Consider the following 199,256-nt stretch of genomic DNA (forward strand, 5'->3'; position numbering starts at 1 on the left):
AGTGGGACGCCGTGCTGGTGAACTCCACGAAGTGCAACGCGGTCTACCTCGCCGAGGGCCTCGGTCACGCGATGATCGCGCTGGAAGACGACACGACCATGAACTACCTCTGCTCCACCGCCTACAACCCGTCCGGCGAGCACGGCCTCACCCCGCTCGACCCGGCACTCGACCTCCCGTGGCCGCGCGAGCTCGAGTTCCTGTTGTCGGAGAAGGACACCGCCGCCCCGACCCTCGCCGAGGCGTACGAGGCCGGCGTCCTGCCTCGCTACGAGGACTGCCTCGCCCTGTACGCGTCCCTCAAAGCCTGAAAGCGGGCCTCGGCCATAGTCGAGCTTTGACGACTCCGAGCACCTCCGCAGGTCCGAGGTGTTCGGAGTCGGTGCTCGCGAACGGGTTGTCCCCCACGACGTGCCACCCGCCGTCCACTTGATGAGAGACACGTTTGACCGACAGCTGGTCCGGCCGACTGGCCCACCTGACCAGCACGACGTCCTTCGGCTTCGGCTCCGCACCCCACCTGACCAGCACGATGTCGTCGTTGCGCAGGGCAGGGACCATGGAGGGCCCCTTCACGAGCACGGTGGAGAGACGCGATCTCAACGATCACCCTTCGATCAGCCGGAGTAGGGTCCTACCTGTCGGAGCATCCACTGTTTTTTCATTCTGGGAGGAACGATGCGACTCGTGTCGCGCATTCTCCGCCCGCGCGTCGAAGCCACCGCGCACTGCGACCTGCCGTGCGGTGTCTACGACCCCGCGCAGGCCCGCATCGAGGCCGAGTCGGTCAAGGCGGTCCAGGAGAAGTACCAGGCCAACGAGGACCCGGAGTTCCGGGAGCGCGCCATCCTGATCAAGGAGCAGCGCAGCGAGCTCGTCAAGCACCACCTGTGGGTGCTGTGGACGGACTACTTCAAGCCGCCGCACTTCGAGAAGTACCCCGAGCTGCACGACCTGTTCAACCGCGCCACCAAGGCCGCGGGCGCGGGCGGCACGAAGGCGTCCATGGACCCGGCCTCGGGTCAGGCGCTTCTCGACCTGATCGCGCAGATCGACAAGATTTTCTGGGAGACCAAGCAGGGCTGAGCCCTTCCTGGCCTTCTAGTCGAACGGCGCCGCTCCCCTGGGCAGGGGGCGGCGCCGTTCGTCGTTGCCGAGGCGTTTCAGGCGGGCACGACGTCGGTCGACCGCGACAGCTCCTGCCACGTCTCCAGCTCCGCACCGACCGCGTCCAGCTTCGCCCGGATGTCCCCCAGCGTGGACGTGCCGAGCGGCAGCCGGGCCGGCATCTCCGCGAGGTCGACGAGGGTCAGCAACGCCTCCGCCGCCTTCACCGGGTCCCCCTCCTGCAGCCCGTGGTTCGCTCCGGCCCACTCCCGGGAGGCGCCACCGGTCGAGGCGTAGTCGGGGATCACCCGCTCCACCTGCCCCAGCGAGGACGAGGCGAGGAAGTCGGTCCGCAACGGCCCGGGCTGCACCGACGTGACCTGGATGCCCAGCGGGGCCAGCTCCAGGCGCAGCGACTCGGTCAGGCCCTCCAGAGCGAACTTCGTGGCGCTGTAGACACCCCACCCGGCCCAGGCGACCACCCCGCCGGTCGAGCTGATGTTGAAAATCCGGCCACTGCGCGCGGCACGCATCACGGGCACCACCGCGCGGATGACGGTCAGCAGGCCGAACACGTTGATGTCGAAGACCGCGCGGGCCTCGGCGTCGCTGGTCTCCTCGACGGCACCGACGAGGCCGCGGCCGGCGTTGTTCACCAGGACGTCGATGCCGCCGAACCGGGCGACGGCCGCCTCCACGGCCGCGTCGGCCTGGTCCTGCGCGGTGACGTCCAGTGGCAGGGCGAGCAGGTTGTCGGAGCGGCCCAGCGCCTCCTCGATCGTGCGCGGGTCGCGGGCGGTGGCGACCACCCTGTCGCCGCGGGTCAGTGCGGCCTTCACGATCTCCAGGCCCAGGCCGCGCGACGCTCCGGTGACGAACCAAACAGACACGGTGTTCTCCTTGCGGGGACGTTGTTGACGCTTTCCATTACGTCCCAGCGAACGAGCAATTCGAAGGGCGTAACTGGTACCCCTCGTAGTGGCTCTGGCAGTACCACCCACGCGCTGCCGACCCGAGAACGAGGCGGCCATACTCGGGAACATGACCAGCGAACTGCGCGACTTCCTCACCTCGCGCCGAGCCGCACTGGCGCCCGAGGACGTGGGGCTGCCCGCCGCCACGACACCGCGCAGGGTCAAAGGGCTGCGGCGGGCCGAGGTGGCGATCCTCGCCGGGGTCAGCGTCGACTACTACGTCAAGCTCGAGCAGGGTCGCGCGCGCAACGTCTCCGGGCAGGTCGTCGACGCCATCGCACGGGCGTTGCGGCTCGACGAGGTCGAGAGCCGCTACTTCGCCGAGCTGCTGCAGCCCGAGCCGTCGCGGCCGGTGACGACGAGGGCCCGGCCCGCGCTGCAGTCCATGATCCGGGCCATGGACGTGCCCGCCGTCATCCACGGGCCGTACCTGGAGATCCTGGGCATCAACCACGCCGGCAAGGCGTTGCTCGACGACTTCGAGGCCATGCCCGCGGAGGACCGCAACCTCGCCAAGTGGATGTTCCTGAACCCACGTGCGCGGGTCGTCTACCGCGACTGGGCCGCGGTCGCCGCCGACATCGTCGCCACGCTGCGCGCCTCCGTCATCCCCGGCCGCGACAACGACGCCCTGGCGCGGATCGTCGGGGACCTGAGCACGCGGTCGGAGGAGTTCGCGGCCATGTGGGCGGACTACCGGCTCTCCGAGCACCAGCACGGCGTCAAGCGGTTCTTCCACGAGGCCGTGGGCGACATGAAGCTCAACTGGCAGACGTTGCGCCTGCCGGACGGGCCGGGGCAGACCGTCGTCGTCTACAGCGCCGACACGGGCTCGCCGTCGGAGGAGAAGCTCCGGCTCCTGGGGAGCTGGGCAGCGGGTGGCCGCCGAAGCGACCACCCGCGCACGGTCACGCCGCCTCGGTGACCTCGCCCGTCACCTCGAACTCGGTGCCGGTGGGCGAGTTGCCCTCGAACTTCAGCCGGACCTGCTCCTCGCCCTCCGCCTCGGTGTCGGTCGCGGTCGGCACCTCGAACTCGGCCGAGGTCTGACCCGCCGGGACGAACACGAAGAACATCAGCTGCGTCGACGACAGCGGACGGGACGGCAGCGGCTCCTCACCGGAGTTCTGCCGGAGCCAGTCCGCGTCGACGTCCGTTGTGGACAGTTCGGTGCCGGAGGCGGGTGCCACCGGGGCGCCGAACACGGAGACGGCCGAGTCCGCGGTCTCCGACAGCGTCAGCTTCCACTTCAGGGTGCCGCCCTCGGTCACGCTGCCGGCGACGGGCGTCACCGTCAGCTTCGGCGCCGGGTCGTCGTCGCGCACGAGCAGGCCGCCCATCGCGGATCCGACGACGGCGTTGGAGATCGCCTGCACCGACACGGGATGCCGGACGTCGCCGCCCCACTTCGTGTTGCCGGTGAAGGTGACGGGCACCTCGGCGCGGCTCTCGCCCTGCTTCAGCGTCACGAGCTTGGTGGCGGACACGTTGCCCGGCTCGTTGTAGAAGAGCCGGATGACGCGGGTTCCGTTGCCGCCGGCGGTGACGACGATGGTGCGCGTCTGCGTGCCGGAGTCGCCCTCGTCGACGGTCGTGACGGTGGCGTCGACCCGAGCCAGGCGCGCGGGAAGCAGCGGCACGAGGCCCTTGTCCCAGCCGTACGCGTCGATCAGCCACGCCTCGCCGGACGCGGACTCGGGCACCAGCTCCAGCGACGCGACCCGGCCGATGCCGGAGGCCAGCGGCACGCGAACTTCCTGCGCCCACAACGAACTCGTCCGGTCGCTACCGGGAAGGCCGGCCACGGACACCGACCCGAGCACGTGCCTGAGTCCAGTGTGGTCGGTCACGGCGACACCGAACCTGGACGCCGGCGCGTTCGGCGGCACGGCCAGGCGCAGCGCCAGATCACGCGAGCCGTCCAACGACACCGGCGAGGAAGGCGTGACCGCACCGGCCTGGCCGGCGGCAGTCCACTTCAGCGCCACCGCGAGACGTTCGGGCTGGGACACGGCACCGCGGAAGCCGACGAAGTGCGGCGAACGCGCGGTGCTGCAAGCGACAGCGGCGTCCCGGGACGTCTGCTGGCAGACGCGCGCGCTTCCGGACACAGCGGTAGAACCGTCCGGCACGACGAACGACTTCCGGTCGCCACCGATGGCGTGCGAGAGCACACGAGCCGGGTCGGCGGACGGAGCGCGCACGCCCGAGCCGTCGAGCAACGGCAGCACGGACTCGTCACGGCCGAGGAACAGCCGCGCGGACGCCGCGAGGTAGGTGGCGCCCGCGGTCTGCTGCTGCTCGGCGGTCAGGCGGGTCGGAACACCCGGCGTGCACAACGGGTCCGGCTGCTGGCCCGGCCAGAAGTCGTCGGACGCCGGCGCCTCGGCCTGGCCGGGCGTCCACTCGCTGTTGAAGTAGTTGTGGTTCGCGCCGATCATGTACAGCGCGCTGTGCAGGGCCTCGCCACGGCTCAGGCCGCGGGTCTGGTCGACGAAGATCTGGCCCTGCAGGTCGGACACGTCCCCGTCGCAGCCGGGCAGGAACGTCACCGAGGGCACGTCCGGCGCCGGGTTGTGGCCGAAGATCGTGGGGCCGATCAGCACGTTCCCGCGGATGTTCCACCGCACCGGGCCGCTGAACCCGGTGTCGCCGGGCGGCGGGGTGAGGCTGTCGGTGGCGGCGCGGTTGACGCCCTCGCCACCGCGGGAATGGCCCATCAGCAACACCTTCGCCATGTCGGCGGGCGGCGCGGACTCCACCGCGGCGGGCGCGGACCCGCGGCCGGAGGCCCAGTCCGCCCACTTCGCCAGGTGGTGACGCACCAGCGACGACCGGCCCTGCGCGCCGGCGTCGGCGGTCAGCGCGTCCTGGGCGTTGATGCCGTTCGCGGAGATCGACACCGTCAGATACCCCTGCGACGCCAGCAACTGCTGCGCCTTCAGATAACCCTTGTGGCTCGGCACGGCGGTCAAGCCGCTGGGGCACGGCCAGCTCATCCTGATCTGGTTCGGATCGGACTTGCTGTAGCAGGTGAAGTGCCTGCCGTGCAGCAGGAGCACGAGCGGCCGCTTGCCGGGCGCCCCCTTCGGCGCGACGACCACGGCCTCCATCTCGATCGGCGCGGCGTACTCGGGAAGCTTCACCGGGTCGAGCGAGTACTCACCGGTGGTGGTGGCGTACGGCCCCGGCGTGCCCGGATCCACGTCCGCCTGCGGCTGCGGCGCCGGCAGCTCGGGCACGGACAGTCCCGCGGCCGGCGGTTCCGGCACGTCCAGGCGCCTGCCCGCGGACCGCACCTGGAGCGCGGCGGGGTCCTTCAGCGCGGCCTTCAGCGTGAAGGACCGCAGGTTCGCGGACTCCTGGGCGCGTCCGAGGAACCGGTCGCCCTCCCAGAACTCGACGCCCGCGTCGCGCAGCGGCACGGGCGTGGCGGTGGTCCATCTGACCAGGTCTCCGGAGACGGTCCAGCCCGGTGTGGAAGGTGGTTCCGGCGCGGCCGACGCGGGCAGCGCCGGTAGTGCCGCGGCCATCAGAACAGGCAGGAGAAGCGTGATCGAACGTCGCATGTGCGGGTCCCCCTCAGAAGGACGATCCACTCCGTTCTAGCGACGCAGCACTCCACGCGGCACGAATGAGGCCCGGAATCTGCCAATCGAAACGACAATCAGCCGTGAGTAGTACGCCGTTCAGCCCAAACGGCCGGAACGGCGCGGTTTTCACAACCCTCTGGCGTCCGTGTCGCGCTCGGTCTGGCTCAGCTTGTTCCACGTCGAGGTCAGCTCCGCCCGGATGCGTGCGACGCGAACCCCGAAGGCCTCGCGGATCTCCTGGGGGTCGACCTCGTCGGGTGCGCCGTGGTCGGGCTGCTCGGCGGTCATGGCGCGCCGGGTACCTCGCGGGAGGACTCCTCCAAACGTGCTCCCCGTCACTGCCTAGGATCGAACAGGTGAGCACCCACCTCTACCTGCTGCGGCACGGCCAGACCGAGTGGTCCGAGAGCGGCAGGCACACGGGACGCACTGACATCGAGCTGACGCCCGAGGGCGAGCAGCAGGCACGCCGCGCGGGCGCCGTGCTCGCCCGGCTGAGAGGCACGGACCAGGCTCCCGCACTCGTGCTGACCAGCCCGCGGCAGCGCGCCACCAGAACGGCCGCGCTGGCCGGGCTGGAGGTCGGCGCGACGACCGAGGACCTGGCCGAATGGGACTACGGCGACTACGAGGGCATCACCACGCCGCAGATCCGCGAGCGCGTGCCCGGCTGGACGGTGTGGACGCACCCGATGCCGAACGGCGAAACGCACGCGGAGGTGCAGGAACGGGCGCGCAAGGTGCTCGGCGAGGTGCGCAAGACCCTGCCCGGCGGTGACGTCGTGCTGGTCGGTCACGGGCACTTCAGCCGCGTGCTGATCGCGGCGTGGCTCGGTCTCGCGCCCGACCAGGGCGTCCACTTCGGACTGGACCCGGCCGGCATCTGCCAGCTGGGCGACGAGCGGGGCGACCCGCAGGTGCGCAGGCTCAACGTGCCTGCCTGGGAGGTGTGATGATCCGGCGGGTGGAACCGCGCGACGTCGACGCGGTCGTGGGGCTGGTGTACGAACTGGCGCTGTACGAGAAGGCGCCGGAACAGTGCCACCTCACATCGGAACAGTTGCACACCGCGCTGTTCGGCGAGAGTCCCGCACTCTTCGGTCACGTGGCCGAAGTGGACGGTCAGGTCGTCGGGATCGCGTTGTGGTTCCTGAACTTCTCGACGTGGGACGGGGTGCACGGCATCTACCTCGAGGACCTCTACGTCACGCCGGACCAGCGTGGCAAGGGCCTCGGGAAGCAGTTGCTGGAAGCGCTTGCCCAGGAGTGCGTCGCGAAGGGGTACAGCCGTCTGCAGTGGTGGGTGCTGAACTGGAACGAGCCCAGCATCGGGTTCTACAAGTCGTTGGGCGCCATACCGATGGACGAGTGGACGACCATGCGCGTCGCGGACGAAGCCCTGGCCAAGCTCGGCTCGTCACTCTGAAGGTTGACAGAAGGTCTCAAAAGGCTCACGAAACGGGAATTCCACTGAGGACGGGTGCACGGTGCTGGCAGCGTCCCCGCTCGCCGATCCCCCGGCACAAGTAAGCGTGGAAAGAAGGAACGACCGTGGGCACTGACCCGACCACCATCGACCCGAATGCCGCAGCCGCAGTCTCCGGCGTCTTCCTGGTGATCAGCCTCATCTTCGCGGTGATCGGCATCATCATCATGTGGAAGGTCAACACCAAGGCCGGGCAGCCGGGCTGGGCCGCGATCATCCCGATCTACAACATCTACGTGTGGCTCAAGATCGCCGGCCGTCCGGGCTGGTGGCTGATCCTGATGCTGATCCCGTTCGTGAACATCGTCATCTCGGTGATCGTGTCGATCGACATCGCGAAGTCGTTCGCGAAGGACACCGTGTTCGGCGTCGTGGGCCTGTGGCTGTTCAGCCTCATCGGCTACGCGATCCTCGCGTTCGGCAGCGCGCAGTACCGCGGCCCGGCGGCTCTCGCCGGTCAGCCGCAGGGCGCGTACCGGGGCTGACACAGCCCGAGCGACCGTCAAGGCCGGGTCCGCGAAGCCTCCCCTGTGCTTCGGGCCCGGCCTTTGCCGTTCCCGGCCTCAGATCATCCCGACGGCGCCGTACGTGGACGCGTCGGCAGCGGCGGACGTGCCGGGCAGCTCCCCGTCCGCCCTCCAGTGGGCGGCGAGCACGAGCCCCGGCTCCAGCAGCTTCAGGCCGCAGAGGAACTCCTCCACGTCCTGCTTGGAGCGCGGCACGAGCTTCAGGCCCATGTCGTCCCCGAGGTCGACGAGCTGGCCGACGAGCTCCGGCTCCACGTCCTTCGTGAGATGCGTCAACGCGAGAACGCTGCCCTCGGACAACGCGGCCCGATAGCGCGCGACGACGCCTGCGGGCTCGTCGGTGACGTACGGCAGCACGCCGACCATCAGCACGGCGGTCGGCTTGGTGAAGTCGATGAGACGGCGCGTCTCCGGGTGCCGCAGCACGGCGCCGACGTCGCAGACGTCGGACTGCACGATGGCGGCGTTGAGGTTGTCGCGCAGCATCGTGCGGGCGTGGGCCACGGTCACCGCGTCGTTGTCGACGTAGACGACGTTGCACGACGGGTCGAGCGACTGGGAGACCTCGTGGACGTTGCCGGCGGTCGGGATGCCGCTGCCCAGGTCGAGGAACTGGCGAATGCCGTACTCCTCGACGCACAGGCGCACCACGCGCCGCGAGAAGGACCTGATCGTGCGCGCCATCTCGGCGACGGGGAACTTCTGGATGATCTCCTCGGCCAACGCGCGGTCAACCGCGAAGTTGTGGGCTCCACCGAGGTAGTAGTCGAACAGCCGAGCCACGTTCGGGCGTTCGGAATCGCCTTGTGTCGTCACCCGCTGCGGGCCGTCCTGCACTGGGCCACCTCACCATGCTCCCGAGCGGCGCGAACGCTGGAGGCACGGTAACTGGCTACTCCGTTCGTGTCCATCCACCATTAGTGGTCACGTAGGGTGATGGCCCCCGGCCGGAGCCGAGGGCCATCGCAGGGTTACCGCTGGTCAAGCTGCGTGTCAGACGCCCGTGTACTGGGTGATCCAGCTGCGGTAGGGGCCGTGGTTGACGCTGGTGTAGTTGGAACGCGTCGAACGGTCCGACGTCGAGGCGACGCCGACCTGGCGGCCGTTGGCGAACATCGGGCCGCCGGAGTCACCGCCGGCCGCGATGCCGTCGACCCTGGTCACCGAGATGGCGACGCCACCGCGGTAGTCACGGCCGTTCGTGTTCGTGACGCGCGTGTTCGCGACCTTCAGGTAGCGCGACTGGCAGTTGATCTCCGGCTGGTTGGTGCACGTGGCACCCCAGCCGTAGAGCTGCACGGTCTGGTTGGTCGTGACATTCGCGACGAGCGGGGAGAACGGGCCGGACATCGCCGGTGAGACCCTGGCCAGCGCCAGGTCGGCCGACGGGTGCTTGATGATCTGGCTCGCGGTGACCATCTGGCCACCGGAGGTCTGGTCCAGGCTGCCCGCGCGGAACGTGTACGTGGCGCTGCTCGCCACGCAGTGCTCAGCCGTCAGGATCCAGTTGGGAGCGATCTTGGTGGCGGAGCAGTTCTCCCGTCCGTTGGCGAACAGGCGCGCCGCGTAGGGGAAGTTCTGGGCGTAGCTGCCGCCGATGATCATCGGCGACATGTCCGGGTTCTCCGGAGCGGCCGTGGCAGCAGGGGCGAGGGAGAGAGCCGCCAGGACGGCGCCCGCGATCGCAATGGTCAAACGCATGGTTGGTCACCTCGTGAGTGCAGGGAGTGGTTAAGCAACCACGCACAGCTTCACCCGGACGTGTGACCGTGACCACCCTCCTTTAGTCGGCTTTGTCGACTTCTGATTCGTCGATGTAGCCAATGGCCCACTTGCGGCCGTCGTTCGTGAACAGGAACACGAGCACGACGACGCAGTAGATGCCGCCCAACGAGCCGATCAGCGGCTGCTCCGACGGTCCGTACGCGTACCAGGCGCAGCCGAGCAGCAGCAGCTGCGTGACGATCACGGGCGTGCGGGCGCCGTGGTGGCCGCGGAACAACATGACCGTCGCGAAGAGCACGCCGCCGAACCAGAGCACGAGCACACCGGCCGCACCGAGGATCGGACCCGCGGGGGTCGAGCCCCCGATCACCCGGATGACGAGGGCGACGGCCAGCGCGATACCGCCCAGACCCTGCACGAAGGTCAGTGCCGAGGCGATGCGCACCGGGCGCGGCGGCGCCTGGGTCTGAGTGCTCACGGGAGACCTTTCCTCACGTTCTGTACTGGTCACGGATCGTATGCCACCCGGTTGGAGGGCTCTCCGAGCACGTCCGGCGCGGGAAGATCAAGGGGCCTTCAGCGAGCCGGCGGTCGTCCGGGGTGCACTCACTGCGAGGCGGACGCGGCAGGCTACTGAAGGGAGATTTGCGCCACTTTCGTGAGGCTGGAGCCACCCTGAGGGAGGACATGCGAGCCGCGGACGGTCACGCACTGTCTTACTCTCAAGTAGTGCGCGCTCTTCTCGTGGTGAACCCGCAGGCGACAACAACGACGCCCGCGGGCCGTGACGTGTTGGCCCACGCACTCGCCAGCGACGTGAAGCTGGAGGTCATCGAGACCTCCTACCGCGGCCATGCGGCGGACGCCGCCCACCAGGCGGCGGGAGACGGGTTCGACCTCGTCATCGCCCACGGCGGCGACGGCACGGTCAACGAGGTGGTCAACGGCATCCTGCGCGGCGGCCCCCGCCCCGAGAAGCCGATGCTGGGCGTCGTGCCCGGCGGTTCGGCCAACGTCTTCGCGGGCGCGCTCGGCATCCCGCGCGATCCCGTCGAGGCCACGCACGTCCTGCTGCAGGCCATCGAGCACGGCACCAAGCGCCGGATCGGGCTCGGGCAGGTCTTCGCGGACGTCATCGAGGACGGCCGCTGGTTCACCTTCAACGCGGGCATGGGCCTCGACGCCGATGTCGTCGCCGGCGTGGAACGCAAGCGCGCCAAGGGCCGCAACGCGAGTCCCGCCCTCTATCTGAGCGTCGCGCTCAAGGCCTACGCGCAACTCGTGCGCAAGCCGCAGCACTTCGTCGTCGAGGTGCCCGACGAGGCGCCGTTCGACGACGTCGGCATGGTGTTCGTGTCGAACACCGACCCGTGGACGTACTTCGGTGACAAGGCGATCCAGCTCAACCCCAGCACGTCGTTCGACGGCGGCCTCGGTCTGAGTGCGCTGAAGACGTTGCGGGTACCCACGGTCGGGCGCTACATCGCCCAGGTTCTCGCCACCGGGAATCCGAAGAGCGCGAAACTCGTTCGGCGTGACGACGTGGGTTATGTCAGAGTGAAGTGCGAGGAGCCCGCGAACCTCCAGGTCGACGGAGATTTCCTCGGAACGACCACCGCGGTGGAGTTCCAGGCGGTCCCGGATGCGTTGACTGTTGCTGTATAAGGAACTTGACAGTCCGTGATCGGTTCGTGACCGTCTCGGTACCCACCCGCGATGTACTGCAGTCGAGTGACAGCAGAGCGTGAAACCCCAGGTGAACGCTGTCGATCTTTTGGGTGAGTTCACTCACCGGGTCAGTGCTTACCCCTTGACATCTCTGCCGTTCGTGAAAGCATTCACAAGCACCCCAAAAACGACCGCTGACAACCGGCGTGCCCTTGTGCGCGCCTAGGCTGAGGAGTAGTTCCAATGGACTGGCGCCACCGCGCGATCTGCCGCGACGAGGACCCCGAGCTGTTCTTCCCCGTTGGGAACAGTGGTCCCGCGCTGCTTCAGATCGCCGAGGCGAAGACCGTCTGCCGCCGTTGCCCCGTCGTCTCGGACTGCCTCGCGTGGGCGCTCGAGAGCGGCCAGGACGCCGGCGTCTGGGGCGGGATGAGCGAAGACGAGCGCCGCGCCCTCAAGCGCCGCAACGCTCGCACGCGCGCCCGCAGCAACGCCTGAGCAGGCAGTTAGCCTCTTAAGACAGACAGAGAAGAAGCCCGACACCGTGCCAGGTGTCGGGCTTCTTCTTTTTGTTTGCACACCCTCCCGCATGACCACGTGAGACCGCTGAGGCTGATCGTCACGTGTGCACGGCGTTAGTTTAGCGCCGTGCTCTGAGCGGCACGCGCAGGACCGCCTCAGTACCGCCTCGGGGCCGTCGCCGCAAGCTCAGGGAGCCTCTCAATTCGGAATCGACGAGGGTCCGAACGATCTGCAGACCCAGCCGATCGGTGCGTTCCAGCGAGAAACCCTGCGGAAGACCCTTGCCGTCGTCGGTGATCGTCACGTCGAGCCATTTCGCGGACCGCTCGGAACGCACGACGACCTCCCCGCGCTGGCCAGGGGCGTACGCGTGCTCGAAGGCGTTCTGCACGAGCTCGGTCAGCACCATGACCAGCGGGGTGGCGATCTCGGCCGGCACGATGCCGAAACCGCCCTCGCGACGCACGCTCACCTGGGTCTCGGTGACGGCGACGTCGCTCATCATCGGGATAACCTTGTCGACCACGTCGTCGAGGTCGACCCGTTCGTCGACGCTCATCGACAGCGTCTCGTGAACCAGTGCGATGGAGGTCACACGGCGCACGGACTCGGCGAGCGCCTCCTTGGCCTCCGGGTTGTTCAACCTGCGGCTTTGCAGCCTCAGCAGGGCCGCGACGGTCTGCAGGTTGTTCTTCACCCGGTGGTGGATCTCGCGGATCGTGGCGTCCTTGGACATCAACGCACGGTCACGACGACGTACTTCGGTGACGTCGCGGCACAGCACGATGGCGCCCGCGGCCTGCCCGCGCGGCCGAAGGGGCAGAGAACGGAACAACACCGCGGCGCCCCGGCGCGACTCGGCCTCCATGCGCATCGACGGCTGCCCGTCGAGCGCCTGCCGGATGCGCTGCGCGACCTCGGTGGCGTCGAACGGGTCGCCGATCAGGCTGCGGGTCAACGGCGCCAGGTGCACGCCGACCAGGTCGGAGGCGTGCCCCATGCGGTGGTAGGCCGACAGCGCGTTCGGCGAGGCGAACACCACCGCGCCGGACGGGTCGAGCCTGATCAGGCCGTCGCCGACGCGCGGGCTGGTGTGCACGTCCGGCGAGGGCTCGGGCGCGGGGAACGTGCCGTCCGCGATCATCTGGCACAGGTCGGCGGCACTGCCGAGGTATGAGATCTCCAACGGCGACGGCACGCGCGGCACGGCCAGGTTGGTGCTGCGGCTCAGCACCGCGATGACCTGCGTGCCCAGCCGCACCGGGATGGTCTCTCGCCGCACCGGCACGCCCAGGTGCCAGCGCGGGTCCTCCTCGCGGCAGATCCGCGACTCGTCCATGGCCCGGCGCAGCTGCGGGTGCTCCTCGGTGTGCACCTCGCTGCCCACCACGTCCTCGGGGTGGGCCGTGGGCGCCGTCGTGGGACGGGCCTGGGCGACGCAGAGGAACGTGTCGTCCTCGAGCGGGACCCACATGACGAAGTCCGCGAACGACAGGTCGGAGAGGAGCTGCCACTCCGCGACGACCAGTTGGAGGTGGTCGACGGCAGCGCCGGAGAGCTTCGTGTGCTCGGCCAACAGGTCCGTGAGCGTGCTCAGAACTCCTCCATGAGAAACTACGGAAGCTGTGTTCGATTGGTCGGCTGGTCCGACCATCGCGAATTGGTAACCCAGCAGGTCGGCCCAGCCGACGCGGTGAAGCAGTTCTGATCCTAGGAGACACCCATGTCGAAGCGTGCTCGCAAGCGCCGCGACCGCAAAAAGGGCGGCGCCAACCGAGGCAAGCGCCCCAACGCCTGAGTGCTGCGAAAGGCCCTGGTCACCACCACGGTGACCAGGGCCTTTTGTCTTGCCGGGGTACTTCTCAGTCCTCGGTGCGAATCTCCACGATCGTCGCCCGGATGCGCGCCTTCAGATCAGCGGGTGCGTAGTCTCCGCCACACTTGCGGGCGAGCAGCGCCTTGAGGTGCTCCTCCAGCCCGAACTGCTCCAGGCACGGATGGCACTCGTCGAGGTGCGTCTGCAGTGCCGCGCGCCTGCCCTGGTCGCATTCCTGGTCCAGGAACAACCAGACCTCGGACAGCACCTCGGAGCAGTCGGTGTCGTGGGGTTCGCCGCAGTTCATGACGCGTCTCCGTTGCTACCTCGGAGGAAACCACGCTCGCGGGCGACGTCCGCCAGCATGTCGCGGAGCTGGCGACGGCCCCGGTGCAACCGGGACATCACCGTGCCGATCGGGGTGCCCATGATGTCTGCGATCTCCTTGTACGCGAAGCCTTCGACATCGGCGAGGTAGACCGCGATCCGGAACTCCTCCGGCAACCGCTGCAATGCTTCCTTGACGTCGCTGTCGGGCAGGTTGTCGAGTGCCTCGACCTCGGCGCTGCGCAGCCCGGACGAGGTGTGGCTCTCCGCCTGCGCCAGCTGCCAGTCCGTGATCTCGTCGGTCGGCTGCTGAATCGGCTGGCGCTGCTTCTTGCGGTAGCCGTTGATGTAGGTGTTCGTCAGGATCCGGTAGAGCCAGGCCTTCAGGTTCGTGCCCTCCGAGAAGGACGCGAACGCCGAGTAGGCCTTGAGGAACGTCTCCTGCACCAGGTCCTCGGCGTCCGCCGGGTTGCGCGTCATGCGCAGGGCAGCCGAGTACAGCTGGTCGAGCATGGGCATCGCGTCGCGCTCGAAACGTGCAGCGCGCTCCGCCGTCGTCTCTGTCGTGCCGGTGGCGGGCACCGCGCTCCCTTCCCACAGGTTCTGGGTCGGGACTGACTTTACGCGTGACCGCTCAAGCATGTTCGTTGCCACGTTCTGAGTAACAACAGCGGGGCTGGTAGTAATTCCGCATGGCCGGACGTGGGACCCCCGCCACAGCGCTGCTGGACAAGCAGCGGGTGGCGCACACCTTGCACTCGTACGAGCACGACCCCCGCCACGAGTCCTACGGGCTGGAGGCGGCCGAGGCGCTCGGGCTGGTGCCGGGCCGCGTGTTCAAGACGCTCGTGGCCGAGGTGGACGGCAAGCTCGCGGTCGGCGTCGTGCCGGTGACCGTCCAGCTGGACCTGAAGGGTCTCGCGGCGGCGCTGAAGGGCAAGAAGGCGAAGATGGCCGTCGTCGCCGACGCCGAGCGCGCCACCGGTTATGTCGCCGGAGGAATTTCGCCGCTCGGCCAGAAGAAACGCCTTCCGGTCGTGATCGACGAGTCGGCGTTGCAATTCGAGACGGTTTTCTGCAGCGCGGGCAGGCGTGGTCTCGAAGTCGAGATCACGCCTGCCGAACTGGTGCGACTCACCAATGCGGTGGTCGCCGGAATCAGTGCTTAACCGACCGGCGCCACGATGCCACCGCTGCGGACGTAGTCAGCACCGATACCGGACGCCGGCCACGCGACGGTGACCAGAGCGCCCAGCTGGCCCTGGCCGGGCAGGTTGAAGCGGACGAAGGCGGGGAACTGCTGGGGGCCCTCGCTGTTCGACGCCACGTACTTGGCGGCGTAGCTGTCCCCGCCGATCAGCGTCTCGCTGTACGGAGGCTGGCCTCCGTTCAGGGCGGCGTGGACGTCGTTGCCTTTCCAGTCGAGAAAGCGCAGGTTGCTCACGGTGCCACCGATCCTGCAGGAGACACCCTCCGCGGCGACGAACCGGATCACGTGCGCCTTGTCCTTGGCCGACGGAGAGCGCATGTCGTCGACGCGGATCGCCAGATCGTCGCCGGTGCACCACGGGGCCGCCGCCGGGTCGGAGGCCTGGGCGGCAGAGGACGCCACGACGCCCAATGTGGCGGTGCCGGCCAGTGCGGTCGCGGTCGCAATCGTGCGGAAACGGCTCACGTGTTCTCCCCGAATTCGTCTCGACAGGCGTTCGCCTTGCACACTGATCGACGACTCGGAGATACACCCGGTTGTCCCGAAGATAAGATTTCGTACTTTCGGCCGACCAATTCCGCCATTCGGAAGAGCTCGCCCTACTCGCCCGTCTGGCCGTCGATCGCCTCGCGAATGAGGTCGGCGTGGCCGTTGTGCCGGCTGTACTCCTCGACCATGTGCGTGAGGATCCAGCGCAGGCTCACCGTGCGGTCGTCGCCGCGCCACGGCTTGCGCTTGGCCGCCTGACCGAGGTCGCCGGTCTCCAGTGCCTCCTCGACGGCCTTGCGGGCGCGGTCGACCTCGTCCTGCCACAGCGCCAGGAGCTCTTCGGGGGTGTGGCTCGAGGCCGAGTGCCAGTCCCAGTCGTAGTCGGCGTTCCAGTCGACGCTCGCCCACGGCTCCAACGGCTTGCGGTCGTGCAGCACGACGTGGAACCACTGCTGCTCGACGTACGCGAGGTGCTTGACCAGGCCGCCGAGGGTCATCTCCGACTTCGCGGTGGTCTGGGCGAGCTGCTGCGAGGTGAGGCCCTTGGTCTTCCAGACCAGGGTCGCGCGCTGGAACTCCAGGAAGCCGTTCAGGGTGGCGAGCTCGTCGCCGTCCGTCGGAGGTTCGGGCCTGCCTTGGTCATCGAGAAGCGTCATGGGCCGGGACAGTAATGCCGCGCACTCCCGTGAGCAGGCTATTTAGTCGAGCGGCCGCAGCACTCGGTCGAGCCATTCGCCGACAGACCGGCCGACGTCGCCCACGGACGCCTTCAGCGAGTGGTCGCCCTTGAGCAGCACGACCTCGCGGTGAAGAGCACGGCCGGGCTGGCCGAACGGGTCGTTCTCGCCCTGCACGACCAGCGTGGCGACCTCGACGCCGTCGAGCTCGGCCATCCGCGACTTCTCCGGCTTGCCCGGCGGGTGCACCGGGAAGGCGAGGCACAGCACCGCCACGGCCTGGCCCTCGACCGACGTCCGGCAGGCCACCCGCGCGCCCGACGACCGGCCCCCGAACACCAGGGGCAGGCCGTCGAACCAGCGTTCGCCCAGGTCCTCGACCACCGCCATCCAGGCCGTGTCGAGCTGGTTCGCCGGTGCCGGGGCACGTCGGCCCGCGACGCGGTAGGGCTGTTCGATCAACGCCACGTGCACGCCGACCGAGTTGGCGGCGTGGCACGCGGCGACCAGGTCCGGGGCCTCGACGCCACCACCGGCGCCGTGGCCCAGGAGCAGCGCGGCGCGCGGTTCGTGGGCACAGTGCAGCGAGGCCCGCGCGGGACCGTGCGGCGTGTCCACCAACAGCGTGGTCACGACAGCTCGAGCTGGGTGGGTGCGGGCTCCTCGGCGAGCGAGACGCGGTCGACCAGGGACGGGTTGTTGTTCTTCACGCTGTTCACATCGGTCGAGACGGGCCGCAACTCCAGTGCCTCGACGATCGACGGGTCCGGGCTCAGCAGCTCGGACGGGTCGAGCGAGGCCGGGTCGAGCCACGCCGACCAGCGGTCCCGGGGCAGCAGCAACGGCATGCGGTTGTGCACCTCGGTCAACGCGCCGATCGAGTCGGTGGTGAGCACCGCACACGTGACGGTCGGAACGTCGTCCTTCCACCACACGGACCAGATGCCCGCCATCGCCAGGGACGTGTCGTCCCCGAGCGTCATGAAGTACGGCTGTTTGCGCCCCTCGGCCGGCTGCCACTCGTACCAGCCGGCGGCGGGGATGATGCAGCGCCGCTTGGTCACCGACTGCTTGTACGCGGGCTTGGTCAGCACGGTCTCGGCCCTGGCGTTGATCATCTTCGCCGCGCCGGAGAGGTCCTTCGCCCAGTGCGGGACGAGGCCCCAGCGCATGACGCGGACGACCCGCTCCAGCTCCTCGTCCTCGGGCTTGCGCTCGACCACGGCCATGACGTGCTTGGTGGGGGCGATGTTGTAGTCCGCTCCCGGTGCCTCGTCGCCGGTCCCGTCCACCGCGTCGAACTCGGCCGCCAGCAGCGCCGGGTCCTTGGTGGAGGCGTACCTACCGCACAAAACCGATCACCTCCGAAGTTGCGATAATCCCACGTCCCGCACACCAGTGCGAACTGTCCGGGGACTGATGCGGGATCATCTGTGCATGACTCAGCACTGGTCTGCCCCCAGCGCGTCCGGCCCAGTCCACTCGACGGTGCCGGTGCCCGGCTCGAAGTCGATCACGAACCGCGTTCTGGTGCTCGCGGCGCTGGCGGACGGGCCCTCGACGGTCCACGCCCCGCTGCGCAGCCGTGACACGGTGCTGATGACCGCCGCGCTGTCGTCGCTCGGCGTCGGCGTCACCGACCGCGAGGACGGCGGCTGGGACGTCCTGCCCGGTCTGCTGCGCGGTCCGGCCGACGTCGACTGCGGTCTCGCGGGCACGGTCATGCGCTTCCTGCCGCCCGCCGCCGCGCTGGCCGAGGGCGAGATCCGGTTCGACGGCGACCCGCACGCGCGGACGCGGCCGATGAGCACCGTGCTGGGTGCGCTGCGGTCGCTGGGCGTCGAGATCGACGGGGACTCGCTGCCGTTCGTCCTGCACGGCACGGGTTCGGTGCCCGGCGGCGAGGTGACGATCGACGCGTCGGGCTCGTCGCAGTTCGTGTCCGGACTGCTGCTGTCCGCCGCCCGGTTCGACAAGGGCGTCACGATCCGGCACGACGGCAAGCCCGTGCCCTCGTTGCCGCACATCGACATGACGGTCCAGACGCTGCGGTCCGTCGGCGTCGAGGTCGACACGAGCGTCCCGGACGTGTGGCGCGTCGAGCCCGGTGTGATCAAGGCCCGCACGTGGCACGTGGAGCCCGACCTGTCGAACGCGACGGTGTTCCTCGCGGCGGCCGCGGTGACCGGGGGCGAGGTGACGATCCCGCACTGGCCCGCGCGGACGACCCAGCCCGGTGACGCGGTGCGCGGCATCCTGGAGCGCATGGGTTGCGAGGTCGAGGTGTCGGAGCGCGGCCTGACCGTGCGCGGCCCGGCGAAGCTGTCCGGTGTGGACATCGACCTGCGCGACGAGAGCGAGCTCACGCCGACCGTCGCGGCTCTCGCGGCGCTGGCCGAGGGCCGCACGACCATCCGCGGCGTCGCGCACATCCGCGGCCACGAGACCGACCGGATCGCGGCCCTGGTCAACGAGATCAACGCGATCGGCGGCACCGCGACCGAGACCGAGGACGGCCTGGTCATCGACCCCGCTCCCCTGCGCGGCGGCGTGTGGAAGGCCTACGCCGACCACCGGATGGCCACGGCGGGCGCGATCATCGGGCTGGTGGTGCCGGGCATGTCCGTCGACGACATCGGCAGCACCACCAAGACCATCCCCGACTTCCCGGGCATGTGGAACACCATGCTCACCGGGGGCGCGTAGACAGTGGGCAAGCGGGACTGGCGCAAGCTCGACGAGTCCGACGTGCGCGTGCGCCCCGGCAAGGGGACGCGGCCGCGCAGCAAGATCCGGCCGGAACACGCCGACGCCGAGATCGCGATGGTGATCGGCGTCGACCGCGGCCGCTGGACGTGCGCGATGGTCGAGTCCGACGCCGTCGTGACGGCGATGCGTGCACGCGAACTGGGCCGCACGCCCGTGGTGGTCGGCGACCGGGTCGGGATCGTCGGTGACACGTCGGGCCAGCCGGACACGCTGGCCCGCATCGTGCGCGTGGAGGAACGCAGGTCGGTGCTGCGCCGGACCGCGGACGACACCGACCCGTTCGAACGCGTCGTCGTCGCGAACGCCTCCCAGCTCATCATGGTCGTCGCGCTGGCGGATCCCCCGCCGCGCACGGGTTTCATCGACCGGTGCCTGGTCGCCGCGTACGCCGGCGGCCTGGAACCGGTGCTGTGCCTGACGAAGTCGGACCTGGCCTCGGCGGACGCGTTGCTGGCGCTCTACACCGAGCTCGACGTGCCGGTGGTCGTGACGAGGTCGGACGAGGAGCCCGCCGAACTGCGCGCGCGGCTCGCGGACACGGTCTCGTGCCTGATCGGCCACTCCGGAGTCGGCAAGTCCACCCTGGTCAACAAGCTCGTGCCGGACGCGAACCGCGCGGTGGGCGTGGTGTCGGGCGTCGGCAAGGGCCGGCACACCTCCACGCAGGCCGTCGCGCTGCGGCTGCCCGAGGGCGGCTGGGTCGTGGACACGCCGGGCATCCGCTCGTTCGGCCTCGCGCACATCACGCCGGACGACATCGTGAAGGCCTTCCCGGACTTCGCCGAGGCCGCCGAGGAGTGCCCGCCCGGCTGCGGTCACCTGGGTTCACCCGAGGACCCCGGCTGCATGCTCGACGAGCTCGTGCCGGACGCACCGGGGCGGTTGACGTCGTTGCGGCGGTTGCTCGCGTCCCGGGCCGGGATGGACGATTACACGGATTGAGGTTGCGGCGGTCGTTCACACTGGCCCTCGTGAACAGACTTCTGGGGGTCGCCGTGTTGTGCGCCGCCCTCACCGCGTGCACCGCCGAGATCCCCGGACCACCGCCCAAGCCGGTGCCGACGACGTCGCCGCGCATCGACAAGCCGCGGAACCTGGTCGCGGTCGACCCGTGCAAGCTCGTTGTCGAGAACGACTACAAATCACGAGGCTTTGGCACGTTCGCCGTCACTCCCGCACCGTACGAGAAGATCCCTGGCAGCTGCGCGGCCGTGGTCGGCAGCGGGAAGCCGGACGACCTCGTCGTGGTGGTCGGAGTGGCGGAACGCTCGTACGACGAGGAGAAGGCGAACAACCCCAAGGGGCACCAAGGTCTGATCGACGGGCACCACGTCTGGTTCTCGTGCGGCGGACCTCCGCGGGAGATCACGTGCGCCGCGTGGGCCCCGGTCGCCTACAACCGCACGCTCTCCGTGGGGCTGGTGCAGGTCGGCGCGTCCGAGTCCCGGTTGTTGCTGACGGTCCAGGCCGTGATCACCGCGGTGCTCGAACGGCTGCCGGCGGCATCATGACCACACGTCCGCGCCGGCACGAGAACCAGCGAAAGAGGCGAACTCTCGCGAACAAGCCGGCAATGCGAAGGTTGTTCTCATGATGCGACTGCTTCCGGTCCTGCTCCTCGCTCTGGCCGCCTGCTCGGCCCCGCAGCAGCCGTCCACCCCGAAGTTCGAGGACACCGACCCCTGCTCGCTGCTGCAGTCCGGCGACGCGGGCTCGCTCAACGGCACCCCGAACAGGTCGGACAAGGCCTGCGACTACCCGTTCCAGTCGCTGACCGTCCGGCTCACGCTGCTGACCGCGAAGTACGCCGACGAGTCGCAGGAGCTGCTGGCCGACGGCGGCTACGGCGGCGTGGTCGGTGACCGTCCGCTGACGCGCAAGTGCGTCGACGTCTCGGGCGAGGTGACGTGCGACGCCGTCGTCGAGGCGAAGGACGGGCAGCTCGTCGGGTTGAAGGTCCTGCAGCGCAACCACGACCTCAACGTCGTCGGGCAGGTCACCCAGGGGCTGGCCGCGAAGGCCGTCGAAAGGCTGCCGAAGTGAGGCGCTGGCTGCCGTTGGTGCTCCTGGTCGCGGGCTGCGGTTCGGCCCCCGTGGCGGCACCACCGAGCACAACGACGACGACCACGACAGAGACGACGGTCACCACCACGTCGCCGCGCATGGACACACCTCGGAAGCTGCCGGCCGACCCCTGCACGCTGCTCGCGGCAGCCGACTTCAGCGCCCCGCTGGCCGGGCCGCCGGAGCCGTTCCCCGACCTGCCCCGGTCCTGCGCGTTCCGGGAGGGGACGGGCGCCGAGTCCGACCTGTTCGTCATCGTCCAGTTCGCGGGCGCCTACGCGGTGCCCGAGAACGGCACCGAGACCATCCTCAACAGCCACACGGCGGCGGTGTCGTTCGCCACCGGGCCCGGCATCATCGAGTGCACCTACCTGGTCGCGGTCAACGCGACCGAGTCGTACAGGGTCGTCGCGAGCCTGCGCAACGCCAACGACGCCCAGGTCTCCTCGATCGCGCTGGGCAAGGCGCAGCAGGCGTTCCAGCGGCTCGTCACAACCTGAGGCGCTGTCTCGTCCACCTGTCATGAAGGTATTCGTGATCGGTGCGACAGGTGTTCTCGGACGGGAAGCGGTGCCCCAGCTGCGGGCGGCGGGACACGAGGTCGGGGTGCTGGACCGGCACACGACCTCGATGTTCGACGTGGACCAGCTCACGGCCGCGTTCACGGGCTACGACGCCGTGCTGAACCTCGCCACCCGCATCCCGCTCAGCGCCAAGGCCGTCCTCGCCAGCGCGTGGGCCGAGAACAACCGCCTCCGCACCGAGGGCAGTGCCGCCGTGGCCGAGGCCGCGACCAGGGCCGAGGTCGGGCGGGTCGTGCAGGAGGGCATCTCGTTCGTCTACGCCGACGGCGGTGACCGGGAGCTCGACGAGAACGCGCCGATCAAGCCCGTCGGGCACATCGCGAGCTCGGTGACGGCGCAGCAGAACGTCCTGAAGCACCCCGGCGGCGTGTTCCTGCGCTTCGGGATGCTGATCGGCGGCGACGCCATGTCACCGCCGGTGCTCATCGGCGACGGCTGGATGTCGGTCGTGCACCCCGCCGACGCCGCGGCGGCCGCGATCGCCGCCCTCGACGCGCCTCCCGGGATCTACAACGTCGGCACGCCGGTGCTCAAGCGGGACCTGGGGATCACGCGCCTGCCGCGGTTCTTCGGCAAGGTCACGGCCGCGTTCGAGGTGTTCAGCCGTTCGCAGCGGGTGGTGAGCACGAAGCTCACCGAGGCCACGGGCTGGAAGCCTCGGCACTAACCCATGTGCGGGTACCGGTGACTCGTCGGAGGCACCAGCGTTTCCTTGACGACGCGCGGGCTCGTCCACCGCTGCAGGTTGTAGATCGAGCCCGCCTTGTCGTTGGTGCCGGACCCGCGCGACCCGCCGAACGGCTGCTGCCCGACGACGGCACCGGTCGGCTTGTCGTTGACGTAGAAGTTGCCCGCCGCGAACCGCAGGGCGCGATGTGCCTGCTCGACGGCTGCCCGGTCGCGCGCGAACACGGCGCCGGTCAGCGCGTACGGCGTGGAGGTGTCGATGGTCTCCATGATCTTCGGGTAGTCCGCGTCCTCGTAGACGTGCACGGCGAGGATCGGGCCGAAGTACTCGGTCGTGAAGATGTCGTGGCGCGGGTCGGTGCCGAGAAGCACCGTCGGCTCGACGAAGTAGCCCACCGAGTCGTCGCACGAGCCGCCGGCGAGCACCTCGACCGAAGTGGACGCGGACGCCATCAGCAGCGCCTCCTCGTGCTTGGCGAACGCGCGGTGGTCGATGACCGCGCCGCCGAACACCGACAGGTCCGTGACATCGCCGTAGGACAACGACTTCGTGACGTCGAGCAGCTGGTCGCGCACCCCGCCCTCCCACAACGACCGCGGGACGTACGACCGCGACGCCGCCGAGCACTTCTGGCCCTGGTACTCGAAAGCACCGCGGACGAGACCCGTGACGAGCGCGTTCGGGTCGGCGGAGGCGTGTGCCAGCACGAAGTCCTTGCCGCCGGTCTCGCCGACGACGCGCGGGTAGGCGCGGTAGTGGTCGAGGTTGGCCGCCATGGTCTGCCACAACGCCTTGAACGTGCGCGTGGAGCCGGTGAAGTGCAGGCCCGCGAAGAACCTGTCCCGCAACGCGACCTGGCTCAGCGCCTCGCCGTCCCCGGTCACGAGGTTGATCACACCCGGCGGCAGGCCCGCCTCCTCCAGCAGCCGCATGGTGAAGTGCGCGGCCAGCTGCTGCGACGGCGACGGCTTCCACAGCACCGTGTTGCCCATCAACGCGGGCGCCAGCGGCAGGTTGCCCGCGATGGCGGTGAAGTTGAACGGCGTGATCGCCACGACGAACCCGTCGAGCGGCCGGTGGTCCATCCGGTTCCACACACCCGGCGACGAGAGCGGCTGCTCCTCCAGGACGCGACGGCCGAAGTGGACGTTGAAGCGCAGGAAGTCGATCAGCTCGCACGCCGCGTCGATCTCGGCCTGCTGCACGGACTTCGACTGGCCGAGGATCGTGGCGGCGTTGAGGGTGTCGCGCCACGGCCCCGCGAGCAGGTCGGCGGCCCGCAGCAGCACGGCGGCGCGTTCGTCGAACGGCAGCTCCTGCCAGCCCGGTGCGGCGTGCTGGGCGGCGCGCATGGCTTCGGCGACGTCGGAGTTCGTGGCCTGCGCCGTCACGCCGAGAACATGCCTGTGGTCGTGGGGCTGGACGACGTCGATGCGGTCGCCGCCGCCCATGCGCTGCTGACCGCTGATGGTCATCGTCAGCTCGTGCGACGTGCCTTCGAGCTCGGCGATCCGTGCCTGCAGGCTGGCCCGTTCGGCGCTACCGGGTGCGTAGGTCCGCACAGGCTCGTTGACCGGTTCGGGTGCAGACGTGACTGCGTCCATTCCCCCATCGTGGCACGCGGTAGTAGGGTCCGTCGGGTGGCGCGGGTGACTGGCATCGGCGGGGTTTTCCTGCGTTCTAGGGATCCTGTGCGTTTGGCGGCCTGGTACCGCGACAACCTCGGCGTGCCGATGAGCGAGAAGGGCACCGTCACCTTCCACTGGCTCGACACGGCGACGAACGAGTACCCGGGCACGACGACGATGGCGTTGTTCGCGCAGGACACGGAGTACATCGGCGAACCCCACCAGCGCACCATGCTGAACCTGCGCGTGGACGACCTGGTGTCGTTGATGGCCAAGCTGAAGGCACGCGGTGTCGAGGTGCTGCCCGACACGGAGGACTCGGAGTTCGGCCTGTTCGGGTGGTGTGTCGACCCCGAGGGCAACCGGATCGAGCTGTGGGAGCCCGCGGAGGGAATGTGATGCTGGACGAGGCCGTGCGCGCGTTGCGCGACTGGCAGCACGACGATCAGCCGTTCCAGCTCCACCCCGGAGATCTGGGCTGGTACTGGCGTTTCGGGGCCGAGGCGACGGCCGCGGCGGTCCGGACGTGGCGGCAGGACGGGCGGACCGTCGCCGTGGGACTGCTCGACGGCGAGGACCTGCTGCGGTTCACGATCGCGCCGGATCTGCGCGCTGACGAGGAGCTCGCTGTCCGGCTGGCCGACGACATCTGCGCGCCGGAAAGCGGTGTCCTTCCCGCTGGGACCGTCTACGTGGAATCCCCTCGGGGCACGCGGTTCCAGGAGTTGATGTTCGAACGCGGCTGGCAGTCCGACGTGCCCTGGACGCCGTTGCGCCGTGATCTCGCCGCACCGGTGGAGGATCCGGGCGTGCGCGTCGAGGCGATCGGGGCTGATCAGGCCGATGTGTACGCCGGCGTGCTCAGGGCGGCGTTCGAGAAGTCGACGTTCACCGCGGAGCGCTGGCACGCGATGGCTTCCGGCTCACCGCACGCCGACTCCCGCTGCCTGGTCGCGTTCCACGACGGACAGGCCGCCGCGGCGATCACGGTGTGGTCGGCGGGCATCGGAAAGCCCGGGCTGATCGAACCGATGGGTGTGCACCACGACCACCGGGGCAAGGGTCTCGGCAAGGCGATCACCCTCGCCGCGGCGGCGGTGCTGCGCGAGCTCGGCTCGTCGAGCGCGCTCGTCTGCACGCCGAGCTCGAACGTCGGCGCGGTCGCCACCTACCGGGCAGCGGGGTTCATCGCGCTGCCCGAGGTGCACGACCAGCGCCGGGACTAGGCGCTGTCCTGCAAGTTCGTTCGGTGACAGGCGCGGGCGAGAGACCCGGAGGCGGTGCCGCCGCCACGCCCTCATACCGGGCGTATTCGGGCGTTGCGGCGGTGCCGCCTCCGGGTCCCTCGGCCGCCACTGTCGCCCAACGAGACTTGCAGGACAGCGCCTAGAGCAGCTCCAGCACGAACGGGAGCTCCTGCGCCGCATACCAGGCCAGTTCGTGGTCCTCGGCGCTGCCCAGCGCGAACTCCGCGTCCGGGTCGCCTAGGTCCGCCGCGTCGATGACGTCCGCGGCCGCGCGCACGTCCTGCTCGGCCTCGGCCGTGTCGAGGTGCACGGCGGCGACGTCCTTGATGCTGAACGAACCCCCGACCTTCACGACCGAGAAGTCGAGGTCCGGGCGCAACGTCACGTCGTCCATGTCGACCGCGAGCACCGCACGCCGCGGCTCCGCCTTCTCGTCGGCCGCCAGCAGCCGCAGGGAGGCGCGGGCCGCGTCGAGCATCGCCGCGTACTCCAGCTCCTCCGTGTCGCCCGCCGCGTAGGACTCGCGCAGCGCCGGCGTCAGCGCGAACGCCGTGCCGGTCACCGGGGCCAGTTCGCCGCTGTCGACGAACGTGCGCAGCATCGGCACCGTGGCCGGGATGTAGACCCTCATGCGCTCGCCGTCCCCATCAGTTCCTCCACCGACTCCTCGACCATGGTCGCGAGAACGTCCACATCGGACATGGCGTCGCGGTCGCCGTTCAAACCGAAGTACACACCACCGTCGTACGACGTCACCCCGATGGCCAGCGCCTGGTTCTTGGCGAGCGGCACGACCGGGAAGATCTCGGTCATTCTCGCGCCTGCCGCGTACAGCGGCACCTGCGGGCCGGGAACGTTGGTGACGATCACGTTGAACAACCGGCGGCTGAACGAGCTCGCGGCCCGCGCGCCGAGGGCGTGCAGCGTCGGCGGGGCGAAGCCGGAGACCTTCACCAGCGCGTCGGCGGCGACGGACTGGCCGGACTCCTGGTGCGCGCGCATCGCGTGGCTCACGTGGTGCAGGCGGACGACCGGGTTCGGCTCGCCGACCGGGAGGTCGACCAGGTAGGCGCTCACGTTGTTGCCCGAGTCGGGGTCGGCCTCTCGCACCGAGAGCGGGGCCATCGCGCGGATCGTGGTGCTGCCGGTGACGTTCTCGCCGCGGCTGAGCAGCCAGTTGCGCAGGGCTCCGCTCAGCGCCGCGAGCACCACGTCGTTGACCGTGCCGCCGTGCTGCTTGCGGATGGCGCGCAGGTCGTCGAGCTGGGCGCGCGCGACGGCGAACCGGCGCTGCGGCGAGGTGATGCGGACGTTCAGCGGCGTGCCGGGAGCGGGCGTCGCGGCGGTGCGGACGGCGCTCGCGAGCACGCCGAACGCGGTGAAGACCTTCTCGACCGTGTTGACGGTGTCGAGGGCGGCGCTGCGGACGTTCTCGACGAGCTCACCGGGGCTGTGCACGATGTCGGTGACCGCGTCGGCCACGAGCTGCAGCGGGCTGGGCTCGGGCTGCGGCATCCAGAGGTTCTCGACGTTGGTGCGCGGCGTCGGCGAGACGTCCAGCATGACCTGGCCGATCTCCAGCGCCGCGATGCCGTCGATCATGGCCTGGTGGGTCTTGGTGATGACCGCGGTCTGGTTCTTCTCGAGGCCCTCGACCAGGTAGATCTCCCACAGCGGGCGGGAGTGGTCGAGCGGGCGCGACATCAGGCGCGCGATGAGGTCGTGCAGCTGCGTCTCGTTGCCCGGCTTGGGCAGCGCCGACCTGCGCACGTGGTACGTGACGTCGAAATCGGGGTCGTCGACCCACACGGGCCGTGCGATGCGTCCGGGGACGTGCACGACCTTCTGCCGGTAGCGCGGCACGAGGCTGAGCCGTTGCTCGATGAGGTCGACGAGCTTGTCGTAGTCGAAACCGGCCTTGGGCCTCTTGAACACCGCGACGCCGCCGACGTGCATCGGCGTCGTGGAGCCCTCCAGGTACAGGAACGAGGCGTCCAGCGCTGACAGTCGGTCCGGCATGCACCCAGCCTAATGGGGTCCGCGGTCCATCAGCTTCTGAAGTGCGGCGCGTTCGCGCGGATCACGGTCGTGCCTCGCGAGCCTGATGCGCGCGGCCTCCGGGATCGCGTTCTTCGCCTCGGGGTCGACGTTGGCCATGAACGAGCGGAGGAACCGCCAGCGCGTGAGCTTCATGACCGGCGCGAGGTGGGCGACGGCGAGCGAGACCCAGCTGAGCGCGACGTCGAGCCTGCGGTCGCCCTTGCCGGCGCTCGCCCAGTCGAGGACCACGGGCCCTTCCGGGCCGAGCACGACGTTGCCGGGGTGCAGGTCGAGGTGCAGGAGGTTGCCCTCGCCGGACAGGAAGCCGGGCGCCGGGACGAGGTCGAGGCGGCGGTGCAGGTCCGCGAGCTCCTCACCGAGGCTGCCCGCGAGCCACGGCTTGCGGCCGATCTCCTCGGACATCCGCGGGCCGGGCACGTACTGCATGACGAGCTCGTCCTCGGTGGCCTCGTGCACCCGCGGGACGGGGATGCCGCAGCCGCTCAGGTACAACATCATCTCGGCCTCGCGCCGCAGGTCACGGCCGGTGCGCGTGCGTTTTACGAGCAGGCCGTCCGACCGGATGAACACATCCGAGTCCTGCCCGCTCGCGAGATGTTGACGTTGCGCGACGCTGCGCATACCTGACGTCATGTGACGATCATCATCGATATGATCCGAAACACAAGGGCCGAACGGCTCTAGTGCAGCTCTTCACCCGTTTGAGCCCCGCGTGCCTCCCTCTGGCACTCTCTTCCGGTGGAGATCTCGCCCAAGGACCGCTTCGTCACCGTCTACGGCCGCAAGCCAGTGCTGGAAGCACTGGACGACCCGGCGCTCACGGTGGACAAGGTGGTGCTCGCCGACACGGCCCGTGGCCCGGCCGCGCGTGAGATCCTCGACGCCGCCCGCGGCCGCGGCGTGGCCGTGCAGCGCGCCACCGCACAACGCGTGAAGGTGCTGGCCGGCAACGGAAAGCAGGACCAGGGCGTCCTCGCCGACGTGGTCGCGCCCCGCATGAAGCCCCTGGCGCTGGCCCTGGAGGAAGGCGGACTGCGGTCCGTCCTGGTGCTCGACGGCATCACGACTCCCGCGAACGTCGGCATGATCCTGCGCACCGCGACCGCCGCGGGCATCGACGGCATCGTCGTCCCCCGCCGAGGCGTCGCCTCGATCGACCCGCTCGTGGTCAAGGCCTCCGCCGGAGTGGCTTTCCGAGCGCCCGTTCTGCGCTGCGGCACCTCGGCGGAGGCCTCGGCTTTGTTGCGCGCGTCCGGCTATTCGCTGTTCGCGCTCGATTCCCATGCCACCGACACGATTTATTCCGCCACATTCCCCGAGCGCGTGGCATTCGTGCTCGGCAGCGAAACCTCCGGAATCACCGACGACGTGCGTCCTCACGTCACGTCGCGGTTGTCGATTCCGATGGCGGCAGGCGTGGAATCCCTGAACGTCGCCTCAGCGGCGGCCGTGCTCTGCTTCGAGCTGGTGCGCCGGGCTCAGTGATCGTCGGGCTCATGATCGCCGGACTCGGTGATCAGAGCCAGTCGACGTGGTACCCGTTCACCCGCGGGTACCCGAGCAGCGAGGTACACGCGGCCACCGACGGCTCGCCCCTGACCCGGCCGATCGTGCCGTAGGAGTCCCAGACCCCCAGCCCGTTGGTGCAGTGCGCGACGGCCCGGAACCGCCCTGGCCGGCCCTCGTCGCAGAAGACCTCGATGGTCCGCCCGTCCCGCAGGTAATCCTCGTAGCAACCGCGTTCCTGCGCCTGTGCGGGTGATGCAATTGCCGTGGCTGCAATGGCGACTGCAACACAAGCGACAATTCTTCGCATTTTCTCCCCTATGCAATCGGCGACTGACCAAAAAGACGCTAGTACGTGGCCGAATAAGGGGCAATGACGCTCCGGGGTGAACCCTCAATCGCGGAGCGCGATCGCTAGCAGGATCTCCAGCTCCTCGAGGGTGGACCGTGTCGACCGATGGTGGACACCGACCATGCCGGCCTCGGCCGCCCCTCTCACGTTGACCGCGAGGTCGTCGACGAAGACGCACTCCGCCGGTTCGAGGTCGAGCTTGGTGGCCGTGAGCAGGTAGATGTCGACGTCCGGCTTCGCGAGCCCGACCTCACCGGAGAGGATCGTGACGTCCAGCAGCGCGGCGAGGACGGCCGGCGGACTCCACCACCCGTCCGCATTGGACAGCAGCGCCGTCTTGAGGCCGTGCTGCCTGGCCTTGCGCAGCGCGGTGAGGAGCGGCGGCTCGGCGGGGTTGTCCTCGCCGGGATCGGTCAGCACGCCGCCGTAGTCGAGCACCAGGGCTTTCAGCATGGTTGGGACCGTAACCCCACTTTCGGGTGTTCGGCGTCCTGATCGGTCCGGTGGCGCGCCAGGTCTCGCATGCCCCCAGTTGTTCGACGCCTTCCCGCCTACGAGCCACCGGTCGGTTCCTCGGGCTTCGTCATTCCGCGGCCTCGGCCACGGCCGGCGTGGGTTCCGGTGCCGGAGCCGCCCTCGCCTGCTTTGGACGCCTGCCGGTTGGTCGGGGTGGTGTTGGAGGTCCTGGACGGGCGGCGGGCCGTTCGGTTGCTGCGGGAGGTTGCTGTGCCCGGGGTGGCTGCTCGGTTGGCCGGGATGGTTCGGGCCTCCAGTACCCGAATGGTTCGGGCGCCTCGGGTTTGTCATCCGGCTCGGTTCGTCGCGGAGATTTCGGTGACTGTTCGGCGGGGTGGGCGGGTTTTCGCTGTGGCCGCTCGGGCTGAGCATCGGGGTGGGAGGTGGTGGTTCACCTCGTTCACGGTTCTGCGGTGAGGGTTTGTGGCGGTTCCAGCGGAGGGGTCGGCCTGTGCGGTCGCGTCGCCTTGCGTGGCCGGTTGCGTGGGTCGTGACGTGGCGGTGCGGGGCATCGCCGCTTCGCGACGATCGCGATTGAGGCTTGACCTTGAGCCTCTAGCTGGATGCCATATCGGACCTTTACAAGCTGGGCATAACAACCCAGCCGATCCCTGCCACGGTCGCATCCAGCCCCTCAAGGTCAAGCCCCAATCGCGCGGTACCCACCCTTGTCGCCGGTTGCCAGTCAGGTCGAGGTAGGCACGCCTCGGCTTCGCCATTGCCGCTGGTGGCAGGGTGGCTCAGCCGCGCCGTGCCAGACCGCACCTGGCCTCACCACGACTAGCCCCTGCCTCGCGCCGCCTGGCCTGCGCACCTGCCCGCTTTGCCCGACCTTGCCCGCCCACCTGCGCTGCCCGTCTCGGAACTCTTCGCCTCGACATACCTGCCTGGACTGAAAACTCCTCAGACTCCACAAGGCCCCCCGAACGCCGCGTGGGCCGCGCTCCCGAAGGAACGCGGCCCACGCGGTGGTGGTGCGGTCGAAAGACCTAGCGGTTCTTGCGGTTGTTCTTGGCCGCCTGACGGGCCGCCTCGCGGCGCTCCTTGCGGGTGCCGCCGCCCTGCTGGCCGCCTGCGCCCTCCGGCTCGCCGTGCTCCTCGACGCCGCCGTCCTCGGCCGGGCCGCTGTAGCTCAGGTTCTGCTGGCCGGGGGCGCCGAGGCCCTTGCCGCGCAGGGCCGGCGGGATGGCGTTGCCGCTGGCCAGCTGTGCCATGGCCGGGCCCGCGGGGGCGTCGGGCTGGCGCTGGGCCTCGGCCTGGGCCGCTGCTGCTGCGCGGGCACGGGCCCGTGCGCCGCCGCCTCCGCCGTTGCCCGACACCTGCGGGAGTGCCTGCGGGGCCGCGCCCAGGGTCACCGGGACCTCGGGCTGGGCCGGCTCCGGCTCCGCTGCCTCTACCTGGAGGTTGAACAGGAAGCCGACGGTCTCCTCGCGCAACGCGTCGAGCATCGCGTTGAACATCTCGAAGCCCTCGCGCTGGTACTCGATGAGGGGGTCGCGCTGCGCCATCGCGCGCAGGCCGATGCCCTCCTTCAAGTAGTCCATCTCGTAGAGGTGCTCGCGCCACTTGCGGTCCAGGACGGACAGCAGGACGCGGCGCTCCAGTTCGCGGATGGCGCCTTCGCCGACCCGGCTGTCGATGTCCGCCTCGCGAGCGCGGTAGGCGTCCATCGCGTCCTTCACGAGGAGGTCGCGCAGGTACTCGCGCGTCACGTCCTCATCGGACTCGAGGATCTCCTTCGGGTCCAGCGAGACCGGGTAGAGGGTCTTGAGAGCGGTCCAGAGCTTCTCGAAGTCCCAGTCCTCGGCGTAGCCGTCGGCCGTGGCGCCGTTGACGTACTCCTCGACGACGCTCTCGATCATGTGCTCGACCTGGTCGCGCAGATCCTCGCCGGCGAGGACGCGGTGGCGCTCGGCGTAGATCACCGTGCGCTGGCGGTTCATGACCTCGTCGTACTTGAGGACGTTCTTGCGGATCTCGAAGTTCTGCTGCTCGACCTGCGTCTGCGCGCTGCGGATGGCGCGGGTGACCATCTTGTGCTCGATCGGCACGTCGTCCGGCACGTTCAGGCGCGTCATGACCATCTCGACCATGGACGCGTTGAAGCGGCGCATCAGTTCGTCCTGCAGGGACAGGTAGAAGCGCGACTCGCCCGGGTCGCCCTGACGGCCGGTGCGGCCGCGGAGCTGGTTGTCGATGCGGCGCGACTCGTGGCGCTCGGTGCCGAGCACGTAGAGACCGCCGGCCGCGCGGACCTCGTCGGCCTCGGCCTTGCCCAGCGTCGTCAGTTCCTCGACGACCTTGGCCCACTCGGCCTCGTACTCCTCCGGCGTCTCCACCGGGTCGAGGCCGCGGTCGCGCAGCTCGTGGTCCGCGATGATGTCCGGGTTGCCGCCCAGCACGATGTCGGTACCGCGGCCGGCCATGTTCGTCGCGACGGTGACGGCGCCCTTGCGGCCCGCCTTCGCGATGATCAGCGCCTCGCGGTCGTGGTGCTTCGCGTTCAGCACCTCGTGCGGGATTCCCCTGCGCACCAACAGCTTCGACAGGTACTCGGAGCGCTCGACGCTCGTCGTGCCGATCAGGACCGGCTGGCCGTTCTCGTGCTTCTCGGCGATGTCGTCCGCGACGGCGTCGAACTTCGCCTCCTCGCTCTTGTAGACGAGGTCGGGCTGGTCCTTGCGCTGCGGCGGGCGGTTCGTCGGGATCGGGACGACGCCCAGCTTGTAGGTCTGGTGGAACTCGGCCGCCTCGGTCTCGGCGGTACCGGTCATGCCGCCGAGCTTCTCGTACAGGCGGAAGTAGTTCTGCAGCGTGATCGTGGCGAGAGTCTGGTTCTCCGCCTTGATCTCGACGTTCTCCTTGGCCTCGATGGCCTGGTGCATGCCCTCGTTGTAACGGCGACCGGAGAGCACACGACCCGTGAACTCGTCGACGATCATGACTTCACCGTTGCGGAGGATGTAGTCCTTGTCGCGGTTGTAGAGCTCCTTCGCCTTGAGGGCGTTGTTCAGGTAGCCCACCAACGGCGTGTTGGCCGCCTCGTACAGGTTGTCGATGCCGAGCTGGTCCTCGATGAACTCCACACCGAGCTCGGTGACGGCGACCGTGCGCTTCTTCTCGTCGTACTGGTAGTGGAACGACTTCGACTTCTCCTCGATGACCTCGATGCGGTCCTTCTGGGAGAGCTGGGTGACGTCGATGCCGCGCATGCGCGGGGCGAGCCGCGCGAACTCGGTGTACCAGCGAGCGGACTGCTCGGCCGGGCCGGAGATGATCAGCGGCGTGCGGGCCTCGTCGATGAGGATCGAGTCGACCTCGTCGACGATCGCGAAGTAGTGGCCGCGCTGCACGCACTCGTCCAGGCTCCACGCCATGTTGTCGCGCAGGTAGTCGAAGCCGAACTCGTTGTTCGTGCCGTAGGTGACGTCCGAGTTGTACGCGACGCGACGCTGCTCCGGCGTCATCTCGGAGAGGATCGCGCCGACGGTGAGGCCGAGGAAGCGGTGGACGCGGCCCATCCAGTCCGCGTCGCGCTTGGCCAGGTAGTCGTTCGTGGTGATGACGTGGACGCCCTTGCCGGCGATCGCGTTGAGGTAGACGGGCATGACCGAGGTCAGCGTCTTGCCCTCACCGGTGCGCATCTCGGAGATCTGACCGAGGTGGAGTGCCGCTCCGCCCATGAGCTGAACGTCGTAGGGGCGCTGGCCGAGGGTGCGCTTCGCGGCCTCGCGGGCGACGGCGAACGCCTCCGGCAGCAGCTCGTCCAGCGACTCGCCCTCCGCGTGGCGTTTCTTGAACTCCTCGGTCTTGCCGCGCAGCTCGGCGTCGGAGAGGTCCACCACCTCGTCTTCCAGGTGGTTGATGTGCTGGGCGATGTTGCGGAGGCGCTTGAGCATCTTGCCCTCGCCGGAGCGGAGCAGTCGGGACAGCACCATCTGGATAGACCTCATCACCTGTATCGCGGCGCGCCCACGTCGGACGCCTTTCCCCTGCCCATCGTAGGCAAGTCGCCAAGATGTGTGCACGGACACAGGCGGATTGGGGCACCCGACCTGGTATGTGCAGGTCAGGTGCGGTTTCTGCGATCTTCCCAGACCACCTGTCGCCGTTGCCCCCACCTCGGCTACTGCTGTGGAGAACGCATGAGGGCCGCGTAAAGGTTCCTGGTCCGGCCGATTTCACCTTCACGGTGAACATCACGCCCTCAGATGGGGCCGACCGGGGGTAGACGCACGCCGCCGCCCCGCACGCGAGGGGTGCGGGGCGGCGGCGGTCGAAGGAACGAGGGTCGAGCGGGGTCAGGCCAGCCTGATCACGCCGTAGTCGAATCCCTTCCGGCGGTAGACGACACTCGGGCGTCCGCACTCGGTGTCGGCGAACAGGTAGAAGTCGTGTCCGACCAGTTCCATCTCGTAGAGGGCCTGGTCGACGGTCATCGGTTTGGCGGCGTGCTCCTTCTCGCGTACGACGCGTCCGGGCAACTTGTCTTCGAGGCCGTCGTCCCAACGCTGCGCGGGCACTTCCGCCATGCCCTCGTAGTCGGCCTCGGGTGCGTCGAGCACCGCGGTCTTGGCGCGGCGCGACGTCATGCTTTCGCCTGCGGACGGATCGACCAGTCCGCTTGTCGCTTCGGCCACCGAGATCGGGGCCCGCGCCCCGTGGTGGACGCGCCTGCGGTCGTGTGACCGACGCAGACGGTTCTCGAGCTTCGCGACCGCAGCATCCAGCGCGGCGTAGAAGTCACCCGCGCAGGCTTCGGAACGGACCACAGGTCCACGTCCCTTGCCGGTGATTTCGACCCGCTGGCAGTTCTTCGACTGTCGGCGGTTCGGCTCGTGGAAAAGCTCCACGTCGAAGCGGATGACCTTGCGGTCGTAGCGCTCAAGCCGGGCCAGCTTTTCGGCGACGTGAACCCTGTAGTGATCGGGCACCTCGACGTTGCGGCCCTTAACGACGATGTCCATACACGACCTCCCTCGCTTTGCTGCGAGCTATGGCTGGACTGCATTTAAAACGCCGTGGCGATCTTGGATCGCAGATGTGTCGCAGAGGGTCGTCTCCCTCAGCTCTCACGGCGCCAGGATCATGGGCTGTTCGCCTCCTCCCCGCGGGCCGGGAACGCTGATAGCGGTGCACGTTAGCTTGGGATTCACCGTCGCGTAAGCCCCCTTGACGGGGGAACGACGAGATTTTTTGGTGACTACGCAGCGCGACGACTCCGCGTTGCCAATCGCTTCCCGAGCGTGCGCCGAACCAAACACGGCAACGCTTCGCTCACCCGAACGGCGCACACCCGGACCGGCACTCGACGGCAGCGTCGCTGCGTCGAACGGGTCCAGTCGCGGCCTCATACCCAGCCAACGGGCGACCCGCGCGTCATGTTCCCGAAACCCGGAAGAGATCGATTCCGAACCACTCGGTGGACGCCTCGCGCACTTCTTCCCGCCGAAGTGAGCGGCCCGGATGCCCGATCACAGCCCTGTCACGCCCGCCTGAACGGCCGATTTAGCCCAATGGCGGACAAGGCAGTCGATCACCACCACAGTGGGACGTAGTGATTGTCCAATGAATAACCGCTGGTCAGCCCGATACGTGAATAGTCGTTAACTTCTCGGGGGTGTAGCGGGCCCGCAGACGGGCCGCTCGGAGAGGTGATCGTCCGACGCCCGAGCTCGTTGATCCACGGCCTCGCTTGCGGACGCCTCAGTTCTGAAACGTCGGCTCAACAGACGTTGGGACAAACGGGTCGAAACGAGTTACAGGATCTTGGGGCATCGTCACAGAACTCGTGCCGGACAGGGGATTTCCGCCGCGCGGACACGTCCCGGAGATCGACAACGACACCGGAACTTCACCCTTGTGGGCGGTGCCGAAAGACCCCGTCGGGCCCCTTCGCGGCATCCGGCCCGAATTTTCTGTCGGACCTCGCCGCCATCCTGATCCCATGACACCTTTCGACCTGCTCGTGCCCGTCGACCTGCTCGTGCCCGCCGTCTGCTCGGGCTGCGGCCGCTCCGGCACCGAGTGCTGCGCGCAGTGCCTCGGCGTGTTCGGCCCGCCTGCTCGCCTCCAGGTCCCCGGTGTGGGGCCGCCTGTGTGGACGCTGGCCGCCTATCACGGTGCGGCGAGGGAGTTGGTGCTCGGCTTCAAGGAACGGGGCGCACGGGCCCTTGCAGCCTGGTTCGGCGCGCTCGTCGCGGCGGCACTGGTGGCGGTCGGCCCTCCACCGTGGACGCTCATCCCCGCGCCGTCCCGCCGTCAGGCCGCGCGGGACCGGGGCGGGGACCACATGCTGCGGATCGCCCGGGAGACGGACGTCGCCGTTGTCGCGCCCGTGCTGGGACTCGCGCCCGGTGTGGCCGACTCGGTGGGGTTGAGGGCCGGGGCTCGCCGGCGGAACCTGGCTGGGCGGGTGTTGGTCCGGGGGCCTTCGCCGCCGGGTACCACGGTGCTGCTGGACGACGTGGTGACCACTGGGGCCACGGCCGCTGCTTGTGTGCGCGCTTTGCGGCAGGCGGGGGTGCGGACAAATGCGGTGCTGGTGCTCACCTCGGCTCGGCCGCATCGGCCTGGGGAGTGAGGGGTGAGGGCGGTGGCGCGGGGCCTGTGGCAGCGCGGCTTTGGGAGGCGGTGGCGGAACTGCGGCAGTGAGACTTCGGGAGGCGATGCGGGACTGTGACAGCGCGGCTTTGGGAGCTGGAGCTTGCGGTTTCGAGAGCGCGGCAGCGCGGCTTCGAGAGCGCGGGACCGCAGCACCGAGCGCGGCACGGAGAGCAGGAGCGTGCGGCTTCGGCAAGGCTCGGGCGCGCAGCTGCTGGGGCTGGGCTGCATCGCTTCAAGAGCGAGGCAGCGTGGTTGCGGGAGCTCGGCTTCGGCAGCGGAGAGCGTGCGGCGTCGGGAGGCGCGGGCATGTGGCTGCTGGGGCTGGGCGGCACCGCTTCAGGAGCGCGGGAGCCCGACTTCTAGCCCAGGAGGGCGGGAGCGCGGCTTCTGGCCTGGGAGCCCGGCATCGAGAGCGGAGAGCGTCGGCTTCGCGGCTGAGGCTCGCACCGATCTGCGAAGCAGGCGCGACTGGATCAGCCCCGCAGGAACCGTCCCGAGGTCGGCGAAGCCGCGCGATCTCCTGCTCGTGCTGACCTGACCGCGGCGCCTACCGCGTCTGGTCGACGGCACATGCGGACCGCGTCCGCCTGGCCAGACCGGACCGTCAGCCCGGGTAGAACACCAGCGCCCCGGCCGGCACCCGGATCCCGCTCGACCGCCACACGTCGGTGATGTCCGAAGCCGACCAGAGCCCGGAAGGATCGACCACCTGCACCTGGCGTGCCGCCGCGGCGGCCACCGACCCCACGGGCACGGTGAGGTTCGACTGGCTGTAGCGGTCCATCTTGTAGCCGTCCGTGTAGACCCTGGTGACCGGCCACGAAGGCAGTGAGGAGGAGACCACCAGCACGTCCTGCGAGAGCCAGTCGATGGACTGCACTGACGCGCCCAGGGTCGACGGTTGCAGCTGCCGCGGGGAGCGCAGGGACACGTCCTGGTTGTTGCGCACCACCGAGGCGATGTAGAGCTTGCCGGCGATCACCAGGGCGGCACGGGTGCCGTCGCGCGAGAGGCGCAGTTCGCTGATCGAGCCGAACGGCAGCAGGTCGGTGATGTTCACGCCCTTGGCGGTCCAGCTGCCGTTGTCGGACCGGGTCACTCGGGCCACCTGGGTGCCGTTGGCGGTCGTCCAGACCTCGGTGGCCGGTTCCTTCGGGCCGCTCGAGAGGAGCCAGGTCGGTCTGGTGAGCGTGGTGGCGTTCAGGTCCACTTCGGACAGGTCCGACTCCAGCTCGCCCACTCGCAGGCGCATCGCGCCGCCCGCGCGGGAGACCACGGCGAGTCGCGAGCCGTCCAGGGACTGGGCCGCCGAGACGGCGTTGTACGCGCCGTTGCCCGCGGGTCCCTTGATGGGGGCGCCGTCCGTCAGCGAGCGGACCGAACCGTCCGCCACGATCATGCCCTGGAGGTTCGCGTTCAGTGCCAGCAACGCGTCGCCCGCGGTCGCGGACACGTCGGACGGCCGGTAGTCGCGCTGGTCCGGCAGGATCTGCTGGCCGTCCACGAGCACCCGCAGGCGGGACGACGTGACGCCCGACAACGACTTCACGACCTGGGCGACGATCTGCTTGCGCTTCTCCGGGGTCAGGTCCTTGCCGACGTTGGTGAGGTTGACCTCGAGGGCGCCGTCGTCGGATTCGAGGGTGTCCGAGAACTTGTCGGTGTCCGGGCCCAGCGCGCTCACCAAGGTGTCGCGCACGGCGTCACCGGGGCCCGCGATCAGCAGTTCGGTCACGCGCGTCGGGATCGAGGTGGCCGGCGGGATCACGACGTAGCGCGGGTCCGGCACCAGGACGGTGAACTCGGGGTTGTAGAAGTACAAGGTCACGCGGCGGTACGTGGTGTTGAACAGGTTCTGCGGCATGTAGATGCCCGCGGGCGGTTCGGAGATCCGCCACTGGTTCTCGCTGTTGCGCTCGACCTTCACCGGCTTCTGGAAGTCGCCGAGCTGTGGGACGAACGCGTTGTCGCTGCCGAGCCTGCCGACGTACTTGCCCTGCAACAGCACGGTCTGCGTCTTGTCCTGCGGCGCCTGCGACGTCGGCACGGTCGAGAAGCCGCTCTCGATGATCGTGGGGTTCTTGGTGTCCCACTTGCGGCTCGCGTCCTGCGTCATGAACGCGCGGGCGGCCGCGTAGTTGTTGTCCGGGTTCGAGGTCGCGTCGATGAAGTCGCGCACGAGCATGAACGGGTCGATGTTCTGGCGCGGTTCCGGCGCGGTGAGGGTGCTGGACGCCTTGTTGTCCTTCGACCCGATCGGTTTCGGCTGGGTGTTCGTCGGGATCGCGGCACACCCGGCCAGGGTGACGAGCACGATCACCAGCAACGCCAGCCGCTTCACCGCACTTCCTCCGAGACCTCGTCCGACTTCGACTTCGACTTCGACACCGGGTCCGACAGCGCGGAGGGCCCGTCGACGGGCTCCGCGGGCTGCCAGGTGATCTCCTCCGGCCGCAGCTCGATCTCGCCGGGCTCCTCCTCGACGATCGGCTCCTCGACCACGGCGACGGGTTCGAGCTCGATCGCGGGCGCCAGCGGCAGCGGGCTCTCGCGCAGCTCCTCGCCGTGGCGGCGCGGCAGCGTCAGGCGGAACACGGCACCGTGGCCCGGCTCGCCCCACGCCTCCAGCCAGCCGCCGTGCAGCCGGGCGTCCTCCAGGGAGATCGACAGGCCGAGGCCCGTGCCGCCGGTGCGGCGGTTGCGCGACGGGTCGGCGCGCCAGAAGCGGCTGAACACCAGTTCGGCCTCGCCCTTGCGCAGGCCTACGCCGTGGTCCCGCACGGTGATCGCGACGGCGTCGTCGTTGCCGCGCATGGTGAGCTCGACGGGCTGGCCCTCGCCGTGGTCGATGGCGTTCGCGAGCAGGTTGCGCAGAATCCGTTCCACGCGGCGGGAGTCGAGCTCGGCGACGAGCTCGGAGTCGGGAAGGTCCAGCACCACCGGGGAGTTCGCGCTCGTCGAGATCGCCCTCACCGAGTCGTGCGCCCGGCGCGCCAGCACGCGGATGTCGACCTGGTCCGCGGTCAGCTCCTCGACGCCGGCGTCGAGGCGGGAGATCTCCAGCAGGTCGCCCAGCAGCGACTCGAACCGGTCGAGCTCGTCGACCAGCAGCTCGGTGGAGCGGGCGAGCCCGGCGGGGAACTGCTCGCGCGAGGCGTGCAGGACGTCCGCGGCCATGCGCACCGTCGTCAACGGGGTGCGCAGCTCGTGCGAGACGTCGGAGGTGAACCGGCGCTGCAGCTGGCCGAACTCCTCCAGCTGCTTGAACTGGGCCTGGATCGACTCGGCCATCTCGTTGAACGACTCGGCCAGGCGCGCCACGTCGTCCTCTCCGACGACGTGCATGCGTTCGTGCAAAGTGCCGTCCGCGAACCGTTCCGCGACCTCGGCGGCCTGCCGGACGGGACGCACCACCTGGCGCGTCACCAGGTTCGCGATCAGGGCGAGGAGGACCAGCAGCACGATGCCGCCGACGGCCAGAGTGGACTGCACGACCTCGGCCGTGCGCTGCTCGGCGGTCAGCGGGAAGATCAGGTACAGCTGCATCGAGCGCGCGGACGTGCTGATCGGCAGCCCCACCACGAACAACGTGGTCTGCGCGCCGTCGCGCTGCACGGTGTGGATCTGGGTGCCGGACCCGCCGTCCTCGACCATCTCGCGCAGGCCGCGCGGCACGTCCTCGAGCTTGCCGACGGACGGCACCCGCCCGACGCCGGCCGAGCTCTGCCCGTCGGCCAGCACCGGTTCGAACGCGCCGGCGCCCGCCGTGGTGGCGTCCGTACCGGCACCACCGACAGCGAGCTTGTTGATCGCGCTGGTGAACCGCGTCTGCACGCTGTCCGGGCCGGGGTTCAGGCCGACCAGGTCGGACTGGATCAGGTTGCGCGACGCCATGGCCTGGCGCACCGCGGCCTCGTCCTTGGTGCTCAGCAGCTGGTTGGTGATCTGCATCTGCAGGACCATGCCCAGCACGAACACCACGGCCGACGAGAGCGCGAGCGTGGACACGACGACGCGCAGCTGCAGCGAACGACGCCAGAGGTCACCAAACGCGGCCCATCGCTTACGCGCTTCCTCCAAGAGGAACTGCGCCTTCGCGATGGCCGGCCGAACGAACTTCATACGCCACCTGTCACGGAGGGCCGGCCTTGTACCCGACACCGCGGACAGTCAACACCACCTCGGGGTGTTCCGGGTCCCGTTCGACCTTGGAACGCAGCCGCTGCACGTGGACGTTCACCAGGCGCGTGTCGGCGGCGTGGCGGTAACCCCACACCTGCTCGAGCAGCACCTCGCGGGTGAACACCTGGCGCGGCTTGCGGGCCAGCGCGACGAGGAGGTCGAACTCCAGCGGCGTGAGCTGGATCGGCCTGCCCTCGCGCAGCACCTCGTGGCCGGGGACGTCGATCGTCAGGTCGCCGATCTGCAGCACCTCGGAGGGCTCGGCCTCGGTGCGCCGCAGGCGCGCCCGGATGCGAGCCACGAGCTCCTTGGGCTTGAACGGCTTGACGACGTAGTCGTCCGCACCGGACTCGAGGCCCAGCACCACGTCGACCGTGTCGCTCTTCGCGGTGAGCATCACGATCGGCACGCCCGACTCGGACCTGATCGCCTTGCAGACGTCGATGCCGTTCATGCCCGGCAGCATCAGGTCGAGCAGCACCAGGTCGGGCTTGAGCTCGCGCAGCGCGGGCAGGGCACGGGCACCGTCGGCGACCACCGCGGTGTCGAAGCCCTCCCCGCGCAACACGATCGTCAGCATCTCCGCCAGGGCGGGGTCGTCATCGACGACGAGCACGCGTGCCTTCATACCCAACATCGTTGCACTGCCGGTCGCGCGTTCGCGCACCGCCCACGCTCCGTTGCTGCTGGTGGCGATGTGCGCTCGTTCGGTAACCGGCCGGAACTGTCGTTCCACGTACCCCACCTCGCCCCGTTTGACCTGCTCGTCGCGGGAGTAACCGCGCGAGGATCACCTTTCGTTACGAGGCGCTCTCACGCAGTGCGAACGGCCGAGGCCAGCCAGATGCGCGCGTCACCCACTTTGCGCGGGTCGGTGATCGCCGGTACCGCGCGGTCGTGCTTCGCGGCCAGGTCGACCTGATGGGTGACCTCGGCGTCCCAGCCGTAGCCGGCGAGCCATTCGACCGGGTCCTCCACGTCGGACTGCCAGCGGGCGTCCAGCGCGTCGAACCGCCGGTGCACGGGCTTCATCTGCGGAAGCTCGCGGAAGGCGCGGTTGACGTGTTCGAGCGCGAGCGTGCTGCCCCGGGCCGACAGCGCGCTCACCCAGTAGAGGATCTGTTCTCCCGCGTCCGGCGGCAGGAACATGAAGAGGCCCTCCAGCAACCACGCCGTGGGCCTCTTCGGGTCGAACCCGGCGCGTATCAACGCCGTCGCCCAGTCGTCGCGCAGGTCGCACGGGACGACGACGCGTTCACAAGTGGGCTGGGCGAGCTGGTCGCGCAGGGCGTCGTCCTTGAACTCGATCAGCTCGGGTAAGTCGAGCTCGAAGAGCGTTGTGCCCGGCGGCCACTGGAGCCGGAACGCTCTTGTGTCGAGACCCGCCGCCATGATCACGACCTGGGGTCGCGGCGTGGCGAGGAGCTCGTCGTCGAAGTAGCGGGTGCGCAGGACGAAGTGGTCACCCGCGAGGGTGCGGACGCCGTTCAGGTCACTCGCGGAGCCGGCGGCCTCCACGAGTCCGGCGGCGAGCGGGTCGTCGAAGAGGCGGTGGAGATGTCGTTGCTCGTTGGCGCGGGCGGCAGCGATCAGCACCGCCGTACGAGCGACACCGACCGGGGGGCGCTGCAGAACACGCTTCAAATTGAGATCTCCTATTCACTCACAGTGACAAACCGGACACTCGATCGTGTCAATCGGTACGCACGTGAGCGACCACTCAAGGAGTGAAGAGCGGTTCCAGAAGCGAATGAAAGTTCACGTTTGACCGCCCGTCGACCACTTGCCACGGCGCGAGCCAGCCGACGTTCGCCAATCCGTCGTAAACGACACCGCATCTGGCCTGCAACGACCCATCGGATTCATAAATGTCTCGAGTGCGGGACTCGTCGTTCTGTTCGCGTTTCGCCGCTCGTTCCGCCGCGACTTCCACGGGCACGCGCAGCAACAGGTGCAGATCGGGAACGGGAAGCCCGAAACGTTCGATCTCCAGCTCGTACACCCACCGCACGAACTCGCCGTGCTCGTCCTGGTGCAGCCGCGCGGCGCTGTACGCGGCACTCGACGCCACGTACCGGTCCAGCAGGACCACGTCGTGCTCCTCGAGGTCCTTGCGGATCTCGTCGGCCGCACCGCGCCGGTCGAGCGCGTAGAGGACGGCCATCCCGTAGACCGAGTCGCTGAGGTCGCCGAGCCGGCCGTACAGGCCGTCGCGAACCAGGTCAGCGTGCACGCTGATGCCGTACCGCGGGAACGCGTGACTGGCCACGGTCCTGCCCTGGGAGGCCAACGCCTCGGTCAGGCCGTTGGCGAGCGTGCGCTTGCCGGCCCCGTCCAGACCTTCGATCACTACGAGCTTTCCCACGCGAAAACCCTAACGGGAGCCCTGACGGGACCGGTTCCGGCCACTCACACGGCCGCAGGAGGTCCCCCACACGGGCGAAATCCGATCTTTCGATCACCAGAACGAGTGACTACGGTGAACAGTCACACGGCGCGTGTGAAGGGTAGGTGCCGCGGTGGCCGCGGATTCCGGGCACGCCGGATCGGTCGACGAACCGATCGGGCTCCCGACCGGGGGTCTGCCGACCCCTCTCGCCGAGACGCTGCGCTACGGGCCGTTCCACCGCGCTTTGCGCGAGGCGATCGCCCATCGTGGCCTCTCGCTCGCACGGCTGCGCGCACATCTCGAGCAACTGGGTGTCCAAGTGGGCCAGTCGACGCTCTCGTACTGGCAACGAGGTCTGCGCCATCCCGAGGTACCGCGTGCCATCAGCACGGTGCGCGCGCTCGAGACCGTGCTACGCCTGCCGCCGTCGTCCTTGTTGGACCTCATCGGCCCGCGCAACGCGAACACCTACGCGCCTCGTCCCGTCGCGACGTGGCCCGAGCAGGCGCCGTTGCTCGCGTCGTTCGACTCCGTACCGGAGGCCGCGCGAGGCAACGCCGACCTCGAAGTGCTCTCGGTGCACGACACCGTCCAGATAGGCATGCACCGCGAGCAACGCTCCATCACCACGCGTCTGGTCGTGCGCGCGACACGGCAGGGACCGGACAGGTACCTGGCGACGCACCACGGCGACGAGGGCTCGCTGATCGAGAACGCGATGGTGAGAGCAGGCGAAGGCTGCCGGCAGGGGCGTCTGCGCCGGGAAAGCGCTTCCCGCAACCTCGCGGTGGAGATGCTCTTCGACCGGCGGCTCGCGGCGGGCGAGGAGCACGTCTTCAGCTTCACGATCGTCGACGACACCGGCAACGCGACCCCCGGCCACCACCGGACGTTCCGCGACACCTGCGGCTCGTACCTCGTGCAGCTCTCGTTCCACCGGCGGGCGATGCCGGCGCGCTGCATGAAGCAGTTCCTGGCCTCGGCCGACGCGACGCCGGTCGACGTCGACGAGCTGGTGTGCGGGCTCGGCGGCGTCGTCAGCGCCTACTTCGGCGACGTCGGGCCGGGCATCGCGGGCATCGCCGTCGAGTGGACCTGACCCGGAAGCCTCAAGGCCTGGGGTGTTCCCAGAAGTGACGACGAGCGACGCGGTCCGCGCGGTCCGCGGACACACGTCCCCCGAGTGAGTGGGGCGAGGGAAGCGAGAGGGCTAAAGACCGGCGCTCCGAAGAGCATTCCGGTTCCGGAGTTAGAAGGAAGCCCTCTCATGGCCTCGCGTTTCCCACGTTAGCAGCGATGCGGGTCAGTCCGACAGCAGTTTCCCGAGTTCCGCCACGGTCGTGACGGTTCCGGTCTCGTCCTGCGCCAGCCCGATCCGGATCACCGGAGCATCCTTTGTGGACTCCTTGCGCGCGAACAGGTCCCGCACCCGCGCCACGGTGAAGTACCTGCGCCGCAACGCCGCCGCGGCGATCAGCTTCACGACGTCGCGGTTCTCCTCGACCCGGTTGCCCCAGACCGAACCGCGCAGGTAGAGGTGCAGCCAGGTGCCGAACCAGGAGTCACCCTCCCGTTCGAACATCACCGGCAGCGCGACCTTTCCCTTGCCGCGCATGGCAGAACGCGCGCGAACCGTGCTCGGCTCGAACGGCTTGCCCATCTGGTCGAGGTCGCGGCTCATGAACCCGAACATCGACTCGGCGACGTCGTCGAACCCCTCGCCCGAGTAGACGTTCACCTGCGGCACCACGTACCTGGCCTTCGTCGCGAACCGGTGCACGTCGACGAACTCGGTCGCCCCGTCCGAGGCGTCGGTGACGTCACCCGAGTGGAAGGCGCCGTCCCCTTTCAGCTGAGTCCAGGAGACCTGGCCCTGGTAACCGAAGTTCTCGTCGAGCAGCACCGCGGACAGGTCGTAGTCGGTCCGCTTGGTGTGCTGCCGCCAGTGCACGAAGAACCGCAGCACGTCGCCCTCGAACGTGAGCTTCGACCCGCGCGGGAGCACGCCGAAGCCCTCCTCGGTACCCGAAACGGGCACGACGACGTCGAGCACCTCGTCGTCGACCCGCAGCTCCGAGTACTCCGGCAGCCTGCGGACCAGCTCGTTCTCGACCACCTCGACGATCGGCGCGACCTGCGCGGGGTCGAGCGGCGCGCGCTCGTCGTCGGCGATCCACACCCGGCGGGCACGGGTCGCGAAGACGCGGGCGGCGTCCGGTGCCGAGCGGTTCGACAGGTGCTCCAGCACCGAGATGAGCACGCGACTGGACACGTCCGGCACCGCCGCCGCGACGAGTGCGGCGAGGTCGCCGGCACCGTTGCGGAGCAGCCGGTCGAGCTGGCGCAGCAGCATTCCCGGCGCGTTGGCGAGGATGCGCGCGGCACGGTCGGCGTCGCCTTCCGCGAAGGCCACCTCGACCTGCCCGGCGAACGACCGCGCGACCTTCTCCTTGCGCGCCACCGCGAACACGTCCCGCGCCCGTTCGAACGGGTGCTCGTGCGGGTGCAACCGCTCACCGAGGCGCTTCCACGCCTCGCGGTTCTGCCCGACGTCGCCGAGCTTGCTCTCCGCGACCTCGTCGAGCGCCTGCAGCAACGCGCGGCGCTCGGGCCGGCGGAACGACCGGAACCGCGTCGGCTCCTTCAGCGTCACGTCTCCCCCGGACGCCTCCGCCGCCAGGCGCAGCACGTCGGTGACGGTGTCGACGTCCTGGAGCGGCCGCTGCGCCACGAGCCGCGCGGCGTTGAGGATCGCTCGGTTCTCCCGGACGGGCACGGCGAGCTCGACGTCCCTGCCGATCACGGCGAGCTCGCCGAGCAACACCCTGTCGTTCTCCGCCAACGGGATAGGGCTCGTCGCGAGCTCCTCGAACAGCCGCTGCACCTCGTTCTCGAGCGTGCCACCGAGGTGCACGACCGTGATGCGGTCCTTCAGCGACGGGATCAGCTCGTCGTGCGCGCGCAGCATCTCCTCGTACGAGTGCTGGACCCGGCCGTACTTCGGCAGGTCGAGAAGGTTGTTCGTGGGTTCGAGGCCCTGCTCCAGCGCGTCCCGCACGCACTCCCACCAGAACGTGAGGGTGTCCGGCACGTTGTGCGGGAACTCCTTGAAGTACGGGTTGTGCTGCCCGCGAGCGCCGATCAGCTCCTTGACCGCGCGCACGACCTCCGCCGCGAACTCCTCGGCATCGGCGAGGCCACCCACGTGTTCCAGCAGGTCACGGCTCGCCTTGAAGCCCGACCGGATCAGCGCGGCGTCCAACTGCCTCGCCACGGCGGCACCGTCGCCCGGCGCACCGTCCGAAGTGGGCACGCGCAGGGTCTTCTTGATGATGGTCGTCCGCACCACGCCAGTAAAACCCGCACGTCAACCGAGTTCCACCCGTTCGGGCACGATGTTGTTTTCCCTCCATCGCCTAACGTCGATTTTCATGAATGGCGATCCATCCACTCCGTACAGCCGTGACCTGGGCGATGAACTGCGCCAGATTCGCGAGCGGTGGACGACCTTCCGCGCCAGGAAGATAGCCAAGATGCTCGGCTGGGATCCGGGGAAGGTCTCCAACATCGAGCACGGCAAGGTCCGGGCCACCGAGATCGACATCATCCAGTACCTCGGACGATGCGGGCGCAGTCAGGCCTTCATCGAGGATTTCCTGAAGCGGTACCGGTCAGCCTTCAACCCCTATTTCGTGCAGGTACCCGACAACCTGCGCACGATGTCGCTGGCGGAGTCCGTGGCAGACAGGATCACAGGCTACGACCTGACCTACATGCCGGGTTTGCTGCAGACCGAGGACTACGCGACGGCTCTGTACGTGGCGCGCGGCATCCTGACCCCGGAGATGATCGAGGCGGCCGTACGCTTCCGGATGGAGCGACAGGCGATCTTGCAGCGGCACAACCGGCCGACCTGCGTCTTCTACATCCACGAGAACGCCCTGCGCCTCAAGGTCGGCAGCGACGAGATCATGGAAGACCAGCTCATGAGGCTGCTTTTCCACACGCACACCATCCGGATCGTGCCCGCGACGAGCGGCCCGGCGGGAGCACTTCTCGCTCACTACGTGCTGTGGGAGTACGAGAAGCGCAGCAGCGTCGCCTACACGCATTCCGACCTCGCGAAGGTGTTCGTGCAGGACGAGGTCGGCGTCAAGCGCTGCAAGTTGATCTTCAAGCGACTGGATGCGCTCGCTCTCGATGAGGAACAATCGCGGTCGATGGTGGCGGATCTCGCCAGTCGATCGCGGGAGGACCTCAGTGGCCGGAGACTGCACTTGGCGTAAGAGCAGCTACAGCGGCGGCGACGCCATCGACGATGACTGCGTCGAGGTGGCGTTCTCCCAGGCCGTGCGCGTCCGGGACTCCAAGAACACCGCAGGCCCCGAGCTGGAGTTCAGCGTCGAGGCCTGGCGGGCGTTCACCCGCTGAGCTCGGTCGGCACCGGCAGCCCCAGCGCCGCGAGGAACCGCCGCGTCTTGACCTCGACGAACACCTCACCGTCGTCGATCTCGTCGACGTCCTCCGACTCGTTCCACTCGAACGCCTCGGGGTCCTCGTCCTCCGCGAGATACGCGAGCAGCTCGGCCTGCTTGCCCGGCACGTCGCCGCCGTCGTTCAGCAGTCCCCACCAGGCGGCCAGCCCGGCGGCCTCGCGCAGGGTGTCCGTCGGGTCGGACGCGTTGGGGTTCTCGAAGTAGGTGCGCGGCGTCAGGCCCAGGTAGGCGACGCCGGAGCCCGGGCCGGCCGGGGTGTAGACGACCGAGGTGATGTCGCTGTCGTGGATGTCGATCCACAGCGACGGCTCCGCCAGGGGCGGCAGTTCGCCCTCGGACAGCGTCTTCCACTCACCGTGCTCGTAGGCATAGGTACCGAAGAATCCCACGCCGCCCATGAAAACAGGGGGCCTCCCGCAGCGCGCGAGAGGCCCCCTGTCACAGGCAGATCAGTAGCGGTAGTGCTCGGGCTTGAACGGGCCCTCGACGTCGACGTCGATGTACTCGGCCTGCTCCTTGGTGAGCTTGGTCAGCTCGCCGCCCAGCGCCTCCAGGTGGATGCGCGCGACCTTCTCGTCCAGCACCTTGGGCAGGCGGTAGACCTCGTTGTCGTACTCCTTGAACTTGGTGAACAGCTCGATCTGAGCGATCACCTGGTTCGAGAAGGAGTTCGACATGACGAACGACGGGTGGCCCGTGGCGTTGCCCAGGTTCATCAGGCGGCCCTCGGACAGCACGATGATCGTGCGGCCGGTCGGGAAGACCCACTCGTCGACCTGCGGCTTGATGTTGTTCTTGCGGATGCCGGGGTAGCGCTGCAGGCCGGCCATGTCGAGCTCGTTGTCGAAGTGGCCGACGTTGCCCAGGATCGCCTGGTGCTTCATCTGGGCCATGTGCTCGACGGTGACGACGTCCTTGTTGCCCGTCGTCGTGATCAGGATGTCCGCGATCGGGAGGACCGACTCGAGCTTCGCGACCTGGTAGCCGTCCATGGCGGCCTGCAGGGCGCAGATCGGGTCGATCTCGGTGACGATGACGCGGGCGCCCTGGGCGCGCAGCGACTCCGCGGAGCCCTTGCCGACGTCGCCGTAGCCGCAGACGACCGCGACCTTGCCGCCGATCAGGACGTCCGTACCGCGGTTGAGGCCGTCGACCAGCGAGTGGCGGATGCCGTAGCGGTTGTCGAACTTCGACTTGGTGACGGCGTCGTTGACGTTGATCGCCGGGAAGAGCAGCTCACCGGCGGCGGCCAGCTGGTACAGGCGCATGACGCCCGTCGTGGTCTCCTCGGTGACGCCGCGGATGCCCTCGGCGATGTTCGTCCACTTCTTGCCGTCCTTCTCGAGGGACGCGCGCAGCGTGTCGAGGACGATGGTCCACTCTTCCGAGTCATCTTCGGAAGCCGCCGGGACGACGCCCGCCGCCTCGTACTGGACGCCCTTGTGGACGAGCAGGGTGGCGTCGCCACCGTCGTCCAGGATCATGTTCGGGCCCTTGCCGTCCGGCCAGGTGAGCATCTGCTCGGCCGTCCACCAGTACTCCGGCAGGGTCTCGCCCTTCCACGCGAAGCAGGCGACGCCCTTGGGCTCCTCCTCCGTGCCGTGGGGGCCGACGACGACGGCAGCGGCGGCGTGGTCCTGCGTCGAGAAGATGTTGCAGGAGGCCCAGCGCACCTCGGCGCCCAGGTCAACCAGGGTCTCGATCAGGACGGCCGTCTGGATCGTCATGTGCAGCGAGCCGGAGATGCGTGCGCCCTTGAGCGGGTACGCCCCGGAGTACTCGCGGCGGAAAGCCATGAGGCCGGGCATCTCGTGCTCGGCCAGACGGATCTCCTTGCGACCGAACTCGTGGAGCGACAGGTCGGCCACTGCGAAGTCGATGCCGTTGCGGGTCTGCAACCGGTCCGCGGTCATTACGAAGTCCTCCAGGGCACTTCAGCGAGGGTGTCGTCCGACCATACCGCCCGCTGATGCACCACTATGTCCCCCACGTTGGGTGAGGGAGGTCTCGGGTGTTGATTGCCGGCCCGGACACACGTGTCGTCGAATTGCGTGTACACGGCGTCCAAGGAACGACGCCGCAGACGTTGGTCGACGCCGTTGCGGCCGTGGACGTTGCGGGAGACGGGCTCGGGCGGATCGTGCGCCCGGCGGACAGACTCCGCAGGCCCGCGCCTGGACCAGTCTTGCAGACCGACGGCCGTCCCATCCCCCGCGTGGTCGAGGGGTATCTGTGGGGCGGGATGACGTCGGGCGGTGTGGCGAAGGCCACCTGGGCGCTGCTCTTCCCCTTCAGCATCGCGAACGTCGCGCACTGGATGCTCCCGCCCGTTCCGGAGCGGAACCTGCCCGCTCACCTGCTCGGCATCGGCCTGCGGTCGCTGCTGCGGGTCTTCGCCCTGCTGCTGACGGCGTTGCTGATCGCGCAGATCTCCGTGGTGAGCCTGGACCTGCTCGCGGCGCAGTGCCTGCGTCCCGGTACCGCGTGTTTGACCAGCATTCCGGCCGACGTGCGCGCTTTTCCCTGGTTTCGGACCTTCCTGGGGCTGCTGCCGATCCTCGTGGTGATCGCGGTGATGCGGCGCGTCTCGCACGTGGAGTGGCGGATCGAGCGCAAGGAGATCGCCGACGCCGAGGAGAAGGAGAAGCAGCCCGCGTCCGGACTGCCCGGAGCGCACGTCGCGACGGACCCGGACACGCCGGCGTTGCGGTCGCTGCACGTCGTGATGGCACTGGCGGTGGCCGCGCTGATCGCACTCGGCGGGCCGTTGAAGCAGCTCACGGCCACCGGTGGCATGGGCGTCGCGATCACGGTCGCGTGGGTCGTCTCGCTGGCCTTGATCGGTGTGTCCGTGCTCGGCGTGCTGCTGCTGGACGACCCCACGGGCGGTGCGCCTCATCGCGGCGGACGGTGGTTGCGCGCGGCGTTGGGTCGCAAGCCGCGACGGCTGCTCGTCGTGTTCTCGGTGCTTCTGGTGCTGACGACGCTCGGCCTGCAGGAGCAGGTGCCGCTGCGCGTGCCCGGCGCGGACGTGACGGTGCAGGTCGTGGCGTTGCTGATGGCGTTCGTGCTGGTGCTGTTCGGGTTGATGCTCGTTCCGGCGGCGCTGATGGCGCGCAGGACGTGGCGTTCCCTGCCGCGGGAGCTGCGGCCGTGGGCGGGCGGCTGGTTCGCGGCGCCCGTGCTGGCGATCGGCGGGCTGCTCGGCGGCGGTTTCGGCGCCGGGGTGGCGTTGCCGGTCCGCAAGGCGCTGGGCTCCGAACTGCACCTGCCGGTCGGCTACGACTACATCACCCTGTTGTGGGGTGTGGCCGGTGTCTTGGCGTTGCTGAGCACGCTCGCCGTGGCGTCGTTCACCGGCGCCGTGCGGTGGCGGGCGTTCCGCAAGGGCAAGGTGTGGGCGCGTGAAGCGTCGTTGCTGCACTCCGGCCGTATGCGCGACCTCCGCACCGCGACACGTGCGTGGTGGTGGGCGCGCTGGGAACGCAACCACGGCCATCACATGATTCTGATCGTCGCGTCCGTGCTGGTGTTTGGCGCCGTGCTGGCTTCTCTGCTGCGTTTGCAGAACGTGCCGCTGGCGTCGTGGACCACGCCGTTCTCGGCGTTCGGCGTGTTCGTCCTAGGTCTGCTGGCCGTGTCGCTGCTACGGGCCGTGTACCTGGCCGCGCGGCAGCCGGAGTCCGGCCGGCGACTCGGGATCATCGCGGACATCGCGCAGTTCTGGCCGCGCGAAGCTCACCCGATCGTGCCACCCTGCTACGCCCTGAAGGTCGTGCCGGAGCTCGTCGCCCGCGTCGAGGACCACCTGCGCGACCCCGGAACCCGCGTCGTCCTCTGTGGACACTCGCAGGGCTCGCTGCTGGTCGCGGTGGCCGCGGCCAGGCTGCTGGAGGACCTGCCCGCGCACGACCGCGAACGGATCGGCCTGGTGACAGCGGGTTCGCAACTGCAGTGGGCCTACCCGAGGGCGTTCCCGGCCGTGGTGCCGCACGCGTCGCTGGCCCGGCTGGCAGGCGGCCTGGACGGACGCTGGCGCGCGCTGTGCCGGGGCACGGACCCGCTGGGCGGCGCGGTGATGACGTGGCGGCGGCAGGTGTTCGACGGCATGTTGCTCGGCGTCGGTTACCGCGACGACGGCTCGGAGGGCGCGCTGGCACCGGCGTTGCGCGGGCCGACCGGGGCGTTGGTGCTGGGTGGCGACCACTGGCTGCCGGACCCGCAGCGGGGGCCGTTCCCGGGGCGGCGGTGGCGATCCGGGGTGTCGGCGCACTCGGACTACACGTCGGACCCGGAGTGGGACCGGGCGGTGGCGATCGCGGCGGGGCTGTTGCAGGTGGACGCGCCGGAGTCGACGCCGCTGCCGTTCGCGCGGAAGCCGGAAATGCGGTCGCGGGACGCTCTCTGAGACTCCTAGTCTGCGGAGCGTGCACGTCTTCAGGGTGTCGAAGTACGCCTCCGAGCACTTCGGTGAGCGCGGGTACGAGGGGCCGGAACCGCCCAGGAGCGATCACGGACCGATGGAGGCCGCTTACCTCGCGGCCGTCGAGGCGTTCGCCACGGACACCGGGGTCACCGAACTGACGATTCGCGAGCCCGAGATCGGTGGCGCCCAGGTCGGTTGGGTGGACACCATCGCCGGGCACGGTCTGACCGGGCTGTTCCCCGCCGACCTGTCCGGTTACCACGACGGGGCGCGGGTCCCGCTGGCCACCGGCGTCGGGCTGGTCCGGGCCATGCTGCGGGACAACGGCGCCTGGTGCCGGCTGGAGGTGGACGAGAGGTTCTTCGTCCACATCGGACACGACCAGGACATGTACGTCGGCAGCTCCGAGCCGTGCGGTGACGCCTTGGCTCGCGTCCACTCGCTCGGCCTGTTCGCCGAACGGATCGACCGCTCCCCGTGGGACCCGCACCTGCACGAACTCGAAGTACCGCGCCCGGCTGACGACGACTTCTGGGCGGAGGTGGAGCGACTGGTGGACGAAGGCGGGCGAGTCGCCCTGGAGGAGTGCCACGTCGCCAACGCCGCCCGTTGGCACTACCCCGAACCGGGCCAGGTGGCCGCGATCCGTGCCGCGCTCACTCCGCGCGCCCGGCTGTCGGTGGAGCGGGAGACGTACACACCCGAGTACAGCTCCGAGGTGCTGCTCGAAGCCGTACTACCCGATGACGACGGTGTCGTCCGAGTGCGTAGGAGAAAATGACCGTGCTGACTGGTGACCTTGTCCGGCTGCGGCCCGTCGAGCCGGAGGACGCCGACGCGTTCTACCGCTGGCACAACGACGAAGAAGTCATGCGGTGGCTGCAGAGCTACTACCACTCGTCGCTGGCCTCGGCCCGCAAGCGCTTCGGCGACCGGCAGGAGAACTCGTACGAGAGGGTCACCTTCTGCATCGAGACGCTGAAGGACGGCAAGCTGATCGGCGTCGTCGTGCTGCGGGACGCGGACCCGGTCAACGCGCGCGCCGAGGTCGACATCTACATCGGCGAGAAGGACCACTGGGGCGGCGGGTTCGGCACCGACGCGTTGCGGACCGTGTGCCGGTACGGGTTCGACACGATGCGGCTGCACTCGATCGAGCTCGGGGTCGTGGAGGCCAACGAGCGGGCGATCAAGTCGTACAAGAAGGTCGGGTTCCAGGTGGACGGGCGGTTCCGGCAGTCGTTCTTCCGCGACGGCGAGTGGTACGACTCGTTGCTGATGTGCGTGTTGAAGGACGAGCTCACCTGAGGGCCGGCGCGAGGTGGCCGATCGCCTCGCGCAGGTTGTCCTCGACGGAGGCCGTCGAGACGACGACCAGGCCGGACGGGCGCAGGTCCACCCAGCGCCGCACCGCCAGGCGGGCGGCCGCGGACACCGCGGCCGCCAGGACCTCGGCGGCCTCCTCGGACTTGCCCAGCCGTGAGGCGATCACGTCCGCGATCGGGGGTTCCACCTCCGTCACCGAGTCGAGGTAGGCCTGGCGCAGCGCCGGGGTCGACGTGATCAGCGCGAGGGCCTCGGTCGGGGGGTCGCGGTACTGCTCGGCGAACGCGGCGACGATCGAGTCGACGAGTGGTTCGCTGGAAGGCCTGGAGCGCAACGCTTCTGCCACCCGCAGGGCCCTGGAGGCCGTGATGCCGGCGACGATCGCGTGCTCGCGGCTGGCGAAGTAGTTGTTGTAGGTGCGAGGCGAGACGTTCGCCGCCTCGGCGATCTCGTCGACGCGCACCTCGTCCACGCCCTTCTCCAGGGCGAGCCTCAGCGCGGCGGCCGACAGCGCCGCTCGGGTCTCGGTCTTCTTGCGCTCGCGCAGTCCCACGGCGATCACTGTAGAGACCTGTTGCGACACGATCACTACCGATTGACTTTCGATAGATCACTACCGATACTCGATGCATGATTTCTGAACGTTGGGCGGTGACGGCCCTCCGGGTGTTCCTGGTGGCGCTGTTCGGGATCCTCGTGATGCTGGAGACGTTCTCGATTCCCGGCCAGTACGCGCACATGGCACAGCAGAACCCGGACGAGGCCCATCTGAGGTGGCCCTCGACGATCGTGTCGATCTTCTGGATCGTGTGCGTGCAGGTGGTGATCGTGGCCACCTGGAAACTGCTCACGTTGGTGCGCAAGGATCTGATCTTCACCGAAGGCGCGATCAAGTGGGTCAACGTGATGGTGTGGGCGATCGCCGCGGCGTGGGCCGTGCTCGTGGGCGTGTTCATCTGGATCGGCGTCAACGCCGACGACCCGGGCGTGATCGTGTTGTTCTTCCTGTTCACGTCGGCGGTCTCGGTGGTCGGCCTCGTGCTCGTGGTGATGCGGGCGCTGCTCAAGCGCGCGACGGAACTGCGGGCTGACATGGAAACGGTGATCTGATGGCCATCGTCGTGCGCATCGACGTCGAGCTGGCCAAGCGCAAGATGAGCGTCGGCGAGTTCGCGGAGAAGGTCGGCCTGACCCCCGCCAACGTCGCGGTGCTGAAGAACGGGCGCGCGAAAGCCGTGCGGTTCAGCACTTTGGAGGCCATGTGCCGGGTGCTGGAGTGCCAGCCCGGCGACCTCCTCGAGTTCGTCGAGGACGAGGAGTCAGCCTAGGCGTTTCGCCAGTCGGTCGGCGGCCTCGAGCCGCCCCGACCCGGCGAGCAGACCCACCGGCGCCAGCACGTAGTCGCGGTCGACGGTGATCTCGGCGGTCCTGAGCACCGGCCGCAGCACCGGGTCCGCGCGCAGGGCCTCGACGACCGGCGTGATGTCCGGCGTGTGCCGGAAGACCCCGCCCGACAACACCAGCAGGCCCGCCCCGTGGGGCCCGAGCTGACCGTCGACCTGCCGGAGATGACGCCGCACGGCCAGGATCGCCGCGAACGACGCCAGCTTCACGTCGACGGCCGGATCGTCCGCGAGCCAGTCGACGTTCTCGGCACGGAACTGCGCCTCCGCAGTCAGGTCCTCGGTCGTCAGGCGTTCGGTCAGCGCCTCCTTGACGACTCCGGGCGCGGACCAACGCATGCCCAGGTCGCCCTCGACGGTGCGGCGGTCCGGCGGCAGCGCGACCGTCCTCTCCAGACCTTCACTGTCCACGGTGGACACCGCCGAGTACACGTCCGTGGTCGCGCCGCCGACGTCCACCACCAGCACGGCGCCTTCGCGGTCCTGCTGTGCCAGCCGGGAGACGCCCGCCAGCACGGCGTCCGGCGTCACGGCCCGCACGAGCTGCCGGAACCGCGGCCCCCGCGACAGCCCCTTGCCGCCGATCACGTGCTGCAGGAACGCCTCGCGGATCGCCTTGCGCGCGGGCTCGGGGGCGAGCTTGCCGACGTCCGGCAGCACGTTCGGGCAGGCCACCACGGTGCGCTTCGCCAGCAGTTCCACCGCTTCCGGCTGCGCCTCGACGTTGCCCGCCAGCACGATCGGCACGGCCACGCGGGCGAGCTTCGCGGCGTTGTGCAGCAGGACCTTCTCGTCCCCTCCGTCCGTGCCGCCGACCAGCAGGACGAGGTCCGGGCTGCTCGCCCTGAGCGCCTTCACGTCGACCGGGCCCGCGCTGACATGCACGATCTTGGCGCCCGCGGACAACGCCACGCGATAGCCCGCCTCGGCGCTGACCACCCGCTCCTGACCGACGACCGCGAGCCGGAGGCCCCCGCCGGCCGACGAGCACGCGAGGATCTCGCCGTCGCCGACCTCGGCGCGCAGCGCGTCGATGCCGTGCAGCACCTCGGGCGGCGTGGTCGGGTGCTGTCCGGTCCTGACCAGCTCGCCCTCCTCGGTGAGGAGCGCGGCCTTGGTCCAGGTGGAACCGACGTCGAGGCAGAGGATCACGGGGTTAGCTAACCACCATGAAGCTCACGCCCAAGGTGATCCTCGAAGGCACGCGCCTGACCGGCAAGACGGACCTGGCGTTCGCGTTGAACGAGCACCCCCGTCTGGTCGGTCACCGCAGGTACCGCTACCACTCGCCGTTGATCTCGGGTGAGTGGAGCGGGTTCAGCAACGAACCGTGGGGACGCGGGCTGATCGACTTCGCGCCGGACGAGACCGAGCACGCGATGGAGACCTACGAGACGTGGGTGCGGATGTTCGAACTGCAGCGCTACTACTCGTGGATCGTCGACCGGTTCCACCTGTCCACGCTGGCCTATCAGGCACGGCAGGGCCGCGAGTTCGACTTCGGCTGGCTGGAGGAACGGCTGAAGCCGCTCAACTTCGCGATCGTGCTGTGCACGCGGCCGGAGGACACGTTCGAGGCGGCCCGGGAAGAGCGGCTGAAGATCAGCGCGAACCCGAAGCAGTACGTCTCGCTGGAGCCGTTCGTCGAGGAGCAGCGCCAACTCCGCGAGCTCGCTGCCGAGTCGATCCTGCCCGTGCTGGAGCTGGACGTGACGCGGCAGGGTCCGGACGACGTGGCGGAGTGGCTGGACGAGCGAGGTCTGCTGACGCTCTAGTCGTCCGCCTTCTCGTGCACGATCTGCATGAACGACCCGAGCTGCGCGAGCTGCTCCGGCGTGAAGAGGTCGATCAGGTACTCGCGCACGGTCCCGACGTGGCCGGGAGCGGTGGTGCGCAACAGGTCCTTGCCCGCGTCGGTGAGGACGGCGAGGATGCCGCGTTCGTCGGACTCGTGCGGTTCGCGCCGCACGAGTCCCGTCTTCTCCAGCTTGCCGATCTGGTAGGTCAAAGAACTCTTCGACACCACCACCCTGCGCGCCAGCTCGGTCATGCGCATGCGGTTGCCCGGCTGTCCGGACAGCACGACCAGCACGTTGTACTGCGCGTGCGAGAGGCCCGCGTCGCGCTGCAACTGCTGTTCGATCTGCCTCTCGAGGAGGTGGTACGCCTGGACGAAGTGGTGCCAGGCGCCCGACTCCTCCTCGGAGAGCCACCGCGCGTTTTCCATGGTGCGCAGATTAGTTGGTGAAGAGCTAAAGACCCGGCTCTTCACCTTGCTTGACCACCGGTTCGGACTCGACCTTGCTCTGACCGGTCTTGCCCAGCACCGAGTTCCGGCGGCTGTACACGAAGTACACGACGACACCGAGCGCCATCCAGATGAGGAACCGGATCCACGTGAGCGCGGTCAGGTTCAGCATCAGCCACAGGCAGGCGAGGATCGCGAGGATCGGCACCAGCGGCACGAGCGGCACGCGGAAACCGCGCGACAGGTCGGGCCTCGTCTTGCGCAGCACCATCACACCCGCGGACACGAGGATGAACGCGAACAGCGTGCCGACGTTCACCATCTCTTCGAGCTTGCCCGCCGGGAAGAAGCCCGCGGCGATCGAGACCAGCACACCGATGATGATCGTGATGCGGACCGGGGTGCCGTGGGTGCCGGTCTTCGCGAGGTTGCGCGGCAGCAGGCCGTCGCGCGACATCGCGAACAGCACGCGGCTCTGGCCGAGCATGAGCACCATGACGACGGTGGTCAGACCGGCGAGCGCGCCGACCGAGATCACCGTCGCCGCCCAGTCGACCCCGTTCTCCGCGAACGCACTCGCGAGGGTCGCGCGCGTGCCGTCCGGCTGGGTCGCCAGCTCCTTGTACGGCACCATGCCGGTGATCACCAGGGTCACGGCGACGTACAGCACCGTGACGATCGCGAGCGAGCCGAGGATGCCGCGCGGCACGGCCTTCTGCGGGTTCTTGGTCTCCTCCGCCGTGGTGGCCACGACGTCGAAGCCGATGAACGCGAAGAACACGATCGACGCCGCCGCCAGCATGCCGAGCACGCCGTACGTGCTGCCCGAGTAGCCGGTGATCAACGAGAACAGCGACTGCTCGACGCCGGTGTGCGCGGCCGGTCCGCCCTCGGCGGCCGGCGGGATGAACGGCGTGTAGTTCTCGGCCTTGATGTAGCTGATGCCGAGCACGATCACGAGCAGCACCACCGCGACCTTGATGGCCGTGATGACCGCGCTGACCCGCGACGAGAGCTTCGTGCCGATGACCAGCAGCACCGTGAGCACCGCGACCAGGAGCACCGCGCCCCAGTCGAACTTGATGCCGTCACCGACCTCGGTCTTCACGTCGAGACCCATGAGACCCAACGTGGTCTGCAGGTAGGCCGACCAGCCCTTGGCGACCGCGGCCGAGCCGACCGCGAACTCCAGCACCAGGTCCCACCCGATGATCCACGCGGCGAACTCGCCGAACGTCGCGTAGGAGAAGGTGTACGCGCTGCCCGCGACCGGCACCGTCGAGGCGAACTCGGCGTAGCACAACGCGGCCAGCGCACACGCGATCGCCGCCAGGACGAAGGACAGCGAGACCGACGGCCCCGCGATGTTGCCCGCGGTGCTCGCGGTCAGAGTGAAGATGCCGGCACCGATGACGACCGCGACACCGAAGACCGTGAGGTCCCAGGCCGTCAGATCCTTGCGGAGCTTGGTGCCCGGCTCGTCCGTGTCAGCGATCGACTGCTCGATCGACTTCGTGCGCCACAACCCGTTCCCCGGCACGGTGCATACCTCCTTGATGGATCCGATTCGGCCCACCCTAGAGGTATCCACCAGCTGAGATGCCCATAGCTCTTGTCCGCGGGTTGTCCGGCGTTTTGTCTCGAAACGACGAAGCCGCCCCGGGCGAGGAGCCCGGGGCGGCTTCACAGCGACAGATCAGGAGCTGGCGACCGTCGACCGGTCGAGGTCCGGCTCCAGGTAGATCAGCCGGGCGTGCGGCACCTTGGCCCGCACCCGCTGCTCGGCGTCGTTGATCGCCTGGGCCACCTCGTCGAGCTGGAGTCCCGGGTTGAGCGCGATCTTCGCCGCGACGAGCATCTCCTCCGGCCCGATGTACTGCGTCTTGATGTGGATGACGCGCTGCACCTTGCCGGCGGCCAGCTCGTCGATGATCACGTCGAGGTCCTTGTCCGACGCGCCCTCACCGATCAGCAGCGACTTCATCTCGATGATCAGGATGATCGCGATGACGCCCAGCAGCACACCGATGGCGATGGTGCCCAGGGCGTCGAACACCGGGTTGCCGGTGATCGTCGTGAGGCCGACACCGAGCAGGGCCAGCACCAGGCCGACCAGCGCACCCAGGTCCTCCAGCAGCACGACCGGCAGCTCCGGCGTGCGGGAGTTGCGGATGAACTGCCACCAGGTGGCGTCGCCCTTGATCTTCTTCGACTCGTTGATCGCGGTGATGAAGCTGTAGGTCTCCAGGCCGATGGCGACCACGAGGATGCCGACCGCGACGAGCGGGCTGGAAAGACCCTCCGGCGCCTGCAGCTTGTGGATGCCCTCGTACAGGGCGAACACCGAGCCGAGCGTGAACAGCATCAGCGCCACCACGAACGACCAGAAGTACCGGTCGCGGCCGAAGCCGAACGGGTGCAGCTTGGTCGCCCTGCGCTGGGCCGTCTTCTGGCCGAGCAGCAGCAGGCCCTGGTTCGACGTGTCGGCGACCGAGTGCACCGACTCGGCCAGCATCGACGACGAGCCGGTGATCAAGAATCCGACGAACTTGGCCACCGCGATACCGGCGTTCGCCACCAAAGCCGCGACGATGGCCTTGGTTCCGCCCCCTGCTGACACGCTGTCTCCTTGCTGAGAACCAGTCCGGTTTGTCCGGTGGTGAACCTTAGTCCGTTCCCGCGGTCGCGCGGAAAAGTTCAGCGGATTCAACACCATCCGGGCGCACGAGCACGGCCGGGTCCGAGGCGGGCAGCCAGACCGACTGTCCCCGGGCCAGTGCCAGCTCGTCGCCACGGGCGTTCGTGAGTACCACGGCGCCCTCGGTGCAAATCATGATCTGCGGACCTTCGTGGTTGATCCGCGTCTCCGCTGCCAGGTCCAACCTGGACAGTTCGAACTCCGGCGCGGGCGTCCGGTAGACCCGGACGCCGGGCTGGACCTCCTCGCCCAGCAGCACTTCCATGTCACCGCACGTGAAGTCGAGCACTCGCAGCAGCTCGGGCACGTCGACGTGCTTCGGCGTGAGGCCGCAGCGCAGGACGTTGTCCGAGTTCGCCAGGATCTCGATGCCCGTTCCCCGCAGGTACGCGTGCAGGTTGCCGGCGGGCAGGTGGATGGCCTCGCCCGGCTGCAGCACGATGCGGTTGAGCAGCAACGCCGCGAGCACGCCCGCGTCACCGGGGTAGGACTCCCCCAGCTCCAGGATCGTGCGGCACTCCATGTCGAACTCGCCGTGCTCCTTCACGTGCAGCACGCACGCGTCGAGGACCTGCGGGAGCAACGACGACAACGACGTCTGCGGCAGCGTGATCAGCATCGTGAACAACGCGCGCAGGCCCGACGAGTCCGGCTGCGCGACCAGCATCTCGGTGTACGGCGCCAACGCGGGCGCGTCCAGCGTGCGCAGCAACGAGACCGTGCGCTCGGGCGACCGAAACCCAGCGAGGGCGTGGAACTCGGTCAGCGCGCAGATCAGTTCCGGTTTGGCAGCCGGGTCCTTGTAGTTGCGGATCGGGGAGTCGAGCGGCACGAGCCGCCTCTCCTCCGCCGCGAAGCCCTCGGCGGCCTGCGCGGCCGACGGGTGCGCCTGCAGGCTCAGCGCCTCGTCGGCGGCGAGCACCTTGATCAGGAACGGGAGCCTGCTGCCCCACCTCTCGGCCACGCGCGGGCCGAGCTGGCCTTCCGGGTCGGCGGTCAGCAGGTCGAGCAGCGAACGCTCGACGCCGTCCGATCCGACCACCCGGGACGGGTCGCCGGGATGGGCGCCCATCCACAGCTCGGCCTCGGGATGGGGTGCGGGCACCTCCTTCCCGAGCAGCTCGGCGATGGCCGTGCGTGAACCCCACGCGTACGGCCTTACCGCGTTGTGCAGCAGGTCCACTTCTGAGTCAGCTCCCCATTCAGTACGGGTTGCCGCCGAGCGATCCGGCGGCGAGCCCGAGGTACAGCGCGGCCAGTTCGAAGCGGAGCGCGAGGAGAGCGGCGCTGACCGCGTCGCCTCCCGCCACCTCGACGGCCGGCTCCAGCACGTCGGCTCCGGGCAGGGCGTCCTCGGCCGCGTGCCGCACGGCCTCGGCCGCCGGGCCCTGGCGCACGGCCAGCAACAGCACGCGCACGAGCCCGCTGCCCGGTTCGTCGTCCGGGTCCGCGAAGAGATCCGCACCGGAGGTTCCCGACACCGCGCGGCGGTGCAGGACCGGGCGGGTCAGCGCCTGTGGATATCCGGCGACGTCGCTGGCGACACCGGCGAACGCCGCCAGCACGCTCGCGCCGTACACGCCGACCGACGTGGCGACCTCGTCGAGGCCCCACAGCAGCGGCGTGCGGTCGGCGACGCGCAGCGCGAGCGACTTCGCCGGGTTCACGAACGACTCGTGCATCGGGTGGTCGCGCTCGGCCTCCCGGTCGAGCTCGTCCGCGATCAGGTCGACGTCGGCCTTCAGCAGCCCCAGCGCGTGCAGCACCAGGAGCCACGCGGTGAGCGCGCGCGGGAAGCTGAAGCCCGGCGGTACGTCGATGCGGGGCGGCAGCAGCACGGCGCGTCCGGCGGCGGCAGCGGCGATCGGACCGGAGTCCGGCGCCGTCAGCAGCGTCCGGGCGCCCCGGCGGACGGCCCGGTCGATCGACTCGGCGAGCACCCGGTCACCGGGCTCCTCGGTGTGCGCGAGCACCACGTCGAGGGCGCCGACCCACGGCGGCACCTCGTCGGCCATCACGACCGGCACCGAGCACCCCGGGCCGAGCAACGCCATCACGACGTGGGCGACCGCGAGCGAGTGGCCGGGCCGGGTGATCAGCACGACCGCCCGCGGTCGTTCGGAGAAGATCCGCTCCACCCCCGCCTCGGCCGCGGCCTCGGCGGTGGAACGCACCTGTGCCCCGGCACGGGCGGCGGCGCGCAGCCAACCACCCGTGTCGGCGTCGGCCAGGCGGCTCGAGTCGTCGAGCAGCGTGTCGTCGAGCACCTACGTCACCCAGCCGAAGGCGGCTCGACCGCCTCGTCCAGCAGCAGCACCGGGATGCCGTCGCGCACCGGGAACGAACGACCGCACGCGGTGCACGTGAGGAAGTCGGCTTCCGGGTCGGACGGCGTCCCGACCTGCAACGGCGCGTGCTCGGGGCACGGGCAGGCGAGGATCTCCAGCAACTGCTCTTCGAGCTTGACGGCCACGGTGTCTCTCCTCAGGCCCGCACGATCGCGAGGACCTCGTCGCTGAGCGCGGCGACGGCCTCGGGGGTGGCGGCTTCGACGTTCAGGCGCAGCAACGGCTCGGTGTTCGAGGCCCGGAGGTTGAACCACGACCCGTCCGCGAGCTGCACGGTGAGACCGTCCAGCTCGTCGACCGTGACGCCGTCCTTGGAGCCGTACGCGTCCTTGATCGCGGCGATCCGGCCGGCCTGGTCCTGCACCGTCGAGTTGATCTCACCGGAGGCGGCGTAGCGGTTGTAGACCGAGGTCAGCGCGGACAGCGGGCCGTCCTGCTCACCGAGCGCGGCCAGCACGTGCAGCGCGGCCAGCATGCCGGTGTCGGCACGCCAGAAGTCGCGGAAGTAGTAGTGCGCCGAGTGCTCGCCACCGAAGATGGCGCCGGTCCTGGCCATCTCCTCCTTGATGAACGAGTGGCCGACGCGCGTGCGCACGGGCTTGCCACCGTGCTCGGTGACGATCTCCGGCACGGCGTGCGAGGTGATCAGGTTGTGGATGATCGTGCCGCCGGGGTCCTTGGCGAGCTCGCGCACGGCCACCAGCGCGGTGATCGCGGACGGGCTGACCGGGTCGCCGTTCTCGTCCACGACGAAGCAGCGGTCCGCGTCGCCGTCGAACGCGACACCGGCGTCGGCGCCCTCGGCCTTCGTGCGGGCCTGCAGGTCGACGATGTTCTTCGGGTCGAGCGGGTTCGCCTCGTGGTTCGGGAAGCTGCCGTCGAGCTCGAAGTACATGGGGATCACCTCGATGGGCAGGCCCTCGAAGACCTGCGGCACCGTGTAGCCGCCCATGCCGTTGCCCGCGTCCACGACGATCTTGAGCGGGCGGATGCTCTTCAGGTCGACGAGGTTGTTGAGGTAGGCCGCGTAGTCGACGAGCATGTCGCGCTCCTCGAACGTGCCCGGCTCGACACCCTCGACGTCGGGGACCTGGTTCTCGGCGTCCTCGCGGATCTGGCCGAGACCGGTGTCCTGGCCGACCGGCGAAGCGCCCGCGCGGCACATCTTGATGCCGTTGTACTGCGCCGGGTTGTGGCTGGCGGTGAACATGGCACCCGGCAGGTCGAGCTTGCCGGACGCGAAGTAGAGCATGTCCGTGCTGGCCAGACCGATGCTGATCACGTTGACGCCCTGCGCCTGGGCTCCCGCGGCGAACGCACGCGACAGCTCGGGCGACGAGTCGCGCATGTCGTGACCGATGACGATGGTCGGTCCGCCGACCAGACGCGCGAAGGCGGCGCCGAAGTCGCGGACCAGGCCGGCGTCCAGCTGTTCGCCGACCACCCCGCGGATGTCGTACGCCTTGACGATGCCGGACAGGTCACGCACGCCGCACACTCCCGAAACTCGCTCTTGACGGCCACTGCCTGGGCAGCCTACCGGCGAGAAGATTAGTGGTGCGTGTGGTCGTTCAGTCCTCGTGCGGATCGGGCAGTACCCGCAGGTGGCCACGCCTGTGAGACCCCGCGGGCACGTCGGGGAGCTTCGGGCTCACATCAGCCCGCCCAGCTTCCCTCACGGCCTCGGCCAGGGCCGTCAGGTCGTCCACAGTCGGCTCGGGCGCCGCGAACTCACCCTGATGCCTCACGACCTCCCAGCCACGAGGCGCCGTGAGCCGCAACGCGTGCTCCTCACACAGGTCGTAACTGTGTGGTTCGGAGTACGTGGCAAGCGGCCCGACGACCGCGGTGGAGTCCGCATAGGCGTAGGTGAGCGTGGCGACAGCCGGGTTAGCACACCCGGTTCGCGAGCACCGTCTCACGCTCCGCACGATCGGGGACGATAGCGCGTCCACGGGAGGCTGTGTGTGAGGCACGCTGTGTTTAGTCGTCCGAGGGAACAACTAGGCTGCTGGGTTGTGGTGATGGCACGGGGTTCACAGCGGCAGGATTCGCCGCGCCGACGCAACCGCGACCGGCACGGGCGAGGCCTTCGCGGCCCGCTCTACCCGGCCACGCTCCCCGCGGCCCGTTCCCGCGCTGAACGCTTCGACGCCCTGGTCATCGAGGCGCTGGAGCCCATCGAGACCCGCTGGCGCACCGAGCTCACGCAGCTCGACGTGGCCGTCGACGACGTGCCCGAGGTCCAGGTCGAGGGCGAGGACGGCGTGGTGGAGGACGGCAACGTCCCCCTGGCCCGCCTGCTGCCCGCGGGCTCGGACAACCGTGCCCGGATCGTTCTCTACCGCCGCCCGCTCGAGGCGCGCGCGAAGGACGGCGCCGACCTGTCCGACCTGGTGCACGACGTCCTGGTCGAACAGATCGCGAACTACCTGGGCCTCGACCCGGACGTCGTCGACGAGGGCTGAGACTCCTCTCACACCCCGCGCCTGCGGGTGGGGATGGCGGTCAGCAGCGTGAACAACGCCGCTGCCGCCTGCCCGAGCAACAGGAAGTCCCGCAGCGTCGTCGACATCGACACCCGCACCTCGGCCCCTCCGGACGGCAGCGGCACGCCGACGAGGTGGCCCCAGGCCCGCACGACCGGCACCTGGGCGCCGTCCACCGAGACCTGCCAGCCGGGTTCGTCCTCGGCGGCCAGCACGAGCACCCGTCCCTCCCCGCCGGGCGAGACCTTGACGGCCACGTCGGGCAGCGACACGTTCACCGACGCCATCCCCTCCGCGGCCAGTTCCGACGGCGGCTCACCGCCGGTGCGGGCGCGGCGGGCCAGGTCGGGTGCCAGCAGCAGCCCGGTGTCCGCGGCCAGCCGCACCCGCAGCACCGGCCGTCCGTCCGACGCGCGCGGTGCCTCGGACACCAGCTCCCCGGCAGCCGCCTGGACCTTCTTCGACGCCTCGTCGGTGGGCATCACCACGAACGCGACCCCGGACGAGGCGGCCTGCCCCAGCGTCAGCTTCACGGCCGGAGCGGCCCCGTCCAGCAGCGTCGTGTTCCACCGCCGCAACCGGGCGGGCGACGAGACGGTGGGCACCAGGTCGTCGTCCCCGAACGCGGGCATCCGGCCGGCGACCTGCCGGGCTGGCGTCCCGAGGATCAGCACCGAACGCCCCGTCCGCTCCAGCTCGGCGGTCAGCGACGTGTTCAACGCCACGCCGCCGTCGGCCTTCAGCGGCCCGGACCTCAGGTCCAGGAGCCCGGCGACGCCCACGCTGACCAGCGTCACCACGCCGACGACGTAGACGGCCCGGCGCACCCGCGCCTGCCCGGCGATGCCCGGCGGCACCCCGCGCTGGCACCCGGCGAGCACCACGCAGATGAGCCCCCAGCCGAGGATCACGAGCGGTGTCCCCGGCCAGGCCCCCACCGCGGCCACCGCCGCGAGGGCACCGATGGCCAGCACGATCACCGTCAGGCCCGGCAGCATCGAGGCGTTCGGGCGCAGCACGGCGGCGGCGAACGCGGCGGCCGCGAAGACCGAACACACGATCAGGTTCGGCGGTGGCGACTCGAACGCGGCACCAAGGCCGTTGAGGACCATCTCCGGGTGTTGCAGCAGCACGGCGGGCCACGGCAGAAGCAGGCCCATCGGCAGAAGCACGATCACGAACAGAGCCGCGATCCGGCGCGCACCGCCGGTCACCGCGATGAAACCGCCCAACGCGCCGATGATCACCACGACGTGCGTGAGCGGCGAGAAGGCTCCGAGGACGGCGACACCGATGGCGGTGCCGGAGGCCATGGGCAGCCAGGCGTGCGTGGAGGACGCGCGCAGGACCGCGTACACGCCGGCGAAGACCACGGGCGTGACGATGTGCACGACGACGACGTCCAGACGACCCTCGGCGACGGCGGTCGTGGCGACCGGCAGCAGGCCGTAGAAGGCCGCAGCCACCGCGCGCACGGAACGCCGTACGCGCAGGCCGCGTGACGCGATGTAGGCCGACAACGCGGCGAGAGGGATGTCACCGAGCAACAGCAGGGCGACGGCGAACGACGGTCCGCCGGGGATCAGTCCCAGGACGGCCAGAGCCGCGGGCGCCGGAGCCGCGGTGCCGCCGAAGACCGGGTGCCACGACGCCAGGTAGGTCGACCAGACCTCGCCGAGCGAGGCGACCGGGAGCAGCCGGCCGCCCGCGAGGTCGAGGCCGAGCCGCGACCAGTTCGCGATCACCGCGACGACCGAGAGGCCCAGCAGCAACAGCACCGGTGGCGCCAGCAGGAGCGAGCGCAGCACCCGTGACTGGTCGACCTCGACGAAGACCATGCCGGGGTCGGCTCGCGGCCCCGGTGACGGACGAGGGCGAGGCGACGGGCGCAGGGCACCGGGCAGTGCGGCGTCCACGGACACGACGACGGGCGGGCGGCGCAGACCGGCGACGCGCGGACGGCCGCGGGAGGCACCGGCCGGCAGCGCGGCCGGGCCGACGAGCCGAGAGTCCACTTCGGACGGTTCGAGCCACGTCGAACCGGAATCGGTTGCGGGCAAACGACCCAGCGCGGCATCGGCCTCGACCCGGCGGCGGATCAGGAAGGCCGCGCCGGCCCGCACGGCGTTGCGCAGCCGGGTGAGTCTGCTGGTGAAGAGCCCGCGCACGACGGCGGACCCGCGACGGGCGCGGCGTCCTTCGAGCAGACGGCCGCGCGTCAGGAGGTAACGGGCCGCGCCGACCTCGGCGTGTGCGTCCGCGAAACGCCGGAGCAGCAGGAAGCCCAGGGCCCGCAGGAGCGACAGGAACAGCAGCCGCGGAAGTCCGGCGAGAAAGGAGAAAGTTGAACAATTGACCAAGAAAGTACGCATGCCGTGCGCGCGGTCGACGCCACGAAATGACGGACCCGGTCGTGCCATCGCCGCGTCCAAACGGCGTGCGCCTTTAGTTGCGGCGCGCGCATGTCGCATGCGTGCGACGGGTACGCACAGGACCAAATGACCTGAGCGATTAGCGCGCCACCCGAAGTCGACATCGTCGCGCAGCAGCGGCATCGCTTCGTCGTAACCGCCGAGCGAGTGCCAAACCTCACGTTTGATCAACGAACCCGCGGACGAGACGGCGAGAACCTCGGTGCTCTGCTGAAACGATGCGGAATGTTCGGCGGATGACAGACCAGTCTGTCGATGTCCTGAAGAATCCGTCGAGAGACCTGCCTCGACGACCAGACGAGAATCCACCCAATCGAGGCACAGAGGACCGAGCACGGCGGCCGAAGGAGACACCTCCGCCGCGGTCAGCAGAGCCGCGAGGCAGTCCGGTTCGGGCGCGCTGTCGTCGTGCAGCAGCCACACCCATCTACCTGGGTCACCCCACCGTTCGACGGCGTGCTCGACCGCGATGCGCACAGCGGTGCCGAAGCCCGTGCCCCGCGGCGCTGTCAGCACGCCGTCCAGCAGGTCCTCGGCCTCCGCCAGGACTTTTGCCGTCCCGTCGGTGGAACCGGTGTCGACCGCGATCACGTGCCTGGGGCGAATTCGCTGACGCCGCAAGGCAGACAGCGCCGTGCTGAGCCACTGGTCGCCGTCGTGGCAGACCAGGACGCACAGCACCGGCGCTGTCCTGAGCCTCGGGTGAGGACTTGTCACGTCCCCAAGTTAAGGCAAGAAGATCACGCTTCTAGACAGCTCTCTTCTTCAGCTTGCGGCGCTCTCGTTCACTGAGACCGCCCCAGATGCCGAAGCGTTCGTCGTGCTGGAGTGCGTACTCCAGGCACTCCGAACGCACCTCGCAGCCCAGGCAGATGCGCTTGGCCTCCCGCGTCGACCCTCCCTTTTCGGGGAAGAACGCCTCGGGATCCGTCTGGGCGCAGAGCGCGCGCTCCTGCCAGTCCTGCTCGTCGGCAGGGTCGAACAGGTACGACAGCTCGCCCTGTACGACCGGCTGTGTGACGTGATCTTCTTCGAGCTCTTCGAATTCCTGCATTTCGTCCGCCTCCTCGCCTTCCGCTCTCCCCGGTTGGCGGACGCCAGACGCCGTTCCCACAACGACGAATGACACCGATGTGATTACACCTGCGTCACAGCGGGCGGTCAAGCGGAGTCCACACGTCGGGGGATATTCCCGCAGATGGCCGCAAAAACCTTGACTGACTGCACAGACAGTGATTCAGGTGTCGCAACCCGTCCCCGAACGGCCCACCACGCCGTCCGACACGCCACACTGGTGGGGTGAAGCGATCAGCAGTGCGCCCCAGTCCACTGTTCCTCGGCCTGCTCGCGGCCACCGTCGCCGGAGCTGCTCTCACCCTGCTCGAAGGTGACCTCGCCATCAAGTCGGGCACCATCCTGTTCGTCCTCGCCGGGTGGGCCGTGACGCTGTGCCTGCACGAGTTCGGGCATGCCGCCGTCGCGTACAAGGGCGGCGATTTTTCCGTACGTGACAAGGGTTATCTGACCCTCGACATCCGCCGTTACACCGATCCGGTGCTCAGCATCGTGCTGCCGCTCGTCCTGCTGGTCATGGGCGGAATCCCACTTCCGGGTGGTGCTGTGTGGATCAACCACCACGCCCTGCGGTCCAAGAAGATCGAGTCGTTGGTCTCACTCGCGGGACCGATCTCCAACCTCGTGATCGGCGTGCTGCTCGCTCTGGTCGTCGCGGTCTTCTCGCCGCCGGCCGCGCTCGCCGCCGCGATTTCGTACCTTGCTTTGTTGCAGGTGTTCGCGTTCGTGCTCAACATCCTGCCGATCCCCGGACTGGACGGCTGGGGCGCGATCGAACCGTTCCTGCCCTACGAGGCGCAGAAGTTCGGCGCGAAGGCCCGGCCGTGGGCTCCGCTGGTCCTGTTCGCCGTCCTGATCGGCTTCTCGGCTGTCAGCCAGCTGTTCTTCGAGGCGTCGACCTGGGTGTTCGAGCTCATCGGCGGCGACCCGTTCTCGGCCTTCGACGGCTCGCGGACGTTCTCGTTCTGGCGCTACCTGTAAGCGCGAACCGGCGCTGTGGAAGCATGGGCGGGCGTGAAGGTCGTAGCACTCGTCGGCGGGGTCGGCGGCGCCAAGTTCCTGCAGGGACTCAAAGCTCTCGGAGCAGAGGTCACCGCGGTGGTGAACACCGGCGATGACGTGTGGATGCACGGGCTGCGCATCACGCCCGACCTCGACACCTGCATGTACACGCTGGGCGGTGGCATCGACACCGAACGCGGCTGGGGTCGCGAGAACGAGTCGTGGACCGTCAAGGAGGAGCTCGCGGCGTACGGGGCCGAACCGACGTGGTTCGGCCTGGGCGACCGGGACATCGCGACGCACCTCGTTCGCACCCGCATGCTGCGCGCGGGCTATCCGCTGTCGGCCGTGACGGAGGCGCTGTGCGACCGGTGGAAGCCGGGAGTGAAGCTGCTGCCGATGACCGACGACCGGGTGGAGACCCACGTCGTCGTGGAGCTCGACGGTGAGACGAAGGCCATCCACTTCCAGGAGTGGTGGGTGAAGCACCGGGCCGGTGTCCCCGCGCAGTCGTTCGCGTTCGTCGGCGCCGAGACCGCCACCCCCGGGCCCGGCGTGCTGGACGCGATCGGCGAGGCCGACGCCGTGGTCCTGGCGCCGTCCAACCCCGTGGTGAGCGTCGGCACGATCCTCAACGTCCCCGGCGTGCGCGACGCGCTGCGCAAGACCGAGGCCGGCGTCGTGGGCCTCTCCCCGATCGTCGGCGGGAAACCGTTGCGGGGCATGGCCGACGCCTGTCTGGACGCGATCGGCGTGGAGACCTCGGCCGAGGCGGTCGGGCGGCTCTACGGCTCCCGCAAGTGCTCCGAGGACGGCATCCTCGACGCGTGGCTCGTGCACACCGGCGACCGCGCGGACGTGCCGGGTGTCGCCGTCCGGGCGGTTCCGCTGCTGATGTCCGATGTGGACACCACCGCGCAGATGGCCCGGGACGCGCTGGAACTGGCCGGAGTCGAAGTTGACTGACCACGCCGCCGCGGCGCTGGAGCTGCTGCCGGTCACCGGCCTGCCGGAATTTCGCCCCGGCGACGACCTGGCGTCCGCGATCGCCTCCGCCGCCCCCTGGCTGCGCGACGGCGACGTGCTGGTCGTCACGTCCAAGATCCTGTCCAAAGTAGAGGGACGGCTCGTTCGCGTGCCGGCCGATCCCGCCGAGCGGGACCGCATCCGCCGCGAGCACGTCGACGCGGAGTCGGTGCGCGTGCTCGCCCGCAAGATGCGCACGCTGATCACCGAGAACAAGCTCGGCATCGTGCAGGCCGCGTCCGGTGTGGACGCCTCGAACGTGGCGGGCGACGAGATCGCGCTGCTCCCGGTCGACCCGGACGGTTCGGCGGCGTCGCTGCGGGCGGCGCTGAGGTCGTCGCTCGGCGTCGAGGTCGCCGTGGTGATCACCGACACGATGGGCCGCGCGTGGCGGATGGGCCAGACCGACGCCGCGATCGGCGCGTCCGGCCTCCGCGTGCTGCACGACTACGCGGGCGCGGTGGACGAGCACGGCAACGAGCTCGCGGTGACGATGGTCGCGGTCGCCGACGAGATCGCCGCGGCCGCCGACCTGGTGAAGGGCAAGCTCGGCGCGGTGCCCGTGGCGGTGCTGCGCGGGTTCGACGTGGTGGACGACGGGTCCACGGCCCGCGACCTGAACCGTCCGGTCAAGGAGGACCTCTTCAGCCTCGGCACGGAGGAGGCGCTGGCTCTGGGCCGTGCTCAGGCCGTGCTGATGCGCAGGTCCGTGCGGTTCTACTCGGACGAACCCGTTGATCTCGCCGTGGTCCGGCGTGCGGTCGGTGCGGCGTTGACCGCGCCCGCGCCCCACCACACGAAGCCGCTGCGGTTCGCACTGGTGCGCGAGAAGCGTTCCGAGCTCTTGCAGGCCATGCGCTCCCAGTGGGAAGCCGACCTGCGCGCCGACGGGTTCTCCGACGACCAGGTCGCGCGCCGGGTTCGCCGCGGCGACCTGCTGGTGGAGGCACCGGAGATCGTCGTGCCGTTCCTCGTGCGCGACGGCGCGCACTCGTACCCCGACGACCGCCGCGCGGACGCCGAGAAGACGATGTTCACGGTCGCCGGCGGCGCCGCCGTGCAGGCCCTGCTGGTGGCACTGGCCGCCGAGGGTCTCGGCTCGTGCTGGGTGTCGTCGACGATCTTCTGCGCGGACGTGGTGCGCTCCGTGCTGGGTGTGCCGGACGACTGGGAACCGCTGGGCGCCGTGGCGGTCGGGCACCCGACCGAGCCGCTGACGCCGCGCGAGCCCCTGGAAGGACTGATCGAGCTTTGACTCTGCACGCCGACGCCGTCTCGACGCTGAGCCGGTTCGCGGGCCAGGACGCCCTGCGCGAGGCCTACCTGGGCTTCCTGGCGGCCCGTCCGGACGCCTGCCAGCGCTCTTGCGAGCCCGGGCACCTGACGGCCTCGGCACTGGTCCTGGACGCCACGGCGGAGCACGCGTTGCTGACGCTGCACCCGCGCGTGGGCCGGTGGCTGCAGCTGGGCGGTCACTGCGAGCCCGAGGACTCGACGCTGGCCGCGGCCGCTCTGCGTGAGGCGACCGAGGAGTCCGGCATGCGCGGGCTGCGGATCGAGCCGACGCCGATCCACCTCGACGTGCACCCGATCACGTGCTCTTTGGGCAAGCCGACGCGGCACTTCGACGTGCGGTTCCTGGTGCGTGCGCCCGTCGGGGCTCAGCCGGTGCGGTCGGCGGAGTCCGTCGACCTGCAGTGGTGGCCGCTGGACTCGTTGCCGGACAACGTGGACGACCTGCACCCGTTGATCGAGAGCGCTCTCGCGCGCCTGCGTTAGCGCTTGAGCGCCCGGTACCGCTTCGTCAGCGCGGTGATCCGGGCGGGGTCGGCCTCGGCGTTCAGCTCGGCGAGCAGGTCGTCCGGGCACAGTTCGTAGAGATCGCCCCACCAGCGCCGTGACCTGGTGTTCCAGATCCGGTAGCCGCCCGGCACACCTCGCGCCACGTACTGCAGCTTCGCCAAGGACCTAGAACCTCCGGTAGTCGCGCGGTGAGAACCTCGGGGCTCGCCGCGGCCGTCGCATGCCCGCCGCCTCCAGGTACATGACGGCGCGGTGGCGTTGGGGCTTGTAGGGCGCCAGCAGCTCCATCATCCCGTCGTCGTCACCTGGTTTTCCGGTCAACGCCCACGTGACGTTCTTGGCGACGTGGTAGTCGCCGACACTCACCGCGTCCGGGTCGCCCCAGGCCCGTTGCGCGACCTCGGCCGACGTCCAGACGCCGACGCCGGGCACCTTCTCGAGCAGGCCGCGGCTGCGCATCTCGGCGGCCTTCTCCAGCCGGTGCGCGACCTGCGCGACGTTGATCAGCGTTCTTCTGCGCGCCCCGTCGAGCCCGCACTGGTGCCACTCCCAGTCCTGCAGGCCCAGCAACCGTTGCGGCGTCGGGGGAACCTTCAGGGGCTTCGGTCCGGGAGCGCTCTCACCGAACCTGCGGCCGAGCTCGCGCCACGTCCGGAAGGCCTCCGTGCCGGTGACCTTCTGCTCCAGGATCGAGGCGAACAGCAGGTCCCAGACGCGGTTCGTGGCGCCGAGCCGCAGCCCGGGCCGTTGCCTGCGGGCCTCGGCGATGATCGGGTGGTGGGCGACGAACTCGTCCACCGTGTCCTCCGCGCCGAGCAGGGCGGGCAGGCCGTCGAGCAGCCACGGCCCGCCCTCGCCCCACGCTTCCGCGAGCACCTCACCGTTCGTCCTGGTGATGTGCACCGTGCCGGGACCGCACGGTGTGTTCGCCGCGAACCAGACGCCGCCCTCCGCGCTGAAGGACGGGTCGCCGGGTCCGCGGCGCAGCCTGCCGAGCACCGCGCCCAGGTCGAGTGGGAACGGTGGAGTCCAGGCTCTGCTAGGCATCCGTCGAGAAGCGCACCCCGGCCTCGGGCAACACGACACCCGGCCAGACCCGCGCTCCGCCGATCAGCTCACACCGCGCACCGATCACCGCGGAGTCACCTACTACAGCGTCCTTGAGGACCGCACCGGCCTGCACGAGCGCACCAGCGCCCACGATCGAACGCTCGACCAAGGCACCTTCACCGACAACGGCGCCGTCGAACAGAATCGCGGCATCGAGCACAGCGCCTTCCGCGACCGTGCAGTTCGCACCGACCGTGCTGCCGCCTCGCAGCGTCGCACCTTCGTGCACCGCCGAGCCTTCCAGCACCAAGTAGTCACCTGGCTGTGCAACTGCGGCAGACGGCGCAACGCCGCGCACGAGGTCCGCGGACCCCTGCACGAACGCCTCCGGCTTGCCGAGGTCGAGCCAGTACGTGGCGTCCACGTGCCCCTGCAACCGCTTCCCGGCCTCCAGCAGCCCGGGGAACGTCTCCCGTTCCACCGACACCGGCCGCCCGGCGGGAATCGCGTCGATCACCTCACGCCGGAACACGTAACAGCCGGCGTTGATCTGGTCCGTCGGCGGGTTCTCGGTCTTCTCCAGGAACGCCTGGACGCGCCCCTCGTCGTCCGTCGGCACACACCCGAACGCACGCGGGTCCGCCACCTTGACCAGGTGCAGCGTCACGTCCGCCTCGTGCTTGCGGTGCGTGTCCACGATCCCCGTCAGGTCGACCCCCGACAGGATGTCGCCGTTGAAGACCATGACGTCCCGCTCACGCAGCTTGTCCGCCACGTTGCGAATCGCCCCGGCCGTGTCCAGCGGCACCTCTTCGACCACGTACTCGAGCTCCAGCCCGAGCCTCGATCCGTCCCCGAAGTACTCCTCGAACACCTCGGCCTTGTAACTGGTACCCAGCACCACGTGCGTGATGCCGGCCTCCTTGATCCGCGACAGCAGGTGCGTCAAAAATGGCACCCCCGCGGTGGGGAGCATGGGTTTGGGAGCGGACAGGGTCAGCGGGCGAAGACGGGTGCCCTTGCCCCCGACCAGCACCACAGCTTCGACGCCGTGCACCTTTTTCCTCCTCCGCGTTACAGCGAGCCGTTCGACGGAATACTCTGACACGAAGCAGATCGTCATATGGGATCTGGTCCCGGCAAGGAGCTAAATCCGACATGGACCCCCGCGACCGGGCCGACGCCATGCTCGCCCGCGCCCGCGCACGTGGGCGGAACATCGTGACGCCGGACAACATGACGTCTCCGATGGACTCCTCGGACACGCAGCGCGTCCCTCGTTCGCTGGTCAACGCCGTGGACCCGCGCCGAGACCCGGACTCGACCATGATCCTGCAACCCGCGCAGATGGGCCGCCAACAGCCCCCGCGCCCCCAGCACCAGGGCCAGCCGCAGGCCGCTCCGACGCAGCCGATGCCGCAGCAGCAGGCCCCGGCAGATGACGCGGAGATCACGCAGGTGGTCCGCCCGGGCCTGATCCCGACGGCGACGAACCACCAGCAGAGCCGCAACTCGCTGACGCAACGGCTGAGCGGCGACATGTGAGCGCGCCCGGCGCGATGCGCCGGGCAGGCTGACGCAGGGGTCCCTGCGGATCGGGTCGGGTCGTCAGGGCAAGGCGATCGTCTGCGGAGTCAGCTGGACCGAGTGAGAATCTTCACCCGCAACGCCAGCCCGGCCTTCAACGCCACCCGGAACGGCGCCCACAGCACCCCGGCATGCCGATCGGCCATGTAGCGATAAGCACTCCGATGATGCTCGCGCAACATCCGATCCGAAGACCGGGCAGTCGAGTGCCCACCGATGTGCACGACCTCGGCCTCGGGCACGTAGACGTTCAACCATCCAGCCGCACCAACACGTTCCCCGAGGTCGACGTCCTCGAAGTACATGAAGTACCGCTCGTCGAACCCCCCGACGGAGTCGAAAGCCTCACGCCGCATCAGGAAACAGGACCCGGACAACCACCCGGCGACCCGCTCGACGGGAGCCTTCTCCTGCCGGTAGGCCCGAGTCCAGGGGTTCGACTTCCACACCGCCCCGAACAAGGCGTGCCCGACCCCACGCCCCAGCGAGGGCAGCAGCCGGGCTGACGGGTAGACCTCCCCGGAGGGTTCCCGGATCAGCGGCCCGAACATGCCGCCCCGAGGCCACCGCTCGGCGGCGGCGATCAACGCGTCCACGCTGCCGGGCAGGAACTCGATGTCGGGGTTGGAGATCAACACCCACCCGACGTCGGCCCCCAGCGCGGCGACCCCGCGGTTGGCCCCGCCGCCGTAGCCGAGATTGCCCCCGGTGGGCACGAACTCGACGTGGGGGCGGGAGGCGGCAACGGCCTCCGGCACCCCGTCGGTGGACCCGTTGTCGGCGAGGATCACCTGCACCGGACGGGAGGTGGCCTTCTCGAGGGTGTCCACAAAGGGAGCCAGCGTCTCGCCCGGCGAGTACGTGACCGTCACGACACCAAGTCCGTCGCCGTAGTTCACGCGCGACACACTAGCGCCGCCCCGGATCAACGGCGGCGACGCACCAGCATCGCGCGCTCGTAGGCCAGCCGGTGACGATCAGCGCTCACGGCCCACGAGAAGTCCTTGGCCCGCTGCTGCCCCGACGCCGCAAGTGAAGCCCGGCGCGCCGGATCGTCCAGCAGGTCGCCGATGGCGGCGGCGATGTCCCCGGCGCCGACCCCGCAGTAGGCCACCGCCTCACCCCCGACCTCCGGCAACGACAGCCGCCGCGTGGTGAGCACGCAGGCCCCGCAGGCCATGGCCTCCAGAACGGGCAGCCCGAACCCCTCGCCCAGAGACGGGTAGGCGACCAGCTCGGCCCCGCCCAGAAACCCGGCCAGCTGCTCGAACGGCAGGTAGCCGGCCCGGATCACGCGGATCCGGTGCGGCACGGAGTCCAGCGCGCGCTCGACCTGGCTGTCCCAGCCTGGCTGACCGGCGAGCACGAGGGCCGGCGGCTCGGCACGGCCCACCATCGCCTGCGCGAAGCCGCGGATCAGGGCCGGGACGTTCTTGCGCGGTTCCAGGGCACCCAGGAACGCGACGTAGGGCGCGTCCCCCAGCGACAGCGACTTGCGGACCGACAGGACCTCGTCCGGTGACGGAGGGTGGAAGCGTTCGGTGTCCACGCCGTGCTGGGCTATGTGCAGGGCGCGGCGGTCGGCTCCGGCCACCCGGACCAGCTCGTCGGCGGTCGCCTGGGACGGGACGACGCACAGGTCCGCTCGCTTCAGCGACGCTCTGGTCCAGGCCCGGAAGAAACGGGCCTTCACCGACGAGTGCAGCACCGGGTCGGTGAAGAAGGTGGCGTCGTGCAGCGTCACGACCGAGGCGGCCTTGCCTGCCAGCGGGAGCGTGTAGTGCGGGGAGTGGACCACGTCCACGCCCAGTGCGCGGATCAGGCGCGGCAGCGTCGTCTGTTCCCAGGCCAGGCGGGCCGTCCTGGTGGCCACGGCGTCGGCGGCGCGGATCACGCGGGCGTTCGGCGCGATCTTGCTGAACAGTTCTTCGTCTCGCGGCTGGCACACGACGGAGAGCGTGGCGCCGTCCGCGTCCAGCGCCGCGACGAGCGAATCCACGTAACGGCCGACGCCACCACGGTCTGCGGGGATCGCGGTGGCGTCGATCAGCACGCTGGGTTCGACAGTGGGCACGATCAGCTAGCGTAATGTCAGTTGCGAAAGCGTTTAGCGGGAACGTACTAATCTTGTCGTTCAGCGTGGGCCCGCCAGACACCCTCCGCCGTCTTTTCCCAGGTGAACTCACTCGCGCGAGTGATTCCGGCCTCGACGGTGTGATGAGGATCGGCCAGGACGGCCCTCAGACCTTCCGTCAACGAGGCCAGATCTCCTCGCCGGACGACGGTTCCGGCGCCTCCCGCGACCTCCACCAGAGCCGGGTCGTCCGAGTGCACGACGGGCACCCCGGCCGCCATCGCCTCCAGCACCGGCAGGCCGAACCCCTCCGCCAGGCTGGGCGCGGCGAGCACGGTGGCACCGGCCAGCACCGAGGCCAGCCGTTCGTCCGAGACCCTGCCGAGCAACGTCACGTGCGGCGCGCGCAGGTCGACGTCGCCCCAGCCCTGCGGCCCCACGACGACCAGGGGCACCCGGAGCCGTTCGGTGGCGCGCACCAGCAGCCCGAAGCCCTTGCGGGGCTCCACGGTGCCCACGGCGAGCACGTACGACGACGGAAGGTCGTCCGCCCGTTCACCGGTCAGCCGCGTGACTCCGTTGGGCACCACGTGGACCGGCACGGAGATCCGCACGCACTCCGCCAACTGAGACGCCACAGCGGAAGTCGGCACGACGAGAGCGCGTGCCTCACGTGCGGCACGCTCGATCACCTTGCGGTGCCAGGCCACTCCTCGCGGCGTCAGCGTCTCCGGGTGCGTCCACGGCACCACGTCGTGCACGGTGACGACGGCGCCCGGCAACGGTGCGAGCGGCGTCGGGGCGTGCACGTGCGGGCCGAGCTTCGGCGGCAGGCCACGCTCCCACAACGCCACCAGCACCCGGCGCGGCACCTTGATCACGCGGTCGGCGCGGGCCGTCGCCGCGGAGACCACGGACCAGCCGTCGGGAGCGCTCTTCCCCAACGCCTCGAGCAGCTCCGCCGTGTACCGGCCGGTCCCGCCGGGAACCGGGGCGTTGAGTTGCTCGGTCAGCACTACTAGCTCGGGCACGTCGCGTACCGTCTCACGCCGTGTCGGCAGTCAGCACCGTGGTGGTCGTGACGTGGCGCGGCCGTGACCACGTCACGGCGTGCCTGGACGCCCTCAAGGCCCAGAAGAGTCCACATAGGACGATCATCGTGGACAACGCGTCCGACGACGGCACGGCCGAGCTGATCAGCGGGCACGAGGTCGTGCGGCTGCCCAGGAACCGCGGCTACGCGGGCGGGCTCGCCGCCGTTCTCGGCATGGTCGACACCCCGTACGTCGCGTGGCTCAACGACGACGCGGCACCGGACCCGTCGTGGCTCGCCGAGCTGGAGAGCGCTCTCGACGGCGATCCCGGCGCGGCCGCCGCCACCTCGTCGATCCTGCTCACGGACAGCTCGACGCAGTCCGTCGGCGTGGCACTGACGGCGGACGGCCACGGCAAGGACGTCGTGCTGTCCGGGCGCGAGGTGTTCGGCTTCTGCGGTGGCGCGGCGCTGCTCAGGACCGAGGAGCTCAGGGCCGTGGGCGGCGTCCCGGCGAGCTTCTTCTGCTACTACGAGGACACCGACACGGCCTGGCGGCTGCGGCTGGCAGGCCACCGGGTGATCTCCGTCGGGCCGGCGAGGGTCCGGCACCGGCACGGGGCCAGCACTCGTCCGGGATCGGCGCTCTTCCACCGTTGGAACGAACGCAACCGCCTGCTGATGCTGCTGCGCTGCGCCCCCGCCTCCACGGCACTCACCCAGCTCGCCCGGTTCGTGGCGCTCACGGCACTGCTGCCGTTCCGCAAGAACGTCCCGGACGCCGCCAACTTCCGGTTCGGGCTGCGCGCCAAGGTCCTGGGCGAGGTGCTGCTCAGGCTCCCCGCGACGCTCGTTCAACGACTGGCAGTGAAGACCACGGTCTCGCGCAAGAGCGTCTGGCACGACTGGGCAGGCCGTTGAAGGCAGCCTGGTTGTTGATCGCCGGCGGCCTGACCGCCCTCGCGCTCGGCGTCGGCGTGAGCATCACGCTGACGTACGGACTGGTGTTCATCGGGCTGCTCGGCGGCCTGGCGTACGCGCTGGGCGTCAGCGGCCTCTCCCAGCGCAAGTGGATCGCGCTGCCCGCGTTCGCACTCGGGCTCCTGGCGCCGTTCGTGCTGACCTTCGGCGTGCACAGCGTGCTCCTGCACCGCGGCGGGAACGTCGAGCACTGCACGGTCACCTCGAAGGAAGAGCACCCGTTCACCAAGTACCCGGGAGTCGACTACGTGCTGGCCTGCCCCAGCGGCGAGGTCGAGCTGGACCGCGACTGGACCGACCGGCTGAAGACGTCCGAGGCCGACGTCGTGACGGGTCCGCCGCTGCTGCCGGACTGGGCGGACAGCACACGATGGAACCTCCTCCTGGTCACAAGCGTCCCCGGAGCGATGACTCTCCTCGTTCCGGTCGCCTGGCTGCTCAGGAAGCAGCCGTGAGCCGGCCAGCACCACTCATCGTGATCGGGCTCGCCGCGGTCGCCGCCGCGGTCCTGCTGGGCGCCGTCGTGCCCGAGCAGTACGAGCTCGCGGTCCTGGTGCCCGCCTGCCTGCTGTCGCTCGCGTTCGCGTGGGGCCTCGGCAAGCTCGGACCGGCGTGGCTCGTGCTGCCCGCGTTCATGGTCGTGATCCCCGGCACGGCGGTGCTCGTCGGCGACGGCCATCGCGCGTTGATGGACCTCCTCGCCACGCCCCAGACGTGCGTGATCACCAGCGTCGAGGACGTGCCGGGGCCGGACAACCCGATGTTCGCGCACCACGTCACCTGCCCGGACGGCGCCGAGCTGCGGATCGTCGTGCGGGGTGAGCAGGACAAGAAGGTGCAGCCCGGACCGGCCACCGTCCTGCGGCACCCGCTGATGCGGCCGCTGCTCGCCGACCGCAACGACTGGTCGGGAGAGTGGGTCTTCGGGGTGCCCGTCGCTGTCGCTTTGCTCCTGATCTGTGCAACCACACTGCGGGCGCGCAGAGTGATGAGGCAGGCTTAGCGCGTGGATCGAGCCTCGCTGCCCGTCGTGTCCGTCGTCGTCGTCAACTACCGCGGCGCGGAGGACACCGTCACCTGCGTGCGCGGACTGGCCGAGGTCGACTACCCGGTGGAGCTGCTCCAGGTGATCGTCGTCGACAACGAGGCGCACGACACCGCACGGCTCAAGGCGGAGCTGCCGGACGCCCAGATCATCACCTCCGAGCGGAACCTGGGCTTCGCGGGCGGCTGCAACCTCGGCGTCGAGCACGCCACGGGCGGGGTGCTCGCGTTCCTCAACAACGACGCGCGCGCGGACCGGAACTGGATCAAGGCCGCAATCAGGGTCTTCCACACCGAACCGGCGGTCGCGTCGGTCGCGAGCAAGGTCCTCGACTGGGACGGCGAGAAGATCGACTTCGTCGACGGCGGGCTGACCTGGTTCGGCATGGGCTACAAGCGGCACGCCGGTCAGGACGACGACGGCAGCCACGACGGCCCGAAGGACGTGCTGTTCGGCACCGGCAGCGCGATGTTCGTGCGGACCGAGGTCTACAAGCAGCTCGGCGGGTTCGACGAGCGGTTCTTCATGTTCTACGAGGACGTCGACCTGGGCTGGCGGCTCAACCTGCGCGGCTGGCGGGTCCGCTACGAACCGGCGTCGCTCACGTTCCACCGCCACCACGCGTCGATGAGCTCGATCGACCACAGCCGCGAGCTGTACCTGCTGGAGCGCAACGCGCTCATGTCGCTGTACAAGAACTTCTCCGACGAGACGCTGGCGAAGGTGCTGCCGGCCGCGCTCGCGCTGTGCGTCCGGAGGGCCACGGCACGCGGTGAGATCGACCCCACGCAGCTGGAGATCACCCGCCGCCCGGCCGACCCCGCCCAGGACCGCGAGCCCGTCGGGATGTCCCGCCAGGCGCTCGCCGGGTTCCTCGCGATCGACCAGTTCGTCGAGGCGATGCCGTCACTGGCCGAGTCGCGCAAGAAGGAGCAGGCCGCGCGCCGGATGTCGGACGTCGACCTGGTTCCGTTGATGCGCAAGGCCTTGGAGCCCGCGTATCCCCTGCCGCGCTACCTCGCCGCACACGACATCCTCGTGGACGTGCTGGGCATCGACGAGGTGTTCGGCAAGCCGCGCAAGATCCTGGTGATCACCGGCGACGCGATCTCCGAGCGGATGGCCGGTCCCGCGATCCGCGCCTGGCACATGGCGGACGTGCTGTCCGGCGAGCACCAGGTCCGGCTGGTCACGACGAACCCGATGTGCGCGCCGCCCGAAGCCCCGTTCGCCGTCGAACGCGCCCGCCCCAAGGAACTGCCGCCGCACGTCGACTGGGCGGACGTGGTCGTGCTGCAGGGCCACGCGCTGGAGATGGCGGGCGACGTGAAGAAGCGGTCGTCGACCAAGATCGTGGTCTGCGACATGTACGACCCGATGCATCTGGAGCTGCTCGAACAGGGCAAGGACAAGGCGGACGACAAGCGCGCCCTCGACCTCGCCGCCGTCACCAAGGTGCTGAACACGCAGCTCGAACGCGGCGACTTCTTCCTGTGCGCCTCCGAACGGCAGCGGCACTTCTGGCTCGGCCACCTGGCCGCGCTGGGCAGGCTCACGCCGACGTTGTACGACAACGACCCGACGACGGCGTCGCTGCTCGGGATCGTCCCCTTCGGACTGTCGGGCAAGCCGCCGCAGCGCACCGGCCCGGCGATCAAGGGTGTCGTGCCGGGCGTGACGGACGCGGACAAGGTCGTGATCTGGGCCGGTGGCGTCTACAGCTGGTTCGACCCGCTGTCGCTGATCGAGGCGATGAGCCACCTGCGCAAGCGCCAGCCGTCCGCGAAGCTGTACTTCCTCGGCATGAAGCACCCGAACCCCGAGGTCCCGGACATGGACATCGCCGGCCAGACGCGGGCGCTGTCCGCACAGTTGGGGCTGACCGGCGAGACCGTGTTCTTCAACGACGGGTGGGTGCCCTACACCGAGCGGCAGAACTGGCTGCTCGACGCGAACTGCGGTGTCACCACGCACTACGAGCACGTGGAGACCACGTTCGCGTTCCGCACGCGGGTGCTCGACTACCTGTGGGCGGGTCTGCCGATCGTCACCACGTCCGGCGACTCGTTCGCGGACCTGGTGCTGCGGGAGGGTTTGGGCGTCGTCGTGCCACCGGAGGACCCGGAGGCACTGGCCGACGCGCTGGAGAAGGTGCTCTACGACGAGGAGTTCGCGGCCGCGTGCCGTGAGCGCATCGCCGTCGTACGCGAACGGTTCACCTGGGAGACGGCACTCGCGCCGCTGGCCGAGTTCTGCCGGAACCCCAGGCCCGCCGCGGACCGTCTGCCCGGCTCGGCTCCCCTGGTGCGCACACCGGAGCTGAGCACGGCGGACAAGGTGAAGCGGGACCTGCTCCTGGTGCGCGAGTACCTGGACGCGGGCGGCCCGACCGAGTTGGCCAAGCGGGCGTCGGGGCGTCTGCGCAAGATCGCGCGTGGTGGCAGGTAAATGGCGAGATCCCCGAAACCTCTCAAGGTGCTGCTCGACGGCACCCCTCTGCTCGGACATCGCACCGGCATCGGCCGCTACACAGCGGCTCTGGCCGAAGAGCTGGCGTCGATGGCGGACGACGTCGACGTGCGGGCGGTGGCGTTCACGTTGCGCGGCTGGCGCGCGTTGCGGACGGTGCTGCCGCACGACGTGACGGCGCGCGGCCTGCCCGTCGCGGCACGGGCGCTGCGCCAGATGTGGCTGCGCGCCCCGTTCCCTCCGGTGGAGATGCTGGCCGGGTTCACCGACGTCATGCACGCCACGAACTTCGTGCTGCCACCGACGGTGCGGGCCGGGAAGGTCGTCACGATCCACGACCTGGCGTTCCTGGACGCACCGGGCGACCTGCCGCCGTCGGACCGCCGCCTGCCGGAGCTCGTCCAGCTGTCGGCCAACCGCGCCGACGTGATCTGCACGCCGACCGCGGCCGTGGCCTCCGTCGTCGCGGACCGGTTCTCCGTGCCGCTGGACAAGATCGTGGTGACGCCGCTCGGTGTCGACCCGGCGTGGTTCGCCTCCCGGCCGCCGTCGACGACGTTGCGCGGCAGGCTGGGGCTGGGCTCGGAGTACCTGCTGTTCGTGGGCGCGGACGGGCCGCGCAAGGGCCTGGAGTACCTGATCAAGGCGCACGCGTCGGACCCGTCGCTGCCGCCGCTGGTGATCGTCGGGCCCGGCCGGTCCGGTGTGGACGGTCGGGTGCTGCGGACCGGGTACCTGCCGGACGTGCACCTGCGGTCCGTGGTGGCGGGCGCGACGGCGCTGGTGCTGCCGTCGCGGGACGAGGGCTTCGGGCTGCCGGTGCTGGAGGCGCTGGCCTGCAACGTGCCGGTGGTGTGCTCGGACGTGCCCGCGTTGCGCGAGGTCGCCGGCGGGCACGCATTGCACGTGCCGGTCGGTGACGTCGAGGCGCTGGCGGACGGGCTGGCCCGGGCCGTGGCCGCTCCGACCACCCCCGAGGCCCAGAGCGAGCGGCGGGCGTACGCGTCCGGGTTCACCTGGCGGCGGTGCGCGGAGAAGACGGTCGAGGCCTACCGGCTCAGCAGGGCCTGAGGAAGTTCGTCGCAGGGCGTCAGGAAAGCCTGACGCCCCAACGACCTCACCGAGAGTGCGGCCTCGGCGAACGCTTGTCGAGCTGGCTCATCGACACCTGACGCGAACCCGTGACAACGGCAACACACTTCAGGAAGCGCTGCCGATCGGAATCCTCTGTCGCGGGACGCTGAGGTGTGCGCCCGGAATCGAACATGCCGAAAAGGGTGCCGCACCGGGAACTACCGTGCCAGACCGGTCACTCCAATGGCGCAGCACCGGCACGGGGAGCTACCACCCCTGCCGCGAACGCCGCCGAAAGGGCGCTGCGCCACTGCGGCAAAGGGCGTAGTCCCGCGGCGGCCCACGAGGCCCCCGACAGCACCGAGTAGGCAGGTCGCGGAGCCGGACGCGGGAAGTCCGCCGTCGTGCACGGTCGCACGCGCGACGGGTCCGCGCCGAGCTCCTCGAAGATGGCCTGGGCGAAGCGGAACCAGGTGGTCTCACCGCCGCCGGTCGCGTGCAGCAACCGCGTCTCCGGCAGCACCGAGACCAGTTCCAGCAGCCCCGCCGCGAGGTCGTGCGACCACGTCGGCGCACCGGCCTGATCGTCCACAACGGACAGAGTCGGCCGCGAGGATTCCAGTGCCGCAATGGTCTTCACGAAGTTCGAGCCGTTCACGCCGTACACCCACGAGGTGCGCACGACGTACCCGCCCGCCTCCAGCACGCGACGTTCGCCTTCGAGCTTCGTGCGGCCGTAGGCGGACTTCGGACCGACCGGGTCCGTCGTCTCGTACGGCCGGTCCGCCTCGCCGGAGAACACGTAGTCCGTGGAGACCTGGATCATCGGGATGCCGGCGGACGCGCAGGCCTCGGCGAGCCGGCCGGGACCGACGGCGTTGACCGCGAACGCGCGTTCCTCGTCGGTCTCGGCCGCGTCGACGGCCGTGTACGCGGCGCAGTTGACCACCGCGGTGGCACCGGCCAGGTCAGCGGCCGTCACCTTCGTCACGTCGAGCTCGGAGGAGGACGCCGCGCGGACGTCGGTGGACAGGGCGGCGAGGTCGTGGCCGAGCTGGCCACGACCACCGGGAACGAGGATCAACTCCCTCAGCCCTTCGCCAGCGCAGCGCGCTCCTTGAGCGGTTCCCACCAGGCGCGGTTCTCCCGGTACCACTCGACGGTGTCGGCGAGGCCGACGGTGAAGTCGACCTGCGGCGCGTAGCCCAGCTCGGAGGCGATCTTGGAGATGTCGACGGAGTAGCGGCGGTCGTGACCCAGGCGGTCCTGGACCGGCTCGACGGCGGACCAGTCGCGGCCCGTCGCCTCCAGCAGCTTCTCGGTCAGCTCGCGGTTGGTGAGCTCGGTGCCGCCGCCGATGTTGTAGATCTCACCCGGCCGGCCGCCCTCGGCGACGAGCTGGATGCCGCGGCAGTGGTCGGCCACGTGCAGCCAGTCGCGCACGTTCAGGCCGTCGCCGTAGAGAGGCACCTTCTTGCCGTCGATCAAATTGGTGACGAAGAGCGGAATCACCTTTTCGGGGAACTGATACGGCCCGTAGTTGTTCGAACACCGAGTGATGCTCACGGGCAGACCGTGAGTGCGGTGGAACGCGCGCGCGAGCAGATCCGAGGAGGCCTTGGAGGCCGAGTACGGCGAGTTCGGTTCGAGGATGTGCGTCTCGGTCCAGGAGCCGTCCTCGATCGAGCCGTAGACCTCGTCCGTCGAGACGTGGACGAACTTGCCCACGCCCGCGTTCAGGGCGCCCTGGAGCAGCGTCTGCGTGCCCAGGACGTTCGTGAGCACGAAGTCCGCGGACCCGGTGATGGACCGGTCCACGTGCGACTCGGCCGCGAAGTGCACGACCACGTCGATGCCGCGCATCTGCTCGGCGACCACGGCAGCGTCGCAGATGTCGCCCTGGACGAACTCGAACTTGCCCGCGACCGGCGCGAGGTTGGTCTCGCTCCCCGCGTAGGTGAGCTTGTCGAGCACCACCACTTCGGCACCGGCGAACGCCGGGTAGGACCCGCTCACCAACTCCCGCACGTAGTGCGAGCCGATGAAACCGGCCCCACCTGTCACCAGTACGCGCATGCCATTTCCTCCCGTGGTGTACCCCGACAGCAGTCTGTCACCCACGTAATCGCTGCAACCCACAGCAACGTCACGTCGTGTGACTTATAAACGACTAAACTCAGTGTGGTGGGGGAGGAAACGGCTGTGGAAGGCAGGACTCTGCCGGTCAGGGTGGCGGGCGCCCGGCCGTCCGCGGCATTCCGCGCTTTCCTGGTGACGGGGAAGATCTTCGTGGCCCTCGTCTCGACCGCTGTGCTCCTCGTCACGTCGTACGGCTGGAACAGGCTGCGCACGGCGAACGACGGGATCGTCAAGACCGAGGTCATCTCCGAGGAGCTCGCCAAGCAGGGCCCGAAGCCGCTCGACGGCGCGGTCGACATCCTGCTGGTCGGCATCGACAGCCGCACCGACGCGCAGGGCAACCCGCTGTCGGACGAGGTGCTGGCCATGCTCAACGGCGGCATCCCCGACGGCGAGCAGAACACCGACACGATGATCCTCGTGCACATCCCGGTCGACGGCACGCGCGCGGTCGCGATCTCGTTCCCCCGCGACTCCTACGTCGAGATGGCCGACGGGTTCGGCAAGCACAAGCTCAACTCGGCGTTCGCCCGCCAGCGCAACACCGTCGACCAGGAGCTGCGCGCACAGGGCGTGACGGACGAGGCACGCATCCGCACCGAGTCGATGGCGGCCGGCCGCAAGACGTTGATCAAGACGATCGAGGGCATGTCGGGCAACGCGGTGCGCATCGACCGGTACGCCGAGGTCAACCTCGCCAGCTTCTACGAGGTCACGAAGGCCATCGGTGGCGTCGAGGTGTGCCTGAAGGAGCCGACGCAGGACCGCGACTCGGGCGCGAACTTCCAGGCAGGCCAGCAGACGATCGAGGGCGCGTCGGCGTTGTCGTTCGTGCGGCAGCGCCAGAACCTGCCCGGCGGAGACCTCGACCGGATCGTGCGCCAGCAGGTGTTCATCGGCGCGCTCGCGAAGAAGGTCCTGTCGACCGGCACGCTGACCGACACCACCAAGCTCAACGGGCTCGTCGAGGCCGTGCAGAAGTCGGTGATCCTGAGCTCAGGCTGGGACGTCACGACGTTCGCCGAGCAGATGCAGGGCCTCGTCGGCGGCAACTTCGAGTTCAAGACGATCCCGGTGGGCGACCCGACGGACACCTACAGCGACGGCAACGTGCTGCCGGTGAACCCCGCCGAGGTCCGCAAGTTCCTCACGAGCCTCGCGTCGGACAAGAGCACGTCGAGCGCTCCCCCGACGACCACCGCCACGCTCCCGGCGCCGCCGAACTCCGCGATCACCGTCCAGGTCTTCAACGCGGCCGGCGTGCAGGGTCTCGCGGGACAGGTCATGAACACGTTGACCGCCAAGGGTTTCCAGCGCGGCGGGGTCTCGTCCGCGGCGCAGAACAGCGACACCACGACTGTGCGTTACGCCACCGGCGAGGAGGGCTCGGCGCGCAAGGTCGCCGCGGAGCTCGGCGCGAACGTTCCCGTCGAGGAGGACCCGTCCGTCCGAAAGGGACAGGTCCAGGTCTTCGTCGGTAGCGACTACCAGGCACAGGACGACTCGGAGGACGTCGACCCCCAGGGCGCTCCCGGCACGTCGAGCGCCGCGACCTCGAGCAGCACCCCGCCGATCACGGCGGGCGGACTGGTCTGCGTGAACTGAAACCCCCGGCGTAACGCGCTTGCGATAGTTACGCTGAGCACGCAATTTCAGTCACACGGAGGAGTCGACCGTTGAGCACCGCCGCACGCGCGAAGAAGACCGCACGGGTCATGGGCCGTGTGGTGGTCGCGCTGGTGGCCGTGACGACGCTGGTGTTCTCCGGCTACTTCTGGACCGCGCTGCGGCTGGTGAAGCAGAACACCAACACGACGCAGATCCTCCAGGTGCTGGAGGACATCCCGAACTCGCCACCGGTCGAGGACGGCGCGATCGACATCCTGCTCGTGGGCAGCGACAGCCGGACGGACGCGCAGGGCAGGCCACTTCCCGCGGACGTGCTGCGCAAACTGCGCACCGAGGGCACGGACACCGTGAACACGGACACGATCATCGTGATGCGCGTGCCCCGCAACGGCGGCAAGGCCAGTGCCATCTCGATCCCGCGCGACACGTACCTCCCGATCGCCGGCTTCCGCGAGGACAAGATCAACTCCGCGTACGGCGCCGTGAAGTACCTCACGGCCGAACGGCTGCAGGCCGAGGGCGTGAGCGACCAGGCCGAACGCGAGCGCAAGTCGGACGAGGCAGGACGCAAGGCGCTGGTGCAGGCCGTGCAGGACCTGACGGGCATGCGCGTCGACCACTACGCGGAGATCAACCTCTACGGCTTCTACCTGCTGACCGAGGTGATCGGCGGCGTGCAGGTGTGCCTCAAGGCGGGCACGTCGGACCCGAACTCCGGCGCGAACTTCCGCGCGGGCCCGCAGACGATCTCGGGCGGTGACGCGCTGTCGTTCGTGCGGCAGCGGAACATGCCCGGCGGTGACCTGGGTCGCATCACGCGGCAGCAGGTGTTCATGTCGCAGGCGATGAAGCAGCTGCTGTCCGCGGGCACGTTCACCGACCCGGGCAAGATGAGCGGCCTGCTCGACGCGGTGTCGAAGTCCGTTGTCGTGGACCAGAACCTCGACCTCGCGACGCTGGCGACGCAGGCCCAGGGCCTCGCGTCGGGCAACGTGGAGTTCGCCACGATCCCGGTGACGAGCATCGACGGGCGCAACGACCGAGGGCAGAGCATCGTGACGGTGGACCGCGAGGCGGTGAAGGCCTGGGTGGCGCAGCTGATCGGCGAGACCCCGAAGCCCACGCCGTCGTCGACCGCCCCGTCGACCAGTACCCCGGCCGTGCCGTCGCGGTTCGGTCCTGAAAAGCTGCTCTCGCTGGACGGCGCGCACGCCGTCGCAGCGCAGCAAGATGTGCCCTGCGTCGACTAGGAGTACCGCGTGAGCGTGACCGAGATCCTCTTCACGCCGTTGCTGAAGGCCGATCCGGGTCGTCCGCTGATCACGCACTACGACGACGCGGCGGGCACGCGGATCGAGCTCTCGCGCGCGACCGTGAAGAACTGGGCCGCGAAGACGGCGAACTGGCTGCGCGACGAGCACGACGTCGAGCCGGGTGACGCCGTGGCCGTGCTGCTGCCCGCGCACTGGCAGACCGTCGGCCTGCTGCTCGGCGCCTGGTGGTGCGGTGCCCGCGTGGTCGGCGCGGACTTCTCCGGCGCGAAGGTGGCCGTGGTGCCGCCCGGCGGCACGGCGGACGCGGACGTCGTGGCCGTGGCCTCGTTGCACCCCATGGGGCTGGGCTCGGGCGCGCCGGTCGACTACGCCGACGACGTGCGTGTGCACGGCGACGACTTCATGCCGTGGGAACCGGTCGCGGGCTCGACGCTCGCACTGGGTTCGTCCACTGTGGATGAAGTGGTTGCCCGGGCGCGTGAACTGGGTGCCGGCCTCGGTTCCGAACCGCGCGTTCTGTCCACTCTGGAGTGGGACTCGGATTCCGCTGTGCTGGAAGGCTTCCTGGCGGTGCTCGCGGCCGGCGGTTCACTCGTGCAGGTGAGCAGTCCCGACGCGGGCCGACTGGCCGCGCGCCGGGACAGCGAGAAGGTCACGCAGCAGCTGGGTTGAGCACCTTGTTGTTCTTGAACAGCACGCGGTCCAGCGCGTAGGCGCCACCGTTGAAGCCGAGCGCGAGGGCGGCGGCACCGAGCACGATCACCAGTTCGGCACCGCCCTCGCCGAGCAGGCCGTTCGGCAGGTGGACGAGCAGCCACGCGCCGAGCATGTCGACCGCGAGCAGGATGCCGACGACGGGCAGCGCCACCCCGGCGATCAGCGCGAGGCCACCGGCGAGCTCGACGGACGCGGCGAACCACGCGGACACCGTCGGCAGCGGCACGCCCATCTTCTCGAACGATCCCGCGGTGCCGGCCATGCCGTACTCGGTGAACTTCTGCCAGCCGTGCGCGACGAACACGATGCCGACGGCGATGCGCCCGATGAGTGCGGCGACGTCCTTGACCATGATGCTTGCTCCCCGATCCTGTCGTTCAGCTGTAGGTCGTTCAACCTCGAACCAAAACTAGTACAGGTTTGAACGACCTCACGATTTCGACAGGAAGCCAACAGCGAGTCCACAGGTTCGCAGGTCGGCGCGCGTCCCGAATCAGGGAAGATGCGGCATGGGGGTTTTCAGGAGACGACAGCACGCTCACTTCGCACTTGTGGGCTACCGGGACACGGTGGACGACCCGCACCTCGTAGTGCGCACGGGCGGCGAGCACGACGAGGCCTTCACGACGAGGTTGCGGTGGGAGAAGACCGATCTGCTGAACCGCACCGACTCCGGGCATGGGTACTTCGAAGCCGTGCCGATCACCGCGAAGGAGGCCGAGCGCTTCGAGGCCTTGCAGGCGAAGCGGGTCGAGGACGAGGCGCGCAACTGGAAGAACCGTGCGTACTACGCGATCGTGGGCCGCTCGGACACGGTGGAGCACCCGCACGTCGTCGTGCGCAGGGGCGGGGAACACGACGAGGTCTTCACGGCGAGGTTGCGGTGGGAGTGGACGGATCTGCCGTACCGCATCGACTCCGGGCGCGAGTACTACGACCTCGTGCCGATCAGCGCCGAGGAAGGCAAGCGCTTCGAGCAGACCCAGGCCCGCCGGGTCGCGGAGATCCGCGAGCGCGACGGCAGCTGATCCGTCCGCGGACCGGGCCGGGGATTCCCGCCCGGTCGCCTCGTCCCTACTTCGTGAGCTTCAGGCCCGCACCCGACGCGTTGGTGAGACTCAGCGTGGAGCGGTCGATCTCGTAGATCGCCTCGCTGTTCTCGAACGTCGCGCGGACCGCGTTCTCCACCTCGTCGATCGGACCGCACGACTTCAGCGTGGACGGACCCAGCTTGTGCTTGATCTTCTGGCCGTCGAGCTGGAAGGGCTGCTCGGCGCCGTTCATGTTGCAGCCGGTGTTGATGAGGATGTTGCCGCCCTGGAAGGAGATCGTGGCCTTCACGCCCGCCGGCACGGACGAGACAGCGTCGTTGGTGACGATGCCGTCGACGTTCCAGGTGCCCTCCAGAGTGGCGGGCTGTTCCGGCGCGAGCACGATCTCCGCGTTCGAACCGGTGACGACGAGGTTCGTGCCGTCGAGCCTCCAGGACGGGGTGGCGCCGAGCAGCTTCGAGAGCCACTCGTCCTGTTGGTGCAGCTCGGGTTTCGGGCAGCCCATCGCGGTCATGCCGAGCTCGGTGACGGCGACCTTGCCGCCGTCGAGCTCCACCGGGCCCTGCATCTGGTTGCAGCCGGCGTTGGCGATGAGCCTGTCGTCGTCGGTGAATCTGAGCTCCACCCTCGTGCCCTCGACCATGGTGCGCGGCTTGCCCTGGTCGGTGACGGACGACGAGACGTACACCTTGCCGCGCAGGTCGGCGCCCTGGCCCGCGGACGGGTTGCCGCAGGCCGCGGTGGCGGCCAGGAGCAGGACTGCGACGGCGATTCGAAGGCTCATGTGCGTAGGACGGAACGTCGTGGCGTTGTGGTTGCCCGAAGGCCAGGCCCCGCTCTTCGACTTGAGGGTTGACAGACGAGGTCCGGATCGCTGTACTTAACCCAGAGGTTAGATAACCAAGTGGTTAGGTACGAGATGGACCAGCTGAGCGCCACCTTCGCCGCGCTGGCGGACCCGACCCGCCGGGCGATCCTGGCGCGGCTCACCGAGGGCCCGGCAACGGTGAAGGAGCTCTCCGAGCCGTTCGACATCAGCGGCCCGGCGATCTCCAAACACCTGCGAGTGCTGGAGAAGGCAGGCCTGATCACCCGCGGCAGGGAGGCCCAGTGGCGCCCCTGCCAGCTCGATGCGACACCTCTTCGGGAGGTCACCGTGTGGGCGGAGAACTACCGCCGCTTCTGGGATGCGAGCTACACGCGCCTGGACGCGCTCTTGACCGAGATGAAGGAGAACGAGGAATGACCACCGTCAAGTTCGGCACGACCGTCACCCTGCCGTCCGACAACGAGATCGCGATGTCGCGCACGTTCGACGCGCCCGCTTCGTTGGTGTGGAAGGCTTTCACGACCCCTGAGCTGCTGCGCCGCTGGCTGCTCGGCCCCGACGGCTGGGAGATGCCGATCTGCGAGATCGACCTGCGCGTGGGCGGCAAGTGGCGCTACGGCTGGGCTTTGCCGGACGGCTCTCAGGGGTTCGAGATGCACGGCGAGTACACCGAGGTCACGCCCCACTCGCGGCTGGTGAACACGGAGATCTTCGAGGACAACCCGCCGGCCGTGACCACCGTGACGTTCGTCGAGGAGGGCGGGCAGACGGTCATGACCTCGACGATGACGCTGGTGTCGCAGGAGGCACGTGACGCGGTGCTCGCCACCGGCATGTCGGACGGGGCCGGGCGTTCGTACGAGCGGCTGGGCGAGGTCCTCGCCTCGCTCTAGTCCTTTGTGGTCTGTCTCGCTGCGTAATCACCTTTCGCGGCAACGGTTCCCCCGGTCGAGGCCAGGCTGTGAGGTTACGTTCGAGCGCATGGGACGTTTCCTCGTGGCTCTGGCCCTCGTGCTCGGCTTCGCCGTGCTGTCCGCTCCCGCCGCTCAGGCGTCTGCCACCCGGTGGGAGGTCGCGCCGTGCGCGTCCGGGACGAAGGCGCTCTGGCTACCTCGGGTGACCGGGTTCGGCACCGACATCTCCTGCACGACCGAGGACGCCCGTTCCGCGGCGGTGAAAGCGGCCGTGGACAGCGGTAGCCCCAGCCGGATGATGAACGTGGCCATCGCTTACGCGCAGCAGCTCGCCGACAAGTCGCTCACCGCGTCCTCGCCCTGCGTGCTCGGGGCGAAGGGGGCGGTGGGCGAGGCGATCGGCACGTGCGTGGCGGCTTAGCCGGGCGACCGTGCCGAAGCCCGGCCACCGCGCGCCTGGTCTCGACTGAGAGCGATGCCGGCCGGATCGCTCGACGAACGCTGATGGGCCCGGAGGACGAGTGCCTCCGGGCCCATCGGCAAAACCTGGCTCAGCCGTTGAGAACGGCGCGCGACATCACGACGCGCTGCACCTGGTTCGTGCCCTCGTAGATCTGCGTGATCTTCGCGTCGCGCATCATCCGCTCGACCGGGAAGTCACGGGTGTAGCCGGCGCCGCCGAACAACTGCACCGCGTCGGTGGTGACCTCCATGGCCACGTCGGAGGCGAAGCACTTGGCCGCGGCGGTGATGAAGCCGATGTTCGGCTCGCCCCGTTCCGCCTTGGCGGCGGCGACGTAGACCATGTGGCGGGCCGCCTCGATCTTCATCGCCATGTCGGCCAGCATGAACTGGACGCCCTGGAAGTCCGAAATGGACTTTCCGAACTGCTTGCGGTCCTTGACGTACTCGACCGCTGCTTCGAGGGCACCCTGCGCGATGCCGACGGCCTGGGCCCCGATCGTCGGGCGGGTGTGGTCCAGGGTCCGCAGTGCGGTCTTCAGACCGGTGCCCGGCTCGCCGATGATGCGGGACTCCGGGATCGTGCAGTTCTCGAAGTAGATCTCGCGGGTCGGCGAGCCCTTGATGCCGAGCTTGCGCTCCTTCGGGCCCACCGAGAAGCCCGGGTCGTCCTTGTGCACGACGAACGCCGAGATGCCCTGCGACTTCTTGGGCGCCTGCGGGTCCGTCACGGCCATGACGGTGTACCAGGTGGACTCGCCGGCGTTGGTGATCCAGCACTTGGTGCCGTTGAGCACCCAGTCCGAGCCGTCGCGCACGGCGCGGGTGCGCATCGACGCCGTGTCGGAGCCCGCCTCGCGCTCCGACAGGGCGTAGGACGCCATGGCCTCGCCCGAGGCGATGGACGGCATGACCAGCTGCTTCAGCTCGTCGGAGGCCGAGAGCAGGATCGGCATCGTGCCGAGCTTGTTCACCGCGGGGATCAGGGAGGACGACGCGCAGACGCGGGCCACCTCCTCGATGACGATGCACGTGGCGACGGAGTCGGCGCCCTGGCCGTCGTACTCGTCCGGGACGTGGACGGCCGCGAAGCCCGCCTTGACCAGCGCGTTGTGTGCCTCTACCGGGAAGCGCTCGTTCTCGTCGACCTCGGCCGCGTACGGCTTGATCTCCTTCTCGGCGAGCGAGCGGACGGCCTCTCGCAGCGCCTCGTGCTCCTCGGCGAGCTGATAGGTGCCGAAGCTCGGGTTCACCTTGTTACCTCCCAGTAGCGAGTACTCGGCACGATGTTAGCGCCCGTTCACGTCGGGCGCCGCTGTGCTGTTGAGCACTCAGAGGGACTTCTGCAGGGCCGCGTCCTTGTCTAGTACGAGCTGCTCGAGTTCTGCCTGGAAGCGGGCCATGCGCTCCTGCAGGGCCGGATCGCCCGACGCGAGCATCCGGACGGCCAGCAGGCCCGCGTTGCGCGCGCCGCCGACCGAGACCGTCGCGACCGGGACGCCCGCGGGCATCTGCACGATCGAGAGCAGCGAGTCCATGCCGTCGAGGTACTTCAGCGGCACGGGGACGCCGATCACCGGCAGCACGGTGGCGGAGGCGACCATGCCGGGCAGGTGGGCCGCGCCTCCGGCACCCGCGATGATCACGCGCAGGCCGCGCGAGGCGGCGGACTCGGCGTAGTCGAGCATGCGCTTGGGGGTACGGTGGGCGGAGACGACGCTGACCTCGTACGCCACGTCGAACTCGGCGAGGGCGTCGGCCGCGGCCTTCATCACCGGCCAGTCCGAGTCGCTGCCCATGATCACGCCAACCTGCGTCACTCTGCACTCCCGTGAATGTCGAATCCGTCTGACCAAACGCCCGTGGACAGCCAGTCCGCGGCGAGCCGCGCGCGCTGGCGGACCTCGGTCATGTCGTTGCCGAGGAACGTCACGTGCCCGACCTTGCGGCCCGGCCGTTCCTCCTTGCCGTAGAGGTGCACGTGCGCGTCCGGGAACCGGGCGAACAGGTGGTGCACGCGCTCGTCGGGGCCCATCGCGGGCGTCTCGGAAGCGCCGAGGACGTTCGCCATCACGACGGCCGGCGCCATCAGGTCGGTGCGGCCCAGCGGGTAGTCGAGGACGGCGCGCAGGTGCTGTTCGAACTGCGACGTGCGCGCGCCCTCGATCGACCAGTGGCCCGAGTTGTGGGGGCGCATCGCGAGCTCGTTCACGACCACGCCGTCCGCGGTCTCGAACAGCTCGACGGCCAGCACGCCCACGACACCCAGCGCGTCGGCGACCTTCAGCGCCAGCTCCTGGGCCTCGGCACCGTCCAGGGACGGGGCGGGAGCGAGCACCTCGACGCAGATGCCGTCGGACTGCACGGTCTCGACGACCGGCCACGCCGCACCCTGCCCGAACGGCGAGCGCGCCACGACGGCCGCCAGCTCGCGGCGCATCGGCACGCACTGCTCGACCATCAACGGCGTCCCGGACTCCAGCAGCTCGGGAACTACCCTCTCGGCGCTCTGCGGGGTGTTCAGCATCCACACGCCGCGCCCGTCGTACCCGCCGCGGATCGCCTTCAGCACGCACGGCCAGCCGTTCTCCGCGCCGAAGCGGAGGACGTCGCGCACCTCGTGCACCTCGGCGAACGGCGGCACCGGCAGGCCCAGCTCGGCCAGCCGCACGCGCATCTTCAGCTTGTCCTGCGCGTACTGCAGCGCGTCCGGGCCGGGATGCACCTTCACGCCCTCGGCGACCAGCGCGCGGAGGTGGTCCTGGGGCACCTGCTCGTGGTCGAACGTGACCACCTCGCAGCCCTTCGCGAACGCGCGCAACGCGTCCACGTCGGTGTGCGTGCCGAGCACCACGTCGCGCGCGACGAGCGCGGCCGGGTCGTTCTCGGAGACTGCGAGCACGCGCAGCGACTGCCCGAGGGGGATCGCGGCCTGGTGCGTCATGCGGGCGAGCTGCCCGCCGCCGATCATTCCGACGACGGGGAGACGGGTACGAGAGTCCACGGTTCAGGCATTCTACCTGCGGCTTCACCCGTGCTCGAAGTGCACCGGCCGAACGGCCTCACCCCCAGGGAGGCCGTCCGGCCGGACCTCGGCCTGCGCCGGGCTAGCCCTCGGTGCGGGCGGCGGTCTTCGACGGCACCTGGTCGCCGGAGCCGGACTCGCTCTCGCCGTCGGACTCGGCCTTCGGCTCGGGCTCGGGGTCGGGCTCAGGGTCGGCCTTCGGCTCGGGCTCGGCCTCGGGCTCGGGCTTCGGCTCGGGCTCGGGCTTCGGCTCGGGCTCGGGCTTCGGCTCGGGCTCGGGCTCGGGTGCGGGGTCGGGCTTCGGCTCGGCCTCGGGCTCGGGTGCGGGGTCGGCTTCAGGGTCGGGTGCGGGGTCGGGTGCGACGTCGAACTCGATCTCGGGCGCGACCTCGGGCTCGGCCTCCCGCTCAGGCGCGGCATCCGACGTGGGCTCCGAGCCCTCGGGCAGCGGAGGACCGAGCCGGCGGTGCGAGCGGGACGGCTTCCACCCGCCGCCGTTGCGCAGCAGCCGGAAGATCACCGCGAACAACGCCGCCGCGACCAGCACGCACAGCACGAACTCGATGACCTGGAAGACCAGGAGCCGCTCGATCGGCTGGTAGTCGATGTACGTGCCGATGGCGGCCTTCGTGTTGCGCATGCAGGTGTTCGTGTTGATCGCCTGCGCGCACTTCAGCGGCACTTCCGCCGGCTCGAAGTCGGTTCCGGCGAAGCCCCTGCCGACCTCGAGCGCGCGGTCCGGCAGCTGGGCGGTGTCCTCCCAGCGGGCGATCACACGCTCCGACGGCAGGTAGTGATCGCGCACCATCACGGCCAGGAAGAAGCGCACGACGATGAAGATCACGAGAGTGGACGCCATCGCCGTCACGACGTGCCTGCTCACCAGACCGAGGAGCACGCCGATCGCCAGACCGAGGACGCCGTACCCGACCTGGACGATCGAGTTGGCCTCGAAGCCGCCCCACGACCTCCGCGCGCCGATGAAACCGTCGCCGTTGCCGATCAGCGCGCTCAGCAGCACCGTCAGGGCGCCGATCACGATCAGCTTGCCGCGCAACCACGCCACGGGGGTGACGTCCTGGCCCCAGGCCACGAAGTAGGTGCGTTCCTCCAGTTCGCGGGCGATCAGCGGAGCGCCCCAGAACATGCCGATCACAGCGCCGAACGCGAGCTGCACCATCAGCGCGTAGAAGCCCGCGATCGGCATCGAGTCGTTCAGCGCGCGGTCGCCGGCCTCGGTGGTGACCAGGCCGTACACGGCGAGCATCGCGACGCCGACGACACCGGCGATGGACCAGCGGTGCTGGCGCCAGGTCAGCCAGACGAGTGAGTCCAGTTTCACTGCCCACGCTCCAGGTGCGCCACGACGAGCTCTTCCAGCGTCACGTAGCGGGCGGTCCACGGTTCGTCGATCGGCGTGCCACCCGAACGCACCAGGTACGACGACTGCGACTGGCCGTGCCTCGCCATCACCACGTGCCCTTCCACGGGTGATTCCGACGCGCGCGGGCCGGTGTAGAGGACGTGCTCCTCGAGCAGTTCGTCCGTGTCGCCGTCCACGAGCAACCGGCCGTTCGACATCAGCAGCAACCGGTCGGCCACACCGCCGATCTCCGCCACTACGTGCGTGGAGAAGATCAGCGTCGTGCCGTTGTCGTTGACCTCGGTCAGCAGCTCCCGCATGACCCTGCGGCGCGCGAGAGGGTCCAGTTCGGCCAGAGGCTCGTCCAGGATCAGGACGTCCGGGCGCGAGCCCAGCGCCAGCGCGAGCACCACGTGCGTGCGCTGGCCGCCGGAGAGGTCCTCGACCTGGAGCTTGCGCGGGACCCGGTACCGGTCGAGCCACTGGGAGGCGCGCTCACCGTCCCAGACCTCGTTCATGCGGCGGCCGAACTCCAGCACGTTCGCGACCTTGAACGACTTGTACATCGGCTTGTGCTGGGCCACGTACGCCACCCGGCCCGCGATCGAGGTGTGCCCCGACTCCGGTTCCAGGTGCCCGGCCAGCACGTTGAGCAGCGTCGTCTTGCCGGAGCCGTTGGACCCCACGATGGCCGTGACGCTGCCCCGCGGCAGCTCGAACGAGACGTTCCGCAACGCCCACTTCGACACGTCGGCCGCAACCACGCTCATTGCGCTCCCCCACTCAGCACCTCGCGCAGCAGCGCGTAGATGTCCTCGTCCTCCAACCCGGCGGAGCGTGCCTCCGCGACCCATGCGGCGAGCTTCCCGCGCAACGGGTCCAGGTCCTCGGGGGCGGCGGACCCCAAGGAGGCCTTGACGAAGGTGCCGGAGCCCACGCGGGCCTCGACGAGGCCTGCGAGTTCGAGCTCGCGGTAGGCCTTGAGCACGGTGTTCGCGTTCACGCCGCTCGTCGCGACGACTTCGCGGACCGTCGGCAGCCGATCGCCCGGCTGCAACCAGCCGAGCCTCATGGCCTCCCTGACCTGCTGACCCAGCTGCAGGTACGCGGGAAAACCGCTGCCGCGGTCAACGTGGAACTCGACCACGCACGCTCCCCAGATTGTTCTAGTTGACTAGCACAATAGAACACTTCTGAGCGTGTTGGGAAGCGACCCCGGTGGGGACACGGGGGAGCCGCCGGGCGCGGGACAGGGGGGTCAGCGCCCGAGCGAGGTGAGGAGTGCACGCGCCTCGGCGTGCGTGTCCGGAAGCTGCTCGACCCAGACCTTCGCGGGTCCGACCGGCCGGACGTTCGGGTCGACGGCGAGCCGGTCGGCCGCCAGGACTCTCAGGTTCGAGACTCTTCGTGCAAGGAGTTCGTCTCTTCGAACCAGCACCGCGGCCACGCACGGACCCAGGGACGCCAACGTCTCGCCGCCGTCGAAAACGGTCCGCAACGCGTCGCTCGCGAGCGTCATCGCGACGACCCGCGACCAGCCCGTGGCCCGGTGCACGTCGAGCCGCAGCAGGACGAGGGCGTAGTCGAGGGACGCCACCGGGGTCTCCCGGTACACCTCGCCCAGCCGTGTCCGCAGGTAGGCGGCGGTCGCCAACCCGGTCAGAGGATCCTCGGCCGCGCAGTCGCCGGCCTGCTTCGTCACCACGTCCGCCCATCCCAGCGCCGTCATGCGCACCATCTGGGAAGGGAGCGCGTCGACGTCCGGCGACACGGCGTGCGACACGTCGGTCAGCACGGCGTGCAGCGCGGCGAGGTCCATCAGCGTCTCGCTCAGGCCCGCTCCGGCCTCGGCGCGTGCGCGGCCCAGCCGGACCAGCGCGTCGCCGGGGTCTGCGTCGTCCAGCATCGCCGCGCACACCTCGTCGACCTCGGCGAGCGGCCAGTCTGCGGGGAAAGCCCAGCCGGCAGCCATGGTGGCGGTCCGCCACCTCGACTTCAGCAGGCGTTCCGCTTGTGCGACACCCACCCGGTCTCCCTTCAGTTCGCCCGATTCCAGGTGGGAGACGAGTTCGTCGCTGATTCGTGACGCAACCCGCGCGGGGGATTGAGATGACTCCTCCAGGCGCCGTAAGTCACACTGAGTGCCGCGTGGGAGGGGAACAAAGACTGTGGCGATCGTTCCTGCAGACGTCCAGGGACCGAGCGACGCGGAACTCATCGAGTCCGTGCGCGGCGGGACCATCGACGCCTACGGCCAGTTGTACGAACGCCACGTCTCGGCGGCCTACAACCTCGCCCGCCAGTTGGCGCGTTCCCAGGCGGAGGCCGACGACCTCGTCTCCGAGGCGTTCGCGAAGGTGCTGGACACGCTCCGTGCAGGGCGTGGCCCCGACTCCGCGTTCCGCGCGTACCTCCTGACGGCCCTGCGCCACACCGCCTACGACAAGACGCGGCGCGACAAGAAGGTCGACCTCACCGAGGACATGACCGACGTCGCACCGGCCGTGCAGTTCAGCGACACCGCCGTGGCCGGGCTGGAGCGCTCGCTCGCCGCCCGCGCGTTCGCCGCCCTGCCCGAACGTTGGCAGATGGTGCTCTGGCACACCGAGATCGAGGGCCAGTCGCCCGCCGAGGTCGCCCCGCTGCTCGGGCTGACGGCCAACGGCGTGTCCGCGCTCGCCTACCGCGCCCGTGAGGGCCTCAAGCAGCAGTACCTGCAGATGCACCTGGCCGACACGGAGGCGGAGCGCTGCAAGGCGACCGTCGACCGGCTCGGCGCCTGGACCCGCGCGGGCCTGTCCAAGCGCGAGGCGACCCAGGTCGAGACGCACCTCGACGAGTGCGGCCGGTGCCGCGCGCTGGCCGCCGAGCTCGCGGACGTCAACGGCGCGCTGCGGATCTTCGTCGCCCCGCTGGTGCTGGGCATCGGTGCCACGACGTACCTGCTGGCGGCCGGGACGACGACGGCCGTCGTCGGTGCCGGAGCGGCCGCGGGTGGCGCGGGCGCGGTGGGTGCGGCGATCCCCCGTCAGCTCGTCACGGTCGGTGGTTCCGCCGCCGCCGTGGCCGCGGCCGTGGCGATCGCGCTGGCCGCGGCCGGCGGCGAGCAGCAGACGCCGGTGGTCCAGGCGATCGATCCCCCTCCGGCGCAGACGCAGGTGCAGCCGCCGCGGCAGACCGTGCCGCCGGTGCCGCCCTCCCCGAGCCCCACCACGCAGCCGCCGCCTCCGACGACGACCACCACGACGGAGCCGCCGCCCTCGGTGACCCCGCCGGCGCCTCCCGCGCCGTCCGAACCCCCTGCTCCGGAACCTCCCGCGCCCGCTCCCCCGTCGCTCACGCCGACCACCCCCAGCGGGTACTCGCTGACGCCGGGCGAGGAGCCCAAGGACTTCCCGATCACCGTCCGCAACACCGGCGGCACCGCGGCACCGCCCGCGAGCATGGTGCTGAACCTGCCGCCGGGAGTCGTGTCGACCGGGGGCCCGGCGGGCTTCGCCGGGGCGCGGCTGCTGCAGCCGGACGGCTCGGCCGACCAGACCGTGAACTGCCCCGCCGGCACCGGCACGATCGTGTGCGTGACACCGCTGGGCATCGCGCCCGGCGGGCAGGCGACGTTCCACTTCCGGCTGCGCGCGACCGACTCGGCCGTGCCCGGCACGATCACCGGTGTCATCAGCGCGGGCACGTCGGTCTCGGTCGACATCAGCGTCGAGGTCAACGTGCCTCCGGTGAACGACGACATCGACCTCACCGTGAAGACGTGGCACCAGGTGTGGTGGCACAACCCGCGGGCGGACGTCGCGGTCGTGAACAGGGGCCCGCGCGCCGGCACGCTCAAGCTGGACATCACCTCGACGAAGGACCTCCTGGTCTTCGCGCCGTACCGGCAGTGCCGGCAGGTCGACAAGCGGTCGATCCGCTGCGTCGCCGACCTCGACAAGGGTGACAGGTTCCGGATGTCCTTCTGGGCGTTCGGGCGCTACGGCGGGGACGTCACGGTGACGGCCGCGCTGGGCAACGCGACGAAGTCCGTCACGGTGCCGATGAAGGGCTGGCCGGAGCACCCGCCGGGCGAGGAACCGCCGAACCCGCCGACGACCACCACCACGGTGCCGCCGACGACGACCACGACGACGCAGACCACCGAACCGACCAAGCCGACGCGGCCCACTGACCCGACGAAGCCGACCGAGCCCACGAAACCGACCGGGCCCACCGAGCCGACCGGACCGACGGAACCGACCGGGCCGACGGAGCCCTCGACTCCCGAGACCCCTCCGTCGGACACCTCGCCGCCGTCGACGCCCCCGTCGACCACGCCGCCGCGGACGGAGGAGCCGTGCGAACCGCAGCCCGGCCTCGTTCCCGGACTGCTCGGCCCGATCCTGGGCTGGCCGGACTGCGAACCACCGCGAAGTTGATCAAAAGTTGATCTTTGTTCGTCACGGAACGTGCAGGTCATGCACCTCTGTGTCGCGGTTTGTAACACCCGGAGGCCGGCGCCGTTACCTTGATCCGTAAGCTGGCGCGGTGCTGCCAGTCGTTCGCCGTGCCATGAGCCGGATGCCAGAACCACTTCAGTTCCTGCTGCACAAGCACCGCGAGCTGATCAGGTTCGCCCTGGTAGGCGGCACGACGTTCCTCATCGACAACGGCGTCTGGTACGCGCTGAAGCTCACCGTGCTGACCGACAAGGTCGTCACGGCGAAGGTCATCGGCGTGCTGGTGGCGATCATCGCCTCGTACGTGCTGTCCCGCGAGTGGTCGTTCCACACCCGCGGCGGCCGCGAACGCCACCACGAGGCCGCGCTGTTCTTCCTGGTCAGCGGCCTGGGCGTGGGCATCAACATCCTGCCGCTGTGGCTGTCGCGGCACCTGTTCGGCCTGCAGGCCCCGTTCGTGCCGGTCATGACCGAGGAGATCGCGGACTTCGTCTCGGGCTCGATCATCGGCATGCTGCTCGCCACGGGCTTCAAGTTCTGGGCGATGCGGCGCTGGGTCTTCCCCGACGCGGGCGCTCGCCCGGACCGGCGCGTTCACCCGATCTCCGTAGACTCGCCCCGTGTCCCTAGGCGAAACAGTGATCTCGCGGTTTCCGGAGCCGATCCGGTCGATCGCGCTGAAGCATCGTGAACTAGTCAAGTTCGCCCTGGTAGGGGGCACCTGCTTCGTGATCGACACGGTCCTGTTCTTCGGGATCAAGACCGTGGTCCTGCCGAACAACCCGGTGACGGCGAAGATCATCGCGACGCTGGTCGCCACGATCGTGTCGTACATCCTGAACAGGGAGTGGTCGTTCCGCACCCGTGGCGGCCGTGAGCGTCACCACGAGGCGTTGCTGTTCTTCCTGGTCAACGGCATCGGCATCGTGCTGAACTCGGCGCCGCTCTACGTCGCGCGCTACGCGTTCCACCTGCAGGAGCCGCACGTGTCGAGGCTCACCGAGGAGATCTCGGACTTCCTGAGCGCGCAGATCATCGGCACGCTCATCGCGATGGCCTTCCGCTGGTACGGCTACAAGAACTGGGTCTTCCCCGAGGAGAACGCCCGCGGGGCGCGCTCGATCGAGGACGAGAAGGAGCTCGGCCACTCCTAGGGCGTGTCCCGGAAGTCCCGTCGGGCGGCAGTGGCGGCCGAGGGCCACGGAGACGGCACCGCCGCGACGCCCGAATACGCCCGGTATGAGGACGTCGCGGCGGCACCGTCTCCGGGTCTCTCGCCCGCGCCTGCCACCAGACGAACTTCCGGGACACGCCCTAGCGCGGGGTGACCGGCGCCTTCCACGGGATGCCCACCACGTCCTGGGCCTTCGGCACCGGCAGGAACACGGCGAACGTCGCCGGCCGTGCCGTGGACAGCTCCAACCGGCCGCCGTCCGCGTCGACCAGCGCCCGTGCGAGCGCCAGCCCCACACCGGTGGAGCCGCCGCCGGAGACGCCGCGTTCGAAGATGTGCGCCGCCAGGTCGTCCGGCACACCGGCACCGCCGTCGCTGACCTCGACGACGACCGTGCCGTCCTCACCGCGGGCCGAGACCACGACGGAGCCCTCGCCGTGACGCAGGGCGTTGTCCAGCAGCACGCCGATCGCTTCACGCAGACGCGCCGGGGTGGCCCTGGCCAGCAGGCCTTCGGGGACGCGCACGCGCAACGCCCGGCCCTGGCTCTTGACCTGCTCGCGCCACTCGTCGGCGATCAGGGTCAGCGCGGGCCGCAGCTCCAGCGGTTCGGCGCCGACGGCCCTGGCCGCGCGGGCGGCGGCGAGGAGCTCGTCCAGCACGGCGGCGAGGCGTTCGGCCTGCTCCAGTGCCGCGCGGGCCTCGGCGGCCGTGTCGGGTTCGGGGTGCTCGGCGAGGGCCTCCAGGCGCAGTTGCAGGGCCGTGAGGCGGCTGCGGAGCTGATGGGAGACGTCGCCGACGAGCTCGCGTTCGCGCTGAACCAGGCGGGCCAGGGCGGTCGCGGAGGTGTCGAGGGCGTCGGAGACCGCGTCGAGCTCCTGGATGTTGTAGCGCTGCTCGTCGGCGCGGAAGTCGCCGGCGCCGAGCTTGGACGCGCGGGCGGCCACGTGCCCCAACGGCCGCGCGAGCGTTTGCGCCGTGACCAGGGCGACGATGGTGCCGGTGCCGACGGAGACCGCGAGCAGCAGCAGCACCAGACCCGCCACCTGGTACTGCGTGGTGTGCATCGGGCCGGACGGGATCTCCAGGCGGACGGTGCCCTCCTGGGCGATCGGCAGTTCGACCGTCAGCGGGTCGGCGCCGGGCGACGGGCCGGTGACCTGCGTGGCGCCTCCCGACACGACCGTCAGGCGGCCGTCGGTCGGGATCGCGACCCGGACCTCCTCGATGTCGAGGGGCTGCCGCTTCGCGATCTGGTCGTCGAGCTCCGTCGCGATGCGCTGGGCGCTCTCGTTCAGGTCGCCGCGAGCCGTGTCCTCGACGAGCGTCAGCGCCGAGTACCCGAGCGGCAGGCCCAGCACGAACCCGGTGACGGCGACGGCGAGCAGGATCGCCCGCAGGATCCGGCGGCGCACTAGTCGGCGTTGAAGCGGAATCCGCGGCCGCGCACGGTCGCGATGCGCTTCTCGGCGGAGTTGGGGGTGCCGTCGCTGAGCTTCCGGCGCAACCAGGACATGTGCATGTCGAGCGTCTTGCTGCCCTTCAGGTCCGGGTCGTTCCAGACCTCGGACAGGATCTCGTCGCGGCTCACGACCTGACCGGCGCGCTGGATCAGCACCTTGAGCAGCTCGAACTCCTTGTTCGCGAGCTGGATCTCGCCGCCGTCGACCGTGACGCGGCGGGCGGCCAGGTCGACGCGCACGCCGTTGACCTCCAGCGTCCCCGGCGCACGGCGGCGCAGCAGGGCCCGGATGCGGGCCATCAGCTCGGCCAGGCGGAACGGTTTGGCGACGTAGTCGTCCGCGCCCGCGTCGAGCCCGACCACGAAGTCGACCTCGTCGGCCCGGGCGGTGAGCATCAGCACGGGCACGCCCCGGCCGCTCTGCCGCAGTCGCCGGCACACCTCCAGCCCGTCCATGCCCGGCAGGCCGAGGTCCAGCACCAGGAGGTCGATGCCCCCGGTGATGGCGGCTTCGAAGGCACTGGGCCCGTCCCCGACGACCTGCACCGAATAGCCCTCCCGCGTCAACGCGCGGGAGAGTGGTTCGGCGATGGCCGGGTCGTCCTCGGCCAGCAACACCACGCTCACGGGCCCCAGCGTATTCGTGGAACGATCGCCGCGTGTCACGCCACGATGCTGATCTCGAACTCGCCCTCCGCCTCGCCGACGCCGCCGACGCGATCACCGCGACCCGTTTCCGCGCCCACGACCTCGCCGTGGAGCGCAAGCCGGACCGCACGCCCGTCACCGATGCCGACGTCGCGGTGGAGGACGCGGTGCGTGCCGTGCTGGCCTCCGAACGCCCCGACGACGTCGTCATGGGTGAAGAACGCGGCGGCACGCTCGACGCGTCCCGCGTCTGGGTGCTCGACCCGATCGACGGCACGAAGAACTTCCTGCGCGGCGTGCCGATCTGGGCGACGCTGATCGCCCTGGTCGAGGACGGCGTGCCGGTCGTCGGCGTCGTGTCCGCGCCCGCGCTGAGCCGCCGCTGGTGGGCGGCCGCGGGCGGGGGCGCGTTCGCGTCGGACGCCTCCGGTGAGCGCGCGATCTCCGTGTCCGGAGTGCGTTCTCTCGAAGACGCCTACGTGTCGACGACGGACATCAAGTCGTGGGTCGAGTACCACTCTCGCGAGGCGTACCTGCGCCTGGTGGACGCGACCTGGGAGAGCCGCGCGTTCGGCGACTTCTACCAGCACTGCCTGGTCGCCGAGGGTGCCATCGACCTGGCACCCGAGTGCGTGGCGAACCCGTGGGACATCGCCCCGTTCCAGGTGCTGGTGACCGAGGCGGGTGGCCGCTTCACCTCGCTGGACGGCGAGGAGCGCTACGACGGCGGCAGCGTGCTGACGTCGAACGGCCACCTGCACGAGGCCGCGCTCAAGCTGTTGGCACGGTAAGGCTTCCGCGCGCGACCTGGGCCCAGGCCAGCCGGCCGAAGAGGTAGTGGCACGCCACGCTCTCGTCGTCGAACCGGGCCCAGTCGTAGCGGTTGCCCTGCTCCTGCCAGAACACCTCGTGGCCCTTGCCGTCGTCGTCGGCGAGCAGGCACCAGCGCCCCTCCGCCTCCTCACCGATGCTGACGACGTCGTCCGGCACGCCGATCCTGGTCAGCCACTCGGGCAGCTGTTCGACGTTCATGCGGTGATCTCCGTGAGGTAGCCGAGCGCGACGAGGTCCGCGACGGGGTAGGTGGTGCGGTACCGGCTGCCGCCGCCGGGCTGGCCGAACCAGGGCGCGCTGATCGTGCGGTGCACGGGCAGGTCCTTCTCGACGCGATAGCGCCGGTAGCCCTCGTCCGCTGCCTGGGGCGGCAGCGAGCGCTGGGCGAACGGGGTGCCCGCGGTGCTCAGGACACGGCCTTCCGGGGTGCCGAACCGGTCGAGCTCAGTGCCCGCCGCGACGATCTCCGGCTGGCTGTCCTCGTAGCCGCCCTCGCGTTCGGCCGGCCAGCGCGGAGTGCCGTCCTCGTGCTGGAACAGGCTCTCCCAGTCGCGTTCGTGCATGCCCGCGAGCGGGTCGTGACCTTCGAGGAGGGCCTGCACGATCGGGTGATCCTTGCCGAGGCCGTCGTGCTGCGGGGACGGCTGCGTCGAGGACGTGTCGATCCGCTGCGGGTGGTCGTCCGGGGCGAACCTGGGGACGGCCTGCTCCTCGGTCCGCGGAGGCGGCGGGAGCTGGCGGGCCGGCTTCGGGGCGAGGCGCGGGGCCCTGCCCGCGCTCAGGAAGATCGCCATGAACCAGCTGCCGGCGGCCGCTGCCGTGTAGGTGTGGCCGAGGATCTCACCGGCGAGGCCGGCACCGGCCAGGGTCTGCTCCTGGCGGTTCTCGAGGCGGTCGCTGAGCGCGTGCGACACCGGGTGACCGCCGGTGTCGACGGTGGCGAGCGGGCCCGCCGTGCCGGTGGACCGGTCGCCCAGGTCGACGTCGGCACCCGGTGCGGACGGGCTGGCGATCGTGTCGCCGACCTTCTGCGCACCGGCGGCGTCGCCGTCCTGGTCGCCGAACTCCCAGGCCTGCGCCTGCGCGTCCCTGGCCGCCTGTTCCTTCGCCAGGGCGTCCTTCGCCGCCAGCTGGGCCTGCGGGCTCTGCCCGTGCGAGGCGGTCTGCGTGCCGGACGAGGCCTGGCCCGGCCCCTGCGCCTGGTTCGGCTGGACGCCGGCCTGGCCACCGAACTGCGCGGCCTGGTTGCCGAGCGCCTGACCCGAGCCCGGCATCGCGCCGGGGGCACCGGTCTTGGCCGCGGCGGCCTGCGCACCGGGCTTGGCGTCACCGGACCTGAGCTCGCCGGACTTGGCCTCGCCCGCTTTGGCCTCCGTCGCCTTGGCGGCCTCGGCGGCCTTCGCGTCCACGGCCTTGGCCGCCTGCTGGGACTGCTGCGCGGCCTGACCCTGCTGGCCAGGAGCCTGCGCACCGCTCTGCTGCTGCCCCACGACGCCACCGACCGCGGACGCCGCCGCCGCCGGAGCAGCACCGACAGCGCCACCGATCGGACCGGCGGCCGGAGCGCCACCCATCGGGCTGCCCATCGCCGGACCCGCGGGAGCGGGCTGGGCGGAGGGAGCGGCGGGGGCCGCGGCCTGGGGTGCGGAAGGTCCCTGGCCGGGGACCTCACCGCCGCGGATCAGGGGCTGGTCGAGCACGGCGGCACCGGACGCCTGGGTCGTGCCGTCGGCGATCGGGCCGAGGTGGCCCGCGACGCTCGGGATCGCGTCGGCCACCGGGTGCGCGACGGGCGCGACGACCTGGCCGACGGCCTGGACCGGGTTGGCCACGAGACCGGGAACCGGCCCCTTGCCCTCACCACGGCCTTCGCCGCGACCGTCACCACGGCCGTCGCCATGTCCTTGGCCGGGACCGTCTCCGTCGCCCCGTCCGTCGAACACGGGCCCGGCGACGTCACGGCCGCCCGGTACCGCGTCCACGACCGGCTGCACGACAGCGGCAGCGGGTGCGGTGACGGGAGCGGCGGCGTCGAGGACCGGTGCGGCAGCCTCGGTGACAGCACCGACAACGGGCGCGAGCGGCGCCGTCACGGCACCGACGACAGGAGCGACCGGAGCGGTCACCGCGCCGACAACGGGTGCCACGCCTTCGGCCACAGGAGCGACCACGGCGGTAACGGGCTCGACGACGGGAGCGACGACGGCTGCCACCGGGGCCACCACGCCACCGAGGACGTCCGTGACGGGCGACAGCAGACCGCCGGTTCCGTTGCCGGGGCCGTGGGAGCCGGGAGCGGTGTTGACGGGGTTCGTGCTCTGACTCATGTCGAGGCCGCTGTCGAGGCGGATGGCCGACGTCAGCATGCTCTGGAGGTTCGCGACGTTGGCCGCGGCACCCTTCGTGAGCGTGTCGAGGCCGAGCACCGCCGCGGGGTTGCCGGTACTGGCCGAGGCCGCGGCGGCGTCGTTGTTCTTGGCGAGCGCGACCAGCTCGCGGACGATCTCGACCTTCGCGGCACCGACCTGCTTGGCGGCGTGGTCGAGGCGGTCGGCAGCGGCGTGGCACCCGCGGGAGGCGCGGTGGAAGTCGCCGTCCGGGGCGACGACCTTGGCCCACCGCCCGCGCGCGGCGTCACCGGTACCACCGGTCATGCCGTTCAGCGCGCGGTTGGCGGCACCGTCGGAGGTGGTGCCGAGACTCTTGATCTTGTCGCCCGCCTCGCGCCACGCGGTGGCGCTGGACCGCATGGCGTCCTCGTCGGCCTTGGGCCACGAGACACCGGCCTTGGCGGCGATGGCGGTGAGTTCGGCGGGAAGCTCGATGCCCATGTCAGCCGTCCAACCTTCTCATCGCGGACGAGTTGCTCTCTTCGACGTGCCGGTAGGTCGACGCGGTGGCGGCGAGCTTGTCGCTCACGTCCCCCAACGTCGAGGCGAGTCCCAGCACGGCACCGGTGGCGTCACCGGAGGGCTTCTCGTGCGAGGCGGCGAAACTCCGCCCGACGGCGTCGTCCCCCCAGCAGGCACCGAACGAGGCGAGGGCGCGATCGAGCGTCCCCGCGATCTCGCCCGCCTGCCCCGCGAACCCCTTGAGCTCGCGCGCCCCGGCGTCGAGCCGCTCGAGGTCGGCCGAGTACCCGGTCATCGGACCCTCCTGTCGATGAGCTCGGAGTCGAGCCAGCTCTCCCGTTGCTCGTTGTCCTCGTCGTCGTCCATGCCCCGACGAACGGGTTGGTGCCCCAGGTCCACGGTCTCGGTGTCGTCGGGCGCGTACTCGTCCGGCCGCAGATCGGCAGTGCCCGCGACCAAGGCCGCGGGATCCGTGGCAGTCGGCAGCACTGCGCTCAACGCCTGGTAGGTCTCCTCGGCGGCACCGGCGGCAGCGGCCGCGACTGTGCGCACGATCAACTCGGCCAGCTGCTCGGGCCGATGCCTGCGATAGGCCATCTCGGAGAGCTCCAGCCCCACGAGCCGGCCGCCGGACCCGACGGTCGCCTCGACCGTCCCGTCAGGACTGGCGGCCCGCCCGGACACGGCAGCGAGCTCGCGCTGAACGGAAGCAAGCTGCTCACGGCTGCGCCGGTAGTCGGCGAGCATCTCCTCGACCTGCGCACGGTGGTCGTCCACCGAGTCCCCCTCACACGCATAGCCCTGGGCTCGGGCTCTAGGACGCCGTCGCCCATAGATCGGTTCCCAGCGGTTTCAGTTACTAGGATCAACGAGATGATCGCCTTCGAAGATCTCCCCGCAGGCCGCATCATCCCGCTCGGCGAGCTCACCGTCGACAGGGACGACATGCTGGACTTCGCGAGGAAGTTCGACCCGCAACCGTTCCACCTGGACGAGCAGGCGGGCAAGAACTCGATTTTCGGCGGTTTGTCCGCCTCGGGCTGGTACACCGCGTCCCTGTGGATGCGCCGCTGGGTGGACGAGGTCCTCGCGGACTCGACCTCGCAGGGTTCGCCGGGAGGCCGGGAGCTCTCGTGGCTGGCGCCGGTCTACCCCGGCGACACGCTCACGTTCGCGGCGGAGGTGCTCAGCGCACGGCTGTCGAAGAAGCGCCCGGAGCTGGGCCTGGTGGAGTTCGCGGGAACGGCGAAGCGGGGCGACGAACTGGTCTTCCGGTTCGTCGCCACCGGGATGTTCACCGCACGCGGCTGAGCTACTTCGCCAGCGCGCGCACGACGCGCGACGGGCTGGGCCGCCCCAGCCGCTCGGCCATCCACACCGAGGTCTCGACCAACTTGTCGAGGTCGACGCCGGTCTCGACGCCGAGCCCGTCGAGCATCCACACCAGGTCCTCGGTGGCGAGGTTCCCCGTCGCGGACTCGGCGTACGGACACCCGCCCAGCCCACCGGCCGACGAGTCCACAGTCGTCACGCCGCAACGCAAAGCGGCCAACGTGTTGGACAACGCCTGCCCATAGGTGTCGTGGAAGTGCACGGCCAACCGGGAAACGTCGCGGAAGCCGGCGAGCAACGCCTCGACCTGACCGGGGGTCGCGACGCCGATGGTGTCGCCCAATGACAGCTGCGAACACCCCATGTCCAGCAGGCGTTCGCCGACAGCCACCACCTGGGACCGGTCGACGGCGCCCTCCCACGGGTCGCCGAAGCACATCGACACGTACCCGCGCACGTCCAGACCTGCCGCCAACGCACGGGAAACGGTCGGTTCGAACATCTCGAACTGCGAGTCCAGCGTGCGGTTCAGGTTGCGCGAGGCGAACGTCTCCGTGGCGGAGGCGAAGATCGCGATGTGCGTGACCCCGGCCTCCAGAGCCCGATCCAGCCCTCGCTCGTTGGGCACCAGCACGGGGTAGGTCACGCCGTCCCGTTGCCGAAGACCCGCCAGCAGCTCCGAGGCGTCGGCCAACTGCGGCACCCACTTGGGATGCACGAACGAGGTGGCCTCCAAAACGGACAACCCGGCGGAAGCCAACCGGTCCAGGAACTCCAGCTTCACCGCCACGGGAACGACGACGGACTCGTTCTGCAGCCCGTCCCGAGCCCCGACCTCCCAGATGGTCACCCGCGAGGGCAGGCCCCCACCCGGAACCACGTCGGGCAGTCCGGCCTCACGCGCGCCCATCAGGCGCCCTGCGGGTGGAAGTCGTCAGAAGGGTTGTCGTTGACCTCGCGGTACAACATCATGCGCACCTTCTCCACGGACGGCACGTCGTCGACAACGAGCCGCTCGTCCGACACGGACTCGATGGTCAGGGTGCCGCACCCCAGCACCCTGTCCAGCAAAGAGTGCTCGAACATCACGCTGTTGACACGCGACAAAGGTAGGTCGAGGCCTGTGCGCTTGAACACGCCCTCGCGGTACATCACGCGCTCCGTCGTGATGGTGAAGTGCGTGGTGCGCCACCTCGCCAGCGGCGCGGCGGTCAGCCACAGGACCAGCACCACCCCGATGACCGCCAGCACGATCCACGCGATCGAGGCCCACGACTGGTCCCCGACGAGCCCGGCGAGGTAGGTGCCGAGCGCGACCACCACCAGCAGCCAGAACACCGGGAAGACCAACACCTTCCAGTGGGGGCGCTTGTGGATCACGACGTGCTCGCCGGAGCTCAGCAGGTCGTCGGGGTAGGCCATGGATCCAACCCTAACTACGCCGGACGCAAATGCACCACGTCACCAGCGGACACGCCGTGGTCCTGCCCGTCCTCGCCGCGCACGACCAGCGTGCCGTCGGGCTCGACGCGCTGCGCCGTCCCGGACAGCTGAACGCCACCCGAAAGTTCGACGCGGACCTTCTGCCCCAGGGTCGACGAGTGCTCCTCGTACTCCTCCAGCACTCCGGACTCGACGGCGTCGCCCTCGTTCTTGCGCCACACGCCTTCCAGGCCGGCCAGCTCGACCAGGAGCCGGAACGCCAGCTCGCCGCGGTCCAGCTCCGAGGCGCCCAGGTCCTCGAGCGACGTCGGCGCGAGGCCGCCGGGCGCGGGCTGCACGTCGGACGGCAGCTTCGCCACGTTCAGGCCGATGCCGACGACGACCGCGCCGTCGGCGGTGATCTCGGACAGGATGCCGGCGCCCTTGCCCGGACCGGCGCCGAGCAGCAGGTCGTTCGGCCACTTCAGCGTCGCCTCGACCCCCACCGACTGGGCGACGCGCACGAGCGCCAGGCCGGCGATCAGGTTCAGCCACGGCAGCCGCGCGGCGGGCACTCCGGCCGGACGGAACAGCACGCTGACGTAGAGGCCACCTTCGGGTGACGACCAGCTGCGGCCACGTCGGCCCTGCCCCGCGCTCTGCTCCAGCGCGATCAGCACGGTGCGGTCGGCGGCACCGGAGGAGGCCAGGTCCGCATTGGTGGACGCCGTGGTCTCGACGACGTCGAGAGCGGCGTACGGGCCGTTGGGTGCGACGAGCCGTGAGCGCAGCTCTTCGGCGTCGAGTGCGGTGGTCATCGCGCCAGGCTATTGGAACGGAAGAGAGTACGTGCGATCGAACACGACCAACAGGTTGCCGTGACCTGGACAACTGCACGGGGCAGTTCAGCAATGGTCTCGTTAGGCTGCCAGCCCATGAGCAGTGCGACCGAGCCGATCGGGCACGTCCCCCCAGACGCTTCAGGCGCCCCGGACGTCCACACCACCGCGGGCAAGCTCGTTGACCTCTACCGGCGCAACGACGAGGCGGTTCACGCCGGCTCGGAACGCGCGGTCGAGAAGCAGCACGCGAAGGGCAAGAAGACAGCCCGCGAGCGCATCGACCTCCTGCTCGACCCCGGATCGTTCGTCGAGCTGGACGAGCTCGCCCGTCACCGGTCCACGAACTTCGGCCAGGAGCGCAACCGCCCGTACGGCGACGGCGTCGTGACGGGCTACGGCACCGTCGACGGCCGTCCGGTGTGCGTGTTCTCCCAGGACGTCACGGTGTTCGGCGGCTCGCTCGGCGAGGTCTACGGCGAGAAGATCGTCAAGATCATGGACCTCGCGATCAAGACCGGCCGGCCGATCGTCGGCATCAACGAGGGCGGCGGCGCGCGCATCCAGGAGGGCGTCGTCTCGCTCGGCCTCTACGGCGAGATCTTCTCCCGCAACGTCAAGGCCTCCGGCGTGATCCCGCAGATCTCGCTGATCATGGGCTCGAACGCGGGCGGGCACGTCTACTCCCCCGCGCTGACCGACTTCGTGGTGATGGTCGACCAGACCTCGCACATGTTCATCACCGGCCCGGACGTCATCAAGACGGTCACCGGCGAGGACGTCACGATGGAGGAGCTGGGCGGCGGTCGCACGCACAACACCAAGTCCGGCAACGCGCACTACCTCGGCAACGACGAGGAAGACGCGATCGCGTACGTCAAGGAGCTCCTGAGCTACCTGCCGTCGAACAACCTGAGCGACTCGCCCACGTTCGAGGGCACGCTGGCCGAGGGGTCGATCTCCGACTCGATCACCGACGAGGACCGCGAGCTCGACACGCTCATCCCGGACTCGGCGAACCAGCCGTACGACATGCACGAGGTCATCAACCGCGTGCTCGACGACGGCGACTTCCTGGAAGTGCAGCCGCTGTTCGCGCCGAACATCCTCGTGGGCTTCGGCCGCGTGGACGGCCACAGCGTCGGTGTCGTCGCGAACCAGCCCACGCAGTTCGCCGGCTGTCTCGACATCAACGCCTCCGAGAAGGCCGCACGGTTCGTGCGCACCTGCGACGCGTTCAACATCCCGGTGCTGACGTTCGTCGACGTGCCCGGCTTCCTGCCCGGCACCGACCAGGAGTGGAACGGCATCATCCGCCGCGGCGCCAAGCTGATCTACGCCTACGCCGAGGCCACCGTCCCGCTGGTCACCGTCATCACGCGCAAGGCGTACGGCGGCGCGTACGACGTCATGGGCTCCAAGCACCTCGGCGCCGACATCAACCTCGCGTGGCCCACGGCGCAGATCGCCGTCATGGGCGCCTCGGGCGCGGCGAACATCGTGCACCGCAAGACCCTCGCGGCGGCCGGTCAGAACGGCGAGGACGTCGACGCCCTGCGCGCGAAGCTGCAGCAGGAGTACGAGGACGCGCTGTGCAACCCGTACGTCGCCGCCGAGCGCGGGTACGTCGACTCGGTGATCCCGCCGGCGTACACCCGCGGGTACGTGGCGCGGGCGTTGTCGATGCTGCGGGACAAGCGCGAGACGCTGCCGCCCAAGAAGCACGGGAACATCCCGCTGTGACCGCGCCGGAGGAGAAGCCGCTGCTCAGCGTCGTCAAGGGCACGCCCGACGACTACCAGCTGGCGGCGCTGACCGCCGTCATCGCCGGGCTGGCTTCGGCTCAGCCCGCCGAGGAGAAGCCGGCGCGGCGTCCGGAGTGGGCGAACCACGCCCGGCGCGTGCGCAGGCCGCTCCAGCACGGGCCGGGAGCCTGGCGGGCGTCCGGGTTCCCCGGTTAGGAGCAGTTGACCCGACGACTGGTGACGTTCAGGCCGACGGCGACCTCGCGACAGCGGGTCTCGCCGTCGACCTGCATCTTCAGCGTCCAGAACGCGCTGCCGTAGGCGTTGGTCCGGCGCAGCACCTCGACCCCCGCGTGGTTGAGCGGCAGTCCGCCGCGCACCGCGGGCACGACCGACGAGAGCAACGCGTTCTCCGCGCGATCGGCGGTGTCGGCGAACGGCCAAATGGGCACTCCATAGCCGATCGGGTCACTCGCGAGCACGCTTCCGACTCCAAGTGATCCAATGAGCCCGCCGAGCACGACGAGCAGTGCCGCGATCCGTCTGCGCTTGCCTTCGCGATCGGAGCCGCGTTCGGTGAGGACAAGCACCCAGCGCTTCACTCTTCCGAGAGTGCCGACCGAAGAGGTGATCGCGCATCAGCAGTACTACTCAATCGGACCGTGCGAACTGGCGGACCGTGTACGCGCTGTGCATCGGCTTCTTCATGACGCTGCTGGACACGACCATCGTCAACGTCGCGCTGCCGTCGATGATCACCGACCTGAACGCCTCGCTGAACGACGTCATCTGGGTGGTCAGCGCCTACCTGCTCGCGTTCGCGGTGCCGTTGCTGCTGACGGGGCGGCTCGGTGACCGGTACGGGCCCAAGCGGCTCTACGGGATCGGGCTCGTCCTCTTCCTGCTGGCCTCGCTGGCCTGCGGTCTCGCCACCAACTCCGACGCGCTGATCGCGGCCCGCGTGTTCCAGGGCCTGGGCGCCGCGGCCATGACACCTCAGACGATGGCGTTCATCACGCACCTGTTCCCGGCCGCCAAGCGCGGTGCCGCCCTGGGCATGTGGGGATCGGTGGCCGGACTCGCGACGGTCTCCGGGCCGCTGCTCGGCGGAGTGCTGGTCACGCACCTGGGCTGGGAGTGGATCTTCTTCGTGAACCTCCCGATCGGCGTGCTCGCGCTGGTGCTGCTGTTCCTGTGGGTGCCCGACCTGCGGCCGAACCGGGCGCCGAAGTTCGACGTGCTCGGGGTCGTGCTCTGCTGCCTCGGGCTGGGGCTCGCGGTGTTCGGGATCCAGAACGGCGAGCACTACCAGTGGGGCCGGGTCGCGGGGCCGATCACCGTCGCCGAGATCATCGCGGCCGGGCTGCTGTTCCTCGTGGCGTTCGTGTTCTGGCAGGCGTCCGCGCGCAACCCCGAGCCGCTGATGCCGTTGCGGATCTTCCGCAACCGCAACTTCTCGCTCGGCAACGTCGCGAACGTCGCCATCGGCATCACGGTGACGGGCGTGTTCGTGCCGCTCGCGCTGTTCCTGCAGACCGTGCCGAAGCTGTCGCCGCTGATGACGGGCCTGGTCACGGCGCCCGCGTCGCTGATGTCCGGTGTCGTCGCGGTGTTCGCGGGGCGGCTGTCGAACCGGGCGGACGCGAAGTACCTGCCGATCGCCGGGTTCGTGCTGATGGGCGCGGGCATCGTCGCGATGACGTTCCTGCTCGGCGACGGGTCGCAGTGGGTGCTGCTGCCGTCGATGGTCGCCCTGGGCATCGGCATGGGCCTGGTGTTCTCGCCGCTGACGAACATCTCCACGCGCACGCTCGACCGGTCGCTGCTGGGTGCGGGGTCGGGCATCTACAACACCTCGCGGCAGTTCGGGAACGTGCTGGGCAGCGCCGCGACGGCGGCCGTCCTGCAGGTCGTGCTGGCGGCCACGGGCGACTTCACCGCGGCCGTGCGGGCCTCGTTCTACCTGCTGCTCGCGGTGGTGGCGATCGGCATCGCCGCCGCGTTCGCCTTTCGGCAGGTCGCCGCGCCGGGCGTGACAGACTCGCCCCGTGCGTCTGATCCTGGCCTCCCAGTCACCCGCCCGTCTTAGCGTCCTGCGGTCCGCGGGCGTCGAGCCCGTCGTCCGGGTCTCCGGCGTCGACGAGGACGCGCTGATCGCCTCGCTCGAGGACCCGACGCCCGAGGAGACGGTCGTCGCGCTGTCCGCGGCCAAGGCCGAGGCGATCGAGCACGACGACGACTGCGTGGTCGTCGGCTGCGACTCGATGCTGCTGTTCGAGGGCGAGCTCGTGGGCAAGCCCGGCACGCCCGAGGTCGCGCGCGAGCGGTGGCAGCGGATGGCGGGCAAGAGCGGCGTGCTGATCACCGGCCACACCGTGCTGCGGGTCTCCGGAGGCGCTGTGGTCGACCGCGCCTCGGCAGCCGAGTCGACGACCGTGCGGTTCGGCACGCCGTCGGACGAGGAGCTCGAGGCCTACATCGCGACGGGCGAGCCGCTGCACGTCGCCGGCGGCTTCACGATCGACGGGCTCGGCGGCTGGTTCGTCGACGGCATCGAGGGCGACCACACGTCGGTCATCGGGATCAGCCTCCCCCTCACCCGAAGGCTCCTCGGCCAGGTGGGTGTTTCCGTGTCCACACTCTGGTAGACGCTGGTCACAGTTCACCCGATCGGGGAAGACTTGCCCCCAACGCCGGCGTTGGGGCCTAGCGGTGAACGAGTACTTGACGCGTCGCAGGCACATCGACCTGGCACGCAGGACGAGCACGGGTTGTCGGAGCTAACGCCTCCGCCACCCCTCACTCAGCTCATCCCTGCCCAGGAGATGCTCCGATGTCGTTCGTCCAGACATATCGCAAGCCCAAGGTCTTCGGATTCACAGTTCTCGGCGCGCTCGTACTGGGAGCGCTCGCCGGCTGGCTCGGCAAGAGCACGTGGCTCGCGCCCGTCCTCGCCAAGATCGGCTCCACGTTCACGGCGCTGCTGCAGCTGACCGTCATCCCGCTGGTGTTCACGGCGATCGTCGTCGGCATCGCGTCGCTGCGGAACCTCGGCGGCGGCCGCACCGCCGCGCGCCTCGGCGGCAAGACGTTCCTGTGGTTCGCCATCACGTCGTTCATCGCCGTGCTGATCGGCCTCGCGGTCGCCACGATCCTCAAGCCCGGCAACGGGTTGCAGATCGAGCCCGCCGCCGGAGCGGTCGACAAGCTCGCCAAGCGCGCGTCCGGCTCGTGGCAGGCGCTGCTCGACAACCTGGTGCCCACCAACATCTTCAGCGCGTTCACCGAGGGCGACGTGCTGCAGGTCGTGTTCATCGCCGTGCTGGTCGGCTTCGCCGCCTACGCGCTCGGCGACAAGGCCGCGCCGTTCACGAACCTCGTGAAGTCGTTCTTCGAGATCATCCAGAAGGTCGTCGGCTGGATCATCCTGCTGGCCCCGATCGGCATCTTCGGCCTCATCGGCAACGCCGTCGCGTCCTACGGCAACTCGTTCGTGAAGCCGCTGTTCTCGCTGATCCTCGCCGTGTACCTCGGCTCCGCGCTCGTGCTGTTCGTCGTCTACCCGATCCTGCTGAAGTTCGTCGGCAAGACCTCGCCGGTCGAGTTCTTCCGCAAGGCCGGCACGGCACTGCAGTTCGCGTTCGTGTCGCGCTCGTCGGGCGCCACGCTTCCGTTGTCCCGCAAGGCGGCCACCGACCTCGGCGTGCCGAACGAGTACGCGAACTTCGCCGTCCCGCTGGGCACCACGACCAAGATGGACGGCTGCGCCGCGGTCTACCCGGCCATCGCGACGGTCTTCATCGCCAACCTCTTCGGCATCCAGCTCTCGGTGTGGCAGTACGTCGGCATCGTGGCCGTCGCCGTGTTCGGCGCGCTCGCCACGGCCGGCACCACCGGCTGGTACACGATGCTGACGCTGACCCTGAGCGTCGTCGGCCTGCCGCCGGCCGTGATCGCGACCGGTGTGGCCGTGGTCTACGCGATCGACCCGATCCTCGACATGATGCGCACCGCGACCAACGTCGCCGGCCAGATCACCGTGCCGGTGCTGGTGGCGCGCAGCGAGAACCTGATCGAGGAGCCCGCCGCTCCCGCCGAGAAGGACCTCGTCAACGCCTAGGGGCTGTCCTGCGAGTTCGTTCGGTGAGAGGCGCAGGCGAGAGACCCGGAGGCGGTGCCGTCTCCGGGTCCCTCGCCGCCACTGTCGCCCGACGAGACTTGCAGGACAACGCCTAGTCGGCGCAGGGGCGGAGCTGGGACAACTTCGGCGCCGGTGCGGGCCAGCCCGGGAGCTGGTCCCGCGCCGGCGCCGGCGTCGTACAGCCGAGGTCCGGTCCCAGCACGGAGAACACCTGCACGAACGCGTTGTCGCACTGACCGTCGCACCCGAGCTGGACGGCGACGACCTCCGCGGTGCCGTCCTCGTTGACGTCGTGCAGCCCGAGGAACCCACCGGTCGACAGGTAGGCCTGGGCGCGCGACCACGTGCCGTCCTTGCGGATCAGCACCTCGCCGAGCAGGTCGGTGCCGCGCGCGCCGTGCACCAGGCAGACGCTGACGGTCGCGTCGGCGCACTGCAGCGACTTGTCGGTGACCGTCGCGCCGGACTCGGCGATGGTCATCTCGAAGATGAACGGGCCCGACTCGCCGGTGACCCTGATCCTGCCGCCGCCGGTGCCGGAGAGCAGCTCCACGAGGTCGTCGCCGACCGATTTGCCGATGACGACCTGGCAGACGGTGGTACCGCAGCGCATTCCGGGCTCGGTCCCGGATTGACCTGAATCGGTGTTGTTCGGTCTCTGGAAATAGGCGAACACCAGCCCCGCGATGACGACCACGGCGGCGATGACGGCAGTCACCTGCACGGACCTGATTCCAGCCACGTCGCAGATTGTGCTCGATGGCCTCACGATGGATGTGAAGTGAGCCGTCTCTCCCTCTCGGAGTTCGTCATTCTCCGTAGACTGCGGCACCAGCCAGAGCCGTAATTAACCGGTCCAGCAGGAGGTACGACGCCGTGTCGCTGCGCAAGGTGCTCATCGCGAACCGCGGTGAGATCGCCGTCCGGGTCATCCGAGCGTGCCGTGACGCCGGACTGACGAGCGTCGCCGTCTACGCCGACCCCGACCGCGACGCCCCGTTCGTGCGGCTCGCCGACGAGGCGTTCGCGCTGGGCGGCAACACCCCCGGTGAGAGCTACCTGTCGTTCGAGAAGGTGCTGGCCGCGGCCGCGCAGTCCGGTGCCGACTCGGTGCACCCCGGTTACGGCTTCCTGTCCGAGAACGCCGAGTTCGCGCAGGCCGTGATCGACGCCGGTCTGGTCTGGATCGGCCCGACGCCGCAGGCGATCCGCGACCTGGGTGACAAGGTGACGGCGCGGCACATCGCGATGCGCGCGGGCGCGCCGCTCGTGCCCGGCACCAAGGACCCGGTCAACGGGCCGGACGAGATCATCGCGTTCGCCACCGAGCACGGCCTGCCTGTCGCGATCAAGGCGGCGTTCGGCGGCGGCGGTCGTGGCCTGAAGGTCGCCCGCACGATGGAGGAGATTCCCGAACTGTTCGACTCGGCGGTCCGCGAGGCCGTCACGGCGTTCGGCCGCGGCGAGTGCTTCGTCGAGCGCTACCTGGACAAGCCGCGCCACGTCGAGGCCCAGGTCCTCGCCGACACCCACGGCAACGTGATCGTCGTCGGCACGCGTGACTGCTCTCTGCAGCGCCGACACCAGAAGCTGGTCGAGGAGGCGCCCGCGCCGTTCCTCACCGACGAGCAGCGCGCCACGATCCACTCCTCCGCGAAGGCGATCTGCCTGGAGGCGGGCTACCACGGCGCCGGCACCGTCGAGTACCTCGTCGGCCTCGAAGGGTCGATCTCGTTCCTGGAGGTCAACACGCGCCTGCAGGTCGAACACCCGGTCTCGGAGGAGACGACGGGCCTCGACCTGGTGCGCGAGCAGTTCCGCATCGCCGCGGGCGAGAAGCTGCGGTACACCGAGGACCCGGCGCCGCGCGCGCACTCGATCGAGTTCCGGATCAACGGCGAGGACGCAGGCCGCGGCTTCCTGCCCGCACCGGGCACCGTCACGACGTTCGTCGCGCCGTCCGGTCCCGGTGTGCGCGTCGACGCCGGTGTCGAGAGCGGCTCGGTGATCGGCGGGCAGTTCGACTCGTTGCTGGCCAAGCTGATCGTCACCGGCGAGAACCGCGAGGAGGCACTGGCCCGTGCCCGCCGCGCGCTCGACGAGATGGTCGTCGAGGGCATGGCGACGGTGCTGCCGTTCCACCGGGTGATCGTGCGGGACGCGGCGTTCACGGCCGAGAAGCCCGAGGGCTTCACCGTGCACACGCGGTGGATCGAGACGGAGTTCGACAACCAGATCGCGCCGTTCACGGGCTCGGGCGAGGCCGCCGAGGACGAGACGCCGCGGCAGACCGTGGTGGTCGAGGTCGGCGGGCGCCGCCTGGAGGTGTCGCTGCCGGGTGACCTCGCGATCGGATCCGGCAAGCCCGCGGCCGCCGCCGCGAAGAAGCCGAAGGCCAAGCGCGGCGGTGGTGGCGGCGCGGCCGTGTCCGGGGACGCGGTGGCGGCGCCGATGCAGGGAACGATCGTCAAGGTGGCCGTCGAGGACGGGCAGACCGTCGAGGCCGGCGACCTGATCGTGGTGCTGGAGGCCATGAAGATGGAGAACCCGGTGACGGCGCACAAGGCCGGCACGGTGACGGGTCTCGCGGCGGCTCCCGGCGACCCGATCACGCAGGGCACCGTGATCTGCGAGCTGAAGGACTGACCCGGCGGGTCGCTCACCTACGATTGAGTTCGTGAGCGACCCGAGCAGGGACATCCGCATCGGTGACACCGAGCGTCAGCAGGCGTTGCAGGTGCTCGGTGAGCACATGAGCGCGGGCCGCATCGACATCAACGAGTACGGCGACCGGTCCGCGAAGATCACCACCGCGAAGACCCGCGGCGAGCTGATGGCGTTGTTCTACGACCTGCCGGACCCCCGGCCCCAGTTCGTGGCGCCCGTGCCGATGTTCAACGAGCCCGCCCGCGCACCCGCGCGCCGCTGGGAGGGCGCGCTCATCCCCGTGGTCGGCATCGCCACGGTGATCCTCTTCTTCGCCCTGGTCAGGAACCCGCTGATCTTCCTGCTGGTGCCCGCCGTGGCCATCCTGTGGGGCACGTGGAACGGACGCCGGCGCTGAAACCCTTGCTGCTGCTGGACCTCGACGGCGTGCTGCGGTCGTATCCACCTACTCCCCCGCACATCGCCGAGGTCGCCTTCGAGCCCTCGCTGCTGCACCGCGCCGTCACCGGTGAGATCACCGACGAGCAGTGGCGTGCCGAGATCGCGCTTCAGATCCCCCGCGCCGAGGTCGACGCGTGGGCGGTCGTCGGTTCCGTGATGACCGAGGCGCTGGCGTTGGTCAGGGTGGCGCGACGGCAGTGCTTCGTGGCGTTGCTGTCCAACGCGACCACCCGGATGGAAGAGGATCTCGGACTGCTCGGCCTCGACGCCGAGTTCGACGCGGTCTTCAGCTCGGCCCGGCTCGGCCTCGCGAAGCCCGACGCCGCGATCTACCGGCGGGTGCTCGGCGAGCTCGAGTACGAGACCGGCGTCTTCTGCGACGACAACGCGGAGAACGCGGAGGCGGCGACCGCGGCGGGCCTGGACGGCGTGCACGTGCCGGACACGGCGGCGTTGCGGACGGCGCTGGCCGTGCGGGAGCTGATCCCGCCGACCGTGCTGCTGATCCTGCCGGACCGCGACGAGGCCGAGGAGCTGGCCACCGAACTGCTGGAGGCCGGCTGGGGCCCGTGCCACGTGCACCGGGACATGCTGGCGGGCGAGGACGACGCCGAGGACGTGGACTGGGTCGTCGAGCTGACCACCGCGCCGGACGGCCTGCCGGCGTCGGCGCACCGCCCCGAGCTCGACGAGCTGGCCGAGCGGCACGACGGATTCACGGGCGACGGCTAGCCTCCTGGCCGTGGAGCCAGTTGAGATCAACGCGGGCGAGTACTACCTGCGCGCCTTCCGCAGCGACGACCGCATCGACGACGTGCCGGCGCTGGCCGAGACCTTCGCCGACCCCGAGACCCGGCGGTACATGCCCCGGCTGACCGGGGAGGACGCGCCGTCCGCCGAGACGCTCGTCCTGCTGCTCACCGACGGCTGGGAGAAGGACTACCGGTGGTCGTGGGCGGTGTGCGAGGCCGTCACCGCCGAGGTGATGGCCGGGATCGTCATCCACAACGTCGACCACCACCTCCGGTCGGCCGAGGTCATGTGCTGGAGCCGGCCCGCGCACCGCGGCAAGGGCGTGCTGCCCGCCGCGCTCAACTCCGTGCTCGGCTGGGTCTACGGCGCGATGGACATGCATCGGGTCACGTACCGGCACGCGGTCTCGAACCAGGCGTCACAGAGGGTCGCGGAGAAGTGCGGATTCACTCTGGAGGGTCGACTTCGCGAGGAGGCGATCGTCGATGATCAGCGGGAAGACCAGTTGCTGTGGTCACGGCTGGCCTCGGACCCCTTCCCCGAGCAGCTACGGTGACCGGCCATGCGGACCACGGGGCTCCTCATCGTCGCGATGGCGCTCGCCGGGTGCACGGCGGCGCCCAAGCAGAGCGCGCTGACCACCCCACCGCCCCCGCCCCCACCGGCCACGACGACGCCGTCCCAGCTCGACTTCCCGCAGCGGCCGCGTGCCGTGCCGCTCGACTCGGTCGACCCGTGCGCGGTGCTGACGCGGGACCAGCGCATGTCGCTGAGCCTCGACAACCCGCCCAGCGCGTACGTCGAGCCGAGCTTCGGCGGCGCGCGGGCCTGCACGATCCGCAGCACGACGAGCGGGAACGTGGCGAGGATCGCACTCGTGGTGGTCTCCGGCGCGGACGTGTGGCTCTCGGACAACGCCCAGGTCGACTACACGGTGAGCTCGATCGAGGGATTCGCGGCGATCACTGTCCGCACACCTGACGTGAGCAACGTCTGCAACGTCGAGGTAGACGTGGCGGACGGGCAGTTCCTCGACGTCATGTTCCGCGACGGAGGCAATTCCACTGCGGTGCAACAAGATCATCTTTGCCTCGGCGCCCAGCGTGTGGCAGAGGCCGCGATGGCCAGTTTGCTCCAGAAGCGCTGACCCACACGGGCGGATGTCACTGATCGCACTCCCCAGCGTTACCTTCAGTGGTTAGAGTGACGAAGCGCTTGTAGGCACAACTGCCGGAGGTTTCGCGATGCCGCCAGGGGGACGCAGCGGGGCAGACTCCTCGCCACCCGCCTCGCACCAGCTGAACGTGGAGCCGGAGGCGATCCCCGCGTTGCGCAGCACGTTCTCCGCCGCCCTGATCAAGCTGGACAAGCAGATCGAGATGGCGGTCACGGAGTTCCGCGTGCGCCCGTGGGCAGGTGACCCGGTCAGCGCCGAGGCCGCCGAGAAGTTCAACGACCGGTCGATCGCGGACGGTGACTCCGCGCTGCAGGCGCTGCTGAACTACCAGCGGCAGCTCAAGACCGCGATGGACAACCTCAACCAGATCGAGCGGCAGTACGACGTGGTCGAGGGCGACAACACCGGCATGATGAACAAGAGCGGGTGCTGACGATGGCCGATCACCGCTGGCAGGGCTACAGCCACAAAGAGCTGTACGAACGCATCCACTCGGGTCCGGGCGCCTCGGCGTCGTTCGCGTCGATGGAACGCTGGCAGGGCGTCGCGTCCGCGCTGACCGAGATCAACGAGGACCTGCACAAGGGCATCTCCAACTCGGGTGCGAGGTGGCAGGGCAAGGCCGCCGACATGGCGCAGGCCGGCCTGAACCCCATCGCGGCCTGGGCGGACGGAGCGCGCACCGGCGCGGACGTCATGCGCTACTCGGCCGAACTGCAGGCCGGGTACGTCTCGAAGGCCCGTGCGGACATGCCCGCGCCGGTCACCGTGACGGCCGAGCAGCCGGGCGCGCTCGTCACCGGCATCACGCACCTCTTCGGCGGGCAGACCGACCACGAGAAGCAGGAGGCGGCCCAGGACGCCGCCGAGCGCCGCGCCCGTGAGGTCATGTCCACCTACGCGTCGTCCACGACGGCGAACACCTCGACGCTCGGCCAGTTCTCCCAGCCGCCGCAGCTGCAGATCAGCGGCACCGGCGTCGTGCACGGCGGTGGTGCGCAGGTCGGCACGCCGACCGTCTGGGCGGTCGGCCCGCACGGCACCGGCGGCAACGTCACGCGTGGCCGCACCACGCCCGGCACGCGCGGCGGCGCCGTGGCTCCGCCTCCCCGCGGCGGCACGTCCGGGCCGGGCTCCACGACCAGCACCTCCAACGCCGGCACGTCGACGGTGCCGGGCAAGGGCTCGCACACGTCGACCACGACCGGTCTCACCGGCCCTGGCGGCACGGGCACCGGCACCGCGGGTGTCGGCCTGCCGGGCCAGCGCACGGGCAGCCGTTCGGGCACCTCGGGCTCCGAGCCGAAGCAGATGGAGGACGGCGCGACCGCGGCCTCCAGCGCCGCCGCCATGGGCACGGTCATGAACCAGGGCCACGCCGCCGGCGTCTCGGGCGCGGCGGGCTCCGGCCTGGGCGCGACGGGCACGGTCGGTGCCGCGAACAACGGCGACCAGGTCCACCGCAGGGCCGTGCCGATGCCGCAGTCGTTCGACCCGTTCGGCGGCATGGGCCCGCGCAAGGGCGAGGAAGAGGAGGACTTGGAGCACAAGGCCGCCGACTACCTGCGCGAACGCGACGACATCTACGGCGTGGGCAGCTACTCGCTGCCCGTCATCGGGGAGAGCACGACCGACTGATGACTCTGTTCGGCTTGGACGTCGGGACGAGCGACACGCGCGACCCGATGGTCATCTCCACGCTGGAGTTCGACGTTCTCTGGGACCACCTGGGCCTGGAGACGATGCCTCTCGTCCTGAAGGTGCCCTCACCGGGCAAGACGACCGAGGAACGCCGGGCCATCGAGGACCGCGTCTGGCTCCAGCTGGGCGCCCGCGGTCTCGGTGGCCCCCGCTCCCTGGACCCGACCCTCGAGGACCTGCTGCACGTGCTCGACCGCCCGCAGCAGGAGATCGACGCGCGCATGTGGCTGCACGAACGCAGCCTGCGCGTGCTGGCCGCGGGCAAGGGTCAGTCCGGTGTCCTGGCGGTCCTCGACGGCAGCCAGCTCGTCCTGCGCCCGGCCGAGGCCGACGGCCTGCCCCGCGAGGCCCTCACGGCCCTTCCCAGCGCTCCGGCGGGCGAGGGCCACTCGATCACCCTGCCCTCGTCCGACCTGGACGCGGCGGCGGCCTCAGCGAGCACTCCGGAGGAGCTGGAAGAGGGCCTGCGCACCCGGCTGCGGGCGGACGACGCCCACACGCTGGCCGAGATGGTCCGCGACGCCACGAACCGCGGCCAGTTCGGCGCGGCGGCCCGCGACAAGTGGGGCAAGCGCGTCCGGCCGGACCGGGTCGTCGCCTTCTACGACACGCCCAAGGGCCGCTACCTGCAGATGCGGCGAGCAGCCGACGGGCAGGCGCCTTGGTCGACCATCACGCCGGTCGACTACCGCCGCATGCACCACCACCTGGTGGAACTGCTGGCGGAGGCCACGGGCGCCTGACGAGGCCGGGGCCGGGCGCGAACCCGGCCCTCAGCGCCGTCAGCCCTCGGACGTCAGCCCGCCTGGCCCGATCCCCGAACAGGGCCGGGTGCGCAGATCGTTCACGTAGTCGTCAGGCGCCCCGGCAGCCTCTGCGGCGTCCGCGACCACCCCGATGTACCGGGCGGACGGCAAGCCGCCCTCGTAGGCGTCCAGCACGTAGAGCCAGGCCACGACAGACCCCTCCAGGGTCTGCACCCGCAGCCTGATCTTCTTGTAGAGGCCGAGCGCGCCCTCCCACCGGTCCAGCCGCGACTCATCGCGCGGGGACATGTCGTAGAGCACGCAGAACGTCTGCTGGTCTGGCTCCTCGACGATGGTCGCGAGGGCCCCCTCCCAGCCGAGGTCCTCGCCACCGAACGTCATGCGCCAACCGACGAGCCAGCCGGTCCCCGCGAGCGGGGAGTACGGGGCTCGCTCCATCATCTGGTTCGGATCCATGTTCGACCCGTACGCGGCATAGAGCGGCACGTCCGACAGCGTAGCGACCCGACGATCAGCTTTAGGTACTGACGACACGGTCGATTCGGTCAACGCGTACGGTTGAGCCGCCCAACAAGCACGTGGAAGGGAACTGATCGTGACCCGCATCGTCATCATCGGCGGCGGACCCGCAGGTTACGAAGCAGCCCTGGTCGCGGCGCAGCACGGCGCCGACGTGACCGTGGTCGAGAACGACGGGGCAGGTGGCGCGTGCGTGTTGTACGACTGCGTCCCGTCCAAGACGTTCATCGCTTCGGCGGGGGCCCGCAGTGCCTTCCGCAACGCCGGTGAGCTGGGCATTCAGACTCACAACGAGCTCGCGACGGTCGACCTCCCGGTCGTACACGGTCGGGTGAAGGGGCTGGCGCTCGCGCAGTCCGCGGACGTCCGGGCGCGCCTGCAGCGCGAGGGCGTGCGGCTGATCAACGGCCGCGCGAAGTTCGTCGACGACTCGCGCGGGCTCGCCCAGCACCAGGTCGTCGCGCACGCCGCGGACGGGTCCGAAGAGGTCCTCAACGCCGATGTGGTGCTCATCGCAACCGGTGCGACCCCGCGCGTGTTGCAGGGCGCGGAGCCCGACGGCAAGCGGATCCTCACCTGGCGGCAGATCTACGACCTGCCCGAGCTGCCCGAACACCTCGCGGTGATCGGTTCCGGCGTCACCGGTGTCGAGTTCGCCAGCGCCTACACCGAGATGGGCGTGAAGGTGACGATGGTCTCCAGCCGGGACCGAGTCCTGCCCCACGAGGACGCCGACGCGGCCGTGGTGCTCGAGGACGTGTTCGCCGAGCGCGGCACCGCCGTCGTCAAGCACGCCCGCGCGGACAAGGTCGAGAACACCGGCGACGGTGTGCTGATCCACCTGGAAGACGGTCGCACGATCGAGGCGTCGCACGCCCTGATGACCGTAGGCTCGGTGCCGAACACGGCCGACATCGGACTCGACAAGATCGGTATCGAGCTCGGGCGTGGCGGGTACATCCCCGTCGACCGGGTCAGCCGGACGAACGTCAGCGGCGTCTACGCGGCGGGTGACTGCACCGGCGTGCTGCTGCTCGCGTCCGTCGCCGCCATGCAGGGCCGCATCGCGATGTGGCACGCGCTGGGCGAGGGCGTCAGCCCGATCAAGCTCAAGACCGTCGCCGCGAACGTCTTCACCAACCCGGAGATCGCGAGCGTCGGCATCAGCCAGCAGGCGATCGACTCGGGTGAGGTGCCCGCGCGCACGATCATGCTGCCGCTCGCCACGAACCCCCGCTCCAAGATGGAGGGGCTGCGCCGCGGCTTCGTGAAGCTGTTCTGCCGCCCGGCGACCGGTGTCGTCATCGGCGGCGTGGTCGTCGCCCCCAACGCGAGCGAGCTCATCCTGCCGATCGCGCTGGCCGTGCAGAACCAGCTCACCGTCGAGCACCTCGCGACGACGTTCTCGGTGTACCCGTCGCTCTCGGGCTCCATCACCGAGGCCGGCCGCCAGCTCATGCGGCACGACGATCTCGATTAGGCAACGCACGGCAACCGTGCCCCGGACACCGACGTGTCCGGGGCATGCGTTCGTTCTGGGGGATGTTCGTAGCTCTGGCGCTGCTGACCGGCTGCGCCGCGCCCGCTGACGTCACGCTGCCGACCGCGCCCGCCCCGACCTCCACCTCACCGTCCGTTGTGGACAGAGGCATGCCGCCGTCGGAGCCGACGGAGGTGCGCATCCCGAAGATCGGCGCGAGGTCCTCGCTCGTCCCGCTCGGGCTCAACCCGGACGAGACGGTCGAGGTGCCGCCGGTCGAGCAGCCGATGCAGGCGGGCTGGTACGCGCTCGCGCGCACACCCGGCGAAGCAGGGCCGGCCGTGGTCCTCGGCCACGTCGACGGCAACAGGCAGCCGGGAATCTTCTTCCGCCTCAAGGAACTCACGGCGGGCGACGAGGTCGAGGTGGCCAGGAAGGACGGCACCACGGCCCGGTTCCGCGTGCGCGCGACCGAGCAGATCGCCAAGGACAGCTTCCCCACCGAGGCCGTCTACGGCGAGACGACCGAACCCGAACTGCGGCTGATCACCTGCGGGGGCGGGTACGACCAGGCCGCCCGCAGCTACCGGGACAACATCATCGTCTACGCGACGCTGATCTGAGGGAGGGGAACCGCACCATGACAAGCAGGAGAGCCCTGGCCACCACCGCGGCCGCACTGATGGCGACCACGACCTTCGCACCGCTCGCGACCGCACAGCAGAAGGAACCGTCGTTCGTGATGGAAGGGACCGTGGCGAACGGCCGGCACATCACCGCGACGGTCGGCCCGTGCGAGACGTACTCCGACGTCACGTCACCCGGTCTCCAGGAGCCGATCGCGCTCAGCCCGAACGCGGCCGACCCGGCCATGAAGGGCGGGCTCGGCTGGGTGACGAGCAAGGAGGGCACCTACACGGCGACCGTCCTGTGCGACGGGAAGACGCTGACGGCCCGGTTCACCGTGCTCCCGCTGGTGATCAACTGGTACCTGCTCCCGGCCGAGGTCGAGCCGGGCGGCACCATCACCGCGGGCGGCGACATGCACACCGGCTGCAGCGCGTCGGGACCGCTCACCTCGCCCGGCTTCACCGAACCGCTGAGGTTCACCCGCGGCGGCAACTTCGGCCGCTTCAGCGGTGACACCACCGCGGTCAGCACCCCCGGTACCTACGAGGTCGTGTTCCAGTGCGCGAACCGCCCGGAGAACAGCGTGAAGACGTTCCGGGTCCTCGGCACGCCACCGACCACGCCGTCCACCACGCCGTCGACCACTCGTCCGGCCACGCCGCCGAAACCGGGACCGAAACCGGTCGTCAAGCCGAAGGGCGCGCCGCAGACGGGCGGCGGTGGCACTGCGCCGTAACGATGATCACGGTTCGAAACTGTTCTGATTGGACGCGCAACGAACCCACGAGATGTGCGTCAATGGGTTCGTGGGGACTCGTGTCTTGATCGCGGTGCTGTGCGTGGCGCTCGCCACCACCGCCTGTTCGCAGGGACCGGCACCGAAACCGTCGGCGGCGACGAGCGACAGCGCTCCGCCGCCGGTGGTGTCACCGCTCGGCAAGTCCGACCCGATGGAGCTGAGGATCGAGCGGATCGGCGTGCGCTCGTCCCTGGTGGCGCTGGGCCTCGACCATCTGGGCGCCGTCCAGATGCCACCGGCCAACGAGGGCATGCAGGCCGGCTGGTATCAGACGCAACCGCAGCAGTGGATCATCGTCGGCCGCATCGAGAGCAACAAGGCCAGAGGCGTCTTCTTCCGCCTCAACGACCTGACCGAGGGCGACCTGCTGGAAGTGTCTAAGAAGGACGGTTCGGTTGCCCGCTTCACGGTGTCGCGCACCGAGAGGATCATCCGCGACGACTTCTTCGCGGAGGCCGTCGCACGCGACGAGAACGAGCAGGGCCTGCGACTGATCACCTGCGGCACCCGCGACAACGTGATCGTGCACGCAACCCCCGCCCCCTGAACACTCCCCCGCACCCAGCACGCAACCGAGGGCTCCCCATCCAAGCCCAAGTCAGAAGGCAAGACCGGGGCTTCGCAGCCCGAGCCCGAGACCGAAGGCGAGACCGGGCTTTCACCCCCAGCTCAAGGCCGAGGCCGAAGGCGAGCCCGGGTTTCGCATCCCCAGCCCAAGGCCAAAGGCAAGACCAGGGCTTCGCCCCCCAGCCCGAGGCCGAACGAAAGAGCGGGGTTCGCCCCCCAACCCGAAGCCGAGACCGAAGGCGAGCCCGGGTTCACATCCCGAGCCCGATGCCGAAGGCGAGCCCGGGTTCCGCATCCCGAGCCCGAGACCGAAGGCGAGACCGGGCTTTCACCCCCAGCTCAAGGCCGAGGCCGAAGGCGAGCCCGGGTTCCGCATCCCCAGCCCAAGTCCGAAAGCAAGACCAGGGCTCCGTACCCCAGCCTGAGGCCGAGGCCGAACGAAAGAGCGGGGTTCGCCCCCCAACCCGAAGCCGAGACCGAAGGCGAGCCCGGGTTCGCATCCCGAGCCCGATGCCGAAGGCGAGACCAGGTTTTCGCGAGTTCGCGCTGGTCGTCCGTTCGCCTCTTCGTCTCGATTCGACGAAGTCCAATCGGGGCGAAGCGGCGGACGGACGACCAGCTCCCCGGCGAACTCGCGCGGAGTCTGCGGAGCAGCGACCAAAAGATCAGTCCTCCACCCAGTCGAAAGTCTTCGACACCGCCTTCTTCCAGTTCGCGTACTCCGACGCGCGGCGGGAGTCGTCCATCTGCGGCTCCCACTGCTTGTCCTGCGCCCAGTTCTCGCGGATGTCGTCCTCGGTCTTCCAGAACCCGACCGCGAGCCCGGCCGCGTAGGCGGCACCCAGTGCGGTGGTCTCCGCGACCACCGGCCGGATGACCGGCACGCCGAGGATGTCCGCCTGGAACTGCATCAGCAGCTCGTTCACGACCATGCCGCCGTCGACCTTCAGCGCGGTCAGGTCGACGCCCGAGTCGGCGTTCATCGCGTCGAGCACCTCGCGGGTCTGGAAGGCCGTCGCCTCCAGCACGGCCCGCGCGAGGTGGCCCTTGTTGACGAACCGGGTGAGGCCCACGATCGCGCCGCGGGCGTCGGAACGCCAGTACGGGGCGAAGAGGCCGGAGAACGCGGGCACGAAGTACGCGCCGCCGTTGTCCTCCACGGAACGCGCGTGCTCCTCGATCTCGGCCGCGGAGCCGATCATGCCGAGGTTGTCGCGCAGCCACTGAACCAGCGACCCGGTGACGGCGATCGAGCCTTCCAGGGCGTAGACCTGGGGTGCCTCACCGATCTTGTAGCAGACGGTGGTGAGCAGGCCGTTCTCGCTCATCACCTTCTCGGTGCCGGTGTTGAGCAGCATGAAGTTGCCGGTGCCGTAGGTGTTCTTGGCCTCGCCGGGCGAAAGGCAGGCCTGGCCGAACGTGGCGGCCTGCTGGTCGCCGAGGATGCCGGCGATCGGCACCCCGGCCAGCGCGCCGCGTTCGCGCACCTGGCCGTAGACCTCCGACGAGGAACGGATCTCCGGCAGCATCGACATGGGAATCCCCATGTCCGAAGCGATCGAGGAGTCCCACTGCAGCGTGTCGAGGTCCATGAGCATGGTGCGCGAGGCGTTCGTCGGGTCGGTGACGTGCACGCCGCCGTCCACCCCGCCGGTCATGTTCCACAGCACCCACGTGTCCATGTTGCCGAACAGCAGGTCGCCGGCCTCGGCCCTCTCCCGCGCGCCCTCGACGTTGTCGAGGATCCAGCGGACCTTCGGGCCGGAGAAGTAGGTCGCGAGCGGCAGGCCGACCTTGGCGCGGTACCGCTCCTGGCCACCGCCCAGCGCGCCGAGCTCCTGGACGATCTTGTCGGTGCGCGTGTCCTGCCACACGATGGCGTTGTAGACGGGTTCGCCGGTGTTCTTGTCCCACACCAACGCCGTCTCGCGCTGGTTGGTGATGCCGACCGCGGCGATGTCCGAAGTGGACAGATCGGCCTTCGCCAGAGCCCCGGCGGCGACCTGGCGGGTGTTCTGCCAGATCTCCTTCGGGTCGTGCTCGACCCACCCGGCCTTCGGGAAGATCTGCTCGTGCTCCTTCTGGTCGACCGAGACCACCCGCCCGGAGTGGTCGAAGATCATGCACCGGGTCGACGTGGTGCCCTGGTCGATCGCGGCCACGTACTGCGTCATGGGGGGAAGTCCTTTCAGACCGGGAGAACCAGGAAGAGCAACGCGGCGAGCGCGCCACCCACGAGCGGGCCGACGACGGGGACCCACGAGTAGCCCCAGTTGGCGTTGCCCTTGTTGCGGATCGGCATCATGAAGGCGTAGGCGATGCGCGGTCCGAGGTCACGTGCCGGGTTGATGGCGTATCCGGTCGGGCCACCGAGCGACGTGCCGATCACCAGCACGACGAACGCGACACCCGCGTACCCGAGCGCCGAGTTGCCGAACTGCGGCACCCCGTCGACCGTCTCCTTCGCCCCCGGCGACAGGAGGATCCACGCGACCAGCACGAACGTGCCGATGATCTCGGAGACGAGGTTCCACGGCGCGTTCGGCACGGTCGGGCCGGTGGAGAAGATGCCGAGCGTGTTCTGCGGTTCGTCGTGCGTGTCGAACTGCAGTTTGTAGGTCGCCCAGCAGAGCATCGCGCCGAGGATCGCGCCGACCATCTGTCCGAGGAAGTAGAAGGGAACGTCGCCCCACGGGGTCTTGTCCGCGATGGCGAGTCCGAGGGTGACGGCGGGGTTGAGGTGCGCCCCACTGGGGTTGGCGATGCTCGCGCCGGCGAAGACCGCGAAGGCCCAGCCGACGTTGACGAACAGGAAGCCCGTGCTGTTTCCGAGGGTGTTCTTGAGCACCTGGTTCGCGACGACACCGGTGCCCAGGAGGATGAGGACCGCGGTCCCCAGCGTCTCCCAGACGAAGATCGAGCCTGCGCTCATCGTCGACCTCCACTCGTTTGCGGCCGGACAGGACGCGCAAACCTGAGGTCAGGGCCGCGCTGCCCGCCTTCTACGTGCTCGGACGCTATTACCGCGCTGATCGGTTGTCCACGCGAGCACCTGTGGTCAGGCCATATCGGGGCCATTGGGTTCTGGGCAGCGCGCCCGTGGGCGGGAGGCGGTCGCTGAAGGTAGCGTGAGACGAAGTCGTCGCAGGGAGGCATCTGTCGTGGCCACGCGCAAGAACGCAGCTGCACCACCGCGAACCCATGCCGAACCTCCGATCACCGGCAGGCTCGGTCCCGCCGAGCGCGAGGAGTCGTGGCACCGGCTGGGCGCGGAGACGTTCGACGTCGTCGTGGTCGGCGGTGGTGTGGTCGGCGTCGGTGCGGCGCTCGACGCGGCCACCCGAGGCCTGAGGGTCGCCCTCGTGGAGGCCCGTGACCTGGCGTCCGGCACGTCGAGCCGCTCCTCCAAGCTCTTCCACGGCGGGCTGCGCTACCTGGAGCAGCTCGAGTTCGGTCTGGTCCGCGAGGCACTGCGCGAACGGGAGCTGATGCTCACGCGCATCGCCCCGCACCTGGTGAAGCCCGTCGCGCTGCTCTACCCGCTGAGCAACAGGGTCTGGGAGCGCCCGTACACGGCGGCCGGCCTGTTCCTCTACGACACGATGGGCGGCGCCCGGTCCGTGCCGGGGCAGAAGCACCTCACCCGAGCGGGTGCGCAACGGCTCGTGCCCGCGTTGAAGCGCGACGCGTTGATCGGCGGCATCCGCTACTACGACGCGCAGGCCGACGACGCGCGGCACACGATGATGGTCGGCCGCACCGCCGCCCACTACGGCGCCGTCGTGCGCACGTCGACGCAGGTGATCGGGTTCCTGCGCGAGGCGGACCGGGTGTCCGGTGTGCGGGTGCGCGACGTCGAGGACGGGCGCGAGGTCGACGTCCGGGCGCACGCGGTGATCAACGCGACCGGTGTCTGGACGGACGAGCTGCAGCGGCTTTCGGGCTCGCGCGGGCGGTTCCGGGTGCGGGCGTCGAAGGGCGTGCACATCGTCGTTCCGCGTGACCGGATCGTCGCCGAGGCCGGGATGATCCTGCGCACCGAGAAGTCCGTGCTGTTCGTGATCCCGTGGCGCAACCACTGGATCGTCGGCACCACCGACACGGACTGGAACCTCGACCTGGCGCACCCCGCGGCCACCAAGAACGACATCGACTACATCCTCGAGCACGTGAACTCGGTGCTCGCGACGCCGTTGACGCACGACGACATCGAGGGCGTCTACGCGGGCCTGAGGCCGTTGCTCGCGGGCGAGTCGGACTCGACGTCGAAGCTCTCCCGCGAACACGCGGTGGCACGCGTGGCGCCCGGCCTGGTCGCGATCGCGGGCGGCAAGTACACGACGTACCGGGTGATGGGCGCGGACGCCGTGGACGCGGCGCACGTCGACCTGCCCGGCCGGATCCAGCCGTCGATCACGGACAAGGTGCCGCTGGTCGGCGCCGACGGCTACCACGCGCTGGTCAACCAGGCCGATCAACTGGCGGCCAAGCACGGCCTGCACCCGTACCGCGTCCGGCACCTGCTGGACCGCTACGGCTCGCTGGTGCACGAGGTGCTGTCGCTGGCCGCGGACAACCCCGAGCTGCTCAAGCCCATCCCGGCGTCACCGGACTACCTGCAGGTCGAGGCGGTGTACGCGGTCTCGCACGAGGGCGCGATGCACCTGGAGGACGTGCTGACCCGGCGCACCCGCATCTCCATCGAGTACGCCCACCGCGGCGTCGACTCGTCGGAGGCGGTGGCGAGGCTCGTCGCGCCGATCCTCGGGTGGGACGAGGACGCGATCAAACGCGAGGTCGAGGTCTACAACGCGCGCGTCGAGGCCGAGCGCACGTCCCAGACCAAGCCGGACGACCAGGCGGCGGACGCGGTCAGGGCCGCGGCGCCGGAGGCACGTCCGCAGTTGACGGAGCCCGTGAGCTGACCTTCGGCATGCTGGAGGCATGACTGGGGTCGGTAGAAGGACTTTTCTGCTGGGTGCGGCCGTGGGCGGTGCGGTGTCGACCGGTACCGCCCACGCCGCTTCCGCGCTGTTCGAGCACGGTGTCGCGTCCGGCGACCCGGTGCCCGACGGCGTGCTGCTGTGGACGCGCGTGGTGACACCGGCGGCGGTCCGCTGGGAGGTCGCCGCGGACCAGCGTTTCCTCCACGTCGTGAAGCGCGGCGTCACGCGCACCTCGGCGGCGCGCGACCACACGGTGAAGGTCGAGGTCCACGGCCTGCGCCCGAACACCCGCTACTGGTACCGCTTCCGCGTCGGCAACGTCGTGTCGCCGGTCGGCCGCACGAAGACCGCCGGCTGCGGGTCCGAGCTGAACTTCGGTGTCGTGTCCTGCGCGAACTGGTCGGCCGGGCACTTCGCGGGCTACGGCTTCCTAGCCCGGCAGGACCTCGACGCCGTGATCCACCTCGGTGACTACATCTACGAGGGGTACTCGACCGAGGTCCGCGTGCCCGATCCGCCGCACAAGTGCGTGACGCTGGAGGACTACCGGCGCCGGCACGCGCACTACAAGACGGATCGGCACGTGCAGGCGGTCCACGCGGCTCATCCCTTCATCGCGACCTGGGACGACCACGAGAGCGCCGACAACTCGTCCAGCATCGGCTCACCGGTGCACGATCCCGCCACCGACGGCCCGTGGGGCACGCGCCTGGCCGCCGCGACGCAGGCCTACTACGAGTGGATGCCGGTCCGCGAGGGCAGGCTCGACCGGACGTTCCACTTCGGCGACCTGGCCTCGCTGACCATGCTCGACCTGCGCTCCTACCGCACCGACACGACGATCCTCGGTGCCGCGCAACGCGACTGGCTGATCGGCACCCTCACCACGGACGGCGCGCGCTGGCAGCTCGTCGGCAACTCGGTGATGATCAGCCCGTTCAAGATCCCTGCTCTGCCGGGCCTGCCGCCGTCGAACCCCGACCAGTGGGACGGCTTCCCCGCCGACCGCGAACGGGTGCTGAAGGCGTTGGGCGACCGGAGGAACACGGTGTTCCTGACCGGTGACATCCACAGCTCGTGGGCCTGCGAGGTGCCGCTGGACGGCGCCTCGGTCGCCGCCGAGTACGTCGTCACGTCGCTGACGTCGGACAACTTCGACGAGCTGCTGAACATGCCGCCGCGCACCGGGTCGCTGCAGCTGGAGGCGCAGATCATGGCGCTGAACCCGCACGCCAGGTTCGTCGAACTGGACTCGCACGGCGTCTCGACGCTGCGCGTGACGGCCGACGAGGTGCGGATGGACTGGCACTACGTGGCGGACAAACGTGACCCGGACAGCACTGTGGCGCGTGCGCATTCGTTCCGCACGCGCCACAACACCGCTCTGACCGAGAGGGTTCCGCTCTAAGCCAGAGCAGCCAACGCCGTGTGCACCATGACCCGAACCCCGACGAGGAGCGCGCGCTCGTCGAGATCGAATGTCGGCTGGTGCAGATCGCGCTGCTTCTCCTGACCATTCCACACGCCGAGGCGGGCGAACGAACCAGGCACGTGCTCCAGGTACCAGCCGAAGTCCTCACCACCGGAGGACTGCTCGGTACCTGCGAGTGCGTCGTCACCCAGTGCGGCCTCGATGCCGGCACGCAGGATCTGGGTGGACTCGCGCTCGTTGACCACCGGCGGCACGCCGCGGCGGTGGTGCAGGTCGAAACCGACGCCCGTGGGCGCCAGCAGGCCGGTCACCAGGTCCTTGACCAACGGCTCCAGCTCGGCCCAGATGTCCCGGTCGCCGGTGCGCAGCGTGCCGCGCACCAGGCCGTCCTGCGGGACCGCGTTGGGCGCCTCACCCGCGTGCACCGCGCCCCACACCAGGACGGTGCCGGAGCGGGGGTCGACGCGGCGCGACAGCATCGTCGGCAGGCCGGTGATGAGCGTGCCGAGCGCGTGCACCAGGTCCGCGGTGAGGTGCGGGCGCGAGGTGTGCCCGCCCGGCGAGGACAGCCGCACCTCCAGCAGGTCGGAGGCCGACGTGATGGCGCCGATGCGCGTGCCGATGCGGCCGACCTGCAGACGCGGGTCGCAGTGCAGGCCGAAGATCCGCTCCACGCCGTCGAGACCACCCGCGGCGAGCACGTCGAGCGCCCCGCCCGGCATGACCTCCTCCGCCGGCTGGAACACCAGCCGGACGCGGCCGGGCAGCTCCGTCGCCGAGGCGAGCGCCAGCGCGGTGCCGAGCAGGACCGTGGTGTGGGCGTCGTGACCGCACGCGTGCGACACACCGTCCACAGTGGACCCGAACGGCAGGCCGGTGTTCTCGTGCAGCGGCAGGGCGTCCATGTCCGCGCGGAGGGCCACGCAGCGGGGGCCGTGGCCGATGTCGCAGATCAGGCCCGTGCCGCCGGGGAGGATGCGCGGCTTGAGGCCGACCTCGCGCAGCAGCTTCGCCACGAGCTCGGTGGTGTTGTACTCGCGCCGGGAGAGCTCCGGGTTGGCATGGATGTGGCGCCGCCAGGCGACGACGTCGGAGGCGTTCGCCTTCAGCCAGTCGTCGAGCCAGGCCGGGCCACGGCCTTCTCCGAGATCATCCACAGGAGACATGCTCACCCCGGTGGGGTCCACAAGCATCTCAGGGGACGTCTTCACAGTTGAGGAGCCCGAGGGCCGGGAGTCCAGAACCGTCATGCCGCACCTCCGCGGGCCAGCAGCCGTGCGCGCTGCTGGGAATCGGTGGCTGTCGCGATCGTCGTCCAGGCCATGGCAAGTGCTCCGTCGAGGAGCGCACGGTCGGCCGACGCCGAGGCACAGGCGGTCGCGAACTCTAGTTGGTGGTTCACCGCGTCTCCGCAGTCGATGGCGATGGTCGGGTGGATGGCGGGCAACACTCTGGTGACGTTGCCCATGTCGGTGCTCCCGATCTTCTCCCGCTGTTCCTGTTCCTGCGAGAGCGGTCGTCTTCCCAGCTCGGTGGCCGCACGCCGGTAGGCGTCGGCGAGCCACGGGTCGGGAGTCAACTCGGCGTAGATCGGCGAGACCTGCACCACCTCATGGGTGCAGCCGGTCGCGAGCGCACCGGCTGAGAAGCAGTCCCGAATTCGGTTCTCCAGGCGCTGCAACGATTCCAGGTTCTCCGCCCTCACATCGAACATCGCCGATGCGCGGGCGGGTATTACGTTCGGCACGGTGCCGCCGTTGGTGACGATGCCGCTCACCATCTGGCCGGGCTCGAAGTGCTGCCGCAGCAGGCTGATCGACATCTGCGCGATCGTGACCGCGTCCGCGGCGTTGACGCCCAGGTGGGGCGCGGCGGCCGCGTGCGACGGCTTGCCCTTGTAGTGCACCTCGAGGTCGGTGATGGCGAGCGATTTGGCGGCACACGACTCGTACGGGGCCGGGTGCACCATCATCGAGAGCGAGACGTCGTCGAACACGCCTCGTTCCAGCATGAGCACCTTGCCGCCGCCGACCTCCTCGGCCGGCGTCCCGATCACCTTCACGGTGACACCCAGCTGGTCGGCGACATCACGCAGAGCGAGTGCCGTACCGACGGAGGCCGCCGCGATGACGTTGTGCCCGCACGCGTGTCCGACTTCGGGCAGAGCGTCGTATTCGGCACAAAGGCCCAGAACGAGCTCGCCGTCGCCGAACGTCGCGACGAACGCGGTGTCGAGGTCAGCCACACCGCGGTCGACCTCGAAACCCTCCTCGACCAGCAAAGAGGTGATCTTCTCGACGCTGCGGTGCTCCTCGAAGGCCAGTTCGGGCTCGGCGTGGATCGAGTGCGACAGGTCCAGCAGCGCGTCCGAGTACCGCTCGACGGTCGAGCGTGTGCTGATCTTCAAGTCGGTACCCATTTGCCACCATCCTGCATCACCACTTGACGGACACGGCGCACTGATGATGATCAACCGGACGGCCGGTCGCAGCGCTGCGCCGAGCGGCGAGCGAGTTTCGGTCTGACCGATCAACGATGACGCAAATGGTCGGGAGACACGCTTAACTTTCGCTATCACGTCCCACCATGCGGGACGAACGGTCTCAGCCGGTCGACAGGCGGACTAGCCCTTCTTGGCCGCCCGCTCCTTGCGCCACTTCGCCCACCGCTTCTTGTTGCGGAGGTAGACCAGCGCGAACAGCACCACCGCGATGCCGCCCATCCACAGCTTGCGCTTGGTCTCCTCGCGGACTTCGGGCGACGGCTCCTGCGGCGCGTTCACGTCGGGAGCCGGGTTCACGGTCGTCTGCTGCGCAACCGGCACAGGCGCGTTCTCCGCCTCTTGCGCGGACGCCACACCGGCGATCCCGAGAACGCTCATCAGCGAGAACACGCAGGCCAGCAGCAACCTCGACATGGCCTGAACTGTACCTCGAATACCACGATCGAAGGTCACCCAAACTAGTTAAGCGCCTACCGAGAGTCCGATTGGAACGCCTGCAGGATCTGCTCCGCCGCAAGGGTGGCGGTGAGCTCTCCGAGGCGCACCTTCTCCTCCAGGGAGGGGGCCAGGGAGCGGACCGCCTCGTTCTCGCGCACCTGACGCCACAGTTCGTCGTGGACCATCATCCAGGTCCAGTCGATCTGCTGACGGCGGCGGCGTTCGTCCAGCTCGCCCGCGTCGGTCAGGGTCCGGCGGTGTTCCAGAACGCGGGACCACAGCTCGTCGAGACCGGTTCCGGTGAGACCCGAGCACGTGAGCACCGGCGGGTGCCACAGCGCGTCCGGCGGGCGCAGCAGCTTGAGGGCGCCGGCCAGTTCGCGCGCGGCCTTGCGGGCGTCCAGCTCGTGCTCGCCGTCGGCCTTGTTGACCGCGATGACGTCCGCGAGCTCCAGGATGCCCTTCTTGATGCCCTGCAGCTGGTCGCCGGTGCGCGCGAGAGTGAGGAACAGCGAGCAGTCCGTCATGTTGGCGACGGCCACCTCGGACTGCCCGACGCCGACGGTCTCGACCAGCACCACGTCGAAGCCCGCGGCCTCGACGAGCACGATCGTCTCGCGGGTCGCCTTCGCCACGCCGCCGAGCGTGCCCGAGGTCGGCGAGGGCCGGATGAACGCGTTCTGGTTCACCGACAGCCGTTGCATCCGCGTCTTGTCGCCCAGGATGCTGCCGCCCGTGCGCGTCGAGGACGGGTCGACGGCGAGCACCGCGACCCGGTGGCCCTGCTCGGTCAGCGAGGTGCCGAGGGCGTCGATGAACGTCGACTTGCCCACGCCGGGCACACCGGTGATGCCGACGCGGATGGCGTCCCCCGACTTCGGCAACAGCTCGACCAGCAACTCCTGAGCCTTGGCCCGGTGCTCGGCCCGAGTCGACTCGACGAGCGTGATGGCCTTCGCGAGCACGCCGCGATCGCCGTCGAGGACGCCTTTCGTGTACTCGGCGACGTCGATGACCCTAGCCATGGTGCCCGAGCAGGTCCGCGAGCTTCACCAGCAGGTCCTTGGCCGCGTCCGCGATGACGGTGCCGGGCGGGAAGATCGCCGCCGCGCCGGCCGCGTAGAGCTCGTCGAAGTCCTGTGGTGGGATGACGCCGCCGACGACGATCATGATGTCCTCGCGGCCGAGTTTGGTGAGTTCTTCCTTGAGCGCTGGGACGAGGGTGAGGTGGCCTGCGGCGAGTGAGGAGACGCCGACGATGTGCACGTCGGCTTCGACTGCTTGGCGGGCGACTTCGTCGGGTGTCTGGAAGAGCGGGCCGACGTCGACGTCGAAGCCGAGGTCGGCGAACGCGGTGGCGATGACCTTCTGGCCGCGGTCGTGGCCGTCCTGGCCCATCTTCGCGACGAGGATGCGGGGGCGGCGGCCTTCTTCTTCGGCGAAGGCTTCGACGACCTCGCGGCAGGCGTCCACGTTGGACACTGAGCCGACCTCCTGCCGGTAGACGCCGGAGATGGTGCGGATCTGGGCGCTGTGGCGGCCCCAGACCTTGCCGAGCGACTCGGAGATCTCACCGACGGTGGCCTTGGCCCGCGCCGCGTTGATCGCCAGCTCCAGCAGGTTGCCCTCGCCGCTCGTCGCCGCGTTCGTCAGGGCGTCGAGCGCACCGTCCACCGCGGACTGGTCGCGTTCCTCCCTGAGCCTGCGCAGCTTCTCCAGCTGCTGGGCGCGGACGCCGGCGTTGTCGACCTTGAGCACGTCGATCTGCTCGTCGTTGGCGACGAGGTATTTGTTGACGCCGATGACGGGCTGCCGTCCGGAGTCGATGCGCGCCTGGGTTCGCGCGGCGGCTTCTTCGATGCGGAGTTTTGGGATGCCCTCGTCGATGGCGCGGGCCATGCCACCGGCCTTCTCGACCTCGGTGATGTGTTCCCAGGCCTTGGCGGCGAGTTCGGCGGTGAGGCGTTCGACGTAGGCGCTGCCGCCCCACGGGTCGATCACACGCGTCGTGCCGGACTCCTGCTGCAGCAGCAGCTGCGTGTTGCGGGCGATGCGCGCGGAGAAGTCAGTCGGGAGCGCGAGCGCTTCGTCGAGTGCGTTGGTGTGCAACGACTGCGTGTGCCCTTGCGTCGCCGCCATGGCCTCGACGCACGTGCGCGCGACGTTGTTGAACACGTCCTGCGCCGTGAGAGACCAGCCGGACGTCTGGCAGTGCGTGCGCAGGCTCAGGGACTTCTGCGACTGGGGCTCGAAGTCGTTGACCAGCTTCGCCCACAGCAGGCGCGCGGCCCGCATCTTCGCGATCTCCATGAAGTAGTTCATGCCGATCGCCCAGAAGAAGCTCAGCCGTGGCGCGAACTTGTCGACGTCCAGCCCGGCTTCCTTGCCGGCGCGGATGTACTCGACGCCGTCGGCGAGGGTGTACGCCAGCTCCAGGTCGGCGGTCGCTCCGGCTTCCTGCATGTGGTAGCCGGAGATGGAGATGGAGTTGTACTTGGGCATGTGCTGCGAGGTGTAGGAGAAGATGTCGGAGATGATCCGCATCGACTGCTTGGGCGGGTAGATGTAGGTGTTGCGGACCATGAACTCCTTGAGGATGTCGTTCTGGATGGTCCCCATGAGCTGTTCCGGCTTCACCCCCTGCTCCTCCGCCGCGACCACGAACAGCGCCAGGATCGGCAGCACCGCGCCGTTCATCGTCATCGACACGGACATCTTGTCCAGCGGGATGCCGTCGAACAGGGTGCGCATGTCGTAGATCGAGTCGATCGCCACCCCGGCCATGCCGACGTCCCCCGCGACGCGCGGGTGGTCGGAGTCGTAACCGCGGTGGGTGGCCAGGTCGAACGCCACGCTCAGGCCCTTCTGCCCGGCCGCGAGGTTGCGGCGGTAGAAGGCGTTGGACTCCTCGGCGGTGGAGAAGCCCGCGTACTGACGGACGGTCCACGGCTGGTTGACGTACATCGTCGGGTACGGGCCACGCAGGAACGGCGCCACACCGGGATAGGTCTGCAGGAAGTCGAGACCGTCCACATCGGACGGACCGTAGACCGGCTTGACCGCGATGCCCTCCGGCGTCTCCCACGGCGGCAGGTCGGTCTGGTACTTGGCCTGCGGGGTGGGACCGAGGTCGATGTCCGCGAAGTTGGGGATCATCGCTCCACTCCCAGGAACTCGTAGGTGTCGGTGAGGATCTCCAGCGCGGGACACCCCATGAAGACGAAGCCGTCGACTTCCGCCTCGGACTTCTTGCCCGCGAGGAGTACACGCTCGGCGCCGGCCTGACGCAGCGCCTCGACGGTGGCGACGGCCTGGTCGGCGTAGCTGGTGTCGCTGCCGCAGACGACCGCGACCCGCGCGCCGGACTCCGTGAACTTCCGGGCCACCTCGTCTGCGGACTTGGTCGGGCCCGCGTTGGGGGTGGCGAAGCCGCCGGCGTTGAACAGGTTGGCGGCGAAGGTGGCACGCGCGGTGTGGGCGGCGACCGGACCGAGGGTGGCCAGGAAGACCTGCGGGCGTTCGGGCTGGGCATCGGCCAGATCGCGCAGCTCCTCGAAAGCCTGTGCGTAACGCACCCGCGGCAGCCCGAAACTGTCAGACCCGCCTGAGAAACTTGGGATGGGGGGTGGATCCCCCCAGGGGGCCTGCGAGTCGGAATCGATTCCGGGCGCGAGTTCGGAATCACGAACGGGCTCGGCAGCGGGTGCGGGTTCGCGGACCACCGGCTTCTCGCCGAGGTCCGGGAACTCGCTCACCCCCGTGATCGGGTCACTGCGATCCGCCAGCCGAGCCGACCGCGCAGCCCAGGTGGCGGCGATCCGCGACGCCACCAACTCCCCGGCCTCGGCAATCCCCCCGGCCCGCTCGATCTCCTGGAACCACGCCCACGCCGACACCGCCAGCGAGTCGGTCAACTGCTCCACGTACCAGGACCCGGCGGCCGGATCGATCACCTCACCGAGGTGCGACTCCTCCAGCAACAGGTTCTGCGTGTTGCGCGCGATCCGCCGGGCGAACTCGTCCGGCAGCCCGATGGCCGCGTCGAAGGGCTGCACCGTCACGGAGTCGGCCCCGCCGAGACCGGCGGCCAAGGTCGCGATCGTCGTCCGCAGCATGTTCACCCACGGGTCGCGGCGGGTCATCATCGCCGATGACGTCACCGCGTGCTGCACCTGCACCGCGTCGACACCGGACACCTCCGCCACCCGCGCCCACAACCGGCGGGCCGCACGCAGCTTCGCGATCGTCATGAACTGGTCGGCCGTCGCGGCGTAGCGGAACTCCAGCTGCGCAAAGGCATCCGCGGCAGGCAGCCCCGCGTCCGTCAAAGCGCGCAGGTACGAGACCGCCAGCGCGAGAGAGGCGCCCAGCTCCTCGGAGTCGGAGCCGCCGGCGTCGTGGAACGGCAGCGCGTCCACCACGACGGTCCGCAGCCCCGGGAAAGCCGAACGGGCCTGCTTGATGACGTCCAAGGACTCGCCGAACGGCGTCAGCGCCAGGTTGCCGCGCACCTCGGACGCCAGCACCGGCGCCTGGTCGTAGATCTTCAACATCGCGCGCGCCGCGTCCACCGAACCGTCGAGCACGATCGGTGCGAGGTCGAGGTAGACGCCCTCCAGCAACTGTTCGAGCGACGCGGCCGGCACGGCGAGCCACAGCGAGGTGACGCCGCCTTCCAGGTCGTTCATCAGGGCGACCGGGTCGGGAACGGCGTGGCGCTGACGGACGTCCCAGCCCTGCTTCACCGGGGCGAGCGCGTACGGCTCGAGGGCGTCGTCGAGGGTGTAGAGCGGCTGCAGCTCGATGCCGTCGTACGTCTTCGTGACCAGCGAGTCGAAGCTCGCCCCTGTCTTGCGGAGGACGGCGTCGACCAGCTCACGCCACTGTTCCCTCGACGCCGAGGGGAACTCGTTCGGGCGGAATTCGGCGGTCAATGCCAACTCCATCATGCGTTGCAGTGTTACCGACCGGTACCGACTCGGCTATGTGAGGTTCACCGCCGTTAACGATGCAGTCGAGGTCCGACGCGGAGAGTCTCCCCGATCGCGACCGGCGGGACCAAAGAATCGAACCCCAGTCTGTCAGGAAGAATGGAAACGTGGAGAACGTTGGCCAGGACCGCTTGATCGCGGCTCGGTACCGGCTGCTGCACCTGCTGGGTCAGGGCTCGATGGGCACGGTCTGGGCCGCGCACGACGAGGTGCTCCGCCGGCAGGTCGCGGTGAAGGGGATCCTGCGGCCCCCCGGCATGCCCGACGCCGAGGCCGAGCAGCTGAGGGAACGGACCATGCGCGAGGCGCGTGCCGTCGCCGCGCTCTCCCACCCGAACCTGGTGACGCTCTACGACGTCGTGCAGCACGAAGGCGACCCGTACGTCGTGATGGAGATCGTGCCGTCGCGCAGCCTCGGCGAGGTGCTGCAGGAGCAGGGCTGCCTCACCGAGAAGCAGGGCGCGGCGGTGCTGGACGCGATCGCGGCGGCGCTGGCGTCGGCGCACCGGGCCGGCATCACGCACCGGGACGTGAAACCCGGCAACGTGCTCATCGCGGACGACGGCCGCGTGAAGCTCACCGACTTCGGCATCGCGCGCAACGTCGCCGAGGCCACCATGACCGCGCGCGGCATCACGCTCGGCACGCCCGCCTACATCGCTCCCGAGGTGGCGCAGGGCGGGGACGTGTCGGCGGCCGCGGACAGGTGGTCGCTCGGCGCGACGATGTGGGCCGCGATGGCCGGCGAACCGCCGTACGTGGGCAAGAACGTCATGCAGACGATCAACGCGGTGATCAACGGCGACGTCCCCGTGCCCGCGGGCGCCGGGCGGCTCGCGCCGGTGATCAGCGGGTTGATGCGCAAGGAGCCGACCGAGCGGCTGTCGCTCGTCGACGTGCGCAAGCAGGTCTACCAACTGCTGCCCGAGCCCGGCACGGACGCGTTCGAGATCCGCGAGTCGGTGCCGCCGCCGCTCGTCGTGCGACCCAAGCCGAAGATCCAGCCGGACGCGCCGCTGGCCGACGACCCGGGCCCGCTGCCGTTCCTCGTGACGAAGCCGGCGGCGGCCCCAACCCGGCGAGGCCGGGTGGCCTCGGTGCTGGTGGTGGTCGCGGCCGTGCTGCTGTTCGTCGTGGGGTCGGGCGGCGGGTTCGCGCTGACCAGGTACGCCGCGGGAGCGTCGCTGCTGCCGCCGACCGAGCAGACGCTGCCGACCCTGCCGACGCTGCCCACCTCGCCGACGTTGCAGCCGCGCACCGCGTCGGCCGTGCTGGCGAACGGCGACCAGGGCGGCAAGTTCACGCTGCACGTCGAGCAGAGCTGGTCGACCTACGCCGAGCAACGCGCCGGTGACCTGCGGCTGCCCGCCTCGGCGGTGGTGCACTTCGTGTCCGGCAGCGGCGCGTACGAGGCGACGGTGCAGCGGTTCCCCGAGTACTACCCGAAGCGCGACATCAAGCTGTACACCGCGGGCGTGCAGGGGCGCTGGCCCGGCAGGTTCTTCGGTGGCGAGATGGTGCCGACGCCGGACCTGGCGGGACCGCGCAACGAGGCCAGCGTCCAGTTCATCTACCGCACGGTCGAGGGTGACGAGTCCACGGCGCTGAGGAGGTCGCACTTCTCTCGCGTGCTGCCCTACGGCAACGACCTGTGGGTGGTGGAAGTGGTCGTCCCCACAGAGCAGGAGGACGAGGCACGCGCTCGCCTCTTCGACGCGATCGCCTCGACGTTCGCCCCGGTGTGAGCCGTGTCCTGAGGGTCCGTCCGCGACAGCCGCGCCCGACAGGGTTTCTGACGTGACTCTCATCGAACAGACCCTCAGGACACGGCTTAAGCTCTCGCGGTGACTCCAGAAGAGCTGGCCGGCAAGGCCGCGGAAGAGATCCAGAGCCGCACCGGCAACGAGAAGCACGACATCGCCATCGTGCTCGGCTCCGGCTGGCGACCCGCCGCCGACGTGATCGGCGAGCCGGTCACCGAGATTCCGGTAGGCGAGCTGACGGGCTTCGAGGCGCCGACCGCGCTCGGCCACGGCGGCACCATCCGTTCCGTCGAGGTCGGCGGCAAGAAGGTCCTCGTCGTCCTCGGCCGCACCCACGGCTACGAGGGCAAGGGCGTCCAGAAGGTCGTGCACGGCGTGCGCACCGTCGCCGCCGCGGGCGTGTCCACGGTCGTGCTGACCAACGCGGCCGGCGGCCTGCGGCAGGGCATGTCCGTCGGCCAGCCGGTGCTGATCTCCGACCACCTCAACCTGACCGCGGTGTCGCCGCTGGTCGGCGCGCGGTTCGTGGACCTCACGGACCTGTACTCACCGCGGCTGCGCAAGGTCGCGCAGGAGATCGACTCCTCGCTGGAGGAGGGCGTGTACGCGGGTCTGCCGGGGCCGCACTTCGAGACGCCCGCCGAGATCCGGATGCTGCGCACGATGGGCGCGGACCTGGTCGGCATGTCGACGGTGCACGAGGCGATCGCCGCGCGGGCCGAGGGCGTCGAGGTGTTCGGGCTGTCGCTCGTCACGAACCTCGCGGCGGGCATCACCGGTGAGCCGCTGAACCACCAGGAGGTGCTGGAGGCCGGTGCCGCCGCCGCCCAGCGCATGGGCACGCTGCTGCGCGAGCTGGTGGACCGCGCATGAGCCTGACGCCGGCACTGCGTGACGCGACGTTCCGGTGGATCGCCGACGACCCGTCCGACGCCACGCGCGCCGAGCTGCAGGGCGTGCTGGCGCGGGCGATGGGCGGCGACGCCGCGGCGGTGGAGGACCTCCAGGACCGCATGGCCGGTCCGCTGACGTTCGGCACCGCCGGGCTGCGCGGGCCGGTGCGGGCGGGCACGAACGGCATGAACGTCGCCACGGTGGTCCGCGCGACCGCCGGGCTGGCGGCGTGGCTCGGCTCCCCCGGCCTGGTGTTCGTCGGGCGCGACGCGCGGCACGGCTCGGAGGACTTCGCCACCGCGGCGGCCGAGGTGATGGCGGCCGCGGGCTTCGACGTGCGGGTGCTGCCCGGGCCGTTGCCGACGCCGGTGCTGGCGTACCTCGTGCGCGCACATGGTGCTGTGGCGGGGATCCAGATCACCGCGTCGCACAACCCGCCCGCGGACAACGGTTACAAGCTCTACCTGACCGGTGGTTCGCAGATCGTGCCGCCCTCGGACGGCGAGATCGAGCAAGCGATCGAGGCCGTTCCGGCCGCGGTGTCGGTGCCTCGCAACGTCACCTACACCACGGTGTCCGACGCCGAGGTGGACGCCTACCTGGAGCAGGTGGCGTCGCTGCCGCGCGGGAACTCGCGGGAGCTGAAGATCGCGCTGACGCCGATGCACGGCGTGGGCGGCGCGTTCGCCGTGGAAGCGTTGCGGCGCGCGGGTTTCACCGACGTGCACGTGGTGCGGTCGCAGGCGGTGCCTGACCCGGACTTCCCGACCGTGGTGTTCCCGAACCCGGAGGAGCCCGGCGCGTCCGACGAGCTGCTTTCCCTTGCGGCGTCGGTGAACGCGGACCTGGCCATCGCACTGGACCCGGACGCCGACCGGTGCGCGCTCGGCGTCAAGGACGGCGACACGTGGCGGATGCTGCGCGGCGACGAGACGGGTGTGCTGCTCGGCTCGCTCGTGCTGTCGACCACGGAGTCCACGGATCCGTTGGTGGCGACGACGATCGTCTCGTCGTCGCTGCTGAAGTCGATCGCGGCCGCGCACGGCGCCCGCTACGCCGAGACCCTCACGGGCTTCAAGTGGCTGGCGCGCGCGGGCGAGGGCCTGGTGTTCGCCTACGAGGAGGCGCTCGGCAACTGCGTCGACCCGGAGCACGTGGCGGACAAGGACGGCATCTCGGCCGCCGTCGTCGCCGCTGACCTGGCCGCGGGCTTGAAGGCGTCCGGACGCACGCTGCTGGACGCGCTGGACCAGCTCGCGGCGGACCACGGCCTGCACCTGACGGACCAGGTCTCCTTGCGGTACACCGATCTCAGCCTGATCGGCGCCACGATGGCCCGCCTGCGCGCCGAGCCGCCCTCGGAGTTCGCCTCCGAGGACCTGATGCCCGGCGCGGACGTGCTGCGCTGGACGGCGGACGGGGTGCGCGTGATCGTGCGCCCGTCCGGCACCGAACCGAAGCTCAAGGCGTACCTGGAGGTCGTCGAGCCGGTCACGGACGGACTGGAGTCCGCCCGTGCGTCAGGGAGGGCCCGGCTGGCTGAACTGCGGGAACGGGTGACCGCGCTCGTCAGCTAGACAGAGCGATCGCCAGGCACAGCGCGGCGACGACAAAACCCCCGCCGGCCACGAAGTAGGCCCTTCTGGTCGGCGGGGCCACCGCGTTGCGGCGACCCTCGGTGACCGCCGCGACGGCGATCCGGCCGAAGATGTACGCGATCGTGCAGAGCCCCACACCGAGTCCGAGCAGCATCGTGTTGACGTCCCACGGGCTGTGGTCGAACCCCGGCCACAAGGACGCGAACAGGGGGCCGAACCCGATCATGCCGATGCCGACGGCAAGGCCGAAACCCCAGGTGATGCGGCGCTGACGAGGACTGGTGTGCATTAGGGCGGTGGTCTTCATGGTCCCTCCTGTGTACACCCTTCAGGACGCGCTTCCGGCTGCGGGGTTCCGTTTGCTCATCAACAGGAACGCCTGCGGCCCGCCTTCGTCCACACCTCTCTGACGTTGCAGCCGTGCCACTTCGTTGAACCCGGCTTCGGTCGCGTTGGTCACGACCTCGTCGATGTCGTGCCAGTGGACGTGAAGGTCGACGTCGTGGCCGTACGCGTGGGTGAGGGCCTTCTTCTGGTCACCCAGTTTGAACGCGTGCAGCAGGTGTCCGCCAGGCCGGAGGACCCGGTGGAACTCCCGCCACGGGACTTCGGCGGCGGTCATGTGGACCGTGGAGTACCAGACGACGGCGCCGCCGAGGCTCTCGTCCTCCAGGTCCAGCCTCGTCATGTCGCCCTGGGTGAACGTGAGGTGCGGGTACAGCTTTCTCGCCTGGTCGAGCATGCCGTCGGAGAGGTCGACGCCCGAGGCGTCGAGGCCCAGTTCGTGCAGGTGCTGGGTGATGCGGCCAGTGCCGCAGCCGATGTCCGCGACCGGGCCCTCGGCGAGCTCCGCGAACGCCCGCATGAACGCGGCGTCGAGCGGGCGGCCGTCGTGCGCGTCCGGGATGAGCCGGGCGTAGCTGGCGGCGACGATGTCGTAGGAGGCGCGGGTCATGGTCATCTATGTTGCCGCTCATGGACTACACGCGGCGTGATCTGGCGCAGGCGGTGCTCGACGCACACCCGGACAGCAAGCGCGGGCTGAACATGTTCTACGGCAAGTTCAGCGACGACATGAAGAAGCATCAGGTCCAGCTGCGCGACGGCCTGCTGAAGGCGTTCGGCGTCGACCTGGGGACCAACATGGCGATGAAGATGATGCTGAACGCCACGGTGGAGTCGAACGCGGCCATCACCGGCCCGATGAGCCGCTTCGGCGAGGCCGGCCTGCTCATCAAGCGGCTGGAGGGCAGCGGCGTCCTCGACAAGGTCGACGAGATCTACGCGCTGAACAAGATGTCGGCCAAGGCGCACCTGGACATCGTCGAGGAGGTGCTCGGTCTCGTGGACTCGTCGGTCCAGAGCGTGACCACGCAGGACCTGAGGGCTGTCGGCGTGGACGACACCCCGCCGGACTGGAACGACTACGAGATGGACTACTGATGGCGCGGCTGCTGCTCGTCCACCACACGCCGTCGCCCGCCCTCCAGGCGATGTTCGAGGCCGTGGTCGCGGGCGCCTCCACCCCCGAGATCGAGGGCGTCGAACTCGTGCGCCGGGCCGCGTTGTCCACAACCGCTGTGGATGTCCTGGAAGCCGACGGCTACCTGCTGGGAACGCCCGCGAACCTCGGTTACATGAGCGGTGCGCTGAAGCACTTCTTCGACACCGTCTACTACCCGTGTCTCGATTCCACGCGTGGGCGGTCGTTCGGGCTTTACGTGCACGGCAACAATGACACGACCGGGGCGGTGCGCAGCGTGGAGACCGCCACTACCGGGTTGGGCTGGGAGAAGGCGTCCCAGCACGTGGTCGTCACCGGCGAACCGGCGAAGGCCGATCTGCAGGCGTGCTGGGAGCTCGGGGCCACCGTCGCAGCCCAGTTGTCCACATGAGTCCCAGAGTTGTCCACAGCCTGTTGTCCCCAACCTGTGGACAACTCTGGGGATAGATTCGAACGTATGTTCTATCGCCCGATCGAGCTCATGTCGGGGTACCGGTCACCGGCCACGGCCGACGCGGGCACCGCGGCCTCGATCGCCGCGAGGTCGGCCTCCGACAGCTCCAGCGAGGCCGCCGCGACGTTCTCCTCCAGGTACTTGATCCGCTTGGTGCCCGGGATCGGCACGACGTCGGACCCGCGGTGCTGCACCCACGCCAGCGCCAGCTGACCCGCGGTGACGCCGCGGGCCTCGGCCAGGGCGCGCAGCTCGGCGACCATCTTCAGGTTCGCGTCGAGGTTGTCCCCGGAGAACCGCGGGTTCACGGCCCGGAAGTCGCCCTTGCCGAAGTCTGCGGACGACGCGAAGCGGCCGGTCAGGACGCCGCGGCCCAACGGCGAGTACGGCACGAGGCCGATGCCCAGCTCACGGGCGGTCGGCACGATCTCGGTCTCGATGTCGCGCGACCACAGCGACCACTCGCTCTGCAGCGCCGTGATCGGGTGCACGGCGTGCGCGCGGCGCAGGGTCTCCGCGCCCGCCTCGGACAGGCCGAGGTGGCGCACCTTGCCCTCGGTGACCAGCTCGGCCATCGCGCCGACCGTCTCCTCGATGGGCGTGTCCGCCGGCACCCGGTGCAGGTAGTACAGGTCGATCACGTCGGTGCCGAGCCTCTTCAGCGACCCCTCGACCGAGGACCGCACGTACTCGCGGTCGCCGCGGATGGAACGGCCTCCGCCCTCGCGCACGATGCCGAACTTCGTGGCCAGCACGACGTCGGAACGGCGGCCGGCGATCGCGCGGCCGACCAGCTCCTCGTTCACGTGCGGCCCGTACATGTCCGCGGTGTCGAGCAGCGTGACGCCGAGCTCCAGGGCGCGGTGGATCACCGCGACCGACTCCGCCTCGTCGCCTTCGCCGTAGAACTCCGACATCCCCATGCAGCCGAGGCCCTGCGGCCCGACCTGCAACGATCCCAATGAACGGCTCACGCCGTCGCCTCCAAGTCCCGCTCGACCACCGCGTAGTGATCGATCTTGTAGTCGAGCACTTCCAGGGACGTCTGCAGCTCCGCGATGCGGGCGCGGACGTCGTTGCGGTGCTCGACGAGGATCTGCTTGCGGCGCCCTGCGGTCAGGTCGCCGCGGTGTCGCAGCTGCGCGAACTCGCGCATCATGCGGATCGGCATGCCGGTCGTGCGCAGGCGCGTCACGAAGCCCAGCCAGCCGAGATCTTCCTCCGAGTAGCTGCGGCGGCCGCCCGAGTCGCGTGCGGGCGGGTCGACGAGCCCGATTCGTTCGTAGTAGCGCAAGGTGTCGATGGACAACCCACTGCGCTGCGCGGCTTGGGCTATCGAGTAACTCACGGACTCGACGCTAAGACCTGGAGTGCACTCTAGGTCAAGCGGAATCCTTCGAGATTCCCCACGCTTCGAGATGGCCTGCCATCTCCGGCAGGTCGATCTTGTCGCGGCCGAGGGAGCGCACGAGGTCCAGCGCGTCGTCCTCGGCGGCGTCGATCCAGTAGCCGTTGATGTCGCACATCGTGACGGCGGCGACCCAGGCCAGCCGCCAGTTGCCCTCGACCAGAGGGCGGGTTCGGACGATCGAGTCGAGCAGGGCGGAGGACTTCAGCCACAGCGTGTCGTAGGCCTCCACGCCGAGCACGGTGGCCCGGGGACGGTAGGCCGCCGTGTCCAGCAGGCCGATGTCCCTGACGAGGAGATCACCACCGGTCACGGCTGTGGCCAGCACTAAGAGGTCCCCGGCGTCGAGGTAGGAGATCACGGCACCCAGTTGATCACAGAGGTCTGACAGTTTCAGGAAGAACCGAGCCTATCCAAAAGACCTCGGTACTTGGGCAGGACTCGCCCAAGTACCTCGCCGAGCTTCTCCTCCTGCTGCATGCGCTGGTAACGGTCCGCAATCGCCAGCCGCACGACCTCCTGCTTGGAGCGCCCCTCGGACTGCGCCAGTTCAGCGAGCCGCAGGTTCTCCTCCTCGGTCAACCGCAAGGTCATCGCCATGCCGGTGACGGTATCAACCTGATACCACTGCGGCCAGCGGCCGTTAGGATTGCGTGATGCCCAGGCCCAAGACCCACGACGACGCTCTGCGACGACGTCTGCTCGAGCGAGCGGGCGAGCTGCTGAGCACCGAGGGCCCGGCCGCGGTCAGCCTGCGCAAGATCGCCACCGACGTCAACACCTCGACGACGGCGGTCTATTCCCTCTTCGGCGGAAAACCAGCGCTGCTCGAGGCGCTCTACGACGAGGCGTTCACGCAGTTCGGCACGAGCCTCGCGGCGGTCCCGGTCACCGGCGACCCGGCGGAGGACCTCCTGAAGATCGGGCTCGCGTACCGGCGCAGCGCGCTGCGGGACCCGCAGTTCTACTCGGTGCTCTACTCGAAGGTCGTCGAACCGACGAAGGAGATGAGCCGCGCGGCGGGCAGGACGTTCGCGCCGGTGATCAACGCGGTGCGGCGCGCGGTGGAGCAGGGCGTGTACGTCGACGAGGACCCCGAGCAGATCGCGATGTCGATGTGGGGCGTCGCGCACGGCCTGGTGAGCCTGGAGCTCAACGGGAACCTGCCGCCCGGCGTCGACGCGGAGGCCACCTACGAACTGGCGTTGCGCGCGCACGGCAGGGGCTGGCGAACGGAGCCCGGGAAAACTCTGTGAGCACCACGGAATCCGGGGAGGCGGCCGCCGCGAAACCTCCCCGGACCCGCTGAACTGTCCGATTAGGACAGTCCGTCTCGGTGGTGCGGCCTTACTTCAGGGCCCCGTCGAGCGCCTTGATCAGTTCGCCGTCGGCGGTGTCGCCGTCGAGCGACCAGATCATCGCGCCGCCGAGCCTGCGGTCGTTGATGTAGCGGGCCTTGCGCTTCATCTCGGTCGCGTCGTCGTAGGTCCACCAGGTCTTGCCGTCGTAGATCCACGCGAAGCCGGCCTTCTCGTCGCGGTAGATCTTGTACGCGTTGCCGGGCTCGGAGAGCTTCGCCTTGATGCGGTGGAAGTCCTCGTAGCCGGCCTCGTACTTGGCGGGCGCCGGCACACCGGTGCCGAACAGGCCGTTGCGCGTGCCGGCGGCGACGCCGTCCCAGCCGCGGCCGTAGAACGGAACGCCGAGCACGGCCTTGGACCTCGGGGCACCGCGCGAGAGCCACGCGTTGACCGTCACCTCGCTGCTGAACTCGAACTCCGACGGGTCGCCCTTGGGCACCCGCAGCGCGGACTGCTGGTTCGCCGGGGCGTCCCAGGCACCGTGGTAGTCGTAGCCCTGCAACGTGCCGAAGGTGAGGTAGCAGAACACCTTCGAGACCTCGAAGCCCCGGTCGATCTGCCTGGGGTCGGCCGGCAGGAACGCGGTCAGGTCGCGGTTCCAGCCCATCTGCTTGCGGTACTCGGCGAGCAGCTTGGTGAAGTTCTGCTTGTCCTCGGGGCGCACGACGTTCGGCGGGGTCGGGTTGCCCTCGCTCGACGGCCACTCCCAGTCGAGGTCGACGCCGTCGAAGACGCCCTTGGCGGCACCCTCGGGCAGGCCGGGCAGGTTGCCCTTGATCCACATGTCGGTGCACGACTTGACGTGCGCGGCACGCGACTCCGCGGTCAGCGCGGCGTTCGAGAAGTAGCGCGAGCCCGTCCAGCCACCCAGCGAGATGTTGATCTTCAACTTGGGGTACTTGGCCTTGAGCTGCTTGAGCTGGTTCAGGTTGCCCGCGAGCACCTGGCCGGCCTCGTCGGCCTTGCCGCTCACGGACTGCTCCGCGGTGTGCGGCATCTGCCAGTCGGCCCACGGGTCGGCGCTGACGCACTTGCCGGCCTCGTCGAGGAAACCGAAGGCGTAGTTCAGGTGCGTGAGCCGCGCGGCGGCCCCGCTGTCCACGAGGTTCTTGACCCGGAAGTTCCGGTCGTACACGCCCCACTGGATGAAGTACCCGACGGTGCGGGTCTTCGAGTAACCGTGGTGCCCGTTGGTCTCGACGTCGGCATTCGCGGGCGCAGAGGCCAGCGACGCTGACAGGGCGCCGACCGCGAGCGCGGCGACACCCCATCTCCGTCTGGACATGTGACTCCTCATTCGGATCGCGGCAGCGGCGATGTGGTCCAGAGCACGTTAGCCCGGAGGTCTAGACCACTGCTACGTCCGATCGGAGGTATGTCCTAAACCGCCCCGTACAGCCTGTCACCGGCATCGCCCAGGCCGGGCACGATGAAGCCGGAGTCGTTGAGGCGCTCGTCGACCGACGCCGTGATGAGACGGCACGGGAGCTTCGAGTCCTCGAGGTGGTTGATCCCCTCGGGCGCCGCGAGCACGCAGATCGCCGTCACGTCCGTCGCGCCGCGCTGGGTCAGCAGCCGGATCGTGTACGCCATCGACCCGCCCGTGGCGAGCATCGGGTCGAGCACGAACACCGGGCGTCCGGCGAGGTTCTCCGGCAGCGACTCCATGTACGGCGTCGGCTGCAACGTCTCCTCGTCGCGCGCCAGGCCCACGAACCCCATCTGGGCGTCCGGGATCAGCTTGTGCGCCTGGTCCGCCATGCCCAGACCGGCCCGCAGCACGGGCACGAGCAACGGCGGGTTTGCGAGCTTGTAGCCGGTGGTACGAGCTACCGGGGTGTGCGTGCGGTCCTCCTTCAGCGGCGCCTCGCGCATCGCCTCGTAGACCAGCATCACGGTCAGTTCCTGCAGCGCGGCACGGAATGCGGCATTGTCCGTGCGCGCGTCACGCATCGTTGTGAGTCTCGCCTTGGCGAGTGGATGATCGACGACCAGGACGTCCATGCTCGACACCGTAACCCGCTGGGAGGAGCAAGGGGTGTTCGAAGAGATCTACCGCGAGGCACGTCAGCGCATCGTCGGCCTGACCATGGGCCTGAGCGCCGAGGAGCTCGCACGAACCGTGCCCGCCTGTCCTGAGTGGACCGTGCATCAGGTGGTCGCGCACCTGTCCGGCGAGGCCTCCGATCTGGTCAGCGGCCGCATGGAGGGCGCGCCGTCGGACGAGTGGACGGCCCGGCACGTCGCCGAGCGCGCGGACGTGCCCGTGGAGGACCTGCTGGAGCAGTGGAACGTCTTCGGCGACAAGATCGCCGAGATGCCGCGCATCCCGTTCCAGCTGGCGCTGGACGCCATCACGCACGAGGCCGACCTGCGTGCCGCGCTCGGCCGCGAACGCCTGCCGGACACCGCGTGGCAGCCGACGCTGGTGTGGATGGCGCCGCGCAGGCTGACCGACGTGACGGTGAAGACCGAGTTCGGCGACCTCGGCGACGGCCCGATCACGGTCGAGGTCGAGGGCTACGAACTGTGGCGCGCGTTCTTCGGCAGGCGCTCGCGGAGGCAGATGGAGTCGTGGAACTGGTCCGGCCCCGCGCCGATCGAGAAGATCCCGTTCTTCCCGGCGCGCGAGACCGACCTGATGGAGTAAACACCGTTAACCAACGAGGTGTAGGGTCGGCCGCGTGACAGACCACGTGCGCATCGGAGTGCTAGGCGCGGCCACCATCGCGCCGACCGCGGTCATCCGCCCGGCCCGTTCCTCGACGGTCGCCGAGGTGGTCGCGGTCGCCGCCCGGTCAGCCGACCGCGCCCAGGCCTTCGCCGACAAGCACGGCATCGCGCGGGTGCACGGGTCGTACGAGGAACTGCTGGCCGACCCGGCGGTCGACGCCGTCTACAACCCGTTGCCCAACGGCTTGCACGGCAAGTGGACGCTCGCCGCGCTCGAAGCCGGCAAGCACGTGCTGTGCGAGAAGCCGTTCACCGCGAACGCCGCGGAAGCGGCCGAGGTCGCCAAGGCGGCGGAGGCCTCCGGCCTGGTGATGATGGAGGCGTTCCACTACCGCTACCACCCGCTGGCCGTGCGCGTCGCCGAGATCATGGGCTCCGGCGTGCTCGGCCCGCTGCGGCACGTCGAGGCCACCGTCGCGTTCCCGTTGCCGCGGTTTTCCGACATCCGGTACGACTACTCGCTCGCGGGCGGAGCGATGATGGACGCGGGCTGCTACGCCGTGCACATGACACGGCTGCTGGGCGGCGAGGAGCCCGAGGTGAAGTCGGCCAAAGCGTTGCTGCGCGGGCCTTCCATCGACCGCGCGATGCGTGCGGCGTTGCGCTTCCCCTCCGGCCACACGGGTTCCGTGCACGCCTCGCTGTGGTCGTCGACGGTGCTCAAGCTGTCGATGAAGGCGATCGGCGAGAACGGCACGCTGAAGGTCCTCAACCCGCTCGGCCCGCAGGTCGCCCACCGGTTGTCGTTGCGGCTCAAGGACAAGAAGTCGGTCGAGACCTTCGGCAAGCGCCCGACCTACGCCTACCAGCTCGACGCGTTCACCGACGCCGTGCTGCACGGCAAGCCGTTCCCGACCACGGCGGACGACGCGGTGCGCACCATGACGGTGATCGACTCGATCTACCGCGCGGCCGGACTGCCGCTGCGCCAGCCGACTCCGTGACGTTGGTCAGGTCGGCGCAACGAGCGGATCCCGGCGGTCACGAACCCATTCCGATGACCACCTGATCAGGGGGCCGCACAACCCGATCCGGGCGTCAAGAATCGACGAAGCGACTCCGAAAAGTCTCGTAACCAGTTGAGACGCGGAGGTGCGAACGGTGACGATCGAACAGAAGCCCGTCCAGCAGTGGTGTGAATCCCCCCTGGTCATCCTGGGTGTCTCGGGGTCACTCGCCGTGTTGATCAGCGTGCTGCCGCTGATGTGGGGCTACAACCCGGCCCTCGCGGCAGCCCTCGCGGCACTCCTGGCGGTGGCCTTCGCGATCACCGTCAAGTTCGCACCGAACCGCAGGTGAGCGTTCTAGACTCGATCGGGTGAGCGACGAGCTGGTACCCGCCGACCAGAGTCATATGCGCGCCTCGGACGCGGACCGGGAACGGATCGCGCAGGTGCTGCACCAGGCAACCGCCGAGGGCCGCCTGGACATCCACGAGCTGGACGAGAGGCTCGTGGCGGTCTACGCCGCGAAGACGTACGGCGAGCTCGTCCCCATCACCGCGGACCTGGTCCTGAGCGGCCTGCCGCAGACCCCCGCCGTGCCGCAGTACCAGCCCGCGGTGACGAACCGCATCGGCGGCGAGCCGGGCAGCGCGGTGTCGGTGGCCTTCTGGTCCGGCGTGAACCGCAAGGGCGGCTGGGTCGTCCCGCGCATGCACAACGCCGTCGCGATCATGGGCGGCATCGAGATCGACCTGACCCACGCGAACTTCGCCGAGCGCGAGGTGACGATCAGCTGCTTCGCGTTCTGGGGCGGCGTGGAGATCCGGGTGCCCGACGACATCAACGTGAAGGTCGACGGGTTCGGGTTCATGGGCGCCTTCGAGGAACAGCTCGCGAGCCGCCGGCACATCCCGGGCGCGCCGACCGTGCGGATCACCGGTCTCGCGATCATGGGTGCCGTGGAGGTGAAGGGGCCCAAGAAAAAGAAGAAGGGCATCCTGCGCGAGCTGCTCGACTGATGAAGGTCGCCGACCTCGTCGAGCTCGCGGGGTTCGCCGGGGTGACCGTGTGGCTGAAGATGGACGGGGAGCGCGCCACGCACCGGTGGACCGTGCTTCTCTCCTGCCCCGACGCGGACTTCCACCACCGGCGCGACGTCAACCGCTTCGACCAGGTGCTCAAGATCGTGCGGGACGAACTGACGGCGTTGCCGGGTGACTGGTCGTGGCTGGAAGACGAGATCGAGGATCTCGACGAGTTCGCCGAGCACTACGAGCAGCTCGGCCGCGAGGGCGCGATCATCGTCGTCGACAGCACTGGCGAACGAACCCTCAGAGCAGCCTCACCTACGCCCTGATCAGCGCAAACGTCCTCACTTAGGACGGGCGTCCCATTCCGCTTAGACTCCCAGCCATGGCTGCTCCAACGACACTGCCGTCGGCCCTGGCTGACGCCACGCGCGACGAATCGTCGCTGCGGCGTTTCCTGCACGGGCTCCCCGGCGTCGACCAGGTCGGCGTCGAGCAACGAGCCGCGGGCCTCGGCACGCGGAGCATCAAGAAGGCCTCCAAGCTGCACGCCATCGACCTGGCGATCAGCATGGTGGACCTCACCACGCTCGAAGGCGCGGACACGCACGGCAAGGTGCGCAGTCTCGCGGCCAAGGCGAAGCGTCCCGACCCCGAACGGCCCGACGTGCCGCAGGTCGCGGCGGTCTGCGTCTACCCGGACATGGTGAAGACGGCGGCCGACGACCTCGAAGGCACCGGCATCAACGTCGCCAGCGTCGCGACGGCGTTCCCCAGCGGCCGCAGCACGATGGACATCAAGCTCGCCGACACCCGGTTCGCCGTCGAGCAGGGCGCGTCCGAGGTCGACATGGTGATCGACCGCGGCGCGTTCCTGAGTGGCCGCTACGGGCAGGTGTTCGAGGAGATCGTCAAGATCAAGGAGGCGTGCGGGGACGCGCACCTCAAGGTCATCCTCGAGACCGGTGAGCTCGTGACGTACGACAACGTGCGCCGCGCGTCGTGGCTCGCGCTGCTGGCCGGTGGTGACTTCATCAAGACGTCGACCGGCAAGGTGCAGCCCGCCGCGACGCTCCCGGTGACGCACGTGATGCTGCAGGCCGTGCGGGACTGGAAGGACCAGACCGGTGAGCTGCGCGGGGTGAAGCCCGCCGGAGGCATCCGGACGACCAAGGACGCGATCAAGTACCTGGTGGCCGTGCACGAGGTGGCCGGGCGTGAGTGGCTCGATCCGCACCTCTTCCGGTTCGGCGCGTCGACGTTGCTCAACGACCTGCTCATGCAGCGTCGGACCCAGTTGGACGGCCACTACAGCGGCCCGGACTACGTGACGGTGGACTGAAGACATGTGGGAATACGCCCCCGCGCCCGAGTCGCGGGACATCGCGAACCTCAAGCCGAACTACAAGATGTTCGTCGACGGCAAGTTCGTCGAGGGCACCGGCGAACCGCTCAAGACCGTCAACCCGGCCACCGAAGAGGTGCTCGCCGAGGTCTCGACGGCCAGCGAGTCCGATGTGGACACCGCGGTCAAGGCCGCGCGCAAGGCCTACGACCGCGTGTGGTCGAAGATGCCCGGCTCCGAGCGGGCCAAGTACATCTACCGGATCGCGCGGCAGATCCAGGAACGCGGCCGTGAGCTCGCGGTGCTGGAGTCGCTCGACAACGGCAAGCCGATCAAGGAGTCGCGCGACACCGACATCCCGACGGCCGCCTCGCACTTCTTCTACCACGCGGGCTGGGCGGACAAGCTCGGGTACGCGGGCTACGGGCCGGACCCGAAGCCGCTCGGCGTCGCGGGCCAGGTGATCCCGTGGAACTTCCCGCTGCTGATGGCCGCGTGGAAGATCGCGCCGGCGCTGGCGTGCGGCAACACCGTCGTGCTCAAGCCGGCCGAGACGACGCCGCTGACGGCGTTGGTGCTGGCGGACATCATCCAGCAGTGCGACCTGCCGCCGGGCGTCGTCAACATCATCCCGGGCGCTGGTGACGTCGGTGCGGCGCTCGTCGGCCACGAGGACGTCGACAAGGTCGCCTTCACCGGCTCGACCGACGTCGGCAAGATCATCCAGGGCCAGCTCGCGGGCACCTCGAAGAAGCTCACCCTGGAGCTGGGCGGCAAGGCCGCGAACATCGTGTTCGACGACGCCCCGCTCGACCAGGCCGTCGAGGGCATCGTCAACGGCATCTTCTTCAACCAGGGCCACGTCTGCTGCGCCGGGTCGCGCCTCCTCGTCCAGGAGTCGATCGCGGAAGAGCTGATCGAGAAGCTGCACGCACGGGTGAGCACCCTGCGCGTCGGCGACCCGCTGGACAAGAACACCGACGTCGGCGCGATCAACTCCCGCGAGCAGCTCACCAAGATCCAGGAGCTGACCGCGGCCGGTGACGCCGAGGGCGCCACCCGCTGGACGTCATCGTGCCCGTTGCCGGACAAGGGTTTCTTCTTCGCCCCGACCGTGTTCTCCGGGGTGTCGCAGGCGATGCGCATCGCCCGTGAGGAGATCTTCGGCCCGGTGCTGTCGGTGCTGACGTTCCGCACGCCGGAGGAGGCCGTGGCCAAGGCGAACAACACGCCGTACGGCCTGTCCGCCGGCATCTGGACCGAGAAGGGCTCGCGCATCCTCTGGATGGCACAACGGATGCGCGCCGGCGTCGTCTGGTCCAACACGTTCAACCGCTTCGACCCGACCGCCCCGTTCGGCGGGTACCAGGAGTCGGGCTTCGGCCGTGAGGGCGGCCGCACCGGTCTGGAGGCCTACCTCGATGTCTGATCGCATCACGGTCGCGAAGACCTACAAGCTCTACATCGGCGGCAAGTTCCCGCGCTCCGAGTCGGGCCGCAGCTATCCCGTCTCCGACGCCAAGGGCACGTTCCTCGCGAACGCCGCCCAGGGCTCCCGCAAGGACGCGCGTGACGCGGTTTCGGCTGCCCGCAAGGCTTTCGGCGGCTGGTCGGGCACGACGGCCTACAACCGCGGCCAGGTCCTGTACCGGGTGGCCGAGGTGCTGGAAGGTCGCCGCGAGCAGTTCATCACCGAGGTCGCGAGCTCCGAGGGCGTCGCGCTGAAGAAGGCGCAGTCCCTCGTGGACACCGCGATCGACCGCTGGGTCTGGTACGCGGGCTGGACCGACAAGATCGCGGCCGTGCTGGGTTCCTCGAACCCGGTGGCGGGCCCGTACTTCTCGTTCTCCACCCCGGAACCGACGGGCGTGGTCGCCGTGCTGGCGCCGCAGCAGTCGTCGTTGCTGGGCCTGATCTCGGTGATCGCACCGGTGATCGCGTCGGGCAACACCTGCGTGGTCATCACCTCGCAGGACCGCCCGCTGCCCGCGATCACGCTGTCGGAGGTGCTGGCCACCTCGGACGTCCCCGGTGGTGTCGTCAACATCATCACCGGCCGCACCGCGGAGATCGCGCCGTGGCTCGCCTCGCACGGTGACGTGAACGCGCTGGACCTCACCGGTGCGCCGGAGTCGATCCGCGCGGACCTGGAACGGTCGGCCGCGGGCACCGTGAAGCGCGTGCTGCGCAACAAGACCGGCGAGGACTTCACGGCCATGCCGGACATGTCCCGCCTGCGCGCGTACCTGGAGACGAAGACGGTCTGGCACCCGATGGGTGTGTGAGACCTAGTCGGCGGCGTAGGCCTTGCCCTGCGCCGCCAGCTCCTCCCCCAGGATCCTGATGGCCTTCGGGCCCACGCCGTGGATCTCGAGCAGTTCCTTCGCGGACACCTTCGTCAGCGAGTCGAACGTCGTGTAGCCGTGCGCGCCCAGCTCGCGAGCGGCGACCTTGCCGATGGTGCGCGGGAACTCGGTGCTCACGAGTTCACCAGCCCGGCCCGCCACGCCCACGAGGCGATCCCGACGCGGTTCTTCACGTTCAGCTTCGTCTGCACCGACGCCAGGTGCGTCTTCACCGTCGAAAGCGACAGGAACAGCGACGACGCGATCTCCTGGTTGGACAGGCCGCGCGCCACCTCCCGCACCACGTCCTGCTCCCGCGCCGTCAGCAACGACAGGTCGGGCCGCTGAGCAGGCCGCGCGAAGTGCTCCAGCATCCGCACGGTCACCTGCGGCGAGATCAGCGCGTTGCCCGCGGCGGCGGCCCGGACGGCCTCGACGAGCAGCGCCGGACCGGCGTCCTTGGTGAGGAACCCGGACGCGCCGTTCTCCAGTGCCGTGTGCACGTACTCGTCCAGGTCGAACGTCGTCACCACCACGACCTTCGTCGTGGGCGACAGCTTCTTGGTCACCTCGAGCCCGTCCATGCCGGGCATGCGGATGTCCAGCAGGGCCACGTCCGGGTTGTGCTCGCGGGCCGCGGTGACGGCCGAGATCCCGTCCGCGACATCCGCGACGACCGTGATGTCCTGCTGCTTCTCCAGGATCATCCGGAAACCGACGCGGACCATCTCCTGGTCGTCGGCGATGAGAACCGAGATCACTTGGTTCCTTCCAGGGGTAGCTCGGCGAGCACCTGCCAGCCGTTCTCACGCGGACCCGCGGAGAACAGGCCGCCCAGCAGGTCGACCCTCTCACGCATGCCCACGAGACCGTAGCCACCCTGGTTCAGCTCGTGCAGCTGCCCGTCGTCGGCCACGATCACGCGCAACGCCCCGCCGGACGTCCGCGAGATCTCCACGTCGATCATGGTGGGCCGTACCGCGTGTTTGTGCACGTTGGTGAGCGACTCCTGGACCAGGCGCAACACCGACCGGCCGAGCTCCGGCGGCACCACGTCGGGCAGGTCGATGCGCAGCCTGGTCTCGAAGCCGAGCTCGCGGGTGCGTTCGACGGTCTCGATGACGTCGGCGGCGAGGTCGGTGGTGGCGGCCTCGTTCTCGCCCTGGCGCAACGTGCCGACGAGGCGGCGCATGGCTCCCAGCGCTTCCGTGCCCGAACGGACGATGCCCGGCAGCAGGCGGTGAGCGGCGCGCGGGTCGTCGTCGGAGACCTCCAACGCCGCCTGGGCCTGCACGAGCATGCCCGTCACGTGGTGGGCGACGACGTCGTGCAGCTCGCGGGCCAGAGCGATGCGCTCTTCCTTCTGCGCGTCGGTGACGGCGGCGGCGATCAGGCGGCCGCTCTCGGTGTCGCGGGCGCGGAAGTACAGGCCGGTGCCGACGGCGGTGAAGCCGAGGACGACCGAGCCGAGCATCTCGTTGTAGTTGCTGGACGAGAGCCAGTTGTCGCGGACGATGGCGGCGAAGAAGCTCACGGCCATCAGCGAGCCGACCGACCACGTGGCGGCGCGGCGGGGTTCCTCGCGCACGACCACGGCCGTGATGACCAGGAACGCGGCGGTCTCGGCGACGGTCAGCGGGCTGAGCAACGTCGGCAGGTCCACGTGGAAGAGCCGGATGACGAACGACGACACGAAGGCCGACGCGACCGCGATCGGGATGGTGAAGGCACGCGACTTGAACGACGTCACGGCCGCGATGCACACCGGCACGGTCAGCAGCCACACGAGTGCCTCGGCGCTGCCGGGCCCGCTCATCAGAAGTAGCTCGCCCACCATCAGCAAGGCGAGAACGGCGGCGATCGGCCATTGGCCCCGATGACTGTCCACGGGAGACAACGGTAGGACCACCACACCTCTCCGGCCTCGGTCATCCGGCTGATCCGGTGTGTCGTCAAGGCTGAGGTTTTCGGGCCGCGCGCACGGCACCTTGAGGAACATGAATTCGGTTCTGGCCGCTCGTGGCCTGGTCAAGACCTACGGCGACGTGCACGCGCTCGCCGGGGTGGACATCGACATCAAGGCCGGGGACGTGCTGGCGGTCGTGGGCCCGTCCGGCTCCGGCAAGACGACGCTGCTGCACGTGCTGTCCGGCATCCTGCGTTCCGACGGCGGCGACGTGTTCCTCGACGGGCGCGCGATCGGCGAGCTGAACGAGACGGGCCGCAGCGCACTGCGGCGCACCGCGTTCGGGTTCGTCTTCCAGTCGGGGATGCTCGTGGCCGAGCTCACCGCCGAGGAGAACGCGGCCCTGCCGATGCTGCTCGCCGGTGGCTCGCGGGAGGAAGCGCTCGGCGCGGCCAGGCTGTGGCTTTCCCGGCTCGGCCTGCAGGGCCTGGAGAAGCGGCTGCCGAGCCAGCTCTCCGGCGGGCAGGCACAACGGGTCGCGATCGCGCGGGCGCTGGCCCACAAGCCGCGGGTGATCTTCGCCGACGAACCGACCGGGGCCCTCGACACCCGCACCGGCCAGGAGATGATGACGGCCCTGCTGCAGGCCGCGGAGGAGACGGGCGCCGCCGTCGTGATCGTCACGCACGACAAGGCGATCGCGGACCGGGCGTTGCGCGTCGTCGAGATCCAGGACGGCAAGATCGTCCAGAAGACCGCCGCGGGGGTGTCCGCGTGAGGATCGCCCTCGCGGTGCTGCGCAGGGACCGCCGCAGCCAGGTCGCGACCGTGCTGGTCGCGCTCGGCGTGATGATCGCGGTGTCGCTGGTCCTGTGGCTGCTCGCCGCACCGAACGGCCTGCAGGCGCGAGCCGACCGCACGGCGTGGCGCGACGGGATCGGCCAGCCCGGCAAGAGCACCATCTCCGTTGCCGTGAACCGGGACTCCTACGACGGCAGGCTCATCGAACGGTTCGACGTCGCCCGGACCGAGCAGGGTGCGGTCCCGATCGCGGCCGGCATCGCCAAGTTCCCCGAACCGGGCGAGGTGCTGCTGTCCCCCGCGCTCGCGGACCTCGTGCGCGCCACCCCGGCGGAGAAGCTCGGCAACCGCTTCCCCGGCACGGTGGTCGCGGAACTGGGGCCGGAGGCGCTCAAGTTCCCCGGCGAGCTCGTCGCGATCGTCGGCCACGACGAGGTCGGGAACGGCTATCCCGCGGACGGTCTGCGGGGCGGCGCCGGCTCGTACCGCGACGACTACCACGGCATGCTCTACCTGCTCACCCGCGTCGGGCTCGTGGTGCTGGTCGTGCCTTGCCTCGTCCTGGTCGCCTCGGCCGCGCGGCTGACGGCGGCGAAGCGGGAACGGCGTCTCGCCGCGCTCCGGCTCGCCGGTGCCAGTCCCCGGCAGGTCGTGGTCATGACGGCCGTGGAGACCGCGCTCGGAGCCGTCGTCGGCAGCGTGCTGGGGGTGGTGCTGGCGCAGCCGTTCAGCCACATCACGGCGAAGGTCCCGTGGGAGGGCGGTACCTGGTTCCCCGGCGACTTCGTGCCGGAACCGGCGGTCGTGGCGGCGGTGGCCGTGCTCGCGCCGTTGCTGGTCATCGGGGCCGCTGTGCTGGGACTGCGGCGCGTGGTGAACCAGCCGCTCGCTGCGGAGGCGAAGCGGAAGGTCCGGTCGTGGCGGCTGCTGACCATCGCCGGCGCGCTGGGCGTGTTCTTCCTCGGGATCATGTACGCGCAGGAGGCCGGTGGCGACGGCCAGTTCACCGTCGTGCTCCTCGGTCTCGGCGCGGTGGCGCTCGCGCTCGTGCTGGCGGGGCCCGTGCTGACCGCGTGGGTCGGCCGGTTCTTCGTCGGGCGGTGGCGCAGGCCGTCGACGTTGCTCGCGGGACGCAGGCTCGCCGGTGACCCGGTGGCGGCGTTCCGCGGGTCGGCGGGCGTGGTGATCGCCGTGTTCACCGGGTCGATGGCGCTCACGATGCTGCCGGGGCTCGAGAGCCAGGTCCCGTACCGCGACTCGACGTGGCTCGAGAACGCGATCGTGGCGGAGCAGGTGACGCACGACGTCACGCCGGTGCGCCTGGCGACCTCGGCGCCGATCGTCACGATGCTCGACGGCACGATCAGGAGCGGCGACTACGGCACGTACGTCATCGTCGGTGACTGCGCCGACGTCGCGAAGGTGCTGACCGGCCTGCGCTGCCAGGACGGGCCCGCCGTCTACTCGTCAGGACCGTTGCAGGGCACCGAGTTCAAGTCGAGCGGCGGGAAGGAGGAGCTGACCGCGCAGCTGCCGGCGCGGTACGAGACGCGGCCCTTCGAGGGCGGCGGCCGGGTGAGCGCCGTCATCGACCGGGGCCTGCTGCCGTCGGTCGCGGGCGCGGTGTCGATGGTCGGGGTGCCGACGACGGCGGAGAACCGCGACGCCGTGCACACCGCGCTGGTCGGCACGCTGCCGGGCGTGCGGCTCGTGGACGGCGAGCAGCGGGACATCTACGGCGACACCCTGATGGCGGACCTGCAGCGGGCCACGATCATCGGCCTCTCGATCGCGGCGGTGCTCGGCGGCATCGGCGCGGCGGTGGCCGCGGCAGGGTCGGTGATCGACCGCAGGCGCACTTTCGGCGCGTTGATCGCGGCCGGAACGCCGATTCGTGTGCTGGGTCACGCATTGCGCCGCGAGGTAATGCTTCCGGTGTTCGCGGTCACAATTGCCGCGTGCGCGGCGGGAATTGTCGTGGGCCTCGGACTGCTCACTCTGGCGCGCGGACTGGTGGGTCACGGTGAAATGCCGATCACGCCGTGGGTCGTCGCACCGGTGGGCGTCGGCGTCGTGGTCGCGCTGGTAGCGGCCCTGGCGTGCGGTCCGGTACTACGCGGCATCAGCCCGAGGGATTACGCGGCGGAGTAGTACTCGGCCGGAAGTACGAGAGTGGAACTGGCCCTCAGCGCGATGTGCGCGGAGGGCCATTTTCCTACCTTTGATTCATGACGAATGCACAGCTCGCGAGCATCCAGTGGGGCGTTTTCCTCTCGGTCGTCTTCCTGCTCCCGCACTGCTGTTCCGTCAGCTGACCTTCCGCAGCGCCACCATCACCGTCTACGCGAGCATGCTGTTCTCGGCGACGTTCCTGCCCATGCAGACCGTGGCGCCGCGTCAGTCCGTGCAGCTGGTCCCGTTCCAGTGGGTCGCCGACACTTTCCGTGACGGGCAGATCGCGTTCGACCAGATGACGCTGAACGTGCTGCTGTTCGTGCCGCTCGGCGCGATGCTGATGTTCTGGGGCAGGCGCGGCATCGGTCAGGCCGCGCTGATCGGCTACGGCGTCTCGCTGCTGATCGAGGGCTCGCAGCTGCTGTGGGCCAACCGGATCTTCGACGTCGACGACCTGATCACCAACACCACCGGCACCGCGCTGGGCTGGCTCGGCGCGCTGGCCGCCGTGAAGGTCCACGCCCGCGTGACGGCCGCCGCCGCGCCGCGGTCGCAGGCCCGGCGTTCACTCGCCGGCGTGAGGTAGCGCGCGGGGTCCGCGTCCCGGCTCGATCATGGCCGCCATGAAGTTCGTGGAGGCGTTCAGCATCCTGGTCGCCGTGGTCGGCCCTCCGAAGATCCTCCTGGCGTTCCTGATGGACACCGAGGGCGCCGACTCGAAGACGCGCTGGCGGGTGGCGCTCACCTCCACCGCGATCGCGCTGGGCGTCGGCCTGTTCGTGGTCGTGGCCGGGCGGGTGCTGCTCTCGATCTTCCACATCAGCGAGGGCGCGCTGTACCTCGCGAGCGGCGTGATCCTGTTCGTGCACGCGCTGGACCTCGTGCTGGGCCGCAAGCAGGACCCGCTGCACGACGAGACCCGCGGCACCCACGAGCTCGCGACCGCCTACTACGCGAACCCCGTGGCGCTGGCCTACCTGTTCCTGCTCTCGGACACGAAGTCGGTCGAGACGACGTTCGTGCTGGCCGGCGGGTTCGCGGCGGTGATCGCGCTCGACCTGGCCGCCATCGCGGTGCTCGGCATCGCGCTGCGCTGGGTCAAGATGACCTACGCGTGGGTGCTCGTGCGGGTGCTCGGCGTGCTTCTCGCGGCGCTCGGCGTGGACCAGATCGTCGAGGGCCTGATCACGCTCGGCATCCTCGAACGGGTCTAGCTCGTGCGCCAGCCCAGCTCACCCGCGGTGTTGACCTCGGGGAAGCAGTGCCCGACGCTGCTGCGCGCCTCCAGGGCCGTCGCGACCTGGTCGAACATCTCCACGATCGACGTGTACTCCGGCTTGACCATCTCGTTGCGCTCCTGGTCCCACTCGACCACGCAGCCGCGCAGCACGCCGGGGCGCAGGTCCACCGCGAGGACGTCACCGGTGCCGTCGAACGCGATCGGGAGCCACTCGGGGTGAAATCCCGAGGTCGGCGCGCCCGCCTCGGAGGCGTCCACGGGCTTGCTCACGTGGGTCTCCCGCAGCACGAACGCGCGGTCGGCACCCAGCGGCGTGTAGAAGGGCGGCAGGATCTCGGCGAAGAAGCCCTCGTCGGTGCCGCCGTAGACGCTCCACCACAGCTGGAGATCGATCGGAACCCGAAGATCCGGTAGCGCGTCATACCTCGGACGCAACACCGCACGGGTGGCCGGAGCGTGCTCCGCCAGCCATGCCAGGATCCGGTTCCAGTGCTCGATCACACCCACCGGTCCATGATCTTGGCGGAACGTCGGGCGAGGTACCGCCCATCGGGGCAGGATCAAGGCGAACACGTCACTACCGGGGGAAGAGCTTTCAGATGGCGGAACAAGGCCTCAAGGTCGACGTCGACGCCTTGGCCGGATACGCGTCGGCCGTGAGCGGCCTCGCGAGCGAGGTCGGAACCGTGGGCACCGGCACGTTGAACGGCACCACGAGCCTGCCGGGCGACTGCTTCGGCAAGATCGGCAACGAGGTGGGCCTCAACGCGGCCTTCCAGGCGGCCGCGCAGGCGCAGCTCGACGCGCTCAAGGCCGCGTCGACGGGTCTCGCGGGCCTCGGCACCGCGGTCTCGAAGGCCGGCGAGGCCTACCTCGCCCAGGAAGACGCCCACAGGGCGGCGATCACCAAGGCGGCGCAGGCATGAGCGTCGAGGGACTGCTGAGCCAGTTCATCGCGCCCATGAAGGAGGACCTCGCGAAGCTCGACGGCGACACCGGCGGCGCGACGCGGGCGGGGGACGCGTTCGGCCGCGCCCAGACCGCGGTGGCCGAGCTCGGCACGCGGCACGCCTCGGCCTCGACCGCCGTGCTGGACACGTGGAGCGGTGACAGGGCGAACGCCTTCACGGCCCGCGTCTCCGCGTTCGCCTCGGCCACGACCCTGTTGTCCTCCAACGCTTCCGCACTCAAGAACGCCGCCTCGACCGGTGTGAGCGCGGTGACCGGCGGTCGCACCGCGATCCAGGGCCTCATCGACGAGTTCACGTCGAAGGCGACCCCGAAGCTCGCCGCCGCGATCGCCCTGTCCCTCGTGGCGGGACCCGGCGTGGTGCTGGCGGCTGTCGCCGACCTCGCCGGCATGGCCTCCGGCTACCAGGGCAGGACCGCGGCCGAGCTGCAGAAGGTGCGCGACCAGCTCACCCAGCTCGTCGGCCAGCTCAACGGCCTGCAGAAGCCGGACGCGGGCGCGCTGGGCAGGCTCGGCGACCCGCTCGGCGGTGACGAGGGCACGACCTCCGCGTCGAGCGCCACCGACACCAAGAAGCAGCAGGAGTCCGGTCCCAGTTCCAACTCCGGCAGCTCGGGTTCGGGTGGTGGCGGCGGTTCCGGCGGTGGCGGTTCGGGCGGCGGTGGCGGTGGCTCAGGCGGCGGTGGAGGTGGCGGCGGTGGCTCGGGCCCGCGCCTGCCCGTCGCGATCCCGCCGCAGCCCGGTGAGGGCGTCGGCGTGAACCTGCCGGACGGCAGCAGCGCCGAGGCACCGAACGAGACCGCGGCCAAGGCCGTGCGCAACGCGTTGTCGGCGCTGGGCACCCCGTATGTCTGGGGCGGCGCGAACCCGCCCCAGGGCACCGACTGCTCGGGCCTCACGCAGTGGGCGTACGGCGGCGCCGGGTTCGACATCCCGCGGCCGGCCTCGTCCCAGGCGATGGGCGCTTCGGTGCCCGCGGACCAGGTGCTGCCCGGCGACCTGGTGGTGTGGGACGGGCACGTGGCGATGATCATCGGCAACGGCCAGATGGTCGAGGCCGGCGACCCGGTGCAGGTGCAGCCGATCCGCACGTCGAACAGCGGCATGTCGTTCTACGGCTTCTACCGGCCGACGGGCTGACTTCACACCGAGGAACACGGCATGCGGCACACTGTCCCCGGCAGGGGGTGATCGGGAGTGGACGACGACGTCCAGCGCGCCGCGCGGAAGGTGCGCGATGTCGAGCAGGCCGTGTCGGAGCACGTCACGCGCAGTGGTCCCATCACGGGACGTGCCTCCTCTCCGGACGGTGCGGTGACGGTGGTCGCGACGCCTGGCGGTCCGCCGCAGCAGATCGCGGTGAGCGCGGCGGCGTTGCGGATGGGCCCGCACGGCCTGGCCGCCGAGATCATGCGCGTCGCCGAGAAGGCCCGGCGCACCGCGAACACCCGCCTGCACCAGTCGCTGGAACGAGTGGTCGACCCGCGCGAGCTGACGGCGCTGGGCGTCGAGCGCGGCCAGGACGAGGACGACTTCGGGTGGCAGCGGTGAACGAGGAACGGCTGCAGGCCACCGAGCGGCTCCAGCGCGAGCTCGGCACCCTCACCGCCACGATCGAGCACCCGAACGGGATGTGCATGGTCACGGCGACGCCGAAGGGCGAGATCAAGGCCCTGCACCTGCACCCCGCGCTGCTGACGCAGGGTGCGCAGGCCGTCGGCCAGGTCGTCACGGAGACCGTCGGGCTCGCCACGAACGCGGCCGTGCAGGTCAGCTTCAACAAGATGGCGCTGGCGCTCGGTGACGGAATGGCGATCGACGTCGAGTCCATCGCCGGCGACTCACCCTTCCGGTCGACGTGGAACCCCGTCGTGCCGCCCAAACCCCCAGCTGAAGAGGCACCGCCGGAGCGCAGGCAGAGGGCTCCGCGCGTCGAGGACGCGGACGACGACGCGTTCTTCGACAACCCCTCGTGGCTCCGGTGATCAGCACCGTTAGGCTCGTCGACGGCATCAGGCAGGCGTGACCGGGAGGTCAGGATGGCGCAGGACATCGTCCCCATCGAGCTGGGGCTGACGCAGGGTGACGTCGTCACGCTGTGGGCACCCCGCTGGCGCGAGAAGGGCGAGGAGTGGGAGGCGTTCCTCGGTGACGAGGAGGACCTGTTCGTCTTCCCCGACGCCGCGCACCTCGCCGCGTTCGTGCGCACCGCCGAGGAGCACGACCTGACCGATCACCCCGCGTGGCCGGTCGTGCCATCGCTGGGCGTGGCGGACCTCTCGCCGGACGACAACCACCAGTTCGACCTCGTCGGCGTGCCCGAGCTCGTCGCGGAGGACCCGGACACCTGGACGATCGGTGAGCTCGCCGACGTCATCGCGATCGTGCGCGCCCTCGCGGACGTCTGCGACCTGGAGAAGGTCCACGAGGTGCTCGACAGCGCCGAGGGCTTCTCGCTGCTGCCGCAGGGCACGCTGCCGTTCAGCGGCCGTGACGGCGGCAAGCTGTGGGGCGAGCTGTCCGAGGTCGTCTCCGAGAAGTGGGACGAGGTCCTCGACGCGATCGACAGCGTGGTGAACACGCCGGAGGTCCCCGAGAAGGAGCTCGCGGTCGCCCAGGAGGAGCTCGCCGCGCTGGAGGCCGCGACGGCCGCCGCCGCCGTCGACTCCCCCGCGGACGAGGACTCCGACGAGGAGAAGGCCGAGCCCACGGGCTTCTGGGCCGAGGTCGGCGTCGACCCCATCAAGATCATCACGTCGGCCGGCGAGTTCTACACGCTGCGCTGCTACCTCGGCGACGACCCGGTGTTCCTGGGCCGCCGCGGCAAGATCGAGGTCTTCACCTCGCAGCGCGCGCTGAGCCGCTTCGTCGCCGAGAACGACGAGCACGACCTGGCCGAGGTCGAGACCTGGAACGACATCAAGGTCAAGGCCACCGCCGGCGAGCTCGACGTCGAGGTGGACGACGACAACGTCTACGTGCTGACCGGCATCGCCGAGGACATGGAGGAGGGCCCCGACTCCCTCGACCCGCAGCAGCTCGACCTCGCCGTCGAACTGTTCGAGGACGCGGCCGAGTGGGCCGACGACGAGTCCGTGAAGGACGCGCTCGCCTCGTCCGAGTCGCTGGGCTGGCTCGTGTCGTTCGTCGTGTCGCCCGACCCGACGCGCCTCGCGCCGTCCGCCCCGTACGACGCCGAGGTGGCCGCGTTCCGCACGCTGCAGGCCTCGTTCGAGGACCGGCTCAACACCAACTGATCCCTGCTGTCGAAAGGGCCGCTCGCTGTGCGCGAGCGGCCCTTTTCGTTTGCCTGCGGCGCCAGGCCTTGCGGCGCCTGTATGATACAGGTTTATGACAGGTTCTCGGTCGCAGCGCCTCGCCGCCGAACTGCGTGAGCGCATCACTCTCGGCGACTACGGCCCGGCGGGGTCGATCGAGAGCGAGGCCGAGCTGGGCCGTCGTCACGAGGTCAGCCGCGTCACCGTGCGCCGGGCGTTGGAACAGCTCCGCGACGAAGGCCTTCTGGCGTCACGGAAAGGCGCCGGCTGGTACGTCGTGTCGTTCGCGCAGCCGTTGGCGCTCGGCACGTTCCAGCACGCGCAGTCGGCCGTCGCCGAAGCCGGGATCTCGCTCGTGCGGATGGTTCTCGAGTACGGCTACCGCGAGGCACCTTCGACTGTCGCCTCGACGCTGGGCCCTGGCGAGATGCTGCGCGTGCGTTCGTTGCGCCGCACGGGAGAAACGCCGCTGGACGTCGTGACGGAGTGGGTGCCGCTGGCGCTCGCCGCACCGGTCAGCCGGGCCGACGCCGAGTCGCCCGGCACGTGGGAGACGTTGCGGCGCAAAGGAAACCAGATCGCCGTCGTCCGCCAGAGCATCGCGGCCGTCGCGGCGGGCGACCTCGGCGCACTGCTCGGCGTTGCGGCCAGCACACCCGTGCTTCTGGTGCGCCGCATCGCTTTCGACGGCGCCGGGCAGCCGATCGCCCTGTCCGAGCACCACTACCTGGGCCACCGGTTCCAGCTGGAGGTCGAGTTCCGCGGCTGGCCCGGCGCGGAACCTCCCGGCGTCGCGGCGATTCCCTCGGAGGACTGACCATGCGCGTGCTCGTCACCGGTGCGGCCGGGTTCATCGGCTCGCACTTCACCCGATACTGGCTGCGCGAACACCCGGCGGACGAGGTGATCGCGCTCGACGCGCTGACCTACCGCGGCATCCGCGCGAACCTGCCCGCCGACGTGCAGTTCGTGCGCGCGGACATCGGCGAGGCCGACGTCGAGGGCGTCGACGTGGTGGTGAACTTCGCGGCAGAGTCGCACAACAGCCTCGCGGTGCTCGATCCCGGCCGCTTCTTCCGCACGAACGTCCTGAGCACTCAGGCGTTGCTGGAGTCCTGCCGCCGCGCGGGCGTCCAGCGGTTCCACCACGTGTCGACGTGCGAGGTGTACGGAGATCTCGCGCTGGACGCGACCGAGGCGTTCCACGAGGAGTCGCCCTATCGGCCGCGCACGCCCTACAACGCGTCGAAGGCCGGCTCGGACCACGCCGTGCGGTCGTACTTCGAGACGTTCGACCTGCCGGTGACGATCACCAACTGCGCCAACAACTACGGGCCGAACCAGTTCCCCGAGAACGTGCTTCCGCTGTTCACCGTCAAGGCCCTGCGGGGCGAGCAGCTGCCCGTCTACGCGTCGAGCGACAACCGCCGCGAGTGGATCCACGTGCTGGACCACTGCCGTGCGATCGACGCGGTGCTGCACGACGGCGTCGTCGGCCGGACGTACCACGTGGGCACGGGCGTCGAGGCGAGCGTCGACCAGATCGCCGACCTGGTGCTGGACGAACTGGGGCTGCCCCGGTCGCGGAAGTCGGTCGTCGCCGACCGCCCCGGCCACGACCGGCGCTACCTGCTCGACTCCGGCAGGATCGGCCGCGAGCTCGGATGGCGCCCGGAGATCGGTTTCGAGGCCGGAGTCCGGGACACCATCCGCTGGTACGCCGCCAACCGCGCGTGGTGGGAGCCGCTGCTGGGGCTCAGCGCGATCGACGAGAGCGCGTGGGCCCAGCCGGTGGCTACGCGGTGAGGGCCGCGTACCCCGGCTTGACCAGCTCGTTGATGATCGCCAGCCGCTCGTCGAACCCGAGGAACGCCGACTTCATGGCGTTGATCGTGAACCACTGCAGGTCGGCCCAGCCGTAGCCGAAGGTCTCGGCCAGCGCGGCGAACTCGCTGGAGAGCGAGCAGTCGCTCATCAGGCGGTTGTCGGTGTTGACGGTGACGCGGAACCGCAGCTTCGCGAGCAGGCCGATCGGGTGGTCGGCGAGCGTCGGGGCGGCACCGGTCTGCAGGTTCGACGTCGGGCACATCTCCAGCGGGATGCGGCGGTCGCGGACGTACGCGGCCAGCCGTCCCAGCTGGACGGTGCCGTCGCCGGAGACCTTGATGTCGTCGACGATCCGCACGCCGTGGCCGAGCCGTTCGGCGCCGCAGTGCTGGATCGCCTCCCAGATGGACGGCAGGCCGAACGCCTCACCGGCGTGGATGGTGAAGTGCGCGTTCTGCTGGCGCAGGTACTCGAACGTGTCGAGGCCCCTGGTGGGAGGGAACCCGGCCTCGGGGCCCGCGATGTCGAACCCGACGACGCCGAGGTCGCGGTAGCGGACGGCCAGCTCGGCGATGCGCAGCCAGCCCTCGTTCTGACGCATGGCGCAGAGCAGGGTGCCGACGCGGATCTTGCGGCCGGTCGCGGCGACGCGCTGCTCGCCGATGCGGAAGCCCTCCTGGACGGCCTCGACGACCTGCTCCAGCGAGAGGCCCTTCTCGGTGTTCAGCTCGGGCGCGTAGCGGATCTCGGCGTAGACGACACCGTCCGCGGCCAGGTCCTCCACGGCTTCGGCGGCGACGCGGACGAGAGAAGGCTCGTCCTGCATGACACCGCACGTGTGGGCGAAGCCCTCGAGGTAGCGCACGAGCGAACCGGAGTTGGCGTTGTCGCGGAACCAGCCGCCGAGGACGCCCGCGTCTGTGGTGGGCAGGCCCTGGTAGCCGGAGGCATCGGCGAGTTCGATCACCGTCTGCGGGCGGAGGCCACCGTCGAGGTGGTCGTGCAGCAGGACCTTCGGCGCGCTGCGGATGGTCTCCAAGGTAAGCGGCGTGGACATTGCTACACGTTACTCCAGGCGGCGGGTCCGACTGAGGGGCCGCGCGTGCCTGCCGGGAGCCTTTCCGAGGCGACACACCGCCGCGGTGCTGGCCTAGATGATCTTGCCGACGATATGATCATTTGCTGGGTCAACGTCGTTGCAGATCCGTGATCAGCAACTTTCTGCAACCAACGCGAGGCTTGAGTCACCCCAAGGTAGGAACATCATCGGTGGCTACTGCCTGCTTCCAGGCGGTTACTTGGCGTTCAGAGTAGTCAGGTAGCCTGATCGGGTTAGTTGCCCGTCCGCACCCGGCCATTTTCTGGCGGGGGTGGTACAGCGACGTCCCGTGACGCGGATAGGCTCCCGTGGTCTCCCCCTCCCCTGGACGAAGGCACTCAGCCGTGACAGAGAACAACAACTCCACGATGTCCTTCGATCGGATGCGCAACATGCTCACGCGCGCCGCGGAGATCCGTGAGAGCGAGCAGCAGCAGATCTTCGACGCGCTGGACGAGATCCACGCCCGGATGTCGCCTCTGGAGTCGCTGGGTTCGGTTCGCAAGCGCCTGTCGGAGCTGCCGGACCGCACCGAGGTCAGCGTTCTCGCTGAGCGCCTGGACGAGGCCCTCGCCAAGCTGGAGGCCCAGGACACCGCCGTCGCCGACATCGGTCGCGCGGTCGACGCCCTGGTGGACAAGCTCGCCAAGCCCTTCGCCCAGCTGGACGGCCGCCTCGACGGCGTCGCCGGCCGCTTCGAGGGCGTCGCGGGCCGCATGGACGGCCTGGAGGACAAGCTCTCCAGCATCCACAAGCGCATCGACGACCTCGACGGCCACATGGACAAGCAGGACGGCAAGGTCGACGCCATCCCCGCCGCCGTCACCAACCCGCTGCGCGAGCGCGTCGAAGCCCTCGAGGCCGCGCTGCGCGGCCGTCTCGACGAGGTCGACGAGGGCGTGCACGAGCACCTCGACGGCACCCGCGAGGCGCTGCAGAAGATCCTCGCCGAGTCGTTCTCGAGCGTCCACGGCCGCGCCGACGAGCAGCGTGACGCCCTCGCCGCTGCCCGCGCCGAGCTGACGACCGCCGTCGCCGAGAGCCGTGCCGCCCTGGCGTCCGCCGTGACCGACAGCCAGAACCAGGTCGTGGCCGCCGTGACCGAGCGCGGCAACCAGCTGGCCTCGACGCTGGGCGAGACCCGCACCGAACTGGCCGGCGCCGTGGCGGAGACCCGCGAGTCGCTGGCCGGCACCATCGCCGAGTCCCGCGCCGAGCTGACCACGTCCCTGACCGAGACGCGCGACTCGCTCGCCGGCTCGCTCAACGAGACCCGCGACTCGCTCGCCGGCTCCCTCACCGAGACCCGCGACTCCCTCGCGACCTCGCTCGCCGAGACCCGCACCGAGCTCGCGACCGCCGTCACCGACACGCAGAACGTCGTCAACGGCAAGCTCGACGAGGCCCGCACCGCCCTGTACGCGGCGATCGAGCAGTCCCGCGACCAGGTCGACGCGGCCGACCGCCTCGAGTCCCTGGCCCGCCGCCTGGAGCTCGTCACCTCGCAGCTCGACAACATGACCAACCGCCTCGACAAGGTCGAGGACGGCTTCGCCGCCCGGATCTCCGAGCTCGGCGGCACGGTCGACGCGAGCCTCACGAAGGTCGCCGAGACCGTCGGCGCCCGCCCCGACGCCGACTCGCTGCAGTCCCTGGTCCGCAAGTCGAACCAGGAGTCGGAACTGCGCATCGGCGGCCAGCTGGACGAGGCCATGGCCACCTTCGCCGAGCTCATCCTCGGCGGCGGCTCGCCCACCCCGCCCCCGCCGCCCACCGCCCTGCCGCGCCCGCAGCGCCGCACCCGCAAGAACGGCGGCCCGAAGCCGGCGAACGGCGGCAAGGACGTGGACGACGACGACCTGGCGGCCGAGGGCGCCTGATCGCTCTCCTCGCTTGATCACAGTGAACGGCCCCGGAGCTGCTGCTCCGGGGCCGTTTCGCGTCCCGGGGTGAACCGGCGACCCGCCGGACACGTGACCATGAGGAGAGCGCTCACACGTCCCGTAGGTAGGCTCGCCGGAATCTGGGGGCGTCCAGAAGGGATAGTCCGTGCAGCAACAGCGAGTTGTCGCGAACCGCTACTCACTGCTCGCCGAGCTCGGCCGCGGTGCGATGGGCGTCGTGTGGCGTGCGCAGGACCAGGTGCTCGGCCGGGCCGTCGCGCTCAAGGAGCTGCACCCGCCACAGGGCATCGCCGCCGAGGAACGCAACGTCCTCGAGGAGCGCATGCTCCGGGAGGCACGGACCGCGGGCAGGCTCAACCACCCCGCGGTGGTGACCGTCTACGACATCGTCCGCGAGAACGACCGCACCTACCTCGCGATGGAGCTGGTCGACGCGCTCGACCTCGCCACCATCGTGCAGCGGCACGGGCCGCGGGACTCCACCTGGATGGCGAACGTCGCGTTGCAGGTGCTGGGCGCGCTGGAGACCGCGCACCAGGCCGGCATCGTGCACCGGGACGTCAAGCCCAGCAACATCATGGTGCGGCCGGACGGTGCCGTGAAGCTGACGGACTTCGGCATCGCCCAGGCCATGGACGACCCGCGCCTCACGCACAACGGCGGCATCGTCGGCTCGCCCGCGTACATGTCGCCGGACCGTCTGCACGGCTTCGAGGCCTCGCCCGCGTCCGACGTGTGGGCGCTCGGCGTCACGATGGCGCACGCGGTGGAGGGTGTCAGTCCGTTCGAGCGCACGTCCACGGCGTCGACGTTGCACGCGGTCATGAACGAGCCGCCCGTGCTGCGGCGGGCCTCGCCCGGGCTGGCCGAGGTGATCCGCGGGTTCCTGACCGTCGATCCCGCACGCCGGCTGACGGCACCGCAGGCGCGGCAGATGCTGACCGCGATCGTCCAGGGCGCCACGCAGGTTTCCCTGCCGCACAACAACAACGGCGGCAAGAAGACGGGCACGGCGGTCAAGGTCGCCGCCGTGGTCGTGGGCATCGCCGTGCTCGCGGGTGCCGCGTTCGCCGGGTACCAGGTCCTCAAGCCCGGGGAAACGACGAACGCCGGGCCGAACACCAGCACGAACCAGACGCAGGAGAACTCCACCGAGTGGACCGACCCCGCGTCGTTGCCCGTGGGCGCGCCGCTGCCGTCACGGCGCATCGCGACGTTCGGACGCGGCGGTGACGTGCCGGAGTGGAACCTCTCGGGCACGCAGTGCGCCAAGGACTTCCTCACGCAGGGCTCGCCGGTGCGGCAGGACGTGCCGTGCAACGGCCCGCACGGCATCCAGCTCTTCTCGGCCGCGACCCCGTTGTGGGACAAGCCGAAGGACATCGCCTACCCCGGCACCCAGTGGCTGGCCGACTTCACCAAGAACTACTGCACCGAGCAGTTCAAGGTGATCGAGCCGAAGATCAAGGAGCCGATCGGCTTCACCGGGCTGGTGCCCACCCAGAAGGAGTGGGAGGCGTACAACGACACCGCCGCGCCGGGCCGCCAGGAGGTCCTGTGCGTGCTGTGGAAGCAGGACAGGTCGCCCCTGGCGGGCTCGCTCGTGAACTAGCCGCGGATGGTGTCGATCACCAGCGGCGAACGCTCCGGCGCGGAGTCCGCGACGCTGTAGGCGCCTTCCAGCGCCTGCAGTGCTCCGGTCACCGCGTCCGGGGTGTCGGTGTAGAGCTCCAGCAACGGTTGCCCGGCCTCGACGACGTCGCCGGGCTTGGCCAGGCAGAGCACGCCGGCACCGAACTGCACCGGGTCCTCCTTGCGGGCCCGGCCGGCACCGAGACGCCACGCCGCCACCCCGACGCCGTAAGCGTCCAAAGTGGACAGCACGCCGGACGCGGGCGCCTCCACCACGTGCTTGTGCGACGCGACCGGAAGCGAGGCATCCGGGTCGCCGCCCTGGGCCCGGATCATCCGCGCCCAGACCTCGAAGGCCTCACCGGACGCCAGCACGGCGGCCGGATCGGCCGAGATCCCGGCCAGCGACAGCATCTCCGACGCCAGCGCCACGGTCAGCTCGACCACGTCGGCAGGACCGCCGCCGCGCAGCACGTCCACGGACTCGGCCACCTCGACCGCGTTGCCGACAGCGCGGCCCAGCGGCACGGACATGTCGGTCAGCAGCGCCGAGATCCGCACGCCGTGCTCGACGCCGATGGCCACCAGGGCCTCGGCCAGCGCACGCGCGGAACCGAGGTCCTTCATGAACGCCCCGGAGCCGACCTTCACGTCCAGCACCAGGGACTCGGCGCCCTCGGCGATCTTCTTCGACATGATCGAGGACGCGATCAGGGGGATCGCCTCGACGGTCCCCGTGACGTCCCGCAACGCGTAGAGCTTGCGGTCGGCCGGAGCAAGTCCTTCGGTGGCAGCACACACGACGGCACCGACCGACGACAGCTGCGAGAGAATCTCCGAAGTGGACAGTGCGGCCCGCCACCCCGGGATCGACTCCAGCTTGTCCAACGTCCCGCCGGTGTGGCCCAGGCCGCGGCCCGAAAGCTGCGGCACGGCGGCACCACAGGCGGCGACGAGGGGCGCCAGCGGCAGCGTGATCTTGTCGCCGACACCACCCGTCGAGTGCTTGTCGACCGTCGGGCAGTCGACGTGCAACGCCAACCGCTCGCCGGACGAGATCATCGCCTGCGTCCAGCGCGCGGTCTCGGACGCCGTCATGCCGTTGAAGAAGATCGCCATCGCCAGCGCGGACATCTGCTCGTCCGCGACGGCACCGCGCGTGTACGCGTCGATGACCCAGTCGATCTGCTCGTCGGACAGCACGGCACCGTCGCGCTTGGCGCGGATGACGTCCACCGCGGAAAAGCTCATGGCAGGTCCTCCGGTCCGAACGCGTCCGGCAACACCGACGACATCGGCAGCACGCCGGAAGGCGTGTCCACCAGGCAGTCCCGGCCGCCCAGCTCGTAGAGAACCTGACGGCAGCGGCCGCACGGCATCAGCAGGTCACCGGCACCGGAACGACAGGCCACCGCGACGAACCGGCCGCCGCCCGTGAGCTGCAGCTGACCGGCCATCGCGCACTCGGCGCACAGACCCACGCCGTACGAGGCGTTCTCGACGTTGCAGCCCGTCACGATCCGGCCGTCGTCGCACAACGCCGCGGAGCCGACCTGCAGCCCCGAGTACGGGCAGTGGGCGAACGACGCCGCCTCCACCGCCCGTGCCCGCAGCAGGTCCCAGTCGACGTCAGCCACGGCGGTAGACCACACCGTCGGCCGCCGGCATTCGCAGGCGTTGCGAGGCGACGGCGAGCACGGCCAACGTCACCATGTGCGGCGCGTAGGACACGAACTCGCTGGGGATCTCGTCGAGGCTGATGTACAGCAGGTACATCAGCACGGCCACGACGATCGCCGCCGCCGCGGAGAACCACTTCCGGCGGATGAGCTGCCACACCACGATCACGCCGAGCAGCAGCACCACGCCGTAGACCAGCGCCAGCACCGTCTCGCCGCCCGACCGCAGCTGCAGGCCGTCGGCGTAGCCGAACAGCGCCGCACCACCGAGCAGCCCACCGGGCCGCCAGTTGCCGAAGATCATCGCGGCGAGGCCGATGTACCCGCGGCCGCCGGTCTGGCCCTCGAGGTAGGACAGCTGACCGGGGTTGAGCACCAGCGCGGCGCCACCCAGGCCGGCGAGACCACCGGAGACGATGACGGCGACGTACTTGTGGAAGTACACCTTCACGCCCAGCGAGTCCGCGGCGTGCGGGTTCTCGCCGACCGAGCGCAGGCGCAGGCCGAAGCGGGTGCGCCAGAGCAGGTAGTACGACAGCGGCAGCAGCAGGATCGCCAGCATCGTCAGCGGCGAGACCCCGGTGACGAGGCCGCGCAGGATGCCCGCGACGTCCGAGATGAACAGGCGCTGCCCGGCTTCGAGCTCACCGAGCCAGTCCCCGAGGCCACCCGCCGAGTACGTGTCGAACGGCTGCACCGGCGGCGACTGGCGCGGGTTGTTCGACAGCGGGAAGAACACCAGCGTCGACAGGTACTTCGTCAGACCGGCGCCGAGCAGGTTGATCGCCACACCGGAGACGATGTGGTTGACGCCGAACGTGACCGTCGCGATCGCGTGCAGCAGACCGCCGAGCGAGCCGAACACGACCGCCGCCACGACAGCGGCCCACGGACCCCACTGGTAGCCGGCCCACGCCGCGCCCCAGGTGCCCATGATCATCATGCCTTCGAGGCCGATGTTGACCACGCCGGCGCGTTCCGCCCACAGGCCGCCGAGACCGGCGAGCAGGATCGGCAGGCCGAGCCGGACCGCGGTCTGGGTCGTGCCGGACGACGTGAGCTGCGGGAAGCCGGTCTGCATGGACGTGATCGACAGCAACGCGATCGCGCCCGCGACACCGAGCATGCCGACGGCCCAGCCGGGGATCTTGCGCTTGCGAGGCGCCGCCGGAACGTGCGGCTTCTCCTCCATCGTCGTGATCACGCGGCACCTCCGACAGTTCCGAGCTCACGGCCGACGCGACGCTGTTCCGAGGCCAGCTCGAAGCGACGCACCACCTCGTAGGCGACGACGACCGACAGGACGATCGAGCCCTGCATGATGGTGACGATCTCCCTGGGCACACCGACGTTGTCGAGCGCGAGACCCGACTTGTCGAGGAACGCCCAGAGCAGCGCGCCGAACGCGATGCCACCGGGGTGGTTGCGGCCGAGCAGCGCGATCGCGATGCCCGAGAAGCCGATGCCCGCGGTGAAGTTCAGGCTGAACGTGTGGTCGCGGCCGAGCAGCTCCGGCAGCGAGATCAGGCCGGCGATGGCGCCCGAGAGCAGCATCGACACCAGGATCATCTTCTTGGCGTTGACACCACCGGCGGACGCGGCGGTGGACGACTCGCCCGACGCGCGCAGCTCGAAGCCGAACCGGGTCTTGTTCATCATCACCCAGTAGCCGATGCCGAGGGCGATGGCCACGAAGATGAAGCCGAACATCGTGCCGCCGCCACCGAACGAGATGCCGGGCATCCAGCCGCTCTCCGGGATCTCGGCGGTGCGGATGTTGTTGCCCCGCAGCTCACCGAAGACGTCGCGGCGGATCAGGTAGGCCGACAGGCCGATGGCCAGGCCGTTCATCATGATCGTCGAGATGACCTCGTTGACGCCCCGGGTCACCTTGAGGATCGCGGGGATCGCGGCCCAGGCGGCACCGGCGAGCGCGGCCACGATGATGATCACCAGCGTGTGGATGCCGGTGGGCAGCGCGATGGAGCCGCCGACGACCGCCGCGATGACGGCCGCGACGCGGTACTGGCCCTCGACACCGATGTTGAACAGATTCATCTGGAACCCGATCGCCACCGCGAGCGCCGCGATGTAGTAGATGCCCGTCGAGTTGATGATGTCGACGAGCGTCGAGCCCTTGCCGACCTGCGTCACCATCGCGCCGAACGCGCTGAGCGGGTTCGCGCCGGAGATGACGAGCGCCACGCCGCACAACAGCAACGAGAAGACGATCGCCAACGCGGGCGGCAGGAGTTTGCCGCGCAGGTGTCCCATCAGTGCTCGCCTTCCTCGACGACAGCGGTCTCCTGGACCGCTGCGCTCGTGCTGCCCGCACCGGTCATCGCGCTGCCGAGGTCCTCGGGCGTGACCGTGTTCGGGTCGGCGTCGGCCACCAGGCGTCCGCGCAACATGACCTTGATGGTGTCCGACAGGCCGATCAGCTCGTCCAGGTCGGCCGAGATCAGCAGCACGGCGAGACCGGCGGCACGGGCCTGCTTGATCTCGTCCCAGATCAGCGCCTGCGCGCCGACGTCCACACCGCGGGTCGGGTGCGACGCGATCAGCAGCACCGGGTCGCCGGACAGTTCGCGGCCGACGACGAGCTTCTGCTGGTTGCCGCCGGAGAGAGCGGCCGCGGGCACGTCGATGCCGGGCGTGCGGACGTCGAAGTCCGCGACGATCCGCTCGGTGTCCTTCTTCGCGCCGTCGGTGTCGAGCCAGATGCCCTTGGCCGTGGGCTTGCGGGTCTGGTAGCCGAGGATCCGGTTGTACCAGAGAGGTTGCGTGAGCAGCAGGCCGTGGCGGTGGCGGTCCTCCGGCACGTAGCCGATGCCCGCCTCGCGCCGGGCGAGCGTGCCGAGCTTGGTGATGTCCTTGGCCTGCAACGTGATCGTGCCGCTGCCGGCCTTGCGCATGCCCATGATCGTCTCGACGAGCTCGGTCTGGCCGTTGCCCTCGACCCCCGCGATGCCGACGACCTCGCCGGACCGCACGACCATGTCGACGTCGTCGAGGATCGGTCGCGAGCCGTCCGGCGTCATGAGCTTCAGGCCCTTGACGTCCAGAACGACCGTGTCGGTGACGGTGGACTCGCGGGTCTCCGGGCTGGGGAGCTCGCTGCCGACCATCATCTCGGCGAGCTGCCGGGAGCTCACGGTCTTCGGGTCGGCGCTGCCCACGGTCGTGCCGCGGCGGATCACCGTGACGGAGTCCGCGATCGCGCGGACCTCGTCGAGCTTGTGCGAGATGAACAGGAACGTGTAGCCCTGCTCCTGCATGCCGCGGACGGTGTCGAAGAGCTCGTTGACCTCCTGCGGCACGAGCACGGCGGTGGGCTCGTCCAGGATGATCACCTTGGCGCCGCGGTAGAGCACCTTGAGGATCTCGACGCGCTGGCGGTCGGCGACGCCGAGCTGCTCGACGAGCACGCCGGGGTCGACGTTCAGCCCGGTCTTGCCGGAGAGCTCGATGATGCGCGCGCGGGCCTTCTTGCCGATGCCGTACATCGCCTCGGCACCCAGGACGACGTTCTCCTGGACGGTGAGGTTGTCGGCGAGCATGAAGTGCTGGTGCACCATGCCGATACCGGCCTTGATGGCGTCCGACGGGGTGCGGAACCGCACCTGCTCGCCGTTCACCTCGATGGTGCCCTCGTCCGGCGGCTGCATGCCGTAGAGGATCTTCATCAGGGTGGACTTGCCCGCGCCGTTCTCACCGCACAGGGCGTGGACCTCGCCGCGACGGACGGTCAGGTGGACGTCGCTGTTGGCGACCACACCGGGGAATCGCTTGGTGATGCCTGTGAGCACCACCGCGGGGTGTTCGTCCGTCCCTATGGACGTGGAACTGCTCATCGTCGAGTGCTCCTCCTACCACGCACCAGGCCCTGTGAGGGGCAATTCCTCACAGGGCCCGGCACGTGCGAACGACTAGCGGACTGACGGACTACGGCTTGTCCGCGACCTTGATCTTGCCCTCGATGATCTGGGCCTTGTAGCCCTCGAGGATGCCCTGCAGCTTCGCGTCGATCTTGCCACCCGACGTGGAGTAGCCGACACCGTTGACCTTCAGGTCGAAGACCTTCGGCAGCGAGGCGATGTCGTTCTTGGCGACGGCCTTGACGAAGTCGTAGACCGCGACGTCGACGCGCTTGAGCATGGACGACACGATGACGTCCTTGGTGTCGGCGACGGTCGCCTGGTTGTACTGGTCGGAGTCGACGCCGATGGCGAGCACGCCACCCTGCTTGGCGGCCGAGAAGATGCCCTTACCGGACGCACCCGCGGCCTGGTAGATGACGTCGGCGCCCTTGTCGATCTGGCCCTTCGCCGCTTCCTGACCCTTCGGGGCGTCCTGGAAGCCCGTGAAGTCACCGGCCGGGGTGATGTACTTCTTCTCGACCTGGATCTTCGGCGCGGCGGCCTTGGCACCCTGGAAGTAGCCGGCCTCGAACTTCTGGATCAGCGGGATCTCGACACCGCCGACGAAGCCCACGTGGCACTTCTTGCTCTGGTACGCGGCGATGACGCCGGCCAGGAAGGAGCCCTCCTGCTCGGCGAACAGCAGCGGGGTGACGTTCGCGGCACCCTCGACGGCCGAGTCGACCAGGCCGAACTTGACGTTCGGGAACTCCGCGGCGACGAGCTTCATCGACTCGGCGTAGGCGAAGCCGACACCGATGATCGGGCTGAAGCCCTCGGACGCCAGCTGACGCAGACGGGTCTGCTTGGCCGACTCGTCCTCGTTCGGGGCGGCGGACAGCTCGCGCGTGTTCTCCTTCTTCACGCCCATGTCCGCGATGGCCTTGTCGAGACCGGCGGCGGCGGAGTCGTTGAACGACGCGTCGCCACGGCCACCGATGTCGTAGGCCAGACCGATCTTCAGCGTGCTCGCGTCCACCTTGTCGCCGTTGGCGGCGCTGGTGTTCGAGGTAGCAGGCGCGCTCGGGGCCTCGGCGAACTCGCAGGCGGCACCCGTTCCGGTACCCGCGTTGTTGCTCCCGCCACCCGAGTCCTTCGCGCAGGCGGCCATAGTCATCACGCTGGTCAACGCGATCGCGGCGACCGCGACACCACGCATACGACGACGCACGGCTCGTCTCCTCCCTGAGGTTCCTCCCCAACGACGTTGGGTCCTAGAGGCGGCACCGTACCTCTTAGTAACCAACCCCGTTGCCGCCAGCACCTACAAAGACCCCTATCGGTTACGCATTCGACGCTTTGGCCGTACGAGTGGTGATCAATCGTGTTCGGGGCGTGGCGAAACGTCCCCTTCTGCCGCTTCCTCGCCCTGATCTTCCTCCGGATGGAGCAGTTCCGCTCTCCAAGCCCACCGCTCCAGCGCACCTGACATCCCCGAGACCGGGCCGCCCGCAGGCGGACGCGGTGGGTTCTCCCTCCCCATGGCGCCAGGATGGGCCGACGCTCTGCCGCACGGCTGACACGGGAATGTCACCGCCGTTGAACCGTTCGGGCTCCGGCGTCGTGTACCTGGTGGCAAGTGCCCTTGCCGACGACGGCGGCCCGGACCAAGGCGGAGGTCCGGGCCGCCGTCCGCCTTTCGCCCGTTTTTGTGGCGTGGGACGCATTTCGGTATCGATCAAGACCGCTTGGCCGATCGACAGCGTGTCTCATCGATCACAGAGCGGGTGCGCCTGCTGGGAGTGTTCCAACGTGCGGGACTAGGATTTTCCGGTCATGGTCGGGCAGAACTGTTCGCCGACCACCACCACTGACGTTGGAGGCCGCGGCGCATGACCAGCGCAGGCGCACCCGAACGGCCGGGCACCACCCGAGGGGGTGGGACGCTCTACCGCGGTGATCTGGGCATGTGGTCCTGGGTCGCCCACCGGATCACCGGTGTCCTCACGTTCTTCTTCCTCTTCACCCACGTGCTCGACACCGCCCTCGTGCGGGTGTCCCCGAACGCGTACGACGCGGTGATCGAGACTTACAAGAACCCGATCGTCAACCTCTTCGAGGTCGGCCTCGTCGGCGCGGTGCTCTACCACGCGCTGAACGGGATCCGGGTCATGCTGGTCGACTTCTGGGAGAAGGGCGCCAAGTACCAGCGGGTCATGCTCTGGACCGTGCTGGCCGTCTGGGTCGTCGTGATGATCCCCGGCTTCTACTTCATGATGGAGCGCACGATCTCCGACCTGGTTGGGGGTCACTGACCATGTCACTCTCTCTCGACAAGCCCCGCCAGCCGCGCCGCCCGGCGGCCCGCCGCGGCAACGGCGAGCTCTACAGCTGGCTGTTCATGCGCCTCTCCGGCCTGCTGCTCGTGGTCCTGGTCCTGGGCCACCTGTTCATCATGAACATCCTCGACGGCGGCGTCCACAAGATCAACTTCGGCTTCGTCGCCGGCCGCTGGGCCTCGCCGTTCTGGCAGTTCTGGGACCTCGCGATGCTCTGGCTCGCGCAGATCCACGGCGGCAACGGCGTGCGGACGGTCATCAACGACTACGCCCGCAAGGACTCCACCCGGTTCTGGTTGAAGATGCTGCTCTACGTGTCGATGGTCCTGATCATCTCGCTCGGCACGTTCGTGATCTTCACCTTCGACCCGAACATCTCGAACTGACCCGCGCGGGGAGCCCACCACAATGCAGTTCCACAAGTACGACGTGATCATCATCGGCGCTGGTGGTGCCGGAATGCGCGCGGCGATCGAGTCCGGCCAGCGCGCCCGCACCGCGGTGCTCACCAAGCTCTACCCCACGCGTTCCCACACCGGCGCGGCCCAGGGCGGCATGTGCGCCGCCCTCGCCAACGTCGAGGAGGACAACTGGGAGTGGCACACCTTCGACACGATCAAGGGCGGCGACTACCTGGTCGACCAGGACGCCGCCGAGATCATGGCGAAGGAGGCCATCGACGCCGTTCTCGACCTCGAGAAGATGGGCCTGCCGTTCAACCGCACGCCCGAGGGCAAGATCGACCAGCGCCGGTTCGGCGGCCACACGCGCAACCACGGTGAAGCCGCCGTGCGCCGCGCCTGCTACGCCGCGGACCGCACCGGTCACATGATCCTGCAGACGCTCTACCAGAACTGCGTCAAGCACGGCATCGAGTTCTTCAACGAGTTCTACGTGCTCGACATCTGCCTGACCGAGACGGAGAACGGCCCGGTCTGCACCGGCGCCGTCGCCTACGAGCTCGCGACCGGCGAGATCCACGTCTTCCAGGCCAAGTCCGTCGTGTTCGCGACCGGTGGTTTCGGCAAGGTCTTCAAGACCACGTCGAACGCCCACACGCTGACCGGCGACGGCATGGGCATCGTCTTCCGCAAGGGCCTGCCCCTGGAGGACATGGAGTTCTACCAGTTCCACCCGACCGGCCTCGCCGGTCTCGGCATCCTGCTGACCGAGGGTGCGCGAGGCGAGGGCGCGATCCTGCGCAACGCCTCGGGTGAGCGGTTCATGGAGCGCTACGCCCCGACCATCAAGGACCTGGCGCCGCGCGACATCGTGGCCCGTTCGATGGCCCTCGAGGTGCTGGAAGGCCGCGGCGCCGGTCCGAACAAGGACTACGTGCTGCTGGACTGCACGCACCTCGGTGCCGAGGTCCTCGAGACCAAGCTGCCGGACATCACCGAGTTCGCGCGGACCTACCTGGCCGTCGACCCGGTCGTCGAGCCCGTCCCGGTCTACCCGACCGCGCACTACGCGATGGGTGGCATCCCGACGAACATCCACGGCGAAGTGCTGCGGGACAACGACAACATCGTCCCGGGCCTCTACGCCGCCGGCGAGTGCGCCTGCGTCTCCGTGCACGGCGCGAACCGCCTCGGCACGAACTCGCTGCTGGACATCAACGTCTTCGGCCGCCGCGCCGGCATCGCCGCCGCGGAGTACGCCAACTCCCGCGAGTCGCACGTCGAGCTGCCGGAGAACCCGGCCGCCTCGGTCGAGGCCCAGGTGGCGCTGGCCCTGTCGGAGCACGGCCAGGAGCGCGTCGCGGACATCCGCACCGAGCTGCAGGCCACCATGGACGCCAACGCGTCCGTGTACCGCACCGAGGACACGCTGAAGACGGCACTGCACGACGTGCAGGCGCTGAAGGAGCGTTACGCCCACATCTCCGTGCAGGACAAGGGCAAGCGCTTCAACACGGACCTGCTCGAGGCCGTCGAGCTCGGCTTCCTGCTCGAGCTGGCCGAGGTGCTCGTCCACGGCGCGCTGGCGCGCAAGGAGTCCCGCGGCGGCCACGCCCGCGAGGACTACCCGAACCGCGACGACACGAACTTCATGCGCCACAGCATGTTCTACAAGCAGGGCGACGGTCTCTCCGCGGACATCCGCATGGACTTCAAGCCCGTGACCTTTACCCGGTACAAGCCGATGGAGCGCAAGTACTGATGACCGCCACCGCTGAAACTGCCACCGGCTCGCGCGGCTCGCAGCCCCCGGTTCCGGACGGCGCCGTCACAGTCACCGTGAAGATCCGCCGGTTCAACCCGGAGGTCGACGACGAGCCGCGCTGGGACTCGTTCGACATCCCGGCGCTGCCGTCGGACCGCGTGCTGAACCTGCTGCACCACATCAAGTGGTACGTGGACGGGACGCTGACTTTCAGGCGTTCGTGCGCACATGGCATCTGTGGTTCGGACGCCATGCGCATCAACGGTGTCAACCGGCTTGCCTGCAAGGTTCTGCTGAAGGACCTGCTGGAGAAGGGTGACAAGCACACCACGATCACCATCGAGCCCATCAAGGGCCTGCCGGTGAACAAGGACCTGCTTGTCGACATGGAGCCGTTCTTCGAGGCTTTCCGGGCGGTCAAGCCCTACCTCGTGACGTACGGCAACGAGCCGACGCGCGAGCGGATCCAGTCTGTTGCCGACCGCGAGCGGTTCGACGACACGACCAAGTGCATCCTGTGTGCTTGCTGCACCACGTCCTGCCCGGTCTACTGGACCGAGGGCTCGTACTTCGGACCTGCCGCGATCGTCAACGCGCACCGGTTCATCTTCGACTCTCGGGACGAGGGTGCCGAGGAGCGGTTGGACATCCTCAACGACATCGATGGCGTGTGGCGGTGCCGTACCACGTTCAACTGCACTGACGCCTGTCCTCGCGGGATTCAGGTCACGAAGGCCATTCAGGAAGTGAAGCGCGCGCTGCTGTTCAAGCGCGTCTGATCGTTCTGGGGTTTCTAAGCGCCGCGTTCCCTTTGGGGGGCGCGGCGTTTTGGTTTGGCGGGTCTGGTTGCGTGCGGGTCCTGTTGCGTTGGTTGGTTCCTGTTTCAGCGGAGGGGTCGCCTTGCTGTGGTGGCGAGTCGCTTTGCGTGGGTGGTCCGTCAGGCAGTGACGAATCGAAGGCGTGGCGATTGGGGCTTGACCTCGAGCCTCTGGCGGGATGCTTGACGGCCGGAAAAGGCCGGGCTGAAAAGCGCCCGGCCGTGCCCGCGAGGGTGGCATCCCGCCCCTCGAGGTAAAGCCCCAATCGCCAGTCGAGGGGCCTACCGCTTTACATGCAGGCAGCAGGTTCGGACGGCTCGCTCCGCATCGCCACTGCTCGGGCTGACCATGCCCTTTGGCTCGTCCGAGCTCGCTTCGCCTACGAGCTCGCTCGCTTCGCATCGCCATCGCTTACCAAGCCGCACAGACCCGCTTCACGGTGCCATCGCCGCCTCCGTCCTCCACCGGTCAACGCCACGGCTCCTCCATCGCCGCCCGCCAAGCCACGCGAGCCCGCTCCCCCGCCAGGGACTGCGCCGCCTCGCCCTCGCCTTTCGTTCCCAGGCCCCGACTGCCCGCTGCCCCTCAGCTCACCTCCACCACGTGCACTGGTGGCCGGGGTCTGGCCGCTGCTGCCCTGTGCGCGGCCTTCAGCTCGCGGGCCACCGCCTCCGGGTGGTCGCGCAGGCGGGTCGGCAACGTCTGCACCACAAGGATTCCCGCTGCCGCATAACGACTGTTGCGCGCGAGGGTGCGTTCGTAGTCGCGCGGGCCGTAGTGGAACGCTCGTGAGTCGATCTCCCAGGCCAGGCCCACGTCGTCGTACCAGGCGTCCGGCCTGCCGATGATCAGGCTGTCGGCGCCGGCGATCGTGGTGTTCCAGTGCGGTGTCGTGAGGCGGATCTTGCGAGAGAGGCGGCGGGCGTCTCGTTCTGCCACCGACTCCGCTCTGCCCAGTTCGCGGAGGACGGTGCGGGCCAGCTTCGTGCCGAAGCGGTTCGTGCGGGCCTCTGTCTGGATTTCTGCGGGGGTGCAGCGGCCTCGTTGGATCGCGACGGCGACCAAGGCCGTGGCCTCGTCGGCTGTGCGCAGGAAGCGGCAGGCGTCCACGACGGCGCGGGCTGCGGACACCACGGGGAAGCCGCCCACGTCCGAGGCGGGAGGGACGGGGGTGGCTCGTTCGAGGATCAGGGTGCCGGTGCCTCGGGCCGAGCCCGGCACCAGGAGGTGGATCTCCTCGCCTCGGGCGGGGAGGCCGTGGCGGCGGCAGGCCCAGGCACCGGTTACCACGGCTCCCGGGCCTGCTCGCAGGAGTGCCGCCGTCAGTTGTTGGTCCGGGGTGGGCGGGCCGTTGTGCAGCAGCACCACGCCTGGGTACATGCGTTGCCACGGCCCGCCCGACGCGCATCTTCGCCACGGGTTGGTGACACCCAGTGACTTCAGGGTGCCGGCACTGATGACGCCGAGATCGCTGCGTTCGCGCAGGTGTTCGATTCGCACGTCATCAGTGTGACGAGGACCACCGACAGAATTCGGCGATCAGCGCCTGGGCTGACGCCTGGCGCGGTCCAGCAGCATCAGGATCGAGCCGCCGACGAGCATCAGCACGCCGAGCAGCAGGGTCCACACGGGCGAGGTGCCGGTGTTGGCGAGGCGGTTGTCCTGGTGGACCGGGACCGCGTGCGTGGTGGTGGTCACCGGCGGCGTCGTGAGCCGCGGCTTCGTGGTGGTCGTCGTCACCGGCGGCGTGGTGGTGCCGGACGTCGTCGTCGAGGTCGGCGGCGTGGTGGTGGACGAGGACGTCGAGGTCGTGGTCGACGACGTCGGCGTGGTCGTGGTGGTGGAGGACGTGGTGGACGACGTCGTGGTCGTCGACTCCGTCGTGGTGGTCGTGGACTCCGTGGTGGTGGTCACCGGCGTCGTCGTGGTCGTGGACTCCGTCGTGGTGGTGGTCACCGGTGGCGTAGTCGTGGTGGTCGAGGTCGTCGTGTACGGGGTGGTGGTGGTCGTCGGGGTGGTCGTGGTCGACGACGGAGGCTCTTCACCTCTCGGCGACGGCGCGCGCCATCCCGGCTGTTCCTTCGGGCACCACGCAGCGGCGCACACCTGGCCATCCCCGGTGGCCGAAGCCTCCGGGGCGGCACCGTGCAGTGAGACGACCGTCAACACTGCCCCGGCGGTGAGCACACCGATATAGGCGATACGTGACATGCCACGGATGGTTGCGTGCAGGTACAGCAGGTTGGGCCAAAAGCACGCCCGCATCACCCGCGAGTGATCGAAACTCCCCCGATCAGGTCCAGAAGACGGCGATGCCCACGTTCAGGACGACCAGCGACGCGGCCGTCGGCATCAGCCACGACGGGGCCTTCGGCTTGTTGACGTTGATCGCCACGACGGCGGCGATGGCGACGACCACCAGCAGCTTGACGCCGATCTTGATGTGGTCGTACTTCACGGTGTCGACCAGCGGGTCGATGGCGACCAGCGCGATGCCGGTCAGCAGCTGCAGGGCCGCACCGTGCAGCCAGCCCTTGTTGACCGGCGCGTCCTTGCCGGCCCGGGCCTGCAACATGATCATCGCGACGAGCATGCCCATGCCGAGCAGGTGCAGGAACACCAGCAGCAGGCGTACGAACTCCACAGCGTTTTCCTATCGACGTCGAGTGGCGAGGAAACCCCGCGCGCCCAGCACGCCGATGACGGTGCCGAACACGAGCGAGGCGATCACGAGCACCAGGTGCACCGTGAAGAAGGCCGTAGGTCCGTCGCTGAACGAACGCGGGTCCTTCCAGATGTTCTTCAGGAACGTGGGCCAGATCACCCACGACCACACCCCGAAAGCCACCAGGAAGAGTGACATCGGGCGCGAGAGCTTCACGTTCACCAGTATCAGACGTGGTGCGTGCAAGCGGCTAAACGGGGGTGGATAGCCTGAACGTGTGCCCTTCCCAAAACGGCTCATCGTCGCCCTGGTCCTAGCAACGGCCACCGCCGCGTTCGCCGCACCGACGAGCACCGCACAGCAGGCCGCCGGCTCGGCGCAGTGCGCTAACCGCGAGACCCCTCCGCCGCCGGTGGACACGTCGGAGCAGCCCGCGCCCGGCCAGAAGGCCCCGACCGCGCTCGAGGTGCCCGAGAAGCCCATCGGCGGTGACCGACTGGGTGAGTGCGGCCTGATCCTGCCGCCGAACTCGGCCCCACCGCCCAGCGGCATCACCGCGGCCTCGTGGTTGCTCGCGGACATGGACAGCGGCGCCGTCATCGCCGCATACGACCCGCACGGCCGTCAGCGCCCCGCGAGCATCATGAAGGTGCTCCTCGCGATGGTCGTCGCCAAGGAACTGCGTGGCGACCTGGTCGTCACCGCCAGCGCCGAGGACACGCAGCAGGAATGCACCTGCGTCGGCCTCAAGGACGGTGGCCAGTACACGGTCCGCCAGCTGCTGCACGGCCTGCTGCTCACCTCGGGCAACGACGTGGCGCACACCCTGGCCCGTCAGCTCGGTGGCGTCCCGAACGCCCTGCGCAAGATGAACGCCATGGCCAAGGAGCTCGGCGCCCTCGACACCCGCGCCGTGACCCCGTCGGGCCTCGACGCCCCCGGCACCAGCACCTCGGCCTACGACGTCGGCCTGATCTTCCGCGGCGCGATGAAGTACGACGAGTTCGCGCAGGCCATCAAGTTGCAGCAGTCGCAGTTCCCGGGCCGCAACGGCGGCACGATCATGCTGCAGAACGACAACCGCCTGCTGGCGAACTACGACGGCGCGCTGGGCGGCAAGACCGGCTTCACGGACGACTCGCAGCACACCTACGTGGGCGCGGCCGAACGCAACGGCCGCCGCCTCGTCGTGGTGCTGCTGCGCGGCCAGCAGACGCCGACCCGCATCGACAACCAGGCGGGCAAGCTCCTCGACTACGGCTTCGCCATGGGCCCCGGCGGCGTCGGCAAGCTCGTCGACGGCGCCCCGCAGCCCAAGCCGAAGGTCGTGCCCACCCAGGACACGAACACCTCCGAGGAGGTCGCGGCGACCGACCCGGCCACCGGACGGCAGACGCCGACCGCGTTCGGCACCGTCGGCCTGCCGATCACGGCGGTCGCGGGCCTGGGCCTCCTGGCCGGTCTCGTGCTCTTCATCCGCAACAAGCGGGCCAAGGCGGCCAGGGCACGCCGCCAGGCCGCGCAGGCGGCACAGGGCTTCTGAGGCCCCCAAGACAACGGCCCCAGCGCGCACGCGCTGGGGCCGTTCTCGTTCGTGCCGCCTTCTGCCGCCGGGTCGCCGTCGACCCTGCCCGCAGCACGGCTCGTCACGCCAGCGAGCCGCACCCGCCACAGTTGCGACCCGTGACGGGGCTCGCCAACGGAGCTACTTGCGGCGCCACCGAAGCCCGAGGACCGCACCGAGCACCGCGCCGGCACCGATCATCAGCGACGGCGAGGGGCCCTGCCGCACCGACACCACGGGCTGGATCACCGCGGGCGGCGGCGCCTTCACCACCTCGGGCTCGCGGTTCTCGCGGGCCGTGGCCGTCCAGGCCGTGATGAACAGGATGAACTGCGCCACGAGGTTCGCGAACACCAGCACACCGATCACCGACCCGAACGCCGCCGACGTCGGTGACTTGGTCGTGAACGACAGGAAGATCGTGGCGGCCTGCTTGAGCACCTCGAAGCCGATCGCGCCCGCCAGGGCACCGCGCACCGCGCTCTTCCAGCCCACGGGCTTGCGCGGCAGCCGCGACAGGACCCACAGGAAGACCATCCAGTTCGCGAGCAGCGACAGCAGGATCGTGCCGATGCGCAGCAGGACGTGGGCCCAGCCTGCCTCGGCCAGCCCCATCCACTCCAGCACCTGCTCGGCGAAGCCGGTGCCCAGCGCCGTGATGCCGAACGACAGCACAATCGCGAGGCCCAGGCCGAGCAACGACAGCAGGTCGCGCCACAGCGTGCCGAGGAACGGCAGCTCACCCTTGGCCTGACCCCACTGCGCGGTGAGGGCGTCGCGGAGGTTGCTCATCCAGCCGAGACCGGAGTAGGCGGCACCGAGCAGGCCGATGATGCCGACGGTGCCCTTGGACTCCAGGGCGGTGTCCACGGCCTCGTTGATCTGGTCGCGCAACTGCGGGTCGGGCACCGCCTCGGCGATGCTGTTCCGCAGTGACGCCAGCAGGTCGGGCTGCGACTGCAGCACGAAACCGGCGACCGCGAAGCCGATCATCAGGATGGGTACGAGCGAGAGCACGCTGAAGTACGTGACCGCAGCTGCGTGCTGGGTTCCGTATCTCTGGTCGAACCGCTCGTAAGCACGCATGATGTGGTCGAGCCACGCGTACTTCTGCCGCCACTTGTCCACGAGCAAGACGCTAGTGCACTTGCACTAGCCGGGCAGGTTACGGGAGCACGAAGCCGAGCTTGTCGTACGTGCGGCGCAACGTGCCCGATGCGACCTCGCGGGCGCGCTCGGCACCCGCGGCGAGGATCTTGTCCAAGGTCGCCACGTCGTCGAGGTACATCTTCACGCGTTCCTGCACGGGCGTGACCCACTCGGTGAAGACCTCGCCGAGGTCCTTCTTCAGGTCGCCGTAGCCCTTGCCGTCGTAGTCGGCGACCAGCGACTCCACGGAACGCCCGGTCAGCGCCGAGTAGATCGTCAGCAGGTTCGAGACGCCCGGCTTGTTCTCGACGTCGAAGAGGACCTCGCGGCCCGTGTCGGTGACCGCGGAGCGGATCTTCTTGGCCGACCGCTTCGGGTCCTCCAGCAGCTCGACGACACCGCCGGGCACCGACTTGCTCATCTTCGCCGTCGGTTCCTGCAGGTCGAAGATCTTGGCCGTGTCCTTGACGATGTACGCCTCGGGCAGGCGGAACGTCTTGCCGTAGCGCGAGTTGAAGCGCGTCGCGAGGTCGCGGGTCAGCTCCAGGTGCTGGCGCTGGTCCTCGCCGACCGGCACGTAGTGCGCCTGGTACAGCAGGATGTCCGCGGCCTGCAGGATCGGGTACGTGAACAGGCCGACGCCGACGGACTGCTCCTGACGTGCGGACTTGTCCTTGAACTGCGTCATCCGCGCCGCCTCGCCGAAACCGGTCATGCACTGCATGACCCAGCCGAGCTGGGCGTGTTCCGGGACGTGCGACTGCACGAACAGGGTCGCCCGATCCGGGTCGATCCCCAGCGCGAGCAGCTGCGCGGCCGAGACGCGCGTGTTCTGGCGCAGTTCCTTCGGGTTCTGCTCCACGGTGATCGCGTGCAGGTCGACGACGCAGTAGAACGCGTCGTGGGCCTCCTGCAGGGCCACCCACTGCCGCACCGCACCCAGGTAGTTGCCGAGGTGGAACGACCCGGCCGTCGGCTGGATGCCGGACAGGACGCGGGGGCGCTTTACGGGCTCTGCAGGCGCGTTCTCCGTGGACACGAGCGAAATCTTCTCAGACCAGGCAGATCAGTTCTGCGCGGTGTCCTGCTGAACCAGGTCGATGCGCTGGTTGGCCGCCACGACGGGGGCCGGCTTGCGCCGCTTCACCAGGCCGTACACCATGCCGCCGACGCCCGCGGTGACCGCGATCAGGCCGACGGGACCCGCGGCGGTGCCGGTCATGCTGCTTTCGACCGCCGCGCTCAGTACCAGACTCATGCCGTGCACTTGCCGAGCCTCCCCAAGGCACAGATCCACCCCGGAACGGGTGAACCTTGCTGACTGAATGGCCGCCAAGCTACCGATGGCCGGTAGCGTCGATGCGCCGAATCAGACTATCGGTCACGGATGATCGGATCGCACTCGCCCATATGTCGTAGTCCGCTGACGCGCGTTACGCCCTGCTAGTGATGCCAGGGTCTCGAGCTCACTCACAGTGCGCGCCGATCCGTGCTCGGACCCGGCCATGCGACTGATGGTCTCCTCCATCAACGTGCCGCCGATGTCGTTCGCACCGCCGTTGAGGATCTCCGCGGTGCCCTCGTCGCCGAGCTTCACCCACGAGCACTGGATGTTGTCCACGCGTCCGTGCAGCGCCAGCCGTGCGAACGCGTGCACGGCGCGGTTGTCGCGGCGGCCGGGGCCCGGACGGGCCACTCCCGCCAGGTAGATCGGGGCGTTGCGGTGCACGAACGGCAGCGCGACGAACTCGGTCAGCCCGCCGGTCCGGTCCTGCAGGTTCGCGAGGACGCGGAAGTGCGTGAGCCAGTGGCCGGGGTGGTCGACGTGGCCGTACATCATCGTCGACGACGAGCGAATGCCCAGCTCATGGGCCGTGCCGACGACGTCGAGCCAGGTCGCGGTCGGCAGCTTGCCCTTGGTCAGCACCCAGCGGACGTCGTCGTCGAGGATCTCCGCCGCCGTGCCGGGGATCGTGTCGAGGCCGGCTTCCTTGAGTTCCGTGAGCCACTCGCGGACGCTCACTCCCGCCTTCGCCGCGGCGGAGACGATCTCCATCGGGCTGAACGCGTGGACGTGCATCCCGGGCACGCGCTTCTTGATCGCGCGCACCACGTCGGCGTAGTAGGTCACCGGCAGCTTCGGGTCGATGCCGCCCTGCATGCAGACCTCGGTGGCGCCGTCGTCCCACGCCTCCTGCGCTCGGTCGGCGACGTCCTCGGTCGACAACCGGAACGCGTCCGCGTCGCGCTCGCGCTGGGCGAAGGCGCAGAAGCGGCAACCGACGTAGCAGACGTTGGAGAAGTTGATGTTCCGGTTGACCACGTACGTGACGTCGTCACCGACCACCTCGCGCCGGAGATCGTCGGCGAGGCGGACCATCTCCTCCAGCGCGTCGCCGTCGGCCGTCAGCAGCGCCATCGCGGCGTCGGTGTCGCCGAGCAACGACGCCGGGTCGTTCGCGGCGATCTTCAGTCCACGTTGGACGTCTTCGGAGAGTCGTTGCGGCGCAACGGGGATCTTCAGCTCGTCCCAGTCGCCGTAGACCTCGTCGAAGTCTCCGCGGCGGTCGCTCGTGCGGCCCTCGGTGTCGATCGCGGTGTTGAGGTCCGCGCGTCCGAACGTGTCGAGCCCGCCGTCGGGCTCCTGCCACTCGCGGCCGGCCACGGGGGCGTCCGGGTTCGCGAGGCCGTTCTCCTGTGCCAGCGCGGAAACGTGCGCGGTGAGCCGGGTGTCGATCCACTGCCCCGCTGCCGCGCGGACGTAGCGCGGGTAGACGTTCAGCCGCTCCCGCAAGGAGAAACCGGCCTGAGCGGTGATCTCCGCGAGCTGGTCGACCTGGGGCCACGGCTTCTCGGGGTTCACGTGGTCGGGCGTGACCGGGGAGACGCCGCCCCAGTCGTCGACGCCCGCGCGCAGCATGAGGTCGAACTCGCCGCCGACGAGATTCGGCGGTGCCTGCACGCTCACCGTGGACGGCATCACAAGGCGCGCAACGGCGATCGTCGCCGCGAGCTCGGTCAGGTCGGCGTCGGGCATGCCGCGCATCGCCGTGTCCGGCTTGGCGCGGAAGTTCTGGATGATGACTTCCTGGATGTGCCCGTACTGCTTCGCGACTTGACGCATCGCGAGCAACGACTCGGCGCGCTCGGCGATCGTCTCCCCGATGCCGATGAGGATGCCGGTGGTGAACGGGACGTTCACGCGGCCGGCGTCGGTCAGGACCCGCAGGCGCACGGCGGGATCCTTGTCGGGGCTGCCGTAGTGCGGGCCGCCCTTCTCGCTCCAGAGCCGTTCCGCGGTGGTCTCGAGCATCATGCCCATGCTGGACGCGACGGGCCGCAGCCGCGTCAGCTCCTCCCAGCTCAGCACGCCGGGGTTGAGGTGCGGCAGCAGCCCGGTCTCCTCCAGCACCGCGATGGCACTGGCCCGCACGTAGTCCAAAGTGGACTCGTAGCCGCGCGCCTCCAGCCACTCCTTCGCGGCGGGCCAGCGCTCCTCGGGCCGGTCGCCGAGCGTGAAGAGCGCTTCCTTGCAGCCCTGCGCGGCACCGGCGCGGGCGATCGCCAGCACCTCGTCGCGTTCGAGGAACGCGGCGGGCAGCTTGTGCGGCACCGTCGCGAACGTGCAGTAGTGGCACCGGTCCCGGCACAGCCTCGTCAGCGGGATGAACACCGACCGGCTGTACGTGACGATCCCGGCACGCCCCTCGGCGAGCAGGTGCGCGTCCCGGACCTTGCCCGCCGCTGTCAGCAACGAGTCCAGGTCGTCCTCGCGCGCGTGCAGCAACACGGCGGCCTCGGTCGCGTCGAGCACGGCACCGTCGGCGGCCCTGCGCAGCGCACGCCGCATGGCCGCCGCACTCGGACGGGACTGCGGTGGGGTTAGCGAGATGTCCACTGCCACGTCAACGACCTTAGGCCGCTGAAATTCCTGATCACCCAGCACCGGCTGTGGGACATCCCACTCAGCGGACGGCCACGAGCAGCTCCGTGTTCCGGTCGAGCGGTGTCCCGAGGGGGTTCGTCCGCGAGTGGATGTCGTTGTAGGTGAACTCCCGGCAAAGGCTCGCGAGGGCGCTGTCCGACCTGTCGTCGTAGTCGGCCTGGTACGGCGCGTCGGCTTCGAGCAACGTCGTGAACAGCGACAACGTGCCGTCGCCGTTGTCCGCAACCTCGATCACGCGGGCGTGCTGCGGGTAGTCGACGTGCGCGGCGGTGTTGATCTCCCAGAAGCTCCGTGACGGCGTCTCGTGCCGGTGCGGGGTGATGACGTTGCGGTGCGTGTGGCCGTTGACCCACGCCACCACGTTCGGGAAGCGGTGCAGGAGGTTGAGCAGCGCGTCGCCGTTCATGCGCGGGTCCAACGGGCGGCGCTTGTCCGGCAGGACGTTGCCCATCGTCGAGCTCGTGTGGTGACTGAAGAGCACGAACAGCTCGTCGGTGACGTTCTGCCGTTGCGGCAGACCGAGCCAGTCGTAGTAGAGCGAACTGTTGCGCCTGAGGGTCTTCTCGATCCAGTTGAGCTGATGGAGCCCAATCGAGCCCGTGGAGAACCCCGCGAGGTTAGTGGTGTCCATGCTGATGCCGGTGACACCAGGCGCCATCCGGAACGTGTAGAAGACGTCCACACCATCCGCGTTGGCGTCCGTGTAGCCGTGACCGCCCGTCGGCAGATGCTTGCGCACGAACTCACCGGTGGTGAACAGCCTGCGCCTCGAATCAGGCGTCACGGTGCGGACGACGCCGCTGTTGCTCGCGAGGATCGCGAGGGCCTCAGGGATCGCCGCAGGGTCGTTGAACGCCCGCGCGACCTTCGCGTTCTGCACGGGGTCGCCGAACCCGACGATCTTCTTGCGGCCGGTGTACCAGCCGTCGAGCAGCCCGTCCGGCAGCGCGCCGACGACGCTGTCGTCGTGGTTGCCGATGGTCGAGTACCAGGGGATGTTCAGCCCGGGGCTGGTGAACTCGCGGACCGCCGCGTCCAGCAGCCCCGGCAGGTGCGGGAAGCCGGCGGCCTTGTAGTCGTCGCCGCCGCTCAGGTCGGGCTGCCAGAACGTGCTGATGCCCGCGTTCTGCACGCCCTCGTACCTGCTGTCGCCGGTGTTGGGCGTGATGCGGCCGCCGTTGAGGACCGTGAGATACCAGTCGAGCTCGACGTTCTCGTGGTTGTCGGTGTTGTCGCCGGTCGTCATGAGGAAGTCGAACGGCCTGCCGGTCAACGGCCCGTTGCGCACGGCGTTGACGCGCTTCACCAGGCTCGTCGACCCCTGCGTCGTGAGCGCCTCCTGCGGCCGGTGCGCGCTGGAGCCCATGATCGGGTGCAGGTACTCGAAGCGCAGCGGGCTCTGGGCGTCGCAGATGTGCATGTCGCTGAATTGCACGAAGCTGGTCAGCGCCTTCCTGCGAGCCTCCCGGCCGGGCTTGGCCGCGACGAGGTCACCGCGCACGACCGTCGGCCAGCCCGGGCCCGCCGCGAGACGGCGATAACCGCTGGTGCCGACCGGTGTGGCCGTGACGTCGAGCGTCGTGCCCGCCGTGGACGCAAACGCTTGGCGGTCGAGCAGCGGCACGCCCGCCGCACCCACACCCATCGCCAGGAGGAAAGACCGCCGGTTGAACCCTGTCATGCCGCCCCCGATTCATCGATGGTGAATCGTGTTCATGTTCGGGGGACGACGGGGTTGAATCGAGCCGTCAGCCGGGTGACAAGAGCGATAAAGGCTGTTCGGGCTGGGTCAACCGGAGTACTCGCGGCAGGCACCTGCCCGTTCGCGGAGAAGCATGGTCGCCTAGTTGTAGTGATCACGGACGTTGTTGACGGTGTGTCCGGCATGTCGCCTTGATCATGAGGAAGACCTCCGTGTGTGGTGGAGGTGTCTAGGTCTTCACCGCACACGGAGG

At 69.6% G+C, this 199,256-nt stretch carries 211 protein-coding genes and 1 pseudogene (1 of these 212 only partly in view); 105 read left to right on the forward strand and 107 right to left on the reverse strand.

The annotated features are described in order from the left end of the window. On the forward strand, positions 1–311 hold the 3' portion of the coding sequence (locus tag ACWF7A_RS28345) for a dTDP-4-dehydrorhamnose 3,5-epimerase family protein (protein ID WP_452253531.1). 289 nt of this gene lie to the left of the window's left edge; 311 of the gene's 600 nt are visible here — the last part of the coding sequence; its start codon lies off the left edge, out of view; its stop codon occupies positions 309–311. On the opposite strand, the gene ACWF7A_RS28350 is transcribed toward ACWF7A_RS28345, so the two are convergent. Continuing rightward, on the reverse strand, positions 301–582 hold the full coding sequence (locus tag ACWF7A_RS28350; RefSeq protein WP_452253720.1) for a S24 family peptidase: 282 nt from the start codon (positions 580–582) through the stop codon (positions 301–303). The two genes, ACWF7A_RS28345 and ACWF7A_RS28350, sit on opposite strands and share 11 nt — an antisense overlap. Before the next feature lie 96 nt (positions 583–678). Between ACWF7A_RS28350 and sodN the strand changes: the two genes are divergently transcribed. Next, on the forward strand, positions 679–1,086 hold the full coding sequence (gene sodN, locus ACWF7A_RS28355) for a superoxide dismutase, Ni (RefSeq protein ID WP_093592081.1): 408 nt from the start codon (positions 679–681) through the stop codon (positions 1,084–1,086). Between the two features lie 77 nt (positions 1,087–1,163). Here the strand turns inward: sodN and ACWF7A_RS28360 are convergent, their stop codons facing one another. Then, on the reverse strand, positions 1,164–1,997 hold the full coding sequence (locus ACWF7A_RS28360; RefSeq protein ID WP_452253532.1) for an oxidoreductase: 834 nt from the start codon (positions 1,995–1,997) through the stop codon (positions 1,164–1,166). Positions 1,998–2,148: 151 nt separating this feature from the next. Between ACWF7A_RS28360 and ACWF7A_RS28365 the strand changes: the two genes are divergently transcribed. Next, positions 2,149–3,006, forward strand: a complete 858-nt coding sequence (locus ACWF7A_RS28365) for a helix-turn-helix domain-containing protein (RefSeq protein ID WP_452253533.1) — start codon at positions 2,149–2,151, stop codon at positions 3,004–3,006. Here the strand turns inward: ACWF7A_RS28365 and ACWF7A_RS28370 are convergent. After that, positions 2,990–5,650 (reverse strand): alpha/beta hydrolase family protein, encoded by a 2,661-nt coding sequence (locus tag ACWF7A_RS28370; RefSeq protein ID WP_452253534.1) that lies wholly within the window; start codon positions 5,648–5,650, stop codon positions 2,990–2,992. The two genes, ACWF7A_RS28365 and ACWF7A_RS28370, sit on opposite strands and share 17 nt — an antisense overlap. A gap of 150 nt (positions 5,651–5,800) precedes the next feature. After that, positions 5,801–5,962 (reverse strand): hypothetical protein, encoded by a 162-nt coding sequence (locus ACWF7A_RS28375; protein ID WP_452253535.1) that lies wholly within the window; start codon positions 5,960–5,962, stop codon positions 5,801–5,803. A 68-nt stretch (positions 5,963–6,030) separates the two neighbouring features. On the opposite strand from ACWF7A_RS28375, the gene ACWF7A_RS28380 reads away from it, so the two are divergent. The 3 genes from ACWF7A_RS28380 (at position 6,031) to ACWF7A_RS28390 (ending at position 7,645) form a co-directional block, all read left to right on the forward strand. Beyond that, on the forward strand, positions 6,031–6,627 hold the full coding sequence (locus ACWF7A_RS28380; protein WP_452253536.1) for a histidine phosphatase family protein: 597 nt from the start codon (positions 6,031–6,033) through the stop codon (positions 6,625–6,627). After that, positions 6,627–7,100, forward strand: a complete 474-nt coding sequence (locus ACWF7A_RS28385; protein ID WP_452253537.1) for an N-acetyltransferase family protein — start codon at positions 6,627–6,629, stop codon at positions 7,098–7,100. The genes ACWF7A_RS28380 and ACWF7A_RS28385 overlap by 1 nt, the downstream gene beginning before the upstream one ends. Positions 7,101–7,225: 125 nt before the next feature. Beyond that, positions 7,226–7,645, forward strand: coding sequence for a DUF5684 domain-containing protein (locus ACWF7A_RS28390; protein ID WP_452253538.1), 420 nt, complete (start codon positions 7,226–7,228; stop codon positions 7,643–7,645). A 78-nt stretch (positions 7,646–7,723) separates the two neighbouring features. Here the strand turns inward: ACWF7A_RS28390 and ACWF7A_RS28395 are convergent, their stop codons facing one another. The 3 genes from ACWF7A_RS28395 to ACWF7A_RS28405 form a co-directional block, all read right to left on the reverse strand. Next, positions 7,724–8,524, reverse strand: coding sequence for an SAM-dependent methyltransferase (locus ACWF7A_RS28395; protein ID WP_452253539.1), 801 nt, complete (start codon positions 8,522–8,524; stop codon positions 7,724–7,726). Positions 8,525–8,680: 156 nt separating this feature from the next. Next, entirely contained in the window at positions 8,681–9,388 is a 708-nt protein-coding gene (locus ACWF7A_RS28400; protein ID WP_452253540.1) for a S1 family peptidase, read from the reverse strand. Positions 9,389–9,470: 82 nt separating this feature from the next. Continuing rightward, positions 9,471–9,890: a hypothetical protein gene (locus ACWF7A_RS28405; RefSeq protein WP_452253541.1), complete on the reverse strand. Its 420-nt coding sequence runs from the start codon at positions 9,888–9,890 to the stop codon at positions 9,471–9,473. A gap of 251 nt (positions 9,891–10,141) precedes the next feature. Between ACWF7A_RS28405 and ACWF7A_RS28410 the strand changes: the two genes are divergently transcribed. Further along, a complete protein-coding gene (locus ACWF7A_RS28410; RefSeq protein WP_452253542.1) occupies positions 10,142–11,077 on the forward strand; it encodes a diacylglycerol/lipid kinase family protein in 936 nt (311 codons plus the stop codon). A 246-nt stretch (positions 11,078–11,323) separates the two neighbouring features. After that, a complete protein-coding gene (locus ACWF7A_RS28415) occupies positions 11,324–11,578 on the forward strand; it encodes a WhiB family transcriptional regulator (protein WP_015104912.1) in 255 nt (84 codons plus the stop codon). Between the two features lie 142 nt (positions 11,579–11,720). On the opposite strand, the gene ACWF7A_RS28420 is transcribed toward ACWF7A_RS28415, so the two are convergent. Next, the gene (locus ACWF7A_RS28420) at positions 11,721–13,199 is read right to left on the reverse strand and encodes a histidine kinase N-terminal domain-containing protein (protein WP_452253721.1); all 1,479 of its coding nucleotides are present in this window, start codon (positions 13,197–13,199) and stop codon (positions 11,721–11,723) included. Positions 13,200–13,325: 126 nt separating this feature from the next. Here ACWF7A_RS28420 and ACWF7A_RS28425 point away from each other — a divergent pair, with 126 nt between their 5' ends. Then, positions 13,326–13,400: a 50S ribosomal protein bL37 gene (locus ACWF7A_RS28425; protein ID WP_369809028.1), complete on the forward strand. Its 75-nt coding sequence runs from the start codon at positions 13,326–13,328 to the stop codon at positions 13,398–13,400. Positions 13,401–13,464: 64 nt separating this feature from the next. Here the strand turns inward: ACWF7A_RS28425 and rsrA are convergent, their stop codons facing one another. After that, a complete protein-coding gene (gene rsrA / locus ACWF7A_RS28430) occupies positions 13,465–13,725 on the reverse strand; it encodes a mycothiol system anti-sigma-R factor (protein WP_189154252.1) in 261 nt (86 codons plus the stop codon). Then, positions 13,722–14,387 carry a sigma-70 family RNA polymerase sigma factor gene (locus tag ACWF7A_RS28435; protein WP_452253543.1) on the reverse strand — a complete coding sequence of 222 codons (666 nt, stop codon included), beginning with the start codon at positions 14,385–14,387 and terminating at the stop codon, positions 13,722–13,724. Before ACWF7A_RS28435 ends, rsrA begins: the two co-directional genes overlap by 4 nt. Before the next feature lie 50 nt (positions 14,388–14,437). Between ACWF7A_RS28435 and ybaK the strand changes: the two genes are divergently transcribed. Further along, positions 14,438–14,914, forward strand: a complete 477-nt coding sequence (gene ybaK, locus ACWF7A_RS28440) for a Cys-tRNA(Pro) deacylase (protein ID WP_452253544.1) — start codon at positions 14,438–14,440, stop codon at positions 14,912–14,914. Here ybaK and ACWF7A_RS28445 read toward each other — a convergent pair. From ACWF7A_RS28445 to ACWF7A_RS28460, 4 genes are all read right to left on the reverse strand, one after another. Continuing rightward, the gene (locus ACWF7A_RS28445; RefSeq protein WP_452253545.1) at positions 14,911–15,420 is read right to left on the reverse strand and encodes a hypothetical protein; all 510 of its coding nucleotides are present in this window, start codon (positions 15,418–15,420) and stop codon (positions 14,911–14,913) included. The genes ybaK and ACWF7A_RS28445 overlap by 4 nt on opposite strands. Positions 15,421–15,554: 134 nt before the next feature. Continuing rightward, on the reverse strand, positions 15,555–16,100 hold the full coding sequence (locus tag ACWF7A_RS28450; protein WP_452253546.1) for a DinB family protein: 546 nt from the start codon (positions 16,098–16,100) through the stop codon (positions 15,555–15,557). A gap of 42 nt (positions 16,101–16,142) precedes the next feature. Next, complete coding sequence (locus ACWF7A_RS28455; RefSeq protein ID WP_452253547.1) at positions 16,143–16,754, reverse strand: alpha/beta hydrolase family protein; 612 nt, start codon at positions 16,752–16,754, stop codon at positions 16,143–16,145. Then, positions 16,751–17,473: an SOS response-associated peptidase gene (locus tag ACWF7A_RS28460; RefSeq protein ID WP_452253548.1), complete on the reverse strand. Its 723-nt coding sequence runs from the start codon at positions 17,471–17,473 to the stop codon at positions 16,751–16,753. The genes ACWF7A_RS28455 and ACWF7A_RS28460 overlap by 4 nt, the downstream gene beginning before the upstream one ends. An 85-nt stretch (positions 17,474–17,558) precedes the next feature. Between ACWF7A_RS28460 and aroA the strand changes: the two genes are divergently transcribed. From aroA to ACWF7A_RS28490, 6 genes are all read left to right on the forward strand, one after another. Next, entirely contained in the window at positions 17,559–18,827 is a 1,269-nt protein-coding gene (gene aroA / locus ACWF7A_RS28465) for a 3-phosphoshikimate 1-carboxyvinyltransferase (protein WP_452253549.1), read from the forward strand. Between the two features lie 3 nt (positions 18,828–18,830). Continuing rightward, complete coding sequence (gene rsgA, locus ACWF7A_RS28470) at positions 18,831–19,832, forward strand: ribosome small subunit-dependent GTPase A (RefSeq protein ID WP_452253550.1); 1,002 nt, start codon at positions 18,831–18,833, stop codon at positions 19,830–19,832. A 29-nt stretch (positions 19,833–19,861) separates the two neighbouring features. Continuing rightward, entirely contained in the window at positions 19,862–20,401 is a 540-nt protein-coding gene (locus ACWF7A_RS28475; protein ID WP_452253551.1) for a hypothetical protein, read from the forward strand. Between the two features lie 79 nt (positions 20,402–20,480). Continuing rightward, positions 20,481–20,933 (forward strand): hypothetical protein, encoded by a 453-nt coding sequence (locus tag ACWF7A_RS28480; protein WP_452253552.1) that lies wholly within the window; start codon positions 20,481–20,483, stop codon positions 20,931–20,933. Next, positions 20,930–21,454 carry a hypothetical protein gene (locus ACWF7A_RS28485; protein ID WP_452253553.1) on the forward strand — a complete coding sequence of 175 codons (525 nt, stop codon included), beginning with the start codon at positions 20,930–20,932 and terminating at the stop codon, positions 21,452–21,454. The genes ACWF7A_RS28480 and ACWF7A_RS28485 overlap by 4 nt, the downstream gene beginning before the upstream one ends. Before the next feature lie 34 nt (positions 21,455–21,488). Then, on the forward strand, positions 21,489–22,205 hold the full coding sequence (locus ACWF7A_RS28490; RefSeq protein ID WP_452253554.1) for an NAD-dependent epimerase/dehydratase family protein: 717 nt from the start codon (positions 21,489–21,491) through the stop codon (positions 22,203–22,205). On the opposite strand, the gene pruA is transcribed toward ACWF7A_RS28490, so the two are convergent. Next, a complete protein-coding gene (pruA, locus tag ACWF7A_RS28495) occupies positions 22,202–23,830 on the reverse strand; it encodes an L-glutamate gamma-semialdehyde dehydrogenase (protein WP_452253555.1) in 1,629 nt (542 codons plus the stop codon). The genes ACWF7A_RS28490 and pruA overlap by 4 nt on opposite strands. Before the next feature lie 87 nt (positions 23,831–23,917). Here pruA and ACWF7A_RS28500 point away from each other — a divergent pair, with 87 nt between their 5' ends. Further along, positions 23,918–24,253, forward strand: a complete 336-nt coding sequence (locus tag ACWF7A_RS28500; protein ID WP_452253556.1) for a VOC family protein — start codon at positions 23,918–23,920, stop codon at positions 24,251–24,253. Continuing rightward, a complete protein-coding gene (locus ACWF7A_RS28505; RefSeq protein WP_452253722.1) occupies positions 24,253–25,080 on the forward strand; it encodes a GNAT family N-acetyltransferase in 828 nt (275 codons plus the stop codon). Before ACWF7A_RS28500 ends, ACWF7A_RS28505 begins: the two co-directional genes overlap by 1 nt. A 160-nt stretch (positions 25,081–25,240) precedes the next feature. Here ACWF7A_RS28505 and ACWF7A_RS28510 read toward each other — a convergent pair whose 3' ends face one another. The 3 genes from ACWF7A_RS28510 to ACWF7A_RS28520 are packed head-to-tail and all read right to left on the reverse strand — an operon-like array spanning position 25,241 to position 27,795. Beyond that, the gene (locus ACWF7A_RS28510; protein WP_452253557.1) at positions 25,241–25,732 is read right to left on the reverse strand and encodes a DUF6912 family protein; all 492 of its coding nucleotides are present in this window, start codon (positions 25,730–25,732) and stop codon (positions 25,241–25,243) included. After that, positions 25,729–27,120 (reverse strand): WS/DGAT/MGAT family O-acyltransferase, encoded by a 1,392-nt coding sequence (locus tag ACWF7A_RS28515; protein ID WP_452253558.1) that lies wholly within the window; start codon positions 27,118–27,120, stop codon positions 25,729–25,731. Before ACWF7A_RS28515 ends, ACWF7A_RS28510 begins: the two co-directional genes overlap by 4 nt. Positions 27,121–27,129: 9 nt before the next feature. Further along, positions 27,130–27,795: a phosphotransferase gene (locus ACWF7A_RS28520; protein ID WP_452253559.1), complete on the reverse strand. Its 666-nt coding sequence runs from the start codon at positions 27,793–27,795 to the stop codon at positions 27,130–27,132. Positions 27,796–27,900: 105 nt separating this feature from the next. Here ACWF7A_RS28520 and ACWF7A_RS28525 point away from each other — a divergent pair, with 105 nt between their 5' ends. Continuing rightward, positions 27,901–28,647, forward strand: a complete 747-nt coding sequence (locus ACWF7A_RS28525; protein WP_452253560.1) for a TrmH family RNA methyltransferase — start codon at positions 27,901–27,903, stop codon at positions 28,645–28,647. A 31-nt stretch (positions 28,648–28,678) separates the two neighbouring features. Here ACWF7A_RS28525 and ACWF7A_RS28530 read toward each other — a convergent pair whose 3' ends face one another. Both ACWF7A_RS28530 and ACWF7A_RS28535 read right to left on the reverse strand, forming a co-directional pair. Then, positions 28,679–28,978 (reverse strand): hypothetical protein, encoded by a 300-nt coding sequence (locus ACWF7A_RS28530; protein WP_452253561.1) that lies wholly within the window; start codon positions 28,976–28,978, stop codon positions 28,679–28,681. 84 nt (positions 28,979–29,062) lie between these two features. Beyond that, entirely contained in the window at positions 29,063–29,473 is a 411-nt protein-coding gene (locus ACWF7A_RS28535; protein WP_452253562.1) for an HAD-IA family hydrolase, read from the reverse strand. A gap of 69 nt (positions 29,474–29,542) precedes the next feature. On the opposite strand from ACWF7A_RS28535, the gene ACWF7A_RS28540 reads away from it, so the two are divergent. Beyond that, positions 29,543–29,953 (forward strand): Rv3235 family protein, encoded by a 411-nt coding sequence (locus tag ACWF7A_RS28540; protein ID WP_452253563.1) that lies wholly within the window; start codon positions 29,543–29,545, stop codon positions 29,951–29,953. Between the two features lie 572 nt (positions 29,954–30,525). Here the strand turns inward: ACWF7A_RS28540 and secA are convergent. Both secA and hpf read right to left on the reverse strand, forming a co-directional pair. Beyond that, positions 30,526–33,474, reverse strand: coding sequence for a preprotein translocase subunit SecA (gene secA, locus ACWF7A_RS28545; protein ID WP_452253564.1), 2,949 nt, complete (start codon positions 33,472–33,474; stop codon positions 30,526–30,528). Positions 33,475–33,837: 363 nt separating this feature from the next. After that, positions 33,838–34,503 (reverse strand): ribosome hibernation-promoting factor, HPF/YfiA family, encoded by a 666-nt coding sequence (hpf, locus tag ACWF7A_RS28550; RefSeq protein WP_452253565.1) that lies wholly within the window; start codon positions 34,501–34,503, stop codon positions 33,838–33,840. A gap of 980 nt (positions 34,504–35,483) precedes the next feature. Between hpf and ACWF7A_RS28555 the strand changes: the two genes are divergently transcribed. After that, positions 35,484–36,119 (forward strand): ComF family protein, encoded by a 636-nt coding sequence (locus tag ACWF7A_RS28555; protein ID WP_452253566.1) that lies wholly within the window; start codon positions 35,484–35,486, stop codon positions 36,117–36,119. Between the two features lie 627 nt (positions 36,120–36,746). Here ACWF7A_RS28555 and ACWF7A_RS28560 read toward each other — a convergent pair. From ACWF7A_RS28560 to ACWF7A_RS28580, 5 genes are all read right to left on the reverse strand, one after another. Beyond that, positions 36,747–38,483: an LpqB family beta-propeller domain-containing protein gene (locus tag ACWF7A_RS28560; protein ID WP_452253567.1), complete on the reverse strand. Its 1,737-nt coding sequence runs from the start codon at positions 38,481–38,483 to the stop codon at positions 36,747–36,749. Continuing rightward, complete coding sequence (mtrB, locus tag ACWF7A_RS28565) at positions 38,480–40,264, reverse strand: MtrAB system histidine kinase MtrB (RefSeq protein WP_452253568.1); 1,785 nt, start codon at positions 40,262–40,264, stop codon at positions 38,480–38,482. The genes ACWF7A_RS28560 and mtrB overlap by 4 nt, the downstream gene beginning before the upstream one ends. Positions 40,265–40,274: 10 nt before the next feature. Continuing rightward, complete coding sequence (gene mtrA, locus ACWF7A_RS28570; protein WP_030471262.1) at positions 40,275–40,952, reverse strand: MtrAB system response regulator MtrA; 678 nt, start codon at positions 40,950–40,952, stop codon at positions 40,275–40,277. Between the two features lie 185 nt (positions 40,953–41,137). Beyond that, positions 41,138–41,968: an SAM-dependent methyltransferase gene (locus ACWF7A_RS28575; RefSeq protein WP_452253569.1), complete on the reverse strand. Its 831-nt coding sequence runs from the start codon at positions 41,966–41,968 to the stop codon at positions 41,138–41,140. Positions 41,969–42,044: 76 nt separating this feature from the next. Next, positions 42,045–42,689, reverse strand: a complete 645-nt coding sequence (locus ACWF7A_RS28580; RefSeq protein WP_452253570.1) for a dTMP kinase — start codon at positions 42,687–42,689, stop codon at positions 42,045–42,047. 154 nt (positions 42,690–42,843) lie between these two features. Here ACWF7A_RS28580 and ACWF7A_RS28585 point away from each other — a divergent pair, with 154 nt between their 5' ends. Beyond that, complete coding sequence (locus ACWF7A_RS28585) at positions 42,844–43,812, forward strand: helix-turn-helix domain-containing protein (protein ID WP_452253571.1); 969 nt, start codon at positions 42,844–42,846, stop codon at positions 43,810–43,812. A gap of 204 nt (positions 43,813–44,016) precedes the next feature. Here the strand turns inward: ACWF7A_RS28585 and ACWF7A_RS28590 are convergent, their stop codons facing one another. Further along, on the reverse strand, positions 44,017–46,059 hold the full coding sequence (locus tag ACWF7A_RS28590) for a hypothetical protein (protein WP_452253572.1): 2,043 nt from the start codon (positions 46,057–46,059) through the stop codon (positions 44,017–44,019). Between ACWF7A_RS28590 and ACWF7A_RS28595 the strand changes: the two genes are divergently transcribed. Both ACWF7A_RS28595 and ACWF7A_RS28600 read left to right on the forward strand, forming a co-directional pair. Beyond that, a complete protein-coding gene (locus tag ACWF7A_RS28595) occupies positions 46,043–46,999 on the forward strand; it encodes a DUF5753 domain-containing protein (RefSeq protein WP_452253573.1) in 957 nt (318 codons plus the stop codon). The genes ACWF7A_RS28590 and ACWF7A_RS28595 overlap by 17 nt on opposite strands. Beyond that, positions 46,974–47,144: a DUF397 domain-containing protein gene (locus ACWF7A_RS28600; protein ID WP_452253574.1), complete on the forward strand. Its 171-nt coding sequence runs from the start codon at positions 46,974–46,976 to the stop codon at positions 47,142–47,144. Before ACWF7A_RS28595 ends, ACWF7A_RS28600 begins: the two co-directional genes overlap by 26 nt. Here the strand turns inward: ACWF7A_RS28600 and ACWF7A_RS28605 are convergent. Next, the gene (locus tag ACWF7A_RS28605) at positions 47,134–47,598 is read right to left on the reverse strand and encodes a hypothetical protein (protein WP_452253575.1); all 465 of its coding nucleotides are present in this window, start codon (positions 47,596–47,598) and stop codon (positions 47,134–47,136) included. The genes ACWF7A_RS28600 and ACWF7A_RS28605 overlap by 11 nt on opposite strands. A gap of 60 nt (positions 47,599–47,658) precedes the next feature. Then, positions 47,659–49,122: an adenosylhomocysteinase gene (gene ahcY / locus ACWF7A_RS28610; protein ID WP_452253576.1), complete on the reverse strand. Its 1,464-nt coding sequence runs from the start codon at positions 49,120–49,122 to the stop codon at positions 47,659–47,661. A gap of 302 nt (positions 49,123–49,424) precedes the next feature. On the opposite strand from ahcY, the gene ACWF7A_RS28615 reads away from it, so the two are divergent. Genes ACWF7A_RS28615 through ACWF7A_RS28625 form a run of 3 tightly spaced genes read left to right on the forward strand, consistent with a single transcriptional unit; the run spans position 49,425 to position 52,943 of the window. Next, positions 49,425–51,617 carry a hypothetical protein gene (locus ACWF7A_RS28615; RefSeq protein ID WP_452253577.1) on the forward strand — a complete coding sequence of 731 codons (2,193 nt, stop codon included), beginning with the start codon at positions 49,425–49,427 and terminating at the stop codon, positions 51,615–51,617. A gap of 19 nt (positions 51,618–51,636) precedes the next feature. Beyond that, complete coding sequence (locus ACWF7A_RS28620; protein ID WP_452253578.1) at positions 51,637–52,416, forward strand: RNA-binding protein; 780 nt, start codon at positions 51,637–51,639, stop codon at positions 52,414–52,416. Between the two features lie 2 nt (positions 52,417–52,418). Next, positions 52,419–52,943: a GNAT family N-acetyltransferase gene (locus tag ACWF7A_RS28625; protein WP_452253723.1), complete on the forward strand. Its 525-nt coding sequence runs from the start codon at positions 52,419–52,421 to the stop codon at positions 52,941–52,943. Here ACWF7A_RS28625 and ACWF7A_RS28630 read toward each other — a convergent pair. Beyond that, positions 52,936–53,514: a TetR/AcrR family transcriptional regulator gene (locus tag ACWF7A_RS28630; RefSeq protein WP_452253579.1), complete on the reverse strand. Its 579-nt coding sequence runs from the start codon at positions 53,512–53,514 to the stop codon at positions 52,936–52,938. The two genes, ACWF7A_RS28625 and ACWF7A_RS28630, sit on opposite strands and share 8 nt — an antisense overlap. A gap of 77 nt (positions 53,515–53,591) precedes the next feature. On the opposite strand from ACWF7A_RS28630, the gene ACWF7A_RS28635 reads away from it, so the two are divergent. After that, positions 53,592–54,071 carry a DUF2975 domain-containing protein gene (locus ACWF7A_RS28635; protein WP_452253580.1) on the forward strand — a complete coding sequence of 160 codons (480 nt, stop codon included), beginning with the start codon at positions 53,592–53,594 and terminating at the stop codon, positions 54,069–54,071. Beyond that, positions 54,071–54,289 carry a helix-turn-helix domain-containing protein gene (locus ACWF7A_RS28640; RefSeq protein WP_089914565.1) on the forward strand — a complete coding sequence of 73 codons (219 nt, stop codon included), beginning with the start codon at positions 54,071–54,073 and terminating at the stop codon, positions 54,287–54,289. The genes ACWF7A_RS28635 and ACWF7A_RS28640 overlap by 1 nt, the downstream gene beginning before the upstream one ends. On the opposite strand, the gene ACWF7A_RS28645 is transcribed toward ACWF7A_RS28640, so the two are convergent. Then, positions 54,281–55,516, reverse strand: coding sequence for a glutamate mutase L (locus tag ACWF7A_RS28645; RefSeq protein ID WP_452253581.1), 1,236 nt, complete (start codon positions 55,514–55,516; stop codon positions 54,281–54,283). The genes ACWF7A_RS28640 and ACWF7A_RS28645 overlap by 9 nt on opposite strands. Positions 55,517–55,533: 17 nt before the next feature. On the opposite strand from ACWF7A_RS28645, the gene ACWF7A_RS28650 reads away from it, so the two are divergent. Then, complete coding sequence (locus ACWF7A_RS28650) at positions 55,534–56,139, forward strand: hypothetical protein (protein ID WP_452253582.1); 606 nt, start codon at positions 55,534–55,536, stop codon at positions 56,137–56,139. Here the strand turns inward: ACWF7A_RS28650 and ACWF7A_RS28655 are convergent. The 8 genes from ACWF7A_RS28655 to ACWF7A_RS28690 form a co-directional block, all read right to left on the reverse strand. Next, positions 56,136–56,591 carry a MarR family winged helix-turn-helix transcriptional regulator gene (locus ACWF7A_RS28655; RefSeq protein WP_452253583.1) on the reverse strand — a complete coding sequence of 152 codons (456 nt, stop codon included), beginning with the start codon at positions 56,589–56,591 and terminating at the stop codon, positions 56,136–56,138. The genes ACWF7A_RS28650 and ACWF7A_RS28655 overlap by 4 nt on opposite strands. 25 nt (positions 56,592–56,616) lie before the next feature. After that, complete coding sequence (locus tag ACWF7A_RS28660) at positions 56,617–58,152, reverse strand: amino acid permease (RefSeq protein ID WP_452253584.1); 1,536 nt, start codon at positions 58,150–58,152, stop codon at positions 56,617–56,619. 156 nt (positions 58,153–58,308) lie between these two features. Then, positions 58,309–59,232, reverse strand: a complete 924-nt coding sequence (locus tag ACWF7A_RS28665; RefSeq protein ID WP_452253585.1) for a cation diffusion facilitator family transporter — start codon at positions 59,230–59,232, stop codon at positions 58,309–58,311. 46 nt (positions 59,233–59,278) lie between these two features. Beyond that, on the reverse strand, positions 59,279–60,493 hold the full coding sequence (gene manA, locus ACWF7A_RS28670) for a mannose-6-phosphate isomerase, class I (RefSeq protein WP_452253586.1): 1,215 nt from the start codon (positions 60,491–60,493) through the stop codon (positions 59,279–59,281). Between the two features lie 19 nt (positions 60,494–60,512). Beyond that, positions 60,513–61,577, reverse strand: a complete 1,065-nt coding sequence (locus ACWF7A_RS28675; RefSeq protein ID WP_452253587.1) for a hypothetical protein — start codon at positions 61,575–61,577, stop codon at positions 60,513–60,515. 5 nt (positions 61,578–61,582) lie between these two features. Beyond that, positions 61,583–61,783 carry a Trm112 family protein gene (locus ACWF7A_RS28680; protein WP_189154297.1) on the reverse strand — a complete coding sequence of 67 codons (201 nt, stop codon included), beginning with the start codon at positions 61,781–61,783 and terminating at the stop codon, positions 61,583–61,585. Positions 61,784–61,794: 11 nt separating this feature from the next. Next, a complete protein-coding gene (locus ACWF7A_RS28685) occupies positions 61,795–63,147 on the reverse strand; it encodes a phosphomannomutase/phosphoglucomutase (protein ID WP_452253588.1) in 1,353 nt (450 codons plus the stop codon). Positions 63,148–63,229: 82 nt separating this feature from the next. Further along, positions 63,230–63,589, reverse strand: coding sequence for a DUF3499 domain-containing protein (locus tag ACWF7A_RS28690; RefSeq protein WP_189154299.1), 360 nt, complete (start codon positions 63,587–63,589; stop codon positions 63,230–63,232). Positions 63,590–63,682: 93 nt separating this feature from the next. On the opposite strand from ACWF7A_RS28690, the gene ACWF7A_RS28695 reads away from it, so the two are divergent. Then, positions 63,683–64,126, forward strand: coding sequence for a metallopeptidase family protein (locus ACWF7A_RS28695; protein ID WP_452253589.1), 444 nt, complete (start codon positions 63,683–63,685; stop codon positions 64,124–64,126). Positions 64,127–64,134: 8 nt separating this feature from the next. Here ACWF7A_RS28695 and ACWF7A_RS28700 read toward each other — a convergent pair whose 3' ends face one another. Beyond that, positions 64,135–67,296: a glycosyltransferase gene (locus tag ACWF7A_RS28700; protein ID WP_452253590.1), complete on the reverse strand. Its 3,162-nt coding sequence runs from the start codon at positions 67,294–67,296 to the stop codon at positions 64,135–64,137. A 31-nt stretch (positions 67,297–67,327) separates the two neighbouring features. Beyond that, on the reverse strand, positions 67,328–67,633 hold the full coding sequence (locus ACWF7A_RS28705) for a WhiB family transcriptional regulator (RefSeq protein ID WP_051784712.1): 306 nt from the start codon (positions 67,631–67,633) through the stop codon (positions 67,328–67,330). Between the two features lie 245 nt (positions 67,634–67,878). Between ACWF7A_RS28705 and ACWF7A_RS28710 the strand changes: the two genes are divergently transcribed. Genes ACWF7A_RS28710 through ACWF7A_RS28725 form a run of 4 tightly spaced genes read left to right on the forward strand, consistent with a single transcriptional unit; the run spans position 67,879 to position 71,460 of the window. Continuing rightward, a complete protein-coding gene (locus ACWF7A_RS28710) occupies positions 67,879–68,634 on the forward strand; it encodes a site-2 protease family protein (RefSeq protein WP_452253591.1) in 756 nt (251 codons plus the stop codon). A 33-nt stretch (positions 68,635–68,667) separates the two neighbouring features. Next, positions 68,668–69,621: a 2-phospho-L-lactate transferase gene (cofD, locus tag ACWF7A_RS28715; protein ID WP_452253592.1), complete on the forward strand. Its 954-nt coding sequence runs from the start codon at positions 68,668–68,670 to the stop codon at positions 69,619–69,621. Further along, positions 69,614–70,936, forward strand: a complete 1,323-nt coding sequence (locus ACWF7A_RS28720; protein WP_452253593.1) for a coenzyme F420-0:L-glutamate ligase — start codon at positions 69,614–69,616, stop codon at positions 70,934–70,936. Before cofD ends, ACWF7A_RS28720 begins: the two co-directional genes overlap by 8 nt. Next, on the forward strand, positions 70,933–71,460 hold the full coding sequence (locus tag ACWF7A_RS28725) for an NUDIX hydrolase (RefSeq protein WP_452253594.1): 528 nt from the start codon (positions 70,933–70,935) through the stop codon (positions 71,458–71,460). The genes ACWF7A_RS28720 and ACWF7A_RS28725 overlap by 4 nt, the downstream gene beginning before the upstream one ends. On the opposite strand, the gene ACWF7A_RS28730 is transcribed toward ACWF7A_RS28725, so the two are convergent. Genes ACWF7A_RS28730 through ACWF7A_RS28740 form a run of 3 tightly spaced genes read right to left on the reverse strand, consistent with a single transcriptional unit; the run spans position 71,457 to position 73,591 of the window. Further along, complete coding sequence (locus ACWF7A_RS28730; RefSeq protein WP_452253595.1) at positions 71,457–71,645, reverse strand: hypothetical protein; 189 nt, start codon at positions 71,643–71,645, stop codon at positions 71,457–71,459. The genes ACWF7A_RS28725 and ACWF7A_RS28730 overlap by 4 nt on opposite strands. A gap of 4 nt (positions 71,646–71,649) precedes the next feature. Continuing rightward, positions 71,650–72,531: a DNA-3-methyladenine glycosylase family protein gene (locus ACWF7A_RS28735; RefSeq protein WP_452253596.1), complete on the reverse strand. Its 882-nt coding sequence runs from the start codon at positions 72,529–72,531 to the stop codon at positions 71,650–71,652. Continuing rightward, positions 72,524–73,591, reverse strand: a complete 1,068-nt coding sequence (locus ACWF7A_RS28740) for a sugar phosphate nucleotidyltransferase (protein ID WP_452253597.1) — start codon at positions 73,589–73,591, stop codon at positions 72,524–72,526. The genes ACWF7A_RS28735 and ACWF7A_RS28740 overlap by 8 nt, the downstream gene beginning before the upstream one ends. A 101-nt stretch (positions 73,592–73,692) precedes the next feature. Here ACWF7A_RS28740 and ACWF7A_RS28745 point away from each other — a divergent pair, with 101 nt between their 5' ends. Then, positions 73,693–74,079, forward strand: coding sequence for a hypothetical protein (locus ACWF7A_RS28745; RefSeq protein WP_452253598.1), 387 nt, complete (start codon positions 73,693–73,695; stop codon positions 74,077–74,079). A gap of 89 nt (positions 74,080–74,168) precedes the next feature. Here the strand turns inward: ACWF7A_RS28745 and ACWF7A_RS28750 are convergent, their stop codons facing one another. From ACWF7A_RS28750 to ACWF7A_RS28760, 3 genes are all read right to left on the reverse strand, one after another. Next, positions 74,169–75,020: a glycosyltransferase family 2 protein gene (locus ACWF7A_RS28750; protein ID WP_452253599.1), complete on the reverse strand. Its 852-nt coding sequence runs from the start codon at positions 75,018–75,020 to the stop codon at positions 74,169–74,171. Between the two features lie 26 nt (positions 75,021–75,046). Beyond that, the gene (locus ACWF7A_RS28755) at positions 75,047–76,174 is read right to left on the reverse strand and encodes a glycosyltransferase family 4 protein (RefSeq protein WP_452253724.1); all 1,128 of its coding nucleotides are present in this window, start codon (positions 76,172–76,174) and stop codon (positions 75,047–75,049) included. Positions 76,175–76,242: 68 nt separating this feature from the next. Beyond that, positions 76,243–77,226 (reverse strand): glycosyltransferase family 4 protein, encoded by a 984-nt coding sequence (locus ACWF7A_RS28760; protein WP_452253600.1) that lies wholly within the window; start codon positions 77,224–77,226, stop codon positions 76,243–76,245. Between the two features lie 20 nt (positions 77,227–77,246). Between ACWF7A_RS28760 and ACWF7A_RS28765 the strand changes: the two genes are divergently transcribed. Genes ACWF7A_RS28765 through ACWF7A_RS28785 form a run of 5 tightly spaced genes read left to right on the forward strand, consistent with a single transcriptional unit; the run spans position 77,247 to position 82,794 of the window. Beyond that, positions 77,247–78,149, forward strand: a complete 903-nt coding sequence (locus tag ACWF7A_RS28765) for a glycosyltransferase family 2 protein (protein ID WP_452253601.1) — start codon at positions 77,247–77,249, stop codon at positions 78,147–78,149. After that, entirely contained in the window at positions 78,146–78,664 is a 519-nt protein-coding gene (locus ACWF7A_RS28770; protein WP_452253602.1) for a hypothetical protein, read from the forward strand. Before ACWF7A_RS28765 ends, ACWF7A_RS28770 begins: the two co-directional genes overlap by 4 nt. Beyond that, a complete protein-coding gene (locus ACWF7A_RS28775; RefSeq protein ID WP_452253603.1) occupies positions 78,661–79,212 on the forward strand; it encodes a hypothetical protein in 552 nt (183 codons plus the stop codon). Before ACWF7A_RS28770 ends, ACWF7A_RS28775 begins: the two co-directional genes overlap by 4 nt. Positions 79,213–79,215: 3 nt before the next feature. Then, the gene (locus ACWF7A_RS28780) at positions 79,216–81,702 is read left to right on the forward strand and encodes a glycosyltransferase (RefSeq protein ID WP_452253604.1); all 2,487 of its coding nucleotides are present in this window, start codon (positions 79,216–79,218) and stop codon (positions 81,700–81,702) included. After that, complete coding sequence (locus tag ACWF7A_RS28785; protein WP_452253605.1) at positions 81,703–82,794, forward strand: glycosyltransferase family 4 protein; 1,092 nt, start codon at positions 81,703–81,705, stop codon at positions 82,792–82,794. 238 nt (positions 82,795–83,032) lie between these two features. Here ACWF7A_RS28785 and rfbD read toward each other — a convergent pair whose 3' ends face one another. Next, complete coding sequence (gene rfbD, locus ACWF7A_RS28790) at positions 83,033–83,881, reverse strand: dTDP-4-dehydrorhamnose reductase (protein WP_452253606.1); 849 nt, start codon at positions 83,879–83,881, stop codon at positions 83,033–83,035. A gap of 5 nt (positions 83,882–83,886) precedes the next feature. Continuing rightward, positions 83,887–84,873, reverse strand: a complete 987-nt coding sequence (gene rfbB / locus ACWF7A_RS28795; RefSeq protein ID WP_452253607.1) for a dTDP-glucose 4,6-dehydratase — start codon at positions 84,871–84,873, stop codon at positions 83,887–83,889. Between the two features lie 108 nt (positions 84,874–84,981). Between rfbB and ACWF7A_RS28800 the strand changes: the two genes are divergently transcribed. The 3 genes from ACWF7A_RS28800 to ACWF7A_RS28810 all read left to right on the forward strand — a co-directional run bounded on the left by ACWF7A_RS28800 (position 84,982) and on the right by ACWF7A_RS28810 (position 88,511). Then, a complete protein-coding gene (locus tag ACWF7A_RS28800) occupies positions 84,982–86,541 on the forward strand; it encodes an LCP family protein (protein WP_452253608.1) in 1,560 nt (519 codons plus the stop codon). A 71-nt stretch (positions 86,542–86,612) separates the two neighbouring features. After that, the gene (locus tag ACWF7A_RS28805) at positions 86,613–87,815 is read left to right on the forward strand and encodes an LCP family protein (protein WP_452253609.1); all 1,203 of its coding nucleotides are present in this window, start codon (positions 86,613–86,615) and stop codon (positions 87,813–87,815) included. A gap of 9 nt (positions 87,816–87,824) precedes the next feature. Further along, positions 87,825–88,511, forward strand: coding sequence for a TIGR03089 family protein (locus tag ACWF7A_RS28810; protein ID WP_452253610.1), 687 nt, complete (start codon positions 87,825–87,827; stop codon positions 88,509–88,511). Here ACWF7A_RS28810 and ACWF7A_RS28815 read toward each other — a convergent pair. Beyond that, a complete protein-coding gene (locus ACWF7A_RS28815) occupies positions 88,492–88,908 on the reverse strand; it encodes a DoxX family protein (protein ID WP_452253611.1) in 417 nt (138 codons plus the stop codon). The genes ACWF7A_RS28810 and ACWF7A_RS28815 overlap by 20 nt on opposite strands. Positions 88,909–89,107: 199 nt before the next feature. Here ACWF7A_RS28815 and ACWF7A_RS28820 point away from each other — a divergent pair, with 199 nt between their 5' ends. Continuing rightward, on the forward strand, positions 89,108–89,584 hold the full coding sequence (locus ACWF7A_RS28820; protein ID WP_452253612.1) for a hypothetical protein: 477 nt from the start codon (positions 89,108–89,110) through the stop codon (positions 89,582–89,584). A gap of 46 nt (positions 89,585–89,630) precedes the next feature. Here ACWF7A_RS28820 and ACWF7A_RS28825 read toward each other — a convergent pair whose 3' ends face one another. Further along, positions 89,631–90,392 (reverse strand): META domain-containing protein, encoded by a 762-nt coding sequence (locus tag ACWF7A_RS28825; RefSeq protein WP_452253613.1) that lies wholly within the window; start codon positions 90,390–90,392, stop codon positions 89,631–89,633. A 135-nt stretch (positions 90,393–90,527) separates the two neighbouring features. Between ACWF7A_RS28825 and ACWF7A_RS28830 the strand changes: the two genes are divergently transcribed. From ACWF7A_RS28830 to ACWF7A_RS28840, 3 genes are all read left to right on the forward strand, one after another. After that, on the forward strand, positions 90,528–90,854 hold the full coding sequence (locus ACWF7A_RS28830) for an ArsR/SmtB family transcription factor (protein WP_452253725.1): 327 nt from the start codon (positions 90,528–90,530) through the stop codon (positions 90,852–90,854). Then, positions 90,851–91,330, forward strand: a complete 480-nt coding sequence (locus ACWF7A_RS28835) for an SRPBCC family protein (protein WP_452253614.1) — start codon at positions 90,851–90,853, stop codon at positions 91,328–91,330. The genes ACWF7A_RS28830 and ACWF7A_RS28835 overlap by 4 nt, the downstream gene beginning before the upstream one ends. Before the next feature lie 88 nt (positions 91,331–91,418). Continuing rightward, positions 91,419–91,772: a hypothetical protein gene (locus tag ACWF7A_RS28840; protein WP_452253615.1), complete on the forward strand. Its 354-nt coding sequence runs from the start codon at positions 91,419–91,421 to the stop codon at positions 91,770–91,772. A gap of 130 nt (positions 91,773–91,902) precedes the next feature. On the opposite strand, the gene ACWF7A_RS28845 is transcribed toward ACWF7A_RS28840, so the two are convergent. From ACWF7A_RS28845 to ACWF7A_RS28875, 7 genes are all read right to left on the reverse strand, one after another. Then, positions 91,903–93,066 carry an acyl-CoA dehydrogenase gene (locus tag ACWF7A_RS28845; protein WP_452253616.1) on the reverse strand — a complete coding sequence of 388 codons (1,164 nt, stop codon included), beginning with the start codon at positions 93,064–93,066 and terminating at the stop codon, positions 91,903–91,905. 78 nt (positions 93,067–93,144) lie between these two features. Next, on the reverse strand, positions 93,145–93,633 hold the full coding sequence (gene purE / locus ACWF7A_RS28850) for a 5-(carboxyamino)imidazole ribonucleotide mutase (RefSeq protein WP_452253617.1): 489 nt from the start codon (positions 93,631–93,633) through the stop codon (positions 93,145–93,147). Next, the gene (locus ACWF7A_RS28855) at positions 93,630–94,817 is read right to left on the reverse strand and encodes a 5-(carboxyamino)imidazole ribonucleotide synthase (protein WP_452253618.1); all 1,188 of its coding nucleotides are present in this window, start codon (positions 94,815–94,817) and stop codon (positions 93,630–93,632) included. Before ACWF7A_RS28855 ends, purE begins: the two co-directional genes overlap by 4 nt. Positions 94,818–94,920: 103 nt before the next feature. Then, positions 94,921–96,180, reverse strand: a complete 1,260-nt coding sequence (locus ACWF7A_RS28860) for a hypothetical protein (RefSeq protein WP_452253619.1) — start codon at positions 96,178–96,180, stop codon at positions 94,921–94,923. Beyond that, on the reverse strand, positions 96,177–96,971 hold the full coding sequence (locus ACWF7A_RS28865; RefSeq protein WP_452253620.1) for an ABC transporter ATP-binding protein: 795 nt from the start codon (positions 96,969–96,971) through the stop codon (positions 96,177–96,179). The genes ACWF7A_RS28860 and ACWF7A_RS28865 overlap by 4 nt, the downstream gene beginning before the upstream one ends. Then, positions 96,968–97,348: a GntR family transcriptional regulator gene (locus ACWF7A_RS28870; protein WP_452253621.1), complete on the reverse strand. Its 381-nt coding sequence runs from the start codon at positions 97,346–97,348 to the stop codon at positions 96,968–96,970. The genes ACWF7A_RS28865 and ACWF7A_RS28870 overlap by 4 nt, the downstream gene beginning before the upstream one ends. Positions 97,349–97,459: 111 nt before the next feature. Next, complete coding sequence (locus ACWF7A_RS28875; protein WP_452253622.1) at positions 97,460–98,227, reverse strand: GGDEF domain-containing protein; 768 nt, start codon at positions 98,225–98,227, stop codon at positions 97,460–97,462. 142 nt (positions 98,228–98,369) lie between these two features. Here ACWF7A_RS28875 and ACWF7A_RS28880 point away from each other — a divergent pair, with 142 nt between their 5' ends. From ACWF7A_RS28880 to ACWF7A_RS28890, 3 genes are all read left to right on the forward strand, one after another. Next, the gene (locus ACWF7A_RS28880; RefSeq protein ID WP_452253623.1) at positions 98,370–100,625 is read left to right on the forward strand and encodes a sigma-70 family RNA polymerase sigma factor; all 2,256 of its coding nucleotides are present in this window, start codon (positions 98,370–98,372) and stop codon (positions 100,623–100,625) included. Between the two features lie 112 nt (positions 100,626–100,737). Beyond that, positions 100,738–101,337 (forward strand): GtrA family protein, encoded by a 600-nt coding sequence (locus ACWF7A_RS28885; protein ID WP_452253726.1) that lies wholly within the window; start codon positions 100,738–100,740, stop codon positions 101,335–101,337. Further along, entirely contained in the window at positions 101,267–101,800 is a 534-nt protein-coding gene (locus ACWF7A_RS28890; protein WP_452253624.1) for a GtrA family protein, read from the forward strand. The genes ACWF7A_RS28885 and ACWF7A_RS28890 overlap by 71 nt, the downstream gene beginning before the upstream one ends. Before the next feature lie 160 nt (positions 101,801–101,960). Here the strand turns inward: ACWF7A_RS28890 and ACWF7A_RS28895 are convergent, their stop codons facing one another. Both ACWF7A_RS28895 and ACWF7A_RS28900 read right to left on the reverse strand, forming a co-directional pair. Continuing rightward, positions 101,961–103,235: an ATP-binding protein gene (locus tag ACWF7A_RS28895; protein ID WP_452253625.1), complete on the reverse strand. Its 1,275-nt coding sequence runs from the start codon at positions 103,233–103,235 to the stop codon at positions 101,961–101,963. Further along, positions 103,235–103,909 carry a response regulator transcription factor gene (locus ACWF7A_RS28900; protein ID WP_189154335.1) on the reverse strand — a complete coding sequence of 225 codons (675 nt, stop codon included), beginning with the start codon at positions 103,907–103,909 and terminating at the stop codon, positions 103,235–103,237. Before ACWF7A_RS28900 ends, ACWF7A_RS28895 begins: the two co-directional genes overlap by 1 nt. Positions 103,910–103,941: 32 nt before the next feature. Between ACWF7A_RS28900 and hisN the strand changes: the two genes are divergently transcribed. Then, entirely contained in the window at positions 103,942–104,721 is a 780-nt protein-coding gene (gene hisN, locus ACWF7A_RS28905) for a histidinol-phosphatase (protein ID WP_452253626.1), read from the forward strand. Here the strand turns inward: hisN and ACWF7A_RS28910 are convergent. The 4 genes from ACWF7A_RS28910 to ACWF7A_RS28925 are packed head-to-tail and all read right to left on the reverse strand — an operon-like array spanning position 104,702 to position 108,393. Continuing rightward, positions 104,702–104,962: a hypothetical protein gene (locus ACWF7A_RS28910; protein ID WP_452253627.1), complete on the reverse strand. Its 261-nt coding sequence runs from the start codon at positions 104,960–104,962 to the stop codon at positions 104,702–104,704. The two genes, hisN and ACWF7A_RS28910, sit on opposite strands and share 20 nt — an antisense overlap. Then, positions 104,959–107,595, reverse strand: a complete 2,637-nt coding sequence (locus tag ACWF7A_RS28915; RefSeq protein WP_452253628.1) for a TNT domain-containing protein — start codon at positions 107,593–107,595, stop codon at positions 104,959–104,961. The genes ACWF7A_RS28910 and ACWF7A_RS28915 overlap by 4 nt, the downstream gene beginning before the upstream one ends. Before the next feature lies 1 nt (position 107,596). Then, complete coding sequence (locus tag ACWF7A_RS28920) at positions 107,597–107,911, reverse strand: hypothetical protein (RefSeq protein WP_452253629.1); 315 nt, start codon at positions 107,909–107,911, stop codon at positions 107,597–107,599. Continuing rightward, entirely contained in the window at positions 107,908–108,393 is a 486-nt protein-coding gene (locus tag ACWF7A_RS28925) for a YbaB/EbfC family nucleoid-associated protein (RefSeq protein WP_452253630.1), read from the reverse strand. Before ACWF7A_RS28925 ends, ACWF7A_RS28920 begins: the two co-directional genes overlap by 4 nt. Positions 108,394–108,489: 96 nt before the next feature. Here ACWF7A_RS28925 and ACWF7A_RS28930 point away from each other — a divergent pair, with 96 nt between their 5' ends. Then, entirely contained in the window at positions 108,490–108,927 is a 438-nt protein-coding gene (locus ACWF7A_RS28930; protein WP_452253631.1) for a MaoC family dehydratase, read from the forward strand. 1 nt (position 108,928) lies between these two features. Here ACWF7A_RS28930 and ACWF7A_RS28935 read toward each other — a convergent pair whose 3' ends face one another. From ACWF7A_RS28935 to ACWF7A_RS28945, 3 genes are read right to left on the reverse strand one after another with little or no spacing between them, the layout of a single operon-like run. Then, positions 108,929–109,858, reverse strand: coding sequence for a hydroxymethylglutaryl-CoA lyase (locus ACWF7A_RS28935; protein ID WP_452253632.1), 930 nt, complete (start codon positions 109,856–109,858; stop codon positions 108,929–108,931). Then, positions 109,858–110,370 carry a PH domain-containing protein gene (locus ACWF7A_RS28940; protein ID WP_452253633.1) on the reverse strand — a complete coding sequence of 171 codons (513 nt, stop codon included), beginning with the start codon at positions 110,368–110,370 and terminating at the stop codon, positions 109,858–109,860. The genes ACWF7A_RS28935 and ACWF7A_RS28940 overlap by 1 nt, the downstream gene beginning before the upstream one ends. Before the next feature lie 14 nt (positions 110,371–110,384). Then, positions 110,385–111,188, reverse strand: a complete 804-nt coding sequence (locus ACWF7A_RS28945) for a biotin--[acetyl-CoA-carboxylase] ligase (RefSeq protein ID WP_452253634.1) — start codon at positions 111,186–111,188, stop codon at positions 110,385–110,387. Positions 111,189–111,305: 117 nt separating this feature from the next. Between ACWF7A_RS28945 and ACWF7A_RS28950 the strand changes: the two genes are divergently transcribed. Then, positions 111,306–112,952: an acyl-CoA carboxylase subunit beta gene (locus tag ACWF7A_RS28950; RefSeq protein WP_452253635.1), complete on the forward strand. Its 1,647-nt coding sequence runs from the start codon at positions 111,306–111,308 to the stop codon at positions 112,950–112,952. Continuing rightward, positions 112,949–113,170, forward strand: coding sequence for an acyl-CoA carboxylase subunit epsilon (locus tag ACWF7A_RS28955; protein ID WP_452253636.1), 222 nt, complete (start codon positions 112,949–112,951; stop codon positions 113,168–113,170). The genes ACWF7A_RS28950 and ACWF7A_RS28955 overlap by 4 nt, the downstream gene beginning before the upstream one ends. Here ACWF7A_RS28955 and ACWF7A_RS28960 read toward each other — a convergent pair. Beyond that, positions 113,167–113,556: a hypothetical protein gene (locus ACWF7A_RS28960; protein ID WP_452253637.1), complete on the reverse strand. Its 390-nt coding sequence runs from the start codon at positions 113,554–113,556 to the stop codon at positions 113,167–113,169. The two genes, ACWF7A_RS28955 and ACWF7A_RS28960, sit on opposite strands and share 4 nt — an antisense overlap. A gap of 77 nt (positions 113,557–113,633) precedes the next feature. Here ACWF7A_RS28960 and ACWF7A_RS28965 point away from each other — a divergent pair, with 77 nt between their 5' ends. The 3 genes from ACWF7A_RS28965 to ACWF7A_RS28975 all read left to right on the forward strand — a co-directional run bounded on the left by ACWF7A_RS28965 (position 113,634) and on the right by ACWF7A_RS28975 (position 117,074). Beyond that, positions 113,634–115,043 (forward strand): MFS transporter, encoded by a 1,410-nt coding sequence (locus tag ACWF7A_RS28965; RefSeq protein WP_452253638.1) that lies wholly within the window; start codon positions 113,634–113,636, stop codon positions 115,041–115,043. Then, positions 115,003–115,602, forward strand: a complete 600-nt coding sequence (locus tag ACWF7A_RS28970; protein ID WP_452253639.1) for a Maf family protein — start codon at positions 115,003–115,005, stop codon at positions 115,600–115,602. Before ACWF7A_RS28965 ends, ACWF7A_RS28970 begins: the two co-directional genes overlap by 41 nt. A 185-nt stretch (positions 115,603–115,787) precedes the next feature. Continuing rightward, positions 115,788–117,074 (forward strand): dicarboxylate/amino acid:cation symporter, encoded by a 1,287-nt coding sequence (locus ACWF7A_RS28975; protein WP_452253640.1) that lies wholly within the window; start codon positions 115,788–115,790, stop codon positions 117,072–117,074. Between the two features lie 112 nt (positions 117,075–117,186). Here the strand turns inward: ACWF7A_RS28975 and ACWF7A_RS28980 are convergent, their stop codons facing one another. Further along, positions 117,187–117,837 carry a hypothetical protein gene (locus tag ACWF7A_RS28980; protein WP_452253641.1) on the reverse strand — a complete coding sequence of 217 codons (651 nt, stop codon included), beginning with the start codon at positions 117,835–117,837 and terminating at the stop codon, positions 117,187–117,189. Between the two features lie 134 nt (positions 117,838–117,971). On the opposite strand from ACWF7A_RS28980, the gene ACWF7A_RS28985 reads away from it, so the two are divergent. From ACWF7A_RS28985 to ACWF7A_RS29020, 8 genes are all read left to right on the forward strand, one after another. Then, positions 117,972–119,741, forward strand: a complete 1,770-nt coding sequence (locus ACWF7A_RS28985) for an acetyl/propionyl/methylcrotonyl-CoA carboxylase subunit alpha (protein WP_452253642.1) — start codon at positions 117,972–117,974, stop codon at positions 119,739–119,741. 31 nt (positions 119,742–119,772) lie between these two features. Next, a complete protein-coding gene (locus ACWF7A_RS28990; protein WP_452253643.1) occupies positions 119,773–120,159 on the forward strand; it encodes a DUF1707 SHOCT-like domain-containing protein in 387 nt (128 codons plus the stop codon). Continuing rightward, entirely contained in the window at positions 120,138–120,935 is a 798-nt protein-coding gene (locus tag ACWF7A_RS28995; RefSeq protein WP_452253644.1) for an HAD-IA family hydrolase, read from the forward strand. The genes ACWF7A_RS28990 and ACWF7A_RS28995 overlap by 22 nt, the downstream gene beginning before the upstream one ends. 10 nt (positions 120,936–120,945) lie before the next feature. Further along, positions 120,946–121,512: a GNAT family N-acetyltransferase gene (locus ACWF7A_RS29000; protein WP_452253645.1), complete on the forward strand. Its 567-nt coding sequence runs from the start codon at positions 120,946–120,948 to the stop codon at positions 121,510–121,512. Between the two features lie 6 nt (positions 121,513–121,518). Then, the gene (locus ACWF7A_RS29005; protein WP_452253646.1) at positions 121,519–122,103 is read left to right on the forward strand and encodes a DUF3558 domain-containing protein; all 585 of its coding nucleotides are present in this window, start codon (positions 121,519–121,521) and stop codon (positions 122,101–122,103) included. A gap of 97 nt (positions 122,104–122,200) precedes the next feature. Beyond that, positions 122,201–122,566, forward strand: a complete 366-nt coding sequence (locus ACWF7A_RS29010) for a transcriptional regulator (RefSeq protein WP_452253647.1) — start codon at positions 122,201–122,203, stop codon at positions 122,564–122,566. Positions 122,567–122,568: 2 nt separating this feature from the next. Next, positions 122,569–123,771, forward strand: a complete 1,203-nt coding sequence (locus ACWF7A_RS29015; RefSeq protein ID WP_452253648.1) for a PPE domain-containing protein — start codon at positions 122,569–122,571, stop codon at positions 123,769–123,771. Next, a complete protein-coding gene (locus ACWF7A_RS29020; RefSeq protein WP_452253649.1) occupies positions 123,771–124,577 on the forward strand; it encodes an ESX secretion-associated protein EspG in 807 nt (268 codons plus the stop codon). The genes ACWF7A_RS29015 and ACWF7A_RS29020 overlap by 1 nt, the downstream gene beginning before the upstream one ends. 39 nt (positions 124,578–124,616) lie before the next feature. Here the strand turns inward: ACWF7A_RS29020 and ACWF7A_RS29025 are convergent, their stop codons facing one another. Beyond that, complete coding sequence (locus tag ACWF7A_RS29025; RefSeq protein ID WP_452253650.1) at positions 124,617–125,087, reverse strand: gamma-glutamylcyclotransferase family protein; 471 nt, start codon at positions 125,085–125,087, stop codon at positions 124,617–124,619. A 109-nt stretch (positions 125,088–125,196) separates the two neighbouring features. Here ACWF7A_RS29025 and ACWF7A_RS29030 point away from each other — a divergent pair, with 109 nt between their 5' ends. The 4 genes from ACWF7A_RS29030 (at position 125,197) to ACWF7A_RS29045 (ending at position 128,576) form a co-directional block, all read left to right on the forward strand. Continuing rightward, positions 125,197–126,600, forward strand: a complete 1,404-nt coding sequence (locus tag ACWF7A_RS29030; protein ID WP_452253651.1) for an NAD(P)H-quinone dehydrogenase — start codon at positions 125,197–125,199, stop codon at positions 126,598–126,600. Positions 126,601–126,644: 44 nt separating this feature from the next. Continuing rightward, positions 126,645–127,223 (forward strand): class F sortase, encoded by a 579-nt coding sequence (locus ACWF7A_RS29035; protein ID WP_452253652.1) that lies wholly within the window; start codon positions 126,645–126,647, stop codon positions 127,221–127,223. Between the two features lie 17 nt (positions 127,224–127,240). Next, a complete protein-coding gene (locus ACWF7A_RS29040; RefSeq protein WP_452253653.1) occupies positions 127,241–127,966 on the forward strand; it encodes a hypothetical protein in 726 nt (241 codons plus the stop codon). Positions 127,967–128,036: 70 nt separating this feature from the next. Then, positions 128,037–128,576, forward strand: a complete 540-nt coding sequence (locus tag ACWF7A_RS29045) for a sortase domain-containing protein (protein WP_452253654.1) — start codon at positions 128,037–128,039, stop codon at positions 128,574–128,576. Positions 128,577–129,261: 685 nt separating this feature from the next. On the opposite strand, the gene glpK is transcribed toward ACWF7A_RS29045, so the two are convergent. After that, complete coding sequence (glpK, locus tag ACWF7A_RS29050; protein ID WP_452253655.1) at positions 129,262–130,770, reverse strand: glycerol kinase GlpK; 1,509 nt, start codon at positions 130,768–130,770, stop codon at positions 129,262–129,264. A 14-nt stretch (positions 130,771–130,784) separates the two neighbouring features. After that, entirely contained in the window at positions 130,785–131,528 is a 744-nt protein-coding gene (locus ACWF7A_RS29055; protein ID WP_452253656.1) for an MIP/aquaporin family protein, read from the reverse strand. Between the two features lie 283 nt (positions 131,529–131,811). Here ACWF7A_RS29055 and ACWF7A_RS29060 point away from each other — a divergent pair, with 283 nt between their 5' ends. After that, positions 131,812–133,521 carry a glycerol-3-phosphate dehydrogenase/oxidase gene (locus tag ACWF7A_RS29060; RefSeq protein ID WP_452253727.1) on the forward strand — a complete coding sequence of 570 codons (1,710 nt, stop codon included), beginning with the start codon at positions 131,812–131,814 and terminating at the stop codon, positions 133,519–133,521. 19 nt (positions 133,522–133,540) lie between these two features. Then, positions 133,541–134,950 carry an alkaline phosphatase D family protein gene (locus ACWF7A_RS29065; protein ID WP_452253657.1) on the forward strand — a complete coding sequence of 470 codons (1,410 nt, stop codon included), beginning with the start codon at positions 133,541–133,543 and terminating at the stop codon, positions 134,948–134,950. Here ACWF7A_RS29065 and ACWF7A_RS29070 read toward each other — a convergent pair. The 6 genes from ACWF7A_RS29070 to ACWF7A_RS29095 form a co-directional block, all read right to left on the reverse strand. Continuing rightward, positions 134,947–136,224: a M20 family metallopeptidase gene (locus ACWF7A_RS29070; RefSeq protein WP_452253658.1), complete on the reverse strand. Its 1,278-nt coding sequence runs from the start codon at positions 136,222–136,224 to the stop codon at positions 134,947–134,949. The two genes, ACWF7A_RS29065 and ACWF7A_RS29070, sit on opposite strands and share 4 nt — an antisense overlap. Next, the gene (locus tag ACWF7A_RS29075) at positions 136,221–137,393 is read right to left on the reverse strand and encodes a M20 family metallopeptidase (RefSeq protein ID WP_452253659.1); all 1,173 of its coding nucleotides are present in this window, start codon (positions 137,391–137,393) and stop codon (positions 136,221–136,223) included. Before ACWF7A_RS29075 ends, ACWF7A_RS29070 begins: the two co-directional genes overlap by 4 nt. A 204-nt stretch (positions 137,394–137,597) precedes the next feature. Continuing rightward, the gene (locus tag ACWF7A_RS29080; RefSeq protein ID WP_452253660.1) at positions 137,598–137,891 is read right to left on the reverse strand and encodes a hypothetical protein; all 294 of its coding nucleotides are present in this window, start codon (positions 137,889–137,891) and stop codon (positions 137,598–137,600) included. A gap of 56 nt (positions 137,892–137,947) precedes the next feature. Beyond that, positions 137,948–138,940 (reverse strand): methylmalonyl Co-A mutase-associated GTPase MeaB, encoded by a 993-nt coding sequence (gene meaB, locus ACWF7A_RS29085; protein ID WP_452253661.1) that lies wholly within the window; start codon positions 138,938–138,940, stop codon positions 137,948–137,950. After that, positions 138,933–141,071 carry a methylmalonyl-CoA mutase gene (gene scpA, locus ACWF7A_RS29090; RefSeq protein WP_452253662.1) on the reverse strand — a complete coding sequence of 713 codons (2,139 nt, stop codon included), beginning with the start codon at positions 141,069–141,071 and terminating at the stop codon, positions 138,933–138,935. The genes meaB and scpA overlap by 8 nt, the downstream gene beginning before the upstream one ends. Next, the gene (locus ACWF7A_RS29095; protein ID WP_452253663.1) at positions 141,068–142,849 is read right to left on the reverse strand and encodes a methylmalonyl-CoA mutase family protein; all 1,782 of its coding nucleotides are present in this window, start codon (positions 142,847–142,849) and stop codon (positions 141,068–141,070) included. Before ACWF7A_RS29095 ends, scpA begins: the two co-directional genes overlap by 4 nt. 164 nt (positions 142,850–143,013) lie before the next feature. Between ACWF7A_RS29095 and ACWF7A_RS29100 the strand changes: the two genes are divergently transcribed. The 3 genes from ACWF7A_RS29100 (at position 143,014) to ACWF7A_RS29110 (ending at position 147,140) form a co-directional block, all read left to right on the forward strand. Continuing rightward, on the forward strand, positions 143,014–144,651 hold the full coding sequence (locus ACWF7A_RS29100; RefSeq protein WP_452253664.1) for a serine/threonine-protein kinase: 1,638 nt from the start codon (positions 143,014–143,016) through the stop codon (positions 144,649–144,651). A gap of 99 nt (positions 144,652–144,750) precedes the next feature. After that, positions 144,751–145,542, forward strand: a complete 792-nt coding sequence (locus ACWF7A_RS29105; protein WP_452253665.1) for a purine-nucleoside phosphorylase — start codon at positions 144,751–144,753, stop codon at positions 145,540–145,542. Further along, positions 145,539–147,140 carry a phospho-sugar mutase gene (locus ACWF7A_RS29110; RefSeq protein ID WP_452253666.1) on the forward strand — a complete coding sequence of 534 codons (1,602 nt, stop codon included), beginning with the start codon at positions 145,539–145,541 and terminating at the stop codon, positions 147,138–147,140. Before ACWF7A_RS29105 ends, ACWF7A_RS29110 begins: the two co-directional genes overlap by 4 nt. On the opposite strand, the gene ACWF7A_RS29115 is transcribed toward ACWF7A_RS29110, so the two are convergent. After that, entirely contained in the window at positions 147,133–147,468 is a 336-nt protein-coding gene (locus ACWF7A_RS29115) for a hypothetical protein (protein ID WP_452253667.1), read from the reverse strand. The genes ACWF7A_RS29110 and ACWF7A_RS29115 overlap by 8 nt on opposite strands. A 21-nt stretch (positions 147,469–147,489) precedes the next feature. Beyond that, on the reverse strand, positions 147,490–148,116 hold the full coding sequence (locus tag ACWF7A_RS29120; RefSeq protein WP_452253668.1) for a methyltransferase domain-containing protein: 627 nt from the start codon (positions 148,114–148,116) through the stop codon (positions 147,490–147,492). 20 nt (positions 148,117–148,136) lie between these two features. Here ACWF7A_RS29120 and ACWF7A_RS29125 point away from each other — a divergent pair, with 20 nt between their 5' ends. Together ACWF7A_RS29125 and ACWF7A_RS29130 are read left to right on the forward strand one after the other, a co-directional pair. Next, a complete protein-coding gene (locus tag ACWF7A_RS29125) occupies positions 148,137–148,604 on the forward strand; it encodes a hypothetical protein (RefSeq protein ID WP_452253669.1) in 468 nt (155 codons plus the stop codon). Next, positions 148,604–149,056, forward strand: a complete 453-nt coding sequence (locus ACWF7A_RS29130; RefSeq protein WP_452253670.1) for a flavodoxin family protein — start codon at positions 148,604–148,606, stop codon at positions 149,054–149,056. The genes ACWF7A_RS29125 and ACWF7A_RS29130 overlap by 1 nt, the downstream gene beginning before the upstream one ends. Positions 149,057–149,127: 71 nt before the next feature. Here ACWF7A_RS29130 and ACWF7A_RS29135 read toward each other — a convergent pair whose 3' ends face one another. From ACWF7A_RS29135 to ACWF7A_RS29150, 4 genes are read right to left on the reverse strand one after another with little or no spacing between them, the layout of a single operon-like run. Next, positions 149,128–150,042, reverse strand: coding sequence for an aldo/keto reductase (locus tag ACWF7A_RS29135; protein WP_452253728.1), 915 nt, complete (start codon positions 150,040–150,042; stop codon positions 149,128–149,130). 47 nt (positions 150,043–150,089) lie between these two features. Further along, complete coding sequence (locus ACWF7A_RS29140; protein ID WP_452253671.1) at positions 150,090–150,467, reverse strand: MerR family transcriptional regulator; 378 nt, start codon at positions 150,465–150,467, stop codon at positions 150,090–150,092. A 34-nt stretch (positions 150,468–150,501) separates the two neighbouring features. After that, positions 150,502–150,888, reverse strand: a complete 387-nt coding sequence (locus tag ACWF7A_RS29145) for a type II toxin-antitoxin system death-on-curing family toxin (RefSeq protein WP_452253672.1) — start codon at positions 150,886–150,888, stop codon at positions 150,502–150,504. Positions 150,889–150,920: 32 nt separating this feature from the next. Continuing rightward, positions 150,921–151,127, reverse strand: a complete 207-nt coding sequence (locus ACWF7A_RS29150) for a ribbon-helix-helix protein, CopG family (RefSeq protein ID WP_030478506.1) — start codon at positions 151,125–151,127, stop codon at positions 150,921–150,923. A gap of 56 nt (positions 151,128–151,183) precedes the next feature. Between ACWF7A_RS29150 and ACWF7A_RS29155 the strand changes: the two genes are divergently transcribed. Next, positions 151,184–151,783, forward strand: a complete 600-nt coding sequence (locus ACWF7A_RS29155; RefSeq protein WP_452253673.1) for a TetR/AcrR family transcriptional regulator — start codon at positions 151,184–151,186, stop codon at positions 151,781–151,783. Between the two features lie 91 nt (positions 151,784–151,874). Here the strand turns inward: ACWF7A_RS29155 and ACWF7A_RS29160 are convergent, their stop codons facing one another. Then, a complete protein-coding gene (locus ACWF7A_RS29160) occupies positions 151,875–153,173 on the reverse strand; it encodes a glycoside hydrolase family 18 protein (protein WP_452253674.1) in 1,299 nt (432 codons plus the stop codon). A gap of 95 nt (positions 153,174–153,268) precedes the next feature. Continuing rightward, the gene (gene upp / locus ACWF7A_RS29165; RefSeq protein ID WP_452253675.1) at positions 153,269–153,892 is read right to left on the reverse strand and encodes a uracil phosphoribosyltransferase; all 624 of its coding nucleotides are present in this window, start codon (positions 153,890–153,892) and stop codon (positions 153,269–153,271) included. On the opposite strand from upp, the gene ACWF7A_RS29170 reads away from it, so the two are divergent. The 8 genes from ACWF7A_RS29170 to ACWF7A_RS29205 all read left to right on the forward strand — a co-directional run bounded on the left by ACWF7A_RS29170 (position 153,891) and on the right by ACWF7A_RS29205 (position 160,223). Further along, complete coding sequence (locus tag ACWF7A_RS29170) at positions 153,891–154,538, forward strand: maleylpyruvate isomerase N-terminal domain-containing protein (RefSeq protein ID WP_452253676.1); 648 nt, start codon at positions 153,891–153,893, stop codon at positions 154,536–154,538. The two genes, upp and ACWF7A_RS29170, sit on opposite strands and share 2 nt — an antisense overlap. A gap of 34 nt (positions 154,539–154,572) precedes the next feature. Further along, positions 154,573–155,565 carry a Gfo/Idh/MocA family protein gene (locus tag ACWF7A_RS29175; protein ID WP_452253677.1) on the forward strand — a complete coding sequence of 331 codons (993 nt, stop codon included), beginning with the start codon at positions 154,573–154,575 and terminating at the stop codon, positions 155,563–155,565. A 157-nt stretch (positions 155,566–155,722) separates the two neighbouring features. Then, positions 155,723–155,920 (forward strand): hypothetical protein, encoded by a 198-nt coding sequence (locus tag ACWF7A_RS29180; RefSeq protein WP_452253678.1) that lies wholly within the window; start codon positions 155,723–155,725, stop codon positions 155,918–155,920. Positions 155,921–155,939: 19 nt separating this feature from the next. After that, positions 155,940–156,584, forward strand: a complete 645-nt coding sequence (locus ACWF7A_RS29185) for a DUF1707 SHOCT-like domain-containing protein (RefSeq protein WP_452253679.1) — start codon at positions 155,940–155,942, stop codon at positions 156,582–156,584. Further along, on the forward strand, positions 156,584–156,922 hold the full coding sequence (locus ACWF7A_RS29190) for a hypothetical protein (RefSeq protein WP_452253680.1): 339 nt from the start codon (positions 156,584–156,586) through the stop codon (positions 156,920–156,922). The genes ACWF7A_RS29185 and ACWF7A_RS29190 overlap by 1 nt, the downstream gene beginning before the upstream one ends. Before the next feature lie 56 nt (positions 156,923–156,978). After that, positions 156,979–157,935, forward strand: a complete 957-nt coding sequence (gene deoC, locus ACWF7A_RS29195) for a deoxyribose-phosphate aldolase (RefSeq protein ID WP_452253681.1) — start codon at positions 156,979–156,981, stop codon at positions 157,933–157,935. 4 nt (positions 157,936–157,939) lie between these two features. Next, a complete protein-coding gene (locus ACWF7A_RS29200; protein WP_452253682.1) occupies positions 157,940–159,367 on the forward strand; it encodes an aldehyde dehydrogenase family protein in 1,428 nt (475 codons plus the stop codon). Then, positions 159,360–160,223, forward strand: coding sequence for an aldehyde dehydrogenase family protein (locus ACWF7A_RS29205; protein ID WP_452253683.1), 864 nt, complete (start codon positions 159,360–159,362; stop codon positions 160,221–160,223). The genes ACWF7A_RS29200 and ACWF7A_RS29205 overlap by 8 nt, the downstream gene beginning before the upstream one ends. A gap of 3 nt (positions 160,224–160,226) precedes the next feature. Here the strand turns inward: ACWF7A_RS29205 and ACWF7A_RS29210 are convergent, their stop codons facing one another. The 3 genes from ACWF7A_RS29210 to ACWF7A_RS29220 are packed head-to-tail and all read right to left on the reverse strand — an operon-like array spanning position 160,227 to position 162,171. After that, positions 160,227–160,421: a helix-hairpin-helix domain-containing protein gene (locus tag ACWF7A_RS29210; RefSeq protein ID WP_452253684.1), complete on the reverse strand. Its 195-nt coding sequence runs from the start codon at positions 160,419–160,421 to the stop codon at positions 160,227–160,229. After that, complete coding sequence (locus ACWF7A_RS29215) at positions 160,418–161,044, reverse strand: response regulator transcription factor (protein ID WP_452253685.1); 627 nt, start codon at positions 161,042–161,044, stop codon at positions 160,418–160,420. Before ACWF7A_RS29215 ends, ACWF7A_RS29210 begins: the two co-directional genes overlap by 4 nt. Further along, positions 161,041–162,171 carry a sensor histidine kinase gene (locus ACWF7A_RS29220; RefSeq protein ID WP_452253686.1) on the reverse strand — a complete coding sequence of 377 codons (1,131 nt, stop codon included), beginning with the start codon at positions 162,169–162,171 and terminating at the stop codon, positions 161,041–161,043. Before ACWF7A_RS29220 ends, ACWF7A_RS29215 begins: the two co-directional genes overlap by 4 nt. A 109-nt stretch (positions 162,172–162,280) precedes the next feature. Between ACWF7A_RS29220 and ACWF7A_RS29225 the strand changes: the two genes are divergently transcribed. The 4 genes from ACWF7A_RS29225 (at position 162,281) to ACWF7A_RS29240 (ending at position 166,379) form a co-directional block, all read left to right on the forward strand. Then, a complete protein-coding gene (locus tag ACWF7A_RS29225; RefSeq protein WP_452253687.1) occupies positions 162,281–162,967 on the forward strand; it encodes an ABC transporter ATP-binding protein in 687 nt (228 codons plus the stop codon). Then, positions 162,964–165,141, forward strand: a complete 2,178-nt coding sequence (locus tag ACWF7A_RS29230) for an FtsX-like permease family protein (protein ID WP_452253688.1) — start codon at positions 162,964–162,966, stop codon at positions 165,139–165,141. The genes ACWF7A_RS29225 and ACWF7A_RS29230 overlap by 4 nt, the downstream gene beginning before the upstream one ends. Positions 165,142–165,247: 106 nt before the next feature. After that, positions 165,248–165,751 carry a VanZ family protein gene (locus ACWF7A_RS29235; protein ID WP_452253689.1) on the forward strand — a complete coding sequence of 168 codons (504 nt, stop codon included), beginning with the start codon at positions 165,248–165,250 and terminating at the stop codon, positions 165,749–165,751. A 37-nt stretch (positions 165,752–165,788) separates the two neighbouring features. Next, positions 165,789–166,379: a MarC family protein gene (locus ACWF7A_RS29240; RefSeq protein WP_452253690.1), complete on the forward strand. Its 591-nt coding sequence runs from the start codon at positions 165,789–165,791 to the stop codon at positions 166,377–166,379. Here ACWF7A_RS29240 and ACWF7A_RS29245 read toward each other — a convergent pair. Further along, positions 166,376–166,912 carry an SMI1/KNR4 family protein gene (locus tag ACWF7A_RS29245; RefSeq protein ID WP_452253691.1) on the reverse strand — a complete coding sequence of 179 codons (537 nt, stop codon included), beginning with the start codon at positions 166,910–166,912 and terminating at the stop codon, positions 166,376–166,378. The two genes, ACWF7A_RS29240 and ACWF7A_RS29245, sit on opposite strands and share 4 nt — an antisense overlap. Positions 166,913–167,004: 92 nt before the next feature. Here ACWF7A_RS29245 and ACWF7A_RS29250 point away from each other — a divergent pair, with 92 nt between their 5' ends. The 7 genes from ACWF7A_RS29250 to ACWF7A_RS29280 all read left to right on the forward strand — a co-directional run bounded on the left by ACWF7A_RS29250 (position 167,005) and on the right by ACWF7A_RS29280 (position 172,459). Next, complete coding sequence (locus ACWF7A_RS29250; RefSeq protein WP_452253692.1) at positions 167,005–167,331, forward strand: type VII secretion target; 327 nt, start codon at positions 167,005–167,007, stop codon at positions 167,329–167,331. After that, entirely contained in the window at positions 167,328–168,515 is a 1,188-nt protein-coding gene (locus tag ACWF7A_RS29255) for a C40 family peptidase (protein ID WP_452253693.1), read from the forward strand. Before ACWF7A_RS29250 ends, ACWF7A_RS29255 begins: the two co-directional genes overlap by 4 nt. A gap of 57 nt (positions 168,516–168,572) precedes the next feature. Further along, a complete protein-coding gene (locus tag ACWF7A_RS29260; protein WP_452253694.1) occupies positions 168,573–168,926 on the forward strand; it encodes a hypothetical protein in 354 nt (117 codons plus the stop codon). Further along, positions 168,914–169,360 (forward strand): YbaB/EbfC family nucleoid-associated protein, encoded by a 447-nt coding sequence (locus ACWF7A_RS29265; protein WP_452253695.1) that lies wholly within the window; start codon positions 168,914–168,916, stop codon positions 169,358–169,360. The genes ACWF7A_RS29260 and ACWF7A_RS29265 overlap by 13 nt, the downstream gene beginning before the upstream one ends. Before the next feature lie 54 nt (positions 169,361–169,414). Continuing rightward, positions 169,415–170,632 (forward strand): primosomal protein, encoded by a 1,218-nt coding sequence (locus tag ACWF7A_RS29270; RefSeq protein ID WP_452253696.1) that lies wholly within the window; start codon positions 169,415–169,417, stop codon positions 170,630–170,632. A 94-nt stretch (positions 170,633–170,726) separates the two neighbouring features. Next, complete coding sequence (locus tag ACWF7A_RS29275) at positions 170,727–171,470, forward strand: GntR family transcriptional regulator (RefSeq protein ID WP_452253697.1); 744 nt, start codon at positions 170,727–170,729, stop codon at positions 171,468–171,470. Positions 171,471–171,472: 2 nt separating this feature from the next. After that, entirely contained in the window at positions 171,473–172,459 is a 987-nt protein-coding gene (locus ACWF7A_RS29280; protein ID WP_452253698.1) for a dTDP-glucose 4,6-dehydratase, read from the forward strand. Here ACWF7A_RS29280 and ACWF7A_RS29285 read toward each other — a convergent pair. Further along, positions 172,449–173,537, reverse strand: a complete 1,089-nt coding sequence (locus tag ACWF7A_RS29285; RefSeq protein ID WP_452253699.1) for an adenosine deaminase — start codon at positions 173,535–173,537, stop codon at positions 172,449–172,451. The genes ACWF7A_RS29280 and ACWF7A_RS29285 overlap by 11 nt on opposite strands. Positions 173,538–173,947: 410 nt before the next feature. Here ACWF7A_RS29285 and ACWF7A_RS29290 point away from each other — a divergent pair. Further along, a pseudogene (locus ACWF7A_RS29290) lies at positions 173,948–174,467 on the forward strand (hypothetical protein); the annotation flags it as partial. A 1,161-nt stretch (positions 174,468–175,628) separates the two neighbouring features. Then, complete coding sequence (locus ACWF7A_RS29295; protein ID WP_452253700.1) at positions 175,629–177,095, forward strand: serine/threonine-protein kinase; 1,467 nt, start codon at positions 175,629–175,631, stop codon at positions 177,093–177,095. On the opposite strand, the gene ACWF7A_RS29300 is transcribed toward ACWF7A_RS29295, so the two are convergent. The 6 genes from ACWF7A_RS29300 to ACWF7A_RS29325 form a co-directional block, all read right to left on the reverse strand. Further along, positions 177,092–178,366 carry a thymidine phosphorylase gene (locus tag ACWF7A_RS29300; RefSeq protein WP_452253701.1) on the reverse strand — a complete coding sequence of 425 codons (1,275 nt, stop codon included), beginning with the start codon at positions 178,364–178,366 and terminating at the stop codon, positions 177,092–177,094. The two genes, ACWF7A_RS29295 and ACWF7A_RS29300, sit on opposite strands and share 4 nt — an antisense overlap. Beyond that, positions 178,363–178,752, reverse strand: coding sequence for a cytidine deaminase (locus ACWF7A_RS29305; protein WP_452253702.1), 390 nt, complete (start codon positions 178,750–178,752; stop codon positions 178,363–178,365). Before ACWF7A_RS29305 ends, ACWF7A_RS29300 begins: the two co-directional genes overlap by 4 nt. Then, the gene (locus tag ACWF7A_RS29310; protein ID WP_452253729.1) at positions 178,745–179,986 is read right to left on the reverse strand and encodes an ABC transporter permease; all 1,242 of its coding nucleotides are present in this window, start codon (positions 179,984–179,986) and stop codon (positions 178,745–178,747) included. The genes ACWF7A_RS29305 and ACWF7A_RS29310 overlap by 8 nt, the downstream gene beginning before the upstream one ends. An 8-nt stretch (positions 179,987–179,994) precedes the next feature. Next, a complete protein-coding gene (locus ACWF7A_RS29315; RefSeq protein ID WP_452253703.1) occupies positions 179,995–181,068 on the reverse strand; it encodes an ABC transporter permease in 1,074 nt (357 codons plus the stop codon). Further along, positions 181,068–182,648 carry an ABC transporter ATP-binding protein gene (locus ACWF7A_RS29320; protein ID WP_452253704.1) on the reverse strand — a complete coding sequence of 527 codons (1,581 nt, stop codon included), beginning with the start codon at positions 182,646–182,648 and terminating at the stop codon, positions 181,068–181,070. Before ACWF7A_RS29320 ends, ACWF7A_RS29315 begins: the two co-directional genes overlap by 1 nt. A gap of 91 nt (positions 182,649–182,739) precedes the next feature. Next, positions 182,740–183,873: a BMP family lipoprotein gene (locus ACWF7A_RS29325; protein ID WP_452253730.1), complete on the reverse strand. Its 1,134-nt coding sequence runs from the start codon at positions 183,871–183,873 to the stop codon at positions 182,740–182,742. A gap of 673 nt (positions 183,874–184,546) precedes the next feature. Between ACWF7A_RS29325 and sdhC the strand changes: the two genes are divergently transcribed. Genes sdhC through ACWF7A_RS29345 form a run of 4 tightly spaced genes read left to right on the forward strand, consistent with a single transcriptional unit; the run spans position 184,547 to position 187,938 of the window. After that, positions 184,547–184,969, forward strand: a complete 423-nt coding sequence (sdhC, locus tag ACWF7A_RS29330; RefSeq protein ID WP_452253705.1) for a succinate dehydrogenase, cytochrome b556 subunit — start codon at positions 184,547–184,549, stop codon at positions 184,967–184,969. 2 nt (positions 184,970–184,971) lie between these two features. Then, the gene (locus ACWF7A_RS29335) at positions 184,972–185,379 is read left to right on the forward strand and encodes a succinate dehydrogenase hydrophobic membrane anchor subunit (RefSeq protein WP_452253706.1); all 408 of its coding nucleotides are present in this window, start codon (positions 184,972–184,974) and stop codon (positions 185,377–185,379) included. A gap of 22 nt (positions 185,380–185,401) precedes the next feature. Beyond that, the gene (sdhA, locus tag ACWF7A_RS29340; RefSeq protein ID WP_452253707.1) at positions 185,402–187,156 is read left to right on the forward strand and encodes a succinate dehydrogenase flavoprotein subunit; all 1,755 of its coding nucleotides are present in this window, start codon (positions 185,402–185,404) and stop codon (positions 187,154–187,156) included. Further along, positions 187,156–187,938 carry a succinate dehydrogenase iron-sulfur subunit gene (locus tag ACWF7A_RS29345; RefSeq protein ID WP_452253708.1) on the forward strand — a complete coding sequence of 261 codons (783 nt, stop codon included), beginning with the start codon at positions 187,156–187,158 and terminating at the stop codon, positions 187,936–187,938. The genes sdhA and ACWF7A_RS29345 overlap by 1 nt, the downstream gene beginning before the upstream one ends. Positions 187,939–188,562: 624 nt before the next feature. Here ACWF7A_RS29345 and ACWF7A_RS29350 read toward each other — a convergent pair. Together ACWF7A_RS29350 and ACWF7A_RS29355 are read right to left on the reverse strand one after the other, a co-directional pair. Continuing rightward, positions 188,563–189,477 (reverse strand): hypothetical protein, encoded by a 915-nt coding sequence (locus tag ACWF7A_RS29350; RefSeq protein WP_452253709.1) that lies wholly within the window; start codon positions 189,475–189,477, stop codon positions 188,563–188,565. Positions 189,478–189,516: 39 nt separating this feature from the next. After that, entirely contained in the window at positions 189,517–189,675 is a 159-nt protein-coding gene (locus ACWF7A_RS29355) for an LPXTG cell wall anchor domain-containing protein (RefSeq protein WP_452253710.1), read from the reverse strand. On the opposite strand from ACWF7A_RS29355, the gene ACWF7A_RS29360 reads away from it, so the two are divergent. Beyond that, the gene (locus tag ACWF7A_RS29360) at positions 189,662–190,174 is read left to right on the forward strand and encodes a hypothetical protein (RefSeq protein ID WP_452253711.1); all 513 of its coding nucleotides are present in this window, start codon (positions 189,662–189,664) and stop codon (positions 190,172–190,174) included. The genes ACWF7A_RS29355 and ACWF7A_RS29360 overlap by 14 nt on opposite strands. 96 nt (positions 190,175–190,270) lie before the next feature. Here the strand turns inward: ACWF7A_RS29360 and ACWF7A_RS29365 are convergent, their stop codons facing one another. Together ACWF7A_RS29365 and ACWF7A_RS29370 are read right to left on the reverse strand one after the other, a co-directional pair. Then, on the reverse strand, positions 190,271–190,621 hold the full coding sequence (locus tag ACWF7A_RS29365; protein ID WP_452253712.1) for a hypothetical protein: 351 nt from the start codon (positions 190,619–190,621) through the stop codon (positions 190,271–190,273). Positions 190,622–190,630: 9 nt separating this feature from the next. Continuing rightward, positions 190,631–190,858, reverse strand: a complete 228-nt coding sequence (locus ACWF7A_RS29370) for an SCO4848 family membrane protein (RefSeq protein WP_452253713.1) — start codon at positions 190,856–190,858, stop codon at positions 190,631–190,633. Positions 190,859–190,919: 61 nt separating this feature from the next. On the opposite strand from ACWF7A_RS29370, the gene ACWF7A_RS29375 reads away from it, so the two are divergent. Next, positions 190,920–192,185 (forward strand): D-alanyl-D-alanine carboxypeptidase family protein, encoded by a 1,266-nt coding sequence (locus ACWF7A_RS29375; RefSeq protein WP_452253714.1) that lies wholly within the window; start codon positions 190,920–190,922, stop codon positions 192,183–192,185. 162 nt (positions 192,186–192,347) lie between these two features. Here the strand turns inward: ACWF7A_RS29375 and yhjD are convergent, their stop codons facing one another. The 5 genes from yhjD to ACWF7A_RS29400 all read right to left on the reverse strand — a co-directional run bounded on the left by yhjD (position 192,348) and on the right by ACWF7A_RS29400 (position 198,982). Further along, on the reverse strand, positions 192,348–193,334 hold the full coding sequence (gene yhjD / locus ACWF7A_RS29380) for an inner membrane protein YhjD (protein ID WP_452253715.1): 987 nt from the start codon (positions 193,332–193,334) through the stop codon (positions 192,348–192,350). Between the two features lie 37 nt (positions 193,335–193,371). After that, complete coding sequence (gene trpS / locus ACWF7A_RS29385) at positions 193,372–194,394, reverse strand: tryptophan--tRNA ligase (protein WP_452253716.1); 1,023 nt, start codon at positions 194,392–194,394, stop codon at positions 193,372–193,374. Positions 194,395–194,421: 27 nt separating this feature from the next. Then, positions 194,422–194,613 carry a hypothetical protein gene (locus tag ACWF7A_RS29390; protein ID WP_452253717.1) on the reverse strand — a complete coding sequence of 64 codons (192 nt, stop codon included), beginning with the start codon at positions 194,611–194,613 and terminating at the stop codon, positions 194,422–194,424. A gap of 123 nt (positions 194,614–194,736) precedes the next feature. Further along, positions 194,737–197,259, reverse strand: a complete 2,523-nt coding sequence (locus ACWF7A_RS29395; protein WP_452253718.1) for a bifunctional FO biosynthesis protein CofGH — start codon at positions 197,257–197,259, stop codon at positions 194,737–194,739. 61 nt (positions 197,260–197,320) lie between these two features. After that, positions 197,321–198,982 carry a TIGR03767 family metallophosphoesterase gene (locus ACWF7A_RS29400; RefSeq protein WP_452253719.1) on the reverse strand — a complete coding sequence of 554 codons (1,662 nt, stop codon included), beginning with the start codon at positions 198,980–198,982 and terminating at the stop codon, positions 197,321–197,323. Between the last annotated feature and the right edge of the window lie 274 nt (positions 198,983–199,256).

Source organism: Lentzea sp. NPDC055074 (assembly GCF_053608005.1).

Bases quoted from the DNA above. Each gene is read 5' to 3' on its own strand.
- sodN (WP_093592081.1), top strand. From the start codon at position 679: ATGCGACTCGTGTCGCGCATTCTCCGCCCGCGCGTCGAAGCCACCGCG.
- ACWF7A_RS28365 (WP_452253533.1), top strand. From the start codon at position 2,149: ATGACCAGCGAACTGCGCGACTTCCTCACCTCGCGCCGAGCCGCACTG.
- ACWF7A_RS28370 (WP_452253534.1), bottom strand. From the start codon at position 5,650: ATGCGACGTTCGATCACGCTTCTCCTGCCTGTTCTGATGGCCGCGGCA.
- ACWF7A_RS28375 (WP_452253535.1), bottom strand. From the start codon at position 5,962: ATGACCGCCGAGCAGCCCGACCACGGCGCACCCGACGAGGTCGACCCC.
- ACWF7A_RS28385 (WP_452253537.1), top strand. From the start codon at position 6,627: ATGATCCGGCGGGTGGAACCGCGCGACGTCGACGCGGTCGTGGGGCTG.
- ACWF7A_RS28400 (WP_452253540.1), bottom strand. From the start codon at position 9,388: ATGCGTTTGACCATTGCGATCGCGGGCGCCGTCCTGGCGGCTCTCTCC.
- ACWF7A_RS28415 (WP_015104912.1), top strand. From the start codon at position 11,324: ATGGACTGGCGCCACCGCGCGATCTGCCGCGACGAGGACCCCGAGCTG.
- rsrA (WP_189154252.1), bottom strand. From the start codon at position 13,725: ATGAACTGCGGCGAACCCCACGACACCGACTGCTCCGAGGTGCTGTCC.
- ACWF7A_RS28435 (WP_452253543.1), bottom strand. From the start codon at position 14,387: ATGCTTGAGCGGTCACGCGTAAAGTCAGTCCCGACCCAGAACCTGTGG.
- ybaK (WP_452253544.1), top strand. From the start codon at position 14,438: ATGGCCGGACGTGGGACCCCCGCCACAGCGCTGCTGGACAAGCAGCGG.
- ACWF7A_RS28450 (WP_452253546.1), bottom strand. From the start codon at position 16,100: ATGACGCTTCTCGATGACCAAGGCAGGCCCGAACCTCCGACGGACGGC.
- aroA (WP_452253549.1), top strand. From the start codon at position 17,559: ATGACTCAGCACTGGTCTGCCCCCAGCGCGTCCGGCCCAGTCCACTCG.
- ACWF7A_RS28480 (WP_452253552.1), top strand. From the start codon at position 20,481: ATGATGCGACTGCTTCCGGTCCTGCTCCTCGCTCTGGCCGCCTGCTCG.
- pruA (WP_452253555.1), bottom strand. From the start codon at position 23,830: ATGGACGCAGTCACGTCTGCACCCGAACCGGTCAACGAGCCTGTGCGG.
- ACWF7A_RS28505 (WP_452253722.1), top strand. From the start codon at position 24,253: ATGCTGGACGAGGCCGTGCGCGCGTTGCGCGACTGGCAGCACGACGAT.
- ACWF7A_RS28510 (WP_452253557.1), bottom strand. From the start codon at position 25,732: ATGAGGGTCTACATCCCGGCCACGGTGCCGATGCTGCGCACGTTCGTC.
- ACWF7A_RS28515 (WP_452253558.1), bottom strand. From the start codon at position 27,120: ATGCCGGACCGACTGTCAGCGCTGGACGCCTCGTTCCTGTACCTGGAG.
- ACWF7A_RS28520 (WP_452253559.1), bottom strand. From the start codon at position 27,795: ATGACGTCAGGTATGCGCAGCGTCGCGCAACGTCAACATCTCGCGAGC.
- ACWF7A_RS28530 (WP_452253561.1), bottom strand. From the start codon at position 28,978: ATGCGAAGAATTGTCGCTTGTGTTGCAGTCGCCATTGCAGCCACGGCA.
- ACWF7A_RS28535 (WP_452253562.1), bottom strand. From the start codon at position 29,473: ATGCTGAAAGCCCTGGTGCTCGACTACGGCGGCGTGCTGACCGATCCC.
- ACWF7A_RS28540 (WP_452253563.1), top strand. From the start codon at position 29,543: ATGCCCCCAGTTGTTCGACGCCTTCCCGCCTACGAGCCACCGGTCGGT.
- secA (WP_452253564.1), bottom strand. From the start codon at position 33,474: ATGGTGCTGTCCCGACTGCTCCGCTCCGGCGAGGGCAAGATGCTCAAG.
- hpf (WP_452253565.1), bottom strand. From the start codon at position 34,503: ATGGACATCGTCGTTAAGGGCCGCAACGTCGAGGTGCCCGATCACTAC.
- ACWF7A_RS28555 (WP_452253566.1), top strand. From the start codon at position 35,484: ATGACACCTTTCGACCTGCTCGTGCCCGTCGACCTGCTCGTGCCCGCC.
- mtrB (WP_452253568.1), bottom strand. From the start codon at position 40,264: ATGAAGTTCGTTCGGCCGGCCATCGCGAAGGCGCAGTTCCTCTTGGAG.
- mtrA (WP_030471262.1), bottom strand. From the start codon at position 40,952: ATGAAGGCACGCGTGCTCGTCGTCGATGACGACCCCGCCCTGGCGGAG.
- ACWF7A_RS28595 (WP_452253573.1), top strand. From the start codon at position 46,043: ATGATGGTCGTCCGCACCACGCCAGTAAAACCCGCACGTCAACCGAGT.
- ahcY (WP_452253576.1), bottom strand. From the start codon at position 49,122: ATGACCGCGGACCGGTTGCAGACCCGCAACGGCATCGACTTCGCAGTG.
- ACWF7A_RS28635 (WP_452253580.1), top strand. From the start codon at position 53,592: ATGATTTCTGAACGTTGGGCGGTGACGGCCCTCCGGGTGTTCCTGGTG.
- ACWF7A_RS28640 (WP_089914565.1), top strand. From the start codon at position 54,071: ATGGCCATCGTCGTGCGCATCGACGTCGAGCTGGCCAAGCGCAAGATG.
- ACWF7A_RS28650 (WP_452253582.1), top strand. From the start codon at position 55,534: ATGAAGCTCACGCCCAAGGTGATCCTCGAAGGCACGCGCCTGACCGGC.
- ACWF7A_RS28655 (WP_452253583.1), bottom strand. From the start codon at position 56,591: ATGGAAAACGCGCGGTGGCTCTCCGAGGAGGAGTCGGGCGCCTGGCAC.
- ACWF7A_RS28695 (WP_452253589.1), top strand. From the start codon at position 63,683: ATGGCACGGGGTTCACAGCGGCAGGATTCGCCGCGCCGACGCAACCGC.
- ACWF7A_RS28705 (WP_051784712.1), bottom strand. From the start codon at position 67,633: ATGCAGGAATTCGAAGAGCTCGAAGAAGATCACGTCACACAGCCGGTC.
- ACWF7A_RS28735 (WP_452253596.1), bottom strand. From the start codon at position 72,531: ATGCCTAGCAGAGCCTGGACTCCACCGTTCCCACTCGACCTGGGCGCG.
- ACWF7A_RS28745 (WP_452253598.1), top strand. From the start codon at position 73,693: ATGGACCCCCGCGACCGGGCCGACGCCATGCTCGCCCGCGCCCGCGCA.
- ACWF7A_RS28785 (WP_452253605.1), top strand. From the start codon at position 81,703: ATGGCGAGATCCCCGAAACCTCTCAAGGTGCTGCTCGACGGCACCCCT.
- rfbB (WP_452253607.1), bottom strand. From the start codon at position 84,873: ATGCGCGTACTGGTGACAGGTGGGGCCGGTTTCATCGGCTCGCACTAC.
- ACWF7A_RS28815 (WP_452253611.1), bottom strand. From the start codon at position 88,908: ATGGTCAAGGACGTCGCCGCACTCATCGGGCGCATCGCCGTCGGCATC.
- ACWF7A_RS28825 (WP_452253613.1), bottom strand. From the start codon at position 90,392: ATGAGCCTTCGAATCGCCGTCGCAGTCCTGCTCCTGGCCGCCACCGCG.
- ACWF7A_RS28830 (WP_452253725.1), top strand. From the start codon at position 90,528: ATGGACCAGCTGAGCGCCACCTTCGCCGCGCTGGCGGACCCGACCCGC.
- ACWF7A_RS28835 (WP_452253614.1), top strand. From the start codon at position 90,851: ATGACCACCGTCAAGTTCGGCACGACCGTCACCCTGCCGTCCGACAAC.
- ACWF7A_RS28840 (WP_452253615.1), top strand. From the start codon at position 91,419: ATGGGACGTTTCCTCGTGGCTCTGGCCCTCGTGCTCGGCTTCGCCGTG.
- ACWF7A_RS28865 (WP_452253620.1), bottom strand. From the start codon at position 96,971: ATGAGCGTGGTTGCGGCCGACGTGTCGAAGTGGGCGTTGCGGAACGTC.
- ACWF7A_RS28910 (WP_452253627.1), bottom strand. From the start codon at position 104,962: ATGAACGTCGAACAGCTGCCCGAGTGGCTGACCAGGATCGGCGTGCCG.
- ACWF7A_RS28915 (WP_452253628.1), bottom strand. From the start codon at position 107,595: ATGGGCATCGAGCTTCCCGCCGAACTCACCGCCATCGCCGCCAAGGCC.
- ACWF7A_RS28920 (WP_452253629.1), bottom strand. From the start codon at position 107,911: ATGACCGGGTACTCGGCCGACCTCGAGCGGCTCGACGCCGGGGCGCGC.
- ACWF7A_RS28930 (WP_452253631.1), top strand. From the start codon at position 108,490: ATGATCGCCTTCGAAGATCTCCCCGCAGGCCGCATCATCCCGCTCGGC.
- ACWF7A_RS28935 (WP_452253632.1), bottom strand. From the start codon at position 109,858: ATGGGCGCGCGTGAGGCCGGACTGCCCGACGTGGTTCCGGGTGGGGGC.
- ACWF7A_RS28940 (WP_452253633.1), bottom strand. From the start codon at position 110,370: ATGGCCTACCCCGACGACCTGCTGAGCTCCGGCGAGCACGTCGTGATC.
- ACWF7A_RS28945 (WP_452253634.1), bottom strand. From the start codon at position 111,188: ATGACCACCGCACTCGACGCCGAAGAGCTGCGCTCACGGCTCGTCGCA.
- ACWF7A_RS28950 (WP_452253635.1), top strand. From the start codon at position 111,306: ATGAGCAGTGCGACCGAGCCGATCGGGCACGTCCCCCCAGACGCTTCA.
- ACWF7A_RS28975 (WP_452253640.1), top strand. From the start codon at position 115,788: ATGTCGTTCGTCCAGACATATCGCAAGCCCAAGGTCTTCGGATTCACA.
- ACWF7A_RS29005 (WP_452253646.1), top strand. From the start codon at position 121,519: ATGCGGACCACGGGGCTCCTCATCGTCGCGATGGCGCTCGCCGGGTGC.
- ACWF7A_RS29010 (WP_452253647.1), top strand. From the start codon at position 122,201: ATGCCGCCAGGGGGACGCAGCGGGGCAGACTCCTCGCCACCCGCCTCG.
- ACWF7A_RS29015 (WP_452253648.1), top strand. From the start codon at position 122,569: ATGGCCGATCACCGCTGGCAGGGCTACAGCCACAAAGAGCTGTACGAA.
- ACWF7A_RS29020 (WP_452253649.1), top strand. From the start codon at position 123,771: ATGACTCTGTTCGGCTTGGACGTCGGGACGAGCGACACGCGCGACCCG.
- ACWF7A_RS29035 (WP_452253652.1), top strand. From the start codon at position 126,645: ATGCGTTCGTTCTGGGGGATGTTCGTAGCTCTGGCGCTGCTGACCGGC.
- ACWF7A_RS29040 (WP_452253653.1), top strand. From the start codon at position 127,241: ATGACAAGCAGGAGAGCCCTGGCCACCACCGCGGCCGCACTGATGGCG.
- glpK (WP_452253655.1), bottom strand. From the start codon at position 130,770: ATGACGCAGTACGTGGCCGCGATCGACCAGGGCACCACGTCGACCCGG.
- ACWF7A_RS29055 (WP_452253656.1), bottom strand. From the start codon at position 131,528: ATGAGCGCAGGCTCGATCTTCGTCTGGGAGACGCTGGGGACCGCGGTC.
- ACWF7A_RS29065 (WP_452253657.1), top strand. From the start codon at position 133,541: ATGACTGGGGTCGGTAGAAGGACTTTTCTGCTGGGTGCGGCCGTGGGC.
- ACWF7A_RS29070 (WP_452253658.1), bottom strand. From the start codon at position 136,224: ATGACGGTTCTGGACTCCCGGCCCTCGGGCTCCTCAACTGTGAAGACG.
- ACWF7A_RS29075 (WP_452253659.1), bottom strand. From the start codon at position 137,393: ATGGGTACCGACTTGAAGATCAGCACACGCTCGACCGTCGAGCGGTAC.
- ACWF7A_RS29080 (WP_452253660.1), bottom strand. From the start codon at position 137,891: ATGTCGAGGTTGCTGCTGGCCTGCGTGTTCTCGCTGATGAGCGTTCTC.
- meaB (WP_452253661.1), bottom strand. From the start codon at position 138,940: ATGGCTAGGGTCATCGACGTCGCCGAGTACACGAAAGGCGTCCTCGAC.
- scpA (WP_452253662.1), bottom strand. From the start codon at position 141,071: ATGATCCCCAACTTCGCGGACATCGACCTCGGTCCCACCCCGCAGGCC.
- ACWF7A_RS29110 (WP_452253666.1), top strand. From the start codon at position 145,539: ATGAGCCTGACGCCGGCACTGCGTGACGCGACGTTCCGGTGGATCGCC.
- ACWF7A_RS29115 (WP_452253667.1), bottom strand. From the start codon at position 147,468: ATGAAGACCACCGCCCTAATGCACACCAGTCCTCGTCAGCGCCGCATC.
- ACWF7A_RS29120 (WP_452253668.1), bottom strand. From the start codon at position 148,116: ATGACCCGCGCCTCCTACGACATCGTCGCCGCCAGCTACGCCCGGCTC.
- ACWF7A_RS29125 (WP_452253669.1), top strand. From the start codon at position 148,137: ATGGACTACACGCGGCGTGATCTGGCGCAGGCGGTGCTCGACGCACAC.
- ACWF7A_RS29130 (WP_452253670.1), top strand. From the start codon at position 148,604: ATGGCGCGGCTGCTGCTCGTCCACCACACGCCGTCGCCCGCCCTCCAG.
- ACWF7A_RS29135 (WP_452253728.1), bottom strand. From the start codon at position 150,042: ATGGGGATGTCGGAGTTCTACGGCGAAGGCGACGAGGCGGAGTCGGTC.
- ACWF7A_RS29150 (WP_030478506.1), bottom strand. From the start codon at position 151,127: ATGGCGATGACCTTGCGGTTGACCGAGGAGGAGAACCTGCGGCTCGCT.
- ACWF7A_RS29155 (WP_452253673.1), top strand. From the start codon at position 151,184: ATGCCCAGGCCCAAGACCCACGACGACGCTCTGCGACGACGTCTGCTC.
- ACWF7A_RS29160 (WP_452253674.1), bottom strand. From the start codon at position 153,173: ATGTCCAGACGGAGATGGGGTGTCGCCGCGCTCGCGGTCGGCGCCCTG.
- ACWF7A_RS29170 (WP_452253676.1), top strand. From the start codon at position 153,891: ATGCTCGACACCGTAACCCGCTGGGAGGAGCAAGGGGTGTTCGAAGAG.
- upp (WP_452253675.1), bottom strand. From the start codon at position 153,892: ATGGACGTCCTGGTCGTCGATCATCCACTCGCCAAGGCGAGACTCACA.
- ACWF7A_RS29190 (WP_452253680.1), top strand. From the start codon at position 156,584: ATGAAGGTCGCCGACCTCGTCGAGCTCGCGGGGTTCGCCGGGGTGACC.
- deoC (WP_452253681.1), top strand. From the start codon at position 156,979: ATGGCTGCTCCAACGACACTGCCGTCGGCCCTGGCTGACGCCACGCGC.
- ACWF7A_RS29200 (WP_452253682.1), top strand. From the start codon at position 157,940: ATGTGGGAATACGCCCCCGCGCCCGAGTCGCGGGACATCGCGAACCTC.
- ACWF7A_RS29205 (WP_452253683.1), top strand. From the start codon at position 159,360: ATGTCTGATCGCATCACGGTCGCGAAGACCTACAAGCTCTACATCGGC.
- ACWF7A_RS29225 (WP_452253687.1), top strand. From the start codon at position 162,281: ATGAATTCGGTTCTGGCCGCTCGTGGCCTGGTCAAGACCTACGGCGAC.
- ACWF7A_RS29240 (WP_452253690.1), top strand. From the start codon at position 165,789: ATGAAGTTCGTGGAGGCGTTCAGCATCCTGGTCGCCGTGGTCGGCCCT.
- ACWF7A_RS29250 (WP_452253692.1), top strand. From the start codon at position 167,005: ATGGCGGAACAAGGCCTCAAGGTCGACGTCGACGCCTTGGCCGGATAC.
- ACWF7A_RS29255 (WP_452253693.1), top strand. From the start codon at position 167,328: ATGAGCGTCGAGGGACTGCTGAGCCAGTTCATCGCGCCCATGAAGGAG.
- ACWF7A_RS29270 (WP_452253696.1), top strand. From the start codon at position 169,415: ATGGCGCAGGACATCGTCCCCATCGAGCTGGGGCTGACGCAGGGTGAC.
- ACWF7A_RS29275 (WP_452253697.1), top strand. From the start codon at position 170,727: ATGACAGGTTCTCGGTCGCAGCGCCTCGCCGCCGAACTGCGTGAGCGC.
- ACWF7A_RS29280 (WP_452253698.1), top strand. From the start codon at position 171,473: ATGCGCGTGCTCGTCACCGGTGCGGCCGGGTTCATCGGCTCGCACTTC.
- ACWF7A_RS29285 (WP_452253699.1), bottom strand. From the start codon at position 173,537: ATGTCCACGCCGCTTACCTTGGAGACCATCCGCAGCGCGCCGAAGGTC.
- ACWF7A_RS29300 (WP_452253701.1), bottom strand. From the start codon at position 178,366: ATGAGCTTTTCCGCGGTGGACGTCATCCGCGCCAAGCGCGACGGTGCC.
- ACWF7A_RS29310 (WP_452253729.1), bottom strand. From the start codon at position 179,986: ATGGAGGAGAAGCCGCACGTTCCGGCGGCGCCTCGCAAGCGCAAGATC.
- ACWF7A_RS29315 (WP_452253703.1), bottom strand. From the start codon at position 181,068: ATGGGACACCTGCGCGGCAAACTCCTGCCGCCCGCGTTGGCGATCGTC.
- ACWF7A_RS29320 (WP_452253704.1), bottom strand. From the start codon at position 182,648: ATGAGCAGTTCCACGTCCATAGGGACGGACGAACACCCCGCGGTGGTG.
- ACWF7A_RS29325 (WP_452253730.1), bottom strand. From the start codon at position 183,873: ATGCGTGGTGTCGCGGTCGCCGCGATCGCGTTGACCAGCGTGATGACT.
- sdhC (WP_452253705.1), top strand. From the start codon at position 184,547: ATGACCAGCGCAGGCGCACCCGAACGGCCGGGCACCACCCGAGGGGGT.
- ACWF7A_RS29335 (WP_452253706.1), top strand. From the start codon at position 184,972: ATGTCACTCTCTCTCGACAAGCCCCGCCAGCCGCGCCGCCCGGCGGCC.
- sdhA (WP_452253707.1), top strand. From the start codon at position 185,402: ATGCAGTTCCACAAGTACGACGTGATCATCATCGGCGCTGGTGGTGCC.
- ACWF7A_RS29345 (WP_452253708.1), top strand. From the start codon at position 187,156: ATGACCGCCACCGCTGAAACTGCCACCGGCTCGCGCGGCTCGCAGCCC.
- ACWF7A_RS29390 (WP_452253717.1), bottom strand. From the start codon at position 194,613: ATGAGTCTGGTACTGAGCGCGGCGGTCGAAAGCAGCATGACCGGCACC.
- ACWF7A_RS29400 (WP_452253719.1), bottom strand. From the start codon at position 198,982: ATGACAGGGTTCAACCGGCGGTCTTTCCTCCTGGCGATGGGTGTGGGT.